Genomic DNA, 230,686 nt, shown 5'->3' on the forward strand with positions numbered 1-230,686 from the left:
CGGAGCTGAACTGGCCTCCATGGAAGGCATTGCACTGGGCAATATCCTGGCCCAGCGGTTCAAGGGACTCTTTGGCGAGCAGCTCTACTCCCAGGTCCTCAACCAGGTGTCAGACCAGCTGCTGGACGAGACCATTGAACACCTCACCCCAAAGCAGCTCAACCGCATGGTTGCCACCCTGATCAGCGACATCCCGCTGCAGATCGGTAAAGACAAGGATCCCGGCTTCAAGCCTGTTGATGATATCCTGTTCAAGCGGCTGGCACAGACCAGGCGGGGACCGGAGCTCAGCAAGGCCATTGCCCAGAACATCGATGCACGACAGCTGCTGCTTAACCCGGACACACCGATCAGCCAGCTGCCCGAACACCTGCTCCAACGCCTCAGACAGCCGGAGTGGTCGGCACCGGTTATCACGGCCGCAGCCAGACAGGTCAGTGATCTTGCAGAAACAACCACTTCCAATGACGCATTAGCCACTTTTGAGCAGCTCCTCACTCGTTGCGACTCTCTGTTCGACCCTGCACAACAAGTCCTCATTGCCTCGCAAGTTGCCTCACAACTGATTACTCTCGATGAAAAAAGTCTCGGCCGGCTTTTGGTGCATAAATATAAAAGCCTTTTTGGCGACCAGTTGTATCGTCAGGTCATCAGCCGGTTATCGGAAGATAAACTGGAAAAACTGATAACACACATCAAGACACTTGCCGAAAGTTCCGGCAGCGAACAGGGTGATCTCAAGGACACGGAGGTGGAAAAAACCTTTCAAAAACTTCAACAAACAGCTCGTAAAGAGAAGATGCGAAGTTTGGTTGCCCTGTACCAGGCCAAGAAAAAAGCAACCGAGGAAAAACGCCAAACTACTGTACAGACAGGTTTACATTCCCTTCTCCAGGGCGACCTCAGGGCTCTCAATAAAAAGGCACTCCTGGAAGCGCTGCCAACAATCATTCATGACCTGCTCAACAGCAACGAAGAGAAGAAAGCTGACGACCTGCTCATGCAGCTGGCCATCGGTACACAAAATCCTGAACCGTCAATCAGCCGGAACGCCTTCACCGCACTGGCAGCCGTCAGTGAGCAGTTCGTCAACATGGGCCAATGGGAGCGATTAAAAAGGTTGTTACCGGCCTTACAGCGCGGGTTACAAACAGGAGGCATCAGCGAACAGGCCGCAGAGCAGGTTACCGTCGCCATTGGTGCCCTGACCAAACAGTATCTGACAGAAAAACGATATACCCAGGCAGCGGAGACAGCACAGATCCTTCGCTCGCTTACCGCACACACAGCAACCGACGATCCTGTTGATCCCTCTGTTCGCCAACACGCGGCAGCAGCACTCAAAAAACTGAGTACTGTACCGACACTGGAACATCTGCTCGAGCTGTATCTCCACTCTGAAACTCATCAGGAGGCTGCAGCGCGATTGCTTGGTGAACTGGGAACCGAATCAGCAGAGTACCAATTACAGCAGCTGATGGACAGCGACAGTCGGTTTGAACGGAAAAGGTTGTTGAGTCTGATCAAACAAACAGGAAACCCGGCCTTATCCATTCTACTGGAGCAGCTGCAGAAAGATCCTCCATGGTTTGTGGTCCGCAACATTATTCGCTTACTTGGAGATATCGGTACCCCCGAGCTCTTTACCACTATTCAACCGTTTATCCATCATTCAGACGTTCGTGTCCAGGAAGAGGTCCTCAACGCGTCAGTAAAAATCGGCAACGAAGATCTTAAAGATTTTCTGCTCCAGACCCTTCAGACAGCGGACAACACCTTAAAGCCTAAAGTGGTTCAGCTCATTGCCACGCACCATGACGAGCGATTTGTTCGACCATTAACCGAACTGCTGGAAAGCACGAAATCCTTTGCAGGTAAAGGTGAACATGATCTGCAACTGGCTATCTGTCGAACGCTGGGGAACATCGGTTCAAGACGTGCAGGAGCTTCGCTGACACGGGTGGCGGAAAGTAAAACCATGCTTGGAATCGCTGGTTACAGTGATGAGGTTCGCCAGGCAGCTGTAACCGCCCTGAAACAGATACGAAAGGCAACTGAGCAACGGTCGCTGGAAGAATCTGCAGCCATCGACAGAGGGCCTTCTAAAGAGACAACACCGCCATCATCCCTTCCTGCCGCTGAGACGGTGACGGAACAGGAAGCCGCCATTTTTCAGCTTGCTGATGAAGGCAAACGAGAATCAGCCATACAACAGCTAGTCGATCTTATTAGTGCTACTGCCCAAGCCGGAGATTTTAAAACCGCTGAACGACTCAGAGAACGTATCTATGAAATAGACGGCATGGCACTCGGCCCTATTATACGCACTGGTGAACTTATTGAGCAGGCAAAGATGGGTACAATCAAAGAAGAAGACAAGGAGATATGGGCAACCTTACGAAAGCATCTTACAGCCCAGGAATTTCAGACAATCTACCATGAACTCAATGAACAGCAGTATAAACCGGAAGATACGATCGTCAGCCAGGGTGACAAAAACGATGCCCTCTTTTTCATCACCCAGGGCAGCGTCAAAGTCTCTCATCGTGTTGGGACACGGGAGTTATTTATAACTACGTTGAACCGTGGAGAGATGGTCGGAGAAAACTTCTTTACACCATCTGTCTGGACCGCAACCCTGACTTCATTGACACCATCAAGAGTACACGTTTTACCTCAAGCCGCATTAGCTGCGTGGCAAGAGCAGTTTCCAGGTTTGCGTGGCAAACTGCACACCTACTACCTTGCCAATAACACCATACGTACAACGCTGGAGAAAAAAGGGCTGGAGCGGCGAACCGATCATCGTTACTCTCTTTCACGTAAAATCCAGGTTCAGCCGATCAACAACCTGGAAAAACCTATCGGCCGTGGATTTCGTGCCGAAACCATCGACATTTCGCTGGGTGGTCTGGCCTTTCTGATCCGGATATCCCGTCAGGAAAATGCACGGCTTTTACTCGGCAGAAAAATGCAGATCGTTCTTCCGGTTGGCGGTAAAATCCAATTCATGCATTTAAAAGGCCTGGTCATCGGTATTCAGCCGTTTCAGGTTTTAGAAAACGACTTTTCCGTTCATTTCAAATTCGACCAACCTCTTGCATCACAGGCATTGCAGAACATTTTAGGATAACTCGTGCATTACCGTATTTCTCTCCTGCAGATGGAGTTTCACTGTTTACGTTTAATTCCCGGCAATCTGCAGTCAATTTTTTCGCGATAGATATCTTCCAGTTATGCCCAACGTCATTGCTCGCTTTTATCTTCAACACCTGCCGGGAGCAAAACTCAAGAACTCTGTGCTCTATGCCCCCTGTCCCTTCTGTGCTCAAAAAGATGCACAAGAAAAAGGTCAGTTAACCGCTGTTCTCAATCCGGAAAACTTTTTCCACGGTTATTTTCGATGTTCCAGCCTCTGTGTTCCCGGAGGTTTTCCCCTGCACTTTGCCCGACTTCGTGGAATCAGTTCTGCCGAGGTGCCGGGATTCGACCCGGATCGGGAATATTTTGGCCATGATGTTGACTATCCCGCAAAAAACATCAACCACGAACTACCTGGTTTTGTCGATAAGCTCATTGGGGAGCCGCCCTCCTCTTTTCAGACTGTGCCCATTTCTGAAAAAATAATAAAAGAGCTGCACATCGGGTATAATGGCCGCTATCTCGTCTATCCGTATATCCAACCGGATGGCAACTGCTATGCAGCCCGTTGTGTACACCCGGAACGGCCGGAAGATTCTTTCTGGTATGGAGACGAGCGTTTTGCCGTTGAACCGTTCTGCCTGTTTAATGGACCGGCAGTTGAACACTGCGAAAACGGGGCGCTCTTTGTTGTCGAAGGTGAACAAAACCTGCTCCCTCTCAAACAGATCGGTCTACCGGGCATTGCTGTACCAACCGCAGGTGATCTTGAACATCTGGACACTCGTAGACTGCAGTGGATCAGGACTGTCTTTCTTTGGGTCAATCACGGTGCCGAATCTGCAGCCATGGCCAGATCCTTTGCCACCAGGACCGGTTATAAGGTGCGCCTGATCCGCTGGCCGGAACACGCTGCACGTAACAGCTCTATTTTCCAGTTAGCCGCCACCACCGGCCCGGTTTTTCAAAAACAGGTTTTTACCCTGCTGAAAGAGGCACGGGCTTTCTCACCGTTTTCCAGCCCAGCCGGTGAATACCAGACCTTTAATGAACGCCTGGCCATGGAGTCCGGTGACTCCTACACCAGCCTTACCACCGGTTTTATCCGAATGGATCAGGCCCTTAACGGTATCCATGGTATCAATATCATGGGAGGAACACCCAAGGCCGGTAAATCGACATTTTTTATTCAAATCGCCTCAGAGATGGCGCTGCGAAAAATTCCGGTCATCTATTACGACTTTGAAAACGGCCGACAAAAAATCTACCTGCGCATCCTCAGTCGCTTAAGCCGACTCGCCATCGACCAGATCAAACAGAACAATCTAGTGTCGCTGGAACAACAACGACTTCAGCAGTCGAAAAAACAACTGCAGGCTCTGCTCCACTGGCTGCGTGTGGTCAATGACCGCAAACTCTCGCCGGAGATCATGCGACGTCATATTGATTTTCTGCGCCATGAAACCAACAGCCCCTACACGGTTGTGGTGATTGACAGCCTGCACAAACTGCCTTTCAAGGACATCAGTCAAAAACGCAGTGGCATCGACGGCTGGCTCAGACATCTGGAGGCAATTCGTGATGAGCTGGGAGTTACCTTTCTCGTTATTTCAGAACTCGAACGCAGTACCGACGGCCAGTTCGAACAGCTGCCCCATCTCGGATCCTTTAAGGGTTCGGGAGATATTGGGTACTCTGCGGACAATGCCATGGTGCTACTCCCTCAATGGGCCCCCTTTGATGCCACGCCTCCAACGGATCGATGCAACGAACTCTGGCTGGTGGCCAGTCGCGAACAGAGCCCCGGGAAGGTGGCTGCCTATCGGCTTGATTTCCCGTTCTGGGGATTTACAGAAGAAGCAGTTTCAATGTGAAGTTCCTTCCGCCAATCTCTTATCTGTGCCAATGCCAGCTCTGCTCGAAGCTGGCCGCGTATTTTCTTCCGTACTTTTCTACCCGGCAGAGGTGGAAACAGACCAAAATTAATATTTGAAGGCTGAAAATGGGCAGGATCCGACGTGGTAAGATGGCTTATCAAGGCACCGTGAGCCGTTGCAGGCGGAGGAGACACCAGCCGCTTTCCCAGAGACATTCGACCGGCGTTTATCCCGGCAATCAACCCCATGGCTGCAGATTCGATATACCCTTCAATACCGCTGAGCTGGCCGGCAATGAAGAGGTGCGAGGCCTGTTCACACTGTAATGTCTTCTGCAGCACCCGGGGCGCACACACAAAGGTGTTGCGATGGATTGAGCCAAGCCGCAGAAACACAGCCTGTTCAAGACCCGGAATGGTGCGAAAGACCCGTTGCTGTTCACCATAGGTCAGCTTAGTCTGAAACCCCACCAGGTTATACATGGTACCGGCCCGGTTTTCAGGCCGCAGTTGCACCACCGCATGGGGCAAGACACCGGTAATCGGGTGTGCCAATCCCACTGGTTTCAAAGGCCCGTAACGCAAGGTTTCACTTCCCCGGGCACACATGACCTCAACAGGCAGACATCCTTCAAAGTAGCGCGGGTCTTCAAAGGTGTGCAGTGGTACACTTTTGGCCTGTTGTAACAGGGTAATAAAGTGGTGGTATTGCTCCTGGTTCATGGGGCAGTTCAGATAATCACCGACTCCAGTATCATCCCACCGCGACTTGCGATAAACAACTGTATAATCAAGGCTCTCAGCATCAACGACCGGCGCAATGGCATCATAAAAGGCCAAGTGTTCACTGCCGGTCAACGTACGTAAGGCCTCGGCAAGCTCTCCGGTCAAAAGCGGACCGGCAGCCAAAACCACCGGCCCATTGTCACTGTTGGGAAGCTGTTTAATCTCTTGCCGATGTATCGTTATAAGGGGATGGGATTCGATCGCAGACGTCACCTGGGCGGCAAAATGTCTCCGGTCAACAGCCAACGCGGTTCCTGCAGGTACTGCACTGTTCTCTGCAACCTGCATGATCAGTGACCCCAGTAACCGCATCTCCTGTTTCAGCAAACCGGCGGCTGTATCAACGTGGTTCGAACGAAATGAATTGGAACAGACGAGTTCACCCAGCTGCGTCATCTCATGGGCAGGGCTGAAGCGGATCGGTTTCATCTCATAGAGAACAACCCTTATCCCCAGCTCTGCAGCCTGCCAGGCTGCCTCACAGCCGGCCAATCCGCCGCCGATCACCGTTACCTGTGGCGCTCCACACATCCTGTTCTCCCTCCGGTCACCATGCAAGATATGTGTTGTCACCCTGACTGCTATGAACTCTTGTGCAGAAGACGATCAATAGCGATAATGATCCGGTTTATAGGGACCGTCAATCGAGACACCGATATACTCGGCCTGCTCCGGAGTCAGGGTGGTTAACCGGGCGCCAATTTTGTCCAGGTGGAGCCGGGCTACCTTTTCGTCAAGGTGTTTCGGAAGAACATAGACCTGATGTTCGTACTGTTGGCTGTTTGTCCACAACTCGATTTGCGCCAGCACCTGATTGGTAAAGGAGTTGCTCATCACAAAACTGGGATGTCCGGTGGCACAGCCAAGATTGACCAGTCGCCCCTCCGCTAAAACGATCAGGCGCTTGCCGTCTGCAAAGATAACATGATCGACCTGTGGCTTAATATTTTCCCACGGCAGGTGGCGGATCCCCTCAATATCGATTTCAGAATCAAAATGACCTATATTACAGACAATAGCCTGATCCGGCATGGCCTCCATGTGAGCGCGAGTAATGACCCGAAGGTTTCCTGTGCAGGTGACAAAGATATTGCCTTTCGGGGCAGCCTCTTCCATGGTCACCACCCGGTACCCTTCCATGGCCGCCTGAAGCGCACAGATCGGATCAATCTCGGTAACCAGAACAGTGGCTCCCATGCCGCGCAAGGCCTGAGCGCAACCTTTCCCCACATCACCATACCCAACCACAACCGCAATCTTACCGGCAATCATCACGTCGGTTGCACGCTTGATACCATCAAGTAACGATTCCCGGCATCCGTAAAGGTTGTCAAATTTTGACTTGGTCACAGAATCGTTCACATTAAAAGCCGGTGCCAGTAATGTTCCCTGTCGGGTCATCTCATACAACCGGTGAACACCGGTGGTGGTCTCTTCGGAGATCCCGCGTACCTCTCGCATCAATTCCGGGTACTTTTCATGCATGATCTTGGTGAGATCACCACCATCATCCAGAATCATATTGGGCCGCCAGTTATCAGGCCCAAAAATGGTCTGATCAATACACCACCAAAACTCCTCCTCAGTCTCTCCTTTCCAGGCGAAAGTGGGGATACCGGCAACCACCATTGCTGCGGCGGCATGATCCTGCGTAGAAAAAATATTGCAGGACGACCAGCGTAACTCTGCTCCCAGCTCAACAAGCGTTTCCATCAGAACAGCGGTTTGAATGGTCATGTGCAGACAACCGGCAATACGTGCACCGGTCAACGGCCTGCTTCCCCTGAATTCCTGACGAATGGCCATCAAGCCCGGCATCTCGGTTTCAGCGATGGCAATCTCCCTGCGTCCCCAGGCAGCCAAATTCAAATCAGCGACCTTGTAGTCACTCATATCTCACCTCTTTCCTTACGAAAAATGAATGTCCGTTTTTTCTCACAGTCCGGCCGCAGCCCGCAAAGCGTCAACTTTATCCGTGCGTTCCCATGTGAACTCAGGGAGTTCTCGGCCAAAGTGACCATAAACTGCAGTCTTCGAATAAATGGGACGCAGTAAATCCAGCTGCTGAATAATAGCCTTGGGCCGGAGGTCGAAAACCTGATCAATCACCTGTACCAGTCGTTCATCTGCAATCGTACCGGTACCAAAGGTTTTAACGTTAATGGAGACAGGTTTGGAGATACCGATGGCATAGGCTACCTGCACTTCGACCTCAGAGGCCAGACCGGCAGCAACGATATTTTTAGCTACGTAGCGCCCCATATACGATGAAGATCGATCCACCTTGGACGGATCCTTACCGGAAAAAGCACCTCCACCGTGTGAACCGCGGCCGCCATAGGAGTCAACAATGATCTTTCGACCGGTAACCCCGCAGTCGCCCACCGGCCCTCCGATCACAAACCGACCGGTGGGATTGATAAAATATTTGGTATTGGCGTCAACCATGGCAGACGGAATGATCGGTTTAATGATCTCCTCCATCACTCCCTCCTTCAGGAGCTCATAAGTGATGTCAGGACTGTGCTGGGTGGAAAGTACGATTGCCTCAACCCGTTTAGGGACGCTACCATCATATTCGATGGTGACCTGACTCTTGGCATCCGGTCGCAGCCATGGCAAAATACCGGCCTTGCGGACATCGGATTGACGTTTCATAAGAGCATGGGCATAGGTGATCGGCATTGGCATCAGCACCTCTGTTTCATTGCAGGCATAACCGAACATCAACCCCTGATCACCGGCGCCCTGATCAAGATCAAACCCTGACCCCTCGTTGACGCCCTGGGCAATATCAGCAGACTGTTTATCAATGGTGGTCAGCACGGCACAGGATTGCCAATCAAATCCCATATCAGACGAATTGTATCCGATTGCACGAATAGTCTGACGCACAATCTGCGGCATATCCACCCATGCTGAGGTTGTAATCTCACCGGCAATAAGTGCCATGCCGGTGGTGACAAGACTCTCACAGGCAACACGGGCATACTTGTCCCTGGTAAGAATAGCGTCAAGAATAGCGTCGGAGATTTGATCGGCGACCTTATCCGGGTGCCCTTCAGAAACCGATTCTGAGGTAAAAAGATGATGAGCCATGAGTCTTCCTTAATAGAGAGGGAAAAAAGTCTTGTGCGTGACAAGACGCGTACATAATGAGCTGTTCTGAGACAAAACCGGAGCGTACCGGCGACAGTACCAGCGGCGGCAGCAAAGACGAATTCACTTGCATCGAGAAACATGTCGTCTCTCTTCTTTGCAAAGCGAACGAGTGCTCACTAAGATGAACAAACAAAGATGCGATTTATACTCAATTCATACAATTATTTCAACACTGCCAGCTGTTTGATCAACAGCGTCTCATCGCTGCTGCAGACGACTTCTCGGAGCTGTCCTGACCCTTCACCGCTGACCAGGAAAGGAGGCAGGACCAAGAAAACAGTACACTTTCACCATCTGCACAAAAAAAACCGGCCTGATCTGCAAGAAATCAGGCCGGAAAAGGAGAGAAGAGATGAAGAATTACTTTTATTAATGCAAAAGATGCGCCAAAACACCCATCAGTTTCTTTTTTTTAAAAACACCCGTCTTTCCAGGCTGATACAGCAATAACGCAGTGCATGTTCAGGCATCAACGCATCCATAAAAATGCAATATTTTATACCGAAATCAGCAGACAAAGGCAAGAATCACAAAAAATACCGTAATATCAGAGCGATATCTTGTTATCTTTTTTTTACCATCAACTCATATTTTTAACGTCACCTGGGTAGTCTTTACACAGCTCATACCTGTCTGCCACGGATCTCAAGCGGTATCATCCGTACCCGCAATACACCTTCCTGTTCAGCAATTTTTTCCTGTACATCCACTGGAACAGGTCCGGCGCAGTCGATGATATTGTAGCCGACAGTACCGTTGCTCTTGTTCGTGTAGTTCTTGATATTAATATGCTTGTCACCGAGGATATTACTGATCATGGCAATCATCCCGGGCTGATCACGGTTTATAACGGTCAGACGGGTGTGGACATCAACGGTGGGAATGGTTTCGATATTCGGAAAATTGACACTGTGAACAATGTTGCCGAACTCTAAATAGTTTTTCAGCTCCTTCACCGCCATGGTGGCGCAGTTTTCCTCTGACTCCGATGTTGATGCCCCCAAATGCGGGGTGACCAGAATCTGGTCATGCCCAAGGAATTTTACCGACGGAAAATCAGAAACATGCCCACGCAACTTATCACTGGCCAAAGCTGCAAGCACCGCATCTTCATCAACAATAGGGCCACGGGCATAGTTGATCAGCACAGCGCCGGGCTTTACAAATTCAAGAAAATCTTTTTCCGTCACATACCCATGAGTATTTTTGTTGAGCGGCATGTGAATGGAGATGAAATCAGCCTGAGCCAGCGCCTCTTTCCGGGAGCGGGCCAGGGTTACCTCAGGTGAAAGATGGTGGATATTATCAAGGGCCGGGAAAGGATCAAAGCCAAAAACCCGCATACCATGGTGCAAACCGGCATTTGCCACCCCCACACCGATCTTGCCGAGACCGAACACCGCCATGGTCTTTCCGGCCATCTCCTCCCCTTTAAACTTCTTTTTCCGTGCCTCCACTTCTCGGTTAATCTCATCGTCGTTCATGCCGGTCAATCCCTGGCAGAACTCAATACTCTTTTCCACATTCCGCAGCCATATACCAAGTGAGGTATACACCAGCTCAACAACAGCATTCGCATTGGCTCCCGGGGTGTTAAAGACGCAGATACCTTTTTCCGTTGCCTCTTCAACCGGGATGTTGTTCACTCCGGCCCCGGCACGGGCAATCGCCAATAAATTCGGAAACTGCGTCAGTTCGACTTTCGAACTGCGTACCACGATCCCCTCAGGATCGGTTTCACTCGGATCAACGAGAAAACGCGTGTCAAACAACCCGATCCCTTCCTTGGCGATGGCATTGATGGTCTTAATTTTAAACTGTTTCATCCTGTTATCCTTTATCTCAGAAGTAAGAAAAAATCGTATCAGAGAAAACATGTATCTGATCGGTACTTTTTTGCCAAGACACAGCGTACACTTCGCTGCGACGACAAATGGCAAAGTTGAAGAACCTAGTGCAACAGGCTTTATCCTGTCAAGAAAAATCAGGAAACTCCCTACCTGGCCACCATTGCTGACCATCGGCAACAGCCTGCAGCGAATTCAGGCCGGATATGGTGTGCCCGTTGTCAGGTACCTGTGCAACACTAAAGCACGTCTGGTTTCCCCCACAGCATGCACCCGAAGTATATCTACTTCCTGTTCCGCACAGAATGCAGAGAGTTGTGCAGTTAGACAATCCCGACTCTCAACAGGCAGATGAAGCAGTCGACCCAGGAAGGATTTACGCGAGTGGCCGATCAACACAGGGCAACCATGCTGCTTCAATGAACGGATATTTTTCAGGATTATGAGATTGTGTTCAACAGTCTTGCCAAAACCAATCCCGGGATCAACAATAATCCGTTGACGTGAGAGACCTCTTTCTTCCAGCCACCGGATCTGTTCTTCAAAAAACGTATTGATTTCAGCAAGCACGTCCTCATAGTACGGAGCAAGCTGCATATCAGCAGGATTTCCCTGCATATGCATAATAACGACCGGACCGGTAAAGGTTCGCGCAACACTGATCATATCCGGATCCTGGCGCAGGGCGGAGATATCGTTGATCATCGTTGCTCCGGCTTCAATGGCAGCAAGGGCCACTTCAGCCTTTGTGGTATCAATAGAAATGGGGATGCTGCTCTGTTGTCGGATTTTATGAATAGCAGGAATAACACGCCTTAACTCTTCTTCGACTCCCACCGGTTCTGCAAAGGGACGGCTTGACTCTCCACCGACGTCTATAATGTCCGCTCCTTCACCAAGCAGCTGATCAATACGTCTCTCCATGGACTCTTCATCAAGCCAATCGCCGCCGTCTGAAAAAGAGTCAGGCGTGACGTTGAGAATTCCCATTATCTGCACCAGATGTTCCACCTGCCAATCCTCCTCAACAAAAAAGCGGGATGTCTTCAGCTCGTGAAGACTCCCGCTTTAACTTGCCGGTCTCTTTTTCTACTAACCAGCAACCGTTAAACGATGAAACGTATCCCTATTTCACGATAGGCCGGGACACTCATGCCTCCAGAACTTCCGGTTGTTCCCCGGTCTCTGTTTCATCGTGTTGATCGTTACGTAAATCCGCAATGATCCGGTCCAGATCCTCAAGAACAATGGTTTCCTTCTCAAGCAGCTCATCAGCAATCGCTTTGAGGATATCCATATTGTCCTGGAGCAGCCTGGTCACCTTGTCATTGGCTTCAACAATAATCTGCTTGACTGCGGCGTCTATCTTCTGAGCAGTCTGCTCACTATAATCACGATGCTGGGCAATCTCACGGCCAAGAAAGATATGCTCCTCCTTTTTACCGTAGGCCAGCGGCCCCAGTTCATCACTCATGCCCCACTCGCACACCATTTTACGAGCCAGTTCACTGGCCCGTTCAATGTCATTTCCGGCGCCGGTCGTGATCTCATTGAACACAAGTTTCTCTGCAACCCGCCCACCAAAAAGGATGGCTATTGAGTTAAAGAGATATCCTCGAGCATGCGTGTACTTTTCATCCATGGGCAGCTGCATGGTCAAACCAAGGGCCCGGCCACGGGGAATAATGGTCACCTTGTGAATAGGATCAGTGCCCGGTAAAAGTCGAGCTATCAGGGCATGCCCTGCCTCATGGTAGGCAGTGATCTCCTTTTCCTTTGGACTGATGATCAACGATTTCCGTTCCGCCCCCATCATCACCTTGTCTTTGGCCAGCTCCAGCATAGCGGCATTGACTTCATTTCTACCTTCACGGGCAGCCATCAAAGCAGCTTCATTCACCAGATTTTCCAGATCAGCACCGGAAAAACCGGGCGTACCGCGAGCAATGACCGACATATCAACATCGGCAGCCAGCTTGGTTCTTTTTCCGTAGATCTCCAGGATCATCTCCCGCCCCTTCACATCAGGGACCGGGACCACAACCTGACGATCAAAGCGGCCGGGGCGCAGCAAGGCCGGATCGAGAACGTCCGGACGGTTGGTAGCTGCAATGATAATAACCCCGTCATTACTCTCAAAGCCGTCCATTTCCACCAGCAGCTGGTTGAGGGTCTGCTCACGTTCATCATGACCACCGCCGAGACCGGCACCTCGATGCCTTCCCACGGCATCGATTTCATCAATAAAGATGATACAGGGGGCGTGTTTCTTCCCCTGGTTGAACAGATCTCTCACCCGGGAAGCGCCCACACCAACAAACATCTCAACAAAATCAGAACCGGAGATGGTAAAAAACGGCACTCCCGCCTCGCCGGCTATGGCGCGGGCCAGTAATGTTTTACCGGTTCCCGGTGCTCCTGCCAACAGCACACCCTTAGGTATACGACCACCCAGCTTCGTGAATTTCTGTGGATCACGCAGAAAATCGATGATCTCTTCGAGTTCTGCCTTAGCCTCATCAACACCGGCCACATCTTTAAAGGTAACCTTCACCTCCCCTTCGGCCTGCATTTTAGCCCGCGTTTTTCCAAAAGACAGTGCTCCGCCTTTACCGCCCATCTGCATCTGGCGCATGAAGAAAATCCATACACCGATGAGCAGCAACATTGGAAACCAGGAGATGAAAACCGTCAGATACCAGGGCGTTTCCTCAGGTTTTTTCACAGAAATATCCACTGCCGACTCCCGCAGCATCGGGATCAGACTCGTATCGTCCGGAGCAATGGTTTTGAAAGGTTTCCCATCCTTACCGATACCGGTGATCTCTTCGCCCTGGATGCTGACCTTGCTGACAGCACCACTTTCCACACTTTCCCAGAACTCACTGTAGGTAATGGACACACCCTGTCCATGTGGTTTGTTAAACAGCTGGAATAGCATGATCATGGTTAACCCGATAACCAGCCACATACTAAGATTCTTATAAAAGGTATTCAAACAGTTGTCTCCATGGTCTCATCTTTAAAAGAGTCCGGCAATCAGGATTGCCGACTGGACATTCAGTTAGAGGGTTAACTGTAACATCGATTTTCTCTCAGTCAATGATCTTTGCGAATTCCTGGATGGTCTTGACCCCGACTTCCCCGCCACGTAAGGATGCCATGGCCATGGTTGTAGCCAATCCTCCAGTGATAGTGGTGGTGTAGGGAATATGATAATCAAGCGCAGCGCGACGAATAATATAAGAATCTTCGGTCGTCCGGGTGCCGGCTGAGGTGTTGAGGATCCAGCTCACCTGCCCATTTTGAATCTTATCAAGTATATGAGGACGACCCTGAGAAATCTTGTTGACCTCAGTACACACGATTCCCTGTTCAGCAAGTTTTTCTGCCGTGCCGCGGGTAGCCAGGATATCATACCCGAGCTCCCGGAGTTTCCTGGCCACCGGAATTACCGCCTCCTTGTCACCGTGGCGGACACTGACAAAAACCGTCCCGCGAAACGGAAGCGGGGCATTGGAGGCCATCTGCGCCTTGGCCAGCGCCAGCCCCAGGTCCTCATCTATCCCCATAACCTCACCGGTCGATTTCATCTCAGGTCCCAGCAACGTATCCACATTGGGGAACCGGTCAAAAGGGAAAACAGCCTCTTTAACCGCCCAGTGATGGAGCACTTTTTCCTGTGTGAAACCAAGTTGCTGAAGCGTCATCCCCAACATGACTTTAGTGGCGATTTTCGCCAGCGGCACACCGGTGGCCTTGGACACAAAGGGAACGGTCCGTGATGCCCTGGGATTCACCTCCAGCACATAAAGGGTCTGTCCCTGAACGGCAAACTGGACATTCATCAGACCGACAACTCCCAGCTCCCTGGCCATGGCCTTCGTAGCATCGGTGATTTCGCCGACAATCGCAACAGACAGGGTATGCGGCGGTAAAACACAGGCAGAGTCGCCGGAGTGGATCCCGGCCTCCTCTATATGCTCCATGATACCGCCGATCACGGTTTGCTCGCCATCGCAGATCGCATCAACATCAACCTCAATGGCATCTTTGAGAAACTGGTCAAGCAGCACCGGATGTTCACTGCCGCTCATTCCGGGAATCGCCATGAAATGACGGATCCCCTGCTCGTTGTACACAATGCGCATATCACGTCCACCGAGCACGTACGATGGCCGCATCACAACCGGGTAACCGATCTCTTCAGCTACAGACAGGGCCTCCTCCAGGGTATGGGCCGTACCGTTTGCTGGTTGTCGTAACTCTAATTTATGCAGAAACTGTTGAAATCGTTTACGATCTTCGGCTCGATCAATTGCATCCGGTGAGGTGCCGATGATCGGCACACCTCTTTTCGCCAATGGCACAGCCAGATTAAGCGGCGTCTGGCCGCCGAACTGGACAATCACGCCATCGGGCTGTTCCCGGTCAATGATGTTGAGCACATCTTCACGGGTCAGGGGTTCAAAGTACAGTTTGTCGGAAGTATCATAATCAGTGGAGACTGTTTCCGGGTTGGAGTTAATCATAATCGATTCAATGCCGATCTCGTGCAGGGCAAAGGAGGCATGCACACAGCAGTAGTCGAACTCTATACCCTGCCCGATTCGATTGGGGCCTCCACCCAGAATTATGATTTTTTTTCGATCACTTCGTTGCCCCTCGTCCTCCTGCTCGTACGTGGAATAGTAATAAGGGGTATAGGAATCAAACTCAGCGGCACACGTGTCCACCAGCTTATAGGAGGGGTGAAGCCCCAGTTCGACACGCCGGTGACGGATATCATCTTCTGAGGTTCCAGTGAGGTTGGCCAGCTGGACATCGGAAAAACCATACTGCTTGACTTCAAAAAGATAGTCGCGGTCCAGACCGGCAAATCCCCGGCTGCGAATCTCTTCCCCCTTGTCCGTCAGCTGTTTGAAATTATGCAGAAACCACGGGTCGATATAGCTCAGCTCGTAAAGACGATCAATCGTCATGCCCCTTTGCAGCGCCTCGAAGATAAAGCTGATTCTTCTCGAGTTGGGACGGCTCAACCCCCGCTCCACATCATCCTGGTGAAGAGCGCTCATGTCATCTTTACCGTCGAAACCAAAACCCATCCGCCCCACTTCCAGTGAACGCATCCCCTTCTGGAAAGCCTCCTTGAACGTTCGGCCGATGGCCATTGTCTCCCCCACCGATTTCATGGCTGTGGTCAGAACATCTTCGGTTTCCGGAAACTTTTCAAAGGTCCAGCGTGGAATTTTCACCACACAGTAGTCAATGGTCGGCTCAAACGAGGCGTACGTCTCACGGGTAATATCGTTTTTAATCTCATCAAGTGAATAGCCCACTGCCAGCTTAGCGGCAATCTTCGCAATGGGAAATCCCGTTGCCTTCGAAGCCAGCGCCGATGAACGGGACACCCGGGGGTTCATCTCGATCACCATCAACTCACCATCCACAGGATTGATGGCAAATTGAACATTGGAACCACCGTTCTCCACACCTATTTCGCGGATAATGGCAACGGCAGCATCGCGCATCTCCCGGTATTCCCTATCAGTGAGCGTCTGGGCTGGTGCAACTGTGATCGAATCGCCGGTATGCACCCCCATGGCGTCAACATTTTCAATGGTGCAGATGATGATGACATTGTCTTTCTTGTCACGCATCACCTCAAGTTCAAGCTCCTTCCATCCCAACAGCGAGCGCTCCAGCATGACCTCATTGGTCATGGACAGATCAATGCCTGCGGTGGCGAGCTTCAGTAACTCGGTTCTGTTATAGGCCACCCCGCCGCCGGTCCCTCCCAGGGTAAAACTCGGTCGGACAATAACAGGAAAGCCGATTCGCTCAGCTGCTTCCAGAGCCTCGTCAATGGTGTGAACAATGGCCGACTCCGGTACCTTGAGACCGATTCGACGCATGGCATCACGAAACTCCTCCCGACCTTCGGCCTTGCGAATAACTGCAACATCAGCAGCAAGCATCTCCACGCCGAATTTTTCCAGCACGCCCATCTCAGCCACCTGAATAGCAGTGTTCAAGGCAGTCTGCCCGCCCAGGGTCGGCAGCAGGGCATCCGGTCGTTCCCGTTCAATCACCTTGGCAATACACTCAGGGGTTATAGGTTCGATATAGGTGCGGTCGGCAAGTTCCGGGTCGGTCATGATTGTGGCCGGGTTTGAATTGACAAGCACCACCTCATACCCTTCTTCCTTGAGTGCTTTCACAGCCTGAGCCCCGGAATAATCGAATTCACAGGCCTGGCTGATGATAATCGGTCCGGAACCGATGATAAGTATCTTCTGTATGTCTGTACGTTTGGGCATATTTTGTGTCCGGTCAAGCGTTCAGCTTGCCTGCTCCATCAGTTGAATGAACCGATCAAACAAATATTCGGCATCGTGGGGGCCGGATGCAAACTCAGGATGATACTGCACGGAAAAGGCCGGCAGTTCACGGTGACGCATACCTTCCAGGCTGTTATCGTTGAGATTGGTATGGGTTGCTTCAACACTCGCCGGTACACTTGCAGTGTCGATGCAAAAACCATGGCTTTGAGAGGTTATCTCCACTCTACCGGTAAGCAGATTTTTCACCGGATGATTACTGCCGCGATGACCGGCTTTAAGCTTATAGGTACGGCAGCCATAAGCCAGGCCCAGCAGCAGATGACCAAGACAGATGCCAAATATCGGCACCTGCCCCAACAGCTTTTTAACATTACCGACAACGTTGTGCACAGCGGCCGGATTGCCGGGTCCGCTGGAAAGAAAAACGCCGTCAGGCTGCAGAGCAAGAACCTCTTCAGCCGGTGTATCGGCAGGTACGACGAGCACTCGGCACCCTTTACGGGCCAACAGACGCAGCTGAGCGTACTTAACACCGTAGTCATAAACAACCACTTTATATCCTGCGCCCTCTGCAAAGTGATCCGCCGGCAACGGAACATCGTCTTGCCAACGATACCTGGTCACGCAGGACACCTGTTTCACCAGATCACGTTCATCCAGCCCCGACCAGGCACGGGCACGACGCACCACAGAGTCCGGATCCATGTCCTCGGTACTGATCAGGGCCTTCATGGTGCCGGCAGTCCTGATTTTGCGCGTCAGCAGACGGGTATCCACTCCTTCAACACCAAGTACGCCACTGCGCTGCAGAAAATCAGCCAAACTCTCTGTTGCTCTGTAGTTACTTGGCCAGCGCTGATATTCCCGCACCAGAAGAGCGCGCGGGTGGATACCTGCAGATTCCATATCTTCAGGATTAACGCCGGAGTTACCAATCAGCGGATAGGTCATGGTGACAAGCTGGCCCGCGCCGGAGGGATCGGTCAGCAGTTCCTGATACCCTGTCATGCTCGTGTTGAACACGAGCTCCCCCATAGCCTCACCGGACCCACTAAAGGAGCGGGCTGTTAATACTGTGCCGTCTTCAAGGCCGATCAATGCTTTCATTATTTATTATTCCTGGAAAATGGGAGGATGGTTTTGGCTCGTACCATGGCTGTTTTGTTGTGAACGCCCTGCCATTGATTAAAAAACAGAAATCAACACTGACACCCGCTGACAGTCAGCACGTATCCATCAGTCCGTCAGCAACACCTGACAGACAAGTGCGGCCTGTCTTGCCACTGCTCCCCGCTGTTGTGCCGCCATTTCAGCAGCACAGGAGCAGGCATGTGCATAGTGCTCAGGATCTTCTATATCCTTGAGCAGCTGACGGGTCATTGCAGCAGCATCGGCCACCTGAAACCCTCCGCCGGATTCGACAAGCAGGGCCGCTGCATCACGGAAGTCCTTCATGTAAGGGCCGAAGTACACAGCCCGTCCCCAGCGAGCCGCTTCAATGATGTTATGCCCCCCCCTGTCCACCAGACTGCCACCGCAGAAAACATAATCACCGCCTGCATAGAGATCTGCCAGGTCACCCATAGTATCGATCAGAACAACCCGGCTGGTCCGCCGAGACAGCGCCAGAGTTGAAAAACGGTCAAACGGTTCATTCCACTGATGCAGCAGTGCCTCCACCGCCGGCAACCGCTCCAAATGACGGGGAGCAAGGACAAGAACAGCAGGCCCCCGTGACACCAGTGCCTGAAAGACGGTCAGCAGCTGTTCCTCTTCACCGTTATGGGTGGAACCGCAAAGAAGGACACGTTCGCCAGTGACCTGCAGCCGCTGCCTGCTTACCTGCCGTGTCTCATCGGGTTTCTCGGCAGGCATGTCATACTTCAGGTTGCCGCAGACCTGCAGACGGGACTTTGGAACACCTAACGCATGATATCGTTGGTAATCCATCGCACTGATAACAGCCACATGGGAAAAGCCCTGCAGAAGCGAGGCCACATATGTGCGAATATACTGATACCGATGGAATGATCGCTGCGAAAGTCGTCCATTCAGCAGCAGCATAGGAATACCGGTTTGTCTGACACCTGCGAGCATGACCGGCCAGAGTTCCGTTTCCAGACAGATATAACAGCACGGCCGTATCGACCGCAGAGCACTGGAAACCGCCTGCGGTACATCAAGGGGTGCCAGCAGGCACAGCACCTGTTCCGGCATCCTGCTGCCGGCCAGCCGGTGTCCCTGTTCGGTCATTGAGGTGACAACGATACGCCTTTGTCCAAGGGTGGGGAGCAGCGCATGGACCAGAACAATAGCTGCCTGCACTTCACCAACAGATGAGGCATGCAACCAGATTGTTTGCACATCCTTTGCGGCTGCCGCTTCATCAGGATACCTTCCCAACCGCTGTGGAAAACCATAGGCCAGTCTGCCGCCAAACCGCTCCAATAAGGGGCGGATAAGGAGCAGCACCAGATACAATCCAGCCCCGAACCAGCTATAGAGACGGTGTAGCACTGTTTTTTCGATCCTCTGCTGCATGGTCCTTTCTATCTACAAAAACCTGTTTATATAACAGAGGTCACCGGATACAGTCAACTGACATAACCAACAACCAGCAAGAAAAGGTGTGATCAGATCGATCTTCCTCAGATATCTTCCGATAGCTGTTGCAACTCTCTTGTCGACTCTCTATGGTCGTTGCCACAAAACGCACCGGGCCGTGCATCTGCCACCATACATGATCGTTTTGACGCCTACGTATGAAGAAAAAACAATCCACCTCATCGACTCTCTGGACGCTGTTAGCCGGTAACTTTGCCATCGGCACCGGTGTCCTTGCCCCGGCAGGCCTCATGAACGATCTCATGCAGGCTTTTTCTGTGGACGCAGCCACTGCAGGCACATTAATCGCCTATGGCGGCGCCTTACTCTGTATCGAGGCACCGATTCTGGCCTATGTAACCAACAGGATGGACCGCCGATACCTGCTGGCCGGAGCCCTTTTCCTCTATGCACTCGGGCATGGCTGGTCGGCACTTGTTACAGACTTTCAGAGCCTACTTACGCTCAGACTGATCATGATTGCCGCAGTCGCCGGCTTCACACCGCAGGCCGCCAGTGCCTTACCTCTCTTTATTGTCCGGGAAAAACGGGCAGAGGCAATCACCTTTATTTTCCTGGGCTGGTCACTGGCCGGAGCAATCGGCATCCCTTTTACCAACCTGATAGGGTCAGTAGTCGGGTGGCAGATCGCCTACTTTATCCTGGCCGGGCTCAGTGCACTGGCAGGGATCGCTGTTTTTCTGACCATGCCCGTTGGTTTGCGACCCCATCATCTCTCCACCTCTGCCTGGCACAAAGTGCTGAGCTCAGCAAACATCTGGGGTATACTGTGTATCTCCGGGGTGGCTATAACCGGTCAGTACATGCAGTATCCCTACATCGTTGTTGAACTCAACAGCCGTGTGCAGGCAAGTCCGTTCACCATGGCGACACTTCTGGCTGCTTATGGAAGTGCCAGCATCCTGGGCACAGTATCGGCAACCCGGACAGTACAGCGGCTCGGTGTACGCGCCACGGTCACCGCCTTTCTTGCTATCACCCTGCTGGGCCTCATCCTCTGGACCGTGAAACTTTCCTTTCCTCCCCTGATCGGGCTAACCTTGTTTATCTGGGGCATCGGCATGAGCCCGGCTATTGCAGCACAACAGGCGCGTCTGATCGAAACCGATCCACTGGCAGCCTCAGCATCAACCGCCCTCAACACCTCCATTGTCTATCTTGGCCAGGCGGTTGGGACTTCAGCAGGCGGAATGATGCTGACCAGAGGCCTCACCGGATTCTCCGCCGGACTGGCCATCGGGCTCCTGACCTTAGCCTGCATACTTTCGCTCCTGCTCCATCTGCAACTGCGTGTTTAGGCATCGCCCCTTGAAAAGGCCGGATCCACCCGGATCGCCCCGAAACAGTTCATTTTAATTGACAAGGGGTTGGCAGCTTTGTAAGCAGGCATCTGATCAGCCAACCCGCTTCTCTGATCATCCAGAGGGGAAGCGGACTTTCCCTGCCGGAAAACGCAAGGTATAAACGGAGAATCTTTATGTACAGGCCACTTCTTATTCTGCTTCTCCCCTTATTACTCTTTTGCTCCGGACACCCCACAGCATTTGCCGAGGAGAAGAAAATGAAAGACGGACTCTATGCTAAGATAGTTACCGCCAAAGGCGATATTCTGCTCAGACTTTACTATAACAAAACCCCGTTAACCGTTATCAACTTTGTCGGTCTTGCAGAAGGTTCCCTTCATCTTGGCGGCAGCAGTAAACAAACGGGAACCGCCTTTTACAACGGGCTCACCTTTCATCGGGTCATCCCCAACTTCATGATCCAGGGCGGGTGTCCTTTAGGAACCGGTACCGGCGGACCCGGCTACACGTTCCCTGACGAGTTTGACTCCGGTTTACGTCACGACGGCCCGGGCGTGCTGTCCATGGCCAATGCCGGCCCCGGGACAAACGGTTCGCAATTTTTCATCACCCATGTTGCCACCCCCCATCTTGACGACAAACACACGGTCTTCGGTCGCGTCGTCGAAGGCCAGGATGTGGTGAACAACATTGATAAAGGTGATGTGATAAAAGAAATCATCATCATCCGGGTCGGTAAAGAGGCCGAATCCTTTAAAACCGACCAGACTGCCTTTACAACTGCCTTAGCCGCTATTAAGGAACAGGAGGCGGCCGCCAGTAAGAACGTCCAGGAAAAGATCAAAAAAATGATCAGAGAACAATGGCCCAAAGCTGTACGTACCAAATCAGGGCTCTACTACCAGGTTGAACAAAAGGGTGAGGGAAATCCCCCGGCTGTCGGTACAACCATCAAGGCCCATTACACCGGCCGTTTGCTGCTTGGTAACCGTAAGTTTGACAGCTCCTATGACCGGGGGGAACCCATTGCCTTTCCAGTGGGAACCGGTCGGGTCATTCGCGGCTGGGACGAGGCTTTGAGTCAAATGACCAAGGGTGAAAAACGTACCCTGATCATCCCACCTGAACTGGCCTATGGTGAGCAGGGGGCAGGCGGTGTCATCCCTCCCGGTGCCTGGCTGGTCTTTGATGTGGAGCTGGTTGATTTTTAACCGTTTAAAAAAATGACTGGAAAAAGGCGGGTATCTCCCGCCTTTTTACCTCTGTCCGGCGTCAGTCTGACGACACATCTTGCACAGACTGACAGCGTTGTGACAAAACAGTGTCACATCAGTACTTTAACCCCATCCGGTCTCTGACCAAATCCAAAGTCACTGTCGCCTTGATCCGCGCTTTTTCCGCACCCCTGGCCAAGACTTGCCGCACATAATCGGGGCTGGCAAGAAGCTCTTCCTTCCTTTGACGGGCTGGGGCAAAATAATCGCTGATAAGTTCAAAAAGATCCTGCTTTAAATAGCCGTAGGCAGCCCCGCCGTTAATGTAAAGATCATGCACCTCCTGCATCTTCTCCGGCGGGGCAAAGAGTTTAAGCAGGGCGTACAGATTACATGTTTCCGGATTCTTCGGCGCTTCAACCGGGGCAGCATCGGTCTGAATGGCCATCACCCGTTTACGAAGAGCTTTGTCATCCAGAAAAATCGGTATGGTGTTGTTGTATGACTTGGACATCTTCTGACCGTCAATACCGGGAACAATAGCAGTGGTTTCACTGATTTCCGGTTCGGGTATAACAAAGGTTTCACCATAGGTATTGTTAAAACGAATGGCTATATCCCGGGCAACTTCAACATGCTGCTTCTGGTCCTTTCCCACCGGCACCACTTGCGACTGATACAGAAGTATGTCTGCAGCCATCAAAACCGGATAGGAGAACAACCCGTGACTGGCTGGAATGCTTTTGGCCACCTTATCCTTGTAGGCATGACATCTCTCCAGCAGTCCCATCGGCGTCAACACAGACAAAAGCCAGGTCAACTCACACACCTCCGGGACATCGGACTGAACCCAGAAGGTACAACGATCCGGATCGAGCCCCAGGGCCAGGAAATCGACAGCAGCCTCCAGTGTCCCCTGCCGTAAACGATCCCGATCCTGAACCGATGTCAGGGCATGGAGGTCAACAATGAACACATAGAGATCCTCTGTTTTGGCATGCTGAATCATGGGCTGCATCATGCCGAAGTAGTTGCCGATATGGAGTTTGCCTGATGGCTGGATACCTGAAAGTACTCGTTTCATATTTCTCCCTTCATAAAAACATAGGATACAGATGCGGACAAAACGTTATAACGCGAAAATAAAAAAAAGGGAGTACGGAATAAACCGTACCCCCTGTCATCTCACTGCTGCCTGTCAGGCAGGCTGATACTGGTTACTTGACCTCTTCAAAATCAGCGTCAACAACATCATCGTCATCTTTACGTTTGCCGCCGGAGGCTCCCTGATCAGTCGACCCTGCAGATGCACCACCGGCTCCCTCTCCCTGCTGCTCTTTTGCCTGAGCATACATCAACTCCGCCAGCTTATGCGAGGCCTGGGTAAGGCTGTCGGTGGCACTCTTAATGGCACCTGCATCCTCAGTCTCCATCACCTTTTTCAGATTTTCAATCTCCTTTTCCACATTCGCCTTGGTGGCTGCATCCACCTTGTCTCCCAGTTCGGTAAGACTCTTAGTGGTCATATGGATCATGGAGTCGGCATTGTTCCGCGCCTCAACCAGCTCTTTGCGCTTTTTATCATCTTCAGCATGAAGCTCTGCATCCTTTTTCATCCGTTCGATCTCTTCCTCAGACAATCCTGAAGAGGCGGTGATACGGATAGACTGCTCCTTACCGGTTCCCAGATCTTTGGCTGACACATGCAGGATGCCGTTGGCATCAAGATCAAAGGTGACTTCAATCTGAGGAACACCCCTTGGTGCCGGAGGAATATCCGCCAGTTCAAATCGACCGATGGTCTTGTTGTTGGCTGCCATCTCCCGTTCACCCTGAAGAACATGAATCGACACAGCGGGTTGACTATCAGCGGCCGTGGAGAAAACCTGACTCTTCTTGGTCGGCACGGTGGTGTTCTTTTCAATAAGTTTAGTCATTACCCCGCCCAAGGTCTCGATACCCAGGGACAGCGGAGTAACATCAAGCAGAAGCACGTCCTTCACATCGCCTTTCAACACACCACCCTGAATAGCCGCACCAATAGCCACAACTTCATCAGGGTTCACGCCTTTGTGCGGCTCCTTATCAAAGATAGCCTTGACCTTTTCCTGCACTTTCGGCATGCGGGTCATACCACCCACGAGGATAACCTCATCAATGTCGGCCGGGCTGAGACCGGCATCCTTCAGCGCTGTCCGGCAGGGTCCCTCACAACGATCAACCAGATCCTCAACCAGCGCTTCAAGTTTTGCCCGGCTGAGCTTCATGTTCAGGTGTTTGGGTCCGCTGGCATCTGCGGTGATGAACGGCAGGTTGATATCGGTTTCCATGGCGGTGGAGAGTTCCTTTTTGGCTTTTTCCGCCTCCTCTTTCAACCGCTGCAACGCCATCTTATCGTTGCGCAAATCAATGCCCTGATCACGCTTGAACTCATCGGCCAACCAGTTGACAATGCGAATATCAAAGTCTTCACCACCGAGAAAGGTGTCGCCATTGGTTGATTTAACCTCGAACACGCCGTCACCGATCTCAAGGATGGAGACGTCGAAAGTACCGCCGCCCAGATCAAAAACTGCAATTTTCTCTTCACCTTTTTTATCAAGGCCGTAGGCCAAAGAGGCTGCGGTGGGCTCGTTGATGATCCGCTGTACATTCAAACCTGCAATTTTACCGGCATCTTTGGTGGCCTGCCGCTGGGCATCATTAAAGTAGGCCGGCACTGTGACCACAGCGTCAGTGACCGGTTCACCCAGATACTCCTCGGCAGTCTGCTTCATCTTGCCGAGAATCATGGCTGAAATCTCGGCAGCAGTGTAGGTCTTTCCTTCCACTTCAACCACAGCGTCACCACCAGGGCCTTCAACAATGGCAAAAGGACTGACCTCAATAGACTTTTTCACCTCTGGATCGCTGAACTTACGACCGATGAGGCGTTTAATGGCAAAAAGGGTTCGCGTGGGATTGGTCACCGCCTGCCTTTTGGCAATCTGACCAACCAACCGCTCCCCGCTGTCGGAAAAGGCGACAATGGAGGGTGTTGTCCGGTTTCCCTCGGTATTTTCTATAACCTTTGGGTCTCCACCCTCCATAAGTGCCACACAAGAGTTGGTGGTCCCTAAATCGATACCTATTATTTTTCCCATGATTTCAATCTCCTCTCATTTTGTAGTATAAATTCGGCTAAAAAAAGGCCTGATCATTTTTTATCATCAGCAACAGATACTGTGCGAATAATCCAATGACTGTCAAGGGCTGTTTCATGAACCACTGGACACAATAACCTGTGCATGTCGTAACACTCTGTCCTTAAAACGGTAGCCACGGGCAAATTCCCGTATCACATGGTTGGCCGGCATCTCAGCGCTCGCTTCCATGGTCAGTGCATCATGCTCGTCAGGATTAAAAGCTCGCCCAATGGCCTCAATTGGTTCAACGCCGTATCGTTCCAGGGTACTGACCAACCCTTTCCGGGTCAACTCCACCCCTTCAAGCATGGCCTGCAATCGGACATCCTCACCATCGGAGATTGCTACATTGCCCTGCTCCACAGCCCGGTCCAGATTGTCCACCGTGGTCAGCAGGTCACGAAGGAGATTCTCCTCTGCATACTTAAGCAGCTTGTTTTTCTCCCGTTCCATCCGTTTTTTAAAATTCTCGAATTCAGCAGCGACCCGCATCAGCTGGTCACGTGTCTCGGCCAGTTCCCGTTGCATGGTTTCGATTTCAGTTGCCTGATTCTCTTCAGCTGCCGCTCCTTTCGTCTCTTTCTCCGCCTCTTCGTATGTCTCGCTCGTCGCAGGCTGTTCGCTGCCAAACTCCTGATGTTTTACCTCGTCTCCCACTCTAAGCTCCCTTGTTCGTATTTCTACTGACAGGTTCCATACCTGTACGGTTTAAACCCCACCGGTTTTCAGCTGTCAGCTTTGACGGCTTCGTGCACATCAATCAAATCTGGTGCGAACAATAAGTATGGCAAAATCGGGTGTCAAGGGAACCGGACAGGGATTTACCAGGGAAAACACGGGAAAATTTGCTAGAAAAAACAACGAGAAAACAACGGGGACCGCTGCAGGATCACTACAGCGGTTGCGATGAGCAAGAAGCGTTCAAGCCGGAAAAAAGTGATTACCCGCAATACCGGCAGATCGGATGTGAGTTGATGTAGCTTTGAATGCTGCTGGCAATTGTTTGAAATATCCGGACAAAGTCCTCTTCGTTCTGCTCAAGCAGAGTGATACGAAATCCTTGTAATTCGGTGGCAAAAGAGGAAAGTGGGACGACGCAGATCCCGGTGGCTGCCAACAGGTAATACACAAACCGCTTGTCAGGTTGAACATTCGATCCGGCAACAAGCTGCTCCACGGTCTCCCGTACCTCGGTATCCATAATCGGCAGAATCTGTTTATGATTGAGCACCCCTTCCTCAAAGACCGCACTCATATAAAAGGCCCCGTTGGTGCGATTCACCAGCAGTCCTTTGACGTTTTTCAGGATATCATAGGCAAGGTTTGAATAGCGCTCATACCGTTTGATCCGGTTTTTAAGGTGTACAGTGTACTCAGGATGGGATTTAATTCTGGGCAGTACCACCTGCGGTAGTGTGGTTGAACACACTTCCAGCATCTTGGCGTCAAGGATCGACTGCACGTAGGTGGCGAACATCGGATCCCGGCGGCGGTTGTAGACCTCTATCCACCCGCAACGACTCCCCGGCCAGGGCATCTCCTTCGAAATACCGCGCATACAGATTGCCGGCACCTTGTTGCCGATCACGGTGCACAGAGGAGCGGAGCCTGTTCCGTTGTACGTCATATTCTGATAGATCTCATCACAGATGATGAACAGGTCGTTCTTTTCACAGATCTCGACAATCGCCCGCATCACGTCCGCCGGATACACGGCACCGGTCGGGTTATCGGGATTGATCACCAGGATACCGGCCACAGCCGGGTTATATTTAACATGGTTTTCAATGTCCTCAAGATCCGGATACCAGAGATGGTTGGGATCGAGAATGTAGGTAACCGGTCGATCACTTGCATGGGCGGCTTCAGCCGAACTGTGGGTCGTATAACTCGGAGTCGGTACCAGAACCCGTGCAGGTGGCCTGAGGAGTCCATACACTTTGGAAATGGCGTCACCTAAACCATTAAAAAAGATGACATCATCGGCATCAATCTGCACACCGCCGAGACTGTTTGTACAGGATGCCACAAACTCTCGTGTCGCCAGCAATCCTCTTGTCGGGCTGTAGGCATAGGTTGCATCCTCGCGCACCGCCTCAGCCACGATATCTTTCATCCATTCCGGAATCTTTTCACCCTTGGTGATCGGATCTCCGATGTTCTCCCAGTTAATCTGGACACCCATTTTCTGGAGTTTTTCACCGACGCCGACAATATTACGAATCTCATAGTTCAGTTCGCCGGCACCTATATGTAAAATATCTGTACGCATTTTTTTCAGTCAGACTGTACTCTTCAACAAACAGAAGATTTTAGTTGGTATGCCCGAAACACCGCATACGCAGTGATAATTTTAAAAAAACAAATCGCGGTCTTACCACAGCGGGGAAGCATCGTCAACGACCTCTATGCACGATCACGGCACAAGGCCAGCAGTTGTTTTTCAGGACATGGCACGCCCCAATACGGTCCCTGTCCCAAATCGCAACCATGGGTGCGAAGCATATCAAGCTGTTCTTTCCGCTCGACCCCATCGGCAAGTATCGGCACCTTTAAAACCCGTCCTAAAGCAATAATAACCGCTAACAGAGATTGTGCCCCCCCGGGTGGAGCATTGCAGATATCACTCAGACATCGACGCCTGATCACCAGGCGCCTGATAGGTATCCTCGGCAGACAGGCCACAGAACAACCATCTTCATCAAACCCCCTGATCGCCAATCCCAGGCCGAGATCAGCAGCCCGAACAAGCTCTTCCCGCACCTGTGCACCGATCTCGGTCATGGCTGTGTCCGGAATCTCAACAATCAGCTCTTTGGCAACACCGGGATAGCTGGTCATGAGCTCCGCAAACATAGAAAAAAATCCGGCGTGTCGCAGTTGACGGGCAGTAACGGCAACAGTGAACGGAACAGGTGATATCCCCTGAGAACGCAGAGAGTCTATCGCCTGACACGCGCGTTCCAACTGCCAGCGGCTGACAGCGGCAAGCATATCACACTCATCTGCAGCCGCCAAAAAGGCATTCGGCAGCAACAAGCCCATGTCGGGGTGTTCCCACTGCAACACCGCTTTCACGCCGACCAGCGTTCCGCTCTGTACATCCATTTGCGGAAGATACTGCAGACAGAAGCCGGGAGATGTCAAGGCCTCCTGAAATTGCTGCACCCCCATCTGTGGCCGTTGACCGCTAGCAACGATATCAGGGCGATAGAGCTGAAAGTTACTGCGCCCCACCTCCTTGGCTGCATACAGTGCAATATCCGCACATTTGACCACACCATCCAAACTGGAAGAATCGTGCGGAAACAGGGCAACACCTATGCTTGTGGTCACATGCAGCTCATGGCCTTTGACGTGTACCGGTGTGTTCACAGCGGTCAGGATCTTCTCAGCGATCATCGCTGCATCATGTCGATTGCTCACCGCCTCCAGTACAAAGACAAATTCATCCCCGCCCAACCGGGCCACAGTGTCAGACTGACGGCATTGCCGCTGCAGTCGTCTGGCAACGGTGACCAGCAGTTCATCGCCGACATCATGCCCCAAGGTGTCATTGATCTGCTTGAAATGATCAAGGTCAAGAAAAAGCACTGCCACCCCGGTTCGGTTTCGTTCGGCTATGCTGATGGCCTTGGCAAGACGATCACGAAACAACAACCGGTTGGGGAGACCGGTTAAGGTGTCGTGGTGCGCAAGACGATAAAGATGGGACTGACTGTCACGCAACTCTTTCTCGATGCGCAGGTAATCGGTTACATCCCGGGCAACCTCAATGATACCGTAAATTGCTCCCTGACTGTTCCGCAGGGGTGAAATTTCCAGCTCAAAGGTGTTGTTGACGCTGTTGCCATGATAAGGATTATGCGTCAGCTTGACCGAACGTTGCCGATTCCGAACCTCAAGAACCGGACAGGGAAAACGTTCGTCATGACAGGGGACAGCGGCATTGCAGAACAGATGGTGACACTTCTGCCCGGCCAGTTCACCCGTTGCACCGGCATGCCGCACCAGGTGTGCAGCCGCCTGATTGATCAGCAGCAGTGTGAAATCAAGATCAATCACCATAACCGGATCACCGGCACTGTCTATAACAGTCTGCAGAAAGTTCCGTTCAACATCAAGGGCGTCGTGCAGCTGTTGCTGCACAGCCTGCAAGGCCTGATCCTGTCGTTTCTGCAGGGTGATATTCTGGTGTGTCCCGGTCATCCGTACCGGCATATTATTGGCATCACGTTCCACCACCTGGCCACGATCCAGAAACCAGGCCAGCTCACCGTCTTCCCCCTGCACCCGATACTCGATCCGATACTCTTCAGTGGTACCGCTCAGATGTTCGTTCAGCACCTTGAGTACCTGTTCACGGTCATCCGGATGGATCGTTCGACGAGACGAGTCAGCTGATGCATCGTTGTCTCTATAGTCCAGCAATTCCCACTGGTCCGGACTGGTGTACATCTCACCGGTCTTGATATTCCAGTCCCATAGACCGGCCTGAGAGGCATGCAGCGCCAGTTCATACCGTTCTTCAGCTAAACGCAGCTCCTGGGCATTGAAGGTGACCTCTTCAAAAACAAACAGCTGGCGCAGGGCCTGGGAGATTGTCTCAGCCAGATCCGTTAAGATATCATCCTCGCCCGCCACGATCTCTCTTTCGGACGGCAACTGGACAATCATGAATCCGGAAAGGGTAGAGCTGCAAGGCAGCGCTACACACAAAGACCGAGCCGGTTCCTGCCTCTCGGCAGGCGTGCAGAACCAGCAGCCGGCATCTTCGCAGGGTATCGCTTCATATACTTCCGATGCCAGCGCCCGAACACCACAGGCAGGCAGTTGCCCGTCACGCAACCGGGCCATGATCGCAGCCACCTGGTCCTTATCAAACCCGGTTTCTGCAGAGATCATGCCGCCGGCGGTCTGATCGAGCAAAACCAGCAGGGTCGTCTGATAGGTTGCCGGTCCGACGAGACGATCACAGATGCCCTGCAGCAGCGTCGGCAGGTCCCGTTCGGAAATCAAATAGCGACAGACAGTATACGCGGCCTGCAACAGGGCTGATGATCGTATCATAAAAAACGATGATGAGAAGAGTGACAGCGCACAAGACGCTCCTGAAAAAAACTGTTGATCATGACCTGTGAAGCTGGTGCAGGTAGGAATTTTTCACATCAACTTATATTATAACTTTTAATCTTGTTCAAGAGGGTCTTCCGGGTAATTTGCAGACGCCGGGCAGCTTCGCTCCGATTACCGCCGGTCTCTTCAAGTGTTTTAAGGATGAGCATCTTCTCTGCTTCTTTTAAAGTGGACGGCTCCTCGGTCTCTTTTGGTGCATTAAGACCAGCCCATCGCTGGATTGCTGCGGGCAGTGCATCCAGGTCCAGATAGTCACCACGCATCAGAATCACGCCACGCTCGATTGAATGTTCCAGCTCACGCACATTCCCGGGCCAGGGATACCGATTGAAGACGTCCATGCAGTCCGGTGTGATGCCACTGACTGCCCGCCCATTTTTTTCCGAGAATTTACAAAGAAAATAGTTTGCCAACAGGGGAATGTCGCCCTGCCGTTCACGGAGCGGCGGTACCTCCAGCTCGACAACGTTGAGGCGATAGTACAGATCTTCACGGAAACGACCTGCTGCCACCTCTTCTTCCAGATCGCGATTGGTTGCCGCAAGAATTCTCACATCAACCTGAATGGTCTCCTGCCCGCCGACCCGTTGCAACTCATGTTCCTGAAGAACCCTGAGCAGCTTTGCCTGCATGGCCGGTGACGTTTCGCCAATCTCGTCGAGAAAAAGAGTACCGCCATGAGCCTGAACAAACCGGCCCTCACGCCTTCGATCAGCACCGGTAAAAGCCCCTCGTTCATGGCCGAAAAGTTCAGATTCCAAAAGTGTCTCAGCCAGGGCCGCACAGTTCACCTTGATAAAAGGCCCCTTGTTTCGCTGACTCTGATGATGCAAAGCCGCTGCTACCAGCTCCTTACCTGTCCCTGATTCACCGTTGATCAGGACAGTGGCCTCTGTGGGGGCAACATGCACAATCATTTCCCAGAGGGCCTGCATGGGGGCTGACTTCCCGATAATTCTGCCGTCATTACCAAAAGGCCGGCCAAAATCCACTGTCTCACTGTCCTGTTGACGATGGCCCATGGCCACTTCCAGGGTTGTGCGGAGCCGGTCAAAGTCAAGCGGCTTGGTCAGATAATCATGTGCGCCCTGCTTGATGGCAGCCACGGCAGAGTCCACCGACGAGTAGGCTGTCATAATAACAACCGGAATAGCCGGATTAATCGCATGGATACGTTTCAGGGCCTCCATACCGTCCATGACCGTCATACGCACATCCATGAGAATTGCATCAAAAGGCCCCTGTTCAACAGCCAGAACAGCAGTGGATCCGTCATCCGCCTCCTGAGCTTCCCACCCCCACTCCTCAAACAGTGAACTTAACATGAATCGGTGTACCCGTTCATCGTCAACGATCAACACCCTGGCTTTGCCCTGCACACCCACACCTCGATTTCATTATCAAAAAAATAAATCATGCAATCATTTCTTGAGCATACTAGCAACAAATGGCTATTATGCGCAAATGGAACAAACCGTCATCATTGAAAAGATTGTTGCCGGCGGCAAGGGGCTCGGCAGACTGGCCAACGGTCAGGTCGTGCTTGTGGCAGGTACTCTGCCGGGTGAATCCCTCCGTGTCCGCGTCACCCAGCTACGCCGGGGGTATGTTGAGGCGGAAATTGTCCAGATCAACGAGACATCACCTGATCGAAGACAACCGCCCTGTCCCTACTATGGACGTTGCGGCGGCTGCAACTTCCAGCACGCTGCCTACCCTGCCCAGCTGGCGATCAAGCATGCCATTCTTAATGAATCACTTGAACGGGCCCGTCTGCCGCTTCCCAGCGAATCCTCCCCCACACTGGCCTCCCCCGAATCACTGGGGTATCGTTTTCGCCTGCGCCTGCACCTTGACCAGTCAGGCAATCTGGGATTTCATCAGGTTGCCACGAACACCGTGGTACCGATCCAGCGCTGTCTGCTGGCCACAGAACCGATCAACCGGGTGCTCGCCAAGATCGCTGCCAGTGACTGGCCCAAACGATTGAGCGGACAGGTCAAGGCCGTTGAGATCATCCAGAGTCCGGAAAATGATCAGGTCATGCTGATCCTCCACCCGCATCACGGCATCTCCATGGACCATCGTCTTCAGGATCAGATGGCTGCCCTTGCCGATGTAAGCCTTATCCACCACCAGCACAAGACTTCTCCCTCCATCCCGTTATCACAACGCTTCTCCCAGCATGGACGCGACTATCGTCTGGCCTGGGATCACCGCTGTTTCTTCCAGACAAACTGTGCCCAGAATGCTCAGCTGGTGCAGCTTGCTGTTGATTTTTTACCGCAATACCCCTCTGCATCAACTGTTCTGGATCTGTTTTGCGGCATCGGCAACTTTACCGTTCCGATAGCTCTCCAGGGCGCCAGGGTGGTCGGAGTCGAACATAATCGTCGAAGTGTTCATTATGCTGAGGAAAACAGCAGAAACTGCGGATTAACCACAACCAGGTTTGTTGCCGCCGATGTGGAACGCTACCTGCAAACACTTGTGCAGCAAAAAGAATTTTTTGACTGTATTCTCTGCGACCCGCCCCGCCGGGGTCTGGGCAGGGCTGCATCCCTGCTGGCAGCCGGGCTTGCGCCAAAACACATCATCACTATCTCCTGTGATCCGGCCACCCTGGCACGCGATCTTGCCCGGATCACCGCTGACGGGTATCGGCTGACCCGCCTCATGCCGGTCGACATGTTTCCGCAGACACATCACATCGAATCCATAGGGCTACTTGAAAGGAATTGACATCGGTTGCGGTACATACTATCTAATTTTGTTTATTCATTAATCATCCTGTCAATGTATAGTCTTCATTTAAATCTGCGCTGCACTGTGCAATCCAGAGAAGCTTCCCTATCATTCTTGCCGACACCCTGATGGAAACAACAAGCAACCTCCTCAAGCAACGACGCGAAAAAGCCGAAACCCTGGCGCAGTCCGGGGTTAAACTTTTTAACAATACCTTTAAAAACCCGACCCCTGTTGCCGGCATCCTTCCCCTGGGAGTTTGCCTGGCTGCGGAGTGCCGTGCTGAATCTGAAACACCTCACCGGGTGGCCGGCCGGATCATGTCGATGCGCAAGTTCGGCAAGGCCGCCTTCTTTCACCTGCAGGACGCCTCAGGGCGCATTCAGGTCTATGCGCGCAGGGACCTGCTTGGTGAAGAACAGTTCAACCTCTTTAAAAAATGGGATATCGGTGACATCGTTGGTGTTGAAGGCGAGTTATTCAAAACCAAAACCGGTGAGCTTTCGCTGGAAGCCCTGACAATGCAGCTGATCACCAAATCGCTGCGCCCATTACCGGAGAAATTCCATGGCTTGACTGACATTGAAACCCGCTACCGGCAACGGTACCTCGATCTGATTGTCAACCCGGAGAGTCGTGATATTTTTAAAAAACGGGTTGAAATCATCCGTCTCATCCGTGAGTTTCTGAGCAACCGTGGCTTTATGGAGGTTGAGACGCCTATGATGCAGCCGGTGCCCGGCGGCGCCACGGCCAAACCTTTCCGCACCCATCACAATGCCCTGGATACCGATCTCTACTTACGTATTGCCCCGGAACTCTATCTGAAACGACTCCTGGTGGGCGGGTTTGAAAAAGTGTTCGAAATCAACCGTAACTTCCGGAACGAAGGATTGTCCACCCGGCACAACCCGGAGTTCACCATGCTGGAGTTCTATCAGGCCTACTCAAGCTACCATGATCTCATGGATCTGACAGAGGAAATGATCTCCTGGCTGGCCCATGAGATCACCGGCACGCTGGACATCACCTACCAGGGAATACCGGTTAACCTCGCTCCCCCCTGGCAACGTTTAACCATGGAAGAGGCCCTGGAAAAAATCGCCGGTATTGATCCCGCCGTGCTCAAGGATGATACGGCAGTCAGAGCGCTCGCCACAAAAAAAGGTATTGAGCTGCCTCCCGGCGCTGGTCCGGGTAAAGCAAAAACCGAACTGTTTGAACTCCTGGTTGAAGAACAGCTGATCAATCCGACCTTTATCACCTCCTATCCGACTGAAGTTTCACCACTGGCCAGGCGTAACGATGACGACCCGACGGTTACGGACCGGTTTGAACTGTTTATCACCGGCCGGGAAATTGCCAATGCCTTTTCCGAACTTAATGACCCCGTCGATCAGCTGCAGCGCTTTCAAAAGCAGATCGACGGCCGTGGCGATGATGAGGAAATCCATCCGGTCCTGGACCGCGATTATGTCCGGGCTTTGGAGTACGGGATGCCGCCGGCGGCGGGTGAAGGGATTGGTATTGATCGACTGGTCATGCTGTTGACCGATGCACCTTCCATTCGTGATGTTATCCTTTTTCCGCAGATGAAGCCGGAAACCGGTGAATGACCAAACCCATGGCCTCCTTTGAATGGTTTGTCAGCCTGCGGTACCTGCGGGCTAAACGAAAGCAGAAATTCATCTCCCTGATCACTTTGATTTCCATTCTCGGAGTGGCTGTCGGTGTCATGGCCCTCATCGTTGTCCTGTCGGTATTTACCGGGTTCACTGAAGGTCTGCGTGATCAAATCATCGGCGTGAATGCCCACGTCCTGGTGCAGCGATTCGGCTCGACCATCACCAAGCCTGATGAGGTCGCCGCATCCATAAAAACAGTCCAGGGCGTCCAGGCAACCACTCCCTACATCTACGGGCAGGCCCTGATCAGCTCAGCGACCCAGTCCACCGGCCTGGTCCTGCGGGGCATTGATGCCGGCAGCGCCGTGCAGGTGCTCGGTATCGACAAAAAAATGGTGGCCGGAAGATTGGCTGATCTTGACAAGCCCACCGAGATCCCCTCCATTGTCATGGGTATCGACATGGCACGGCAACTTCGGGTCGGACTCGGTGACAAGGTTCGTCTGATCTCACCCAACGGCCCCCTTTCGCCCATGGGTGTGCTCCCCAAGATCCGCACCTGCATGGTGGCCGGCCTGTTTGAAACAGGTATGTTCGAGTACGACTCCACCATGGGATATGTCAATCTGGAGACCGCTCGCAGCCTCACTGATCTGCGCCAGGGCGTACACGGTATTGAGATCCGGGTACACGACATCGATGCTGCGCACCGAACGGCCGCAGCCATCCAGCAGGTGCTTGGTCACGAGTATTCGGTCCGTGACTGGATGCAACTGAACCAGAACCTGTTTGCAGCGCTTAAGCTGGAAAAACTCGGTATCTTTATTGCCCTGGACTTGATTATCCTGGTCGCTGCCCTCAACATCATCAGTGCCCTGATCATGATGGTCATGGAAAAAAACCGGGATATCGCCATCCTTAAATCCATGGGCGCCACCACCAGGGCCATCATGCGTATCTTTTTCTATCAGGGCATGCTCATCGGGCTTGTCGGCACATTCCTGGGTATGCTCAGTGGTCTTGGCCTCTGTGCGTTACTCAAACGGTACAAGATCATTGAACTGCCGAGCAACGTCTATCCCATGTCCACCATGCCCATCAAAGTGGTACCGTTCGATGTCACGGTTATCGCCCTCTCCGCTCTGCTCATCACTCTGGTCGCCACACTCTATCCATCGTGGAAAGCATCGCGGATCCGTCCTGCCGAGGCCCTCAGTTATGAATGACACTCCGCTTCTCCAAGCTGTGGACCTGCGCAAAACCTATCCGAGCGGTCGTGACACCATCACTGTACTCAACAAGGTCAACCTGACCGTGCAGCCCGGTGAGATGACCGCCATTGTCGGCGCTTCCGGATCGGGGAAAACCACTCTGCTCCAGATCCTTGGTACCCTGGACACGGCGGACTCCGGAACACTCCTGTTTCAAGGTGTTGAATTGAGCGGTAAAAACGAGTCTGATCTGGCTGAACACCGCAACCGCCACCTTGGCTTTATCTTCCAGTTCCATCACCTTCTTCCTGAATTTTCAGCCCTGGAGAACGTGATGATGCCCGGCCTCATTCATGGCCGCTCCCACGCTGAGCTGCGAAAAGCGGCTGTCGGACTGCTTGAACGGGTCGGCCTGGCCAAGCGATTGGAACACCGCAGCGGCGAACTGTCCGGAGGTGAACAGCAGCGTGTTGCCCTGGCACGCGCCCTCATTATGAGCCCGGCCCTGCTCCTTGCCGATGAACCGACCGGCAACCTGGATGCCGCCAGCGGCCAGCGGGTTTTTGAATTATTACAGGAGCTGAGTGATCATCTTCACCTGGCAGTGGTCATGGTCACCCATAACATGAGCCTGGCCGGGGCTATGGATCACTGTCTGACCCTGGCCGATGGTCGCCTCTGCTCCACCGCCTAATCTTCTTGATGAGTACAGTTATGGTACGGCCTCTCTTACATCTTATCCCTACAGTGCTGATCATTGCTGCTCTTGGTCTCTCCGGTTGCAGCACTTCCAAACCGTTACCCCGGCAGACGGCTCCACCGGCGGCCGTACAGACGGATCCCCCCGCCAAAAGTCATCCCCGGACCCCTGCACCAAAGATTACAGGCAAACCAAAGACCACCATCAGTGCAGCCAAACAGTCTGTCCTTGTAAGTGAACGCAACCGGGCCTCCTGTTACCGTTTACAGCCGGGGAAAACGTCCACCAGGATGATCAAAAAACACATTCCGGCAAAAAAAGCGGCCACAGCTGCTCATCTCGCCAAAAAAGATGCAACAGCCACGACTGCCAAGCCCATGACGACCGTGACCAGGATGGTTACAACCACCAGTCGCTGCCAACCACAGAGTTTGATCTATGCCCGCTGTCGCACCGGTATTGACACGTGTAAGCTCGGGGATACAAGCCCGGTGCAGTGGTTTGCCTGCGCAAAAAACAACAGCGCCACCACTTTCGAGCCGGTTGCCGGATCGGTCCTGGTGCTGGACAGAAACGCCCGCCGCGGCATGCCCACCGGCCACCCTGTCTACGTTGAAGAGGTGCTCCCGAGCACTGATAATATCTGGCAGTTGCGCATCAGCCATACCAACTATGATCGCAAATGCCATCTTGACCAGGATGCCACTGTTCTCTTTAATTCTACAGAGATGACCGCATCCTTCATGACCGGGCCATGGGCACCCTGGGCCAAGGATTTAAAAGCGCTTGGATTTATTGTCCGCTGACCTTAACCAACGTATCAGGAACAGTCAGGTTCAGTCAACTCCAGGTCCTCTGCAAACCGTCATACACCAAGGAGCTTTGCCATGCTGTCCCGCCTCCATCATCTTGTACTGATACCACTCTTTATCTTCTGCTTTCTGTCCGTCTGCCAGGCACAGGCGCCTCAAATTCTGACACAGGTTCCCGGGTATTACCGGATGCAGCTCGGTCAGTTTGAGGTCACTGCCCTGTATGATGGCGCAACTGAACTGGATAAGGGCCTGCTCCACCACGCCAAACCGGAAGAGATCGACCAGCTCCTGGCCCGGATGTTTGTCGGCAATCCCAAGATGCAAACCGCTGTCAACGCCTATCTGATCAATACCGGCACGCACCTCATTCTGGTGGACACCGGTGGAGGACAACTCTTTGGCCCTGGCCTTGGCAGGACGATCACCAACCTGCAGGCCGCCGGGTATGACACTGCCCAGGTGGACACAGTGCTTCTCACCCATCTGCACGGCGATCATGTGGGCGGGCTGACCGATACAGCCGGCACGCCGCTCTTTCCCCAAGCAACGATCCGGGTTGCACAGGCTGAACATGACTACTGGTTGTCCGGACAGCAGGCAGCAGCAGCACCCGAAAAAGCACGAGCCTTTTTCAAAATTGCACAGGAGACTGCAGCACCTTATCTGCGCTCAGACCGGTGGAAAACGTTTGACTATGGCCCGATAGTTCCGGGAATACTGGCAGTCAAGACTGAAGGCCATACACCGGGCCATACCGCCTTCAAGGTAGAGTCTGATGGCCGGCAACTCCTGATCTGGGGAGATATTGTACATTCGCACGCAGTTCAGTTCAGCCGGCCTGATGTCTCCATTGACTTTGATGTCGATCCCAAACAGGCCAAAGCCACCCGCAAAGCACTGCTGCGCGATACATCGACCACTCAGATTCTGGTGGCAGGCATGCACCTCCCCTTCCCCGGCATCGGCCGTGTCCGTGCCGATGGTGTGGAGAGCTATGCCTGGGTGCCGATTGAATTCGGGATGAGCGATGCTTTTAAGAAGAAGTGATCAGCCGGATCAGAAGAAAAACCAGACGGTGAAAGTACACACTACACCCGGGTGGGCCTGAACCAGATGATTTCAGGTGAACGATGCTGCCGATGCCTTAACGCTATAGCCCTTAACGGCCAATCGCCCGGGCGATGTACCCGGCAACCTCTTCCTGGTCCATACCGTCACAGTCTACGATCAGCTCCGCATGCTTCCGGTACAGTATCTGGCGCTCATCGTAGAGTTCCTGGAATGTCTGATTTCCAGCCTTGGCAATGCCACGTGAGTCAAAGTTACGGATACGACGTTTGATTTCCTGGAACGAGACATCAAGAAAGATAACGGTCGACATCGCCTTGAGATGAGCCATGGCCTTTTCACTGTAGGCGGCACTGCCACCGGTGGCGATCACATGGTTGCTGACATTGAGCTTGAGGATCTCCTCCTCTTCAATGGCTCGCAGCACAAGATGACCGCTGTCGTCAAGGATCTGTTGCAAAGACTTCTGCCGATTGATCTGGATGAGTACGTCGGTGTCAATAAATCCCAGTGACAAGTTCTTAGCAAGGATGATGCCGACCGTACTCTTTCCGGCCCCCGGCATCCCGATCAGCGTGAGATTGCTCTTCATGACACTGTCACCTTAAAAAGATACAAAAACAAAGTGTGCGAAAGGGATCCATCCAGACTTCCAGCCACATACATACAGCACGACCGGGGTTTGGCAACACCCCGGTTTCAAAGACATGCAGCTGCTCAGATTCTACCTCAAGGCTCTATCCAAAAGGTGAGAAACCAAACAGTTCCGAGCAGATCAGCAGGCCCGTTTCTGTCCGAAAGAGTTACCAGGTCGATTCCCCCTTGATCTCGCCGTGTGTGGAAACAATCACCTGACGTATCGGAAAATCGGGTTTAACTGCGGCCAGGGCTGTTCTGATGATCTGCAGCATGGAATGACAGCAAGGCACTTCCATGATCAAAATGGTCAACGAATTGAGTTTTCGTGTGCGAAAAATCTCAATGAACCGCTGAACATAGAGCTCTTGATCATCAAACTTCGGGCACCCCATCATCACCACCCGACCGGTGATGAAATCTTTCTGCAAACCGGCATAAGCAACGGCTGTACAGTCTGCAGCGACCAGGAGATCACAGTTGTCCAGAAACGGCGCTGTTGGTGGGATAAGCCGGATCTGGACCGGCCAGTGTGACAGCGCAGAACCGGTTTGCAGACTGGGTGCGTTGGCGGCCTGGCAGGGTGTCAGCGGTGCAAACGTCTGTAACTGCGCTGATGGGCAGCCCGAACCTTGCGGGAGTACAGAATCGATCTTTTGTTCCTGCTGCGCTGCGAGATAGTGCTCCACGGCCTCTTCATCAAACGCATCGGCTTCCCGCTCTATAATCTGCAAAGCCCCGGTCGGACACGATCCCAGGCAGGCGCCCAGACCATCACAGAGGTTATCCGCCACTAAACGGGCCTTGCCGTTGATGATCTGTAAGGAGCCTTCAGCGCAATCCGGAACACAGAGCCCGCATCCATCGCACAATTCTTCATCTATCTTTATAATTTTTCGCAATACTTTCATACTATCTACTTTTAACCGTATAGTTGTCCATCAACCGAGAACCGCCTTTTTCAACGTCTCAATGCCCAACCGTTCCACAAACCGGGCGGACCTGGTCTTGAACCTGGCCTCGCGAATATAGTAGTTGAGTGTCCTCGTTACCAAAGTCACCGCCTCATCATCAGTCAATTCCTGTGCAACCACATCTCCGATACGTGGCCGGCCGGCGGCGTTCCCGCCAAAAATCAATCGCCACCCTCTACTTTCTCCGGTGAGCCCGACATCACGCATCCACGATTCGCAGCAGTTAAAGCGACAACCGGATATGCCGACCTTGACTTTAGCCGGTAAAGGGCCTGCCAGGTCGATTGTTTTGATGCGCTCACTTAACCCCAAAGCGTCCCGATGCCCGTAACGGCACCAGGTACTGCCGGGGCAGGCCTGCACATAATGCAACTGTCCGCGTTTGTGCGGCAATGTATCAGGAAGACGCAGTTCCTTGCGCAGGGCCTCCAGGGCTTCCGGTTCCATCCCTAAAAAGGCCACGCGTTGCGCACCCGTGATCTTTGTTTTCGGCACCCTGTACTTTTGTGCCAGGGCGGCCAGATGTTCCAGGTCTTCAGGACTCAGCAAACCAGCATCAAATTGAGGGAGCACGAGATATGTCTTGTGATTGTCTTCCATGGTTCATTTAAAAAACCTCCCGGTTACACAGAGCCAGGCAACCGGGAGGTGCAACACTGTTTGTCTGAAACGCGTTTATCCCAGAATGGTTTTGAGGTCGTTTTCCGGTGTGTCGATCGGTTTGATATCAAAGGTGTTGACCAGAAACTCAAGCACCGCCGGGCTGACAAAGGCCGGCAGCGACGGTCCAAGACGGATGTCCTTGATACCCAGATACAGCAGCGTCAGCAGAACAGCCACCGCCTTCTGCTCATACCAGGAGATGATCATGGACAGAGGCAGGTCGTTGACCTCACAGTCAAACGCCTGGGCCAGGGCCACCGCGATCTGGATCGCAGAGTAGGCATCGTTACACTGACCAACATCAAGCAGACGCGGAATACCGCCGATATCACCAAGCTGCTTGTCAAAAAAACGAAACTTGCCGCAGGCCAGTGTCAGTACAACGCAGTCACTGGGAACCTGCTCAACAAAACGGGTGAAGTAGTCACGCCCGGGCTTGGCACCGTCACAACCGCCAACCAGGAAAAAATGACGGATGGCCTTTGATTTCACTGCCTCGATCACCTTGTCGGCCACACCCAAAACAGCATTGCGGGCAAAACCAACCATCACTGAACCGTTGTCAACGTCATCGGTAAAACCGGGCATGGCCAGGGCCATCTCCACCACGGCTGAATAATCCTTGTTGATGATGTGCTTGACTCCCGGCCAACCCACCAGTCCGTTGGTGAATACACGATCTTTGTAGTCGTCACGCGGTTTCTGGATACAGTTGGTGGTGAACAGGATCGGTCCGGGAAAGGTCGGAAACTCTTTTTGCTGATTCTGCCAGGCCGTCCCGAAATGACCATAGAAGTGCGGATACTTCTTCAGCTCCGGATACCCGTGGCAGGGCAGCATCTCCCCATGGGTATAGATGTCGATCCCCTTGCCCTCGGTCTGCTTCAAAAGCAGCTCAAGATCATGCAGATCATGACCGGTGATAAGAATACATTTGTTCTTGCGATGACCCAACGGCACCGAAGTGGGAACCGGATGACCATAGGCACCGGTATTGCCCGCATCCAGTAACTCCATGGCCTTGAGGTTGATCTCACCGGCCTTCATGACCATGGGAACGCACGCCTCAACGCTCAGACCGCCAACAAGCAGCATACTCAGGGCCTCATAGCAGAAGGCGGCAACAGCAGGATCGGTCTTGCCGAGTATAGCTGCATGATCAGCATAGGCGGCAATCCCCTTAAGACCATAGAGCAGTGTCTGTTTAAGGGAACGGATATTGTCGTCGGTATCGAGATTTTCGATCAGGTTGAGGGCCTTGCCCTGAGCGGTCAACTCCGCAACATCACCTGTGGGAATGAAAGAGGCCGGAGCTTCGGTAAAATCGGTCTTGCCGCCCGCAACCGCCACCTTGGCCTTCATGGCCTCACGCAGCTCAACCGCACGTTTGATCAGAAGAACAAAACGATCAGGATCAAAATCAACGTTGGTTAAAGTCGAAAAGATCGCCTCAAAGGTGAAATGATCCGTGGCCCCGTCAACAATACCAAGCCGCCGACCCTCCTGGGCATACAGAGCCAAACCCTGCATCGCATAGATCAGAAGATCCTGAAGATCGGCAACCTCTTCATTCTTCCCGCAAACACCAATCACCGTACATCCAGACCCCTTGGCGGTCTGCTCACACTGATTGCAAAACATGATGAACCTCCCTTGTGTAATTATTTATGTCGTTTTTGACCGTGTTCCTCGGTAGTATGCTGTCAATTTAACGATAATTTGAAAACTTTCCTTGATCTAAGTCAAAAAGGATCAATTTAAACAATGAACAGTACCCGGAAGATCATTGCTCACAGTCTGCTCTTTGACGGCCTACCTCCGGAACAGCTCGCAGAAATTGAGAAGCTTGCCATAAAGAGACATGTTGTCAAGGGGGCGCCTATTTTCTTTGAAGGAGACCCTGGGCTCGGCTTTTATATGGTGGCCAGTGGCAAGGTAAAAATCTTTAAAACCTCATTTGACGGCAAGGAGCAGATTTTACATATCTTCGGCCCTGGTGAGCCATTCGGTGAGGTGCCGGTCTTTCACGGTACCCCATTCCCTGCCAATGCCGAGGCGCTCACCTCAACGGACCTGTTGTTTTTCCCACGTACCGAGTTTATCAACCTCATCACCGCCACTCCATCGCTCGCCTTTAACATGCTCGCTGTTCTTGCCCTTCGCCTGCGGCGCTTTGCCGCCCAGATCGAAAACCTCTCGTTAAAAGAAGTACCCGGCCGGCTGGCCTCGTACCTTTTTTTCCTTATGGAAGAGCAGAACAATCAGGAATGGGTGACCCTTGATATTCCAAAAGGTCAACTTGCCAATCTCCTGGGAGCGACATCGGAAACCTTATCGCGCATCTTCAATAAAATGTATGAAGAGGGGTTGATTCGAGTGGAAGGGAAAACCATATTTGTTCTTGATCATCAACGTCTGCGGGACCGATAACTATCGGTCATTTTTTATGGCAGGAAACGCACATCTTTTTCCGGCAAACGTTTCCGCCCCATTGCAGAAGATAAAACTTTCTTGACCTCGCTTTAAATATGTGAGTTCCGGATACAGACCAGGTTAGACAACGATTTGTTTTTCTGTTTTTTGTCAAACGGGTTTCCACAATCACAACCACAGGACCTGCACGTAATGACACCTTCAAACATAGCCTGTTGTACCACCGTTGACCTCTCTGATGCCGACGTTATTGCCGCCATGAAGGAGATGGAGGGATATATCGACATCACGCCGGGTGATTTCAAAGAGGTGTTCCGTATCGCCTATATCCATGCCCTGCGGCGCATCATGGAGGCGCGTACAGCACAGGATATCATGACAAAGACAGTTCACTGTTTGCGTTCGGACATGGATCTTGTGCAGGCGGCAAAGTTTCTTGCTGAAAAATGCTTTACAGGTGCTCCTGTCATCAACGAACAGGGCGTCGTTGTCGGAGTTCTGTCAGAAAAAGATTTTCTTACCAGAATGGGGGTCGACAAACCCACCAATTTTATGCATATCGTGGCACACTGTCTCATGAACAGGGGATGCATGGCCATGACTCTGAAAAACCATGTTGTAGCAGAAATCATGAGTGCTCCGCCGATCACCGCAACACCGGATATCACGGTGAATGCTATTTCAGCCCTGTTTGTCGAAAAAGAGATCAATCGGCTCCCGATCGTTGATACTGATGGCCGCCCGATTGGTTTTGTAACACGGACCGATCTCGTCCAGTCATACTGTACACCCTTTGGAGGCCTGACATGACGTTTTGGCAGAAGATGAAAGGCAGGACACAAAGCCCGCCCATGGTGAGCTTTGCCGAAATGGGTTGGTCTTGGCTGGGCAGCTTTTTTGGTATGGCGGCCATAGCGTTTCTGCATTATCGTTTTATCGACCAGCACAGCCTGACGCTGCTTATCGGTTCATTCGGTGCTTCGGCTGTTTTGGTGTACGGTGCTGTTCGCAGCCCGTTGGCACAGCCCAGAAACCTTGTCGGCGGTCATATCCTCTCGGCCTTTGTGGGGGTGGCGGCATGCCAGTGGTTTGGCTCCTCTCTCTGGCTCGCTGCTGCCATTGCCGTCTCAACTTCAATTGCCCTGATGCACCTTACGAAGACCCTGCATCCTCCTGGAGGAGCAACCGCACTTATTGCGGTCATCGGTGGCGACAGTATTCATCGGTTAGGCTACTTTTATGTGCTGGTGCCAACGGCCCTTGGAGCAGGCATCATATTAGTAACGGCCCTGATCTTCAACAATATGATCAAGTCACGCCGGTATCCGGAATTCTGGGTATGATTGCTCCTTGACAAAAACCGGCAGTGTTTCTCCTTGCCGGATTGAACTCGTCCGGCAGGGGAAACATCGTCGTCTCACCACTCTATCAGGAACTGCTTATGGAACCTTCTACTCTCGAAAAAGCAACGGTGGGTGAAATCGTTACAGCCGATTACAGGACTGCCCAGGTTTTCACCGCCCATGACATCGATTTTTGCTGTGGCGGCAATATACCGCTGGCCACAATCTGTGCTGAAAAGGGATTGGATATCGATCAGATTATTCAGGAGCTGCAAGCCGTCCAACAAAAATCCGGGGAGCGAAGCCCGAATTACGGGGCATGGTCACTTTCCTTTCTGGCTGATTATATCGTTAACACCCATCATGTGTACCTGAAAGAAAATGATGATCAAATCGTTGCCTATGCCCAAAAAACCGCAGCGGTCCATGGAAAAAACCACCAGGAATTAATTGAAATAGCGGCACTTTTTGCAAAAGTAGCCGCTGACATGGCAATCCATCTCAAAGAAGAGGAAGAGGTTTTTTTCCCGGCTGTTAAACGGGCTGAAGCTGCTCGGACAGCCGGTCTGACACCTGATACAACGGATCAGCAGATCATCCGCACCTCTCTCACAAATCTCTATCAAGAGCATGAAGAGATCGGTGATGCTGTCCATACAATCCGTCATCTTGCTAAAAACTTTGCGATTCCTGAAGACGCATGCAATACCTTTCGGGTAACCTATCAGAAATTAATGGGGTTTGAAGAAGATCTTCACAAACACGTGCACCTTGAAAACAATATCCTTTTCCCTAAGGCTGCACATCTCTAACCTTCAAGCTCATCCCGAGGAAACGATATGGACAGACAACTCCAACAACTGATCGAGGCCTCCCCCGATGCAATACTTGTTACCGATCGGGAAGGTAAAATCCTCTATTGGAACACCGGGGCGGAACACATGTTCGGTTACCCTGCTGCCGAAGCTGTCGGGCAATCCCTTGACCTCATTATTCCGGAAAATCTACGGGCACGCCATTGGGACGGCTATTACCGGGTCATGGCCACCGGCCGGACAAAATACACCACTGACCTGCTGACATCGCCGGGGATGCACAAAGACGGTTCCCGTATATCATTGGAGTTCAGTATTGTTCTGCTGCGTGATGAAAACGGCGAAATTGACGGATGTGCTTCTGTTATGCGGGATGTCACCGCCCGCTGGAACAAAGAAAAGACGTTAAAAAAACAGCTGGCAGACTGCCGGAGCCAACTCACCTGACCAGCAATCCGTTACGACAAACTGCTGTTGGTCCATGCAGAACGTTTCCGAGAAAATGATGGGCAATCGATGCAAAGTGAACTATCCACTCATCTTTTATATTCTTCCTACAACAAGAGGTGCTTTATGAACAAAAGAAAGATCAAAGAAAACATCTACTGGCTGGGCGCAATCGATTGGGACCGTCGTCTTTTTGATTCCCTTGTCCCGCTACCGGACGGTACCTCCTATAACGCCTACCTGATCGAAGGGAGCGAGAAGACAGCCCTGCTTGATGCCGTTGATCCGGCCATGACCGATACGCTGTTCAGTCAACTGCAGGACACTGCCAAGGTCGACTTCATCATTTCTCATCATACAGAGCAAGATCATTCCGGAACCATTCCTCTGCTGCTCGAACGGTATCCGAACGCCAAGGTCCTCACCACCCCAAGGGGAAAAACACTCCTTATGGACCATCTCCATCTTGCTGAAGAGGTCCTGGTGACGGTGGCGGATGGAGAAACTCTCTCCCTTGGTGACAAAACACTGCGTTTTATTCACACCCCCTGGGTTCACTGGCCGGAAACCATGGTCTCCTATCTGGAGGAAGACCGCATTTTATTCAGCTGCGATTTTTTCGGTTCCCATATTGCTGCCAGTGAGCTGTATGTGCAGGATCAGGCACGGGTCTACGAAGCAGCTAAGCGCTATTTTGGCGAGATCATGCTGCCCTTTCGTGCTGTCATCTCCAAAAATCTGGAAAAACTCGCTGACCTTCCAGTGGATATAATTGCCCCGAGTCATGGCCAGGTTTACAATCAACCGGACTGGATTGTTGAGGCCTATCGTGACTGGGTACTGCATCCCCCCAGGAATCTGGTGGTGTTGCCCTTTATCTCCATGCACGGCAGCACCCGGATCATGGTTGATCATCTGACCGCCGCTCTGACCGAACGGGGCGTACAGGTAGAACTGTTTAACCTCACGGTTACTGATATCGGCAAACTGGCCATGGCACTTATCGATGCCGCCACCATTGTGGTGGGCTCGCCGACAGTTCTCGCCGGTCCCCATCCGCTGACCGCCTACGCCACTTTTCTGGCTAACGCCCTGCGGCCGAAAGCCCAATTTGTTTCCATCATCGGCTCCTATGGCTGGGGCGGTAAAACAGTAGAGACCCTGGCCGGAATGATCACCAACCTCAAAGCCGAAGTACTGGAGCCAGTACTCTGCAAAGGTCTGCCCGATCAGAGTACCTTTGCAGCCCTAGATCAGTTGGCTGATACCATTGCTCAAAAACACAGGGAAAACGGGTTTCAATAAAGCCGACCGTTATCTTTCCCAACAGACGAGGTCAACAGCATGCCATCCATCACCATCAAGCGGGTATATGATTCCACTGACACCAGTGAAGGAGTGCGCGTGCTGGTTGATCGCGTCTGGCCTCGAGGTGTCTCCAAACAAAAACTTCAGGCTGAACACTGGCTGCGGGATGCCGCGCCCAGCAGTGCGTTACGAAAATGGTTTGATCACGACCCAAAACGATGGGATGAGTTCAAACATCGCTACTGGGAAGAGTTGCAAGGTAAACCGGAGACCGTCAGCTTTCTCCTTACCCTGGCGCAGGAACAGGGACTGACGCTGCTCTTTTCCGCCCGAGACGTTCGCTACAATCAGGCAGTTGCCCTGCAGGAGTACCTGCTGGCCCGTCTCCACACAACCAGTGAAAGATCCTGACCAATGCCTGACAAATCGTCTCAAAACCCGATCCGTCACATCCTGCACACCGGACAAACCAGTTGCTACGACCGGAACGGTAATGAGATTGACTGTCAGGCCAGTGGTCACGATGCAGAGAGTCTCCGGGGTATTCCCTGGCCGAAGATCCGCTTTGAGGTGCAAGAAGATACTGTTCTTGACCACGCCACAGGCCTGTACTGGTCGCTGGATGCCAATCCCGGTGAATTCCCCTGTACCTGGGAGGAGGCTTTTTCCCATATCAGGGAAATGAATCATCAGCAGTATGGCGGACACAGTGATTGGCGGTTACCAAACCGCAACGAACTGCGCAGCCTGGTCAGCTACCAGACAAAAAAACCTGCCCTGCCGGATCAGCACCCTTTTGTGAATTTCTTTCTTGGCTGGTACTGGTCATCAACAACGGCTGTCATCCATCCGGCCTATGCCTGGGCTGTGCATCTTGAAGGAGCACGCATGTTTTACGGGCGTAAAGACCAGGCCTATCTCTTTTGGCCGGTTCGGGGGCAAGGCAATGGGATACTACCCTCAACAGGCCAGCATCGATGTTTTGCTGAAGATGGATCAGCCGTCGAATGTGCCGGCACCGGGCAGGACGGAGAGGTGCAGGTTGGCAGTGTGTGGCCGACCCCGCGCTTCACCGTCACCGGCAAAGTGGTTCACGATCGACTGACCAATCTTTTCTGGCTGAAACACGCCGATATAACAGGATCTGCTGTTGATTGGCAGCTGGCGTTTGAGAGTATTACGCAGTGGAGTCGGGAAACAGCGACACAGACAGTACGCTGGCGCTTACCAACAATCAATGAGCTGGCTTCGCTTGTCGATTGCGACACCTACGCACCGGCCCTGCCGGCCGACCATCCTTTCACGGGAATACAGACAGGGTACTGGTCATCAACGACCAGCTATTTTGAAACCGATTGGGCCTGGGTCCTTTATCTTGATAAGGGTGCCTGCGGTGTGGGTCATAAACCGGGGAAGACATTTCACGTCTGGCCGGTCAGCTGCTCATCGGTTTAAGCGCATTCTCATCTGACAGATCCTTTTTTTAAAGGAAACTGTCAGATGAGTTACCACTTGATTATATTTTACTCATTGGTGATACAGGAAGCCGGGCAGGAAGCAATGGCTTCATCAATACAGGCCTCATCTCCAGTTACATCATCTTTGACAAAGGCCTTACCTTCTGAAGCATCGAAGTCAAACACCTCGGGACAGACCTCAACACACGCTTCACACCCCAGACACTCTTCTCTGTCTATTTCTACCATAACGTTCTCCTCTTCGTTCTGTTTTATCCTCTGCTCGGACAAGGTGACCATCAACAATGCCCTGTTCACAGAAAAACTTACCTGTTCGGCCAATTACTATAGATCGTTTACCATCCAACTTCAAGACACGTCACCCACCTGTCTCACTTATTCCTCAGCTGATGCCATCAGCAAAAACCAACCTGCTGATCAGAGCAAAGTCTTTATTGTCTTTTCCGGCATCGCCCAGCCTGGACCGCACAGTGGGTACAACCCTGGTACGATGGCGTCAAATCGGTGGTGCAATGGTAACCAGAATTCTCATCTGTGTCGTTGCCAGAACTCCGTGGGGTTCACGAATCTCCGAGATAAGCAGGTCTCCTTTCTTCGCCGGTATCCTGTCTTTTTCCCCCAGAAAATACCCCTCACCTTCTAAAACCAGAATTGACAATTCACCATCTAAATCATGCGAGTGCACCGGAAAGGTAACTCCAGCATCAATATTAAAATTGATGATTTTGAAAAACGGGGAGTCATCGACGAGAAAATAACTTTTCATTGCGCCGGTGTTAAACTCGCTGGTTGCCGTCAAGTGTATCGTTTTCATTACTCCCTCCCGGCTCATCTGTGCATGAGCAAAAGCAATCTGCCGTTATCTTTTATGGTGACACGGATTTTCTTAAAAATATCTTTCCGAAATGTATCCTTCTGATATTTTTTTACAGCAACACCATCTCATCCTTTACAGTTGGATATGTTTTTTCAACTATACTAAAGACCATCCGGTCCTGAGCTTGTCCAGCAAAAATAATGACACCCGGGGATTACGCAAGGAGACAACACACTTTTAAACAGTATCTCCACCAACAATCCGGCTTCAGGTAGACCAGAAAGGGAAAAAAAACTCCCTTTAATCGTATTTACCCCCTGCCACATCAGACGACTTCTGATACAGGCCACCTCTTTCAGAGGTGTGCCGACTGCTCGTTATTGGTGAGAAGGTGATGAATGGGTACTTCATTTACTGCAATAAACAATTTTGCCAGAGCCGGTCTTTATTCTGCAACAGCTCACTGTCATGATCATTTTGTACCCCGATCACCTATACAACCGACTGATCGATTTTACACCCGAAAAGTGAACTTTGTCCGAAATTATAGCAAACAGGTGTCCTGCACAGTCAGCAGAGATCTTTTGATAAAAAAGAGTGGTTCAAATACTGCTCATCTGCGCTATATTCACACTGACTTTCATCAAAGTCTTCTGTTCTTTATAAACATTTTGATACTGTCCGGTACACTTGCCGGGGATAACTTCTTTGATGACAGGATGAGGACACCGGCAAAAACGGTTGGCCTTATAAACAGACAGGTGTCTACGCGCAACAGACAGAGATTTGGACTGAATCTTTCCAGTGTCTGCGCCTTAAATGACAAAATATTCCGGAGTAGCCCTTTTAAACGAAAGGGATGTGTTCAAAAAGTACGACCTCTATGTATTCATGACAAAACCCAGTGTACAACAAACCAGGCCCCAGACAAAAAAAGAGGAAAAAAAAGAAGAGGTAAAGGAACAGAAAAAGCCGGCAGTCAAAAGGAAATCCAGGGCAAAAAACGCCCCACCCTCCTCAAAGAAAACCAAACGAACGAAACGACCCCGAAAACCAAAACTGTCAACCCGGCAGCTGATCGCCTGGATCGGTGTGGAAGTATTAGGTCTGACCATCACCGCAGTCATCGGTATCATCGTCCTGCTGGGATACACGGCTGCCGGATTTTCCGGATCGGAATTTTTCGCCCACCTGTTGCCTTTTGCCCTGGGTGTGCTGGTCATGATGCTTGTCTTTGCTGCACTGTTAGCAGGCTGGATGCGACTGCGCACCTGGCTGCACCGGAAAAACACCTATGCACCAGCAATTGTGGCCCTGGTTCTTGTTGTGATAAGCGGGGGTTTCACGCTGAAGGGTGATTTCTTTTTCGCCTTCAACCAGTTCCGGATCCTGATCGGCGGCAAGGCAGAGGCCGGCCGGGCAACCCTCACTCACCAGGTGTATGCAGCGTACCGTCGTATAGACCCGGAGCAGCTGTTGCAACTGATTGAACGGGCCAAACCCTACAGTGCGGAAATCAATGCTGCGGCCAAGGCCTTTCGTCTTGACCCGGATCTGCTTCTTGGATTGGCTGCCACAGAGTCGTCCTTTCTGCCCCGTGAGAGCAAAGACGGTGGCCAGGGACTCTTTCAAATCACCCGGATCCCTGAAGCCGCCGCGCAAGAGGCAGCCCGATCCCTGGGTATCGACAAGCCCCTGATAAGCGATCATCGCCACAACGGTTACCTTGCGGCAGCTACTTTAGCACACTATCTCAGGCAGATGAACGGGGATCTGTTCCTTGGTCTGCTCGCCTACAATATAGGCCCCCGAAATGGCGGCCTTCGCTTTATAATGCAGCAGTACGGTGCTACTGACTTTGTCACCATTCAACCGTATCTGCAGCAGCTGCCGCGTGATTACCCCATCCGCACACTCTGTAACAGCCTAGCCTTCCGACTGTTTCGTACGGAGGGGAAACTGCTGGCCTATGAGGAAGGACTCAACGCCGTGCGTATTCAGCATATCGGTATCCCCGGCCTGTAAGTACAGCTGTGTGCACAGACTTCAAAAACCGATCTTTAAAAAAACTCAACCAGATGATTGAGCATCATCTTCTACAGTAACTTTGTCTGTGCTGAGCATGCGAATCATGCCTTCAACCAGGGCTGGGGCCTCTTTCTTCAGATCAAACAGATCCGGAGTCATAATCCAGTTGGCAAGAAGACCGTGAATAAAGCAAAGAATACAGACAGCTCCGTAATGCTCATCACTGGTGGGAGGTAGTTGTCCTTTTTCCTTGATATTACGCAGAGCGACCAGCAAACTCTGCAATCGCTGCCGGCGGATGGTGATGTGAAGTTGACGAAAGGCCTCGGTATCTTTACTTCGGTCACTGGCATCAAACAGAATACGGAACATCTGCTGTTGCCGGGGATCATCAACGAGGTTGGTCAAAAATGAAATATAGAGTGTTTTCATCTTGCCAAGCGGATCAGGTTCGTTTGGATTCTCACTGGCCATGGCAAGTGGTGCATAGAGCTGCACCACCTGATCCCAGAGTGCTGTCAGCAACTCTCCCTTGTTGGCAAAATGCCAGTAAATCGCACCTCTTGACACACCTGCCATTTTGGCAATATCGGCCAGAGAGGAGCGGGCCACCCCTTTAAGGCTGAAGACCCGAAGTGCAGCATCAAGGACTTTGCTGCGTGTCTCCAGAGCCTCTTCTTTTGATCTCCTTGCCATATCAACCAGATCCTCATACCGTCTTTACAAACAGCGGACAGACAGATGGCTGTCTTTATCCTGTCCACAGACGTTCGCGATCACCTAGGATCGTTCCTCCCAGCCGCCACCAAGGGCCTTGTATAAACTGACCTGGTTCAGCAGTTGCTCAAGATAGACCGTCAGACACCGTTGTCGGGCTGTATACAGTGAACGCTGGGCGTCAAGCAGGGTAAGAAAACTGTCCAGACCATGCTGATAGCGGTTTCTTGCCAGCTCATGATACTCCTGGTTTGCCTGTAGATTTGCTCGTTGTGCCGCCAGCTGGCGCACATACGTTGCCCTGGCAACCAGGGTGTTGGCAGTTTCCTGAAAAGCGGTCTGAATAGCCTTTTCATACCGGGCGACCAACATATCTTTACGAATTTCCGCAACATCAAGTTGTGCCTGCAACCGACCGGCCGTAAAAATCGGTAAGGAAATAGAGGGAGCGAACGACCAGATGCCGGAATTTCCACCAAAAAGACGGGAAAGATCATCACTGGCAAATCCCCCGGCAGCGGTTAAGCTGATCGCAGGAAAGAAGGCTGCACGAGCGGCCCCGATATCTGCGTGTGCACCCTTAAGTTCGTGCTCAGCGCTCATAACATCCGGCCGTTGCAACAACACACTTGACGCCAGTGGCGATGGCAGATGCAGTGCCAGTTGCTGTTCGTTCAAAGGCGCAGCCTTCTCCAGAAGTGACACCGGCACAGTGCTCCCAGCCAGCAGGGACAGATCATTGCCATCCTGAGCAACCAACCGCTCGTATAATGCAAGGTTTGCCCTGGCCGTCTCCAGGCTGGTCCTGGCCTGAGCAAGATCGAGTTGCGTAGCCACACCCTCCCGTTCCCGCTGCTCAATCAACTGAAAAGATTCCTCCTCAATCCGAAGAGTATCTTCGGTTACGCGCAGCAGTTCCCGGTCAGCCAACCAGGTAAAATAGGCGCGGGCCACCTCTGCCACCAAACTGATATGAACACTTCGATGACTCTCCTCCATGGCCAGGTACTGTTCCAGAGCCTGATCACGAAGATGACGCACTCGACCAAAGAGATCAAGTTCATAGGCGGCAATTCCAACTGAAGCGGAGTACATTTCACTGGTGCCATAGTCGCCGCTGCCGGTCATGGTTCGTTGCTTGCTGCCTGAGCCGTCGGCCATGATGGTGGGGAAAAGTGCGGATCGCTGAATTCGATACTGAGCCTGGTACGCTTCAACCGTAAGGGCGGATTCGCGAAGGTCACGGTTGTTTGCCAATGCCAGCTCGATCAACGCCTGCAGTTGCGGGTCTGTAAAGAACCCTCGCCAGCCGAGTTCAGGGCCGGACTGTTGCGGCAGATCACCAGGAGGTTTACCGGCTTTGTCCACAGGCAGCTGATCTGCAACCGGCAGTTCCGGGCGGGTATACTCAGGCGCAAGGGAGCAGCCTGAAATGAACAGCCCAAACAGCACGACTGTGAGTCTCGACAAAATCTTCATCAAATCCCCTCCTGTGCCGACTCAACCTCAGATACTGTTGCTCGTTTAGTTTTAAAGATGCGTAAGATCACCACGAAAAAGACCGGAATAAAAAAAATTGCCAACACAGTGGCGGACAGCATGCCGCCAAGAACACCGGTACCGATGGCATGACGACTGTGAGCACCCGCACCGGTGCTGATGGCCAGCGGCAAAACACCCAGCATAAAGGCCAGAGACGTCATCAGGATCGGACGCAGTCGCATTCGACAGGCCCTGACCGTCGAGTCAATCAAATCCCGACCCTTATCATAACGACGCTTGGCAAATTCAACGATCAAGATGGCATTTTTTGCGGAAAGGCCGATGGTGGTCAGCAGTCCGACCTGAAAAAATACATCATTGGCCATACCGCGGGAGTAGGCGGCAGCCAGGGCTCCCAACACACCCAGCGGCACGGTCAGAATAACTGAAAACGGAACCGACCAGCTTTCATAAAGAGCTGCCAGGCACAAAAACACGACCAGGACAGAGATAGCATAAAGAGCAGGCGCTTGTGCACCGGCCTGCTGTTCCTGAAAAGAGGTACCGGTCCACTCATAGCCGATACCGGCAGGCAGTTGGGCTACCAGATCGCCGATGATCTTCATGGCATCACCGCTTGATCTGCCGACGGTTGCCTCACCGACGATTTCAACGGCCGGGTTGCCGTTATACCGCTCCAGCCGGGGTGAGCCAAAGCTCCAGTGACTGTTGATAAAACTGGTGAACGGCACCATCTCGTCACTCATGTTGCGCACATACCAGTGAGCCAGATCTTCCGGTTGCATCCGATAAGGAGCATCAGCCTGGACATAGACTTTTTTAACCCGTCCATGATGAACAAAATCATTCACATAGTTGGAGCCCCAGGCCGTTGACAAGGTGGTGTTGATATCATTAACCGTGACTCCCAGGGCCATTGCCTTTTCAAAGTCAATATCAACGTTAAACTGCGGCCGATCCTCCAAACCATTAGGCCGTACTCTGGTGAGGTCGGGATTCTGGGCAGCCAGCGCAAGCAGCTGGTTACGTGCCTCAATTAACCGTTCATGCCCCAGACCGGAACGGTCCTGGAGAAAAAAATCAAAACCCGTTGAATTTCCGAGTCCCGGAATCGCCGGCAGATTAAATGGGAAAACCAACGCTTCCTTAACCTGGGAAAAATGCTCCATGGCCCTATGAATAATGGCGTCAACCGACTGCTGTTTATCCTTACGCTGGTTCCAGTGTTTTAATTGAACAAAAACCATCCCCATATTCTGGCCGGTACCGGCAAAGCTGAATCCCGCCACCGTAAAAACGGTGTTCACATTCTCCTCTTCTGCGGTCATGTAATAATCCCGGGCCTGATCTAAAATCGTCTGGGTGCGATTCATTGTCGCACCTGTGGGCAGTTGCACCATGGTAAGGAAAACACCCTGATCTTCCTGGGGTAAAAATGAGGTCGGTAATTTGAAAAACAAGAAGCCCATGACACCGATCAACAGCAGATAGATCAGACTGAATCGACCGGTACGCTTGAGTATGTCGGCAACCCTGTTCCGATATCCGTCGGCACTACGCTCAAACATCCGGTTGAACCAACCGAAAAAACCGGTCTTGGTTTCATGGTGGCCCTTGGGTATTGGTTTGAGGATCGTCGCACACAAAGCCGGTGTAAGAACCAGAGCCACCAGTACGGAAAGCGCCATGGCTGAAACAATGGTTATTGAGAACTGACGGTAGATAACACCGGTGGAACCACCAAAAAAGGCCATGGGGACAAACACAGCCGACAGGACCAGACCAATCCCTATCAGGGCTCCGGTGATCTGATCCATGGATTTTCGGGTTGCCTCAAGAGGCGACAATCCTTCCTCGCTCATGATACGTTCGACGTTTTCCACCACAACGATGGCATCGTCAACGAGCAGCCCGATGGACAGAACCAGCCCGAACATGGTCAGGGTATTAATTGAAAAACCAAAGACCGCCATGATTCCAAAAGTGCCGAGCAACACAACAGGCACAGCTATGGTCGGAATAAGGGTGGACCGGAAATTCTGCAGAAAAAGATACATAATCAAGAACACCAAAATGATGGCTTCCACCAGAGTATGGGCCACCTCTTCGATCGAAATCTTGATAAAGGTTGTGGTGTCATACGGATAGATCACCTGCAGTCCCGGCGGAAAATACGGTTGCAGCTCAGCAAGCTTTGCTCGTACTGCATCCGCTGTATCCAGGGCATTGGCATCGGTGGCAAGCATGATTGCCATGCCTGATGCCGGTTTCCCGTTGAAGGTGTTATGGCTGTCATAGCTCTCATCGCCGATCTCCACCCGGGCAACATCCTTGATCCGGATCTGGGAGCCGTCACTGTTCACCTTAAGAAGGATGTTGGCAAACTCCTCGGGAGAGCTCATCTTCGTCTGCGCCATCATGCTGACGTTTAACTGCTGTTCATCGGTTGAGGGAGTACCACCGATGTCACCCACAGCCACCTGCTTGTTTTGCGCCTGGATGGCGGCCTTCACATCCACCGGTGTCAGCTGGTAGCTGTTCAGCTTGTGGGGATCGATCCAGATTCGCATTGCATACTGGCTGCCAAAAATACGGATAGATCCCACGCCTGGTGTTCGACTGAGCGGGTCGCGAAGGGTAGAGACCATAAAGTCGGACAGATCGTTCTTATCCATGCTGCCATCGATGGAGGTGAGTCCGACAATCATTAAAAAAGTATCGTTGGATTTCGTTACCTGTACCCCTTCCTGCTGGACCTCCTGGGGCAGCAGGCTGAGAGCCTGTTGCAGCTTGTTCTGGACCTGAACCTGGGCGATATCGGCATTGGTACCGGCATCAAACGTCAGGATAATGGACACATCGCCCGAAGATGAACTCTGCGAGTTCATATAGAGCAGATTGTCGAGGCCGGTCATGTTCTGTTCAATAATCTGGGTGACACTGTCCTCAATGATCTTTGCAGAGGCCCCCGGATACTTGGAGCTGATCCGTACCGATGGCGGGGCAATTTGCGGATACTGGGCAATGGGCAGCTCCAGAATCGCCAGGGATCCGGCCAGCATGATGACAATGGCAATAACCCAGGCAAATATGGGACGATCGATAAAGAAACGTACCATGACTTACTCCGTTTTTCCTAAAGAGTCGTTGGCTGCAGGGGATCTTTCTGCAACGGTATTCTTTGCCTGTTCCACAGCTTTAACAGGCACGCCCGACCGTATTTTTTGCAACCCGGCAACAACGATCCGCTCTCCGATGACAAGACCACGGGTGATAAGGACCTGTGGGCCGACATTCTGACCGGTTTCAACAATCCTGACATCAACCTCTCCCTTGTCGTTAACCACCATGACATAGGATTGCCCTTTGCTGTTCCGGCTCAGGCTGACCGAGGGCACCAAGATCGCCTCAGGCCGGTATCCCTTGCTGATCCGGGCACGTACAAACATACCGGGCAACAGCTCCAGCTTGGGGTTGGGGACAATCGCCCGGATGGTAACAGTGCCGGTGGTCGGGTTAACAGTCACATCTGAAAACTCAAGAGTACCGGGCTGAGCATACTCACTGCCGTCTTCCAGCAACACTCTCACATCAGATGCTCCATTATCGCTCTGTGCTGTAATACCGGCCTCAATCTCTTTTTTGAGTTTGAGGAGTTCAGAACTTGACTGACTGACATCAACATAAAGGGGATCCAGCTGCTGAATGGTTGCCAGGGCATTCGCCTGCTGGGCGGTCACCAGCGCCCCTTCGGTAACTGTTGATTTACCGATACGACCGCCAATAGGAGCGGTGACCCGCGTGTATTCAAGGTTGATGCGTGCAGTTGCCAGGGCGGCCTTGGCAGCGGCCACGTCAGCCACTGACTGTCGCCAGTTAGCCTCGATCTCCACCTGCTCCTGTTCACTGACGGCCTTGGTCCGCACCAGTACACGGTATCGCTCCGCTTTCAAGCGGTTGGAGTGCTCCTGTGCCTCGGCTTTTGCCAATGCTGCCTTGGCGCTGTCAAACCCTGCCTGATAGGTTGCCGGGTCGATCTGATACAGGAGCTGTCCGGCCTGCACTTCACTGCCTTCGGTGAACAACCGTTTCTGAATAATCCCCCCCACCTGCGGACGTACCTCAGCAATACGAAAGGCAGCAGTCCTGCCCGGCAACTCTGTGACCATATCCAACCCTTGCGGTGCAACGGTGAGGACATCGACCTCCACCGGCATCTGTGCACCTGATCCCGGCTGCGAGGTATCCTTGCAGCCTCCCAGCAAGTGACCAAAGACTAGAAATGAGAGAAAAACCATCGTATTTCCAACGATTCTTTTCATGGACGTAATCTCCTGTGTTCCCAAAATCCCGCTGGGGGACCATTCTTGGCTGACTGAATAAGGTCGCTTTTATACATACAATCATGAATGTATGCAAACAAAAAGAGAAAGAATCTGAAAAAATGTGTCCCGTGCAGCTGAACCCAAACCAGGGAATGAGAACAGCCGGGTGTTGACAGCGATTCGTTGCTCTCAGCAGACAGTTACCGTCATCCCTGTACCTTTGCTGCCAACCTGATCTCTGCTGCAATCACGGTGTATAACGATACCGATCCCCGGCCGGCAGCCATCCCTGTTTATCGTATCATCTTTGTCTCGGATCTTTCAGAGATTGTTTACAGAGAAATCCTTTTGGAAATCCCACAAAAAAAGGTATTCTTTCCTGAAATTATATCAAAAACAAGAGGCAACATATGAACGAACGACAGCGTCTTAAAGAACTGCTTTTAGAAAAATCCTACCGAAAAGGCACCTTTACACTCACATCCGGTCAGACATCAGACTTTTACGTTGACGGCAAGCAGACAACTTTAGATGCTGAAGGTGCATATTTATGCGGTCGTCTGCTTTTTAATTTGATTCGTCAGCATCACGAGCCTATCATGGGAGTTGGGGGGATGACTCTGGGAGCAGATCCGCTGGTCACGGCTGTTTCACTGGTCAGCTATCTGGAGAAAAAACCCATCCCGGCCTTCATCGTCCGCAAGGAGGCAAAAGGTCATGGGACCGGCAACTTTCTTGAAGGTAAGAATAATCTACAGCCGGGCGGGCTGGTGGCCCTGGTCGAAGATGTGGTCACCACCGGTGGTACACTGTTAAAGGTCATTGAACGGGTCGAGAATGAGGGGTTTCGCGTCGGCCTGGTGGCCACCATTGTTGACCGGCAGGAAGGCGGTGCTGAAGCTCTTGCAACCAGAGGTTATCCGCTCAAAGCGGTCTTTACCCGCGAACAACTCCTTAACAAGGACAAGACACCATGAACTGCAAGGAATGCGGACAACTGTTACAGATTTTACGGCGATGTCGTCAGGTTCGACTGCAGTGTTGCACCTGCAAAAAAGAATATCAGATTCATGAGGTTGCAGCAGACCTTGATCCGGAAACCGAGGCAGAACTCGAACGATTCACCTGCATTATTTACGACTGATGAACGCATTGCAGATAACGGCACATGTCCGCGAAAACGACTCGGCAACACTTATCTGTCCGGCCTGCGGCACAGCTAAACCGATCATGACCAAAACCTTCCGCTACAGTCACCACAGCGTCAAGGCACAGTGCCGTTGTCAGCAGGTGTTCACCGTGCTTCTGAACTTCAGAAAAAATTATCGGAAACAGACCAGCCTGTCCGGCACCTATCAGATCACCGGCAGCAAAGATCCGGGTGGCGGCATTATCCACATCACCAACATATCCCGGGGCGGCCTGGCTTTTACTGTATCAGGAAGACACAATATCAAAAAAGATCAGGAGCTGTTGCTCGAGTTTCAACTCAACGATAAAAACAAAACCGCACTGAAAAAACAGGCTGTCGTTGTATCAGTACGCCAGAATACTGTTGGCTGCGCCTTCAGATGTCATGGTGAACTTGATAAAGCTCTGGGATTTTATCTTCAGAACTAACCCTCACTCCCCTCTTCCTCCTGCAGCAGCTCACTCTGGTCCCAGACCATGGCCCCTCTCTTCTGCAACACCCCCTGCAAGATCTCCTGGGCACGAAGTAACAGCGGTTCAAGCGTGTCCGGATGCAGGGCACTGATCCCTACGCCTTCTTCGGACAGGCTCAGCTGCAGCCGGTCTTCCGGTGACAGACGATCTGTTTTATTCAACACCTTCAGACAGGGGATATCATCCAGTTCCAGATCAGCCAGGATACGCTCCACCACGGTGACCTGTTGCCGCCAGGAGGGATTGGCCACATCGATCACATGCAACAGCAGATCCGCCTCAAACAGCTCCTCCAGCGTTGACTCAAAGGCCTTGAGAAGATCTGCGGGCAGATGACGGATAAAGCCAACCGTATCTGTGATGATAACCTCCATATCCTGGGGGAAGCGTAATCTGCGGCTGGTGGGATCAAGGGTGGCAAACAGCTGATCCTCGGCATGGATTTCACTTTTGGTCAGCGTGTTGAGCAGAGTTGACTTGCCGGCATTTGTATAGCCGACAAGAGAGATGACCGGAACATCACGTTTCCGCCTGCGGGTACGCCGATAATACCGCTGATCGCCCACAGCTTTCAGTTCCTTGTTGAGACGACTGATGCGGTCGTTGATCCGCCGTTTATCAACTTCCAGACGGGTTTCACCGGGACCGCGCGCCCCGATGCCCCCGGTCAGCCGGGACAGGGCGTCATCACGAGTGGTCAGCTTGGGCAGCATATATTTCAGCTGGGCCATCTCAATTTGCAGCTTCCCCTCTCGAGAACGGGCTCGACTGGCAAAGATGTCAAGAATCAGCTGCGTACGGTCGATCACCCGCAGATCAGTATGGTCGGTCACCGATCGGATCTGCGATGGGCTGAGTTCCTGGTCGAAAAGAAGCAGATTGGCTCCGAGCCGCAGACTCATAAGGACAATCTCCATCAGCTTGCCACGACCGAGAATGAATCGGGGGTGAAGTTGTTTGCGACGCTGAATCACCTGCGCCAACACCTCGACGCCGGCGGAACGGGCCAATTCCACCAGTTCGGTCATGGCATCCTCAGCCTCAGCCCGTGAACTGGTAGTTACCGACACAAGTATGGCACGATCCTTTCCCTGATCGACCTCATGAACGGGACGTGCCCGAACAAACTCCTCTTCCAGGGCCTCAATCAGCTCAATACAGGAGAGTTGCTGATTGGCGGGGTGGAAAGGCTCGAGGGTACTCCAGTCACGACCGTTCACCTGCTGCGGGATGAGGTGAACCACATGCAGCAGATCGGGCAGGCCGTCACGAAGTGTCAGGACCGCCATCAGGTCAAGCCGCAGGCAGGCAAGGTCCATGATATCTTCCTCGCTCACGGCGGCGTTGGCATGCAGGACGGTATGCACACAGCGCAGACCGCGCAGTCGCCCACCGCTGGTTCCGACATGGGCTAAGGCAGGAATGGTAATCCGGTCGTAATCACCGACAATGACAGTCTCAATCCGGCCGGAACGATGAACCAGAAGACCGATCTGCCGATTCAACTCGGTTGACAAGGTTGCCAGAGATCGAGCGATCTCGCGACCGACGATTTCCTCCGGCACACATTTTCTCTGGGCAAGCCGATCAAGGTCGCGCAGCTGTTTGGGTTTTAAGCCATGTGTATTACCGGTAACTTTAGTGATACTCAACTCCTTCAAAAAACACGGTCAGCAGGGGGCATTGCCCGGAGTCCGTGGAAATGGAATGACGTCGCGAATATTCTGCATCCCGGTGACACATTGAACCAACCGTTCAAAACCAAGACCAAAACCCGCATGGGGCACGGAACCAAACCGTCGCAGGTCGAGATACCAGCCATACTGCTCCAGATCAAGTCCAGCCGCAATCATCCTGCGGGTGAGCACATCCAGACGCTCTTCACGCTGGCTGCCACCGATCAGCTCGCCGATACCCGCGACCAGAACGTCCATGGCGGCAACCGTGCGTTCATCATCATCCAGCCGCATGTAAAACGGTTTGATCTGCTCCGGGTAGTTGGTGACGATAACCGAAGCTTTGACAAACTCCTCACAGAGATAGCGCTCATGTTCGGCCTGGAGATCACTGCCCCACTGGACCGGAAAGGCAAAAGTTTTACCCGAGCGCTCCAAAGCTGTCACAGCCTCGGTATAGGTCAGACGAACAAAGGGTTGATCGCGGAGCTGCAGCAATCTGTCGGTCAGACCCGGAGCAACAAACTGTTCAAAGAGAACCAGATCTTCTGCGCATTGCTCCATCACCGCAGTGACCAGAAATTTCACCATGGTTTCCGCCGTTGCCATGACATCGTGCAGATCGCAGAATGCCATCTCCGGCTCCACCATCCAGAATTCCGCCAGATGTCTGCTGGTATTTGAATTTTCTGCACGAAAAGTTGGCCCAAAGGTGTAGACACGACTATGGGACAGGGCGAAAATCTCAGCCTGCAGCTGGCCGCTGACCGTCAGACCTGCATGACGGCCGAAAAAGTCATCGTCAAAAGTATTGCCTGCACACAACTGCTCCGGCTCAAGAGTCGTCACTGTGAACATCTCTCCAGCTCCTTCGCAATCCGAGGTGGTAATCACCGGGGTATGCACCTGAAGAAACCCCTGTTCCTGAAAAAACCGATGAATGGCAAAACTCAAAGCGCTCCTGACGCGGGCAACGGCTCCCAGGGCATTGGTGCGAAAACGGAGGTGTGGCAGAGAGCGGAGAAACTCAAAACTATGCCGCTTTTTCTGTAATGGGTACACGTCCGGATCAGCCCAGCCCATGACGACAACAGTCCGGGCACGAAGCTCTACAGCCTGGCCTCTGGCCGGTGAAGGCACCATCTCTCCCCTCACCCGTACCGAACAGCCGGTGCTGAGTTTCCTGATCTCAGTTGTATAGTTGACTAGGCCCTGCTCAACCACCACCTGCAGGTTGGCAAGACAGGACCCATCATTGATCTCGACAAAAGAAAGGCCGGCTGCATCACGCCGGGTACGGACCCAACCGCAGACCTCCACGGTTTCATCCATCCGGGGTTGACGCAGCACTTCATCTATCCGCCGTATTGCCGCCATCCCTTACTTCCCCCCCGCTCCGATCAACCATGCCGGGCCATGTGTCACTGTTCTTCTTTTAATACTTTGGTTCACCATGCTCATCCTCACCCAGACCCACAATAACAATACCGGCGCGATTGGCCGCATCGACCATACTCTGCTGATCAAAGACAAGCGACTGTCCCGCTTCCACCGCCAACACCGCTCCCCTGACCGCTTTCATGGTCTCAATTGTCTGTATCCCGGTGGCCGGCAGATCAAAGCGGAAATCCTGGGTGGGTTTCTTTACCTTGACCACTACCGCGCCGGATCCCGCCAACTTTCCACCCCGGAGAATAGTCGCATCCGTTCCCTCAATGGCTTCCACTGCCAGCACACTGCGATCCCGCACCACCACACATTGGCCGATGTCAAGCCGACCCACCTCGCGAGCTATCCTCCAACCAAAACAGATATCCTCCATCTGGGCAGCTGTTGGTTTTTTCTTGGTCAACAGCCCTTGAGGGAAAAACAGATGTCCAAGATAACAGGTGGAGGCAAGTACCCGTATCCCCTCTTTCTCCAGGCTGTCGGCAACAGCGCGAAGAATGGCGTCATCCAGGCGGCGATCGATCTTATTCCATAAGGTCAATCCCTTTAAATCGGGAAGGATATCGTGGAAAATTCTGGTCTTGGTGATGGTGCCGGCAAAGACAGCCTCGTGAACATCTTCCCGTTTAAAGGAGGCGATAATCTTCCCCAGCTGACCGAGCTTCACCCAGTATGTATGATCAGCCAACGCTTCAAGCTCAGCTGCGGTTTCATTGACATGGGCAATGGCCACCACTCTTCGCCCCCGGGCTTTGGCCGCTTTGGCAAAGAGCAGCGGGAACTGGCCGCCGCCAGCGATCAGGCCGATGGCCGATGTTGCGGCAGTTTCAATCATCGAGTGTACGTTTGACGACCCCGCGCTTGCTGGAATGAAAGAACTGCACCATCTTCTGTACCTCGGCACAATCGCCCATCTCCTCCTCCAGTTTGGCAAGGGCGTCTTTGAGGAGAATTTCCGGAGAACGAAACAGAATTTTGAAGGCCTCTTCCAGCTTCTTGATGGTCTCACGCTCCATACTGGCACGGCGCAATCCGATCTTGTTGATACTGGCGATACGCATCTGATTACGGGTGCCCTCCATAATCACATACGGCGGCACATCCAGACCGATACCCGACATGCCACCGATATAGGCGTACTCCCCGATACGGCAGAACTGATGCACCGCCACCAGACCGCCGAGGTTGGCATGACTGCCGATCTCCACATGTCCGGCCAGGGTGGCAACGTTGGCCATGATCACATGGTCTGCAATGACGCAGTCATGGGCGATATGGCAGTAGGCCATGATCATGTTGCTGTTGCCGATCACGGTTTTTCCGGTTGCCTTGGCTGTGGCCCGATGGATGGAGACATATTCCCGGATCTGATTACCGTCACCGATGATTAGTTCGGTGGGCTCATCCTTGTAGTGCATGTCCTGAGGCGGCCCTCCAATGGTGGCAAAGGAGCCGATGGTATTGCGGGCACCGATCGTTGTGTGTCCGGAAACAACCGTATGGGCGCAGATCCTGGTTTCAGGGCCGATGCTGACCGGTCCGTCGATGACCGCATAGGGGTCGACAATCACCGAACTGTCAAGCTGAGCTTTGGGATCGATGACTGCCGTGGGATGTATAGGCATGGAGGTATGTCCTTAAGTGTAAGTAGGGAAAATGGGACAGGGGAACGATATGTTTAAAAAATGCCGGCATCAGGCAAAACTGGCCATCAACTCCGCCTCAGTGGTCAGCTTGTCATCGACAAAGACCTGCCCGGCCATCTTAATCACCCTGCTCTTTTGCTTGAGCATGGAGAGCTGTAAGATCAACTGGTCGCCGGGACGAACGATCCGTCGGAAACGGGCCTTGTCAACTCCGGCAAAATAGGCCAGGCGGCCGATCATGGCCTGATCGGAAAGACAGACGAGAATGCTGCCGACCTGTGCCATTGCCTCCAGTATCAGCACTCCAGGCATAACCGGCTCGCCGGGGAAGTGCCCCTGGAAGAACGGCTCGTTCATGGTGACATTCTTGATACCGGTGATCTTTTTACCCAGTTCCAACTCAACAATACGATCGACCAGCAAAAAGGGGTAGCGGTGCGGTAATATCTCCATTATCCCCTTGGTATCAATGGGTAACTGAACTTCCTTAATGGATGTTGTCATTGCTGTTCCTTCTTTTTTGCGGATTCGAGTAAACTGCCGAGCCGGTCCACCTCCCTGCGGAGTCGGCGCACCTCTTTGAGCATATCCGGTAGACGACTGAAGGCCGTAGCGGCACGTCCCCACTTTTTGACATCAATGGCCGGAGTACCGCCCACCATGGCGCCATCAGGCTGATCATTGTGGATACCGCTTTTGGCCGCAGCCATGACCCGGTCACCAAGATGCAGATGGCCGGCAACACCTGCCTTGGCACCGAGAACAACGTTGCGGCCCAGGTTCGTGCTGCCGGCTATACCGGTCTGTGCAACTAAAACAGAATGCTCACCGACCACGACATTGTGTCCGATCATGACCAGGTTATCAATACGTGCTCCTGTCTTGATCCAGGTCACGCCAAAGGCTGCCCGGTCAACACAGCTGTTGGCACCGATCTCAACATCATCATCTATCCGTACTGTACCGACCTGCGGCTTTTTATAGTGGATTCCCAGCCGATCTGTGGCAAAGCCAAAGCCGTCACTACCGATGACCGCTCCATGATGCAGGATGACACGGTTACCGATGACACAGCGTTCCGCGACCGTCACATTGGCATGGAGGAGGGTATCGTCACCGATGACCGTGTCCTCACCGATGACCACCCCGGGCCCCAGGGTAACCCGTTGGCCGAGGACAACCCTATCACCAAGGCACACAAGCGGGCCGATGGTCACCTCTTCCGGGAGCACACAGTCAGCACCGATCACTGCCGAAGGATGAACACCTTCGGCCTGAAACGGTCTTGCTAAAAGATAGTTGTGGATGCGGGCCGCAGCCACAGCCGGCTGGTCACTTATAATAAGAGGGAGTTTCTGCGGACCGGCATCGGCGGGGACAATACAGGCTGAGGCGCGGCAATGCTCTGGAAGCGGCAGTTGTTTTTTCTCAAGCACAAAGGTAATTTCACCTGCCTGCGCATACTCTATACCGTTCAGGCCATGAATACGGGTCTCGGGATCGCCCACGACCTGTCCGTCAACTACATCCGCCAGCTGTTGCAGGGTATAAAAACGGGTCACGATAGCTCTTCTCCACAAAATAAAAAAGAATACTGTACTTTTTTCTACTCGTAAAGCAAAACAGTGCGCCGTTGCTGATGATATGCCTCCAGCTCCGGTTGCCACTGCTGTTCCAGCTCTGCAACAGGTACACCCTGTTCAAGAGCAATACGCACCTGCTGATCACCGATGATCAGATCCATGGGTAATCGATCAAACTCATACTCATACGGCGGTGGTTTATAGGCAAACTGGTCAGGATACAGGGAACAGATGGCCTGGAGCAGGGCCAGACTGGTTCGATACGGGCGAAACCGGACAGCATCGGTTACGTGGATGTGAAAACCTGTGCAGGTCTGCTGCATCCATTTACCGGAGGTCGGCTCAAAACGAATCGGCCGCAACACGCAACCGGGCAGATCCTGCACCGTTAAGACGTCAAGTATCGGGCGATGGTCTAAAAAGGGTGCACCGACCAGCTCAAAGGGCAGAGCTGTCCCCCTTCCTTCAGAAATATTGGTTCCTTCCCAGATAACCTGCCCGGGATACACCAGGGCGGTTGCAAAAGACGGCATGTTGGGCGATGGAAAAACCCAGGGAAAGCCGGTCTCGGGAAACAGCATGGAACGTCGCCAGTTTTTCATCGGAATCACAGCAAGATCAGCGTTGATCTGCAGCTCACGGTTACAGAACAGGGCCAGTTCTCCCATGGTCAGCCCGTGCCGCATGGGAATCGCACAACGTCCGACAAAAGAGGCAGAGGAGGAACTGAGGACATTGCCCTCCACCAGATGACCGCCGATGGGGTTGGGCCGATCGAGAACAATGACCTGTATGCCGGCGTCAGCCGTGGCCTCCAGGCAGTGTACCACTGTCCATATAAAGGTGTAGACACGGGTGCCGACATCGGGCAGGTCCACCAGGAGGACATCGATGTTGCTAAGCATGGCAGATGAGGGTTTCCGTGTTTCTCCGTACAGCGAGTAGATCGGCAGCCCGGTTGCAGAGTCAATGCCGTGGTCGGACTCGATCATGTTGTCCTGTTTTTCACTGAAAAAACCATGCTGTGGAGAAAACAGACAGGTCAGCTGCCCCGGATAGACTGCATTGAGCAGATCCCGGCTGTGCACAAATCGGCTATCTGTTGACGCCTGGTTAACCAGCAGCCCTAAACGTTTACCAACAAGCAGAGGATGCGTGTTTCGACACACCTCTTCAATTCCAATGGAAAAAACCACGATACCTCCAAAATATACTAACAGGCTGTTGAAAAACAGGAAAACACGAGACAAGGGTTGTTTGTTTGCCCTTCGATAGCTCTTTGACAGTGAGCCCTTGGCCGTTTGTTTGTCATGATGCGTTGCCGGTTTTCATTTTCCGAGGCGCTTCAAGCCGCTCTGATGAGGGTTTTCCCTCCTACCCGGAGGCAACTACCCCCAGATTACGCATTCGGACCATGTTGTAGGCTGCCGCTGAGAGCGTGAACAGCCAGTCAATCTTTTCCACACCTTTGTACCTGGCTTTGCGTAACCAGGCGACGGTCTTCATCCAGCCAAATATCTCTTCCACCCGTTTGCGTTTTTTCTGACTCACAGCATAACCTGCATGACGGGTGGTCCGGCCATCAATGGCCGAACCTTTGACTTTCTGCGCTACATGTGGCGTGACAGTCAAGCTGCGCAGGTCATCGACGAACTCCTTGCAGTCATACCCTTTGTCCGCGCCGATGGTGACCCGATGGACACCTGGAATATCGGAAGCCATGGAAAAGGCGGCCTCGCGTTCAGCCGTCCCGGTTGCCTGGGTCAGGCGAGTATCGACGACCAAACCGTTCCGATTTTCCATCAGCACATGCCCCATGAAGCAGAGCCTGGCCTCCTTGCCTTTTCCTTTTCTGAACAACCGGGATTCAGGATCGGTGACTGATGCGTGCGTGTCATTGCGGCGCTTCTTCCCGTGGAAATCCACTGCCGGATTGCGGTTGCCGCCGGTAGAGACCGGAGGCTCCTCATCTTTGGGCCGAAAGCTCTTCAGCGATGCCCACGTTTCGATCAACGTGCCGTCAACGGTGAAATGGTCGTCGGACAGGAGTCCGGCTGCCTCGGCTTGGGAACAGATGGATCGTAAGAACATCACCGCAAGATCACTGTGCAGAATGCGCTCCCTATTCTTGGAATAGACGGAGTGATCCCAAATTGCTTCATCCATGGACAGACCGACAAACCAGCGGAAAAGAAGATTGTAATCAAGCTGTTCCACCAACATCCGCTCGCTACGGATCGAATAAAGAATTTGCAGCAGCAGGGAGCGAAGCAGTTGCTCGGGCGGAATCGATGGTCGTCCTGTTCGTGAGTAGAGTTCCCGAAACACGGGAGAGAGTTCCTTCAGCGCTTTATCAGCCATGATTCGGATAGGGCGCAGGGGATGCGTTTGGGGAACCCGGGATTCGGGTGAGAGATAGCTGAACAATTTCTGTTGCTGAATGTCAGGACCGCGCATATTCCCACCTGTTTGTCAGTTATTCCAATTGGTTGGATAATACACGGTATTGTTTTGTATGTCCCGTTATTTATGAGTTTTTCAACAGCCTGCTAAAGCCGATGTAACTGTCTGATCAGATAGGCAACTGTTTCTGCAGAAGAAAAGAACAGCAGCACAGATGCGTGCCGGTCGGCAATAAAAAAAGCATCTTGTGCAGTCGCCGGCTACTGATCTCCAGTATACAAACAATCACCTGTGGGCCCTCAGCCAACCGATCATAACCAGAAGATGCGGTTGTTCCTAGCCAACCACCCGCCTTTCGTCAAGCAATCAGATACGATCAGGTGACAATACCGGCTGAAAATAACAAAAACACAGGGTAACAGGGTCTTTAAAATGCAGACCCATTTTTTTTACTTTCGTGATAAATCATTAAAAATCAATAAATTATATAACAGTTGATAAAAATCTGTTCAAATTTTTGTATTTTTTGTGTTGCAGGTATTGCCATCCTCAATTTCCTTTGTTATAGTGTGGGCAAATGATGCGGAATAACCGCATCAGCAACCTAGAGTTTACAGGCAATAACGCCCAGATAAACATAGTATGATTAAAAGGAGAAAGGATATGAAAAAAGTATTGAGCGTAATGGCCGTTTCCGCATTCGTTCTGACTGCAGGTAATGTTCTGGCCGGTGGCCCGAGCAAGCAGTACACAGCCCCCGGATGCCCGGATGAATGCCAGCAGCAGATCGATGACCTGAACTCTTCCCAGGCACAGCAGGATGAGCTGTTGAGTGCCCATGGCAAGCAGCTGCAGAACCATGAGAGCCGGATTACTGATCTGGAAAGAGCCTTTGATGACTACTGGTATGCCCGTCTCGGTATTCGTGCTGCCTGGGTCAATCAGAAAATGGCTGGCAATGGTTTCCCACAGTTTGACGCTGACAGTGAAGTCGGTTTCGGCGGTGCCATTGCCTTTGGCCGCGAGTTTGCCATGTACAATGCACCCGGCAAGTTCCGCGCTGAGATTGAGCTTGCCAAGCAGGTCAGTGATATTGACGACAATCCGGTCTTCTTCGCTGATGCCGATGGTTCTCGCCAGCTCACCGATGGTGAGATTGACATCACCACTGTTATGATCAACGGCTACTATGAACTGCCGGTCTTTGACGCCTTCTCTGTTTACGCCATGGCTGGTGTTGGTTTTGCCAAATATGACGTAGACGCAACTATAACCGCCTTTGGTGCCGATGGTTTGCCAATCGGGTCGATGGATGGCGGCGCCAGTGACAACGTCTTTGCCTACAAGGCAGGTGCTGGTGTAACCTACAACTTCACCGATGAGATCGCTGCAGACTTGGGTTACGAGTACCTGGGCGTTGCTGACACCGACATCGCTGACAGCATCAACGGTCACAACGTTGTTGCCTCTGTACGCTTCAAGTTCTAATTTCAGCAGAGACAACGCATCTGTACAGATCCCCGGCCGATTTTCGGTCGGGGATTTTTTTTATCTTTCCTGCTGCTGTTCAGGCTTTTCATCCCCCACAGATCAAGCAAATCGGATTTGGCACAAACCCAATGCCGCCAAGGGCGTTCTCACCTGCTGTCCATCTGCCAGTACTTTGTCCAGGTGCGCCAATCCGGTAACCACTGGATACGATTGCCGTGGGGATGGGTCCAGGCCAGATGCCAGTGATGGTGGTGCCCCTGATTCCAAAGATCAGCGGTCCAGGCAACCCAACCGGCAGCTGGTGGTTTTGCCCCCTGTCGTACAGGTTCCCACTGCAGCCAGAGTACGGGTTGCGGATAGCCGGTTGCCCAGGTATGCAGGTGATGATGCAGCCAATCCCCCTTATCATGCAGATAGGTGGTCAGGTAGGTGTTGAACACCACGACCGGCGCATCGGTTAAAGGGCTGATCTGCTCCTCTAAGAAGAGCGGCAGCTGATCAGGCAAGTCCACACGGTGGAGCGGAACAGGCACACCGGATTTACGAATGCTCTGTATTGCCGTAACTCCTTGATACAGTTGCTTCAACCGTTCCGGTTGATCACCCCAGACAAAGGACGATAAGTACAGTTCGTCTGACCGTTCCCGGAGCAATACAGGGGCAATATCAGCACCGATCCGTGTGCGGATCTGCGGGCAGACCGTTGTCTGCGGCAGCAGGAATGTGCCTTCACTGCACACGGAAAACTGTGCTGGAACAGCTCCTCCCAGATCAATACATTCCGTAGTTCCAGAAGCATTATATACCAGACGATAGTGGCGCTGATCAGCCGCCAGGTTAAGCCCGGCACCGGCACCGAGTTCGACCAGATGTATCGCCCGCCATCCCGGATAACAGACCGGCAGCAGCCAACACAGACCACGGGCGGTTTCATTGGTCTGCACCCGGGCTGTGCGCATAAACGCGGTCAATGCCTCCTGTCTGGCTGCCAGTGCCTGGTAAAGACAGGATCCAATCTCCTCGTCCCGGCAGGATCGCGCCCCGCCGACCGTTGGAAAGTATTGTGCCAGCGCCGCCACCTCACGACGCCCTGCCAAGATGTCCCGATGCAGTCCAGCCGGCAGCAGCAGGGTAACATCAAAGGTGGACCGCTGGGATGCCGCCCGTACCAGCCACTCAATTAACGGGTCTTCACTCTCTTCCTCAGCCAGCCAATCGGCGAGAATACCAAACAACCGGGCATACAGCGGTGAGTACCCGGCGGCAAAATCGCGTTGCCGGTGGAATCGATGGGCCAATCGACCCTGGACATCATCCATGGTGAACTACTCCATCAGAAACAATGGTCGTTGCGAAAAAGTACGACTGCTCACCCCCCTGGCTCAGCGGCACAACCACCACCGATCAACAACTGACCTGATCACCTGCCTTTACTGCTCAACTTGATGTGCACTCCCGTCGGTTGTCGGTTGTTTATGCTCCTTCGCACGTACCAGTGATGCCCGGGTGATATTTTTTATCTCATGTATCTGCCAGGCATCGATGTGAAACAGTTGTGCCTGGTTGGAGACCTTGAGCACAAAGCTCTCATCATCAGCTGGTGCTGCCCCATCTTCGTCTGCAGATTGAGAAAGGTCCTCTTCCCTGCCGACCACGTAGTTGATAGTGGTCTTGTCGTCGAGCTCTACGCTGTAACTGAGTACCGGCCTGCCCAGGCCGTATTCCGGCTTTTCCACCGTTCCCAGCAGTCCGGCGACACGAAGACCGGTCAGCTGTCTGACCACCTGATCCCGCCGATCCCTGATGATCTCCTCCTCTTTGCTAAGATCAGCAGGCTGAAGTCCGTCCGGACCACGCTCTAAATGAAGGCCGGGCAGATCCACCCGTACCACCTGCTCCGGCTTGAGTTGTAAGATACCGGTATCTATCCAGTTGTCAGCCGCTGTCTCCAGCTCATACCGGCCGGCGGTAAAGGTCTGGATTTCGTTGTCACCATCAGCACGGATATACCTTTTGCGCAGTCCGGCGGAAGAGCCGAAATACACAATACCCAAGACTTTTTCACCCTGCCGCAAGGTCAGCTTCCATTCAAACTGATCTGTTGCGACCTTGAAACGATTGACCGCTTCAGCAGTCGCAGCCTCAGGCCACCCCCGCTGCAGGCCGGCTATCTGCTCAAGAAACTCCTGAACTCGCCCGCTATCCGCGGGAAACGAATCCTTTTCCGGCAACAACCATGTCTCATGCTCTTTCTTCAGGAGCAATCTACGCCCGTCCCGGTCTTCAAGGACCATTTCCGTCACATCGGCTGCTTTCAGGTGCAGGAATGGCCCTCCGGCAGGTCGGCCTGTATCGGTGTTGCGAAGAGTATGCGTTGCCACCATTAATCCGGTCTGCACCAGCAGCAGCAGCGTACCGATAATAATCAGTTGTTTCATGGTTACGATCTCCCGGCTGTCAACAGTGCCTCACGTCGGCGCGCCCTGGCCTGAACAAATCGCCATACTCCCCAGACCATGAGCAGACCAAGGGCTGCCATTCCATAGTTCAGATATTCCCAGAACATCCGCCCCTCTCTGCTGATCGGCAGTAAAGTGCGGGCAAAATGACCACGCCCCCGTATGCTGAGCAGATCGCGATCTTCCAGAGACCAGTCAACCGCATTGGCCATCAGCTGTAGCGGGTTGAGATACCGGGTGCCACCTGCCCCTGATGCCAACTCCAGACTGGTATCCGCCAGAAAACTATTGGATGCCAGGACAATGATCCGCGCCGCATCAGGCGAGTGCTCCACAACCCGCCCGATCACGTCCGGTGTTTTCACCTCCTGTACCAGTGTGCCCTCCAGGTCGGCCGTCTTTTTTTCCAATGCACCCTTTTCTTTTTCCGCCTGCTGACGTCGTGCCTCTTCAAGCAAAGGAGATGGTTTCCCCTTAAACCAGGAATCAAAGGTTCCCTCCAGCACCACTGCCAGTAACTGATGACCAGCTGATTCACCCTGGGCAAAACCTGTCTGACCGAAACGCTCAAAATCCGGTTGGATGTCCAACGAGTCGGAAAGCCATGACTCCTGGGAACTTTCCAACAGCCGGATCACCTGACGGTTCTTATTTTTTTCAGCATCCACGGTGATCGGCGACGCCCAGGTCATGGATACCTGATCAATGCCGGTCAACAGACCACTGGAACGGTTCATGCCGTTGTTACGGATATCGATGAAGTAGGGATAATTGAACAGGTGGGTTTCGCGGATACTGTACGCCCCGGCCTGCCGCTCAACCGGAACGGGGAAGGCGGCATTCTGGGAATCCAGCACCAGTGTCGGGGTCATGCTAATGCCGTAACCGGCCAGCCAATCCGCAAGACCGCTCTTTGTATCAACCGCGCTGATCCGCCCCTGAAGACTGACAGCAAAGGGCGAGGTTGCCAGTACCACTGTCCCACCCTGCATCAGAAACTGATCAATAGCAAAGATCTGCTTCTTCTCCAGCCGCTCCGGAGCAACGATCACAAGGATATCGGCCTCTGCATCCACCTGGCCGGTGCTCAGATCAACGGGTAAAATCCGGTGATCCTGCTCTATAAACTGCTGCAGCAACTGAAAGGTATTGCCCTGATCCAACATCCCCATCTGGGCCATTGCCGGATCAGGGGATGGTGTATACAGGGCAACGGTTTTCAGCATACCCCTGGAAAAACGCTTCAACCCGGCCTCAATGGCGGTCTTCAGAGCAACCCTGTCCAATTGGGAAGGCAGGACGACCTGTATCTGCCGGCCCCTGTTTTCCAGGGTCATATAAAACCAGAAGGGCTGGGCTGAAAGCAGATCAGTCATCATCGGCTGCATGCCGAACTGTCTGGTCAGTTGTGCGGCCAGTTTCCCGTCATCAGCATCCGGATCAGCAAAACTGACGGCAAACTTATCTCCACTCTGTTCTTTCAGATCATTCAGGACCGCCTCAAGATCGCCTTTCAACTCGATCAACGGCTCCGGCAGCTTTGCTGCCGGCGAAATGTATCCATGAAAAACAACCTGATCGTTGATTGCAGCAAAAAGATCACCACCGCCCTGGTAACTGTACAGAACCTTTTTGATCGCCCGGGTGATATCGTGCTCAGGATTGCGCAACTCCACCTCAATTTTGGTGTCGCCTTCGCTTTTCACCTCGATCAGCTCCTGAAAACCCAGGGTGACATACTCGTTGCCGTACTTGACGAGCACATCAAAGTAAGAGTTGGTCACGGCGGCCTGATAACGGGAGGCGGTCTGAAACGGAATTGGACGAATACCGTACTTCTCACCGGCCTCCTGCTCCATTTCCGGCTTTTCCTGTGGATCGACAAACTCGACTTTGACGCGCCCCTGACCGGCCACCTCATACTCCCGAAGCAGATCGCGCAGCTGCGGCTGTAACGGGGCCAGGAGCGGGTGCGTCTGGGCGGAAAAATAGCCACGGATCAGAAGCGGTTCCTGCAGCCGACTCAGATAAGAACGGGTTGTCGGTGAAATCGAATAGATACGCCCCTCTGTCAAATCAACCCTGAGGTGACCGAGCGGGGCCAGCCAGAGATTGAGCATACAAAAGTTGGCCATCAGTACACCTGTCACCACCAGCCACCGGCGGTGATTGGCATTTCCTGGATTGCCGGCCCAGCGTTGACGTTCAAGGCTGAAGACGTTGAGGGATAAAAAAATACCGATCAGACTCAGGCAGTACACCAGATCACGGAGGTCGACGACCCCTCTGGTGATGGCAGAAAATCGGGACCCGGCACCAAACAACTTGAGAATCTCACCACCCTGATTGCCGAAAAAGACCGTCAGGGTATCAGATCCCAGCAGGTAAAGTGTCATACAGGCCAGGGTGGTGACAATCAGACTGACGATCTGACTGCTGAATTGGGCGCTGACAAACAGCCCGATGGCAATGTAGGCTCCTGCCAGACAGAGACTGGCCAGGTAGCCGCCGAAAACCGGCCCCCAGTCCAACTGTCCAAGAAGACTGACTGTAACGGGCAAGGGCAGTGTCAGCAGCAGACCGATGGTCACCAGGCCAAGACAGGCAATAAACTTACCGCTGACCAGAATTGCCGGATGCACCGGTGCCGTGAGCAGCGGCTCCAAGGTTCCGGAACGTTGCTCTTCCGACCATACCCGCATGGTAATGGCAGCTGACAGAAAAATCAGCAGCAGGGGCATCCATTCGAACATGGGCCGGACATCGGCGATATTACGACTGAAAAATGTTTCAACCCAGAAAAAGATAAACAGGGTGGTGCCAAGAAAGGCACCAAAGAAAATAAAGGCTGCCGGGGTGGCGAAAAACACCGACAACTCCCGGCGTGCAACCGCATGCAGGATGTTCATTGTTCTTCCCCGCTCCTCATGTTGATATCACTAAATATCTTCTCCAGGCTCCGCGATTCAGGCTCAAGCCCCAGCAGGGGCCAGCCCTTGGCAACAATAGCCGCGGCAACAGCCGGCGCCATCTCATCCATTGGTCTGTCCCCGACAACTGCCCAGCACAGTCGTCCGGGTTCCCGGACCACCGGCTCAACTGTCCGCACACCTTCCAACCCGGTCAGCACGCTCTCAGCCTCCATCCGATCAACAGTCACCAGCAGTCGTTGTGCCTTGCTCAGTTCTTCGATCCTGGCATCCAGCGCCTTGCGGCCATGCTGCATGATGATCACCCGGTCGCACACCGCCTGTACCTCCTGAAGAATGTGGGTGGAGATGATCAGGGTCGCATCAACGGAAAGTTCACGGAGCAGGTGGCGCATGTGTTGAATCTGGGTCGGGTCGAGGCCGTTGGTGGGCTCATCAAGGATCAGAATCCTGGGTTGATGGAAGATGGCCTGAGCCACACCGACCCGTTGCCGATACCCCCGCGACAGGGTTCCGATGGTCTGATCTGCCTTGTCAATCAGCCCGGTACGTTCCAGAGTCTCCTGTACCAGGGTACCCATTTTCTTGGTCGGCACACCATGCAAAACAGCATGATAGGCAAGGTAGCCCACGACCGTCATCTCTGGATACACCGGACAGTTTTCGGGCAGATAACCGATCTGCGCCTGGATTGCCCGGCGATCTGTCTCCATATCCATCTGCTGGATCCGGATAGTACCGCCGGTCGGCTCGAGAAAACCTGTCAACATCTTCATGACCGTTGTTTTACCGGCTCCGTTGTGGCCAAGTAAGCCGACAATTTCGCCGGAATCGATCGTAAAGGAAATATCGTCCACAGCCTTCAGAGAGCCGTAACTTCTGGTCAAGTGGGCAACATGAATCATACGAAAACTCCAGGTGTGTGTCTGTAGAGACAGTGCTCAGAGAGAGCTGCTTATTCCGGGCAGCAACCCGCTGTTCAAACGATGAGGGACACAGCAAAGATGGACTGCCCTTCCACTGGACTGAGAGCAGGTGAACGTATATTCCGCGTGGTATACAAGCAGAGGTATACCCGGAGAAAAGATCCACCGTTTCTTCTGATTTGGGCGCATATCATAAAGCAGACATGCAACTTGTCAACCCGGACACGACAGTATCTGTACAGGCCGACTGTAGCGCTCTGGTCTGTTGCCGCACTTAAAGCGTTCTTCCCCGTCTGCCATGAAAAGTGGTCATGAAGATGCCTGAAAAGATGAGAGCAGCTCCTTGCGCATGGTATCTGGTCAACGGTTCGTCGAGAAACAAGACCGCCAGGACAGCACTGAATACAGGCATAAGGTGGACAAAGGGACTGGCCTTTGCCGGACCTATGGCCCGAACCGCTGCATTCCAGAAGATAAAGGCCACCACAGAGGCAAAGAGCGCCACATACCCGATGGTAAGTACTGTTGCCGGGTTTATCGCAACACGGTATCCGGCCTGTATCTCTGCCAGGTAAAAGGGAAAGATGGCCAGCAGGCCGATAATGCTGATAAATGTCAGATACGCGAGGGGGTGCAGTCCATGGGGATAGCGTTTAAGACGTGCGGAGTAAAGCGCCCAGATCACGGCTGCGGTCAGGATCAACAGATCACCCTGGTTCAGCGACACCTGCCAAAGCGCGGTCAGCTCACCTTTAGCCATGGTCCACAACACACCTGCCAAAGAAAGCAGTACACCGCACCATTGCCGCGGCTGTACAGTTTCCCGATACAGCAGCCGGGAGAACAGAACAATCAGTACCGGCGTGCAGGAGTTAACCAAACCTGCATTGATCACCGTGGTATACTGCATGGCAAAGTAGAGCAGAGTGGTGAAGCCAAACACACCGAGCAGACCCTGCACCACGATATAGCGGCAGTGAAGACGAAACATCGGCCATTGCGCTCTGAGGTGCTGCCGGGTAATGATCAGCAAGAGAAGCAGGGCAACAGCCCAGCGCCAGAACGACAGAGCCAGCGGTGGGATGGCTGCATGCATGCCGCGGCTGAGTACAAAGTTACCTGCCCAGAACAGAGCGGTGAGGATGAGCAGGAAATACGGCATACAGCTCGGACTGTGTGTTGGGGATTTTACATGACAAATGGTTGAAAGCTGACCAAAGTGACCAGACAGGTTGTCTGCTTCAGAACCAGCCACCCCACAGACCATTGTCATGTTCCTGTTCACAGGTGGAACCGGTGATGGTACGGGGCTGGTAGATCTCCAGCACGCCCGGCTCGGGCATGCGGACAATGTTGACGATGTTGCGGGAATACCAGATACCGGCCTGCCGACCATCAGGAGTGAGGATCAGGCCGCCACGAAACTCGCAGCCCGGTCCGTAATGCTCAGTGCGCCACCACTGCAGCCAGCCGTTCAATCTGGATTCACTCAACTCGATCTCGGCCCAGACTCTGCTGCGAAGCGTATACTGATCACTGATGGCAATGATCGTATCCGGAGCCGTGATCGAACCAAGATAATAGTAACGGTGGTCTGGAAGCACAGTCCCGGTTTCAACCAGTTGCCGAACGCCCATATCAATCTCCCACAACCCGCCGGGCTGATGCGATACACACCCCAGCATGAAGACCAGTGCCAGCGCTATGCCGCCATGATGCACCCAAAACTGTCGCATGCAAACCTCCTGTTGAAGATCATCGGGCTTGCAGCAGATCCTGTGAGCAGCACATCTCCTCTGCTGTCGGCCGGAGACAGCGTTTGCACTCCGTCATCCCTCTACGCCCTGATCATCAGTCTTCTTGCCTTGTAGCCCTGCTGTGTCATGAAAACACCGAAGCCAATACATGCATCAGCCAACGTTTCCGCTAAAACCACAAAGTACAGCCAACAGGGTTTCATTCCTACCAGTAATGCCCGTGCGCATACAACCTCTGTGCGATCCCGCTGATACAGGAGACTTGGCAGAAAGAAAAAAATGATCTGTAAACAGAGGGGCAAAACCAGGTCCGACCCGTGAGATATCTGCTCTTTCTGAGCAGTGAACTCCACAATTCAGCCGGCCGTATCTACACGGTCAACAAGGGCGTGGTACAGCGTAAGATCTGCTGCGCTCAAGTGGAGGAGGTGGAACTGACGATTTCCAGTTTAACATGCGCAAGACCGGCTCTCAGCATGCCGATCTTGCCGGCAGCTGCTGTGGAGAGATCTATGACACGGCCGCGACACCATGGCCCGCGATCATTCACAACAACATCCACGGTTTTGTTATTGCGGAGATTAGTCACTCGAACAGTGGTACCGAATGGCAGCGTTTTATGCGCTGCAGTCATGGCATGCTGACTGAACCGCTGACCACTGCTGGTTTTTCGCCCATGAAATTTATCGGCATAGATAGCAGCGATACCCTTCATTGAGGAGGTTTTTCGGGAGCGTTTAGTGGATTTTGCCAGTTTGGCCCGAGGCGCGTTTTTGTGTGCAGCAGCATATGTTACTTTGTCTCGTTGAGCAGCAGATGCAACGGCATTCAGTGGTTGTCCTGCGGAAAATTCGATCATCGCCAAGCCGACAAACATTAACAAAATAAGCTTGGTAGCTTTCACCATATAATTCTCTCCAGTTGAAGTCAAAAATGGCTTTTCTCTTTCAAGACGGTGCAAAATAACAGAAATTCGATATATTGCAAGACAAACTGTTTTTTTTACCTCAGCATCAAAACCTAACTTTCTGAAATAAAACAAAAAAAAATTTCCTTTTCCCGCATCCGCAGCGTTCACTTATCGTAAAGAGATCGAGATAAAAAAACGAAACCTATCCTACTGAAACTCTGCATCTTTTCTCCTTCCTGCCCACAAAAAACCACTGTTGGGACAAACAACGTCCAAAGAAACAGCGGCAGAAGAGAAAAAAAACGAGACAAGGTGTTGGCCGGTATGCGACTGCAGCCATATCCACCACCTCCCTTCACTCTCTCATCAACCGTGGTACATCCATGCACCACAGTTGACCAGAAACCAGACGCCGCATCACACAGGACACGTACAAAAGAGATACTTCCGCAGCAAAGCCGCAGAGAACAGGGCCGGTTCTGACATAAACAGCACTGTTGTCGGCACTTGTCGGCACCATTGTTTTCAACAGCCTTACCATCACAGTCAGGTTTTCTTTAAGCAGCCCCTTTTCTGCAAATGCCCGGCAGCATCAGGCAGGCTGAACAAGCAGAGAAACTCACACCATTACGAGCATTTCGAATACCCGCAATCCCGACACACCTCACACCCTTCCTCAAAGAGCAACTTCCCCCGGCACTCAGGACACACCGAGGCAAACCCATGCTGGGTCGCTGCCATAAAGGATTTAAGCAGTTTGCCGAGCTGGGCCGGAAGATCAAGCAGATGCCCGGAAGAACGATCCAATTGCTTGATGATCTCGTCCATGGGAATCTGGTATCTCAGGGCCAGCGAGACCAACCGGCAGGTTGTGGTCCACATGGTTGACTTATCCTTGAGATCCACCCGATTGTCGAAGGGAAACTTGGCAAAGACCTCCATGGGTTTTTCATCTTCATCAAAGCAGACAATCAGATAAATGGTTTCCTGGTTGATGTCTTTAAGACGATAGCGTTTGGCACTGAGTACATCGGGCAAAGTGGCCTTGCGGACAAGCCCCTGCGTGGAGGCAACCGCGGTCTTGTCGTCACTGCCCGCAACGGTGTTGAGCACCTGATGGTCACGGGAGCCGTCACGGTACACGGTCAACCCCTTGCAGCCCAGCTCGAAGCCGAGCATATAGGCGGCACGGACATCGTCTTGTGTTGCTGAGGCAGGCAGGTTAATGGTTTTAGAGATCGACGAGTCAACGCCGTTCTGCTGCAGCCTCCCCTGCATCTGGATATGCTGTTCAGGGCTGATATCCTGAGCAGTGCGAAAGATCTCCTGCCAGCGCTCAGGTATCTCAGCATGACCGATGACAGTGCCGCTGGTTGCCACCTTTTCCATCAGTCCCGGAGAATAAAAGCCCTCAGCCCGAGCAACCTGCTCAAACAGTTTGTTGACCATCAGGAGCCGATCGCCGTCCATAACGTTCTTGATCATCACAATGGAGAAATAGGGCTCGCATCCTGATGCGCAATCGGCAATCATCGACACCGTGCCTGTAGGTTGAATCGACGTCAGAGCAGCGTTACGTCTGGCCGGATACATGTTGATCGTGGGATCGTACGCCGGAAACGGGCCCTTCAGGGCTGCCAGTTCAATTGAGGCCGTCTCTGCCTCCTGGCGGATAAAAGACATCACCTGGGCAGCCATCGCCCGGCCATCCTCGCTGCCATACGGCAGTTCAAGCTGGATAAGCATGTCGTGCAACCCCATGATGCCGAGACCGACCTTGCGGGTTTTCTGGGTCATCTCCGCAATTTCCGGAATAGGAAAACGGTTGCAGTCAATAACGTTGTCAAGAAAACGAACCGCCAACCGGGTTGTGGCCCCCAGCCGTTCCCAGTCAACCTCACTATTTCTGACATACTGGGCTAAGTTGATCGAACCCAGGTTGCAGGACTCGTAGGGCAGGAGCCACTGCTCTCCACAGGGGTTGGTGGCTTCAAATTCGCCGAGCTGGGGTGTGGTGTTGTCGCGGTTGGCCGCATCAATAAAGAGCACGCCCGGTTCACCGTTATGCCAGGCCAGATCAACGATCTTGTCAAAGACTTCCCGGGCGCGCAGGGTATCAATAACCTTGTTACTGGAGGGATCGATCAGGTCGCAGGCCAGATCCTCCCTGACCGCATGCATGAACAGATCCGTGATGGCCACACTGAAGTTGAAGTTGGTGTAACGGGTCTGATCCTGCTTGGCGACGATAAACTCCATGATATCAGGATGATCGACCCGGAGCACTCCCATATTGGCACCACGTCGTTTGCCGCCCTGCTTGATGGTTTCCGTTGCTGCATCAAACACGGCGGCAAAACTCAAAGGCCCGGAGGCAACCCCCTGGGTGGAACGAACAGCAGAATTTTTCGGTCGCAGGCGAGAAAAAGAATAACCGGTGCCGCCGCCGGTCTTATGGACCAGGGCGCCATGACGAATCGAAGTGAAAATACCATCCATCGAATCATCCACCGGCAGGACAAAACAGGCGGACAACTGACCAAGATCAGTACCGGCATTCATCAGACACGGCGAATTCGGTAAAAAGTCGAGATGATAGATCATGGAAAAAAACCGGTCTGCCAGCTCTTCATAATCCGGTTGATCACTGTCAACCCGGGCCACGGCATTGGCAACGCGATGACAAAGGGTCTCCCAGTTCTCAAGAGGCGTACCTGTCACATCTTTGAGATAATATCGTCGCTCCAGCACAGTTTCTGCGGTATCCGTCAACTGCTGTCTCGGTATGCTTCTGGTCATTACGGCCTCTTTTTGTGCATTCATCTTGTGTATTCCTCTCCTTGCCCGCTGAGGATCAACCAGGGTTGACAGTCGCTCCTGTTTGCGCATAAAATCTGCCTGCAAAGTCCTTTTTCACCATGCAGCGATGGGCCTGCAACAGGCCGCCTGAACCTCTAAAGCGAGAGCACATTATCACAACATATAGCGCCATTCAAGAGCAAAGAGCACCATATGAAGTGTTTTTTAAAAAGTGCGCGTTTTCAAAGAGTTCGTCTTCAAACCCGGTACTACACCCCAAAAACAGAATGTGCTTTCATACCGGATTCTCTCTGCATCCAGCCGGCATCCAGCCGGCTCCACGACAGCAAAACAATACATGCAGCATCTTTTGTCAGGATTTTGATGCTTCTTGCTGCTTGCGGATTCCCGACACCATCAGTATATTGCGGCTTTCTTCCGTACGCAGTCAACTGTACACGCAGCCGAGTCTTTCGTTCTGTTTGTACATGCCCACAACCATTGCCTGTTAGAGGACATTATCTGCCCATGTTGAAGTCATTTTTACTCTGCATCACCCTCCTGCTACCGTTCACCTCCCTGGCGCAGGATCTCGACAAAATCAATAGTGACGGTGACCTGTACTGGTCGGTTCAGACATCCTGGCCGATTCCGGTAAAATCCCGTGCCATCGTCCAGTCACTGGACAACAAGAAGGTTTTTATTCTGGGGACCAATGCCAAGGTCTACATCTTCACCTCGGACGGTAAACGGTTGGGTGTTATTCCTGTTGACCCGAACGTCGCTGCCATTGATATCGCTCCCCGCGGCGAAATGCTCTACCTGGTGAACAACAAAACCAACACCTACACAGCCATTGATGTCAGCTTCAAACAGAATATCGATATCAGCGGAGCCCCGATACGCGGCGCAGCCGACGCACCGGTCACGCTGGTCGTGTTTTCAGACTTTGAATGTCCATGGTGCAGCAAACTCGAGCCGGTGCTGGCAGAACTGCTGGCACAAAATCAAGAGACACTGCGTATTGTTTTCAAACACCTTCCTCTGCCCATGCACCCGCAGGCTGAAACAGCAGCACTGGCAGCAATCGCTGCGCAGCAACAGGGAAAATTCTGGGAAATGCATGACGCCCTCTTCCAAAATACTACTTGGAACCGCAACACTGTTGACGAAACCGCCCTGCGGATCGGCCTCAACATGGAACAGTACCGGGTTGCCATGAGCAGCCCGCAGACAGTGGAGCAACTTGCCAAAGACAAGAGCGATGCCCAGGCAGCCGAGGTCACAGCTACGCCCTCGTTGTTCATAAACGGCCGTCCGGTGCGTGATCGCTCCCTGCCGAACCTGCAGAAGATGGTTGCCGAGGCGTTGGAAGCCAGTGCGACCAAGTAAGACAAAACACTCTGCAGCTCTTCATGCAGAGATCTCGCAGGACCTTGCATTTACCGACAACCAGACAGTGCAGCAACTCTTTGGCGACCTCAACCGGAACCTGCTCATTATTGAACAGGCCACAGGCGTCAAGATACATGCAAGGGGCAACGGTGTGAAGATCACCGGCCCGGCCCATGCTGTGGAACTGGCTGCCTCCACCCTGGAGCAGATGTATGGTCTCCTGCTCAAGGGGTATCCGGTCTTCGGTCAGGATATTGCCTTTGGTGTCAAGATTCTGGAATCTTCACCCCATATCAGGCTGGAAGAAATATTCCTTGATAAGGTATGCATCACCGCTCGTAAACGGGTTATTTCACCGAAGTCGGTCAACCAGAAACTCTATATTGAGGCGATTCGCAACAACGACATTGTCTTCGGCATCGGCCCGGCTGGAACCGGCAAAACCTATCTGGCCGTGGCCATGGCTGTATCAGCTCTGCTCAAGGAACAGGTGGCTAAAATAATCCTGACCCGCCCTGCTGTGGAGGCCGGAGAAAAACTGGGCTTTCTGCCTGGCGACATGGCACAGAAAGTTGATCCCTACCTCCGGCCGCTCACCGATGCCATCAACGATATGATGGGCCAGGATCGCACCCAGGAGCTGATTGAGCGCGGCATGATCGAGGTGGCGCCTCTGGCCTTCATGCGTGGCCGCACCTTAAACAACGCCTTTATCATTCTTGACGAGGCCCAGAACACGACCCGGGAACAGATGAAGATGTTTCTCACCCGTATCGGTTTTGACTCGCAAGCCGTGATAACCGGAGACATCACCCAGATCGATCTGTCCGGATCGCAGCAGTCCGGGCTGATCCAGGCTGAAAAGATCCTCACCGATATCAAGGGAATCGCCTTCCGGCACTTCTCCAAGGCCGATGTGGTCCGGCACCCCCTGGTCCAGGAAATCATCCAGGCCTACGACCAGCGGGACCAAACGCATTCATCCCGCTCTGCCAAAGAGAGTTGAGAAGATGCCAGTTCACTGCCGGTACTCCCGGGGCACTGATCAGCACCGACTCAACCGCCGTCTGCTTCAGCAACGCTGCGACAGCCTGTTGTACCTGCTTGGACGCACCACTGCCACTGTCAGTGTTGTTTTTATCGATGACCACGAAATGGCGGCCTACAACCTTCAGTACCGCAATAAACAGGGCCCGACCAATGTCCTCTCCTTTCCGGTGGACACTGATAACCGCGACGGCTTTCTTTATCCAGAGGACGAGCTGGGGGATATCTTAATAGCAGTTGACACCGCCCGTCGCGAGGCCATGGAACAGAAGTCCGGTCTCCATCATCGCCTGACCGAACTGATTGTCCACGGCATGCTGCATCTCATCGGTTACGATCATGAACGATCGGAAAGCGAAGCCGAGCATATGCAACATTACGAACAACAACTTTTTCAGCAAATTCAGACAACAAGGAGTTCTCCCATGCCTTTTCTCGCTATTAATGTCGATCATGTGGCCACCATCCGTCAGGCACGCGGCGGAGTGGAACCGGATCCGGTGCTGGCGGCCTCGCTGTGTGAACTGGCCGGTGCCGACGGTATAGTCGTTCATCTGCGGGAAGATCGACGGCATATCCTGGATCGGGATGTCCGTCTCCTGCGACAGACCGTCAAGACCCGCCTGAACCTGGAGATGGCCAACACCCCGGAAATCATTGACCTCGCCCTGGAGGTGAAGCCGGATATGATCACCCTGGTGCCGGAGAAACGCGAGGAACTGACAACAGAGGGCGGGCTTGATGTGCCGGCTCATGCCAAAAACATCGCCAAGACCATTGCCCGTATGCAGGCAGCAGGGATTCCGGTATCGATCTTCATTGACCCGGATGCAACGCAGGCCCAGGCAGCCCTTGATGTCGGCGCCACCTATGTTGAACTGCACACCGGGAACTACTGCGAGGCCCGCACCATGGAGGAACAGGAACAGCAGTACACCCTCATCGAACAGGTCTCGGAACTGGCCTACGAACTGGGACTGAAGATCAATGCCGGTCACGGCCTCGATTACCGCAACGTGCATCCCATTGCCGCCCTGCCCTTTATCGACGAGCTGAGCATCGGTCACGCTGTCATCAGTCGGGCAGTGCTTGTTGGTCTTGAAAATGCGGTGCGGGAGATGCTGACCATTGTCCGCTCGGTTTAACCGTGCTCAAGGCGGGCTGGTGCCGATTCTGTCTCTCCATACGACTGTTGCCGGCAATGAGCCAGCCGCTTGAATATATCTGATGGGTTATCTGTTTATACTGCCCGGCAATCCAATCGCGCCGTTACAACGCGGCCTAAGCTGTTGTAAATGCAGCGCCTTAAAGCAAATGCCGTTTGACAAAGCAGAACGAGGAGAGTATACAACACCACTTGGCCCGGATGGCGGAATCTGGTAGACGCAAGGGACTTAAAATCCCTCGGCCTTTGGCTGTACGAGTTCGATTCTCGTTCCGGGCACCAAAAAATATAAGGGCCGGCCTCTTTATAGTTGAAGAGACCGGCCCTTTTCTTTTTCTCTTCGCATCAGAGGTCCGACCTGATACGCATGGCCGGTGCTGATACCAAAACATTGTGTCAGCAATACTTCGGCTCTGGATACCTTCCCTGGCAGATAACATTACACTCCGCCCATCTTCTCGACGAACACACACTGAAAGTTGTTGACCAGATCAATTCTCCCGACATTGGATAACATCAACAATGGTTAGGATTCATTACAGTGGTCATATGTTCGGTCAACAGTTTATACTGCCTTCCGCCCCAGCGACCATAGCATCATCCCGCGACAGCCATCACGATTGTCCAGAAATAGACCTTCCTGCAAACGGGTATCGATGTATTCGGCAATCATGATCCGTACCGAATCCGTCATGGGCGTGAAATCCTCCATCGCCTTATCTCTGCTCCAGGAAATCGGCCTGCTCCAGTGCTCAAAGCGAAGTTCGGGACGGTAGCCAAGGGCATAGATCAGATTGAAGGGGTAGATGATATCCGTACCGTGGCCGATCATCTCCTCAGCAAAGAGTTTACGCCAAACATCGCCGTACCATTGCCGCCAACTGCGACCGGCAAAGGCTGCCATGAAGCAGAAACCCGTTTCCGGCTTGCAGGCATTCATCATCTTGCAGAGCATCTCCGGACTATCAATTCCCGGAGTCATCGAGGCAAAAACCAAGTCAAAACGACCACGCCAGCCCAGGGCATCAAGGTCCACATCCTGCCAGGTCGACTGGTGGCAGGTGATGTTTTCAATCTGACCCTCCCTGACACGATTACCAAGGATTTCCAACATAGCACCAGCGGGTTCCAGGGCAACGAGTCGGCTGCATTCGGCAGCCATCGGCACAGCCCAGTTGCCAGGACCTGAGCCGATATCCAAAACCTCCATGGCGGCCGAAAGGGCACCGGTTTTCTTGAGCCATGCAATGATATCGTCCCGCTGGTCACAATTTTGACGTTGACCAGTACGTTCGGCAAAGTCAGCAGCCCTCTTGTTCCATCGGACAACAGGATCTTTCTCCTGCAAACGACGCTTTTGCCGGGACGATTCATGGATTGCTTCCTGCCAGCGGGCAGCAAAAAATTCAGCGGTATTTTCAGGCATCTGAGCACCTCAAGCAATGTGTTAAAAAAGGGTGAAGACCGGTTACTGCACACCTGGAGCATCTACAGCAGCAGCACCCCGGAACGAGCCGCCTGGGCCGGTATGAGCCGGTTACTACTGTGGGTCGATATCCGGGCTTTGCGCCGGCGACCTTGGCCAAAAAAATAAAAATGATCCTTGAAGCTTTACGGCTTAAAAGCTAATAGTTTTTCTATCCTCCTGTTATTCTTCGAGTTCTGAAAGACTGGAGAAAGCCCTGGAAAAGAACCTCAGCCAATTGCGGGCTAACCGCATAATGTACCGACGATTTGATGCAACATGCCTGTAAACAAGAAAAAGCATTTGGCGGCTGCGTGGTCGTTGGTCAGCAAGGTCACAGTATGTCCATCATCTGCGATAATATTTCGTTCACATATCCTGCAGCAGAACATCCGACCCTCACCGGTATATCGTTTGACCTGTCCACACCAGGATTCCATTCTTTCTTTGGCCCTTCTGGAGCGGGAAAAACCTCGCTGGCAAAAATCATAACTGGTGACATTGGCGGTTATTCCGGCCGGGTGGCAACTGAGGGACTTAAACATCTCCTCTACTCCTACAACAAAGAACAGCTTCCTGGCTGGTCAAACGTCGGCCATCATTTATCGCGGGTCATATCATCGTCAATGTCTGCCGAAAAAGACAAGCTGGTGGAGATTTTCGGTTTGTCCGACTGCATCAAATCCCGTTTTGACCAATTGTCCATGGGCCAACAAAACCGTGTCAACCTGATACGTTATCTACTGCAGGACTGCGATCTGCTGGTCATGGACGAAAGCCTGGCCAATGTCGATGAACGCACCCGAGAGAAGATTATTCTGGCCATCAAAGAAATGTTCCCTGAACGCTATTTCATCTATATTTCCCATAATGTCATGGAGGTCGCCAAATTCTGCGATTCGATCCTCGTTTTTCGCAGCAGCGGTACAGCTCAGCAAACCGTTATGATCCACGGCTGTAATATCGGTAAAAAAGAAATCCTCTCGCCCACAGCTCTGGATGCCACCCTGCTGGAGATCATGAATGCTGCCTAAACGTGTTTTCCAGTTTTTAATTATCTATTTTCTCTTCATCAGCGGCCTGATCATCTTGAAATACAGCCTGCATCTTTCGGACTACGTCATTCCCGCACCATCTGCCATGCTGCACACGCTGATCGCAGAGTACCGCCAGTACAGTTTCGCCACGATCAACACCATGACGATAGCAATAATCGGCCAGATACTGTCCGTTATAATGGCCTTCGTTATCGGTATAATGGGTCGTCAGTCCACCTGGCTCGGCTCGTTCATCAAGGTCGCGGCCTATAATATCCAAGCGTATCCAATTGTAGCGCTTGCGCCGATCCTTTTCATTTTACTAGGCGATGGTTTTATCACCCGGCTGCTGATCGCCGCGATGATCTGTTATTTTCCGGTTCTTCTCTCTATATTAGGGATCATGTCGAAGCCGATTGACGATATCGAACATTTCTACCGGGTTACCGGCCGCATGCGCTGGCAACTCGAGGTCAAGATCCGGACCTTTGAAAATCTAACGCAATTAACCACGGTTATCGCAGGCAGTGCCACGCTGGCAATGGCGGGAACTATTGTCGGAGAATTCATTGCCGCCGAGGCAGGCATAGGATACAGCATTCGCATCGCCCTTTATCAGAGTGATCTGGGTAAAATTCTGATTGCCCTTTTTTTTATCGGCATCACCATCGCCGTGTACCAGGCATTGCTGGAATTACTGGGAGCAACGGTCAGGCGAACCTGGGCAGGAAAATAAAATCTCCTTCGACAAAAAACGAGAAATCAGGCTTACAATTTCAATAAAGCGAAGATGAAGAATACAGCTCAAAGATGCATCCAGGCTGTTTTGCTGCTGTTGATGACGACCCTGCTTGTCACGAATACTGCGAGCGCGAGTGATACAGTCAGGTACCGCCTCAAATGGCTCCGCAACGCCAGTGTTGTTGGTGACTTGTACGCAGAAGCCGGCCATCTGTTCGAAAAGGCAGGGCTTGATGTTGAGATCAAACCAGGTGGACCGGAAAGAGATGCCATCCGGGAGCTTGAATTGGGACACGCTGATTTCGGGGTAGCTTCCGCCGACCAGGTACTGAGAGCCCGCGTCAAAGGTTCACCGGTGGTGGTAATCGCCCAGCTGTTCCAGGTTAATCCACTGCAATGGATGTACCGTCCGGAAAACATGAAGATCAATAGCCCGGCCGACTTAAAGGGAAAGGACATCGGGGTGACGTTCGGAGGGAACGACGAAACTATTATGCGGACTTTGCTGGCCGAAGCGGGACTCGGTGAATCGGATATAAAGCTGTTCAGCGTTCGCTATGATTACACACCGTTTTATCGACGCAAGATTCAACTCTGGCCGGTCTATCGGAACGCCCAGGGCCCTATCATCACCGCACAACTCAACAAAGTGGGAGAACAAATTACCTTTTTCAATCCCGCAGACTTTGGGGTGAAATTTGTGGCCAATTCCGTGGTAACCCATTCACGTACCCTGACGGAGAAGCCGGACTTGGTGCGGCGTTTCCTGGAGGCCCTGCTTTCCGGATGGCAACAGGCGCTTGATCCGAAAAATGAAAACGAGGTCCTTGCAATCCTGCAGAAATACGATCCCGATACACCTCCTCCAATTCAGAAAGAGCAACTGAAGATCACACGAGAACTGGTCCAGCCGCAGCCCTCTCAAGCCATCGGCACAATTGACAAAGACGCCTGGGCACAGACCCAGCAAATAATGTTTAAGCAGAAACTGCTGCCTCAGCAAATCGATCTCAAGGAGATCCTCAAACCTGTCGGTACCACAACCAACTAAGTGTACTGTGGTTGCAACAAAAAATTCATCTGTCCCGGTTTTTTCTTCTGTTGATGTGAGAGTTGGCACTCACCCACCCCCAATCCCGCTCAGTTTTGATTGCTTAATGGAAATATCAGGATAAACCGGAGGGAGTTGTCGCGACACCAGCAAAAAAAAGGACGTGTTGCCGGATCAAAAAGACGCGAGGACTCCTGCCACCGAGACTGTCAGGAAACGACTGGAAAGGAAGCGTCAGCAGACACATACCTGGTAATCTTCTCGGACTAACCCTACAAGAACAGTGGAACAAAAATGGAACAAATTAGATTTTTTTAAAAAGGAAAATATAATTTTCCCATAATGTTCACTAAATAAATTCAATACACGTAAAATCCCTCGGCCTTTGGCTGTACGAGTTCGATGCTCGTTCCAGGCTCCAAGAATAGTGACGAAATCTCTGGATTTTCCATTTCGGAAAATCCGGAGATTTGACTTTTTGCTCCAAACTTGCTCCATTGCCTTTGGAGCAAGGAGCGCAAAATGCGAAAAGAAGAATTCCGAACATGGCTGCGTCAAGTAAAAGGGCTGCAAGCAAGTACAGCTGGAAGCAGAGTAAGCAATTGTGAGCGTATAGAAGCTTTTGAAGGTGACTTGGACACTCTTTTTCAACAAGACGGGCTTGCTGCTCTTATTGACAAGCTTGTTTATTCAAAGGCAGACCAGCGGGCACATCTGTTGCCGCGTCATGCAATCCCCATAGATGGTGATATTTATAACGGCACCGCAACTTTGCGCACGGCTGCACGTCTTTATCAAGAATTTGCTGGCTCTGATATCATGTCTGTCCATCCATCAGTTGCGCGCCCTCCCAAAAAACGAAATAAAGCCACTGGGGAATGGCCCAGTTGGGACAGACCAACGGCAGAAACTACTTTGAAATTGACTAAAATGGTTATTCCGTATGTCCGCTTTCTTCATCCAAACATTGTGGAGCAGGTTGTCGCGGATAACGAGCTAAACAGGTTCCAGTGGCGGAAAAAATTGATAAGCCGAGGGATAGACCCTGAATTTTATCTGTGGGATAGGTCAAGCTGTACATTTCCCGGTATTCGTCGTTATGCAGGCAGCAAAGAAATCGCATACTTCCGTGGGCAATTAAGTCAATCAGATGTGGAAATTTCAGACGCACTCAGACTTGATGACAACTCCTCTCCAAAACATATCTGGTCATTCATTTTTAGGGGCAAACCCTTTCAAAATTTTGGTCCAAAAGGGTACTCCATTGCCCATCTGGCAGACCATAAAGACTATAAAAATAGAAGGGATGATGAGTTTGAGTCTGTCGGAACGGTGCCGGAAAAACTCTATGGGCTATTTAGCTGTGCATCTAATGCCGCTTATATCCCGGATACGTTATTAAAGCTGACAGATTTTAACATGCAGACCAGACTATTACTGCTGCACAAAGCCCAAAGTCTTTACGGGGAGTTTTGTAATCTTCTTCCGCCAGCTTTTCGACTTAAACAGCAGGAGTCGTCAGAATGGCATATTGAAAATTTTGACTGGTGTCCTCCTGTTGGGGAAGGGGCTGAATTGGAGAGTTTCTTTATATTTCGGGCTGAAACAATTAACTCCTTATAGGTATATCATGGCAACCCTCCGTAAACGCGGCCCCTACCAATGGGAAGCCCGTATCCGTAAAAAAGGCTATCCCACTACATGCAAGGCTTCTGAAACCAAAGCCGATGCCGAGGCTTGGGCTAAGGACGTCGAGAGCGATATGTACAAGAACCTTTTTGTGCCCAGCAAAGAGACGGAGCAATATACGCTGAACGAGTGCCTGGATCGCTATATTGAAGAATATGTACCGAGCCTGAAACACCCCAAACGAGAAGGGTACCGCGCAAGGTTTTTGCAAAAACACCCCATTGCCCACAGGATCATGGCAGCCATCCGCTCCAAGGATGTTGCCGAGTGCCGCTATCCCCTGTAGCCTTGAATGTGTTGAAGTCGCTACCCAAGCACAAAGACACTTACCTGGTATTTGGCGTAGATAAAGAAGAAATCACTTACGCCATGAAAGATACCCGAAAAAAACCGGGGTTGAGGACTTGCGCTTCCATGACTTGCGCCATGAAGCCACCAGTTGCTTCTTCGAAAATACTGACTTGTATGTGATGGAAATTAAGGCCATTACCGGGCATAAAACGCTGCAAATGCTAGTGCGGTATACATATTTGCGCACGGTGCGGCTGGCGGATAAACTGGTGGGAGCAAGGCGGGGATAGTGAAAAACAAAACACGCATTATCATAAAGGGGAAAGATGAAACCGACAATATACTCGGTGTTTCCAAGCGTGGCTGTTTAGTTGATGTTACGTTCGCCAACGGTAAAACGTACTCCTACAATGAGAGCAATGTTCAGCTCAAAAGATCAGCCTTGTCAGATGATCATGCGCGAGAGTGTTTTGAATACCTTAAGCGAATTGCAAAACTCACCGGATTGCAAGTAGCCGAAGTGGGAAACACCTTGGCGAGCCAGTATGCAAAAATTGATTTCGTAGATCCCGACAGTATGCTTGGCACTTTTTTATCCGGCAATGCCCCACAACTTGCCGTCACAGAGTCTATATTTGCCGTTTACCCGTTTAATTTTAACGCAAGTCAAAAAAAGGCTGTTGAAAACGCGCTTGCGCATCCCCTTAGTGTAGTTGAAGGGCCTCCGGGAACGGGCAAGACACAGACTGTTTTGAATATTATTGCCAATGCAGTCATGCGCGGTGAAAGCGTTGCCGTTGTCTCAAGCAACAATTCGGCCACTGCTAATGTCTTGGATAAACTACAGAAATACGGCATAGATTTTATAACCGCCTATCTTGGCAATCAAGCCAATAAACAGGAGTTCATCAACTCGCAAAAGCCGCTTCCTAATTTAAAAAGCTGGAAGCTTCCCCAGGAAGAAGAGCGCACAATAAATCAGTCTCTTCACTCTTTACACGCTTCACTGAGCAAAATGCTCGAAAAAAAGAATAAATTGTCACAGATCAGGCAGCAGAACAGATCGCTGGAGCTTGAGTATAAACGTTTTTGCGAATATGCAACCTACAACGATGAATTTATATCGCGGTACCTAAGGCCGACCAGCTCAGATATTGCACTTGAATTATGGCTTGAATGTGAAAAATATGCTGAACGTGGTAGGCCTCCTGGATTGTTTACCCGAATTGTGAATCGATTTCGAAGGGGTGTCGCAAACAAGTTATTCTATTCAGAACCCCCTGAAGTAATGGTTGCCTTGTGTCAAAGGCGTTGGTACGTGGCAAAAATTGATGAACTTGAGCGTTCAATGTCACAGCTGGATAAGAAACTTGAAGAATTTGATTTTGATGAAAAAATGAGCGAATGTTCCGACCTGTCGATGAAACTATTTCGCAGCCGTCTTGCCGAGAAATATGCACGTACCGCCAGGACAATATTCGCCCTTAACGATTTATGGAAACACCCGAAGGATTTTATTGGCGAGTACCCGGTCATACTTGCAACCACATACTCTCTTCGCAGTAGTCTTTCCCACAAGGTAATGTACGATTACGTCATCATAGATGAAGCCTCTCAAGTTGATCTTGCCACGGGCGCACTTGCTCTTTCATGCGCTAAAAAAATTATTGTAGTAGGAGATTTGAAGCAACTCCCTAATGTTGTTGATTCAGCTTTGGCGCGTCGCACCGATTCAGTATTTTCTGAATTTAATCTGCCTGAAGCATATCGGTACAAAAATCATAGTTTGCTGGCGGCGGTGTCAGAGTTATTCCCACGAGTGCCTCGAACATTATTGCGTGAGCATTACAGATGTCACCCCCAAATTATAGAATTCTGCAACCAAAAATTTTATAATAATCAGCTTATTATTCTTACAGAGCCTACATCTGAACGTCGGCCGCTCATCGTATACAAAACTCCTCCGGGCAATCATGCCAGAGAACGCGTTAATCAGCGGCAAATTGACATTATAAAAAATGAAGTCATTCCCCAACAATGCCTTGACGACAGCACCATTTCACTCGGTATTGTCACGCCGTACCGCAATCAAACCAATGCGCTGCAAGAGGCTTTTCGTAACACTTCCATACAGGCAGACACGGTTGACAAGTTTCAAGGGCGCGAGAGGGATGTGATAATCCTCTCAACCGTTGACAACAAAATTTCAGACTTTGCAGACAACGCCAACCGCCTGAATGTTGCTGTTTCACGTGCCGTTAAACAGCTTATTGTCGTGATGAACAGAGGGGATGATGCGCATGATACGAATATTGGCGATCTTGTGCGCTATATCAAGTACAACAACATGGAGATCGTTCATAGCTCGACATATTCTGTATTTGATTATCTATATGACAGTTATCGCAGTGAGCGGAATAGAATTTTAAAGAAGCGAAGAAGAATTTCAGAATATGACAGTGAAAATTTAATGTATATTATGATCTGCGAACTGCTTGAGAATGAACGCTTTACGAAACTGAGTGTGGCGGAGCACGTTCCTCTGAAAATGATAATTCGAGATATAGAAAAACTCACCGAAGACGAAAAGCGCTACGCTGGAAATATATTGACTCATGTCGATTTTCTTATCTTTGATAAACTCGGTAAAGTCCCCTTGCTTGCGATCGAGGTTGACGGGGTGGCCTTCCACAAGGATGGTTCGCGTCAGGCTGAGCGGGACAAGTTGAAAAATGGGATCTTTGAAAAATACGGCTTGCCGCTCATTCGTTTCAAGACAGATGGCAGTGGCGAGCGCGAACTACTCTACGCCAAATTGAACGATGTTTTGGCGCAGTCCACCCCATGAATGGCCCAATGACTTTGAGTGTTCGATTTTTCATCGGTCGAGCCCTCAGTTGTACTCCAAAGCCATATCAATCCCCCTGACTACTTCCGCAAAGACCTGTTCACGACCCAGGGCAAGGTAGATATGGTTCAAGGCCTCTTGGTGTAGAGCAATTTACTGTGTGTCTGTGCCGCCGAAACGCCAGAGCCTTTCGGAAAGTTCTCGGCTCATTTTTTTTTCGACGCGGCGATTCCATGGTCATATCGGCTTCCATTCGCTCCCGGCAGAACGCAAAGGCCTCGGCCTTGTCGTCCGACTCGGCAAAGTATTCCATGTTGGGCTTGATTTGCTCCAGATAATGGTTGTCTGTTTTGTGTGATTCCAGCTTGGCAATCGCCGGCAGGGCGGTCCGGCTTTCGTCTTTTGTCGGAGCAGCCATTGGAGCCGGAGACTGGGGTTGGATATTCTGGTTGCCGCGCTTCGTACGGATTCCTTTCCGTTCCATCGCCGCGATGCTCGGCCCCAGATGTATGGTCGGTTGGTAATCCCCCCAGAAAAAGGATCATTTCAGAGTAGAATTTCCGAGAATAAGCAAGATGGGGATTTTATGATGAAAAAGTCAGGATTCATGGATAGTCAAATTTTGGCGATTTTAAAGCAGTCCGAGAATGGGATACCCGTTCCCGAACTTTGCCGCGAGCACGCCATAAGTAGTACGCCTTTTGACAAATGACGGGCCAAGTTCGGCGGTATGGATGCATCCATGATGGCTCGCATGAAAGAGCTGGAAAAGGAAAATGTCCATACCCTGATCAAAGAAATTCTGTCCATGGATGGTGAGTTCATTGTCTCCAGACATGCAAAAGAAAGGATGAAAGAGCGGGGTTACACCCTGCATGATGTTGAATATATTCTTTTGTATGGAACCATTACAGGTAAGCAGTTCGTGAACAGTGCCGGCAACTGGAGATATACAATAACTGGCCCAGATCTGGACGGTACTGACGGAAGTGCTGTCACTGCTATCATTCATAGAAACGCAATTGTTCGTGTGACGGTTCTTTCTTAGGAGGAAAAAAATGAAAATTTGCGCACTGTGCAATGGCCCTGTTGAGGTCATCAAGGACAAGCCATACGAATATACGGAAAGCGGTCTGGATGTTGTCCTTTATGGTATCACCCAGTACCAGTGTACCAGCTGTGGTGAAACTTTTGCGGCTCTCCCGAAAATCCAGGATCTTCACAAGGTGATAGGAAAAGATATCTGCGCCAACAAAAAGGCCTTGCTCAAACCCGAAGAAATTATATTCCTTCGCAAGAACATGCATCTCAAGGCAAAAGATATGGCCAAGATATTGGGAGTAAACCCCTCTGTTTATTCTCGGTGGGAAAACGGAAAAAAGACGATCAGTGATCCTTATGACAGGCTGCTTCGCATGGTATATATGGCATGCACGGCAGAGAGAAGCGACTGTAACGACGCGCTGACAGTCAATCTTTTCAAAAACCTTTCTTCCAAGCGGAAAGAGATTGAGCAGCCCAGTCAGATTATCCTCAACCCGCAAGAATGGCTGCTTGGAGATGTTACCGCCAGTGGGGTGTCCTGACCCGGTCCCACTTCTAAGGTTGTACAAACCAGGTACTTCAAACAACCGTTTGATTTATAAATATAAAAAAGTCTTTAAGTCAGGCACAAAAAAGACCTGCAAACCAACAGTCGCATAAACAGGACAGCCCTGCACCCTAATGACAGGTTTGTCTGCTTAGCGTACACTAAAAACACCGTCAGAGTTTATTGGTTCTGTCCCGGTCGTCACCTGATCATGATTAATCATCGAAAGGCACCCTACTTTTAAACATTCCACAGACGATGCCCTCACCAACGATCAAACAAAAAGCATAGAGATACGTTCTGCTGCTCGGGACGGCTGTCCAGCCGTCCCGAGCAGACCGATGAGCAATAATCAATACGTATACCTCAAGCCCACATAAAAGTTACGGCCAGGCATGGGATAATCCATGGTATAGGCATAGTCTTTGTCAAAGATGTTGTTCACCTCGGCCCGCAGCTCCAGCCGCCCCTTCCCCTCAATATCCAGCAGTCCTTTTTGTACACTCAGATCAACAACCGTGAAATCACCGAACTTTCGATACTCACCATAGGTCGGACTGCCTGAGTAATAGTTCCAGTCTTTAGAGTAGGCTTTGCCGATATACGAGGCGTTCAGCGTTGCCGACAAATCAACACCATGGTGACTGAAAGACAGGCCATAGGATGCGGTCACCTTGGGGACGTACGGCAGGGTGTCCGGATCTTGAGCCACCATAAAGTCCGGACGGTGGTCCTCGTTTTTCCGCTGGGTCATCACGGTCAGGTTGCCGTAGGGTCGCAGCGAAAACTCCTGATCAAAAGCCTTGCCAACGTCAACGCCCAAACCGAACTCAAGACCGGCATACACAGCTTTACCTGTCAGGTTTTCAAAAACTGTATTGGGATATTCTCCATAAGGCCTGACGGAACGGGATACGATCTTGTCTTTATAATCGGTATGAAAGTAGGTTAACTCCGCATCGACAAACTTCCAGGCCAGATCAGCCCCCACTTCAAAACTCTGACTCTTTTCCGGATTTAAATCGGCATTGGGAAAATAGTTATACGAGTCACCCGCCATCTGGCGCGGTGTGGGCATGTGGAAACCTTCAGCATAGTTCGCTCGCAGCTTGAGGATATCCATCGGCAACCAGGCCACACCCAGCGAAGGGGCAAAATTTGTGTCAGAGGACCGGATACCGGCGACCTTGTCGGTATTCTTGTACGAGTCATAGCGACCACCGGCAGACAGGATAACCTTCTCATCAAAAAGGCGCAGCTTACCCAGCAGATACCCGGCGTAATCAGTGGATTTTGCACTGGTACGGGAAGAACCGTAGCCATAGTCCGAGGATGTGTCCAGATCATACCTGATGTAATCAAACCCGGCGGTCAGTGTGACAAGCTCTCTGTCATATGTCACGCGGGCCTGTCCCTGCTGCAGATCGGTATCACCGTTACTCCAGCCATCAGACACAGGATAGTGTACAGTTGACCAGGGAAGGTTGCGATCAGTGTAATTCAGGCGTCGGCTCTCATGTTTGCCAAATGTATAGTCAGCCGCCCAACTGAGTGTTTTATCTTTGGTCGCACCTGCATAACTCAAAGTGGTATTGGATGCGGTCTCATCAGAACTGCCAAACGAGTCCGGATACAGTGAGGAATCCGGCCAACCGCTAAAAGGGACCTGTCCGTCATCAAGCTTGAAGTAGTTGAGATGGGCGCCTACCCGGTGGTTTTCTAAAAACGTGTAGCCGGCGTCCAGGTCCACCCCGGTGCGGCCGTCAACACTGGTGTGCCGCCATTTTTCTCCGAATCCGGTTTCGTAATCACCAATTCTACTGTGTGTCAGTGCACCGGAAAAATCAAAGCCACCCTTCCCGCCGGACAACGCCACCTGCTGATCAAAACGGCCATAGCTGCCGATTCCAAGCTCTGCACTGGTGGTAAAACCCTCCTCACCACGCTTGGTGATGATGTTCACCACGCCGCCAATGGCTGAAGTGCCGTATTGCACGGCTGCAGGCCCTCTGATCAGTTCAATGCGCTCCACATTGCCCAGATCTTTCAGGTTCAGAAAACTGGTGCCGGTGCGGTGCCCGTTCAGTAGAATGAGCGTTGCCCCCTCCAGTTCATTGCTCATGGAGGAGTTGCCGATACCCCGGATATACAGAGCACTGCCGCCGGCGCCGTTACCGCTGGTCGTATAGGTCTGAAAGCCTTTTTTACTTAAAAACTCGCCCACATCTTTTGCTGTGGAGTTCCTGATCTCCTGTTCAGTAAAAACAACAATGTTGGACGTCACCTCCCGTTTGGTTGCTTCCGTTGAGTCGGCAGTGACGACCATTGTGTCTAAAACAACGGAGTCCTGTCCCCAGGACATGGTCGACAGTGACAGTGGTACCAGAACCAGCATCGATACACCCAGTTTTTGTTTCATACAACTCCTCCCTCCCTTTGTTGTCCTTTTGCCGACACAGGCTGTCGGCGTTGATATGTTCTGCAAGCCCCTTATCTTGCAGCCTCGGCTCCGCAACATCTCTGTATCACAAATAAAAAAGGCGTCCTGAGTCGAAATCGACCCAGGACGCCCTGTTATCCTGAAAATTATACCCGCAAGACGCTCGTCCAAAGCAATCTACGGAAAAAACTTCAGGCAGGTCTTCTGACTTGTCCCGTTTTCGCGGCCTTCCCATCCTGATACAGGACAGTGACACGCAAAGGCGAAAACGCGTCGCACCAAAGAGCGACGAGAGGATTTACAGCGATGGGCTCGTCCCCGAATTGCACGGGGTTCCCTTGTTAGGCTACACAAGCACCTGAAGATACAGCAGACCATTAAAGTAAAACACCGGGATTGTCAAGCCCGGTTTACACAATACAACACACGGATAAACCGTAAAAACTGCATACAAATTTCCTTACCACGTTCCCCCCCCCGACTCTTCTCAAGACCCCACAGAACCCGATGCGATCCGCTGACAGCCGGGACCTTGTATCTGACTTTGCCCACCGGTTCGGGGAGAGATCTGTATCTGCGTACTGATCCGGTCTTTGAGGGCGGCAACATGCGATATGACACCGATCAGTTTACCGTCCTGCTGCAGGCCCGAAAGAGCCTCCAGCGCCGTATCCAAAACCTCTTCATCCAGGGTGCCGAACCCTTCATCCAGAAACAGTGAATCCACCCGGACATTTTTGCCGGCCATCTGAGACAGGCCCAGTGCGAGCGCCAGGCTGACGATAAAACTCTCGCCACCGGAAAGATTTCTGGTGGACCGGACCTCGCTTGCCTGATAGGTATCGATCACATCAAGATCAAGCGGTTGTTTTTCATTGCGAATCAGCAGGTAGCGATCGCTCATTTTCTGCAGTTGCCTGTTGGCGTATCCGATCATGATGTCAAAGGTCAGCCCTTGGGCAAAGTTCCGATATTTTTTCCCGTCAGCCGAACCGATTAACTCGTGCAGGTTCTCCCACCGGCGACAGTCTTTTTTCTGGGCCGCTATCATTGCCCGCCTCTCCTGTATCCGCTCCTTTGCAACGGCATGCTCTTTCAACCTGTGTTCAAGACCGGCAATGGCATCTCGCGACTCTTTGAGCAATGCTTCACAGCGTGTACGTTGCAGCTCAAGTTCCTGCAAAGATTTATCAGTTACCTGTCGACTCATCTCCCTGGCTAATCGCTTTTCCCGGTCCTCCTGCCGGGCGTTGAGGTCGGTCTGTCGATCGTCGAGCTTCTTTGCCTGTGCAGACAGTTCCGCCCGCCTGACAGCAGGAAGCATTGCCTCGACAACCTGCGCTTCATGGGTAAAACCTGCAGATCGGAGCTCAGCAAGAAATTCCACTTCGTGTTTGTGCAGCTCCCCCCCACGCTGGTTGATGTTTTTTTGCAAAGATTCAATATGTGCCAGTACAGCCGTTTGCTGCTGCTGCACCGCACTGTATCGCTCCCTGGCCAGCTTCTCAGCTCTTTCAGCATCAGCCACACCCCTGCTGAGACGCCTTTCCTCAGCATCAGGATCTGTCGTGCCGTACAGTGCTTTGCGCTCATCACTGCTGCTGGTCAATGCTGTCTTTAATACCTCCAGACGCTTTGTTTTTTCAATCAGGGCTGCATCCTGAGCTTCAACAATTGCATCTAACTGCTTGATTGCACCAGTGCTATCGACAAGCAGCCTTGCGAGTTTATCTTTTTGTTTCACCTTATCCAGCCAGGCATGCAGCCGTGCCCGAAGTATCTCCACAAGTGTTGCAACGTCGTATTGACCGATATCAGGGATACCCAGCGGCTGCAGTTTACCCGCCACAATCTGTCGGGATGCGGCAACAGCAGTACAGAGTTTTTCCAGGCTCTCCTTTGCCACGGCACATGTTGTTGCAGCGGTCTTTTGCGCATGGACAGCTGCTGACTCAAGCTTTTCAGCTTCTGCCAACCTCTCCCGAGCCAGACCTTCAGCTTTTTCAAGTTTTCTGATGACAGTCTCCTGATCCTCAGCCTTATTGATCAGCCGGGTCAACGCTGTAATCTGCTCTTCAAGCTCATGAACAGCTGGAACATTCCCCTTGGCAAACGGATGTTCCAGCGCACCGCACAACGGGCAGGCTCTGCCATCTTCCAACCTGGCCCGGTACTCTTCAAGCTCGCTTATCCGTGCCACATAGGCCATCTCGCGAAGCAGGCCATCCTTTTCAGTACGATATTCACGCAGCTGTCGATCTCCCAACATCTGCCGGAGGCTATCCCTGCCCTGCTGCAACGCTTGCACGGCTTTTTCCAGCACTTTCTTGTGGCCGCAAATATGCTTTTGATATCCGGCAAGTAACGTGATTGCCTCTTTCTGCTTGTTCACCGCCTGTTCATAATCGCGTTCTTTTTGAACAAACTCCTGCTGCTGTGCACATAAAGTTTGCAGCTGTTCTTCAACACCGGTCAGCCCACTGATCAACCACTCATCCTGTGCATGCTCGCTGAGGTATTGATCTGCCTGCTGCAGTTGTTGTTCAGTATGGATACGTTTGTGCTGCTCCTGGGCAAGGGCCTGCCTGCTAGCCTCGATTTTCAGCGCATCCTGCCTGCACTCCTCTTCACCTTCTGCAACAGTCTGCTGTTGATCAGCAAGCCTCTGATCAAGGAGGCGGACCCTTTGCAGTACAGGTGCAGCTTTTTTCAGCTCCTCTTTGACACGCATGGTCTGCTGCTCTGCTGCCTTGTGTTCCCGGGCCTGATGCGTGACAGCGGCTTCCAGTTGTGGAAGCATCTTTTCCTCTCTGGCCAGCTTCCCCTGATCGTCTGCCTGCTGTTTGCGGACAGCGATCAACCGTGCATAGGTACCATCGAGCAAGGCTGCCTGCATTGCCTGATTAAGCCTGTCGCGCTCCGGCTGAAAGGCGGCACTCTCCTTGTGCAGCCTGTTTGCCTCATTGATCAGATCAATACGTTCTTTTTGCAGGGCATCGATGATGTTGAGCCAGGCGATACCTTTTTCTGCCACCGCAACCCTGGCCGTGCGTTCCTGAGCCTCTTTCTTCTTTATTTCAAGCGTCTGCCCTACCTCCTGTTCCTGTTCAGAAGTTAACACAACGATTCCCGCTGTCTCTGCTTCAAGAACAGCCAACTTCTCCCGTGCCTGCTGCTTTTGTTCATGAACCCGCACAGATATCCGGCTGTAGATTGTCGTGCCTGTTATCTGTTCCAGGATCGGCGCCCGATCATCAGGTGCAGCCTGGAGAAATGCGGCAAAACCGCCCTGGGCCAACAGCATGGATCGGGTGAAACGGTCAAAATCCATACCTGTTGCCGATTCAATCTGTTCCGCCACCTCTCTTATCTTTGACTCAACAATTGCACCTGTATCAGCATGGGCGATTTCATGTTTCGGAGCCTGAAGCTCACCATCCGGACTTCTCCGTGCCCGGTGCTGGCTCCAATGGCTGCGAAAACGTCCGGCCTGCGTTTCGAAAGTCACCTCGGCAAAACACTCACCGGTCCGGCGGGACATGATCTCATTTGTGCTTTTGGTGACCCTGTTCAGGCGGGGAGTCCGCCCGTACAGCGCAAGACAGACAGCATCAAGGACCGTACTCTTACCGGCCCCCGTAGGGCCGGTGATGGCAAAGATCCCGTCGGCTGTATAGGCGGGATGCGTCAGATCTATCTCCCATTCACCGAACAGTGAATTGAGATTTTTGAAACGTATCTGCAGTATTCTCATCAACAGCCTCTCTATTCAGCCTGTACATCGTCTTCAGCAAGTGACAGAAGCGTTTCCCGGTAAGTGCGCAACAGTTCCGGACGCTGCTCTTCCGCCACTCCATGCATCTCAAGGCAGCGCACAAACACCTCCTCGGCGTTCAGGTCGTCAAGGGTCTCCTGTGCAGCAGTCTGCCGCAGTACCTGCTCGAAAACACGGGTATTCTTGATCCGCAAAATCCCCATTTCCGTACCGGCAACAGCTCTTTGCAAACGCTCACGCAGATCACCGATGACCTCATCCCCCTCGTAGATCACTTCCAGCCAGGCACGAGAATCAGCGGCCACAAGTTGCATAATGCGGCTCTGTATAGTACTCCAGTCGCCCCTGATCTGTTCGAGCTTCTGCAACACCGGTACATCGATTAACTGCACAGATACGGCTGAACCGTTACAGGCAACCCGGCAAACACTCTTCTGGTGCTGTGCCTCTCCAAACCCCATGGGCAAGGGAGACCCGCTGTACCTGATGGTCTCAAGACCGCCTACCATCTGCGGAACATGGAGATGTCCCAGCGCCACATAGGTAAAACAGGGTGGAAAGATCCGGGCAGTGACATGGGCCAGGGAACCGATGTACAGTTCACGCACACCATCTCCGTCGACAGTTTTTCCTCCGCTGGTAAACAGATGTCCCATGCCGACAATGGGGATGTCGGCTCCCAGTTGCCGGCGTTTTTGCAGGGCTGCGGCAGCAACTGCGGCATACTGACGATGAAGACCATCAAGCAGCTTCTGTTCCTTGTCTTCGATGCTCTCCCCTGCCTCGGCAACGCGAATATCACGGTCCCGAAGATAGGGCACAGCGCAGACCAGCAGCTCGGGAACATCCTGGTCATCATAGAGAACCAGGACCTCGTCTTCAGGATCATCGGTAATGTTGCCGATCACATGAATATCAAGAGCTTTGAGCAGTTCTTTGGGCGCATTGAGAAAAGACGGCGAGTCATGATTACCGGCAATGATAACCACATGCCGACAGGAAGAGGCTGCCACCCTGTACAGAAAACTGTAGTAGAGGCTCTGGGCTCGATTACTCGGTGTGCTGCTGTCAAAGATATCCCCGGCCACCAGCAGCACCCTGATCGAATGGTCCTGGATTGTGGTAAGCAGCCAGGTCAAAAAGGCATCGAACTCTGCATAGCGTTTTTTGCCGTACAGACTCCGCCCGATATGCCAGTCCGATGTATGAAGAATATTCACAGGCACCTCTTACTCTGAGATAAAAAGACATAAAAACGTCGTCGCCACATGTTGATGAAGAGTCAGTTCAGCGGGTGCGATAAACACGAGCACCGTAACAATGTTCATCGTCTGAAAAATCATCACTCTAACAGTGGACAGCATCTTTTCAAATACTGGCGGCCAAGCTCGATCGCAACTTCTCTGTACTCAATGCCGACCTGTTTATCGGCAGACACCTCAAGGTACATGCCAATGAAAGTCTACGCATTTATCGAAGATCTCCCGTACTCTTGCGCAGGTTTACCAAAACAGGCAGACAAGCAAAATGATAATCTTAACGGCAACTCTTTGTAAAGACTATCGAATATCCGGGACACCACAAATACGTCAGCATGCGGACAGACTCTGCGATCTGCAAATAAGGAAAGTTTTCAATGAAAAATCTCGACACAGCTGCTATATGCAGGGATACTTTTGCAACGGCAGTGAAACAAAGAAAAAAAACGCTGTGGCCTCATACTGATTTCAAGGTACATTTCTGTTCGAAAAAACAGATGCGTTGCACGTATCCACAAAACAACCAGCAACTGCGATACTCAAAGACCATGGCAAGACAATGGCCGGAGGACAGCAGGACGGGAAGCGTTCCTGACAACCTCAGGATTAAGAATCTTCTGCACAGATAAAGTTTCTGACCAACCCGCTGCTGTACAAGAATCTCCGGTAACCCTAAGCTTTGACACACAAACACCTGACATGCTTTCTGTCTTTGAGACAAAAACACCCTGGCATTTAAGAAATAACAGCTTTGCAAAAATTCTATTTTATCAATACATAGCTCCTTTTATTCTGTTTTGTTAAGAGTGGAACTGATCTGAAGAGTGCTGTCACCATCGGGTAACAGTGATAACACCCAACTGTCGTTTTAAAAATTATGCACATTAAACAACACCACATTGAACAGGCCGCCGGAGTTACCGGTATTAACACCACAGACCTTGCCGCTTTTCTTGCCGAGGGAAGCAATCACAATTACGGACCGAACGAATGGCTCTTTCAGGAGTCTACTCCTCGATTATGGACCGGAATTATTCTTGAAGGCGAGGTAGAGATCGTCCGCGGTTTACATGGGAGAACCCAGCATATTATGACACTGTCGAAAGGGGCACTGCTCAGCGAGGGATTGCTCCTGGAAGATGATGTTCACATCAACGGCGCCTATACGCGTCATGGCGCAACCGTGCAGCAGATTCCACGGGAAAAGCTGGCAGCCTGCCAGAAGACTCACCCGGACCGGTACTATCGAATAGTTTCCCGGGTAGCTGTCGGTATCAATCGCCGGATGCGCCTGCTCTCCGATCAGCTCTACACCAGCAGACAAGAGACGCATCAAATAAATGGTTTCCGCACAGAGTACGACTCTCTGGGCCAGCGCGAGATCCCGAATCAGGCATACTATGGGGTGCAAACGCTGCGGGCCATGGAAAACTTTGCCATCTCCGGTGTGTTTATCCATAACTTTGAACACATGATTGAAGGAATGGCCATGGTGAAGATGGCCGCAGCTCAGGCTAATTACGAGCTGGACAGATTAGATGCGACGAGGATGGCGACTATCTGCACCGTATGCGATGAACTGCTGAAAGGTCAACTGCACGATCAGTTCACTGTTGACATGTTCCAGGGAGGTGCCGGTACCTCCAGCAACATGAATGCCAATGAGGTGATCGCCAACCGGGGACTGGAGTTGTTGGGACATCAGAAAGGTGATTATGTACATCTTCATCCCAACGATCATGTGAACTGCTCCCAGTCGACCAATGATGTCTACCCAACAGCGATAAAACTGGCGGTACTTCTGTCCATTCGCAGTCTCGTGCCGGCAATGCATGAACTGGAAAGAGCTCTGAAGCGAAAGGCTGAGGAGTTTAAAGACGTACTCAAGATGGGGCGGACCGAAAATCAGGATGCTGTCCCCATGACACTCGGTCAGGAATTCAGCGCCTACGCAGTGATGATAGGCAGCTCTATTCGGGCAGTGGAGCATGGGGCCGATGAGCTGCTGGACATCAATATGGGAGCGACCGCTATTGGTACCGGTATTAACAGTCCACCCGGTTACGCGGATCTGGTGACCAAAAAATTAGCGAAAATCAGCGGCTTTCCCCTTCGCCGGGCACACAACCTGGTGGAAGCCACCCAAAATGCGGGTTCCTTTGTCCAGATGTCCGCCTCCCTGAAACGAGCTGCCGTGCAGATCTCAAAAGTCTGCAATGACTTACGCTGGTTATCATCCGGCCCCCGATGCGGGCTCAACGAAATCAACCTGCCGCCGATGCAGCCCGGATCAACGATTATGCCCGGTAAAGTAAACCCGGTTATACCAGAACTGGTGAACCAGGTGTGCTACCAGGTTATGGGATACGATACGGTTGTCTCGATGGCTGCCGAAGCCAGTGAGCTGGAACTGTGCATGGCCGAGCCCATTATCGCCTACGACCTCCTGCACGGCATAATGATTCTCAAAAACGCCTGCATTACCCTGGCAGCACGCTGTATCAACGGTTTGACAGCCAACCGTGAGCAATGCCTCATGTATGTGGAGGACAGCATCGGCCTGATAACTGCAATCGTACCGATCATCGGTTACGATCAATCAGCAGATATCGCCATGGAGGCTCTGCAAACAGGAGCTTCAGTATACTGCCTCATCCTGGATAAAGGTTTATTATCCAAAGAACAGTTAGATGATCTGCTGCGACCGGAAAACATGACCGATCCTCGCGAGATTCCCAGATATCAGGCTTAACCGATAGCGTACGCACTCGCAGACACAGCACCGGACACCTGTGTCACCAGGGCTGCGGTCTGCCTGGATAAAGACCCGCGTTGGCACAATGAAACACGCGGGCGGCAGGGTAGCACCAAACCCTTCGTCGTTTGCGCCGGCGTGTTGTCTTTATCGGGTGGAAACAGTGTTTTTGCTCCAAGACACAATCAGTACCAACGGAGCTTGCTCAGACAGCTGCATGCAGCTTCACAAGGTTTAAAATATGCAGATAGCTGTCGGGATCCAGATGGGTGAAAGCTACTCCCATGCCGACAGCATCATGACGACGGACAACCCCCTGCGCACGAAACTCCATGCTGCTGGTAGTACCGGTCAGGTGAATCTCAACTTCACAGGGAGTATCAAGGGTAAGACGCTGTGGTGTCTCAAGGAACACCCCGGCAAGACTTATATTGTGTGTATCAACTGCAGTCTCCAAGGTCTGGTTTTCTCCATGACGAAGCACCGCAGTACCGACAAAACTAATCCGTTGTGCTTTGCGTCGTTCTCCGGTGTTCATTTATCGATCCTCGGCAAACACGTGCTGCATAGCCAGTTTTCGAGCTGACGACCCAACGATATACTCACCATTTTGGACAGTAACATCAGGAACCCGCTTTGAATTTTCAAAGGCTGTGTAGACTGGTTCCAGGCTTCGCCAGAATTTAATCCAGGGGGAAACTGCGAATTTGTTGAGGTTCCGTGGTGTCAGGGCAAAGGGGAAGATGTGCACATCAAAACGCTCCTGCCCCTGTTTCAGCGACTCATTGGCAAGCAGATAGATCTCTTCCATACGACCGTTCGTCATGGCAAAACAACCCACAGACTGGCAGTTGCCATGTACCATGATCAAACCACCGGTCCGGTTTTTAGCTGTATCAAACGCATTGGGATACCCTATATCAAAGGCCAGATGATACCCTGATTTCGGATTCATCTGTTCAGCGGCAACACTGTAAAACCCTTCTGGTGCCTGCCAGTCTCCTTCACTGATCTTAGGACCGGGAAAACCTGAATAGTTACAGATACGATACGACTTGAACAGTTCAAAACCTCTTCCTCTGTTCATCCAGACTTCCAGTACACCGGGCAACTTAAAAATACGGACAAAAATAGGCTGACCAAGAGCAAAACCTTTACCCAGCAGCTCCTGTTCGACTTTGGGTCGGATGTTCACCATCAACCCTTCTGACTTAGGCGTCGACGGCGGTTCGGCTGCTGCTGCCTGGCAGACGGACAGAACCCCGGCACAGAGGAAAAAAGACAAAATTCTCAGACTTTTACACAGAGCCACATGAATCCGATCAGAACGCATGAATCTTTACCCAAATAAAAAGATAGAAAAACGCCCGGTTATAGAATCAACATCACCAGACACTACAATGGCCACCAGTGTATATCAGCCAGTCCGTTCTTTCTGCGCTTCCGTCTACCCGGAAGCCGCACATTCATTTTTGCCGAGGTCCAGCTCTTCCTGCCGCTCATCGTCTTCCTCGCGAAGATTGGCATTCACCTGGCGGATAATATCATACTCTTCGGGTTGCGGCCGCATGTTTGCCTCTATGAAGGTCACAAAGTCCGCCTCGGTATCAAGGTTGTAAATAGCGCCATTCCGCTCAAGAATCTCGGCCAGCGTATGGGCAAACAGCAGGTTAGTATCAGCCTCTCCCCAGTCAGAGTAATGTCCCGGGAGCACGATCAGTGAACGATCAAGCTGTTTGATCTTCTGTATTGAGGCAAAGAGCTGGCCTGCCCACTCTTTAGCCTGCCCACCCAGATCCGGACGACCGACTGAGTTGATGAACACCGTATCTCCGGAAATGATGTACTGTTCAGCAACAATAAAAGAAGTTGAGCCTGGCGTATGTCCCGGAGTGAACAGCACCCGCACCCTGGGACCGCCGCTGCTGAAACCAAGAATTTCACCATCCCGTAAGGATATGTAGGAATTTCTGGAGGTTTTGAAGTCCTCATCGTTCGCGTAAAACACAGCACCGGTGCGACCGGCAAGATCCCGACTGCCGGCGATATAGTCGGCCTGGAGATGTGTCTCAAAGGTCTTGGTGATGGTGCAGCCGTGTTTTTGGGCAAAGTCGATGTAAAACTCGAGGTTGCGTGAAGGATCAAAGACCATCATCTCCTGACCACTGATCAGGCCATAGCTGCAGGAGGCCTTGCCGGGGCGGATAAACTGGTAGAGCGTATAATCTTCTCCCTGTTGCACAAGTTTCGGCACCAGAAGGTTACCCCACGTCTTGATACCGCCGGCCAGATAGCGTACATCGTAGCCGTGGCGTTCGAAAATTTCGGCAACATAACGAGCAGAACCTTCTTTGGCGCAGACAATGCGGATTTTTCTGTCCGGTGGTGTCCGGCTCATTGCCTCAGCCTCATCCTCCATAAACTCGTAATAAGAGATGTTTATCTGCTCAAAGGGATAGGGACTCTCTATATGAAACCGTTCGAAATCCTTTGGATTACGGACATCGACCACCACGATATCCTCTCGGGTTACCAGCCAGTGAAACAACTCTTTTGCCTCGTATGTCTGTACTGTCACGGCATCCTCCCAAGCTACATTCAAAACCGTTTACCATTCAAATCACGCTATCGAAAGAGTCGTATATTGTCAATGGTATAATAAGGTTATCAACAGATCTCCGGTAACTCTTTATGACAGATCTCAGTCATCTGGCCAACCATACCACTTCCGGAATGTCCCGGACCGGGCCGGCCGGTTGGAAATGACAGCAACAGGTCACTGTCCGCTACGAAAAATAACAACAGATGAAAAGCAGCCCGGTGAAAACATCCTTCACAGACAGTCCATCTCATTTCCTTTGACATCTGGCAGATACACCACCTAAAATAAAAACACTATGCCGTCTTTCAATGTCTGCTCGCCTCTTAAAGACCTCTGCGTCTTCAGCCACTACAGACAGTTCGATGTTGTCGTAAACTTCCTGCAAAGAACACCTTAATATTGATTATGAATATCATCTACGGCTGGATCATATCGCTTGCTCAGGTCCGATTCTGTATGTTTGCTGCTGCAGCGATTCCGGAAAAAAAAAGCATCCAGTTTGGTTCAGCCAATCCCCAGATACCTCCCACCCTTGACATTCCAACTATTGCCGGATTGTTCATAGTCCTCCTACTGTTCTTGATACTGATCATCCTCAATCAGAAAAAAAAATCCATCATATCAAATAAGTCCAAAGCACTTGCAGAAACTGAGGCCCGTTACCATCTCCTTTTCGAACATTCCCCCATTCCACTGTTGGAAGAGGATCACAGTGAGGTTAAAACCTTTCTCGACCAGCTAACAAAACAAGGGGTCAAGGACCTGCGCCGCTACTTTGCCGATAACCCGGAAAGTCTGGCCCGCTGTGCTGGTATGGTTCGGATACAGGCCGCCAACCAGGCCGCTCTTTCCCTCTACGAGGCAACAACACCCAATGCTCTTCATACACTGACTCGCATCTTGCCGGACAGTCAGCTATTTGCTTTTAAAAATGAATTGGTAAAAATTTTTACAAACGGAAACAGCGAGAATGTACTGGAAAACAGAACGTTGAACGGTGCAACGCTCATCGTTGAACGGCGAGTTGTGGTTGCCAGCGGATTTGAACAAAACTGGAACAAAGTCTTTGCAAGTGTCATAGATATTACGGAGCAGGTACGACTGCGTAATGAGAACAAGGCTTTTGAAGAACAGCTGCAGCACACTCAAAAACTAGAGGCTATCGGCAGCCTGGCCGGTGGTATTGCCCATGACTTCAACAACCTGCTTGCTCCTATCATGGGACGCGCTGAACTGATGCTGCTCGAAAACCCGGACAACGCTCCTGTACAACAGCACTGTCAAAACATTATTGAAGCCTCCAAACGCGCCCGCAATCTTGTAAAACAGATCCTGGTCTTCAGTCGTCAAGTTGATCAGGAAATCAAACCTGTGTCTCTTGTTGAAATCATTCAGGAAATCATCAACCTCACACAACCGACCCTGCCGGCGAACATCAGTATCACCTGTGATGTACCCGAGACCTGTCTCCAGATCATGGCCGATGCAACACAGTTGCACCAGGTGATTATGAACCTGGTAACCAATGCCTTCCATGCCATGGAAGAAAAAGGCGGTTGCCTCAGTATCCACCTGGAAACAGTTTCCCTGGGCATTGATTCATCCTCTGAACCTCCTGTTTCGCCAGGCCTGTATCAACAACTTCGTGTTGTTGATACAGGGCATGGTATGGATCAGCTGACCGTTTCCAAAATTTTTAATCCGTACTTTACAACAAAACCGCGAGATAAAGGAACCGGTCTGGGGCTGACAGTGGTTTTGGGAATTTTACGCGGATACGGTGGCGAGATCCTGGTTACGAGTGCTGTTGGTGAGGGAACCACCTTTACCCTTTATTTTCCGGCCGTGGAATTAGCTGCTGTACAGGATCCGATCATCTATGGGGATTCGAACATGCTGCCGGTTGGAAATGAACATATTCTGGTGGTTGACGACGAAAAATCGATTGCCGATGTCACCACCGGCATGCTTGAAAAACTTGGTTATACAGTAACGGCCCGTATCAGCGGCTACGATGCGCTGGAAGCCTTCCGTAACCTTGCAGACCGTATCGATCTGGTGATGGCTGATCTAACCATGCCGCAGATGACTGGTTTGCAGCTGTATCGGGAAATTAAAAGGATACAGCCGCATGTCAAGGTCATTCTGTGCACCGGTTTTAGCGAACAACTGGACAGTCGCAGTGCAAAATCCATCGGCATCGATGGATTTCTGCACAAGCCTGTGGTCATGTCGGATCTTGCCCACTGCATCCGTTCTGTTCTTGACGGTTAATCATGCAATAGCATGGCTCTAAAAAATTCTTCGGTGAGAGCCGCAGCGTTCACACCAACGATTCAGAGTGTAGATACAGATGCTCTCCTTCCTTCGATTTCAAGAAAGTTAAGCGTAGCGTGGACAGTAAAGAGCGGGAAGAAAAATGCCATCAAAAACACGTTCAGCAAAGGCACCATGCTGATCAGTGCCGGGAAGAGACCAAGTCGAAATGAAGGCCAGGTATGCTGCCTGAGCCAGGCAAGCTTTTGCCCCAGTGACCAACGGTAACGGGAAGATGGAAAATCAATAAACATCAGGGTGGAATAAAAAACATACAGCAGAAAGACTGACGCCTGTCCCAGAACCGGCATAAAGTTCAGTACTAAGGCAACAACGGTGACCACCAACCCCAGGCCACCGATCTTGATGCCTTCAATGAGATCCACAAGCACACCCGAGAGACTGAAGGCAGCTTCGCCGGTTTTTGCCTGATCACAGTAACGGTCACCAGTCCAGGAGCTAAGAAAGACATAGCCCGGGGTTGTCAGACTGTAAGAAAAAATAAAGGCCAGGTAAAAGGCGATAACCCGAGTAAGAATGAGGTATATCCATTTCAGCAACGTCCAGCCCCAAAGCACGGGCCAGTGCCAGAAATGTTCCACAGCCGGCTGATTAACAAAAAAATTACCGGTGAGCTGATTGATAAGATCAACAGTATACAGGTATCCCAGCCAGGTAAGTGAACCGGTGAGGATGATCAGAATCAGGCTCCAGCCCAGCAGTCGGGGTGACGTAACAAGAAAGACCAGGGAACGGGAAAAAGCCACCCAGGGAGTCTGGTGTCTGTCGTCCGGAGAAGGTGGTGCAGTAATCGGCATAACAGGTATGGTAGACAGCTGTTTGAAGTCTGTCGATCGAGTTCATGACAGTAACGAAAAGGTGGTTCTCCCTTCCTCTCCTGAAAACAGACTATTGTATTCCGCCCACCGGGCGGACCAGGTACTTATCACCCCTGGTATGCACAACTCACCAAATCCGCCATTTCGTACTCTAAATGACAGGCAGAGAGCGCCTGAACAGCCTGATGCAGCTGTTTTTCACCGCTGATGTCAAGAAAACAGCCCTGCTCATTTTCATGAATTGCACAACCACTGTTTTTGAGAGCGATAACAGCATCATCCAACCGGGTAACGACAATTCCCATTCGGGAAAAATCATTCATATAAAACAACGGCCAGTCTACCTGACAGGTAACCGGTTTTCCTTTTTCTGTAATCGGCAGCAATCCCATAGCTCTCCTCTTTGAGTTCTATTGATACGAAGTTTATGATTTTCACATGGATCAAGTGATACATACCCGCAAAAGACGGGCCTGTCGGTCCAAGGCTTCACTGTATGGTTAAGCAGTGCACCGGCCAACCTGCAAACAATTTTTTCCAGGGCAGACATCTGGCGAGCACGCCTTAAAAAACCAATGCCCCCTCTGCAGGTTGCATCATCCTCTACCTGAGATGACAACATAAGCAGTCGACAATAAAAAACCAAGGATTCCTGCCACTCGAAAAAAGAGCAGCAGCCGGAAATGTCGGCGCGGTTGTTTTATGGCCTGTGATGACACACGGCCCGGTCAAGCATCAGAGGCAGACCGCCGCGCTCTTCAGCAGTATATCCAAAGACCTCTTGCCACACCGTATCGTTTTCCATGCAGAAGTAGATGCAGGTGTCGGGATGCACGTATCGTTGCAACCTCTCAAAAATATACTGATACATGATGACCCGCTGGGGACGGATGTACCGGCGCTTCCCATCAAGACCATCTATAAACTCCTGATAAAAAAAACGTGAGACCGGAAAACGTTCAGCAGCGATCTGTTTGAGAGACGGCAGATAGCGCAATGCACCCAAACTGATCCAGGCGATGGCGTCTGCTGGAACTGTAGCAAAGAGCTTATCAATGGTATGGGCGTATCCCTCCTGCCACCCGTCATGAAAAATAATCGGATCAAAATGGAAAGCCAGTGCATACCCCCACCTGGAGCACTGTGCAGCTGCCTGGAGCCGTTCGTTAAGGGTGGCTGTGCGAACCTCCTCCCGCATCATGATCGGAGGACTGTTCAGTGACCAGGCAACGATTGTTCGCCCCTGATGATACAGTCCCTGCAGGTTGGCAATGTTTACGCTTTTGGTCTTCAGTTCTAAAACTGCATTGGATTGTCCGGCCATGTACTCCACCAGCCGGGGACTGAGGTGGGTTAGGGTATCCAGAGCCAGGCTGTCGGTGAACTCGCCGGTCCCTATGCGAAAAAAACGATGCGGTTCCGCATGCAGGGATTGGTCAAGCTCAGCAAACAGATCTTCGACATTCACAAAAAAACTGAGCCACGGATTGTTGAGATACGCCTGGAGTATACAGTACACACAGTCCATTGGGCAATTCATGCCGATGTTCAATACCTGATACCCGCAACAACGATACTCCCGAGTGCCGGGGCAGGGTTTAAAAAAGGCACCTCGGTGCCGGCACAAAAACAGATGACGTTTGCCGGCACTCAGATTGTGCGGGTACCTGCCGTCAATAACAGGCCGACCGTTCTCTTCAACCACACTCACCGGCAGTCGGCTACGGTCAATTATCTCCTGTGTATACGGGTGGTCAAGGCAATCCCTGGCTATATGGAGCTGGGTCACAAAACGCCCGGGATCACCATACGACGACACTGAATACTTCAACGACTCCCCTCCTCCTGGTGATAGCCCGCGGCCAGATCAAAATACTCCTGCCCCTCTTCAACACGACCACGCTTAAGGCAGCCCTGTCCGTAGATCCGGCATTTACGTGTCAACTCCGCGACAGCGGCATGCCGCTGCTCAAAAGTCAATCCACCGGCGTCGAGAAGATGGCACAATGAGCGGATACGATACACATCCATGCCCGCGCGATGGATCGTTGACAGCTGATCGGAACGGCCGCCATATTTGCAGGTCAGTGCCTCTGGAACCAGAAGAAACGGCTCCCTGCTGCCTACACGCAGCCACAGGTCATAGTCTTCACAGCACGGAAGAGACTCGTCAAACAGACCATAACGATCAAACAGCTCTCGCCGTACCAGCACAGTAGACATCCCGACAACGCACATGTTCAAGCTGCGCAGGAAGATATCTCCGTGCGGCGGCTCATATTTCTTTTTCTGATTGACGCGCTGATCACGACGAAACCAGAGCTCCCGGGTATGGGAAATCAGCAGATGCGGCGCAGCCTGCATGGCTGTCATCTGCACGGCAAGTTTCTCCGGCAGCCACCGGTCATCTGAGTCAAGAAAGGCAATAAACCGGCCTCTGGCCATGCGGACACCATGGTTGCGGGCACAGGCAACACCTTGATTTTCCTGACAGAACAGACGGACAGGGACAGAAGTGGAGCTGGCCAGACGCTCCACCAGCCTGACCGTATCATCGGTGGAACCGTCATCAATGACAAGCAACTCACTGCAGGGAAGCGACTGGGAGAATACCGATTCTATAGCCTGTTGCAGATACCCTGCACGATTACAGGTCGGAATAATTACGGTGATCAACATGAACGCAATTTACTGTAAGTTGCCGACCGTTGCCACCTTTAGGCGCAGCCAATTTATTCTGGCGATTTGTCAACGATTGGGTATAGTACATAGTTTAATTTCTAAATCTCCTTTGCTCCTACCCTGGTGAGCTGGACGGCAAGGCGCTGCCCCATGGGAGTTGAGCAGGTTTTTTTATGTACACAGACATTCTTATCAACGCAACTTTCTATGAAAACCGAATCGCCCTGGTGGAAAATGGTCATCTGCGTGAATTTCATCTGGAAAGGGTTTCAGAAAAGGGTTTAATCGGTAACATTTACCAGGGCAAGGTTGTTCGGGTACTACCGGGTATTGATGCCGCTTTTGTGGATATCGGTCTTGATCGAACCGGTTTTCTGTATGTTGACGAAGCTCTCTACATTTTTTCCGACAACTATCAGCGATTAAACCCTGGCCATAAGTTATGGACCAAGCCGCCGGCACCACCGTACACACACCTGACAATCAATCAGATTCTACGTGAAGGTCAGGAAATTCTGGTGCAGATTGCCAAAGAACCTATCGGTTCCAAAGGTGCGCGTCTCACCTGCAACATCACCCTGCCCTGCCGCAACCTGGTCTTCATGCCGCTCACCGATCATATCGGCATCTCCCGTAAAATCGAAGACGAAACGATACGTCATCAACTCCGTGAAAAGATTGAAGCCCTTCGTCCTCCTGGAACCGGCTTTATTGTACGTACTGTTGCCGAAAATATCGATAACGATTCGCTTGAAGCCGACATGGAGTTTCTCCTGCTGCTCTGGGATGAGATATTGACCAAAGCACAAAAATCACAGGCTCCCGCCCTGATCTATAAGGACCTTGATATCATCCTCCGTGCTGTCCGGGACTTCTTCACTGAAGAGACCAACGAACTGGTGACAGATAATCGGGAGGTCTATGACCAACTCCTCTCCTATGCGGAGATCTTTGCGCCGCAGCTGCGCGACAAAATAACCTACTATCAATCGGATATGCCGTTATTTGAGCGCTATGGGGTTGAGGCGGACATCAACAGCGCCCTGGACAAAAAAGTATGGCTGCGTTCCGGCGGATACATTGTTATCGAACCAACAGAAGCGCTGACGGTCATTGACGTTAACACCGGCCGGTACGTAAGTGCCGCTGACCTGAGCGAGACCATCTTTAAAACCAACATGGAAGCGGTGAGAGAAATAGCGCGTCAACTGCGTCTGCGCAATCTTGGCGGCATTATCATCATTGACTTCATTGATATGGAAAATGAGGAGCAGAGGGAAGAACTGTTCACCGCCTTCCAGGAAGCAATGCGCGCCGACAAGAGCAAGGTCAACATCCTCAAGCTCTCAGAATTCGGCCTTGTGCAGATGACCAGAAAACGGCTTTCTGAAAGTCTTATGCAGACAATGTGCGAACCATGCCTTTACTGCAGTGGTGATGGCCACATCAAATCCCGTCTTACTATCTGTCATGAGATCTTTCGCAAAATTACCCGCGATGCCCGTAAGATAGGAGGGGCACACGTCAGTATTAAAGTTCATCCTCAAATCGCCGAGATGTTACTCAACGAACAATCGTACACCATTGAACAGTTAGAAAGAATCACTGAAAAACGTTTCACAATCATTCCTGTTCCTGATATGCACATCAAACGATATGATGTCATCTGGAATGAATAAGTCCAATGAATCGGCTTCTTATCAAACTTACTCTTTTCACGGTTGCCCATGGTTAAACATATCCGTTTACGCAGCTCCTCGCGAAGGCCCGGTTGCATGCGATCGTTCTTCCTTCTGCTCAGCATCTGCAGCAGTCTCGCACTCCTTGTCGCTGCCTATCTGCTCTTTGAATTCGAAAAACCGACACTGCACCTGGGGAAGGAGATCAAGTATCTTGGCGGTAGAGTTGAGTTGCCCATTAAGATTTCCGACCGGAAAAGCGGTGTCAGGTCCATTACCATCTCCCTGAAACAGGGCGAGAGGAACGAAAGACTCCTGGAGAAGGTCTTTCTTCGTCAAGCCTGGTTTAAACCTGCGGGCCCAACCGCATTGAACGAGGTTGTCGTGATTGATGCTCAGAAGGCGGGGATCAAAGAGGGGGAGGCTGAACTGATCATCACAATTCGAGACTTCTCGCTCAACGGTTTTTTCCAAGGTAACAAAACCCTCAAAAAAATCCCGGTGACCATGGACACCAAGCCGCCGGCTCTCACCCTGGTGCATGCTCAGCAAACGATACAAAACGGGGGCAGCGGGGTTGCACTTTACACTGTTTCTGAACAACCGGGACGGCATGGTGTGATGATCGACGGCACCCGGTTCCCAGGGTATCCCACCGGAAAAAAGGACACCTATGTGTGTTATTTTGCGCTGCCCTGGGATGCCAAACAACCTGGAAAAATGCGTGTGGTTGCCGAGGATGAAGCCGGGAATGAAGCCAGTATCTCCCTGCCGACAGTGTTTAAAAACGCACCGATCAAACGGGACAGCATCACCATCAGTGACCGGTTTCTCCAGCAGAAGATGCCGGAATTCGAGCAACATTATCCGGAACTCACCGGCACACTGGTCGAAAAGTACCTCTTTGTGAACAACCAGATTCGACTCAAAAATGACGAAACCATAGCCCAGGTATGTGCCGGCGCTGACCCGCAACAGCTGTGGTCTGACCGGTTCTTGCGGATGCCGGGGGCAGGACGGGCCGGATATGCCGATCAACGGACCTATCTCTACAATGGAACGGTTATTGACACACAAACCCACCTTGGCGTAGACATCGCCTCTCTGCAACAGGCTGAAATCCGTGCAGCCAATCGCGGCAAGGTGATCTTTGCCGGCTATCTGGGCATCTACGGCAACATGATCATCATCGACCATGGTCAAGGGGTGGCCAGTCTCTACTCTCATCTCAGCAGCATTGATACGACAGTGGGAACGCTGGCGGCAAAAAATCAACCAATCGGTCGCTCCGGAACCAGCGGAATGGCCGGCGGGGATCATCTTCACTTCTCCATGCTGGTCCATGGCATTTTCGTGACCCCTATCCAGTGGTGGGACCAGCGGTGGATTGACGCGAACATAAAATCAGCACTCAATGCACTCTGAATCCGGCAAAAAGAAGAGAGATGAAGAAGGGGGGGCTCGTCGAAGCTTCCGCTGGCGACCACCTCTGCTGCTTTACAGTTACATTGCCAATGAACTGTTAGCCCCGTTTTTTGCCAGCTTCCTCATCCTCTACTGTGTTTTTTTCCTGGTACGACTCATCCCCCTGCTGGACATCGTCCTCAGTCTGCGCATCGGCCTGGCCGACTTCATCCGGCTGTTTGCCTATATCTTTCCCCATATGCTCCTCTACATCATTCCCATGGCCAGCATGGCCGGAGTGATCGTAGGGTTTACACGACTTGCCAGCGATCGCGAAATTCTGGCGTTTAAGGCCTGTGGTGTCAGTCTTGTCCAGATGTTACCGCCGGTGCTGGTCATCTTGGCCGTTATTGCCTGTTTGACAGGTCTCTTTTCCATTCAGCTCATCCCTGCCGGTGCCTTAGGTGTCAAGCAGCTCATGTTTCAGCTTGCCAAGGAAAAGATCGACAAGGGTCTCAAGGAAAAGGAGTTTACCGAAGCTTTGGGCGACATCGTGCTCTACGTTGATAAGATTGACAAGCAGCAGCGCTGGCATGGGGTATACGTTTCCGATATGCGCGGCCGAACCGAACCCCTGGTCACTGTTGCAAAGCAAGGCCAGATGCATGCGGACATGGAACAGATGCTGGTTACTGTAGTCCTCAACGACGGCACACTGCACAACACCGAGGGCATGGACAACCAGACAATCCGGTTCGGCAGATATCAGCTCAGGATATCCCTGCGACCGCCGACAACAATCGGTAAAGAGGATCTTTCCAGCCAAACCCGCGGGGCGATGACACAAGAGCAGTTGTCAGCCGCGGCATCCCAACTCGACCCTGACTCAAAAGCCGCACGTATCTATCTCTCCGAATACCATAACCGCATGGTCCTGCCGGTCGGCTGTTTTATACTCGGTGTCATTGGCCTGCCTCTCGGCCTGCAGGCATCACCGGGAAGACGCGCTGTGGGGATTCCTCTCGGGTTAGCGGTTTTTATTACCTATTACATTGCCTTGACAACCTGTCGTGCCCTTGGCGAAACAGGTATCCTTCCGCTCGTTCCCAGTCTGTGGCTGCCCAATGTGATTTTTACTCTGCTTGCCATATCCCTTCTCTGGCGGACCTATCAGGAAAAACCGCTTCTTCCCAGACAGATCCGGCAGCTTTGGTATGTAGTTTACGAAAGTCTGTTAAAAAAAATTATCCGCCCGATTATCAGCCGCCTGCGTAAACCAGTCCATAACGGTCATTCCAAAGGTATCGACACCTCTTCTGATGCTGTTTCTGAGACCACTGCGCTCCACGTTCATGCCGATGTCAACACCGGTATCTTCCATCTGCCGCCATGCAAAAACTACAACTGCCCGACCTGCCGATTACGCTTCAAAAATCCCCGAGTTGCCCGGGAGGCCGGTTTTACTCCCTGTGAATTCTGTGCCACTCTCCTTGCGCAGAAAGCGGATGGACCGCAGTAAAGGCCAGGCCAGGACACACTGCATGAACTGGACACAACCTCAAGAAATGTCACCAGGAGTGAAACAACCGCCGGTCTCCTGATTATGAGTTGGAGGTTGCCACAACATCAAATACCTTTTATATTTCCATGGAGTTACTTGAGCTATAAACAGGAAGTTCAGAATCTTTTCCATCCCTTTCACAAACATACCTATTGATGCAACTAGCTTCAGCGACGCAGATGCGTGAACTTGACCGGCAGACCATTGAAGAAATCGGTATTCCGGGCATGGTACTCATGGAAAACGCCGGCCGGGGGACAGCGGACAGTATGCAGCAGTTCTTTGGTCCTGTGAACGGAAAAACCGTTTGCATCTTTGCCGGGCCCGGCAACAACGGCGGAGATGGACTGGTGATAGCCCGTACTGTTCATGGCCAGGGAGCCGTTCCCTTTGTCTTCTTTGCTACTGATCCGGAACAGTTAACCGGAGACGCCGGGCACAACTTCAGCATTCTCAAACGGTTACGCATTCCATACCAGGTGCTGGATTACAAAGAAAAAATGCTCACTCTGGTGGACACGATACTGACCCTTAACCGGATGCATCCTGTCCACTGTCTGGTAGATGCCCTGTTTGGCACTGGTCTGGAACGACCGATCAGTGGTCCGTTTCTTGAACTTGTCAAAGGCATCAATATATTACACGACCATCACCACATGCCTGTCGTCAGCGCCGATATTCCCTCCGGCCTCCACAGTGACAGCGGCACTGTCCTTGGTGAAGCGGTTCATGCTGATCTCACCGTGACCTACGGTCTTCCCAAACCCGGTCTCCTGCACCATGGCGGCCCTCACGTCGGCAGACTCGTCCGTGTCGACATAGGTCTTCCCACTAAAATAATCAGCCAGATGCAGTTAAAGGGCTCGATCCTTGACAGTGACATAACCGCTGCTTTGCGACCTCGACAGATCGGGGCACACAAGGGTTCCCATGGACATCTTCTTATCCTTGCCGGTTCCACCGGGAAAACCGGTGCAGCTCTCCTCGCCGGCCAGGGAGCATTGCGCAGTGGCGCCGGCCTGGTTACCTTTGCTGTTCCAGGTAATCTCAATCCGATATTTGAAACCGGTCTTGCCGAAGCCATGTCTGTCCCTCTGTACGGATCAACCGACATCTTCTCCATCACCGATTACGAGCACATCTTAGCTCTTAGTCAGGGAAAAGACGGGATAATCCTTGGACCGGGTATCGGTACTGATATCGGCACAGGACAGCTGGTACTGCGTCTTTACACGGAAAGTCCGCTGCCAATGGTCGTTGATGCCGATGCACTGAACATTTTGGCGGCGCATCCGCAACAGGTACGCCAACCGGCAGGACCACGAATACTCACGCCTCATCCCGGCGAGATGTCCCGGCTGCTGGGCACATCCATCGAACAGGTACAGGCTGACCGACTTGCCGCCGCTCTATGGCTCCAGACCGATTCCCACAATGACCTTCCCCCCATGATCACTGTCCTTAAGGGGGCCGGTACTGTCATTACCTCGACAGATGGGTATTGGACAATCAACACCACAGGTAATCCCGGCATGGGTGCCGGCGGTATGGGGGATGTTCTGGCAGGAATCATTGGTGGTTTACTGGTTCAAGGCCATACTCCCTGGCAAGCAGCCTGTCTCGGTGTTTACCTCCATGGCCTGGCTGCTGACCATCTGGCCTGTAAACAGCCTTTCGGCTATACGGCCTCAGATGTTGCCCTTGCCTTACCACAACGTATCGGCACCCTTATTACAGCATCCGACAAGGAGATCTTATGCTCACCGCCCAAGATATCATGACCCGTGAAGTAATTACCGTCAATGCAAACACATCCGTGCGGGATTTGGCCGCTGTGCTCCTCACCAGTAATATCAGTGGTGCACCGGTGGTTGATGACACTGGTGCTGTTATCGGTATCGTGACTGAAAGTGATCTGATCTTTCAGAATAAAAAGGTACACCTGCCCACAACCTTTGCCCTGCTTGACGCCTTTGTCTTTTTGGAACGACCGGGAAAAATGGAACAGGAACTCAAGAAGATATCCGGTTCAAAGGTCGGTGACATCTGTTCACGTAAACTGGTGTCCGTCACTCCGGAAACAGGACTTGAAGAGCTGGCTACCCTGATGACAGAGAAGAAAATTCACACCTTACCGGTGATGACTCAAGGAAAACTGGTGGGCGTCATTGGTAAATCCGATATCATCCGGACCATTGCCCATGGAAGGTAGGTTCAGTCGCTACCGTAAAGATGCCAACGGTTACGGCCTCTTTTTTTGGCCTCGTACATGGCAATATCGGCATGACGAAGCATGGTGTCATCATCTTGACAGTCATCGGGAAAGACCGAAATACCTATGCTCGCCCCAATGGAACAGATATGTTCGGCAGCCTTGATCGGCTCGTTAAGCGAGTCAATGACCTTCTGTGCGACCAGGGTGGCACCTTCAAGAGTTTCGGTACTCTCAAGAAGGATAACAAACTCATCCCCGCCAAGTCGGCAAACCGAGTCAGAAGTTCGCAGAACCGTGCGTAACCGTTCTGCGACCTGCATCAGAACAATGTCTCCCACGCCATGACCATACTGATCGTTGATCGGTTTAAAGCGATCAAGATCGATAAACAGCAGACAGAGTAAACGGTTATACCGCTTAGCCAGGGAAATTGCCTGCGGCAGACGTCTCCGAAAGTAGTTCCGATTGGGAAGATTTGTGAGCGGGTCGTGGTTGGCCATGTAGCGGATAAGTTCTGCAGCCTCTTGTCGCTCGGTCACATCCTGAAAAACAAGAACCCCACCGATCAACCGTTGTCCTTGGAGAATCGGAGTTGAGCGGAAATCCGCTGGAAAACTGGTACCGTCCTTCCGCAGCATCCTTGCTTCGTCAAAACAAATGGTGGTCATGTTGTCTACCTGGCTAAAGTAGGGACAGCAGTCCTCCACAAAATCATTGCTGCCGGGCAGGGATATTCGAAAGATCTGCCGGCAGTCCGCCCCCAACACCTCATCGTTATCATATCCCAGCATCTTCAACGCCGCCGGGTTGATGTAACTGATCCGTCCCAGATTATCAATACCGCAAATACCGTTAGCCGCCGCATCAAGGATCATCTCATAGTTGCGGGATAACAGCTCAAGCTCCTTCTTGGCATAATGCGACCCGAGGATGTAACGAATGCGGTTTTTCAGGACCGGCCAACGCAACGGCTTACGAATATAATCAACAGCTCCGGCACCGTACGAACGGTCTATACTTTTTTCATCATCCAGAGCCGTCACCATCAGAACGGGCGGCGGATCGGCCATTGAGGAACGAATGTGCTCGCAGACACCCGGTCCGTCTATACCCGGCATCGCGATATCAAGAATAACCAGATCAAACTCTTGAACTGCCAATTTTTCAAGGGCCGCCCTACCGTCTTCGGCCTCAACAACCGCATACCCCTCACTTTCGAGAAACTGACGCATAAGCATGCGCATGACTTCATCATCATCAACAATCAAAATGACAGGAGTAGAACCCGAAAGTAAGGAAACCGTCATAGGCGTAAAACAGAATAGGGTGATAAAATTAAAACAGCGGCTCCTAGTATTGTATGAAAAACTATTAATTATTCAAGCTGTTCAAGAAAAAATTCTTTAACCTGTCGGCTCGCATTGACTATTTGCTGAAAAATTCTCGTTATTTGCTGCAAATTATTATTTTTCCCCATACTTTCTGCCAACTGACACAGATGAGAAAGATTCTCAGCCCCAAACTGACTGCTGTTTCCCTTCATGGTATGAGCGATCTTACTGATCTCTAACGGATCGTTCGCCTGAACCGCCTTTTCTAATTCAGCAAGGCGTCGATCCAGTGACTGAAGAAAGACCTGAATAACCGGTCCAATGTCACCGACATAATCCCGCAAACGTTGGAGAACCTCCAGGTTAACCACTTCCGGTGTCGGATTCTTCATTTCGGCAGTCTGTTCCATTTTCATCGACAGAGGGAAAAAAGTAAGCGGCAGCTCCGGCAGCCAGTTGGAAAGGACTGCCATGAGTCTGGTAAAATCAATGGGTTTGACCAAATAATCGACCATGCCCACTTCTTTGCATCTCTGCTGGGCAGCAGCCGTGGCATCAGCTGTCAGGGCTATGATAACCGGTGAGGGATACTGATGTCTCGCCGCCTCCTCCAAAATAGTTGCAGCCGCGGCAAAACCATCGACAACCGGCATCTGGCAGTCCATGAAGATCAGATTGAACCGGTTATTTCGGCACGCTTCAATGGCCTCCTGCCCATTGCGGGCAAAAACAATGTCAACAGGTACGTGTCGAAAAATTTCACCCATGATGACACGATTTGTTTCCTCATCATCAACAATCAAAAGGCGGAGGGTATGTGGTGATCCATCCTCTGTAACCGATGGTTGTGGTTCTCTTGCCTCAGTTGTCACAGGTTCGGGATCCAGGTGTTCGACATGGCTCAGCTTTGCTTGCAACTCCATGTTGCCCGCTTCCCGCGGCAGGGTAATGACAAACCAGAACGTTGAACCCTGACCCAGCTCCGATTGCACGCCAAAATCACCGTTCATAAGTTTGATCAGTCGGGCGCTGATCGAGAGCCCCAACCCACTGCCTCCATAACGGCGGGTGGAAGAGCTGTCAACCTGGGTAAATGGCTGAAAAAGCTTCCCTATAGACTCTTTGGCAATACCCACTCCGGTATCCCGCACCTCGAATCTGAGTTGATCGCTCCCTTCGGAAGAAGACACCTTCAACACCCGAAGGGTAACCGTCCCCTGTTCAGTGAATTTGATGGCATTCCCCAGCAGGTTGACCACAATCTGGCGCAAACGATAAGCATCCCCCTGATACAAAGGTGCCAGGTCGGGATCACGCTCAATGGTGACCGTCAGCCCCTTACTTTTGGCAGTCACCTGATAAAGTGACAGCAACTGTTCAAGCAACACCCGCAGATCAAAGGGTTCGATGTCTAAAACCATTTTATCTGCCTCTATTTTGCTGAAATCGAGCAAATTATTGATCAATGTCAAGAGGCTGGCAGCAGAGGTTTTGATCAGTTGAGCAAAGTGTTTCTGCCGGGGGTGTAATTCTGTGGTGAGTAACAGTTCACTGATCCCTATCACCCCGTTCATTGGCGTACGGATCTCATGGCTGATCATGGCCAGGAATTCGGATTTAGCCTGGTTTGCAGAGTCTGCCTGCTGAACTTTTTGCTGTAAGTTGAGATTCTCTTCTTTAAGCTGCTGCAGCTCAGTTTCCAGTTTCTTAATCCGGGATTCTAAAGATATCTCTGCCATAATTCACGAAAACAGCGAAAGTTGACGAGGCCTGGACGTACGGCTCCGTATCGGTTCAGGTGTTGGCAGGTTGGTAAAAGAGGCGGCAGGCAACTCCTGTAAAAATCGGGAAGGTGTGCATGGTCTCAGCGGTCCGCCATAGCGGGATCGCTCTTTGCACCAGGTTAAAAACAGGGTTGTGGTTGCTCTGGTCAACCCCACATACAACAGCCTGCGCTCCTCTTCAAGCTGCTGCTCCCCATCTTCCCCGTCAATCGAGCTGCCCATGTACAATGGCAACAGCCCGTCCTCAAGACCTGTAATAAACACCAGTGGAAACTCCAATCCTTTGGCCGCATGTAATGTGCAAAGGGTTATCGCCTCAGCGCGAGGATCGTAGATAATCGAATCACTGTACTGGAGAAGATGAGCTGCAAAATCAGTCAACGGGAGGTCAGTGGCCACAGCCGACTCAATCAGCCGCTGCATATCCGGGTGATCGGCAGCGAGCAGGTAGTGTTCGACCAGAGCTTGCAAAATTGACGCCACGGGTTGAGTATCAACAAGGGATTGCATCTCTGCGGCAAAGAGACACAGCCGTGCGCAGGCAGCATCATCCGTGCCATGCAGCCAGTCTGTCATGTGTGATAAGCTGATCCCCGCTCTTAAGCCGGGTGTGCGAAAATGAGTTCGCAGCCGATCAACCACCTGTTCATCAATCCCCGGTTCCTGACGCACCAGAAACATGAGTTGGCTGAACTCGGCCAGACCGGTAAGGGCGAGTATCCAGAAATAAAGCAGACGACAGTCCCCTTTCGTGTAATAAGCTTCCAGATCAACCACCTGGAAAGGAATACCACGTCTGGACAGTACCGCTCCGATGGCTGCCGCCTGAGCCGAGGTCCGGTACAGCACGCCGATATCACGGAAAGACACAGCTGATGCTTCGATTCGGTCGTCTCGTTCTATAGATCGGTGTGAGGTGCCTCCCAGGTGCACCTCAATATTATCGGCAATAAATGCGGCCTCCTGTTCAGGATGCGCACAGCGCTGTACATAAAGAGTCCCCTGGAGGTTGTTACAGGCTTCCATTTCCACCAAAGGAAGCGGATGGTCATTGTGTGCTATCAGTTGTTCAGCAGCACGGACGATACTGACACCACTGCGATAGTTACGAAACAGTCGATGTACTTCCGGATGCAGATCGTCTCTGAACGTATGAAACCATCGCGGATCAGAGCCACGAAAGCCATAGATGGCCTGGTCAGGATCACCGATGGCAAACACGGTAGAGGTCCGGGCCAGCAAGGCTATCAACCTGTACTGTGCTGCATTGACATCCTGAAACTCATCAACAAACAGATGACCGGTTGCCCTGCGTATCGTTTCCGCCTCAGGGCCGTCCACATGCAACAACTCTACGGTACGTGAAACCACCGCCTCAATATCGATCAGAGACCGTTCATCAAGGGTCTGTACATAGCGTTGCACAACGCTGTTTTCCGTACCGGACTCCAACTGACTGAAAAAACGGCTGAGCAGGCGCGAGAAGGCCTCACGGTCCCTGGCGCTCCAATCGGGCTGGAGCTCCTCAAGCACCAACATCCGTTCCTCCGGACCGGCCACCTTGAGTTCTGGTCTGAATCGACGCAGATGCCCCAAGCAGTACCCATGAAAGGTGGCAACTGTGACTGATCCACTCTGGTCTGGAATATCCCGGGAGATCCGTTCACGGACTTCAGCTGCCGCCTTATTGGTAAAGGTAATGACCGTGCACGGTATGGCTCCCGAACCGGCCACACACTGAACCCGACTGACCAGGGTATGGGTTTTTCCAGTGCCTGGCCCGGCTTGTACCACTATGAGAGCAGCCGTGCTGTCAACTGCCTGCTGCTGCTCACTGTTTAATGATACCCGACTCCTTTTGGCAGGAGTCGGGATGTCGTCCATTGGTACGGGGTCAAGTGCGGTTCTGGTTCGCTTTCCTGCCTTCTTCCGTTGTTCTGAGGTAACAGCCGAAGCGAACAGGTTCCCCTGGCCGCAGAGGCGGGCACGTTCGTCACCTGAAAAAACCTGAATGACCCCAAATTCTCCATCATAACCGGGCCGGCGAAGTACCTGGTTAGCTCGAACCCGCCTGATCGCTTCCGCCAGCAGCGAGGATCCCCGGGTCTGAATATCTTCAACCGGTGTTTCCAGCAGCAGAGTGAATTCAGAGCCAAAGGTATTGATTAAACGGACATAACTGTTTTGCACCTTCTTCGTGTTCGGACCACAGTCAAGGAGCTCTGCAATCATTTCCTGCAGGGGAATCAGACTGTGTACCTGTGGGCTGCCGGGCGGATACACCGGTTTTTCCCGATCCGCCAGTTCCAGAACCCGATGGAGCACCCCGATTGTCAACGGCTTGCCGCAGGCCGGGCACAGGTTGTTAAGTTTTCTGCTTTCCTGAGGTTCCAGACAGATCTGACATCGGCGATGACCGTCACAGTGGTACTTCCCGCCCTCCGGATAAAACTCGACAGTCCCGGTAAAAACCTGCTGACCGTCCTGATTGACCGGAGATTCCACTGCACTGCGAAGAGAAAAGAAGTCAAGACCTGTGTTGAAGATGTTCGCCTCTCTTCCCAGCTTAGCCGGTGAGTGGCAGTCCGAATTGGAGAGAAGAGTAAATCTGTCCAGAGCAGAGACCATCCGGTTCATCTCCGGGTCTGAAGAAAGGCCGGTCTCCAGGGCAAAAATATGATGACTGAGATCTCCAAAACACTCCTCAATGGAGTCGAATCCGGATTTGGAGCCAAACACGGAGAACCATGGCGTCCAGATATGAGCGGGCACCAGGAATCCGGCCTCGGATCTCTCCAACAGGATTTCAAGAAGAAGGCGGGAATCAAGACCAAGAATCGGCCGACCGTCAGCACTGATATTACCCAGGGTCGCCAGGGTGGCATTGATCTGTCGAGCAGCATGAAAATCAGGAACATACAGTAAGTTGTGGATCTTCCTGACCTTACCGTCACGCTTGTAGATTGAACTGATCTCGGCGCTGAGTACAAAGCGAATGGATGCCGGCGACAGGGCTGGACGGATTCCCATTGGCAGCACAGGACTCATGTCAATGATCTGATCGGCTTTCAGACGAAAAAAGCCCGGTTCAGCCGGCTCTAAACATTCCTGGAGGTGGGCAAACCAACCGGGATGAGTGAAGTCACCGGTCCCCACCACGTTGATACCCTTGACCGCCGCCCAGGCAGCTAAGCCGTGGAGCGTGCTCGCCTTGCTGGTGGCCCGAGAATAATGGCTGTGAATATGCAGATCAGCAATATAGCGCATCAGTTTGATTTCCAGCCGTAGAGTGCGTGCTGTTGAATATAGTGGAAGACCGCCGACGGGAGCAGCGGCGGTATGCACCCGTTTTTCAGATCTTCCCGGATGGACGATGAAGAAACCGGTAACGCAATACCATCCAGGTAGTCTACGATTCTGCCATTGTTGCCGAGCCAGCGCTTTTGCACGGGGTTATACACATAGGCAGGAGGTAGAGCAGACAGCGCTGCATTGATCGATGTCACATCAACAGTATCCCGCGTCACCACAATAAGATCAACAAGGTCAAGCAGTTCTTCAACCCGGTACCAGTGCCCAAGCTCCAGTAAAGAATCGGCACCAACAACAAGGGCGAACTGTTCCGCCTCCATTTCCTGCATCAGCGCCTGTACCGTATTGATGGTGTAGGAAGGTTTCGGCAGCTGCTGTTCAATGAGCGAGCACAGCACCTGATCTTTGATATCCGGGCATTCGCCAAGGGCAGCGTTGAGCATTGCCACCCGATCGGTAAAGCCGGCTACAGGTTGCCGTTTGTGGGGAGGCAGCTTTGCCGGAATAAACAGCAACCGGTCCAGCCGACAGCGGGTAAGAACGTGCCGGACCAGATCGAGATGTCCCTGATGGACAGGATCAAAGGTGCCGCCGAATAGGCCGATCACCGGTTTTTTCGTCCAACCGGCCATGCCTAGGTACGGATCTCACCACTACCGTAGACAATGAACTTCTGGGTCGTCAACTCCTTTAACCCCATGGGGCCGTAGGCATGCAGCTTGGTGGTCGAGATCCCTATTTCTGCTCCCAGACCAAACTGACCGCCGTCATTAAACCGCGTCGACGCATTCACCATGACCGCCGACGCATCGACTTCCTGCAGAAATCTCTGGCCATGCGCATAGGAACGGGTAAGGATCGTTTCCGTATGTCTGGAGCCATAACGGGCAATATAATCCATGGCCTCATCCAGACCATGCACCACTTTGACCACCATGGCCAGATCAAGGAACTCTGTTCCCCAATCGGTCTCTGCTGCCGGTTGAATCATCTCCTCACAGATCAAGCAACTGGACCGGCAACCTAAAAGTCGTACATTTTCCTTTTTCAATGCCTGACTCACCTTAGGCAGGAATTTTTCGGCAATCTCGCGGTGCACCAGTAATCCTTCAAGGGCATTACACACGCCCGGCCGTTGCACCTTGGCGTTGAGGATGATCGAGACAGCCATGTCCTGATCAGCATCCGCATCAACAAAACAGTGGCAGACCCCCTTGTAATGTTTGAGCACGGGGATACGGGATTTTTCGGTTACTGCCCGGATCAACCCCTCACCACCCCGTGGAATCACCAGGTCAATAGACTCTTCCTGTTGCAGCAGGATATCGACGGCTTCCCGGTCGGTGAACGGCAACACCTGAACAACTGTCGGGGTAACCGAATGTCTGATCAGAACTTCCTGTAATACTTTAGCCAGGGCCAGGTTGGAATAAATTGCCTCAGAACCGCCGCGCAGAATGACGGCATTACCGGCTTTCAGACACAGGGCGGCCGAGTCAATGGTAACGTTTGGTCGAGATTCATAAATCATCAGGATAACACCCAACGGCACCCGCATCCGCCCGACAGTAATGCCGCTGGGACGCCGTCGCATCTCCGAGATCTCACCCACCGGATCTTCCAGGGCAGCCACCTCGCGCAAGCCCTGCACCATATCACCAATACCCTTTTCTGTGATCTGCAGGCGATCAAGCATGGCTGTGGACAGTCCCTTTTTTTTACCGGCCTCCATGTCCTTAGAATTTTCAGCAAGAATGAATGCCTGCTGCCTGAGCAAAGCCTCAGCAATATCGCCTAAAATGCTATTCTTCTGCATAGTCGGCATGGCAGCAATGATTCTGGATGCAGATCTGGCTTCCTGCACCATCTCCAATACCGATTTTGCAATCTGCGCACCTTCCATCATACTCTCCTGACCAATTGTATCACGACCGCACCCGACATTACCTGATGACAATCATCCTGATGCCGGCGAAGGCCTGAGAAAATATGTTTGAAAATTGTATGAACATAACAAGCATCCTGCAAACACTTGTGGCAGTGGCCGGCTGACGGACAACAAGATCATGCCCCCTCCCCACTGCCTAACACGACCAGATTGTCACGGTGAATGACCTCATCAGCATCTTTGTGACCGAGGATGTCGACAATCTCCTGCGTTTTTCTTCCTTTGATCCGTTCAATGTCTGCAGCTGTGTAGTTGCTCAATCCGGCGGCAATAACCGTACCGGTACGGTCCAGACAATGAACAGGCGCCCCGACAGCAAAACTCCCCTGCACCTCAACAATTCCTGAAGGCAGCAGACTCTTCCCCTGTTCGAGTAATGCTCTTCGTGCCCCATCGTCAACCACCACAGCCCCCTGTGGTTTGAGGACATAGGCAATCCAGTGCTTGCGCCGGGTAATCGTTCCTTTGGTCGGCAGAAAAAAGGTGCCCACCAGCTCACCACTGAACAGTGCCTGGAGAATATGCGGATGCCGCCCTGGGCCGATGAACGAACAGCCACCGCTGGCAGCCACCATTTTAGCGGCCCGAATCTTGGCCATCATGCCGCCGGTTCCAAGAATACTGGTTGAATGACCGGCCATATTTTCAACCTCCCTGGTAATCCTGGCAACAGTATAAATTGGACACGCTTCAGGATCTTCGCTGGGATGGCCGGTGTACAGACTGTCAACATCGGTAAGGATAATGAACATATCTGCGCCGATCATATTCGTCATCAAGGCGCCAAGGGTGTCGTTATCGGAAAAACGCAGTTCTTCGGCAGAGACCGTATCGTTTTCATTGATAATCGGCACCACTCCGAATTCAAAAAGCGTTCGGACAGTGTTGCGAACATTCAGGTAACGGCGTCGATGAGAAAGATCAGCATGGGTCAGAAGCACCTGAGCGACTGGTTGTGTATATTCGGCAAAGGCCTGTTCATAGGCCTGCATAAGCAAACCCTGGCCAGTGGCGGCCAGTGCCTGTTTGATCCGTAATTCTTCATGCGGGGTCTTCTCCACTCCCAACCGTTTACGGCCGGCTGCCACGGCTCCCGAGCTGACCAGGATGATCTCCCGGCCTGTGGATTGAAGAAAGGAGACCTGACGGGCAATATGAGAGATGATGGCATAATCCAAACCATTCTCATTGGTCAGTACTGCACTACCCACCTTGATGACGACGCGCCTGGCCTGATCAAAAAGGGTCTGCCGATAGTACAGACCATCCTCCTTACTCACCTGAAAAGTCATGGTCCTCCTCTATGTACTGCTGTTCAAGGTACGTGCCGAGTAACGCTTTCAACCCTTCAAGCCCAGTACCTTTTTCAGCCGAAATTGAAATCAGAGGGACATCGATGTCGGTAAACTGATGATATACTTCGGATAACCGTTGTTCATCAATCAGATCCACTTTGTTCAGAACAACCACCTGAACACGATTGATCAACTCTTTTTTATACGCTTCCAGCTCACTGGCCAGCACCGTATAGTCATCGTAGGGTTGCTGATTTTCACCGGATACATCAATCAGATGCAATAAGATGGAGGTACGCTCGATGTGACGGAGAAACTGATGCCCTAACCCTACGCCACGATGCGCGCCCTCAATGAGTCCGGGAATATCAGCTATAATGCAGGGGCCGGTTGAGGGGAGATGAAGTACACCTAACTGTGGCTCCAGAGTTGTGAATGGGTACGAGGCTATTTTGGGGTTGGCTGCTGAAAGTCTGGACAGCAGTGTTGACTTGCCGGCATTGGGAAGCCCGATAAGGCCGACATCGGCCAGAAGTTTAAGTTCGATCTTCAGCCATCGCTCTTCACCGGGCTGCCCTGGTGTCGATTGACGGGGTGCCCGGTTGGTTGAAGTCGCAAACCGTGCGTTCCCCAGACCGCCTGCGCCACCGGCGGCGGCAAGATAGGTCTGGTCGTGTTCAATCAAATCAACCAGTACCGCACCGGTCTCAACATCCCTGACCACTGTGCCCACCGGGACCAGCACGATACAGTCTTTACCACCTCGACCGTGCTTGTCGCTGCCCTGTCCACCGGCACCCGACCCGCCTTTGAAATGTACTTTAAACCGGAAATCAAGCAGCGAGCGGATGCTGCGATCGGCAACCAGAAATACATCTCCGCCTTTGCCGCCATCACCGCCGTTAGGTCCGCCCTTTGGAACAAACTTCTCCCGCCGGAAACTAACGCAGCCATTGCCACCGTCGCCTCCCTTGACGAAAAATTTTGCTTCGTCGACAAACCCCATAATACCTTGTTGACCAAATCCAGAAAACCATGAAAAAACCCGACATCAATCTATGATGATGCCGGGTCCGAAATCCGTCGTGCAGGCAATTTCTTTAAAATCACCTGCTCTGACTCATTAAATTTGTCTTACTCGACAGGATACACGGAGACCCTTTTTCGATCCTTTCCGAATTTTTCGTACTTAACAGTACCATCAATTTTGGCAAAAAGGGTATAATCACGACCACAGCCGACATTGGTACCGGGATGTATCACCGTACCCAACTGCCGGACGAGGATGTTTCCGGCTTTGACAATCTGGCCGCCAAACCGTTTGACTCCACGCCGTTGCCCAGCGCTATCGCGGCCATTGCGTGAACTACCGCCTGCTTTCTTATGTGCCATTATACTCTCCGCAATAACAGTTTTGCTTATGCAGCTATCGTCTCAATGGTCAGGGCAGTATACATCTGCCGGTGTCCTTTTTTTACCTGATAGCCCTTACGCCGCTTTTTCTTAAAGACAGTAATTTTTTTATGACGGCCCTGTTCAACAATTTTAGCGACCACTCTTGCCCCTTCAACCACGGGCTGACCGACTTTAATTGTTTCGCCATCGACCAGTAACAGCACTTCCGACAGCTCGACAGTATCGCCCACATCACCCTGCAATTTTTCAACACGAAGGGTGTCACCGGACTCCACCTGATATTGCTTGCCGCCAGTACGAATTATTGCATACATGCGGTTCCTCCTCTCTATTTTCTCAACCTGAAAGTCGCAAATGGAAACATTTATTATAGAATCTGATATTTAAATCGATCACGCCGCATCTTGTCAAGAGTTATTCTCCACCCCTGACCTTTTCCATTCCAGACACCCCTTCTGTGCTACATCGTTTGTTTGCATCACGTTGAGGGACAACCGAGGGAATTTTTAAGAAAAGATCGGTTTCTCTTGTCTGATCCAGTAAAACGACTTAAGTTAGACCACAAGTACGTTCTTATATAATAAGAAATTCGAGGCTTATCGAAAAACATCCCTCTTATCTACAGGAGAACAAACTATGCAGAAGATGGAGTGTCCCTGCGGTTATGTGTACGATCCAGCTGAAGGTGATCACGAAACCGGAATCGAGGCCGGCACTGCCTTTGCTGACATTCCCGATGACTGGGTCTGCCCAAAATGCGGGGCTGAAAAAGAGTATTTCTATCCAATCGACTAACCGTCAGGCCACTGGTCGACGCTCTCCGGTCAGTGGCTTTTTGTGCAACAGAATTTTTCCCGCAATCATCAGACAATTCAACTACTGTGCTGTTCACCGATTCAACGATTCGACCTGCTTTTTTCCCGGACATGGCAGGGTAAAACAACAGCATGGTCTATGCCTTGAGCAATAAGAAATCCGTCACTCGTTTTTCAATGGAGGATTCTCACATGCCACGCTCTTGCCGATTCGTGCTGTTCTTGCTGGCGCTGATTCATCTCCTTCCAGTCTACTCTGCTCGAGCGGATTATTATGCTGAACCTGCAGATCTGGTTGATCGGGCCGCTGTGGTTTACCGTGGTTTCATAAACGATCCCAACATGACCTGGTTTCAGAACAATGTCGACCGGGCCAAGGGTATCTTCATCGTGCCGCAGATGCTGCGGGGTGGCTTCATTATCGGCGGTTCAGGTGGACGGGGTGTACTTGTGGGGCAGGATACCAATACGGCCAGATGGAGTTCACCGGCATTTTACAGTATGGGCTCTGTTTCTCTGGGATTTCAAATCGGTGCCGACTCCTCGGAAATCATTCTTCTGATAATGACTGACCGGGGATTGAATGCTATGCTGTCGACGGACTATAAAATCGGTGCGGACGTAGCCGTTGCCGCCGGTCCTATCGGCGCTTCCGCCAAGGCTCAATCCGCCGACATCCTCGCCTTCGGCCGTTCCCAGGGGATCTTTGGCGGGGTCAGCATCGAAGGAGCCGCCATTACCCCGTTAAACGACTGGAACCGTCGCTACTACGGCAAACCGGTGCAGGTATTTGATATCCTCATCAAGCAAAAAGTCAACAATGCCCATGCCGATCGTTTGCGACAGCTGTTGCCCAAGGCAAAACCCAATGCTCAACCGATCGGACGATAATACCAGATATGCCTCATCCTGCTCCTCAAGACCATTGCCATGGCCCGGCAATCACTTTTCACCCTTGAATCTCTGCAACAGGGAGAGCTGATTATCCGATTTGCAGGAGCATGGACCCTGCATTCACAGCCCCCCTCCCCGCACGAGCTGCTCTCCGGTATCGGTCAGGATATCATCTCCATAGCCTTTGCCTGTGACGAACTCGAAAAATGGGATACCCGGCTGCTGATCTTCCTCAAAGCCATCCTTGCTGAAATTCACAACCGCAACATCCGGGTGAATGAGGATGGATTACCGCCGGGCGTTCGCCGACTCCTCACTCTATCCGAGGCTGTACCGGAACAGATCACCTCACGCCCTCCTGCTGCAGAAAATATCGTCGTCCGTATCGGTCGCTCAACGATAGAGGCAAGCAGGCAACTGCGTGAGGTGGCTACCTTCACCGGCGAACTCCTTTTCGCCCTGCTGGACCTTATGAGAGGCAAGGTTCTTTTCAAATCCCGGGATTTTTTTTATTTCGTTCAGGTCTGCGGGGTGGAATCCCTGCCGATCGTCTCTCTGATTGCCGTTTTAGTCGGGGTGATTTTATCATTTGTCGGCGCCGTGCAACTCCAGATGTTCGGCGCCCAAATCTATGTGGCCAACCTTGTCGGACTGGGCATGGTCCTTGAAATGGGCGCTCTGATGAGCGGAATCATTATTGCAGGACGGGTCGGCGCCTCGTATGCAGCCCAATTAGGAACCATGCAGGTGAATGAAGAGATTGATGCCCTGCGGACCATGGGTATCTCGCCGGTGGGTTTTCTCGTTCTCCCAAGGATACTGGCCCTGATACTGATGCTGCCTCTCCTGTGTGTCTATGCAGACATTATGGGAATTTTAGGAGGCTCAATCATCGGGGTTACCATGCTTGATCTCTCGTTAACAGAGTATCTTGAACAGACCCGTAAAACCATACAGCTCAGTCAATTTGGTCAGGGCATTCTTAAAGCCTCCATCTTTGGCATACTTATCGGTTATGCGGGCTGTCTGCGTGGCATGCAGTGTGGTCGCAGTGCACTGGCTGTGGGAGAGGCCACCACTTCAGCTGTTGTTACCTCAATTGTTTTAATTGTAGTTTCAGATTCGTTCATCACGTTCCTTCTCTACCGTTGACCAGTGTCCATGAACTCCCCGGTACCAGCGATAACTGTTCGTGATCTGACCATGGCCTACGGTAGTTTTGTGCTGCAACGGGACCTGAATTTCACCATTTACGAGGGGGATATCTTCATAATCATGGGTGGATCGGGTTGCGGCAAGTCGACCCTGCTCCGCCAGATGATCGGCCTTAAACCGCCGGCAACCGGATCAGTCTGCTACGGCTCGGCCAACTTCTGGGAACTGGATGACGAACAGCAGGCCTCGATTATCCGCAAGGCCGGAGTGCTCTATCAATCCGGTGCCCTCTGGAGCTCCATGACCCTGGCCGAAAATGTTGCTCTACCGCTGCAACACTATACAGATCTTACACCCGCAGTGATTGCTGAACTCGTGACCTTCAAACTCTCCCTGGTCGGCCTGGCCGGATTTGAAGAATTTTATCCGGCACAACTCTCCGGCGGTATGCGTAAACGGGCAGCTCTGGCACGGGCCATCGCCATGGATCCGGAATTTTTATTTTTCGACGAGCCTTCCGCAGGGCTGGACCCCATCAGCTCCCGCAATCTCGATCAGTTAATCCTGGAGTTGCGGGAAAGTTTACGAGCCACAGTCATCATCGTCACCCATGAACTGGCATCAATCTATGCCATTGCCACCAACTCCGTCTTCCTGGACAGCAACAGTAAAACCATGCTGGCCACGGGAGACCCCAAAACCCTTTTACAACAGGAGTCCACCCATCCAACGGTACTCCAATTTCTGACCCGGGGAACCGGAAAACGCGAGGTCTGTACGGTGTGAGCAAAAAAGCCAATCCCACTCTTGTTGGTACCTTTATCCTGATCGCTCTTTGTTTAGCCCTGGCAGCCATTGTTGTTCTGGGAAAAGTAAAATTCAAGGACAATCGACTCCACTGTGTTGCCTTTTTCACCGGCTCACTCTACGGCCTTGACGTCGGTGCTCCTGTAACGTTCCGGGGCGTCACCATCGGCAGAGTCAGTGCTGTTCGGATCAGTTTTGATAAACAAAAAAAGGACTATCTCATGCCGGTGTATATTGACATCGAACAGCGACCTGTGGTGTCCGGAGAGAACCGGGGTGAATGGGAACCTGAAAAAATGCGCGCCATGCTCCAGCACCTGATTGATAAAGGGGTTCGGGCACAACTCAAGACCACCAGCCTGTTAACCGGTAAGCTGTATATCGATCTTGCTTTTTTCCCCGACACCTCGACAACCCGCTACCGAACGGATGATACCTACCTGGAGATTCCGACCCAACCCTCAGGCCTGGAACAAATCACCCAAAAACTGGAACAATTACCACTTGATGAAATCCTCAACAAGACAGCCGCAGCCCTTGACGGTATTAACAGCATCATCAACTCTGAGGAAACCCGTAACGTGCTCAGCAGCTTCAACAGCACCCTCCAGCAGTTCAACTCACTGGTTACCCGTATAAATACGGAATTCCCAGCTGCAGCAGCCGAAGTTCACAGCGGGCTGACAAGTTTCACCACCCTGGCCGATACAGCGACATCACTGCTTCGTACCACCGGTAAAGAGTTGCCGCCCATCAGTGCTGAGCTGAAAAAACTCCTCACCGAACTCAATTCCACAGCCGGTGTATTGACCAAAGCTTTAAAAAATATCGAACAACTCACTGCCGAAGATTCCCTGTTAGCCTACCAGCTTGGAACGTCGTTGCGTGAGATTGAACAGGCTGCTCTCTCGGTCCGGCATCTGAGCGATTATCTGCAGCAGACGCCCAATGCCCTGATCTTTGGTCAAACCAAGGAAACGCCATGACTACAAACAACTCCAGCCTTCGTCATTGTTGGTTCATTCTCTCTGTGCTGTTGCTTCTCAGCGGCTGCCTTCGGCCATCAAACATCACGACCCTGTACACCCTGGAGCCAATCCGCCAACAGCCCCTGACATCTGAATGGAAGGATGTCAGCGAAATGACGCTGCTCATGCCGGTTCAACTGGCATCACATCTGCAAAGACGAGGCCTGCTGTATCCACAGGTTCCCGGTACAACCCGTTCATCTGCAACCGATCTGTGGGCCGGCCCTCTTGATCAACTGGTCAGTCAGCAAATCGTCGCAGGCCTTAAAGATCTGCTGGCCACCGAAAATATTGCCGCTTTTCCAGGACCACGTTTCAGCACTGTTCGCTATCAAGTTGAAGTCGAATTAAACGAATTCAGCAGTGATGGTCGTCAATTTATCACCACTGCAGTCTATACGTTAAGTGATGTCAGCAACAAAACCATTCTGGTGAGGAAGACGTTTCGTCAACAAGACAACCTCAATCATACCGGATATGAGGGAACTGTCACCAGTGCTTCACAGGCCATTGGAGATCTCAGCAAAGAGATCGCCGTCTCACTCCTGGCCGCTCATCGACAAAACGTAACAGCACATGCCCGATAAATCTCATGGCCTCCTCTTTTTTCAGCATTGAAGCCCTGTCTTTCACTGCTCCGTGCCTGTCACAATCGTAACACTCAGTTAGACTGGAACAAGGAGGGACATCAGACAAAACACTGGACACGCAACCAAGTTATGATCAACCATGTATTGGCACAGGATACTCCGGCTGTTGTCGACTCCACAATCACCGGAAGATCCTGGTGTACATCTAAACCGGCAATCCTGTCTTTTCAGCTCCTGTTTTCCGCTCATTGTCAAGGAATGTCTATGTACCGTTTATTACCCGCTCTCTCTCTTCTGATCGCCACACTCGTGCTCAGCGGCTGCCAACCATCCACTTCCACGACACGGTTCAACCGTTTCTTTGACCCTAAACCACTGAGGGTCGGTATGACGCTGGATGCACCACCGCTTACCTACAAAAAGGAGAGCAATGCGGCCGGACTGGAAATGAAGTTTGCCTCCGGATTGGCACATTTTGTTGAACGCCGATTGGAAGTGGTAGCGGTCTCGCGTGACAATATGGCAACAGCCCTGCTCAACAGACAGGTGGACATCCTGATGACCGGGCTGTCGGTGGCCGATGCCCGCAGGCAAAATCTGCTGACTGCGGATCCCTACCTGCTATCCGGCCAGATAGCGCTGATGCGTCTGGACGGATATGCACTGTACGGCACCGGCAGTCAGCATCTTGTTGATCAGAATGTACGGCTCGGCGTAGTGAAAGACAGTAATGGCGACACCCTGGTAAAAAAACTCGGCGCCCGGGGAAAAATTGTCCACTTTGCGTCAGCGACTGAAGCAGCCGATGCCCTGATCGCCGGTCATATCGATGTTTTCTTATCCGACCTGCCGACCAGTACTTACTACGCCGCTCAATACATTGACAAAGGCCTGACACCGGGATCGACTTTACTGACCAAGGAACCGCTTGCCTGGGCTGTCCACCCCCAAAATGACAAACTGCTTGCCGCAGCCAACAACTATCTGGCCTCACTTGAACAAAGCGGAGAACTGCAGAAAATACTGGAGCAGGAAATACCTTTCTATCGCAATACTGTCTACAGCCTGAAACAGTAGCTTTCCACATCCATTGCCGTGCTTTGCTGCTCCAAAAAGTATCGCCTCATACTAAAAATCAATTGAACCTGAAAAGATTCCCGGAGATACTACTGACCAATGGCTGCATCACCCCAATGAAACAGTGCACTCTCATGATGAGGCCTGCCTGTCTGTCCGGCAATCACTTAATACAAAGGATGTTCACCACCACAGTCAACGTGCTGGAACCACTTAAAACTGCAGAGGAGTAAAGTTATGAAAACTACAGTACCGGCCCCTGTTTTCCGTCACGTGTTCATGATCATGTCGGCGTGGTTTTTCGTGGCCTTTTCCTTTCTTCCCTCCATACAGGCTGCCGATCTGCCGGGTGCAAAGGATCATCCGCTGCTCAAACGCTTTGGCGGTTCAGAAATCGTTGCTTACGATACCAAACGTTTTGTTGAGTACGATCTGCAAACATCTACGTTTACTTCCTATGATCTTAACGCAAAAAAACGGCACTACGTTAACCCGCCGCTCCGTTTGGAAGGGGCGCTGACCCGGATCTGGTATGAGGCAGCCGACGACACGAGCAGTCTCGAGCTGCTGCGCAACTACCAGAACGAACTGGCTGCTGAAGGATTTGATATCCTCTACGATTCCACAAAAGACGATAACGCTACCAAATGGACGAACTACCTCGCCTTCTTCAGTGGCCTGAACATTCGCACCAATCGCAGTATCTACGTTGTGTATGCTGCCGACACCAAAGGTCTGAAAACACTCACTGCTAAGAAACAACGACCTGAAGGGGATATCTATGTCTCTCTGATCACGGTTGAATGGAATAAAGACGATGCCATCTATAAGGCAAAGCGCGGTGCCTACGCAGCGGTGGATGTGATTGAGGTCAAACCCATGGTCCAGAACATGGTGGCGGTCAAGGCCGATGAAATGGCCAGATCTATCACCTCTGACGGCCGGGTGGCCCTGTACGGGATCCTGTTTGATTTCAATAAAACAGAGATCAAGGATGAATCCAGACCCGTGCTGGAGGAGATCGCCAAGCTGCTCAACAATGAACCGGATCTCAATCTGTATGTGGTTGGACATACGGACAACATCGGCAACTTCGATTTCAACCTGAACCTCTCCAAACGGCGCGCTGAGTCAGTGGTGACAGCGCTGAGCAGCGAATATGGTATAAAAACAGATCGCCTGACCCCTCATGGCGTCGCCAATCTTGCTCCGGTAGCGACAAACGCAACCGAACCTGGCCGGGCAAAAAACCGCAGAGTGGAACTGGTGCCACGATAAGCACCAGCAAGGTTGTCCATCAGGGCAGGACCGGAGATGCTTGTACTGAAAGCGGCAGGGGCTCTGGTCCTGTTTCACTGTCCAGACGGACCAAAGCCTGATACATGCTTCCTTCCCGTGTGACCAGCTCCTCATGGACTCCCTGCTCAACGATCCGCCCCTGATCCAGGACCACGATCCGGTCAGCACGGCGGATGGTTGACAGCCGATGAGCGATAACCACAGAGGTACGGTCCTGAAATCCAGCGGCAATGGCTGCCTCCAGCATGTTTTCCGACTCGGTATCAATGGAGGCAGTGGCTTCATCAAGGACCAGGATAGCGGGATTCCGATAGAGAGCGCGAACAAAGGAGAGCAGCTGTTTTTCCCCCTGACTCAGGTTGAGTGCCCCTTCGCCGATCCGGGTCTCCAGCCCTTGCGGCAGACGGTTGATAAACTGTTCCAGCCCGGTCTGCTGCAGGATAATGTCGAGTTGTTTTGCATCATACTCCTGGTCAAGGACAATGTTGGCTCGTACCGTATCGGGCAGGATGAAAATATCCTGCATGATCAGGCCGATCTGCCGGCGCAGTGCTTTGAAAGGTATCTGACGAATATCAACGCCATCAATGAAGATACTACCGCTGGTCGGCTCGTAAAAACGGACTAAAAGTGAAACAAGTGTTGATTTACCTGCACCGGTCGCACCAACCAGGGCAACTGTCTCACCGGGTGCAACAATAAGATTGATATCCGATAAAACCGGCTCACCCTCCTGATAGGCAAAATGAATGCCTTTAAATTCGATGGACCCGCGCCCGGCAACAGAAACCGTATCAGCTGCCAAAGCTTCCACCTGCATGGCTGACCGGCAATCCATACTTTGAAAGATGCGCTCTGCTGAAGCCATGGCTGACTGAACAATGGAATACTTTTGCGACAACTCACGCAATGGCTGAAAAAAAAGTCGCATATAGGTGAGGAAAGCTGCCAGCTCTCCTATGGTCAGATGCTGACGGATGACCTCACCGCCGCCATACCAGATTATCAGAGCCACTGCTGCTGAACTCATCAACTCGGTCAGGGGCATGAAGAGACCGAAAACTTTAATCTGTCCAAAAGAACGCACCAGATATTCCTGTGTCAAGCCGCTGTGAATATGACTGCTCCGCTGCTGTCCGCCAAAACACTGAACAATCCCTATCCCGGCGAGTGACTCAGCCAGAAAACTGTTGATCTTGGCCATCTGACTGCGGATGGCCCTGAATTTTTCGCGGGCGATACGGGAAAACAGCAGGGTGCTCACTGCGGCCAGAGGAATAAAGATCGCCATCACCAAAGCCAATCGGCTGTTCATAAGAAAGAGAAAGCAGAAAATGCCAATCAGTTTCAAACCGTCATTAAAGAGGGTCACCATCACCGAAGTGAACATCTCATGCATGTTCTGAACATCATTGGTCAGCCGCGTCACCAGACGACCGGCCGGTTGACTGTGAAAATAGTTGAGATCAAGGGTCAGCAGATGGTCAAAAAGCTTTTGGCGGAGCTGGTGCATAATCGATTGACCGATCCACTCCAGAACAACGACCTGACAGAAGGTGGCAACAAAGATGCACGTTATAAGCAGACCATACCACAGAGCAACCTGCCCGAGCCCGGCAAGCCGTGCTGAGTTCGCCAGGTTTTCTACCACAATATAGTGGTCGATCCCCAGCTGCATAAGCCTCGGCAGCCCCAAAGAGGCCAGAGCAATGATCATGGAGAGCACCACCGCTCCGGTCAACGCCACAGCATGGCCTCGGCAGTACCCGAAAATCCGCTGCCAAAGCCGTACATCGCCGATGGACCCCTGGTGTCCCTCTTCTGAATAGCCGAAATTATGCATGGCTGCGCTGCTTTGCCACCATGGAGGAGTAAAAGGGATGAGCCAGTAACTCCTGATGCCCTCCCTGACCAACGATCCGCCCGTTGTCCAGAATAAAAATATGGTCAGCATGTCGCAACACGTTGACTCGATGCGAAACAAGCAGAATCGATTGTCCGTCCATATTGTTCAAAATATTTTCCAGAACCAGCTGTTCGGTTTCCACATCAATGGCAGACAGCCCGTCATCAATGATCAACAGAGGTCGTTTGCACAGCAGTGCCCGCGCCAGGGCCAGCCGCTGACGTTGTCCGCCGGAAAGCTTGACCCCTCGTTCGCCGATCACTGTTGCATACCCCTCGGAAAAGCCCTGAATATCCATATCAATGGCAGCAGTTGCAGCAGCTTCTTTAATCTCAGCCATGGTTGCCTCAGGTCTGCCAAAGGCAATATTGGCGGCGATGGTCGTGGCAAAAACCACCGGTTCCTGACTGACATAGGCGATACAGTCACGAATATCAGCCTGGGATAACCGGTTGACATCCACGCCCCGAAACACCAGCATACCATCCTCCACCGGATACATCCGCAGCAGCAGTTTACAAAGGGTGGATTTGCCTGAACCTGTACGACCGGTCAGACCTGTCAACCCGGGGCCGATCTCCATGTTCAGCTCATTGAGAGCCGGGCGGGCGGTACCTGCATAGGTAAAGGTAAGGTGGCGACAGCTGTAGGTTGTACCGATCGTCGTTTGCGGCAGCGGCAACGGCTGGGTTATCCCTCTGCTGACGGCAGGCAACTGTTCCAGCAGACGATGAATCCGGCGCAGACTGGTGATGCCCCGCTGAGTAAGATTTGCCACCCAGCCGATCGCCATCATCGGCCAGATAAGCATGTAAAGATAACTGACAAAGGCGACAAAGGAACCGATGGTGATGGTGTCCTCAATGACGAGCATGCCACCGTAATAGAGCAACAGCAACATACCGACATTCCCCACCAGGGTGGCAACGGGAAACAGCAGTCCCTGAATAATCGCCACACGCAGATTGCTTCGGATGTAGGCCTCTCCTAAACTCTGAAAACGAGTTCCCTGGAAATTTTCCAATGTATAGGCCTTGATCAGACGTATCGAAACAAGTGTGGTGCGGGCAAATTCAGTCAGCAGGGAGAACTGCTCCTGCACGAGGTTAAAACGCTGGTGGAGGCGGCCGGAGAGAATCCTGGTGCAGACAATGAGCACCGGCATGGGCAACAGGGCAATCAGAGTTAACTTGACACTGATCGCCAGCATAAAACCAAGAGCTGCGGCAGACATCACCAGAGCATCCACCGCCGCCACCAGTCCCATACCGCAGGCCATCTGCACTGTGGCCAGATCATTTCCGGCATGCGCCATAAGATCGCCGATGGTCCATCGCTCAAAAAACTGCTGATCCATCCGGAGGATATGGTTAAAGAGACGATCCCGCAACTTCTTCTCCAGGATACGGGAAAATCCGATAATCAGATAACGCCAGAAAAAACGCAGTACGGCAACAATACCTGCGATCAGCAGAACAAACATGCTCAGCGTAAGAAGTTGAGATGATGTTGCAGACTGTGCGGTAAGACCATCCACTGCTGTTTTAATAAAACGGGGAATGATCAACTGCAAAAAATCAACGGTGATCAGCGCCAGAAAACCTGCGGCAAGGCGGGACCAGTGCGTTGTGAAGATTGGGGAAAGTAAACGTAAAAGAGCAGATAATGATGCTTCCGGGCTACTGTTGGTATACTCCCCGGCAGACGTGTTGCAAGACGATTTGGTCATCGCAACGACGGCAACAACTCTTCATAGGCTGCAGTCAGACGTATAAACTGTTCAGTGTTGCCGCCTTTATCCGGATGGAGCTCATGCGCTTTTTGTCGATAGATGCGAGTGAGGTCCTTCTTCTTCATGGCGGCAAGTTGTTCGGCCGAAATATCGAACATGACCATGGCCTGACTTCTTGATATCTTTTCCGTCACCGGTGCAGCCCGGTGTTGAAATCGTCCGGCCCGTGCACGACGACCGAAGTTACTCCAGGAGATCGGCTCAGCAGGCGCAGTGTCAAAGTACATGATCAGGTAACGGACCAGGGTGTACGGCAAACGATCATGATGCCGTGAGAATCCGCACCAGAATTCGGCATCAGCGGCTAAGCTGCAGATCTCTTGAACAAAGAGGGCGTCCAGTTGATCACGATCAAGCGCCTGTGGTATTGAACGGGCGTAGCTTTGCTGGAAAAAACGTTGCAGATTAAAGATAGTGAACAGATAACTCTGATAATCACGGGGTGGAAGCTGCTGCTCCTGCTCGAGTATCATCTGCTCGATTTCATCACGGCTCTTATCAAGAAGGGCAATATACAGCGGTGCGGTTTTATCCACTATCTCTTCGGAAGTTCGGCCCATACGAAGAAAGTGGACACGCCGACGGTCAAAAATATGGGTTTCTTCTAAAGCCCGCCTTCGTACTGTTTCGTCCGCCGGCCGCCAATTACGATACTTGCTTCGATGGCGAAAAGGTTGCAACCGATTTTTAATATAGGGGTCAAGAAACGGAAAGAGCAGTTCCTCCAGCTCGCTGTCGATGACCTTCACGCCCTGATCACGCAGCTGCTGCAGAAACTCTTCATCGATATAAAACGACGATTCATCAGGATAGACGATACATCGGCCCGGATCAGATCCCAAATCTGCTAATTCACGGGAGTACAGAATACCGTCACTGCGATAGGATTCCCGAAGCAGATACTGATATCGCCGGGGACCGACCTCCATACGGGCAAGATACATAGATACAGACTCTCTACAATAAAACGGGGGATATTCGGCGGACTATAGCTCGTTTCAGTGGACAACTCAAAGGAAACGATTAACTACCTCCTCAATCGTCTCGATGGTAAAGGGTTTTTCCATGGCGAAAACAAAACCATAATCACCGTATCTCCGCATCACCATACTGTTCCGATCTCCACTGACAGCGACCAGGGCGGCCTTCGGATCTACAGTCAGGATCTCACCGGCCACATCTGCTTTTCCAACACCCCGGGGCATATGCAGATCAAGCAGGACCAGATCAAAAGGGCGACCGGCTTCCAGTTCGCTGCGGTACAGGGTGACCGCCTCTTCCACGTTCAAGGCTTCGGTTACAAGACAGCCAAAGTGCTCAAACATTTTTTTTGTGGGTATGCGTACTATTGCCTCATCATCTATAATAAGAACCCGACGCCCCTGTTTTTGACGATGAGCTAAACGATGTTCAGCATCGGCAATCTCATGGAGAGGAAAATACAGGACAACCCTGCACCCCCCTTCCCGTACTGGCAGAATGTGGACGGAACCACCGTGTTTTTTGGCAATGGCGTGGACTATGGTAAGCCCCAACCCCATTCCCTTTTGTGCACCTTTCTGTTTGGTGGAAAAATAGGGGTCAAACACCTGGTCCAGGGACTTCAACGGAATCCCCGGCCCTGAATCAGTAAAAACAAGCCGGATCAACTCACCTTTCGGGACCAGTTGACCGATGCGAACAGATTCCTCATTGCCGTTGACACGGTCCACATGCACATCGATCCGGCCGACTCCGGCCATGGCATCCACTGCATTGCTGGCAAGGTTGACAAACACCTGCTGCACAAGATGCGGATCAACGTTCACGATAAAGTCATTTTCCTTGCAGTGCAGCTCAAAACAGATGTCAGTATGCGCCAGCTCCTGATCCAGTACCTCGGCAATCAGAGCGAGCAGATACACCTGCGACTTTTGCGGAACATAGTTGTTGGAAAAAGTGGAAAACTGATGAATCAGCTGTGTGGCCAAGGAGATCGCCTTGTTTGCCTCTTCCAACATCTGCCCGATATTTTCCTGTTGACAAACATAGCGTGCCATTTCAACATTGCCACGGATAATGGTCAAGAGGTTATTGAAATCATGGGAAATACCACCAGCCATTAGTGACATGGCCTCTAGTTTCCGTATCCGTTGCAACTCGCCTTCCAACCGGCGCTGACGCTGTTCTAAAACTTTACGACGGGTAACATTCTGCAGAATACCGATAACAAAAAATGTAGACCCTTCCGCAACAGATACAAGGTTTAACGTGACCTGCTGCGTCCCCAACTGGAGAGGATCATCATAGGAAAAAAACAGAGGACCGCAGGCATCTCCTCTTTCCAGTCGATCCAGCCAGGTTATGAACCGTTCGTTTGCCTGTGCCGGCAGCAACTGCACAAGCGGACTGCTCAGGATCTTCACCTCCGGAAGCCCGAAAAGACCGACAGCAGCCTCATTAACCATGACAACACGACCTTTGTTGTCAAGTTCAATCACCCCTTCGGCCATCCGCTGCAGGATCACTTCCCGATGTTTCTTACTGACCAGCAGCTCGCTGGTCACCTCACGGGCATGCAGCCCCTCCAGTCCGTGAATCACACCGGTTTGCCCCCGCTGGTTACGACGAAACCGATCCAGAGCAGCAACAACATGTTCTTTCATGGTCACCATCGGTCCCTTGGCAATACACACATCAGCACCGATACGCAGGGTGATCTCGTAATCTTCGAGTGCCACCCCGGAAAGAATAACCAGAAAAATATCTTCCAGCTCCGGTGTATTACGAACAATATACCCCAGTTTCTCGCCATCGATTTTAGGCATAATGAGATCGATGAAGATAATATCCGGTCGTTGCCTGCCGATGCAGTCCAGCGCTTCCAGGCCATTTCCAGCCGTCTCAACCCGACACCCTTCCGCCTCCAGTATATAGCTGAGAATTTTACGAATGACCGGACTGTTGTCAACAACAAGCGCATGTATCTCATCCATGATGGAGTAGTTCCCGGACTGCTTCGGCAAGCTCGTGGACATCAAAAGGTTTAGTAAAGACCTTGTCTGCACCCAGTTCCTGAGCTGCCGGCAGGTAGGCTTCGGGCCCGATACGACCACCCCCGGAAATCGCAATAATTTTTATAGCAGGGTACGCTTTTTTTAAAGAGGTGATGGTTTCCAGACCCTCCTGTTCAGGCATAATGAGATCTGTGATCACCAGATCTGCAGGCTGCTTGAGATGTTTTTGCATACCTTCCCGGCCATTTTCAGCCTCCATGACCTCATATCCTGCCCACTCCATCACCTGGCGAAGCAATGTACGCATCTGATCATCGTCGTCAATCACCAAGATTCTCATCTTCAACTCCTCTCTTCTTTGGCAGGATCTCACGAACGGCCCGTGCTAACAGCTGCATATCTACAGGTTTTGCCAGGAAACGGTGAACCCCGCACCGCTTCGCCTCTTCCATGGTAACCGCCTCACTATATCCTGAACACAGGATTATCGGCAATCCAGGCCGTAGTAGCCTGCTGACCCGATCCGCCAACTGTATCCCTGTCATTCTCGGCATGGTATGATCCGTGATCATCAAGTCAATCTGTTCATCTTCTTTTTCAAAATACTGCAGCGCCCGCTCCGGGGTATCGGCGGCAAGAACCCGATACCCCAGATGAGCAAGCATTCGGGTACGCATCTTGACAATTTCTTCTTCATCATCGACAAACAAAATAGTTTCATCACCGCCGGGCAGGATGTCATTTTGCTGTTCAACTTCCTTTGTTTCGGCTATACGGGGAAAAAAGATGGTGAAGACCGTTCCCTTTCCCAGTGTGGAAGAAACGTCAATAACCCCTTCATGGGTTGTGATGATTCCATGTAACACAGCCAACCCCATGCCGGAGCCTTCCCCAACCTCACGGGTGGTAAAAAAAGGATCGAAAATCCGTTCAAGTGTCTCCTGGGATATACCTTTACCAGTATCTTTGATCGTCAACACCACATAAAAACCCGGTTTCAGACCATGATAACGGTGCTGTTCCGCCTTACCGGTCTCAGTCTGCCGCAAAGAGATCTCGATCGTCCCACACTGGTTTTCCAATGACTGAGCTGCATTGGTGCACAGTTGCATGACTATCTGCTGAATCTGCCCGGGATCGGCATGGATCATGTCGATTCTGTCGGATATGGAAACCTTGATGTCAATGGTAGTCGGCAGAGTAGAGCGCAACAGGCGACATGTCTCTTTGACCAGTGGTGCAATCGATAGATCTTGTCGTTTATGACTGGACTGTCGACTGAAGGCAAGGATTTGGCTGACCAGATCCTTGGCACGATTCCCAGCCTGTTTGATTGCGTGCAGGTGTTCAATAAGTTCCGCTGTTGTCAACGGTGGTCCGAAAAGAGGACTGCTCCCATCTTTGTTCTGCACGGGTATCCGATAGAGCAATAAATCGGTGTTACCGAGGATGGCACCAAGGATATTGTTGAAATCATGAGCAATACCACCGGCAAGTGTAGCAATGGACTCCATCTTATGTGCGTGCATCAACTGTTTTTCTAAATTACGCTGATGACTGATATCTTTGGCCGTGACCACAAAACCAACAATTTTCTCCTCCTCCTGCAAGGGAAAACAGTTCACCATCAAGGTACGGCCAAGATAATCGTGCGTAATCTCCTGGCAGTGTGGTTTGTTTTCTGCACAGGTACTGGAGATAAAACAGAATGGACAGGGTGTATCTGTTCCTGCAAACAGACTGTGACATGCTTTGCCTTCAAGGGAGCTACCGTCAGAGGAAAGGAGTTGAACAGCCGCCCTGTTCCCCCTGGTCACTCGACTCTCACTGTCTAAAACAAGGACAGGATCAACAATGACATCAAAGATACACTGCCATTCATCCAGTGCTTTCTGCAGCGTTTCACAACCTTCTGAATGTACCTGAAGCCGAGGTCGCAATCGAAACAGATAATAGGCAACCGAAAAAATTGTATACAGTGCCAGTACCGAACAGACGATCCACAATGTCAAAGCGTTCACCGTTCCCGAGCGAACAAGAAGGGGGAGTGCTGCCTAAAAATCCGCTCACGAAAAAAATCAATTGTTTTGCGCCTCCTCTCAACAATACGCACCTGTTCCGGTATGAGGTCGGAAATAGGATTACGTATGATCGACATTTTATATTCTATGTTGGCAGCAAAACGATTGTCCAGATACCAGGCATAAAAAAGTCCGAAAAAAAGACCTGGTGGCGTAAACCCTTCATCAGGATTGATCACTCTGGTGTAAACACGACCATCCGGCCGCAATCGATGCATTTTAGAGAGATACAGATAGGTGTCGATATCCTTCGGCGTCAGAAAAGCCTCCAGGGCCTCGCCATCTCTGACCAATATCCGATAGGTCCGTCCGAGGATGTCATCACCATGCCGTAAATCCATCATCTGCTTATCTTCAGCATAGTTGCCCAGCAGTGACTGTCCCAGCGCCACCAGAAAAACCATCTCAAAACGATTGAGGTTGGTCACTTGATCCTGTCGAACCTTGATTCGTTGGTCAAGTGGATCATAAAAAGAATAGATGTTATCCCATTGCTGGCAACGCTTCCAGGCCCCGGGCTCGATTAAAGTAATGCCGCGGCTGAACTGCAGGTGTTCCAAAGGAATATCCGGGTGTAACCAAAGTATCTCCAGCACCCGGTCCAACAGTTGACGACGATCCGTTTCAGCCATCTTGACCATGGAATCCGAGGCAATGCATTCGGTATGAAGACGAGTCAGGTGATCCCGAATTTTGTCGTAGCGCAGACAGGGCACCAGCCGGACAGGATACTCCCTGCCAATGGCGACGTCCACCTCGGACAGTGTTTCTTTGCATGGAGGTACAGTCAGATAATCAGCCTGATTAAGCGCCCACAACCCCTTGACCACCCTGGCAAGTGCATCTGGATCATGCTGGATCACCCCGCGTTGCCGCAGCTGCTCCTTTGCAAAAATCCGGGCTTCCACTGAAGAAAACCCCAAAGCTCTGACCCGACTTCGATCCATAAAAATCGGTTCCTTATCTTCAAGGGCATAGCGCTGCAGAATCGAACCCGGAATATCGGTCAAATCAAGGCCCACGATATGGGAAAACAACTGATCTACCCCACCTGGAATATTACGGTGGTAGGCCCTGATCAGATCGGAAACATAAAATTTCCGGTCCGGTGCATCCCGGGCGGCATCGGTTTCTCCTTTCTGAACCCAGATATTGGCCACCAGCACCTTCAGTGCCCCGGTATTGTCACGAATAGCCTGTGCCAGTCCAGGGACCTGAAGAATGGGTATGATGGAGGTATACAGACTGCCTGGTGCAAAGAGGATGATGTCGGCCTGCTGCACCAGCTGGACTACTTCCGGCTGGAGAAAAGGATTTCGGCTGAACTCGACGATCACCCTGTCAACAGGAAATCCTCGTCTGGCTTTCCCCGACTTGTACTCACTGGTAACCAACACACCGTTGGCATACAGCATCTGCAGTTGCGACAAAGTCGTGGTACAGGGAAGTACGGAATGGGGTCGCACGCCGAGAACACCGGATATTTCTGCAAGTCCACGGCTGGTTGCCGATCGTACGACCTGATGCGAAACGAGCAGCTCCTCCGGTGTAAGGTCAGGGCCCAACTGTTTATAGATGGCAGCAGCCAGCAGAAGATTTCCCAGACACTGCGGCCGTTGCAAAGTCGGACTCAAACGAACATCAGTGTACAGAAGATCACAAAGTTCAACAAGATAGGTCAGGAGTTGCTCGGGAAGATCAGAAAGTGTTGCCCCTGTGTCCCGAAGCAACTGACCGGCTGACAAGGGGTAGGACATAAAACGGTAGTTGAAGACAGCATACAGAGCTGTGGCACAGTGTTTGGCACCAGCTGTGTCCAGTTTGTAGCGCTGGACAAGATTTTGCCGGCGTATCGACGAGACAAGGACATGTCGAATATCACCAAGGGCGATGAGGGGCACATCTTTTTGTAACTCACCGGTTGATCCGCCATCATCCGTCACACAGACCACCGAACTCACCAGTGGAAAAATTTCCTTTAAGCCGGTAAAGGGATTATACGCCCAGGCTTGTCGACGTGAGTCTCCACCAATAATATTGGACAGACCGGTACCACCACCAAACACGACCACTTTGACGGAAGACGTGTCCAAGGCGTCGAACTGCTGTTTGAGTTTGTCAAAAAATGAGGTGATGACCGGGGGCAGTCCGCCGGCGGTACTTTCCAGGAGTATGGAGGCGATTTTCTCAGCCAGGCTGCTTTCCGGCAGAACATCAAGCACGGAAAACCCCTCTGAGGTCATAAATTTCAGGTGATGTTTAAACTGCTGTTCTCCGGACATGTACTCTCGCTCAATAAAAAGTCCGGTAATCGTAACTTACAGTAAGGGAGCTGCCGGCAACAACTGCTCCACCCTTTCCAGATCCTTGAAGGTGTCCACTTCTACTGAATCGTACTCTGTAAGAACAACCCGGACGGTGTATCCAAACTCAAGGGCACGCAACTGCTCAAGTTTTTCGCACTGCTCCCACTTTCCTTCAGGTAATCCGACAAAGGTGGTGAGAAAGTTTTTGCGATACGCATAGACGCCCAGATGTTTGTAATACGCAGGTTGTTGTGTCCCGTCAGCGTCACGCTGAAAGGGTATGGGCGCCCGAGAAAAATAAAGGGCATTGCCACGACAATCGAACACGGTTTTGACATGGTTGGGATCAGGGATCTCTTCAGGGCGGATAATTTTATAGATGAGAGTCGACATCGGCAGCGATGGATCGTCCACCAGCGGCCCGACAACCTGCTCAATCACCTCTGGAGGAAAAACAGGTTGATCTCCCTGGATATTAACGACGATATCCTGATCTTCGAGGGCCAGCAGGTGAGCCGCTTCCGCGAGCCTGTCGGTACCGGTGGCATGGTCACGCCGGGTCATCACCCACCTGCCGCCAAAGGAGGTGACCGCCTGAGCAATACGTTCATCATCGGTGGCAACCACCACCTCTGTCAACACTGACACCTGCCAAGCCCGTTCAACCACATGTTGAATCATGGGCCGGCCCTGAATCAGGGCTAAGGGTTTCCCTTCAAAACGATTGGAATGATACCGTGCAGGAATAATGGCAACAATTTTAGGGGTGGATGAGTTCATCGACAGTCTTGAAGGTACCTCTGAAGAACAGTATTGGATTGCATCTCTCTTTTGAGCCATGATACAGTGCACACCGATAAAAGGCAATCACCTGATAACCTCGAATTATCGTCTTATTCTTTGGACCATCCGAAATAACCCGGGGCTGAAAACGGAAGAGATTATTCCTTTCACCCGGTTATTGTAGAGCAAGTATCGAATATGCATCATGCTACCCGAGTTTTTCCGTTGACAGCCTCACCCGTTTTTCTCGCAGTCCTGGCCGATCCCGACAGCTCCATGACTTCTGCACACAGTCTGGCAGCATCTCTTGCCATTCCTTTAGTTACCGACCCCTGTGCCGCCACGCTCCTGTTACGGTACAGCAGTGAAGGTTTAGAACTCTTTAAACCCGGGGATCCATCACTGCCGGGAAGCCTCAGGGTCAACTTCTCCAGCCCAGGTGTCACTAAACGCTGCACTGATCCTGGTCAGGAGCTCCTTATCCGGGCGACAAAAATCCGGCATACATCCGAACCACTGCTCACCGACACCACAGCCGGTCTCGGTTACGATGGTTTTATTTTAGCGGTTGCCGGGTTTCAGGTACATATGATCGAAGCCGATCCGGTGGTGGCGGCACTGCTTGCCGATGGGTTGGAGCGTGCACGTCACAACCCGACCCTGGCTCCCGTGGTGGAACGTATCAGTCTGACCATTGGTGAGGCACAAGATGTTCTTCCCCGGCAGATGAAACATCCTGATGTCATTTACCTGGACCCGATGTTTCCCAGACGCTCCAAATCAGCACTGGTCAAGCAGGAACTGCGTCTCCTGCAACTCCTCACCTCCCGGACAACCACTTCCCCTGAACAGTTACTGCATCAGGCATTGGCTGTGCAGGCCAGGAAGGTTGTGGTGAAACGACCGCGCACCGGCCCCAACCTTCTCAATCTGCGCCCGTCTTATACAATCAGAGGCAAAGCCATTCGATTTGATGTCTATGTTGGTTCAGGAAAAGCCCCGACCCCTTTGCCGACAGCGTAATAAAAAATATCCCTGAAGCGAGTCGGAAATCAGCGGTCAACACCGGGCCGCCTTTTCAAGAGCTGCCGCCACCGTTGTCTTCTGCTCCTCTGCCAGCACAACAGGCACCTGAAACGTTAAGGCGCGCTCCATGATCGCTGCAGAGATCGGCAGGGCCTGGGGATCATAAACAACCCGTCGCTTGCCATGGGCTACAAACGGCCACCCGTCACGGCAATAACTTTTACCCTGCAACAGGTGTTCCCAGTTGGGATAGTAATGCCACCCATTTTCACTCCAACGGATTGCTCCTGCACCATGATCGCGCAACACCTGATGAACGGCGGTTGCCTGTTTCTTATCCGGCAGGAGAAAGGTGCAAAAGGTTGCTGAATCACCATCTTTGTCTAAAATTTCCCGGAACTGCACTCCAGGCAGAACACTTACAGCCTCTTGATAAAACTGCTTGTTACGCTTTTGAGCAGCAACGATATCATCAAGTTTGGCTAACTGAGCCAGACCGATCGCCCCCTGGATCTCCATCATCCGATAGTTGAAACCGACAAAAGATCTTCCTTCACCACCACGCCCACCGGGATTAGGTACATGGTCATGCCCATGATCCTGATACTCGGACATCCGTTGCCATAATCCATGGTCACTGGTGATGCACATACCGCCTTCACCGGTGGTTATGGTTTTGACCGCATCAAAAGAAAAGGTGCCGACAGCACCGAAACTGCCGAGGTGACGACCTTGCAGGCGTGCACCGGCAGCCTGGGCAGTATCCTCGATCACGGGAATATTGTGCCGGTGAGCAATGGTCATAATCTCATTGATCCGTGCCTGAGCACCCATCATATGGACAGGAATGATCGCTTTAGTTCGCGGGGTAATCTTTTTTTCCAGATCGGCAGGATCCATGTTGAGGGTCATATCAACTTCAGTAAAAACCGGGATTGCACCGCAGTCAAGTATCGCCTCCCAGGTCGCAACAAAGGTGAAGCCCTGTGTGATAACCTCGTCGCCTGCGCCAATACCGAGAGCAGCCAGTGCCACCTTGAGAGCCGCGGTGCCGGAAGTTACTGCCTGTGCATAGGAGGCGTTGGCATACTCAGCAAATGCCTTTTCAAACTCAAGTACCTTCCACTTCCCTTGGCGTTGAGCGGCAAACTCGTAACGAAACAGCACACCACTGTCCAGCACCTCTAGAACCTGTTTTTTTTCCTCAGCTCCGAAAACCTCAAATCCGGGCACAGTTACACCTCTTTTATGAAAAATTTATACCGATATACACGTACAGCACTCTATTCAGCCATGCTGCCGGGACAGAACAAATCCATTATCAATTAACCGGACCTTGCCCACCTTACCCTCAACAAACACCGCCAATGCAAGAACAGTCTGTTCATCCACCACATCTGCCGGTTCCAGGGTCTCGCAGTTGACAAAGCTGACATAATCCACAGCCGTGCCGGTAAACGAATGAATATGTTTTTCAAGCAAAGCCGTCAGTACAGCTGTTGACCGTTGCCCCTGTAGGGCTTGAGTTTGGGCCAATTGCAAAGAGGTGACCAGGCTTAATGCTGCTGCCCGGTTAGCCGGGTCAAGGTTGGCATTACGGGAACTCATGGCCAGCCCATCTTTTTCACGGACAATCGGGTGGCCGACAATCCGCACAGGAAGATTCAGATCCGCTACCAGGCGACGAACAATCACCAGCTGCTGAAAATCCTTCTCTCCGAACACAGCGACATCCGCCTGAACAATGTTGAACAGTTTGCTCACCACCGTGGCAACACCGGCAAAGTGAACAGGTCGGCTTTTACCGCAGAGATGGGTGGCCAACTGACGAACCTGTACTTCGGTCTGAAATCCCTTCGGGTACATCAGCTCAGGTGTGGGAGCAAAAACGACAGCCACCCCCTCCTTCTGTGCCAATTGTCTGTCCCGTTCAAAATCACGGGGATAACGGTCAAGATCTTCGTTGGGGCCAAATTGGGTGGGGTTGACAAACAGACTGACCACCAGCAAATCACAGAGCCCGGCAGCCATGCGCATCAGACCAAGATGACCTTCATGAAAAAAACCCATGGTCGGAACCAGGCCGACGGTCGCACCGGAACGGATCTGTGCTTTTGCCCAGTCTTGCATCTCCTGAGGATGCTGAATCACTCGCATCATTTCTGCAACTGACCAAGTCTCGACTGCACCATCTCCCGGATCGGGTCCACCTTCCCCTGTCCGGCCTGGAATTCCGACAACTCTAGATATTTCCCATACATGGCTACAGCCTCCTCCTTCTTGTCGGTTTGCTCGTACAGCCGCCCCAATGCACGATAGGCCTCTGCAGCAAACCACTCATTCCCCGAGAGCTGGGTATACAACTGGACAGCCTTATCAACCTGGCCCTCCATCTCACACAGGCCTGCCAACCTGCTGAGCACCAATGGTTTGAGAGACATATCCGGCCTGAGTTCGCTCTGCAACACCTCTAAAGTCTCTATGGCCTTACCGCGCTGCCCCTCCTGTGCATACAAAGTGGCCAACTCAATCTTCGCCCATCGGTCGGCAGCAGTACCTCCATAATCCTGCGTCACCTTCTCCAGCAACGGTTTCCTGTCCTGCTGAGCAATAAGCGCAGCATCCAGAGCGGAAGCACCTCTTGTCTCTCGCAGTTCACGATAGGTGGTGTAACCGGAAACAGCCACGAACACCACCACGGCAGTCACAATAACCGTCCAGATTGTCCGTTGATGACGGTGTATAAATGCGATTACCTTGGGCGGCAAGTTGAACTGCTCCAACAAACCCTCTGAAGCTAATAACTGTTGTTTAATAACAGCATCTCGATTAACGGTTGTCTGCTCCGCCATGCGGGACATCTCCTGTAAAATCTTTACGAACTGTAAGACCGGCACGCAATAGCATCATGCCTCACTGCCTCTCACCAAAAACACTTGCAAGATCTATTGTATCACGTTCAGGTATGGATACATACCAGACTACCTTCAGCCTGAAACGCTGAATTATACCGTGACACACAAAAAAAGCATCAGCCAATCCATGATATCTCAACAAAAACAGATCAGGGCTTCCTTAGCCGCCTCTCTTCCCACCTCCAGTACTCATCGTGTATGAATGATCGCCGTCTACTCACTGTCAGTGAGCTCACCACCACCATCCGCAGTCTGCTGGAAGGGAGTTTTCCCTTTGTCAGCGTTGTCGGTGAGATCTCCAATCTGCACCGTCCCCTTTCCGGGCATTTTTATTTTACCCTCAAGGATGCCGACGCGCAGATCAGAGCGGTTTTGTTCAAAACTCAGCAACGTTATCTGACTGAACCACCGGCAGATGGAAGACAGGTCGTCTGTCGAGGACGCATCTCCGTGTATGAAGCAAGGGGCGATTATCAGTTAATTGTTGACACCATTGAACCCCGCGGCACCGGTATGCTCCAGCAGGCGTTTGCAGAACTCAAACATCGATTGACAGCAGAAGGATTATTCGATGCACACCTGAAACGACAGCCACCGTCTTTTCCCCGCCACATAACCCTCATAACATCCCCCAAAGGCGCTGCGGTCCATGACTTCATCCGGATCGCAACCCGTCGCTTCCCACCGATCAGGATTGCTGTTTACCCGGTAACTGTACAAGGGGAACAGGCTGCCCCCAGTATGATAGAAGCTCTCACCACCATCAACACCAGCATCTCCACAGACCTGATCGTCCTCTGCCGGGGAGGGGGTTCCATTGAAGATCTCTGGGCGTTTAATGATGAGCAGTTAGCCCGAGCCATTCGGCGATCAACCATACCGGTGGTCAGTGCCGTCGGCCATGAAATCGATTTCACCATTGCCGATTTTGCCGCTGACCTCCGTGCGCCAACACCCAGTGGAGCCGCTGAGCTGCTGATCCCCGATGGATCGGCATTACAAAAAAATCTTGCTGATCTCTGTGCACGCATGCAGCACAGCTTGCGTTTCAGTCTGAACGATACCGGTCAGCGTGTACAACTGGCACGCCAGAGGTTGCTCTCCGTGCCGCATTCCCTGGATCGGCTATCCCTTCATCTTGACTATCTCAGTGTTCGCCTGAAAAGATCTTTTGTTGATACGCTTGCCGATAAACAACGTGATCTCGACCAGACCGCCCTTCATCTGTCCCGTTTAAGTCCGAAACATCATCATGCCATCCGCTGTCAACAGTTACTCAATCTCAAAGAACGCCTGGTTCGAGCGGGCAAACTGCTCCTGCAAAACAAAGAGATACAGTTGACAAAAATTGTCGCTGTCCTGGATGCTGTCAGTCCGTTGGCAACCTTGGCCAGAGGATACGCTGTGGTTCGTTTAACCAGAGGCAAAAAACGCTTGGTAACAGAGGCAAACCAAGTTCGGATCGGCTCTGTCGTGGAGATACTTCTTCACCAGGGCAGATTACAGTGCAAAGTGGAAGATCGGTATGGGGAAAATGATGAACCGCTGTGAAGGGCTAATCAAGTACAGCGTCGACTTTTTTATCAATGGTCTCAAGAGCCTGAGCCAGCAACTGGGGATTATCGCGTGCGGTTTGACGAAGGATATCACCCCATTCCCGCAACATGGTACTGTTCACTTTACGGACACTGTTGGGTCGACTCCATTCGACACCGATTTTTGTACCAAGGTTGTCAAGAGCAACCTTCTGGGCGGTCTTTTGTTCCAAAGGGGTTTTAGCAAGGATTTCACTCGAGATTGACTGCCATCCCTCGGCTAACAGATTACCTTCTTGGAAAGTTTTAAACCATCGCTGCTCCTCAGGACTAAGTTCCGCAGGAATCACATAACGCTGCTCAAGCACTCCTCCCATCGGAGCAGCCTGTGCCTCACTTGCCCGCACCTCAGCAACCGGCGCAATACCTAGTATCCACAATGCAAGTATGATCAAACCGATATTTTTCACGGCAGCCTCTTCAACTTAAATCTTTACGCAGAGCCTGAAATTTATCACATGTTCCGGGACAGGTCAAGTGCAGCAGCACTGTTGATACAATTTTTTGTACCAGTCATATATCCTTCATTTTTGAACAGACCGACTTGAATCGCTGACCCCGGCCTCTGAAAAAGTTGCCACCTCGGTAAGAATCGCAACAGCAGCATCAACCAGATGCATGGCCAAAGCCGCCCCTGTGCCTTCCCCAAGCCGCAGATTAAGCTCCAGTAAAGGCCGGCACTGCAATTTACTCAACAGCACCTTGTGAGCCGGTTCCACACTGCAGTGAGCACACACAAGAAAATCCCGGACAAACGGCTCTAAACTGCAGGCAATCATCGCCCCGGCAGTAGAAATAAAACCGTCGACAACCACCGGTTTACGATGGGCCGCTGCTCCAAGAATCAGGCCGGCAATGGCACCGATTTCAAAGCCGCCCACCTTTGCCAATACATCAATTCCATCTTTGGGGTCAGGCCTGTTGATCTGCAGCGCCCGTTCAATGACCGCAATTTTTTTCAGTAAACCAGCATCATCTATACCGGTACCACGCCCCGTGAGCTCACTTACTTTCTCACCGGTAAAGACTGCAGCAATAGCTGTACTTGGCGTGGTGTTACCAATCCCCATATCTCCTGTACCAAAGACATCAGTAGTGGCTGCCAGATCATTGGCAATCTCAATCCCAGCCTCCACCGCCATTACAGCATGGGTCCTGGACATGGCCGGTCCATGCGCAATGTTTGCTGTTCCATGCCCGATTTTTTTGGCAACAATTCTGCCTGTCTCCACCAGTTCATCAAAGCTGTCCCTGGCCCCAACATCAACAACACAGACTTCCGTCTGACTCCTTCCGGCAAGAGCGTTAATTCCGGCACCGCCGCGGATAAAGTTGTAGACCATCTGTGTCGTGACCTCTGCCGGAAACAGAGAAACTCCCTCAGCAGCAACGCCGTGGTCACCGACCATCACCACCACCTTCTTTCGTGCCACCGGAGGCTGCAACGATCGAGTCATACCGGCCAAATCAACGGCTAAATCCATGAGATCGCCCAATGCCCAATGCGGCATGGTCAGTTGATTGAGATGCTCCTCTGCCCGTTGACGATATTCAAAATCCTGGGGATAAATTGATCGAAAAGTAGCATCAAGGAAACTGAGGCCGCTGCTGTTTTTCATATAGACATCCTGATTTTAATAAGAAAAACTTAAGATAGTCATCCAGACTGAAGGCCTGAACAAGTGCATGGTATTGGCCGGGAAGTGCTCGCAGAGAAATATGGACCAATACATCATACATCTTAAACATCAAGGAACTACTCACTACCGGCCAGAGTGCGGTCGTAGAACTTCCCTACTCCATACTCCTTGCGGCGCTGGAATTTTTCATACGGTGGGCCGATCAGCTGCATTTCCGGATACAACCTTTGCATCTGCATGGCAATCTCTATCTCCTTAGTGCAGCCGGTGGAGTACGTGGCATCCTTTCCAGTCCATTCCGGCGGCACCTTCTTCCCCATCAACTCAAAGGATTTGTCCACATCATCGACACTCTGAAAGCGCCAGATATCGATATTGCCTGATCGTTGAAAGATCTCCCACATGTACATGATGTCATCGGCATCCATTCCCTCAACAAAGTGTTCGCCGGGGTTGATTATCACCACGTCATGCAAGGAGGAGCGTAGATACTCGACAAAGATATTCAGAATCTCTTTGGCTGTTTTCAACTGTCCGGGAATTGACCCCACAATCGCCGAATAAAACAAAATCGTTTTTCCCTGCGCCTTTTCCTGCTTGACCATATCGATCAGGTTTTGCGCCATGCGACGCAGGGTGGCACGGGAGAACCGGACCGCCCTGGGGTGATGGGGTTTAAAAAGGATATCGATCTCTCCGTCATCACCGGGGATAATGGAGATAATATCGCGTGTGAACTGGAAATGATTAAAAATGGTTTCACGACCGCCCGGACTCCGGTAAACGACTAAATCAGCCTCCTTAAATGCCCTTGCATATGTAACCGAGGTCAACAGCGGATTGAATGGTTCCCGGGTACCATCCGAGATAATCAGAAACCGGTTGTCGCTGTCAAGGCGACGTACAAGTTCATTTTTGGAAATTGTATCATCACCGATGATGTCGGCATCTTCAAGAAGCTCGCCAAGAGTCGGATCTTCGAGCAGATCGATAAAAGACACCCGATGATAATAGAACCCCCGTTTAACCGCCAGTATCACCTTCATGCCGATTTTCATCAGTATGCGGAGGATGGCAAAATCAAACACTATCTCTCCGGAACGACCTCCCACCCAGAGAATGCACGGCCGACGCCGGCCGGCAACAACATCCCGCAGCCAGTTGCACATCCACATCCACTCAGGTGTCTCCAGCTGCCTGTTCATCACTGCGCGCAAGATATCCATACTCGGCGGCTCGTCCTGCCGCCAGATGGGCCGCATTGAACTGAGCAGCAACAGGCGGCACAACCGGAGAAGGTGCAGCTGAAAATCAAGGTCGCTCAGGCTGGTCTGCTCGTTGATCTCCAGCCCTTCAGGTGAATTAAACAAACGTTCAAAAACATCTGACTTGAGAAAGAGCGCTACTCGTCGATTTTCCTGCTCCCGTTCCATGGCCAATGGCCGATCGATCTCACTGATGGTGGTAAAGATACTTAAAAGTCGTTTTTCGATTCGCCCGGGCAGCTGCACCTTATGGGCAGTCTCATGATTGAACTTAATGGTGAGCAGACTGAGAAGGTAACGCTGTTTATAGGGATCGTTCACCACTTCACGCACTAATTTTTCCAGTCGGGTCCAGATAGCGATGTAGGCAGAAGTCAGAACCGTATCAGCCTTTTTCTCGACAATGGCCTGAAACAGCTCATCAGAGCACGGATAATAAATTTGTTCATCATCAAGATGAACTATAAATTTTAACTGCTCCGGTGAGGCAACCTTATCCGGAAAAGTCTCATAGGCGAGATGATTTTCAGTGAAAAAATTAGTCACCCAGGCATCTCGATCCGGATCGAGCCCTTTAACATAACGTGTGAATTCACTCACAGCTGACATCCTCAGTCACAGGTCTGTTCATTTTTTTGTTTTCTATATACCGAGGCAGTATAAAAATGTCCAACAGGCAATGGACAGTGTTCCTGTTCTCCTGCAAAATCCTGAAAGCACAAAAAAGGGACCAGGCTCCTGTTGCACCCAAAGGCCACTCCATGCAAAAGATTCAACGCAAACCACAACGATGGAGCCATTCTTGCATGCAAACAATACATGCATAACTTCGATTTTTCCTCAAAAAAGGTCGGCCGACCGGAAATGACCGGGCAAGGCAGACAGTATGGTTGCCCATATTGGAATGGGATAGACCGCAACTGTACCCTGATCAGGGAAGGCTTATTTTTGCCCGCAAAGCAGCATATCCGGGCCTACTGCCTCTCCAGGCACCATCACGCCTGCCCCCACCTGCAACAGTCTGCCGGAGCATCTGTTCTCAACAGGCAACAGACAGTATCGCAGTTCAATCGACGGCGATCTATTCGGATTCTCCACAGTTACCCCTTCCGATTTTCCGAAATATCAGACACCAAAACAAAGATCTGTCTCCATGAAGACAATGCCTATACTGTGGATCTCAGCAATCATGGCATTCGTTTTGTCGCTCAGGTTCAACTCCCCCTTGGCACTGTACTCAGATATCAACTCGGACCAGATGAAAACAGCCATGAAACGCATGGAACAGGACAGGTAGTATGGGTAAAACCCATTGATAACACACAACTTTTTTATATTGGGATCTCTTTCGAGCATCGCGAATAATTTCCAGAAACATTCCCTGTACCCGTTCCCGGGTGCGAAACCTGTGACTATGACTGCAGTAACGGCACCTGCATGGTTACCCAATCCACTCCCCGGTTTTAGCCTCCCCCCTCTCCTTGGACGCTCTTGCCACTCGATACCAATTCCGTTTTTCCGGAAAATCAAACTGAATATCCCACTGATTTTCCGATTAAATACAAAATCTGTCCACTTTTCCAAAAAAATGAGCCCGCCAGATGTTCAACTCAACCATAACGTTGAACAGACCCAAAACGCCTCTTTGCGAGAAAATCATCGTATTTCTATTAAAAATCATATGGTTACACATTAGCACCCCTCAAAGATCCTATTGTAACAGGCAGGATGGCATGATTATTGGATGAAATGGTTAAACGTCGATTACTATGCTTGATGACCAGGCTTAATTTTAAAGAGGATGAGATGAAAAGAATACTTACTGTAACAGCGTGCGCTGCGATAATTGGATGGGCCGGTAGTGCGACTGCTCTTTCTATAACAAACGGCAGCTTTGAAACCGGTAATTTCTCAGGCTGGAGTATTACCGAACAGTGGGGCGGCTCAGCAAAAGTTGTAACCGTAGCTGAAGCGTTTAAGGGAAACACGTACACAGCAACCGACGGTCGATACATGGCTGATCTGACAGCCACCTCATTCGTTCAACAAAATCAAACGTGGAGCGCCGGAGAAAGTCTGTCCTTTGACTGGGCCTTTCTGGGAATGGATGCAAGGGTTCCTATTGTAAACTGGTTTAATGACACTGCTCTGTTTGAGATAGTCGGAGCGAACAATGTGCCGGTTTACTCGGTGGTTCTGGCAGATATTTTAAGCACCGGTAACTATAACGATACCGGCTGGCAGACATTTACCTATACCTTTACAACCGACGGCAGCGGCTCAATACGGTTCGGGGTACAAAACAAGACCAGTTTCTTTCAAGATTCAGTTTTGTTAGTGGATAATGTTCGTTCGGCAGCCCCGGTCCCCGAACCGACCACCATGCTTCTGTTTGGTACCGGACTGTTGAGTTTAGCTGCAGTCGGTCGAAGACGAGCCGCCTCTAAAGCGTAATCACCTTACGCAGATACAAAAACACACCCGGCACATCCTTGCTGCCGGGTGTGTTTTTTTTGATCATAGCTTCCTACCCGAAAAATCACTTACTTTATAGACACCATTTTATTGACTGACAATAGTCAGTTCAAACATCACCGGTCTGATCGCTCATGGTGTTGTTCTGCAAAAACAAACTCCACCTTCCCCTGTTTCCGGCGGATCCAGTTCAATGCGTTTATAATTTGAGGACTACTTGCCAGCCGATCAAGCAGTCGACGCTTACCGGGAAAATCCATCAGACAGATGGCAATAAGAATCGTCAACACCCCTTGTCCCGGCAGAAAAAGCATAGCAATACCCGCCAGAAGTACACAAAAGCCGATGCTGTTACGGATGCAGGTAATGAGCAAGGTTAAGACAGGATGACGTCGATGTCGGACATTGACTCTGTACCGGTGGGTCAGAAAATAATCCGACTGCATCCGGCCGATCAGCCAGGGAACACCGACCAGACTCCCGATAAAGGCAAGCAGACTCAACAGACCCAACATTTCCAACAGCCCTATATCGTACATATTTTCACCACTTGCCGCGGACCGATGCGATGCTTCTTTTTTGCAGCATACGGTATGTTATCCTCTACTGTGCCGAAAGCACGTACCACAAACACGTCTCTTTTATTTCCAGTGCACAGATGCAGTTCCATTGATATCCCTGTAAAATCGACCTTGTTTCAGCACCTGAGTCCCGATCAACTCCTTTAACCGCATTTTATTTGTTCAGCCGCAAGGCACATGCCACAAAAGTACTTTCTCCTCTCCACAGAAGGAGAGTATAATCAACCAGCACCAGGAGCCGTGAACAACAATAAAAAGCATGGCAAAAAAACGGGCTGCCTGCTACCTACAAACACTGTCAAAGACGAGCAAAATACATAAACACCGCACTGTCCGTAGTGTTCTCATAGCCACTGACTCTTCAATGTCAGCGAGAACAGGATACCGGTGAGCTACTTTAACCTGACTGTGCACTGTAACCATGCGCTGCTCCTTATCTGTTCGGCCAGCCTGCAAAATCACATATTTTTTTATCCATCACCTCGTCTATACAGTATCTTTATCAGATCTATCAACCAAGTAAAGAGGAGACTATCCGCCCATGAAGAAACTCTTTGGGACCGACGGCGTTCGTGGCGTTGCCAACATCTATCCCATGACCTCGGAAATTGTTATGCAGCTCGGCCGAGCCATTGCATTCATCATCAAAAACCGGGTCGAAGGGAACACCATCATCATTGGCAAGGATACCCGACTTTCCGGCTATATGATTGAAAACGCCCTTGCAGCCGGTATCTGTTCCATGGGTGTTGATGTCCAGATCGTCGGTCCTTTGCCCACTCCCGGTATCGCCTTTATCACCACTTCAATGCGCGCGGACGCCGGTGTGGTCATATCAGCCTCGCATAATCCTTTCCAGGATAACGGCATTAAAATTTTTTCTGCAAACGGTCACAAGTTACCCGACGAACTGGAAGCTGATATCGAAGATCTGATCTTTTCCCAAAAAATGGCAGCCCTTCGCCCGGTTGCCGATGAAATCGGTAAAGCTTCGCGTATTGATGACGCATCAGGTCGATACATCGTGTATCTCAAAAACACCTTCCCCAGAAACTATGTCCTTGATGATTTCCACATTGTCCTTGACTGTGCCCATGGTGCCACGTACAAGGTGGCCCCCCATGTTTTCACTGAACTGGGTGCCAAGGTAACAACCATCGGGACTGAACCCAACGGTAAAAATATCAACCACGAATGCGGCGCTCTCCACCCGGAAGTTATGGCTGCCAAAGTTAAACAACTCGGAGCGGATATAGGCCTGGCTCTGGATGGCGACGGTGACCGATTAATCGTCTGTGATGAACACGGTACAATTGTGGATGGTGATCACATAATGGCCATCTGTGCCGCTGACCTGATAAGCCGGCGCAAACTCAAGAAAAAAACCCTTGTTACCACCGTCATGAGCAACATGGGCCTGGAGCAGGCAATAACCGGTATGGGCGGCCAGATGGTGCGCACACAGGTTGGTGACCGTTATGTTGTCGAAGCAATGCGGACAAAGGGGTATAACTTTGGCGGTGAACAGTCAGGACACCTAGTTTTTCTCGATTACAATACCACCGGTGACGGCACCCTGGCCGCCCTGCAGCTGCTGGCAATCATGATTAAGAAAAACAAACCATTATCTGAACTGGCAGCTATTATGTCCACCTATCCCCAGATTCTGAAAAATGTGCGCATGGGCACAAAAATCGACCCCGAGCACATTCCTGGTTTTCCGGAGGCTCTGAAAGCCGCAAGCCAGAGACTCGGCAACCGTGGCCGTATTCTCGTCCGCCCGTCGGGTACCGAACCAGTTATCCGCGTCATGACCGAGGGGGAAGACGAACAAGAGATCATTGCCGTTGCTGAAGAGCTCTGCGAAGTGATACGGAAAGTGGATCGGGGCTGACCAGCTGTTCCATCACCCCAAACCAGCACCACAATATAAAAGGCCGTCCTCATCAATGGTGAGGATGGCCTTTTATTGTACCTGTCACCTCTTTCGGAGGGTCTTGAGTTTTCTCTTTGCGGCTATTTTTGTGTTGCCGCTGCCATCGCTCGTTTAAACCCCTCGGATGACCCGGCAATAACTTTCTCATCAACACAGAAGGCCAGTCGGATATGCCCGGGCAGACCGAATCCCCGCCCAGGTACCGCCAGAATCTTTTCAGCGGTCAAGAGCCGGCAGAACTCCACATCATCGATCGGTGTCTGTGGAAAGAGATAAAATGCCCCTTTGGGACGCACATAGGACATACCGGCTTCATCCAGCACCTTGCAAAAGACCTCGAGCCGTCGAGCATAAACAGAGTTCTCAGCTGATACATTCTGCAGCTGTGCCACTGCCCGCTGCATAAGAGCCGGGGCGTTGACAAAGCCGAGAATGCGGTTTGCTAACGTCAAGGCGCCGATCACTGCCTCTTTCTCCGCCATCTCCGGATGCACGGCAAGATAGCCGATTCGTTCACCGGGCAGAGACAGTTCCTTGGAATACGATGAAGCTATGATAGTATTGGTGGTCACCGGCATCAGCGCCGGTACTTCATTCCCATCAAAGACGATGTTGCGATACGGTTCGTCGGAAACCAGATAGATCGAGGTGCCGAAACGTTCACCGGCAGTATCCAGTAAGCGTCCCAATTCTCGGAGAGAGGCTGCGGAGTAGATCTGCCCGGTGGGGTTGTTGGGTGAGTTGATGAGCACAACCTTGGTTTTTGCAGTCAGAGCCGCTTCAATCGCCTTTAAATCGAGATTGAACTCCGAGTCAGTGGCAACCACCTTGGCAACACCGCCATGGTTATCAATATAAAAATGATACTCAACAAAAAACGGCGCCAGGATAATCACCTCATCACCGGGATCCAGCAGGGCCTTAAAAATCACATTCAGCCCACCAGCTGCACCACAGGTCATCAGAATATCATTTGCACTGAAGCTGACCCCCTGCTCACCACCAAGACGCCCGGCCAAAGCCTCCCGGACGAACGGGTAGCCGGCATTGGGCATATACCCATGGATACCGGGCTGTTCATCCTGGGCCAATTCACGAAGGACAGTATAAAATTTCGGCGGCGGCGGCACATCCGGATTACCGATACTGAAGTCAAACACCTTGTCCGGTCCGAATTCGGCTTTCATCTTTGCTCCCTCTTCAAACATCTTCCGAATCCAGGAGGATTTCTCTGCAAACGCCTTCATTTTTTTGGCAACACCGCTCATTGTGTCTCACCTCATCTTTAGTTTATTTGTTGGAATCCTGTGCCAACGGATAAGCTATCAGCGCCCGGAAAACTTCTTTTCAAAGTAGCTGTAGGCCACATTAATCTCTTTCATCTTCTCTTCGGCGACCTTTTTAAACTCATCACCAAGATGACCGACTTTGTCAGGATGGTACTGCATAGACAGGGTACGATAGGCTTTTTTGATTGCGGTGAAGTCCGCCCCCTTTTGTAAACCGAGCACCGCGTAATAGCTTTCTTCTAACTGATCTGCACTGGCGGCCTCCCGGCGTTGGCGATACATGTACTTCGCCTCAATAGTTCTCTGATCGTAGGCGGAGATCTCAAGCAGCTGAGCAATTTCACGGGCTAATCGCAGCTCACTTTCCGGAGGTGGTTGCTTTGTGTGGATGATCTGATAAATAAGCTCAAGCAGAATTAAACGCGGCTCGTAATTGAAGCGGACGCGAAATTCATCCACAAGTTCATGCAGCCTGACCGGATTATCCCTGGCCTCTTTAGTCAACTGCTTAACCCAGTACATCTGATCCTGGTTATAGCGTAAGTTATACTGAAAAAAGTTCAGGATAGCCTGAAGCTCAGCCCGGGTAAAATGACCGTCATGCTGGGCAATCTTCACCAGAATGTTCACCAGCAAAAAAACAAACCGGTTATGGACATCTGTCTGGGAGGCTTCGTAAGCCGAGACCCGGCCCTGCACATAATAAGTAAACGCCCAGAAAGCACCTACTGCCAGCAGGATAACAGCCAGTCCCGAATAAAAAAGAAAACCGAGCAGATTCAGTAAGGCCGGAGCTCCTCCGGTGACAAAGGCGATCAGGAGTAAAATCAACAGACAACCACCGCATCCTGGCTGTCTATGCTGCCTATATTCCATTATAACAATGACCTTTTACAAAAGAATTCCTGCCGACTTGACCGGCAGATCAAGCTGAAGAGCAGAACAAGAACAATGGACAAGTAACAAGATGGTTTAAAGAATACCTGAACGTGCAAATGTCATGCAAGTCTTTCCAGGTATGGCCGGCAAAAATCTCCTAGACCTTATCCTGACTGAAAAACAGGGCATCAACAAACTCACGGGCGTTGAAATCGCGAAGATCATTCATCTGCTCACCGATGCCGATAAAACGAACGGGAATCTTCATTTCCCGACAGACATTGGCAATGATCCCCCCTTTGGCAGTACCATCAAGCTTGGTCAAGGCAAGGCCGCTGATGCCAACGGCCTCATGGAAAAGTTTGGCCTGGGATACGCCATTTTGACCGGTGGTGGCATCCAGGACCAGCATCACCTCATGTGGCGCACCGGGCATTTTTTTATCAATAACCCGTCTGATTTTTTTCAGCTCCGCCATCAGGTTGACGCTTGTGTGCAAGCGGCCGGCAGTGTCAATAATGATAACATCAAATGCTCGTGCCACGCCGTATTCAAGACCATCAAACACAACGGAAGAAGGATCAGCGCCAGGACTTCGGGCCGTGACCTCAGCTCCGACACGATCTCCCCAGATTTTCAGCTGATTAATTGCAGCAGCCCGAAAAGTGTCGGCAGCAACCAGCAGGACCGATTGTCCGGACCGGATAAATTTGGCAGCGAGTTTACCGATGGTCGTGGTTTTGCCGACACCGTTGACCCCCACCACCATGATAACAAACGGCCCCTCTTCGGGCATAACCAGCTCGGCAGGTTGCTCGGATGCTTCAATATACGTCAGAATCTGATCGCGGATGATAGATTTTAAAGACTGAGGATCACGTAATTGCTCACGTTTGACCTTTTTGCGGGCGATGTCGAGCAGGTCCAGGGTCGTGCCGACACCGAGATCAGAAGTGATCAGGAGTTCTTCCAACTGTTCGAACAGTTCCTGGTCGATCTCTTTTTTACCAAGAAAAAGACGATCCAACTGATAGACAAAAGAATCTCTGGTCTTGCCAAGTCGTTCCTGTAATCTTTGAAACAACGTTTTACGTGTCTGTACTTGCCGTGTTTTGCTTGTACTGACGTCAGAACTGTCCTCTGCTGCTTGAGGATGCGCTGATTCAAGACCTCCGGGATCAACCACTGATATCTCGTCTGCTTCCGGCTCCTCCAGGCCCGGCGGCTCGAGCCCATAGCTGTGATCCGCCTCCTTTATACCGGCTTCCTGCAGTTCATCTGCGGTGTCCCCCTGTTCGGCTGTAGCAAGCTGGCTACCATCAACCACTGCCGACAGAGGTTCAAGCTCAACCGCTGCCGTCTGTTCGGCCGACATCACGACCGGATCAGCTCCCGCTGAATCCGGCTCAGCCACCACATCGCTTGCTGCAGAGACAATGTCTTCCTCAGTGTCGACCGTTTCGCTTAAAAAGCCAGCTGAAGTCTCTTCCTTATCCAGCTCAAACAGACTGTCTTCAGGCTCAGAAACACCTTCATCCTCCACTACAACGATAATCTGCTCATTAGTATCCGCTGACAGCTGCTGCTCTGCCTCAACAGTTTGCACCTCAGCTGTCGTGGTTTCTTCCTGGTCTGCCTCATCATGCACATCAAAAACAACGGCTTCTTCGACAACGACCTCATCCGTCGCCGCAGCAAAAACAGGAGACTCCTCTTCATCTGACTTGAGCAGGCTATCTTCGGATTCGAAAACACCTCCATCCTCCACGGCAACGACAACCTGCTCATCGATATCCGCTGACAGCTGCTGCTCTGTTTCAACAGTCTCAGCCGCATCAGTCTGCTTACGGAATTTCTTCTTGAACCAGCCCAGCATCAGCCCTGTGCCTCATCTTTTTCTATGGCAATTGCAAGCACCTCTTGGATGGTGTGAGGATAGTGAAAGATGACACCGGCACGAATATCCTCCGGTATTTCCAACACGTCTTTTTCGTTGAGCACCGGTACAATCACCTCCCGTATTCCAGCCCGAAGTGCAGCCAGGACCTTGTCACCTATACCTCCAACCGGCAGCACGTCTCCGCGCAGGGTGATTTCACCGGTCATGGCCACATCCTGGCGAACCGGTCGCCCGAGGAAAAGTGAGACCAGTGAGGAAACCATGGCCACTCCTGCAGACGGGCCATCTTTCGGGATGGCACCCTCGGGGACATGGACATGAAGATCAACTTCAGCAAACACGTCTTCGTCAATCCCCAACTCCCTGGCGTGCGACTTGATATACGTCAACGCCGCAGTGGCCGATTCTCTCATCACCTCACCAAGTTTTCCGGTCAGGGTCAAACCGCCACGCCCCTTCATCTTTGATGTTTCAATGAAAAGAATCTGACCGCCAACCGGTGTCCAGGCCAGACCTGTTGCCAGCCCAGGTCCCCAGCTGCGGGCCTTTATCTCCGGATAAAACCGCTGCGGGCCCAGAAAATCATACAGCTTTTCTGGAGTGACCACGTTCTTGCCGACATGACCACGTGCGATCTCCGCGGCAACACCCCGGCAGATGGCTGCCAGTTCGCGCTCAAGATTACGCACCCCCGCCTCTCGGGTATAAGACGCTATCAGTGCCTCAATAGCCGTGGTCGAAATTTCAAGATCATCAGCCGTCAACCCGTGTGCCTCCAACTGTTTGGGAAGAAGATGACGCTCGGCAATAGCCACCTTTTCTTCCTGTGTATACCCCGATAATTCCACCACTTCCATACGATCACGAAGCGGTCCGGGGATGGTATCTAAAACATTGGCAGTGGCAATAAACATCACCCTGGAAAGGTCGAATTCAATGTCCAGATAATGATCCGTAAAGGTTGAGTTCTGTTCAGGATCAAGAACCTCAAGCAGAGCTGAAGAGGGATCTCCCCGAAAATCACTGCCGAGTTTATCGATCTCATCCAAAAGAAAAACCGGATTATTCGAGCCCGCTCTCTTGAGACTTACAATGACCCTTCCGGGAAGGGCACCGATATAGGTGCGCCGATGACCACGAATTTCGGCCTCATCACGTACACCGCCAAGAGCGATACGCACAAACTTACGATTCATGGTACGGGCAATGGACTGTCCCAGCGAAGTCTTACCAACACCTGGAGGCCCGACAAGACACAGGATCGGCCCATGGATATCCTGTTTAAGTTTACGCACAGCCAGAAACTCAATGATCCGTTGCTTAATTTTCTTAAGCCCGTAGTGGTCCTGATCAAGATCTGCTTCAGCCTTGTTCAGGTCCAGAGTGTCTTCAGTCGAATCAAGCCAGGGCAGGTCAAGGATCCAGTCAATATAATTTCGAGAAACCGTATACTCCGGCGAGGACGGTGGAATGCGTTCCATTCGGGCCAGCTCCTTGTCAACCACCTCTCTTGCCTGCGGAGTCAACGCCTTTTCCGCCACCTTCTCCTGTAACTCCTTGACCTCGACCTTATCCTCATCACCCTCACCGAGCTCCTTACGGATGGCCTGCAGCTGCTGCCGAAGAAAGAACTCACGCTGACGCTCGTCCATGTCTTTTTTCATTGAAGCCTGCAGCTGCTTGCTCATCTCCACGGTTTCCAGCCGTTTATTCAACTCACGGGCCACCTGATGCAGTAGGTCGTGAAGAGCAGTGATCTCGAGAATCTCCTGTTCCATCTCAATTTTCAGATTCAACTGAGAACTCACCAGATAGGCCACATAGAAGGGATTGGTGAGGCTGTTGATTGTGGCAACCAGCTCCTGGGGAAGCTCGGTGCCACTCACCAACTTTTGGAACTGGGCCCGAATATTGTACAACAGGGCTTCAATTTTCTTATCCTCGACGATTTCCATCGGGACCTCAACCACCCTGGCACGTAAATACGGCTTTGAATCAATGTATTCATCAATGGCAAACTTCTTCGTGCCACTCACTAAAATCTGGTAATACCCTTCCGGTGCCTTGTTCAGTTTGTGCAGGTACCCGACCACACCGATCGTGTACAAATCATCCGGTCCCAGTTCGTCATCGTCTGCAACCTGCTCACGACGACTCGGTACAAGCCCCATCATCCGATCGCCCAGAAGGACATCGTCAATCAGTTGTTTCGAGGTTTCACTGGATACCTGTAAAGGAAATCCCATGCCCGGATAAAAGACAAACCCGTGCAATGGCAAAATAGGCAGCGATTCCGGCAATGCCAGTTCCGCGGGATCCACTTTTTTAGGCGGCACTTGTTGTGTTTGCTGATCTTGTTCCATATCATTCTCCAGGAATTATCCGGATGGACACTTTGCCTTTTCTGATCCGTTTCGGCAGCGTCACTGTGAGCAGACCGTTTGTGCAACTCGATATAACGCCGTCCGTTTCCACAGACGAAGGGAGGGTGAGAGTACGTTGAAAGCTTCCCAGCTCAATTTCCAGTTGATGGATGCAGGCAATAGACTGATGAGCCGGTAGTTGGCGGGAACCGCTGATCCGTAACTGACGACCGTCAATAACCACCCGAAGACTTTCACTGATAACGCCTGCAAGCTCTGCATACACATAGATGCAGTCTTCAGCCTCGTAAATATCCACCGCCGGCTGCCAGCCGGCGGTTTCCATCGTCATCATGCGAGTCACCGACATGGAGCGGAGAATACGACCTGTGTGCTGCTGCATCTGTTCCAGTTCTTCTAACAACTTCTTGCTGAACGGATCCATCTGATTCCCCCTCGCCGCCTCTTCGGTATATATTTGGTTATCTGACACAGCGTGTATCACGCGTACATTTTTTGCCTTTTACGCCTCAGGCGCAGAAAGTACAGTTCAATAGGCTCATAAGGGTAAGCACTATAACTATTCTCGCAATTGAAACGCAACAAAAAGACAGCTGCTCTGCAGGTAAGGCCCTGAACCGGCCCTATAATTTTTTAATTGCTTTTCAACCCGCTGGCATTAATGTATGCGCCATATTACCATGAACCTGCATCTCCACAGTATCTCCAGCTGTTACTCTGCAAACACGTTGCGGGGTTTCTGCTTTCCGGCTCTTCCCTGCACGGTGTTGCACCTCACTGAGCACGACCGAGGCAGTCGGATACACGTTGATCATCATCAATCGCGGGTTCCTTTTTTTGTACCTTTATTGACCGTTGGAGGAAAATATGAGCAGTTCTTGTGGGAGCTCCTGCGAAAGCAGCAGTCAGAATAGCAGTTGTGGTTCAGGTGATGCCCGTTTGGCACAGCAGGATATCGCGATCACCAGATCTCTGGGAAAAATAAAAAACAAAATCCTGGTCATGAGCGGCAAAGGCGGTGTCGGCAAGTCAACCGTTGCCGTCAACCTAGCCCTATGTCTGGCTAAAAAAGGTCACAAAGTCGGCCTGATGGACGTCGACCTTCATGGTCCTGATGTGGTTCGGATGCTTAATCTTACCGGAACTTTAGAGCCTCCAGCTAACCCTGATGATCTCATTCCACCTCTCGCCTTCAACGAAAACCTGAAAGTCGTCAGTCTTGAATATATGATGAAAGACAGAGATGACGCGATAATCTGGCGGGGTCCCTTGAAAATTCAGGCAATCCGCCAATTCCTTGCCGACATGGACTGGGGAGAGCTCGATTACCTGATTGTCGACGCCCCTCCAGGAACCGGCGACGAACCGCTGACCGTGGCGCAAACCATTCCCGGTGTACAGGCTGTTGTGGTGACCACCCCGCAGGCAGTCGCCCTGGCCGATGTCCGTAAGTCGATCAACTTCTGCAAAGCGGTTGACATGCCGATCGTCGGCGTGGTCGAAAACATGGCAGGCTTTGTCTGCCCCCACTGCGGCGAAACCGTCGATATCTTCAGCAAGGGTGGTGGTGAAGAGACAGCCCGTGACTTTGACCTCCCCTTTCTCGGCCGGGTACCAATGGACCCGCGGGTCGTTGTCGCAGGAGACACCGGCACGCCGTACCTTTCCAGCAACGAAGACAGCCCCGCCATTAAAGCCTTTGATGCCGTGGTAACAGCTGTCGAACGCCGGTTACCGCCTGGTCCGGCCACTGTGAACCCCTTTGCGGCAACAGGTTGTGCCTGTACATCGGGCGGTTGCGGCAGTAAATAAAAACCTTCCCGATCGGTGCCTGCGGGGTGCACTCGCAGGCTACTCCGAGCACTATGGATATCCGCCAACCACATCCGCAGATGCAGTCCAGAGGTCTGCGGACAACAATCACAGGAGCCGGCCTATGCTTGTTCAACAGCTCACCGTTGGTATGATGGGAGTTTGCTGCTACATTGCCTCATGCGAAGACACGAAAGAGGCAGCCATTATTGACCCCGGCGGTGATGAGGATCGTATCCTCGACCACTGCCGAAAAAATGACCTCAAGGTGATCTACATCATAAACACCCACGGCCATCCGGACCATGTTTGCGGCAATGCGGCGATTCAAGAGGCAACCAAGGCAAAAATTGTCATGCATGCGGAGGATGTCAGCTACTTCAATGAACCCGGGATCAAGGGGTTATTTTCCTCCCTCGGGCTACCGGAATCTCCACCTGTCGATGTAACGGTCAAAGACGGCGATGTTATTACAATCGGCAAGGAGCAGCTGGAGGTTATCCACACACCGGGCCATACCCCGGGAGGCATCTGTCTTTACAGTCCGCCACACTGCTTTACCGGCGATACACTGTTCGTCGGTGCAGTCGGCCGGACCGATTTCCCGGGTGGCTCCATGCGACAGCTCATTGACGGGATCAAGAGCCGACTCATGGTTCTACCGCCGGATACCATCGTCTGGCCCGGTCATGGTTATGGCGGTTCGCAATCAACCATTGAAAGGGAAAAGAGAACAAATCCCTACCTTGATCTCTGATTACCGCCACTGCTCATGCGCGAAGTCATCCTCGGAACAGCCGGCCATGTCGACCACGGTAAAACCAGTCTCATCCGTGCCCTGACCGGTATTGACACCGACCGGCTCAGAGAAGAAAAAGTACGCGGCATCACCATTGAGTTAGGGTTTGCTCATCTCGACCTTCCCTGCGGTCACCGGGTTGGCATTGTTGACGTCCCGGGCCACGAAAAGTTCATTCGCAACATGGTGGCCGGTGCAGCTGGAATGGATCTCGTTATGTTTGTCATTGCTGCAGATGAAGGAATTATGCCGCAAACAGTTGAACATTTCGAAATCTGCCGCCTGCTCGGTGTCCGGGACGGACTTATTGTCCTGACCAAAAAAGACACCGTTGACCAGGAATGGCTCGACATGGTTACAGAGGAGGTTCATGATTTTTTTGCCGGCAGCTTTCTCGCCGAAGCCCCAATCGTACCGGTCGATTCAATCAGTCGCAGCGGAATAGATGATCTCCTTCGCCTGTTGGACGACAAGGTCTCCACCATCCATTTCCACGAGGTATTCGGACCTTTTCGCATGCCTGTTGATCGGGTTTTCTCGATGAAGGGGTTTGGCACCGTGATTACCGGCACCTCGATCTCCGGCAGAATCGAGACAGGAGATGATCTGGCATTTTATCCCGGTGGTCTTACGGCCAAAGTACGCGGTATCCAGGTGCATGGACAGGACATCGACATGGTTGAGGCCGGCCACCGGACCGCCATCAATCTCCAGGGTATCGAGAAAGAGCAGATTGAACGAGGCAGCATGGCGGCCACTCCCGGCAGCATGATCAGCTCCACTCTCCTGGACGCCGGATTTCATTATCTGGCATCAGCCGGTAAAGAACTGAAACATCGTTCTCTGGTGCGGGTTCACCTCGGCACCCGGGAGATCATCGGTCGTGTTCTGCTTGCAGAGACAGAGGCTGTTTCCCCCGGAGAAGACACCAGAGTCCAGTTGATCCTGCAGGAGCCCGTTGCTGTCTGGCCGGGTGACCACTATGTTGTCCGCAGCTATTCGCCGGTCACCACCATTGGTGGCGGCTTCATTCTGGACAACAGTCCACGAAAGCGTAAACGGGCATCAGAAAACGACAGACTGGACAATCAGGATTATTTTACCGCCCTCACCGCTGCTGATGATGAACGTCGACTCCTCATGCTGGTTGAAGCATGCGGTCCCAGAGGGATCACTGCCGACCAGTTGGCTGCGCGTACCGGTGTGTTCAGCAAAAAGCTCAAAAAACAACTGCAACTTCCTCTTTCCACCGGGGTCATTGTGGTTGTTGACTCGGAAAGCCAGCGCTTCCTGGCAGCCTCTGTGGCTGAAACACTCAGCCAGCGAATTGTTGCCCTGCTCACACGATTTCACCAGCAGAACCCCCTGGACACCGGTCTAGCCAAAGAAGCGTTACGCTCACAACTGAAGCCGCCCATTGACACCAAGGTACTGAACAGTCTGCTGGCCGGTCTTGTTAAAAAAGAAGTGATTGAGCAAAGCGGGGCAGAAATCAGGATAAGCGGCCACACAGTGACCTTACAGGTTGATGAACAAACCATGGAAGAGGAAATCAACGCCATGTACAGGGAGGCCGGTCTTACTCCACCCATTCTTAAGGATGTCTTCGCAGCCTTTTCTTCAATCCCTGAACGCCAGGTTCGCCAGGTTATTGACCTGCTTGTTAAAAAAGCAGCGCTTATCCGCATTAACGAGACCTTGTTTTTCCACGCCCCGGCTGTTGCCGAACTGCAAGAAAAGGTAACCGCTTTCATTCGCCGCGAAGGAGATATCGATGCTCAACGCTTCAAGGAGCTGACCGGTCTGACGCGCAAGTTTTCCATCCCTCTTTTAGAGCACTTTGACAAGATCAAGCTGACCATCCGGATTGATGATAAAAGGGTTCTGCGCAAGAGTTAACCGGCTCTCTGGAACCGACCGGTTTTCAAAAAACATCCCACCTGCTCGTGCACCGGCCTGTGCACCATGATCATGCTGTGACCATAGGGTAACACGAGAAAATCAGACATTCCCGCCAACTTTGCCCGGGAGACAGTCACCTTGCCGTCATTGGGTTCAGAAAAAAAGTGGCCGAACCCCTGCAGTGGACGATCACCGGTAATAATTCCAAGGGCAAACCGGGCCGGGCCAAGCCGGTTGGGTAAGGAACATGGATCAGTCCCCAGCTGGCAACCGGCTGGTCCAAAAAACCAACGAAACCAGAAAAAAGAACGCCACAGATCCACCAGCTCACTTCCCTGGTTTGGAGGACTGAGCATAACCACCCGTCCCAGTTCGGGCAATATTCCGTCTGCTGCCAGGAAAGATCGCAACACAATACCGCCCATGGAATGGGTGACAAAGTGCACAGTGCCGACATCCTGCCGGCGGAAGGTTGCCAGTGCCGGGGGGAGAACATCCTGAGCAAGGCGCTCGACGGGAAAGTGGCGGGAAGGATAACCGACGTTCAGGACGGCGTAGTTCTGCCGGCTCAGATACGAAGCAAGTGATCGCATAGACAGCCGGGTGCGTGCCAGCCCGTGAAGCAGTATCACCCCCTGCTGCCTGTCACTCACCTCCGGCCTCCTCTCATAACCGATCACCTGATCTTTATGAAGGTACGCCCATACCGGCCGGCAGCCACAAAGGGTTCTGCCTGGAGATGGCTGTGAACCTTGTCACTTAAAATGTCACCAACCGATCGCTTTCAACAATCAGCGAGTAGAGGTCACTCTGTTTTGCCCGCTGATGCTGCCCTGCCTCCACACCGTGGAGGTCCAGCAGCTTGCCTCATGCTAAAAGCACCCCTTCAGAAAGGGTGAAAACTCTGGCCAACTCCATCAAAGGAAACGTTTCAGAAGACAGTTGTTCATACTGAACCGACGGCCCATTGAGAAACATGGTCACATCGTCCATCTGCTCCAGCATCAGATTACCCATCCGAAAAGCGTTCCACACCACCTCCGGATCGCCGCTGCACACCATTAAAGTCATCTTCATGCTGCATCTTTGCCGTTGTTATTTGATAAATCGAAGACCGGCAACTTTCAGGGCACCACGGTGATACCCGTCCGGAAAAAGCTGTTCAAACCTGTCCAAGTCGATATCGCAGCTTTCACAGGTTTCATAGATAGTGGGGATTCGATGTTCGACCTGAAAAACATCACGCAGATAGTAGAGGATCCGCCAGTGCTCATCGGTGAGCTTCCCTTCCGGAATACGCATTTCCATGGCACGGTGAACGGCGAAGTTCTCGTCCCATGTGTCCGGATCGACAAGGAACCCCCGGACATCAGTGGTGTACACCTTGTCTCCTGACAAAGCCCGTAGATCGGCCACACTCTCACGGAGATGCACACTGTACGGCACAGTGCTTAAACGGTAATGCACACCGGCAATCCGGCACAGACCTCGATGATACCCGGCCGGAAAAAGCTTCTGCATCTCCTGGGGACGCAGTCCGTTAGCTTTACAGGCGGCAAAAATAGTGGGACAGACACCGGTTTGTTCATGGGTTTGCCGAATATAATCGATCACGTCCCAATGTTCACCCGACAGTACCGGAATGTCGCACTCCCGTGCCATGCCTTCAGCAAAATCCCTGGTCCACTGTTTTGGATCAAGCAGGCAACCCTGTTCATCCAATTCGTATGTTACGTCTTTGTAGTGAAAGGGTTTCATATGTTCTCCTTTTGCGCCTCGAGTTTCATGCCGCACCACGGCTTCTCAGCAACATCTCAGTAAGAGCATGGTTACACCGTTAAAATTCTGTGAAAAAAACTGTCTCATCAACCCGTCAGAAAACGTCTTTTCCATTACAAACTGTACAAATGTGCACTTTTGCATGCAATAAATACCGGGATCCAACAGCATTGTCCTTTCAACAACACGTTGAAGGCCCCTATTTTATCCGCAACTTTTCTTAAAAAGCTATAGCACCGGGTCATTTTCTCTGCAAGAATTCTTTCATGATTCCGGACAAAGCGACAGGGCCTGCGCCACCAGCAGTATGTGTTCTTTTTCTCCTTCAGCAAGGGCCTGAAACACGGCCTCCAGAGGTTGGCCTCGCCAGTGATGCGCCATATTGCGAGACAGATCATACGCCACATACTCAAGGGACAGTGCCATCTCCAGGGTATCGCGGCACAGCGTCCTCTCATCATCCGCCAGCCTATCCAGGAGATCGGGAATCGTCATTCCGCCTTCAACGATATCTTTTCTTAAATCCGCATAGACGGCAGAAAAGGACGGTGGAGCAGTCTGTTGCTCCGCCCAGGCACGATAGATCGTCATGGCATGCGCCTTCTCAGCAGCCGCAAGTTCGGACAGGGTCTTTGCCCAGGGACTATCGCCATAACGCTGAGACAAAACAAGGTAATACTCTGCCGCCCCACGCTCCAGCTCCATGGCCCGATACAGGATATCGTGCTCCGTGCCGCTGAGATCAAACACCCGCAACTGCGGGCCGGTTGCCAGCAGCTCACCATTCCACGCAAGGATGCCACCGGCCATATTAAAAACAGTGCCGGCAATATGCGGTTGAGAAGCAACAAAGATAGCCGCACCTCTGGATCGGTTGCCGGAACGACAATAAAAAATAATGTCTTTATCTGTTTCCAGCTCAGCCATTCTCTCGGGAATCTCTCCCAGAGGAATAAGTATGGCTCCGGGAATATGCGCCTGGTTGTATTCACTGGGTTGACGGACATCGATCAGCATATAATCCTGTTCATCATGCTGCTGCAAATACCCCCGCACCTTCTCCACACTGATATCCTGAAACTCAGGCTCCAATTTTTGCATTGACGTACTCCTGTTACCGAACTCTTTCGGCTGACTGATCATGATATAAAAATATCAAAGGTACTGTCCAGACAGATGATATCCTCCATGAATATACCCGACATTAAAACATGAGACCGGCAAAATTATCCAGCAAGTTTCAGAATCGGGCTGTACAGATCTGCCAGTGCACCGACCATACCACACCAAACAGTCATCACTGCAACTCCTGTCCGGCCTCTATCTTGCATAGTTGGAAACAGTTTACCGCTGGTGAGTCGATAGTTAGTCCATCTGTACAACCGCACGTCTTTCGACAGGCAGCACGTGTACTCTCACCTTGACGATTCGAACAGACGGACTGTCTTTCCCCTCAACGATTCAGCCATCGATCGTCGCGGCAAGTTCTTTACAACCGCGGCCGACAATGGTTATGCATAGTCTGCATGGATCAGCTGTCATGCAACACAATCTCCAGAGCACTTTTTATGAGAACAACATATTTTCCGCCTCGTCTCTCTTTACCTGCCTCCGCACTCAAACGCGCAAAACTATATCTCCTTGCCGGCTGCATCGGCCTGGCAATGACGCATGGTTTTGAGATGAACACTACTCATGCTGCAGAACCTTTATATTCCGGGACAGAAGTACCATCTACCCCGCCGAAAAAAAACAAAGAGCAGGTCGGCCCGGATGATCACTCCGGATCCACCGACTCAGGCCAATCGCTCAGGCAGCGTTATCCGGAAGATCCTACAGGTGTCAGGGCTCGACTGTGTACATGCCGGGGCAACATGCATGGAGGGAAAAAACACGGCCACGGCCATCGCCACCGCTTGCATGGGGGCAGACGATGAAAGCCGACCCACCCGCCAGGCCGAAATATCCACTCCCCTTCTGGGCATTAAACCTGACCGGTTTCGGAATACTTATCGTTCTCGTTCTGGTCGTGTTTTTCTGGCAGATGACCACCAATGACCGTGATCTGCAACGTAACACACTTGGTCGGTCACAGATGATCAGTATGATTATCGAGGAACACCTGGCAAATGCCGAGCTGGCTCGTAACACCATTGAAAATGTGATGGTGTCTGTACTCCGTGACAAGATCCGTTTTATCGACTACCTCAACACCATTGATCCTCTCCAGGAAGATGAGTTGACCGCCCTGGCAAAAGAAACCGGTCTGGTCGGTATCGAGGTGGTGCAACAGGACGGAACAAGAATCACCGGCCCTGCAGACTGGCAACGCAGCCAACCCTGCACTCTGAGCCCTGATGTGGTGCATTATGATCAGCATGGCACTGCCCTGTTTGTCGGTACTTCAGACAACAAAGCCGTCCAGTGCATCCAGGTCGGTCTTGATGCAAAGGCAAGTATCCAGCTCCAAGCCGAAATGGCATTACCGGCACTGCTGACCAATCTTTCCAACCTGCCCGGCATTCGTTCGGTTCATCTTGAAGAAGGTCTTCCACCTTCTGCCGGCGGAACGATCCGGCTCATCGATGAGCACGGCAAGTGGACAGCAGAGACACGCCTTTCCATGTCGTCAGGCACCCTGGTCATCGCTCTGGACGCATCGCAGCACTTCAATCGGATCAAACTGCTGCGCCGGCAATTTTTTCTGTTCAGCGCGCTGCTCCTCTCCCTGGGCCTCTTTTTTTCCTGGTTACTGTACCATGTCCAGCAAAACGACCTTAACCGTACCCGTTCCTTTGAACGGTTACTGGCCAGAGAGCATGAAGCCGCTGCCCTGGGAAGAGCAACCGCCATCATTGCACACGAAGTTCGTAATCCGCTCAATGCCATCAGTATGGGGTTGCAGCGTCTTCGGCTGGAGTCGACCAGTCTTGATACTGCGCAACACGAACTGGTCATTGCCATGCAGGAGGCGGTGAACCGCACCAGTGTTATCATCAATGAGCTGCAACGCTTTACCCAGCCGCTTAACCCACGGTTGCAAATCGTTGATGTACCCTTACTTATCCAGCAGCTGCTCATCCTCTACCAGCAACGATGTCAACAACAGAACATTGAGATAACACAGACCAACACCTCTGTCGGTTTAATCGAAGCAGATCCTGATCTGCTGGCGGAGCTGCTGGAAAATCTGCTGAAAAACAGCATTGAAGCACAACCGACCGGAGGATATATCCATATTGCACTGAATAAAACAGCAGCCAAGGCATGTATCACTTTAACAAACGGAAACTGCACCCTCTCTGTTGATGATGCAAAACGTTTAGGCGAGCCGTATTTCACAACCAAAATGCGCGGCACCGGGCTGGGCCTTGCACTCAGCAGGCGTATAGCAGAAGCACACAGAGGTGCTCTTGAGGTCACTGTTGATCACTCCCGGCAGCAGTTCACAGCTCTTCTGGTCATACCGCTGGTGCAGACGGCTACCCTTCCTTCTTAAAAACACTCTTGTCAGTAAACAGACTGTTATGCATATCTTAATTGTTGATGATGAACAGCTACAGCGTAATCTTCTGGCCGGTTTTCTTGTAAAACAAGGCTATACCATTACTGAAGCAGCCACCGGTGAAGAGGCGATCCACGCTTTCCGTCACCTCCCCATTGATCTTGTTCTGCTCGATCATCGTCTGCCGGACCTGCATGGTGACGCAGTACTTGCTGAACTCAAACGCATCAACCCGCTGGTGCGAGTCATCATGATCACCGCCTACGGCGCCGTTGATACCGCTGTTCGGGTGATGCAGCTGGGAGCAGATGATTTCCTTGAAAAACCTGTGGATTTGACACACCTTCTGAAACAGATTCAGACCATTGAAGAAGGTCTGTATATTGCCAGGGATGTGGCTCAGGTGGAAAAGGTGATCAACACCACCGATTTACCGGTACGGATCGTGGCTGCCAGTCCGGCAATGCAACAGGTCATTTCCCTTGTCATGCGGGCAGCTCCAAGCCCCTGGACTGTCCTGATCCAGGGAGAAACCGGTACCGGCAAGGAACTGATCGCTCGCCTGTTACACCTGCTCAGTCCACGCAAGGCCGGGCCGTTTATACCGCTCAACTGCGCAGCCGTACCGGAAGGTTTGTTCGAATCGGAACTTTTCGGCCACGAAAAGGGAGCATTTACCGGTGCCGTCAGCCGCCGTCGTGGTGTGTTTGAGCAGGCGCACCAGGGCACACTGCTTCTGGATGAGGTCGGGGAGCTGCCTATGATGGTACAGGCCAAGTTACTGCGGGCACTTCAGGAAAAATCAATCCAACGGGTGGGAGGTGAACAGTTTGTGCCGGTGGATGTACGCGTACTGGCTGCCACGAACCGTGATCTGAAGCAGATGACAACGGATGGCACTTTTCGTGAGGATCTCTACTTTCGACTCAATGTCATTGCCATCGACCTGCCTCCTCTCAGGCAACGCAAGGAGGACATTCCGGCTCTGACCCATTTTTTCTTAAACAAATATCACAGTAAAGCTGTAATTGATGACCAGGCAATGGGGCAGTTGACCAAGTACGCTTTCCCCGGCAACATCAGGGAGCTGGAACATATCCTCCAGCGCACGATCACCTTTGCCCGTTCGCCTGTTATCAGCCTGCGTGATCTTCCTGCAGAGGTGCGTACCTTTCAGAACCAGACCATTGAAGGCGATCTCAACACCCGGCTGAGCGAAGTTGAGCGACAGATGCTCATTGAGGCTCTTGAGCGCTCCAACTGGGTGCAGACCAGAGCAGCTGAATCTCTGGGCATCAGCGAACGGGTGCTCCGGTACAAAATGGAAAAGTTGAATATCGCAAAAAAAAGATGAGATCGGCATCCGTTCTACTGGATGCCGATCCATGCAATTCCGTTTACTTTCCCGCTGGCGGAGCAGTATCACCACCGCCCTGATACTGCCAACCCGGTCCTCCTCCTGGACAGGGACAACAGTACCCACCACCTCTCGGCCCCATCATTCCTCTACCCATGCCATGCCCTCTCCCATAGCCCTGATGCCACCCACGGGGACCCATATACTTCTGCCGCTCGTCCGGCCCCATCTGGCTGAGTCGCTTCCACCACTCGGTATGGAAGTTATTCCACTCTTCCGGGGTGGCGTTGTACATGGTACCGCGATGGGTATTTAACTCATCATTGGACATCCGGGAATAATCCACTGCCCAGGCGGTTCCGGCTGCCATACACACAACCGAAAGGACCAACAGTATTTTTTTCATCGTGTTCATCGTCTGACCTCACTGACATAGTGGTTACTCTGAGCGTTCCTCCAAGGGAACATCGGTTTTCCTGCCCAATACCATTCAACATTCATGCCAGAAAGGTAGTATAAAAAATGGCGGTATACTCACCCAGCGGAGCACATTGCGGGCTCGTTCACCCCAACATTTCGACATCTCATCGACATGCTCGACAAAATTGTCGAAAATCAGTGCGTCTGAAGACGACCACGCCAGGGACCTTTTCCCTGTGGGTACGAAAAGAGCATGTACGAACGGCTGACCACCACCCGTAATCCGCGGCGAAGATGCAGTTCACTGCTGCTGCGACCGGAACGACCGAGTGCCGCAACAGCCAGGATCTGGGCATGATGGGCTGCAGCATCAAGTTTCCACAGAAGCTGTTCGATCAGACGGCGCTGCAGGGCTGCATGCAACTGTATAAAGGCAGGACGGTGAAGACGGCAAAAGGGATGACCACTGCCATCAACAGCCAGCCGGTCGACCACCCTGTCCCAGCACTGGCTAAGGAGTTGTGCCAACAACTCCTCATCCTCGGCCAGGTTGGCAGCGGTTTTCAGAAGAGCGGAACGGATACCTGCATCAAACCGTGTTTCTAAAAAAGGAAGGAGTTCAAGACGGATGCGGTTGCGCAGGAAGTGGACTTCATCGTTACTTGAATCGTGACAGAAGACAATCCCCTGATCCTGCAGATAGGCAAGCAGTTCGGCTTTACGAATACCCAAAAGGGGTCGAATCACATGACCTGTCTGCTGGGACATCCCGGACAGTGCCTTACGGCCACCACCCCGGAACAGTCGCAGTAAAACCTCTTCCGCCTGGTCATCAGCGGTATGCGCCACGGCCAACAGGCTGGTTCCCCACTGTCGGCTCAGCTGTGCAAAGGCACGATACCGTACTTCCCGTGCGGCATGCTCCACCGACAGCCTGCGTTCCGCAGCCTCGCCATGGACATCAACGCTGATGCGTATACTCTCAATACCCAGAGAATCGGCGGCCTGCTGCACACAATGCCACTCCAGCGGGGTCTCTTCCGGTCGCAAACCATGATCGATATAGGCTGCAAACAGAGTAAACGAACAGAGGTGCCGAAGTGCTGCCAGGATATGGAGCAATGCCATCGAATCAGCACCCCCGGATACACCGATCAGTACCCGACTCCCCTGCACCGGTTCCGGTAAGCCGGCCAGGACCCGTTGCACCGTCATCTCAAGAGGATGTGCCATTCTTCAACCTGCTGTTGCCCTGTGGCCACAACGTCTGTCCAACGTGCACCTGCAGCAAAGACAGAATGTATCTGATCAACCTCCTCCTTTCTGATGATGCTTTCGATGGCATGTCCTGCCTGCAGCCGATCAATCACTGGTTTTATCGCAGAACTTCCGGGCTCAGCCTCCGCTCTTAAATTCGGCCACCAGAGCCTGAATCGATGCTTTGGCATCACCAAAATACATCCGGGTGTTCTCGCGGAAGAAAAGTGCATTCTCGATCCCGGCAAAACCCGGACTCATCGATCGTTTCAGAACAATGACGGTCTTGGCCCGGTATGTCTCAATAATAGGCATCCCGTAAATCGGGCTGTTCTCTTCAAACACAGCGGCCGGATTGACAACATCGTTGGCACCGATGACCACACAGACATCAACAGCATCCATTCGCGGGTTGATATCGTCCATCTCCACCAACTGATCGTAGGAGACGTTGGCCTCGGCAAGAAGCACGTTCATATGACCGGGCATTCGGCCGGCCACCGGATGGATAGCATAAACGACCTCACTGCCGTTTGCCTCCAGCAGATCACCCAGCTCCTTGACGACATGCTGGGCCTGGGCAACCGCCAGCCCATACCCCGGAACAAAGGCCACCGAATCTGCCGCCTCAAGGATATAGTAGACATCCTCGGCACTGGCCGGTTTGACCTCACCCTGCAGTTCTTTATCCCCGCTCTGCTTCACGGTGCCTGAACCAAATCCGGAAAAGAGCACATTGGCTAAAGAACGGTTCATAGCCTTGCACATGATCTGCGTGAGGATAATACCGCTTGCCCCGACCAATGCTCCAGCAACAATGAGGATGTTGTTGGAGACCACGAAACCGGCGGCACAGGCGGCAAGTCCCGAGTAACTGTTCAAGAGCGAAATAACCACCGGCATATCTGCTCCGCCGATGGGAATGGTTGAGGTTACACCAAAGCCGAGCGCGATGAGGACAAGCAGTACAAAAAAGAAATACCCGAACAGTGAGGTGGAGGTCAGGTAAAAGAGCGCTGCCGTCCCAAACACCATCAGCAGGATACCGGCATTGATCAGATGTTGCCCCTTGAACACGATCGCCTTTTGCGGCAGTTTGCCGGCGAGTTTACCAAAGGCCACCATGGATCCGGTAAAGGTGACACCACCGATGAAGACCGATATGGCGGCAATGATAACTATGGTCGGTACCATGGCTGGGTTTTGATGGTACTCCGACCAGGCCAGCAGTAGGGAGGCCAGCCCTCCAAACCCGTTGAACAGGGCGACCATCTCCGGCATGGCGGTCATCTTGACGAAATAGGCGCCGGTCATCCCCAAAAGACTGCCGATCACCATACCGATAAGGATCCAGCGGAAGTCAAGTCCCTGGGCAAGAAGAGTGGCAACAATGGCGATGAGCATACCCAGAGCGGAAATCAGGTTGCCGCGACGGGCTGTAGCCGGCGAGCTGAGCATTTTCAGCCCAAACACAAAAAGAGCTGCCGATACTACATAGACAAAATTGATTTCAATCTGGTCGAGATTCACTGCGCCCCTCCCTTGTCTTTCTTCTTGAACATGGACAGCATTCGATCGGTGACCGCGTACCCACCGACAACATTGATGGTGGCCAGAATCACGGCCAGGGTACCGAGGACCGTGGTAAAACCATGGTTGGAAAGCTGCATCGAAGCCAACGCTCCGATCAGGGTGATCCCGGAGATGGCGTTGGATCCGGACATGAGCGGCGTGTGCAGTGTTGACGGCACCTTGGAGATCACTTCAAAGCCAAGGAAAATAGTCAGTACAAAGATAAACGTTAAAAAAACAGCGGTCATTATGCACCTCACTTGTGCATGATATTTTTATACATTTCACTAAAGATCGCCCCGTTGTGGGTAACCAGTGCTCCTTTGATAATCTCGTCGTCCAGGTTCAGATGAAAGGCGTTCTCCTCTTTATTCCAGAAATGGCTCAAAAAGTTGCCGAGGTTGTTAGAATACATCTGGCTTGCGGCCAGGGCCACCTTGCCGGGCAGATTACCTATCCCTATAACCTTAACCCCCTCAATCTCCACGACTTTATCCACCTCTGATCCCTCAACATTACCACCGGTTTCCACTGCCATATCAACAATAACCGATCCCGGCTGCATCTGGGCGATCATGGCATGGTCAACGATACGCGGAGCCGGTCGGCCAAAGAGCTGGGCCGTGGTGATGACGATGTCCGCCTGGCTACAGGCCTTGGCCATCCCCTGTTTTTGCAGGGCAAGCTGCTCCGGGGTCAGCTGGGTCGCATACCCGTCTTTGGTCTGGCCTGTTTCGCCGATATCTATCTTGACAAATTTAGCACCAAGCGACTTGACCTGTTCTTCCACCACCGGTCTGGTGTCAAAGGCTTCAACCCTGGCGCCCAGTCGTCTGGCCGTGGCAATGGCCTGCAGACCGGCAACCCCGACTCCGATGATGAAGACCTTGCCCGGCTTGATGGTACCGGCCGGTGTTGTCATCATCGGCAGGATCTTATCCAGGTGGGAGGCTCCCAGTAACACCGAAACATAGCCGGCAAGATTTGCCTGGGAACTGAGTACATCCATCTTCTGCGCCAGGGTGGTCCGGGGAATCATCTCCAGACTGACGCCGCTGATACGGGCCGTGACCATGGCCTCAACCAGTGCCACCTCATTGAAGGGGTCGAGATAACTCACATGGAGGGCACCCTGTCGCATGAGGGGTATCTCGCTTAACGGTGGTTTACGTAAACGAAGAACAATATCAGCATTGGCGAGCATCTCTTCGCGTGCCGGGGAGACACGCGCCCCCACGGCCTCGTAGGCAGCATCGTCAAACCGACATGTCGCCCCGACCCCGGCTTCCACCACCACTTCTGCACCGAGCTTCACCAAACGTTCAACCGTTGCCGGTACCATGGGCACCCTGGTTTCTCCGGGATGGACCTCTTTCATTACCGCAATATTCATAAACACACTCCTTATACAAAGACAAAAAAAGCAGTGCCAGGGGCAACCACTTTCAACAGTTGGAGAATAAGATGTATAAAAATACTGTTACGATACGCTGTCCGCCGGTTTACTCAACAACGTTAACAACCGGTCATGGATACCGTCAAACCCACCGTTGGAAAGGATAACGACTATGTCACCGGCCATACAATCTGTAACAAGTGCCGTCAGGATGGCATCCGTATCGGCGTAGGCCCGGGCAGGTAGACCCTGTGCGGCCAGATCCGCCGCAAGCCTGGCTGATGAAAACTGCTCTTCCAAGGAGAGGGTATCCAGAGGCACGTGCTCACGAATCAACACGCGATCAGCAGCAGAAAACACACCGGCATACTCCTTTTGAAACACGGCCCGCCGGCTGGTATTGGTGCGCGGCTCAAACACGACCACCAACCGGTTGTCCGGCCAGGCCAGGCGCAGGGCCTGCAGCGTCTCCCGGACCGCGGTCGGATGGTGAGCAAAATCATCAACAACTGTGATCCCACCTACCTGCCCCCGGATCTGTTGGCGGCGTTTCACCCCTTCAAAAGACGCCAGCCCGGAAAAAATCGCCTCAACAGAAAAACCAAGATGGTTGAGCAGGGCAATGACGGCCAGGGCATTCAGGCAGTTGTGCAATCCCGGCATGGGCAGGCGGCAGCGCCCCACAAACTGCCCTTTATGATACACTGAAAACGTGCTGGTCAGGCCCTCCATCTGCAGATCAGACACACGCCAGTGACAATGCCGTCCTGTTCCATAGCTGATCACCGGACAACGGGCATTGTTGCGGGCCAGCTCCGCCACCACCGGATCATCAAAGTTTGCCACCAGCACCCCTTTGCCGGGAAGACGGCCGATAAATTTGGAAAAAGAGGCCTGCACCGCGTCAAAATCAGCAAAGATGTCGGCATGATCAAACTCCACTGAGGTGAGAATAGCGCACTCTGCCTGATAATGGTGGAACTTCGACACCTTGTTAAAAAAGGCGGTGTCGTACTCATCCCCTTCAACCACAAAGAACCGGCCGTCACTGAGATGGAAGTTACGGCCAAAGGCTTCAACCAGACCACCGATCATAAACCCGGGAGTAGCACCCAGACGATGCAACGTTGTCGCCAGCATGGAAGAGGTGGTTGTTTTACCATGGGTACCGGCTACCACAAGCGAACGCTTACCGGTAAGAAAGAAATGCGCCAGGGCCTGGGGCATGGACAGATATGGCAGGCCCAGCCGGGAAAGCTCCACAGCCTCGGGGTTGGTGACCCGCACCACATTACCGACAATCACCAGATCAGTGCGCGCAGTGAGATGAGCAGCAGCATAGCCCTGCATCACCGGAATACCCAGATCAGCCAGAAAATCAGACATCGGTGGATACACATTCTGATCCGAACCGGTGATCGCATATCCCTTTTCCTGCAGCATACCGGCAAGAGCGGCCATACCGGTGCCGCAGATACCGATCAGGTGGATACGCCGCACATCGGCCGGCGCCCTGTTCAGAGACGGATCAAGCAGTGTGTTGCTCATTTGGAACGTACCGTCTGCTCGATAGCCTTATACACCCGATCAAAGGTGTCCGCAAAGGAGGCCGGAGTCAGACGGCCGACTTCAATGAACTTGACGACAATCTCTTTGGTGACTTTGAAAATCGCCTCCTGGCTGACCTCTTGCCGGCCGGTTGCCCGGCTTTTGTCTTCTTCACCCATGACTGTTCTCTTTGAGTACCTGCAAAAAACCCCTGTTACAGGAAGAAGGCCAATTCTTTACCGATTGTAACAGGGGCAACCACCCTCACACGAAAAAAACCTCATCAGCATTTCCCGGGAGCCCGTGGTTTCTTCTCCGGAACACAGCGGCCTTTTCCACGCTCTCCATCAATTTTTTTCCAGAATCTGATAATCGATGGCCTCTCCATAGGCGAGCAGTTCTTCTTTTGTTGCCGGCCTGCCCTTCACGGTGACCACAAAACGGGAAGCGACCACCACGAAAAGTTCTCCGCTTTTCTTCTCGTTATCATACTTGAGAACAGCACGCTGCCCTTTAACGGTCTCCAGCTTACCGCCGCCGGCACCGGCAAACATCGGACTGTTCAACATCATCAGCACCGATTGCAACACCGGTGAGTCGGAGACGATTTCAATGGCAACTGTGGACGTCTCTTTTTGATATTCACGACTGACCGTCACCCCGCCGCCGAGGATGGCTGCCCCCAATGCCTGAGCACTGGCCTCTTTCCCCTGCCAACCGGACAACGGTTCCGGCAGCATGGCCTTCATGCGCTCACTTTTCTGCTGCCGGACAAGCTGCGCCGCATAATCAAGGTTTGCGGCTGCTGCTGTATAATCACCGCTTGCATACTGTCGGGTTGCCTCTTTAATCGTGTCCAGTACATTATCCTCCGAGCGCACCGGTAGCGCACCGAGACAGACGGCCAATGACAACACAAAAAAGAGGAGAGAGTACTGAGACACAGGAACCCCTGCAATGAATCGGAAAAAAAGTCAGCTCTCTGATACCAAGAGGCCTAAGAGGTGTCAAGTAAAGATCAGAAGGAGACCGTACGGTTCTTTCCTGATGGGAAAAACCTTGAAAATCTCTGATCCTCACAAGATCTCCTGAAAGCCCGGCCCGGACATCCGGGTTGCATAACATCTTGTATCCACCCATTACTATGCTGACCATTTTTTCGCCATTGCGCAGGCAACAGATCAGGGTATACTTTTCAGATACCCTGCCCTTCATCAACCAAACCACGTTTATCAAGAGGACGTATGGCGCAAGAAATAGAACGTAAATTTCTTCTTAAGAATGCACAGTGGCGGGGGCTGGCAGAGGGTGTTGTCTACCGTCAGGGATACCTCTGCGCAAGTCCTGAGCGAACAGTGCGGGTGCGCATTGTCGGTGATCAGGGATACCTGACAGTCAAAGGAGCCACCCTTGGGATGGTGCGCAGTGAGTACGAGTACACCATCCCTCTCGCAGATGCCCGGGAGATGCTCGATACCCTCTGCCCGCAACCGCAGATCGAAAAAAAACGCTACACCATCCCCTACCATGGCTGTATCTGGGAGGTTGACGAGTTTTCCGGCTTAAACCAGGGCCTGGTTGTTGCTGAAATCGAACTGACAAGTGAAGACCAGCCCTTTGACCGCCCCGAGTGGATCGGCCGGGAGGTGACGGGAGAGATGCGGTACTACAACGCCGCCCTCTGTATCACGCCGTACACCACCTGGAAACCAGAGTCCTGAAACCCGTCAAGCAGCACAGGTGCTAGGAAGAGATGTCGGCTGTTTTGGATGCGACCTCACTGTTTTTCACACCCTGCAGGCTGTTGAGAAGGTCCATCGGAACCGGAAAGACCAGAGTCGAACTCTTGTCACCAGCCACCTGGGTCAGCGTTTGCAAATATCGCAGCTGCATGGATGCCGGTTCTTTGGACAGCATCTCAGCTGCCTCACGCAGGGTTTGTGCCGCCTGTTTCTCACCTTCGGCATGGATGATTTTAGCGCGGCGTTCACGTTCGGCTTCAGCCTGCTGGGCAATGGCACGAATCATGCTTTCATTCAGATCAATGTGTTTGATCTCAACGTTGATCACCTTGATTCCCCACGAGTCGGTCTGGGCATCAAGAATCTGCTGAACAGCAAAATTGAGCCGCTCCCGTTCACTCAACATCTCATCCAGCTCATGTTTGCCAAGAACCGCCCGCAGCGTTGTCTGCGCCAGTTGACTGGTGGCAACGAGAAAGTTCTCCACCTGAATAATTGCCTTTTCCGGGTCAATCACACGAAAGAAGACAATGGCATTCACCTTCACAGAGACGTTGTCTTTAGAAATCACGTCCTGAGACGGTACATCCATGGTCACCACCCGCAGGTCCACTTTGACGATCTGCTGAAGACCGGGAATGACGATCACCAGCCCGGGCCCTTTTACCTTCCAGAAACGGCCCAGCAGAAAGATGACTCCCCGCTCGTACTCCCGCAAAATCTTGATCGATGCAAAGACAAGCACAACCAGTGCGATCAATAAAGGAGCAAGACTGAACTGCATATTGAATACCATATAAAATCCTCCGGAACTGTTTAAGAATCGGTCACGGGTATCACCTCAACGGTCAACCCATCCAGGCGCACGACCCGCACCCTGGCACCCGGTGCAAGTGAATGCTCTGAACGGGCGAGCCAGCGTTCTCCATGCACATATACCCACCACTGGCCGTTGTCCCCCTGCCCAACAACCGTGGCCAGGGATCCGACCATCCCTTCACGGCCGCTGACCACCGGCCTCTGGACGCTGCGAACAGCAAAGCCACCAATGGCAAGCAACACGGCAGCACTGACAATGGCCAGACCAACAATCAAAGTCAGTGGTATGCCAAAGCCCGGTGCCTCTGTGTCCATCAAAAACAGGCCGCCAACAATAAAGGCAATGCAACCGCCGATACCCAGTACACCAAAACTCGGCATAAAGACCTCGGCAACCATCATCGCGAAACCGATACCCACCAGAAGCACGCCTGCCCAATTAACCGGCAACAGCTGAAAAGCGTACAGGGCCATCAGCAGACAGATGGCGCCTGCCACGCCGGGAACCCCGAATCCCGGTGAGGTGAACTCAAAGAACAGGCCATAGACGCCGATCATCATCAAAATCAGGGCCACCTGCGGATTCGTCATGACAGCAAGCACCTGGGTACGCCAATCAGGATCAAACCGCTCAACTGTGGCCTGAGCAGTGCTCAGCACCTTCTTGTCCGGAGTTGTCCCGATCTCTTGCCCGTCAAGTTGCCGAAGCAGATCCGGCAGATCAACAGCAACATAGTCAATCACTTTCCGAGCCAGGGCTTCTTCTGCAGACAGACTGTCGGCCTCGCGCACTGCGGCCACGGCAAAGTCGACGTTACGGCCACGCAACTGTGCCAGGCTGCGGATATAGGCGGTGGCATCTTCAATCGATTTTGCAGCCATGGCATCGCCATCTGACTTGGGCATGGTTTTTCCATCTTCAGCAGACTGGTCGGTTGCAGACGGTGCCTTGCCACCGGGCTTTTTAATGATGGAGTCTGCCGGTTCCTGCGCTGGTTGTGGACTTGAAGGGTTGGGTGCGGCATCGGGCTTTTTCGGCTGCGGACCGCCGATGCCGATGGCCACCGGTGTGGCTGCTCCGATGTTGGTGGCCGGTGCCATGGCGGCAATATGACTGGCATACAGGATATAGGTACCGGCACTGGCTGCACGTGCTCCCTTAGGTGCAACATACGTTGCAACAGGGATCGGCGAGGCAAGAATATCTTTGATAATGGTCCGCATTGAGGTATCAAGACCTCCCGGGGTATCCATTTCAAGCACCACCAGGACCGCCTGGGAATCGACTGCTCTCTTCAGGCCTCTGTGGATATAATCAACCGTTGCCGGACCAATGGCCCCTTCAACCCGCAACACCATAACCGTATCTTGTGATGCGGCTGCCGGTCCGGGCAATGCACACAACAGCACACTCAACACAGCTCCGACCACGTACCATAACCAGGTCCGGGCCCGGCTCTGTCGACAGCAACGCCCATCAGTAAAGGTCAAAACGCGCATAACGTTTACCCCATAAGCCTTTTCTTACCTGGATTACCAGATTGGCCAAAAACTCGTCTGCAGTGGAAAAACTGCAGGAGCTCATCGTTTATGCCGCACTTAAACAGCCTGTGTATCGACTATAAATTAAACGGATGGAAAGTCAACGAGACACGGTCATTGCCACAGTCCCGGCAATGCTTCAGAGCACACCCATTTTTAACAAAATCCGGTAGCGTTCCTCCACCAGGTGAAACTATCTGGTGGCGGGTTTACTCTTCCGGCCACTCCGCTCCCGGAACAGCAATCGAACCGGCACACTGTCCAAACCCAGGCCGTCACGAAAATAGTTGGTTAAATACCGCTGGTACGAAAAATGGATACCCTTGGGAGCATTGGCCACCACAGCAAACAACGGCGGTGCAGTCCCCAGTTGGGCTGTATAGTAAAATTTGAGCCGACGACCACGGTACATGGGCGGTTGATGTCGCTCCACAGCCTCGGCCAGCAGGCGATTGAGAACAGCGGTGGGAAAACGTCGGTGAAATTGACGGTATACCTTGCCTATCTCCGGAAAAAGACGCCTGATGCCAAGACCGGTTAAGGCGGAAACCTTGAACACCGGGGCAAATGGTACAAAGGTGACTGCACTGCGTACAGCCTCCAGCACCTGTTCCTGACGCCGCCTGTCGTTTTGGATCAGATCCCACTTGTTGATGAGAATAATCAGAGCTCGCCCCTGATCCTGAGTATAACCGATCACCTTGGTGTCCTGCTCGGTTACCCCTTCCTCCGCGTCAATAAGGACCAGGGCGACATCGCATCGCCCCAGAGCCTTCAGGGCCTTGAGCACGGAAAACTTCTCCAGCTTATCCGTAGTCTTGCCTTTACGGCGAATTCCGGCGGTATCGATCAACAGATAGGTGTAGGGATCTCTGGTCACCAGCGTATCAACCGCGTCACGGGTCGTGCCGGCAAGATCTGTAACCACCATCCGCTCCTGACCGATAATGGCGTTGATCATCGAGGATTTGCCCACATTGGGCCGGCCGAGAAAAGCGAGCCGCATGGTCTCTGCCGGTAAGTGGTCTTTGACTTCTGACTGCTCCAGACAGGGTAAGACACCGGCCATCAGCGTGTTCAGACCATACCCATGATCAGCGGAAAGCGCCCACAGAGGTTCAACGCCAAGTTCCCAGAAAGGCGTCAGTAACCCGGCCTCAATTTCTGGACTGTCTATCTTGTTGACAATGAAAAAGACATTTTTTTCGGTACGCCGCAGCAGGGCAACGATTTCAACGTCACTGGGCGTCAACCCTTCACGGCCGTCCATGAGAAAAAAGATGATGTCCGCCTCCTCAATAGCAAGCATGGCCTGATGGCGGATGTGATTGGTGATGGTATCATCCTCGTCATCGATACCACCGGTGTCGACCAGGATAAACGGGTGGTCCTCCCAGACAACCCTTGCATAGTGGCGGTCGCGTGTGACACCGGGCGTCGGATCGACCAGAGCGTCGCGCCGCCGGGAAAGCCGGTTGAACAGAGTGGACTTACCCACATTGGGCCGGCCGATAAGGGCAACCAGGGTGGCATCTTTCATCATCATAATCGTTTGCTAAGCTCCTGGTGACATTGACCGGCAAGAGAGTTCAGCACAACATAGCTTGCCGCCTCAGGTTTCGCAAGAAGGCGTCGCAATGAAAAGAGGGCGGGTTGTAAAAACTGGGTGAAGAACGGCTTCTGCCGGACCTGACTGAGAAAGGCAAAGGCACCGAGTATCTGAAGATTGCGCTGCAGTGCCAAAAAGACATATTCACGACGAAACTGCTGCGGATCGTAGACCATATAATCCCGGAGAACGTGAAGATAGACGTCAAGCAGATGTTCCTGCAGAGTTTCCGGCAACGCAGCATACGGGTCGAGCAGAAGGGAGGCGAGATCATAGGCCAGCGGACCCAGGCGACCTCCCTGAAAATCAATGAAGCGAATGTTCCCGCCGGTCAGCATGATGTTACGGCACTGAAAGTCCCGGTGAAGAAAGAAGCGGGCCGGCGCCTGAGCCGCCTGATCGGCAAGATGAGTGCATTCCATTGTCACAGCCTCATGATCATACTGCATGCCGAGAAAGTCAGTGCAGCAGGCCTGTAAAAAATACCCCGACTCCCGTTCCCGCATCAACCTTTGATCATAACAAGGTGTGTCCCAGCACCAGTCCGGGTCAAATCCCTCTGCACCGCATACCTGCATGTGCACCAGTTCGCGGATCACCGCCTCATAATACGGTAAGGCCGACTTCAGTCCCCTGGTTGTCACCACTTCAAACAGTCGCTGCCTGCCCAGATCTTCACAGCAGACCAAACCGCTGTCAGCATCAAAACCAAGGACCTTTGGCACTGGAACCATGGTCTGATGCAGGTGACGACCGATTCGGTCAAAAGATCGGGCTTCAGCATGGCCGTGCCCGTCTCCTTCCGGTGGCAGAATTGCTATGACCGGTTGTTCTCCCGGCGCCTGCAACTGAAAAAAACGACGCGAAGAACCATCCGGCACCAGGACTGTGACCTGAATCCCGGACGGCTGCGATACCATTGCCGACCATCCCAGTAGATGTGCGACTCGAGAAATAAGCTCTGCCCTATCCATTGTTCAATCCCGCTTTTTCCGTTGGCTGCATGTCTGCTCCGTATCCGGTGACAATTGACTGTGTATGGATCGAGCCCGGCTTCACCTCAGCGCCGTCCCAAACCACACAGCAGCTCAGCTGGGCCCGATCACCGATCGTTGCCCCGGAACCGATGCACCCCCAGCCCTGCAGTACAACCTGCGAGCCGATATGAGCAGCAGGATCGATCAGCCATGTACACTTCCCTTTTTCAGTCAGCAGTTCCGCGTGCAGTTGCAGATAATCTGCAGGCGTACCTATATCGCGCCACAGTGAACCGTCAACGCGACAGTAGCCGATCTGCCCTTCCCGGGCCAAGACACGGTAAAGATCGATGATATGAAAAAAGCCGTGATCAGGAATTTGGGCTATGGTTTTCGGCTCAACCACATGGATACCGGTAAAGGCAAGGCTGTCGGCACTGCTGCTCCCAAAGCCCGCGACACGGTCACCCTGTACATCCACAGTATTGAAACGGGGACAGGCATGCAGGGCAAGGGTGATCTTATTTTTTGACAACAGATGATGTTGGTAGACCTGAGGCAGATCGACCTGATGGTACAGATCTCCGTTCATCACCAAAATCGGCTCATCAGTCAACCGGGCCAATGCCCTGCGCAGGCTGCCACCGGTACCGAGGATCTCAGGTTCGAACTGATATAAAACGCCGGGCCACGAACTCGCAACTGCCTCAATCTGGGCTGCCAGGTGATGGCTGTTGACCACTATCCGGTTACAGCCGCACTGCTGCAGCTGTGCCAGCAACAGCTCCAGCAGCGGCCGGTTAAGGACCGGAAACAACGGTTTAGGTCGGATATCTGTATATGGCCGCAAACGGGTACCATACCCGGCGGCAAGAATGATCGCCTGCATGTGGTGCGATTGGTCTTGACTTGTATCGGAATCTGCTCTAAAAAAATCGTCTTCAGAGAATGGGCATACGGTCAGTTTTCGCTCGGCGCCAATGCCCTGACAACAGCGTCAACAGATCTGACCTTGTACTGTTTCCCACTCCTCCTTGCAAGCCTCTGAGCAGGAAAAAACATGATTACTCTTCTCGATTATGGTGCCGGCAATGTTCGTTCAGTCATCAATGCCATCGAACATCTCGGTGAAACTGTTTCCCTGGTAACCAACGCCGCCGATATTGAACAGGCTGAACGGCTGGTGTTTCCCGGTGTCGGCAACTTCGGCATGCTGATGCACAGCCTGCGGGAAAACGGCCTGCGTGAACCGCTGATCCGCTATCTGCACTCAGGCAAGCCATTTTTCGGCATCTGTGTTGCTCTCCAGGCGCTTTTTGAATCGAGTGAAGAGGTTCCGGAAGAACCCGGGTTGGGCATCCTGCCCGGCCGGGTACAGCGTTTCACCTGTGATCTTGCCGTTCCACACATCGGCTGGAACGGGATTAAGGCGCAGCAGGGATCACCACTTTTCAAGGGGCTTCATGGCTACGAAAAGTTCTACTTTATCCACTCCTTCCATGTTGTTCCAGCAACAACCGAAGCAATCCTGACCACAACCGACTATGGCTACGAATTTGTCAGCGCCATCCAGAAAGGGGCCATGGTTGCCACGCAGTTCCATCCTGAAAAAAGCGGCCGGGCAGGACTCAAGCTGCTGGAGAACTTCCTTGCCGGCACCCGGGAAACGGTCCACCTCACAGCCTGCCCGTCAACCACTGTCCTGGCCAAGCGGATCATTGCCTGTCTTGACGTTCGTGCGAATGATCAGGGCGACCTGGTGGTCACCAAAGGCGACCAGTACGAGGTCCGTGAGCAGGGGGCTGTCCGTAACCTTGGCAAGCCTGTGGAGCTGGCCGGTGAATATTATCAGCAGGGGGCTGACGAGATCGCCTTTCTCAACATTACCGCCTACCGTGATCTGCCGCTCAAAGACATGCCCATGTTCGAAGTGTTGCAGCAGACGTCCCAGCATGTTTTTGCGCCCCTGACCATCGGCGGCGGCATCCGTGACTTCACTGATCCGGACGGTCGCCTGTACAGCGCCCTGGAGATGGCATCCCAGTACTTCCGCGCCGGTGCTGATAAAATCTCCATAGGTTCAGACGCGGTACTAATCGTTGAGGATGTTCTCAGGACCGGTCACCCCACCGGTTTCAGCTCAATCGAGCAAATTTCCCGGGTGTATGGAAGCCAGGCTGTTGTTATCTCCATTGACCCGCGCCGAGTGTATGTCAACAGCCCGGATGCTGTTGCACATCAGGTGATTTCCACCCGATACCCCGGTCCGAACGGGGAACGATTCTGCTGGTACGAGTGTACCATCAGGGGGGGCCGCGAAGGTCGTCCGGTGGATGCCGTCACCCTGGCTCAGGTCTGTGAACAGTTGGGTGCCGGAGAGATCCTGCTCAACTGCATTGACAGAGACGGCACCAATGCAGGTTTCGACCTGGAGCTGATCAATGCCGTTTGTTCAGCAGTGACCATTCCGGTGATTGCCTCCAGTGGTGCCGGCAAGGTCGAACATTTTGGTGAGGTCTTCACCCAGACCGGTGCTGAGGCCGCCCTGGCCGCCGGTATATTCCACCGCAGGGAGGTGCCCATCGGTGCGGTTAAAAAATATTTACAGGGTAAGGTGGAGATCAGGCCGGTTGATGATGTCGACCCGATAACAACTCCCTGAAAGGGGGGCTGTTTGCTGGTGGCCGGGAACGAATTGGACGCTACCCACTGAACATGGCACGGTGCCGGGCAGAGGCTGCTTAAAAAAATACGGTCAACACAACAGACCGGGCCTGCCCTGCTCTTATCCCAACAGGGCTGTGATAAAGGGCCCGACTGCAGCAACGCCCCGGCTATCCACCAGCTGAATGGTGGCAGTCCCGATCACCGCCATGTCCGCCTTACCGGTCAACAGCAGTATGTCCTGTTGACTGGTGATGCCGAAACCGACCGCCAGCGGCAGATCAGTGGCCTGCCGACATCTGTCCAGATACTGATCAAGCGTATCATCAAACATGGTCTGTCGTCCGGTCACGCCTCTTCTGGCCACGCAGTAAATAAAACCATCTCCACATCCGGCGACGGTCCGCATCCGGTCGTCACTGGAGGTCGGAGTAAAAAACTGGATGGCCGACAATCCCAAACGTTTACTGGTGCTCAGGTACGTTTTCCCTTCTTCCGGCGGCAAATCGGCAATAATGGTTCCACGCAACCCTATGCTTTCCGTTCGGGCCAGAAAGGCGTCCTCACCGTACTTGAACATGATATTGTAGTACGTCATAAAGAGGAAGTGTACCCCGGGGAAAGCAGCCGCCATCTCCCGGGCGAACTGAAAGCACTGCTCCACAGTTATACCGCTGTCCAGACTATGCTGATTCGCCTTTAAAATGACCGGTCCATCGGCGATGGGCTCGGAAAAGGGAATCTGCAGTTCAATGCAATCAACACCACTGGCCGCCATCTGCCCGATCACCTCACGGTTAACAGCCAGTGACGGGTAGCCAAGAACCAGATGGGTCATCAGCAAAATCCGCTTCTGTTGACGCCGTCTTTGTAAATCCTCCTGCAAACTCATACCACAGCCCCTTCCTGTTCCGAACTCATCTGTACGTTTCCGCCCGTGCAACAATAAACGACTTCCACGAAGGGTCGTCAAAGGCATGGGCAATGGTGAAGATATCTTTATCGCCGCGGCCTGACATGTTGATGATAACGGCCTGATCACTCGACATGGAGGGCACCTCCTTAAATGCCTGAACAAAGGCATGGGCCGATTCCATGGCAGGAATAATGCCCTCGGTACGCATGGTCAGGCTGAGCGCCTCAATAACCTCCTTATCCGTGGCAGCTGCAAAACGTACCCTTCCCTGCTCACCAAGGTCGGCCAGGATCGGAGAGATACCGACATAATCCAGACCGGCAGCAATGGAATGTGTGTCAAGCATCTGGCCCTCTCCGGTCTGCAGAAACATACTCTTGTATCCCTGGGCCACACCAGGAGTAGCGCCACTGCCTGCAATCATACGTGAGGCATGCTGACCGGTTTCGATACCGTGTCCGCCCGCTTCCACGCCAACGAGTTCCACTTCGGACTCCCCGATAAACCCCTGAAAGATACCAAGTGCATTGGAACCGCCGCCGACACAGGCATACACCCGATCCGGCAGACGACCATGCTGGGCCAGGATCTGCTGCCGCGCCTCCTGACCGATGATCGATTGAAACCAGGCCACCATCTCAGGAAAAGGATGCGGCCCGCACACTGTCCCTATAACGTAATGGGTCTCATCCATGGAGGCGACCCAGTCACGAAAGGCCTCATTCATTGCGTCTTTAAGCGTGCGACTGCCGTTGGTGACCGGCACCACGGTGGCTCCGAGTTTTTCCATCCAGAACACATTGGGCCGCTGCCGAGCCACATCCTCTTCGCCCATATACACTGTGCAGTCAAAGCCAAATCGTGCAGCCATGGTGGCGGTGGCCATACCGTGCTGTCCGGCACCGGTTTCAGCGATCACCCGTTTTTTTCCCATGCGCCTGACCAGAAGCCCCTGGCCCATGACATTGTTCACCTTATGAGCCCCGGTGTGATTCAGGTCTTCACGTTTAATGTATATCCTGGCTCCACCAAAATGCCGGCTTAAATTTTCCGCATAGGTCAGAGGCGTTGGCCGACAGGAGTAGTTGCTCATCAACTGGACATACTCCTGCCAAAATGAACCATCTGCACGGGCAGACTCATAGGCTTGAATCAAATCGGCAAAGGTCGCGTGCAGCACCTCCGGAATAAATGCTCCACCCCACTGACCGTAGTATCCTTTCTTCATAATGGTTGCATCAGTCAAAATAATGTAATGGTGTTGTCAGCAACGACACATCGCCGACCAACGGTCACAGATGTAGCACGTCGATCCACATTCTTCAGTCTTTTTCTACATCGTTTTTCAATTTCTCCCTGTTGCCGAACTGTTCTCGACAGGCCCGCGCAAAATCTTCCGGATAATGGCCAAGGATAAACCGTGCCTGCGCTTCACTGAATGCTCCCATTGACCACGGTAATTTGGGAAGAAAAGCATACAGCAGTCGTTGCCCGTTGTGCAGACCGATGCGCTTGGAATACTCGATCGAGCTCACCATGGTGGCGCCAAGACCTGCCAGCACCTGCTGGGCTTTCAGAATGCCTGTATCAAGCGAGCGGCGCACCGGAGTGCCAGCTTCGATGACATTGCCGATGGCTCCCGACTCACCGTCGGCAGTGACCATAAGTTGCAGTTCCCACTGTGACACCTGGGCCTTGGGGACAAACAGCAGGACATTTTCATCCTGCCAGACAACCAGTGACCGCTCTCCCGGCTGACCGTCGGTACGTGTGTTTTCAGCAAGGCAGTGCAGGTAATCGGTAAAAAAGTCTGACTGGTGCGACTCTCTATACTGCTTGATCACGTCAGCGACCATGTCTCCACAGGAAAAAGAGGCCAGCAGCTCACCATCCACCCCTGTCACCGTTTCCGGCACAACAGCGTACTGCTGGTGTATCATCTGATGTGAGGCATGTAACCGATATCCTGATCCGGAAAAATCATAACCGAAATTCCACCCCCAGAGAGTTGCCGGCAGCCGGGAAACACCCTCTCTGTTTGCCACCACGCTTACAATTTTCCGGCGTAGATCTTCCAGTTCTTCAGCAGACAGCGCCCTCTGACGAACGGCATGCCCAACCCCCAGGGACTGGGCAACAACCGTATATATTCGCTGATAGTAAAGATGGCGCACTCCCTCCATATCAGCGGCAGACAGGTCAGCAATCCGATAACGGATGGCTGTATGGGCAAAGTTGGCGGCATAATGTCCCCACGGGATATACGAGTTACTGCGCAGGTACTCAAACACCTCGGTTGTATCCTGCTGAAAATCACCAACAATTTCGCTGCCTCCCTGTACACCGGGCCGCAGGACCATAACTGTCTTGTACACGTCCGGCAGATGCGGGTTATTGGCAATGGTCTCAAACAGTTCAAAATCATCGATATCTGCATGGAACCGACCGCTGCGTTCCACATACTGCAGGCCTGTCGGAACACCGTTGTCGTTGAACTGGAAGCGGCAGCAGGATTTTGCCAGCCACATCAGCTCTTCGGGGTCGGTCGATGTCTGTGCCAGGGTATACGAAAGAGAGCGCGGCAACTCCTGCAATATCGCCTGTGCGGCGGCAGGAGAACAGTGTCTGCCCAGCAGTGCCCTGAACGATGGCATGGCCGAATGATAAATACCGATCATACCGGGATCAACCCTTCTGGCATCCGCCCAGCCGGAATCGATATAACTGCACCCTCGAAAGGGTAAGGCATTCCGGATTTCATAAATTGCCCGAGCTGCAGTGACAGCAACATCACCGGCCGGGAAATTAACGGTATTCGGTATCGGACTACCGTCAGGACCAATACCCAGGTCAGAGATATAAGTTCGTTCACGTAAATTCGTGACGCAATACGACGGCTTATGACAACCGACCAGAAACCGGCCGGTCGGCGTAACAGATGTCAACAACATGGCTTCTCATATTTCAAAATATTCTTTCTTAAACAAAACGGATGAGGTGCGATACAGGAAGATTCGCTTGTATCCTTTTGGGGGCTCATGCATAATACCAACAGCCGCAAACGGCAACCAGCCTTTAAGCGGATTTTGTCTCTGACAAGGTGAGCTCCATGGGATTTCCTAAAATTAATTTCCGGGTCTGTGAAGTCAAACAGTGTCCGCTATACCTCTACAACGATGTTGTCCAGATTGCCGGCATCGCCATCAGCATGGAAAACAACGGAGAATCGTCACTGATCAATACAACCGCGGTCTATTTTCCACCAAGTCGGAGCAGCTGTAAAATCCTCAGCGCCGATCTGACCAGGATCATCATTGAATACGAGCGGGCCGACCAGATACCGGACTGCCTGATCTCCTGTTCAGGCTGCACAGGGTCCATCCGTCTGGAGCATTTCCGAATGCTGTCAAGAGGCAATGATAGCAGCAACCCCGACAGCCGGCTGGAAGATATTGTCCCCCTGCTGAACGATCTCCCCTTTTTCCGCAACATCGATCCAGCACATCGGCACACCGTCTTCAACTCCTTTAAAGTTCGAAATTGCGTAAAAAACGAAATCATCTTACGCAAAGGAGACCCAAATGAATCATTTTTCATAGTTGCCAGCGGCCGGGTAACGGTTTTCAACGATGCAGAAGTCCCGATTTCCACACTCAGACAAGGTGATGTGTTCGGCGAGATGAGCCTGATCTGCGATGAGAATGTGGGAGCTACCGTACAGGCGGTAAACGTCTGCCGCCTGCTGCAGACTGACCGGCAACACTTCAGGAACATGCTCCAGATGCATCCAAGCCTGCAACATTATTTTACCCGTCTGTTTGCCAAACGGCTGACAGATACCAATAAAATGCGTTCAGACGAGTACGCGTCGGGCATGATCGGCACACTTGAAGAGATATCACTGGAAGCACTTTTTCAGACACTCCACCTCAATCAAAAGACGGGGGTCCTGACAATCACCCAGCTCTCAAAGGGAATAGCCCGTTTTTCCATGCGTAAAGGTGCGCTGATCAAAGCATACTATGCAGGCAGGAAAGGAAAGACGGCCTTCCAGAGCGTGCTTCATGAAAAAAATGGACGTTTCAAATTTCAGCAGGGCTTACCGGCAGAGGATGCAGGGCTGGCGGAAATTGGAAACTTCATGAAACTGCTCATGGAAGGGTTACAGAGCCTGGACGAACATGCAACAACCGGACGGTAATAACCACGGCAGATCTCACCTGCAAATCAAAAGATACAAAACAAAAACACCGGCTCCATCTGCAACAGACCATCAGCACTCCCCAGGTACAATAACGAGCAGTCGGCACAGTCCAACAGCATGATGCAGCCGAAAACACACCACAGGATGAGCGGTAACCCGGCAAAGAACACGCGTGCATCGTGTGCAGGGGCGCTCCAGACAAAACCCCGTTTAACACGCCGGCAACGACGATAAGAATCTATAGACGTTTTTTCCTTGACAGGATGGACACTCCGCTGGTAATGAATGATTATTCAGTCGGGTGCCCTTTTTTATTTTCCAGTTGTATCAACAGGTTGTTATTATTAACTCTCATTCAGGAAAAGTAATCATGTCGTGGTTCATACAAACTTTTCGATCTTCATTGGGCAAAAAGTACATCATGGCTCTTACTGGGCTCTTGTTGGGCGGCTTCCTACTTGTCCATACAATAGGCAACAGTACGATTTTCTGGGGGAGAAGCGCGTTCAATGCCTATGCGCATCATCTGCATTCCTTGGGCGTCCTGGTTCCTATCTTTGAAATCTGTCTCTACGCCATCTTCTTCCTGCACGTCATTACCGGTATTATCCTCTGGTTGCAGAACAGAAAAGCGCGAGGCGGCAAGTACGAGATGCTGGTCAACGCCGGCGGCCGCACTATCGGCTCAAAAACCATGATTTACACGGGCGCGGCGATCTTTGTTTTTATCCTTATCCATCTGGTTAACTTTCATTTTCCGGTTAAAACTGAGACAAAAACAATCTCTGATTTTGTCACCCAGGTGCTGAACAATCCCTTTTTCACATTGATTTACGCAGCAGGTATCTCTCTTCTTTTTATCCACCTCAGCCATGGTTTTTGGTCACTGCTCCAGACCTTGGGAATCAGTCACGTGAAATACGATCAGCCACTTCGTGTCATAGCCTGGGCTTTGGCAGGGATCATGGGCGGCGTATTTTTATTGATCACCTTCCTTATGGTTATCTCTCGAAGTCAATTGCTTTGATACCACATCAATATGAGGCGAGTGAAGATCTATCCGCATGAACCGTCAGCGTAGACATGGATCTTCTCAAATAATTTTTCCTTATTCACCTATAGCAAGAAGAAACGACTATGCAGCTTGACGCAAAAATACCAGAAGGACCGATAGCCGAAAAATGGGATAAGTGCCGTTTTTCCAACAAACTCGTTAACCCTGCCAACAAACGTAAATACGAAGTTATTATTGTGGGTACCGGCCTGGCAGGCGCATCCGCAGCCGCAACTCTCGGCGAGCTTGGGTACAATGTCAAATCATTTTGCATTCAAGACAGTGCCCGGCGTGCACACTCCATCGCTGCTCAGGGTGGAATCAATGCCGCTAAAAACTACCAGGGTGACGGCGACTCTATCTTTCGTCTTTTTTATGACACCGTCAAAGGCGGTGACTTCCGTGCCCGTGAGGCAAACGTCTACCGTCTTGCCCAGGTCGCCAACAACATCATCGACCAGTGTGTAGCCCAGGGTGTTCCGTTTGCCCGTGAATATGGCGGAACACTTGCCAATCGTTCCTTTGGCGGCGCTCAGGTATCCCGTACATTTTACGCCCGTGGACAGACAGGACAGCAACTGCTGCTGGGTGCCTACTCGGCCATGATGCGGCAGGTTGGTGCCGGTAAGGTGAAAATGTATACCCGTCGGGAGATGATGGATCTGGTTGTTGTCGACGGTGTAGCCAAAGGTATCATTGTTCGTAACCTGGTCACAGGCGAGATTGAGAAATACTCGGCACATGCCGTTGTTCTGGCCACCGGTGGCTACGGGAACGTGTACTTCCTGTCGACAAACGCCATGGCCTCCAACGTCACCGCAGCCTACCGTGCCTATAAAAAAGGCGCAGGGTTTGCCAACCCGTGCTTTGTTCAGATTCACCCGACCTGTATCCCGGTTCATGGGGAATTCCAATCAAAGCTGACTCTGATGAGTGAAAGTCTCCGTAATGACGGTCGCGTCTGGGTACCGAAGGATCCTAATGAAACCCGCAAGGCCGCCGACATCCCGGAACAGGATCGTGATTACTATCTTGAGCGCAAGTATCCCTCCTTCGGCAACCTTGTTCCCCGTGACGTTGCCTCCCGCAATGCCAAACAGGCCTGCGATGAGGGTAAAGGTGTCGGTGAAACCAAACTCGGTGTGTATCTTGACTTCGCCGATGCAATCAAGCGTGACGGCCTGGACGTTATCCTTCGTAAATACGGCAACCTGTTCCATATGTACGAAAAGATCGCGGACAGCGATCCGACTAAAGAACCGATGATGATCTACCCTGCGGTTCATTACACCATGGGTGGTCTCTGGGTTGATTACAATCTGATGACAACGATTCCCGGTCTGTATGCCACCGGAGAGTGTAACTTCTCCGACCACGGTGCCAACCGGCTCGGTGCCTCAGCGCTCATGCAGGGTCTGGCGGACGGCTATTTTGTCCTGCCGTATACAATTGGCGACTACTTGGCCAATGTTGCACCAGTGCCGACCAATACTGATGATCCTGCCTTTGAAGCGGCTGCAAACGAAGTGAAAGAGCAGATCAACCGACTGATGAAAAATACCAAGAGCGGCAAAGGCGGCAAGACCGTTGACCATTACCATAAGGAACTCGGTAAGGTCATGTGGGATTACTGCGGTATGTCGCGAAACAAGGAAGGTCTGGAACTCGCTTTGACAAAAATACCGGAAATTCGTGCCGAATTCTGGGAAGATGTCATTGTTCCTGGTTCCGGCCAAGAGCTCAACCAGTCTCTGGAGCGAGCCGGCCGGGTTGCCGATTTCCTTGAGTTTGGTGAACTTCTGGTTCGAGATGCGTTACATCGTAACGAATCCTGCGGCGGCCACTTCAGAGAAGAGAGCCAGACAGAGGAAAACGAGGCTAAACGAGACGACACCAACTTCAGCTATGCAGCTGTGTGGGAATACAAGGGGCAGGGCACAGCACCGGTAATGCACAAAGAGCCACTGGTCTTTGAATATGTTATTCCTTCGCAACGCAGTTACAAGTAATGGCAATCAAGGATTCCCTTAAACAACGGATTCATTCCTGAAGCTTAAAATACAACGCAGAAGAACGGATATGTCATCGAAAACGATTAATATAATAGTAAAAATTTGGCGACAGAATGGTCCTCTGGCAAAAGGTGCTTTTGAGGAACATGCTCTCAAGGACATCAGTACTGACAGTTCATTTTTAGAGATGATTGATGTACTGAATGAGTGGTTAACCATCAAAGGATTAGAGCCCATTGCGTTTGACCATGACTGCCGCGAAGGTATCTGCGGCATGTGCGGGGCAATGGTCAACGGCATTGCACACGGACCTGATAAAGAAACAACCCTTTGTCAGCTGCATATGCGTCGGTTCAAAAATGGAGACACCATCGTTATTGAACCTTTTCGCTCCCAGGGATTTCCGATCGTTAAAGACCTTATTGTCGATCGGTCAGCCCTTGATCGCATTATCTCCGCCGGTGGGTATGTTTCTGTAAATACCGGTTCACCTCAGGACGGCAACACTATTCTTATCCCTCAGCATGTTGCTGAATTGGCCATGGACGCGGCCGCATGCATCGGTTGCGGTGCCTGTGTCGCTCAATGCCCCAACAGTGTACCAATGTTGTTTATTGGTGCCAAAGTCTCCCAGCTTGCGCTGCTGCCGCAGGGAAAATTAGAAGCGAAAAAGCGTGCCATCAACATGGTTATGCAAATGGACAAGGAAGGTTTTGGTAACTGCGGCAACGAAAGAGAGTGCGAAAACGTCTGCCCAAAAGGTATATCCATTCGCAATATCGCTCGTTTGAACAGAGAATTTCTTAAAGCCTCGTTCACGATCGATCACTGATATATCGCCTAGCAGGCCATCTCTTGTAAAAAGCTGATGCGGTCTTCCGCATCAGCTTTTTTTATGCATAAAAACAGTCAATTCCACACCACCATTATCCCCTCTCCCCCAAATCATCACTGGTTCGTCTGCATCTCTTGCAGATGAAGTTATGAAAATACCTCTACTGGTTCATTTTTCCTTGGTCAATGGTTTCTGATCGTTTAAAGTAGGCGGGTTTCCTGCTAAAAATGCCTGCGGAAAAAGTTTCTCCTCTTCTCAGGCATACCGATGAACCCATTTAACAGAAGGGGGAAGTACAATGCTGAACAAGTGGACTAAAAGGTTTGCACTGGTCGGAACTTTCACACTCATGCTGTCTGGTTTCGCTCTCGCCGATCCCATCGACATAAAATTCAGCCATGTTGTTGCCAACGACACACCAAAAGGTATGGCAGCAGATTTTTTCAAACAACGGGCTGAAGAGTTGACCAAAGGCAAGGTGAAGGTAGAAGTGTATCCAAACAGCCAACTCTACAAAGATAAAGAAGAGCTGGAGGCCTTACAGCTTGGTGCCGTCCAGATGCTGGCTCCCTCATTAGCCAAATTCGGACCACTGGGTGTTAGAGATTTTGAGGTATTTGATCTCCCGTACATCTTTAATGGGTACGAAGAACTCCATAAAGTAACCTACGGACCTGCCGGTCAGGCACTGCTCGACAAACTTGAGCCCAAAGGAATAAAAGGACTGGCCTACTGGGACAACGGATTCAAATCCTTTTCTGCCCACACCCCGATCCGTACCCCGGATGATCTGAAGGGTAAAAAACTACGTATCCAGTCCTCCAAGGTTCTGGAAGAGCAGATGCGTGCCATCAGGGCCATACCCCAGGTTATGCCTTTTTCTGAGGTGTATCACGCTCTGCAAACCGGCGTTGTCGACGGCACCGAAAACCCGATCTCCAACTTTTACACCCAAAAGATGCATGAGGTACAGCAGTATCTCTCTCTTACCGACCATGGATACCTCGGATACGCTGTTATTGTGAACAAAAAATTCTGGGACGGTCTCCCGGCTGATATCCGTGAGCAACTCGAAGTGGCCATGAAAGAAGCTACAGAATATGCCAACAAGATCGCCAAGGAAATGAATGATAAGGATCTTGAATCAGTTCGGGCTTCCGGTAAGACGACAATCATCACCCTTACCCCTGAAGAACGAAATGCGTTCCGTACTGCCATGATTCCGGTGCATGCCAAGATGGCAAATCGTATCGGTAAAGACACCATTGATTCTGTTTACAAGGCGATCGACTTCAAAAAATAGCCGCCACACGTGTATGCCTCACCCTAGGTGACAGGTACAGACCTGTCACCTATGCTTCAGATACAATAAAAGGCCGTCATATGAAATTTCTGAATCATCTTGAGGAATGGTTTGTTTCCTTTCTCATGGCCGGTGCCGTGCTGGTCATTTTCGTTGCAGTGGTCCATCGTTATGCTGCCGGGCTGCCGATCCCTGTGGTTCAGGATTGGCTGCTGACTATTAATCTTGGCTGGGCTCAGGAACTCTGCATCATCATGTTTGTCTGGATGGCAAAATTCGGTGCCGCCTACGGTGTTCGTACCGGTATCCATGTCGGTGTAGACGTGCTCGTCAACAAGCTGAATGTAAGAACCCGCGCTAAGTTCATTATCTTTGCCTTAAGTGCCGGTGCCTTTTTCACCGGCCTGGTTGCGGTACTCGGCTTTGACTTTATCTGGCATAACGGTATGCACTATGCTGTCTATAACATCTTAGGATTAAATGACGGCAGTCTGTTCGAAGGCCCGGTCACACCCGATCTCGAATGGCCGACATGGGCCGTTTACAGTGCGGTGCCACTGGGTTCTACACTGATGTGCTTTCGATTTCTTCAGGTTCTGGTGCGGTTCATCCGTACCGGCGAACTGCCACACCACGACCACAGCCATGTTGAAGGAGTCGATGAAACCATTCTGAGCCACACCCTTGATGAGGAAACAGAGGCTTCCGAAGGAGAAGGAACAGCTGTTGTCAAGACGACTCATGGAGAGGATGCAAAGGAGGCCAAGGCATGAGTGCTCTCGTTATATTCAGTATTCTACTCGCCCTGATGCTGACTGGAATGCCCATTTCAATTTCACTGGGGCTCACGGTCATGACATTCCTCTTTACCATGACCCACGTGCCTCTCCAGTCAATTGCTCTCAAACTTTTTTCCGGTATTGAAAAGTTTGAGATTATGGCCATCCCGTTTTTCATACTTGCCGGAAATTTTCTTACCCACGGAGGCGTTGCTCGGCGTATCATCAATTTCGCCACCTCGATAGTGGGCCACTTCTACGGTGGACTTGCGTTATCCGGTGTTGTCGCCTGTGCTCTCTTTGCTGCGGTTTCCGGCTCATCACCGGCTACAGTTGTAGCAATCGGTTCAATTCTTCTCCCCGGCATGGTTCAAGCCGGCTTTCCCATGCGTTTCGGAGCCGGTGTTATTGCCACATCCGGTGCACTCGGGATACTCATCCCACCTTCCATCGTCATGGTAATGTACGCCATTGCCACCAACGCCTCCATTGGCGCCCTGTTTATGGCCGGTGTTATTCCGGGTCTTATCATGGCCTTTATGCTGGGTTGCATGACCTGGTACCGTGCCCGTAAATTCAATTACCCGCGTCAGCCGAAGGCATCATGGGGAGAACGTCTTCGTACCTTTAAAGAATCGGCCTGGGGCCTGATGCTGATCATCGTGGTCATGGGTGGTATTTACTCAGGTATTTTCACCCCCACAGAGGCTGCGGCCATGAGTGCGGTATACGCCTTCTTTGTCTCAGTCTTTGTTTACAAAGATATGACACTCAAAGAGGTGCCCAAAGTCCTCCTCAGCTCGGCCAACATGTCGGCAATGTTGCTCTACATCATCACCAATGCCGTTATGTTCAGCTTTATTCTCGCAAATGAGAACATTCCCATGCAGCTCACCAGTTGGATGCTTGACAAAGGATTCGGCCCCATCGCCTTCCTGCTGGCAGTCAACTTTGTTCTCCTGATGGCCGGCAACTTCATGGAACCCTCATCGATCATGCTGATCTTCGCACCAATAGTTTTTCCGGTTGCCATGAAGCTTGGCATCGATCCGATCCATCTCGGAATACTTATGGTTGTGAACATGGAAGTCGGCATGTGCCACCCCCCGGTGGGACTGAACCTCTACGTTGCCTCCGGTTTAACGAAACTGGGTATCACCGAGCTGACCATAGCTGTCTGGCCGTGGCTGTTAACCATGCTGGTCTTTTTGGGTATGGTAACATACATACCGATCATATCGACCTGGTTGCCGACTGTACTGGGTATGATGTAGCTGAATGTTTGTTGTGCTCAATCTCTTTAGAGGTTCTGTGGCCAGCCACAGAACCTCTATTTTTTTGAAACATACTGTAAGATCCGATCTCTTCCGATGTCTCCTATCTCCGCAGAAACCTTCCTCACCACACCAGAAGCCGTTGCACAGGCACTCAACATCCCGGTTGAACCGCTGCGCGCAGTCCATGTAGTGTATCCACTTCGCATCAGCACCTATTATCTTAATCTTATACAACAGCATGGTTTGCCGCTTTGGAAACAAGCTGTACCTGACCTTTCGGAACTTACCGATACGGTTGGTTTAACCGACTCTTTAGGTGAAGAGTCCTTCAGCCCGGTACCCTGCGTCGTGCACAAGTATCCGGATCGGGCTCTTCTGCTTGTCAGTAACCAATGCGCCATGTACTGTCGTTTCTGCACGCGCAAGCGGAAGGTAGGCAAGCCTGAGATGGCAGTCGACGATGCTGCACTCACACAGGGTTTTCAGTACCTCAGCAACACCCAATGTATCTCCGACGTGTTGATCTCAGGCGGTGATCCGCTGATGCTGAACACTGCACGATTGGAATGGATCATCCGGTCTTTGCGGGCCATTCCGCATATCGTGACCATTCGCATCGGCACCAGAGTTCCGTGTACCCTGCCCTTGCGGGTTACACCAAAACTGGCCGCAATGCTCAAAAAGTATCATCCTCTTTACATAAACACCCATTTCAATCATCCGGCAGAAATCACACCGGAAGCGCAGCAGGCATGCACCTACCTCGCCGAGGCAGGTATTCCGCTCGGCTGTCAGACGGTGCTCCTGCGTGGAATAAATGACTCTCCAGCCATCATAAAAGAACTGCTCTACAGCCTCATCCGGATCAGAGTAAAACCCTACTATCTCTTTCAAGCCGACCAGGCAAAGGGGACTGCACATTTCCGAACAACAGTCGACACCGGACTGAGTATTATGCGGGAGCTTATCGGCCACGTTACCGGTATGGCTATTCCGACTTTTGCTCTGGATGCACCGGGAGGAGGAGGGAAAATACCCCTGACTCCGGAATATATAACCCATAAGGGAGATACACTCGAATTTACGAACTATAAAGGTGAGCCCTACTCCTATCCTAATTGGATTGTTTCCTGACCTTTGTTTTCTTTTTTCCAGCTTTGACGAAGAGGTAAAATTTCATATAATAATAAAGACGATTCTCATTCACACATCAACGGTCAGTCAGAATGCAGACAAATACACCGCCTCCTTCAATCGGGTCTGATACAAATAACTTGTCTCCCCAGACAGCAGCCGAGCCTCCCGTCCACACTGTTCACACCATCCTGAATTCAAAAAATCTCCCTACGCTTCCTGTTCTCGCCAGTAAACTGCTGGAACTCACTGCCTGCGAGGAGACAACGCTGGCTGAAATAGCCAATGTCATTGCCCAGGATATTGCACTGTCCACCAAAATACTGCGGGTCGCCAATTCAGCCTTTTTCGCATTCCCGCAAAAGATCTCGACGATCAGCCAGGCAGTCTCAATCCTGGGCACCAGTGCTGTTCGCAGTCTTGTCTTAAGTTTTTCATTTCTCTCCATCGGTAAAAAACAAAAACACTCTCTTTTTAATCTGGAGCAGTTTTGGGAACGCTCACTTGTCCAAGCAACTGCGGCAAAACTGATTTCCGAACAGATGAGCAATCTGGATGGTGAGGAAGCGTTTACCTTAGGCTTGCTGCAGAATATCGGGAAACTTGTACTTGCGATCACCTTGCCGTACCCCTACAATCAGGTGCTTGAACAGCTGCGAAAGCAACGCGTCCGTCCTGAAACAAATGACTCCATCGACATCATTGCCACTGAACGGGAACTTGAACTCCGATTTACAGGGATAACACATACAGAGGTTGGTTACCACGTCGCTAAAACCTGGCGGCTTCCAGAGAATCTGCTTCTTTCCATCCGGTATCACCACTGTCCTGATGACTGCGGTGAAGACGGTTCGCAACACAAACAGATTATTTATGTAGCCTACCTGGCCAATATACTCTCTTTGTTATTCTACACAGATCAGCCGGAACGGTATCATAAACTCTTCCGTCAACAGGCGAAAAAGCTGCTCGGTTTAAGTACCGTTCGTGTCAACATGGTTTTAAAAACGATTGATAAGGTCTTTGGTCAATCAGCCCATTTTTTTGGCGTAAAAATTACACCGGTTAAACCGGTAGCTGAAATCCTGCAAGAAGCAAACCTCCGGCTCAGTCTGCTCAATCTCTCCTATGAAGAGATGAATCGTGAATTGATACAATCAAAGCTGGAATTAGAGCGGTTGACAAAAGAACTGGCTCAAAAAAACCGAATGCTGGAGAATCTTGCCAATGTTGATGGCTTAACAGAAATCCACAATCATCGGTATTTTCAGAATTTTCTTGACTCGGAAATCAACCGGTCAATACGCACTGAACGACCGTTAGCCCTGCTTCTGGCTGATATTGATAATTTTAAAAATTTCAATGATACGTACGGCCACCAGACCGGAGACTTTCTTCTTAAAGAATTCGGCCGGGCCACGAAAGAGATCATACGTGAATATGATCTGATCGCGCGGTATGGCGGAGAAGAATTTGTCTATGTTTTCCCGGAAACATCTCAAGATGAAGCCATGCTGATTGCTGAAAAAATCAGAAAGCACACTGAAGAGTATATCTTTAACGATACTCTCAACACCTATCAGATAACCATAAGTATTGGTGTGGCCCATGCTTCTTTTGCTGATGGCGCGATCAATAAAAACGATCTCATTGCCATGGCCGACAACGCGCTGTATGAAGCCAAAAACTCCGGACGTAACTGCGTGGTTCTTGGTTCAACAGTATCCAAGAAAAAGAAGCGGTGGTTCACATTTCCTGGTCCGAGGTAGCAGTATCATCTTAAGTGTCCCTCACGCACCGTCACCATGGCTGTTGCTGTTCCCTGTCAATTTCTTCACCAGCCCTCTTTTTGCGCAGTATCCGCATAACGTATTATTCTGAAAAGAGAGTACACACCAGAAGGCATCCGATCAGAAAAAAAGAGCAATCTTGTGCGCTTTTGATACAGTACCAATCGAATGTCTGAATGTGTCTGTATACACTATCAAAACTATGCACGTTTTTTTACAACATGAAGGAGGGCATTATGAAACCGCGTCGTTCTATTTTATCTGTTCCCGGTCACCTGCAAAAGATGCATGGGAAAGCGCAAGCCAGCAATGCAGATGTAATTATGCTTGATCTTGAGGACAGTGTCCCCATTGAAGAAAAGGCAAATGCCCGCGTGCAAGTCATTAACTCACTGCTTGATTTAGACTGGCAACAAAAGACAATCACCGTACGGGTCAACTCCCTGGACACACCTTTTGCCTATCGCGATCTGCTCGAGGTTACCGAGCAGGCTGGTCATGTTGTCGAGGCGTTTGTTCTGCCGAAAGTCAATCATCCCGGAGACGTATATTTTGCCGACCGTCTTTTGAACGGGATAGAAATGAATATACAAACGATCACCGCACCCATCGGTCTTGAGGCATCAATAGAGACTGCTGAGGGACTACTCAACGCAGCTGAGATCATAAAGGCAAGTGAACGGGTGCAATCACTGGTTTTCGGGATAGCCGACTACTCTGCCTCCATCGGTGCCCGCCTGGTCTCTATCTCCGGACATGGGGAAAAGGAAGAAGACCTCTATCCAGGGCACCGCTGGCATTTTGCCATCAGCAAGATGGTAATGCATGCGAAAGCACACGGTCTGCTGGCCATTGATGCTCCCTATGGCAACTTTAAGGATCCAGATGGGCTACGGCGCTCTACAGTGATGGCCGGCGCCTTGGGTTGTGATGGCAAATGGGCTATCCATCCGTCACAGATAGATGTTCTTAACGAGGTATTTACACCATCAGCCGATGAGATAGCGCTGGCGAAAAAGGTTATTAAAGCAAATGAAACAGCTCAAAGCCTGGGGAAAGGTGCCATCGCCGTGGAAGGAAGGATGGTCGACCAGGCAACCGTTCGCCTGGCCTCCAAACTATGTGAACAGGCAAAGTATCTGGGGTTGCTTTAATAAGCGGATTGGGGCACCCGGCAACACATTTCGATTCCTGTACACCCAAATAAAAAAAGGGGCCATAAAAGGCCCCTTTTTTCATGAGCAGCAGACTACTGTTAACCGATTACTGCAAGAACGGTATTGATAGCAACAGAATCGCCTGAGTTGCAGAGCAGCTGTTTTACAGTACCGTCACATGGTGAACCAAGGTTGTTTTCCATCTTCATTGCCTCGAGTACGAGGATAGGATCGCCGGCCTTAACAGCATCACCTACGTTAACCAGATTCTTTATAACCAAACCCGGCATAGGTGCTACCAGAGGAGTCCCCCCCTCTACAGCGGGTGCAGGTGCAGCAGCTGGGGCGGCTGCAGGGGCAGCGGCTGGAGCGGCTGCAGGGGCAGCTGCGGCGGGCTTAGGTGCAGCTACAGCAGGACGTGGTGCAGCGGCAACCATCGGCTGGAAATCACCGGTCGGATCAACTTCAACGTTAAAATATTCACCGTCAACGAACACGTTGAATGTGCGAACATTGTCGGTCTTTTCGGGAGCTTCGGCCTTTGGCTCAACAAGCTTGCCGGCCTTTGCCTTGGCAATCATCTCGTCTCGTTTCTTAACCTCATCCAAGGTCAGCGGCTTAACTTCAGCAGGTGCAGGCACTACACCGTATTTCCACTCCAGGAATTTCTTGCCGGTTACCGGATACAGTGCATAAAGCACCAGATCATCCATATCCTTGGCAAGATCACCAATTTCCTGCTTGGCTTTTTCGAGCTCAGGCTCAATCACCTCAGCCGGTCGACAGGTGATCGGAGTCTCTCCGCGAGAGTATCCCTTCAGTGCCTTCTTCTGCAGTTCAGCATCAATCGGTACCGCTGTTTTTCCATACAGGCCGTAGCACAGATCTTTAACCTGAGCTGTGATCATCTTGTAACGCTCTTCCGGAGTGTCAAAAAGAACGTTGTTCACGGTCTGAATACCAACGATCTGGCTGGTTGGGGTAACCAGAGGAATCTGGCCGAGTTCTTTACGAACACGAGGCAGTTCTTTATACACCTCATCAATCTTATCAAGAGCATCCATCTCGCGCAGCTGATTGACCAGGTTGGAGAGCATTCCACCGGGGGTCTGATGCAGAAGCACGTTGATGTCGATGGTGGAAAGCTTGGAGTCGTCAAGAAGATGCTTATATTTCGGCATAACTTCTTTCTCAAGGATCTCATTGATCTGAGCAAGCTTTTTGATGTCAAAACCTGTGTCACGGTTTGTACCGAGCAGTGCCATTACCAGCGGTTCAACAGCTGGATGAGCAGTGCGGAAAGCATACGGTGTCATACAGGTGTCAACAATATCCACCCCGGCCTCAATAGCCTTCAGATGACTCATGGATGCCATACCTGAAGTAAAGTGGCTGTGCAGATGAACCGGAGTTTTGGAAACTTCCTTAATAGCCTTCACAATAGCATAGGCATCATAAGGTGCGATAAGACCAGCCATATCCTTGATACAAATGGAATCCGCCCCCATGGCATCCAGATCCTTGGCTTTGTTCACATAGTACTCAAGATTGTAAACATCACCGCCTAATCTGGGTTCGGTCAAACTGTAGCAGATGCAGCCCTGAAAATGCTTACCAGACGCCTTGATGGCCTTAACAACGGTTTCAAAGTTCCGATAGTCGTTCAGTGCATCAAAGGTTCGGAAAATATCCATGCCATTTGCAACAGCGCGTTCAACAAAAGCAGTGGCTGTATCATCGGCATAGTTCCGATAGCCCACCAGGTTTTGCGCGCGCAGAAGCATGGAGAAAGGGGTCTTCTTTATATATCGTTTAAGTGTGCGGAGTCGCTCCCATGGATCCTCATTCAGGTACCGATGCATGGTATCAAATGTGGCCCCGCCCCAAGTCTCAAGAGCCCAAAAACCAACCTCGTCCATCAATTCAGCAACCGGAATCATATCTTCGGTCCGACCGCGAGTGGCGAACAGAGATTGGTGACCATCACGGAAACTGAGGTCCATCACCTTGACCGGATGTTCAGCTGCTGGCCGGTCGGTAGCATAATTCATAGCGGTCATTTTTACTTGGTCGCTCATTTCAAAATCTCCCTGTTGTGCGTTGTCGTTAAACGTTCAATTGTTGAAAGACCTATCAGAAGGCTTTCATCTGGATCAGCCTACGAAAATTCATAATATCCTGACGGCCGGCGATCGCCCACAGACTAGGTCCGGCTTGTGCAGCAGATCGAGCAGCAGCGAGCTGAGCCTGATATGCCGCCTCTTCCTCCTGCATTATATAGGCGTTAACAGCCGCAAGGGCAGCAGCCAACTTCTTATTTTTTTGTGCCATTGATCATCCTCTGATTTTTTGAAGGCCCGGCAATAAGCCGAGCCTATGAAGAGTACTTACAGCGGGATGTTACCATGTTTCTTCATTGGGATCGTATCACGCTTTCCTGAGATCGACTCAAGTGCATTGATGATGCGGAAACGGGTTTCAGCCGGTTCAATAACAGCATCAATGTAACCTCGTTCAGCAGCACAATAGGGATTAGAGAAGTTTTCGTTGTACTCGTCCTCTTTCTCTTTCAGAAATGCAGCCGGGTCATCAGCAGACTTGGCTCCCTTTGCATAAAGAACCTCTACCGCACCCTTCGATCCCATGACCGCAATTTCACCGGTGGGCCAGGAATAGTTTATATCTGTGCGCAGGTGTTTGGAGGACATAACACAGTAGGCTCCACCATAGGCCTTACGTGTGATAATGGTGATTTTGGGAACCGTTGATTCGGCATAAGCAAACATCAGCTTGGCACCATTACGAATGACCCCGCCAAACTCCTGATTGGTTCCGGGAAGGAAGCCGGGAACATCAACAAAGGTAATGATCGGAATATTAAAGCAGTCACAAAAACGGACAAAGCGAGCACCCTTAATCGAGGTATCGATGTCGAGTACACCGGCATAAGAGGAGGGCTGATTCGCAACGATGCCGACGGCCTTACCACTGTAACGGGCGAAGCCGACGATAATGTTGGGAGCAAAATTCTTCTTAATCTCAAAAAAGATACTGTTGTCCACTGTCTCCATGATAACCTTCTTCATGTCATATGCCATGTTCGGGTTATCCGGAATGATGTCATTGAGCACTTCAGAACGACGGTTAACAGGGTCATCACATGGAGCATCGGGAGGATTCTCAAGGTTGTTCTGCGGCAGATAGCTCATCAAATCCTTGATGTACTGGATAGCGTCATCCTCATTTTCAGCAGCATAGTCGGTGACGCCGGATTTGGTTGTATGCATAACCGCCCCACCTAATGTCTCGGTGGTGACATCTTCATGGCAAACAGTCTTGACGACTTTCGGCCCGGTCAGGAACATGTAGGATTGAATTTTGACCTGGATAATGAAGTCCGTCAAAGCAGGTGAGTACACCGCACCACCGGCACAGGGTCCGAAAACACCAGAAATTTGCGGAACAACACCAGAGGCCAATACGTTGCGGGTAAAGATCTCGGTGTAGCCGGCCAGAGCCTCGATACCTTCCTGGATACGAGCACCGCCGGAATCGTTCAAACCGATGACCGGTATGCCGTTTCGCATACCCAGATCCATTACCTTGCAGATCTTTTCGGCCAATGTTCCGGAAAGTGATCCCGCCAACACGGAGAAATCCTGTGCATAAATATATACGGGACGACCATGGAGTTTCCCGTAGCCCGTGACAATACCGTCACCTAGAAACTTAATCTTCTCCATGCCGAAATTATAACAGCGATGGAGCTTGAAAGCATCGTACTCCTCGAAGGTGCCTGGGTCGAGGAGAAGTTGAATTCGCTCGCGAGCGGTGTATTTCCCCTTGGCATGAATTTTGTCGATTTTGTCCTGGCCGCCACCCAGTAAGGCTTGGGCCGTCTTCTTCTTTAGTTGCTCTAGTTTTTCTCTTGTGCTCATGCTGTCTCCTTGCTGCAGAATCCAATAAAATTCCGTGCCTTATATATGAAGACAACCACTGCCCTGGTCATATCGGGCCAAGGCAGTGACTGTATCAGCCTCATCAACCTTTGTACACCTGTCTGCAGAGCTCGCCGAGCTTCCCCAGGTTGGCGCAATGATGTACTCCACTTGCCTTCATTGCTTCGATCTTGGCTTCCGCAGTACCTTTACCACCGCTGACGATCGCCCCGGCATGTCCCATTCGACGGCCGGGAGGAGCAGTCAGACCAGCGATAAAACCGACAACCGGTTTTTTGGTGTTGGCCTTGATCCACTCGCAGGCATCCTCTTCAGCATTTCCGCCAATCTCGCCGATCATAACAATTGCCTTGGTATCCGGATCCTGCTCAAAGGCCTCCAGGCAGTCAAGGAAATTAGTTCCATTGATCGGGTCGCCACCAATACCAATGCAGGTAGTCTGACCAAAACCGACCTGGGTCAGCTGATGCACTGCCTCGTAGGTGAGTGTGCCGGAACGGGAAACAACGCCCCATGGACCACCCGGTTTGTGCATCGGGCCAGGCATAATGCCGATCTTGCATTCCCCAGGGGTAATAACACCCGGGCAGTTCGGTCCGATCAGACGTGTGGAGGTGGTGGCCAGATAATTTTTCACCCGCATCATATCAAGTACCGGAACACCTTCCGTAATACATACAACAAGCTCAACACCGGCATCAGCCGCCTCCATGATGGCATCCGCGGCAAAGGGAGGTGGAACGAAAATCATTGAAGCATTGCACCCCGTTTTTTCACGTGCTGCTTTTACCGAGTTAAAAACCGGTACGTCGTCCATCTTTTGGCCGCCCTTGCCCGGGGTTACTCCCGCAACAACATTCGTCCCGTAGGCAATGCAGGATCGAGTGTGGAATTGACCTTCCTGACCAGTGATACCCTGTACAACCAATCTGGTGTTTTTATTTACAAAAACGCTCATCGTTTTCCTCTAAGGGTAGAAGTTTTAATGACTTTATCAGCTGAACAACGAACAGCCAGCTGCAGTCCGGCTCTCTTTTTCCTCCAGCTTCGCAAAGAGCCGCCACTGTGAGTTGCCCAACAGCAGGATCAATCTCAGTAAGCTCTTATCAGGCAACAAGTTTTGCTACTTTTTCAGCCGCATCGGCCAAGTCCTTAGCATTGATAAGATCAAGTCCGGACTCAGCAAGGATCTTCCGTCCTTCCTCAACATTTGTTCCTTCCATGCGAACGACGACCGGCACGGAAAGATTCAGCTTGGTAGCAGCCTGTACAACACCTTTGGCAAGAATATCGCAACGGAGAATACCACCAAAGACGTTGATCAAAATACCTTTTACCGCCGGATCTTTTAAAATCAAACGGAAACCATTCTCAATCGCCTCGGCATTGGCACCGCCGCCGACATCAAGGAAGTTGGCCGGTGAAGCACCTGCAAGTTTAACGATATCCATGGTTGCCATGGCCAGGCCGGCACCGTTCACTATGTTGCCGACATTACCGTCCAAATTGATATAGTTCAGGCCATACTCAGCAGCTTCAGCCTCAACAGGATCTTCCTCATCGATGTCACGCATCTCTTTCACATCGGGGTGACGGAACATGGCGTTACCGTCAATATCCATTTTAGCGTCCAACGCCAAAATATTGCCTTCACCCGTGATGATCAGCGGGTTGATCTCAACCATTGAGCAGTCATAGGTTACAAACAGATTATAAAGATTTTTAACAAGTGCGGACATCTGCTTCTGCAGATCTTTCTCAATCTCAAGCCCAAAACAGAGCTGGCGGGCATGGAAAGGCTGAAAACCGGTGATTGGACTGACATGGACAGTTATAATCCGCTCCGGTGTTTTAGCAGCGACTTCTTCGATATCCATTCCACCGTCCTGGCTGCACACAATAGCCACGGTGGCAGTTTCACGATCGGGGATGATAGAAAGATACAGCTCTTTTTTAATATTCAACCCTTCTTCCACCAATACCTTCCGAACTTTCTTTCCCTGAGCTCCGGTCTGCTTCGTGACAAGGGTCATACCGATTATGGAATCAGCAACCGGCTTTACGTCAGCTTTACTTTTTGCCAGCTTGACACCGCCTCCTTTACCACGGCCACCTGCATGCACCTGCGCTTTAACAACCACAGGATAGCCGAATTCTTCAGCAATTTTTTCTACTTCATCGGAGGTAAAAGCTAATTTTCCTTTTGGGGTCGGCACATTAAACTTTCGAAATAGTTCCTTAGCCTGATACTCATGAATTTTCATAGACGCATCCTTTTGCGGCGGATCCCGCATCTCCATGCGAAATCCTCCTGAGAAGTAAAAATGTTAATTCAAATCCCTGGTAACAATGTACAACCACGTGGTGCAACCAGCCAAACGCCCTGTTTTAAAAGTCATGCACAAGGTTTGAAGAAATTCACACGGGACATCCACTCATCCCGGGCGCCTCTAGAGCTTCAAGTGCTTGCAGACATCCTCTCAAAACAAGATCTTTGCCCTTCACACCACAATTTTTTAATCAGATAACAATATGATACTAATACGACAACAGTCTCAAAACAGAGAACAAGGAACGGCACTTTTCAAGAAGAGAACAGGTGGGAGACGCACTGAGACCACAAACCGTCGGCCTCATTACCTGGCACTCTTACCACTCATTCGCTGCCGAAGCCAGCTACTGCACACTCTTGGTGTCGAGACCACCGCCACTTCCGAAAAAAACCTGCTCATCTCTGTCAACAACATTAACGACAGAGCCTATCGCGCTACATGCTTCAGAAATGGCCGGAGAAGGAGAGAAAATATTCTGAATAGGATAAAGTAGAAAAGGTTAGGGGTAATTTCGCACCTACGGCTCAAACATCTAGCTCAGATACGCTCTAGAGGCCCCGAGAAACTCCCTAAAACCGTTCCGACAACAACATTCTCCACAGCCACTTCCGAAAAAACCACTGAAAACTTAGGATTTATAACAAGACAGATCATAAAGAGTCAAGTGATAATTCTCATTACCCACCGGCTCAAAATTAAAGAATCCGTCTAAAAAAACAACCACAAAGCGAAAGTATCACCTTGTCAACCGGTTGTCGCTCCACTACAGGACAACACGATTCACCGCGCCCATTGCAAGAGTCCCACCGTAACCGGTAACTTAATCAACAGTGACAAAATTCGATGCTTCATACCGACGGTTATCTGTCAGGCTTCATCACCAGAAACAAACAGCACTCGATACATTTCATCCGGGTTCGGCAGACTATTTTTTTGATTTTTTCTTTATCTTTGCTTTTACCTTTTTCTTGCGCTGAGAAATATTATCAATGGCTATCTCAAGATGATCAATGATAATCCCTGTGTATCGCTGGATATTGTTGAGGATATAGCTTCTTAAGTCGTGGAGCTCACCGGTGAGGGTCTTACCGAAGGGGACGTCTATGAACAGGTCGATGCCATAGCCGGAGCGCCCCATCTTCACCTTGATCTTCCGCACCAGAATTTCACCATCGTACTCATCAATACAGTGAAGAATCATCTGCGTGAGAGCGGCTTCGGAAATGGTGACAGTTCCCCCGGTTCCCTTCTCATGGTAACTCGGCTGAACCACGGATTTTTCAAAGAACCGCGACCTCTTGACACCGTCCTTGTCTTTGCCCCCTTTAAAAAAGATACGAATCGTATCTGAAAGGATCTGGGCATAATCTCTTTTTACTTCAATAGAAGGGACGGGAATAACGTGTTTTCCCTCTTCGAATCTGGACTTGATCGCATTTTCGATATCCCTCTGGCTGGCAATCTCCTCAATCTTGATAAACTGGCTGATCGGTGGCAACTCGAGTATCTCCGCCACCCTGACCACCATCTTTTCCGAGGTGCCGAGCAACAGGATCTTTTTGACCTTTTCTTTCTGAATCATCTGCACCACACTCTGTCGATGGTCCTGATCAGTAAACAGAGCTGTTTTAATGGCACTGATGTAATTCTTCTCCTGTTTGGCTGACTTCCCTGCCAAAATCGTTGTGTCGTGAATCAGCAGCCCATCGTCAATGATGTAGGGGACTCCGAGTTTTTCAGCAAGCAGTTGCGCCCGGAAACTTTTGCCGGTACCGCTTTTACCAACCAGGGCATACACATGCACACCCTGCAGGCGGCCTTTGATCCGGCTGTAAAACTGGTAGATCTCCTTACCCGTCAGATAGATCCATTGATGTTCTTTTGTATTTTTATCCGCAAACGCCGCCATATCCTCTCACTTTGTTCAACGTATGCACACAGCAAAAAACGATGGCGTAAAACACCGGCGAACCGATGAGCACAGTTGGTCATCTCTTTTGGGTACGCATGAACAGTCATCAGGCAAATCACCGCCCTCCTTCGAACCACCACGTATCCAGCCACTGTTCCGAACCATAGTACAGCGGCAACTGTTCCGGATGCCTCAACCTGGTGGCATACGCCACACGATGGTTGGGTAAATACCAGTTCGGGACTACATAATAACCGTACCACAAGACCCTGTCCAGCGCCCGGCAGGCGATGGTCAACTGCTCCTGGGTTTCCGCATAAATAATCGCATCCACCAGGGCATCCACGGCAGAACTTTTGATACCGGCAAGATTTCTCGACCCTTTCCGGTCAGCAGTGGAGGTCGTCCAGTAATCACGCTGTTCATTGCCGGGTGACTGCGATTGCCCATAGGTCGTCACCACCATGTCAAAATCGAAGTTCTTCACCCGATCGGCATAGAGCGCGGGATCAATCGTCCGATACGACATTTCAATACCCAGCTTTTTTAAATTGACGGCATAGGGAGCTATCACCCGCTCAAAAGAGGTATCTGCCAGCAGAATCTCAAAGCGAAACTGCCGACCCTGATCATTGACCAGTCTGCCTTCTTTAACTGTCCACCCGGCTTTCTCCAGCATCTCTTTTGCCTTCTGCATATTCCCACGTAAACTAAACGGCGGCTCGGTGGAGGGTGGTTTCAGGGCTTGAGTGAACACTTCAGACGGAAGCTGATCGCGAAAAGGCTCCAGCAAGCGGAGCTCTTCCGGACCGGGCAAACCCTCTGCCGCATAACCGGAGTTGGAGAAGTAAGAGGAACTCCGGGTGTACTGTGAAAAAAACAGGGTTTTATTGGTCCACTCGAAATCAAAAGCCAAACCAAGGGCTTCTCTGACTAAACGATCAGCAAACAGCGGCTTCCTTGTATTATAAACAAACCCCTGCATACCGGCATTGTTCTTGTGCGGAAAGGTCTTCTTCGTCAACTCACCGCTATCAAAACGGCGCCCGGTCATGTCGCGATTCCACTGCTTGGCAATGTTGACCATCAAAAAATCAAATTCACCCGCTTTAAAAGCCTCAAGACTCACCACCGGATCCTTATAGTACTTGACGACAATGGTTTCGAAATTAAACATGCCTCTACGTACCGCCAAATCCTTGCCCCAGTAGTCGGGATTTTTTCTGTACGTAATGGATTTTCCCGGCTGCACGTCAGCCACCACATAAGGGCCGGAACCAACAGGAATCGTCATTGCCCCCCTGCCCTCTGCAGAGGCAAACGGAGTCGCTGTATAGAATTTTTTACTCAGCACCGGCAACTGACCGACAATCATGTGCAATTCCCGATTAGTCTGCGCAAAATGAAAACGCACTGTCCTCTTGTCAACGACCTCGGCCCCTGCTATATCCTGAAAATACATCTGGTAAAAAGGATGGGCCTGGTTGCTTTTTAACGTCTCCAGTGAAAAGCTGATATCTTCAGCCGTGATCGGCGTGCCATCGGAAAACCGGGCACGTTCATTGAGCGTAAAAGTGACTGATCTCCTATCCGGAGCAAGGACAATGTCCTCGGCAACCAGACCGTACTCGGCAAAAGGTTCATCCAGGCTCGGCACTGCCAGAGTTTCAAAAAGATATGAGGTCAATCCGCGGGGTGCCGCCCCTTTCAGGGTAAAAGGGTTCATTTTCTCAAAACTGCCGAGATCATGGAGGACCAGAACACCGCCGTCCCTGGCCTGTGGCGAGGTATAGGCAAATCGTTCAAACCCTTTGGGATATTTGAGCGTCCCATCAATGCTCACACCATGAGCGGCCAGCACCTGATCCGGCTCGCTAAAGGGTACAAGACAACAGAAAAACAACACCATATAAAAAACGTAGTCATTCATGGCAGGCTGCAAGCTGGGGAGACGGTACACGAAAGCGTTTTCAACGCCCTGTAAGCGAAATGTCACTATACGCAATCAACCCGACAATGTACAGTTGTTATGCTCTACGCACTTCTGCCCGCTGGAAAAAAATGACTGGCCTGAACCATCATGCAATGATTAGTATCTACTTGTATTTTTTTGAACACTGAGCTGCATGCTCGCTTTTTCTTTCCATAGCATCGGAGTTACACCATGGGACAAACCATTACTGAAAAAATTTTTGCCGCCCACTTACGAGACACCCCGACACCGGGCAACGTTGTGCTTGATCTCGATGTCGTCATGTGCCATGAAATCACCACCCCCATCGCTATCATGGATCTTGTGGAGAAAGGGATGGACCGTGTCTATGATCCCGCAAAGATCAAAGCGGTGATCGATCATGTTACCCCGCCCAAAGATTCCAAAACAGCGATGCAGGCCAAGATCATGCGTGACTGGGCAAGACGTCACCAGATCAAAGATTTTTTTGATATCGGCCGCAACGGTGTCTGCCACGCCCTGTTCCCTGAAAAAGGGTTCATCCGACCCGGCTATACCGTTATCATGGGAGATTCACACACCTGCACCCACGGGGCTTTTGGCGCCTTTGCCGCCGGTGTCGGGACCACGGACCTGGAAGTTGGAATTCTCAAAGGCGTCTGCGCCTTTCGCACGCCAAAGTCGCTCAAGGTAGAGCTGACCGGCAAGCTGCCCAGGGGTGTGGTTGCTAAAGATATCATCTTAAACGTCATCAAACAGCTCACAGTCAATGGTGGCACCGACATGGTCATCGAATTCTGCGGTCCGGTGATTGATGCCATGAACATGTCCTCACGCATGACACTCTGCAACATGGCGGTTGAGGCCGGCGCCACCTCCGGTATCTGTCCGCCCGACCTGGTAACAGCCCAATACCTCTGGCCGTTCATCAAAGATGAGTATGACAGCCTCGAAGCTGCTGCAGAATCATTCAAAAAATGGCACTCAGATCCAGACGCCCACTATGAACGAGTGTTGACCATCGATGTCACCAGCCTGGCACCCCAGGTCACCTTTGGATTTAAGCCGGACAATGTCAAAGATATTGACGAGATGGAGGGAACCCGGATTGATCAGGTCTACATCGGTTCCTGTACCAACGGCCGCATTGAAGATCTTCGAGAAGCTGCCGCAATTCTTAAAGACAAGAGCGTTGCCGACACTGTACGGGGTATTCTGGTGCCTGCCACACCCGATATTTATTCGCAAGCCCTGGCAGAAGGATTGATCAAGATCTTTATGGACAGCGGTTTCTGCGTGATGAACCCCACCTGCGGCGCCTGCCTGGGTATGAGCAGTGGTGTACTGGCAGATGGCGAGATCTGTGCCTCAACCACGAACCGCAACTTCAACGGTCGCATGGGCAAAGGCGGCATGGTCCACCTGATGAGCCCGGCCAGTGCCGCTGCTGCTGCAATCACCGGCACGATCACCGATCCACGCCGTTTCCTGGGGTCAGCTGAAACTGTACAGTGAGCGAAAGAGCTCACGCCACTATACCGATGGACAGGGCAACGGAACTTAAAAAAGTTTCGCTGTAACCACGACAGTATAAAAGAGAGGGCAGCCAGCTACGGTGCCCGTATTGAAATAAGGAAGGAACTCTATGAAACAGTTTGGCGGCCCGGCGGCCTTTATCGACAGAGATGACGTCAACACCGACGAAATTATTCCGGCTAAATATCTGACAGAGATCACCAAAAAAGCTCTGGCACCACACCTGCTTGAAGATCTCTATCTGGAGGGCCGTAAATTCGATCCCCATTCTCAGGAGATGCAAGAGGCCAGGGTGCTGATCACCCGCTCCAACTTCGGCTGCGGATCTTCCCGTGAGCATGCAGTCTGGGCATTAGAAGTCAATGACATCAATGTGGTCATTGGTGAGAGCTTTGCCCGTATCTTTCGTCAGAACATGTTTAACTGCGGCATTCTGGCAGTGGAGTTAAGCAAAGAAGACATCAACCGGCTCTTTGCCCTTCAGGGCAAGGTGACTGTGGCCGTGGATCTGGAAGAAGAGAAGTTGACCGCCACCAGCAGCACAGGTGAAAGCGTGACCTGTGAGTTCACCCTCAATCCCTTTGACAAGAAACTGATCGGGGCTGGTGGTTGGTTGGCCTTTGCCGATGCAAATTATTGAGAATACTGCTGTATCCGGGGTGGGCACAACAACGTGCCCACTGTCCGGCTTTCATTGATGCCGACCAGCTAAACAAGATATGCGAACTTCACAGGCGATTAAAAATGAAGAGTAAACCCTACCCTCATCTGGAGCCAAAAGGTCGTCTGTAAAACATATTTTCCTGTTCTATTCTCACGATAGACTGCATCTCCTCACATCCCCTGACAGACAACGGCGAAGCAGTCCCTTGTCCAGATCCTCCCTGCCTGTACCCTGCCCTTTATTTGCCTGTATTCAAGAATGACAAGAACTTAAACCTGGACGTGTTACTGATGGCTGGAAACACCCCACCGGAAACAAAGCGAATATCCTCTACTGTATAGAAGGCTTTGGGATGAAAACGCTTAATAATTGAGACAACAGAGTTTAGTTCTGAACGCCTGATAACAGTAAACAGTACATGCACATCACCCTTTGCACCTTTACCGTCAACAACAGTGACACTAAACCCTTTTTCTCGTAAAAAATGTATAAGCAATGAGGCATCACCAGGAATAACAATAGTAATAATATTTTTTCCCATTGCAAGTTTTTCCTCAAGAAGAATACCCAGATAATTACCAAGAGAAAAACCAACGGCATAGGAAAGAAAATGCGCTATATTGTTCAGGTTATTCATAACCTGAGTGATAGCAACCAACCAGATAAGAATCTCGAAGAAACCGACAAAAGGAGCAAACAACTTCATTCCTCTCGAAATGAAGATAATACGCAATGTTCCAAGGGAGACATCAGCAATTCTTGCCAAACAGATTAAACAAGGAACAATAACCCAGGTAAACACCGGTGAATTTAACAGTTCTTGCATAATGGACGGGTAAACATAAGAAATATTTTAATATTATATAATTTAAAAACTAATATCCTCCCATCCTAATAGTCGAATCAATAAATGCTATAAAAATAAGCCCTCGCAAACATACGGTCAGACCAGCACATTCCGGGCCTTTGCAGATGTCTGTTCCACCGGAGACCGCAAGTTTCGAACCTGGATTTCCGACAGTGGAAAACTGATCAACCTGTTGAAACAATGCCATTTTAACGTAAAAATCCTTTTGCTTTCCGATACATTGGAGTATCGGCAAACGGCAAGTAGAAAAATCGCGGTGCTGACCGGCTCCGTCGCCGATCAGGTAGTTTTGAAGTGCACAACAAAGAACGGAAAAACTGTCTTGTGCAGCTATTTATCAGCCTGCATAATCCCACAAGTACATGCTCGATTCTTTATTAAGAATCTGCAATTCAAAAGATTTGGTACAGGCAGACGCTGCAAACCCATAACAGACCAGAAGAGGTAACAAATGTTCCTCTCTGGGGTGGCAGTAGCGGGCAGAGGGTGCGGCTTCCCAATTGACCAACCTTTTGATTCTTTCTTCTTCCGAAATGTTTTTATTTGAGCAGGTATCCACCAGCCAATGCTCAAACGACTTATTCGCATTCTTGGAATCCACGGTTGCCGGTGTAAAAAAGGCTCGCATGTTATGGAAGGAAAACCCCGAACCAATCAGGAGTATTGATGGATCACTCAAGCCTTGGAGGGCACGGCCCAGCTTTATGTGTGCCAGAGGATCAAAGCTTTTAATGAGGGACAATTGCACGCAGGGTATATCTGCTTCCGGATACATGATCTTTAGGGGCACGAACAGTCCGTGATCGAATCCTCTGGTGCTGTCAGCCATGACATTGATGCCTGCTGTTTCAAGTTGCCTGGTTATGGAACTCGCCAAGCGCGGGCTGCCGGGGCAGGGATAGGTGATTTCATAGGACTCGGGCGGGAAGCCGCTGTAGTCATATATCAAACCTGGGTTGACACCGGAAGTCACGGTTGCGTTTCCAGCCTCCCAGTGAGCACTGACGACAATAATTACTGAAGGTCTGGCGATCATTGCCGCAATTTCCTTCAGGCAAGCGACCATGTCGGCATGCGCATCGTCACCGAGAAGTGGTAGCGGGCCACCTCCATGGGATAAGAATAATGCTCTACGTTGATGGTGCATAAGGACTCCCTATTGAAAGCTAATCGCGGTACTCGACGAAGTCGGTACTGCGGTTCACTGGTTGCAATGGAGCGCAGTGGAATTGCAATCCATGTGCAACCGATTGTTCGGCACAGCCGTTCATTTTAATTCATGGCTTTCAATGGCTGCAGCGACCTTCTCCAGCCAGCCAATAAGAGTTTGAATTTCCGTGTTATTGAACTTCCGATTTATCAAAACTTTGAGTTCTCGGCCTGCTGGTTGAAAGAGACCTGTTGCCTGGGCCTCTTGCCAAAATTGATTCATTTCCGATTCGGGGACATCCAATTTACTCAGGAACCCACCTCTGCCGACAAGGGCCGTGTAGACCGACTGCTTGAAGACTGCTTTTGGTGGATAGCCATAGCAAATGGCGACATGCACACCTTTTTTGTCTATGTTCATCGAGAAACCTTTCGTGCCCCAGTGGATGGGAAATGACTTCTCGGCCGCGAATTTGAGTAGTTGACCAAAAACCTCTTTGCCGTTTTTATCAAGAGATTCCATGAATGAATCTTGCGAAACAATCGGCAGGGCCCCAGAGGTTATTTGCTTTATTTTGGTTGGCTCTTTTCCAACTACGACGTCATAGGAGAGGAGATGCTTGCCGCCATTCGCTTGAAAATAGGAAAACTCAAGGCAGGTGACTCTCAGGCCTTTTCTCCGCAAGAAAGATGCTGTTTGTCGGATTTCCCCGGTGATTCTCTGCCCAACAAGGACAATGCGTTGCTCCTTATTGAAAGAAACGGCTTCATCCGATGCGAGTTCAAAATAATTTCTATGGTAGCTAGCAAGATTTAATGCCTCGTCACTTACATACCG

The 230,686-nt window shown here is 51.6% G+C and carries 184 protein-coding genes, 1 tRNA gene, 1 pseudogene and 1 riboswitch (2 of these 187 cut by a window edge); of the genes and pseudogenes, 74 read left to right on the top strand and 112 right to left on the bottom strand.

The window, feature by feature from the left end; translation table 11 throughout:
• Both HP555_RS12940 and HP555_RS12945 read left to right on the top strand, forming a co-directional pair.
• Positions 1-3,133: the 3' portion of a HEAT repeat domain-containing protein gene (locus HP555_RS12940; protein ID WP_233249189.1), read on the top strand. It extends 3,389 nt beyond the left edge of the window; 3,133 of the gene's 6,522 nt are visible here — the last part of the coding sequence; its start codon lies beyond the left edge, outside the window; it ends in the stop codon at positions 3,131-3,133.
• 103 nt (positions 3,134-3,236) lie between these two features.
• On the top strand, positions 3,237-5,015 hold the full coding sequence (locus HP555_RS12945; RefSeq protein ID WP_199262989.1) for a DnaB-like helicase C-terminal domain-containing protein: 1,779 nt from the start codon (positions 3,237-3,239) through the stop codon (positions 5,013-5,015).
• Here HP555_RS12945 and trmFO read toward each other — a convergent pair.
• The 9 genes from trmFO to HP555_RS12990 all read right to left on the bottom strand — a co-directional run bounded on the left by trmFO (position 4,961) and on the right by HP555_RS12990 (position 19,697).
• Entirely contained in the window at positions 4,961-6,334 is a 1,374-nt protein-coding gene (gene trmFO, locus HP555_RS12950) for a methylenetetrahydrofolate--tRNA-(uracil(54)-C(5))-methyltransferase (FADH(2)-oxidizing) TrmFO (protein WP_199262990.1), read from the bottom strand. The genes HP555_RS12945 and trmFO overlap by 55 nt on opposite strands.
• A gap of 75 nt (positions 6,335-6,409) precedes the next feature.
• A complete protein-coding gene (gene ahcY, locus HP555_RS12955; protein WP_199262991.1) occupies positions 6,410-7,696 on the bottom strand; it encodes an adenosylhomocysteinase in 1,287 nt (428 codons plus the stop codon).
• 42 nt (positions 7,697-7,738) lie between these two features.
• Complete coding sequence (gene metK / locus HP555_RS12960; protein ID WP_199262992.1) at positions 7,739-8,902, bottom strand: methionine adenosyltransferase; 1,164 nt, start codon at positions 8,900-8,902, stop codon at positions 7,739-7,741.
• A 686-nt stretch (positions 8,903-9,588) separates the two neighbouring features.
• Positions 9,589-10,791, bottom strand: a complete 1,203-nt coding sequence (locus HP555_RS12965) for a 3-phosphoglycerate dehydrogenase family protein (RefSeq protein WP_199262993.1) — start codon at positions 10,789-10,791, stop codon at positions 9,589-9,591.
• A gap of 216 nt (positions 10,792-11,007) precedes the next feature.
• Positions 11,008-11,823, bottom strand: coding sequence for a dihydropteroate synthase (gene folP, locus HP555_RS12970; RefSeq protein WP_199262994.1), 816 nt, complete (start codon positions 11,821-11,823; stop codon positions 11,008-11,010).
• A gap of 139 nt (positions 11,824-11,962) precedes the next feature.
• On the bottom strand, positions 11,963-13,810 hold the full coding sequence (ftsH, locus tag HP555_RS12975) for an ATP-dependent zinc metalloprotease FtsH (protein ID WP_199262995.1): 1,848 nt from the start codon (positions 13,808-13,810) through the stop codon (positions 11,963-11,965).
• A 97-nt stretch (positions 13,811-13,907) separates the two neighbouring features.
• Positions 13,908-17,132 (bottom strand): carbamoyl-phosphate synthase large subunit, encoded by a 3,225-nt coding sequence (carB, locus tag HP555_RS12980; protein ID WP_199262996.1) that lies wholly within the window; start codon positions 17,130-17,132, stop codon positions 13,908-13,910.
• 21 nt (positions 17,133-17,153) lie between these two features.
• Positions 17,154-18,263, bottom strand: a complete 1,110-nt coding sequence (gene carA, locus HP555_RS12985; protein ID WP_199262997.1) for a glutamine-hydrolyzing carbamoyl-phosphate synthase small subunit — start codon at positions 18,261-18,263, stop codon at positions 17,154-17,156.
• A gap of 129 nt (positions 18,264-18,392) precedes the next feature.
• Positions 18,393-19,697 (bottom strand): 3-deoxy-D-manno-octulosonic acid transferase, encoded by a 1,305-nt coding sequence (locus HP555_RS12990; protein ID WP_199262998.1) that lies wholly within the window; start codon positions 19,695-19,697, stop codon positions 18,393-18,395.
• Between the two features lie 221 nt (positions 19,698-19,918).
• On the opposite strand from HP555_RS12990, the gene HP555_RS12995 reads away from it, so the two are divergent.
• Positions 19,919-21,079 carry an MFS transporter gene (locus tag HP555_RS12995; RefSeq protein WP_199262999.1) on the top strand — a complete coding sequence of 387 codons (1,161 nt, stop codon included), beginning with the start codon at positions 19,919-19,921 and terminating at the stop codon, positions 21,077-21,079.
• A 263-nt stretch (positions 21,080-21,342) separates the two neighbouring features.
• Entirely contained in the window at positions 21,343-22,296 is a 954-nt protein-coding gene (locus tag HP555_RS13000) for a peptidylprolyl isomerase (protein ID WP_233249190.1), read from the top strand.
• A gap of 118 nt (positions 22,297-22,414) precedes the next feature.
• Here HP555_RS13000 and trpS read toward each other — a convergent pair whose 3' ends face one another.
• From trpS to HP555_RS13030, 6 genes are all read right to left on the bottom strand, one after another.
• The gene (gene trpS, locus HP555_RS13005; RefSeq protein ID WP_199263001.1) at positions 22,415-23,383 is read right to left on the bottom strand and encodes a tryptophan--tRNA ligase; all 969 of its coding nucleotides are present in this window, start codon (positions 23,381-23,383) and stop codon (positions 22,415-22,417) included.
• A 133-nt stretch (positions 23,384-23,516) separates the two neighbouring features.
• Entirely contained in the window at positions 23,517-25,442 is a 1,926-nt protein-coding gene (gene dnaK / locus HP555_RS13010) for a molecular chaperone DnaK (protein WP_199263002.1), read from the bottom strand.
• A 114-nt stretch (positions 25,443-25,556) separates the two neighbouring features.
• Positions 25,557-26,141 carry a nucleotide exchange factor GrpE gene (gene grpE / locus HP555_RS13015; protein ID WP_199263003.1) on the bottom strand — a complete coding sequence of 195 codons (585 nt, stop codon included), beginning with the start codon at positions 26,139-26,141 and terminating at the stop codon, positions 25,557-25,559.
• Positions 26,142-26,424: 283 nt separating this feature from the next.
• Positions 26,425-27,756, bottom strand: coding sequence for a pyridoxal phosphate-dependent aminotransferase (locus tag HP555_RS13020; protein ID WP_199263004.1), 1,332 nt, complete (start codon positions 27,754-27,756; stop codon positions 26,425-26,427).
• A 134-nt stretch (positions 27,757-27,890) separates the two neighbouring features.
• Positions 27,891-30,554: a sensor domain-containing protein gene (locus tag HP555_RS13025; protein ID WP_199263005.1), complete on the bottom strand. Its 2,664-nt coding sequence runs from the start codon at positions 30,552-30,554 to the stop codon at positions 27,891-27,893.
• Positions 30,555-30,652: 98 nt separating this feature from the next.
• A complete protein-coding gene (locus tag HP555_RS13030; protein WP_199263006.1) occupies positions 30,653-32,005 on the bottom strand; it encodes a sigma-54-dependent transcriptional regulator in 1,353 nt (450 codons plus the stop codon).
• 79 nt (positions 32,006-32,084) lie between these two features.
• Here HP555_RS13030 and HP555_RS13035 point away from each other — a divergent pair, with 79 nt between their 5' ends.
• From HP555_RS13035 to HP555_RS13060, 6 genes are all read left to right on the top strand, one after another.
• Positions 32,085-33,362: a class I SAM-dependent RNA methyltransferase gene (locus HP555_RS13035; RefSeq protein WP_199263007.1), complete on the top strand. Its 1,278-nt coding sequence runs from the start codon at positions 32,085-32,087 to the stop codon at positions 33,360-33,362.
• Positions 33,363-33,493: 131 nt separating this feature from the next.
• Positions 33,494-34,981, top strand: a complete 1,488-nt coding sequence (gene lysS / locus HP555_RS13040; protein WP_199263008.1) for a lysine--tRNA ligase — start codon at positions 33,494-33,496, stop codon at positions 34,979-34,981.
• Positions 34,978-36,216 (top strand): lipoprotein-releasing ABC transporter permease subunit, encoded by a 1,239-nt coding sequence (locus tag HP555_RS13045; protein ID WP_233249191.1) that lies wholly within the window; start codon positions 34,978-34,980, stop codon positions 36,214-36,216. Before lysS ends, HP555_RS13045 begins: the two co-directional genes overlap by 4 nt.
• Positions 36,209-36,895, top strand: a complete 687-nt coding sequence (locus HP555_RS13050; RefSeq protein WP_199263009.1) for an ABC transporter ATP-binding protein — start codon at positions 36,209-36,211, stop codon at positions 36,893-36,895. The genes HP555_RS13045 and HP555_RS13050 overlap by 8 nt, the downstream gene beginning before the upstream one ends.
• 20 nt (positions 36,896-36,915) lie before the next feature.
• The gene (locus tag HP555_RS13055; RefSeq protein WP_199263010.1) at positions 36,916-37,707 is read left to right on the top strand and encodes a flagellar basal body L-ring protein FlgH; all 792 of its coding nucleotides are present in this window, start codon (positions 36,916-36,918) and stop codon (positions 37,705-37,707) included.
• Between the two features lie 81 nt (positions 37,708-37,788).
• The gene (locus HP555_RS13060; protein ID WP_199263011.1) at positions 37,789-38,763 is read left to right on the top strand and encodes an MBL fold metallo-hydrolase; all 975 of its coding nucleotides are present in this window, start codon (positions 37,789-37,791) and stop codon (positions 38,761-38,763) included.
• Between the two features lie 112 nt (positions 38,764-38,875).
• Here HP555_RS13060 and HP555_RS13065 read toward each other — a convergent pair whose 3' ends face one another.
• The 4 genes from HP555_RS13065 to hcp form a co-directional block, all read right to left on the bottom strand.
• The gene (locus HP555_RS13065) at positions 38,876-39,376 is read right to left on the bottom strand and encodes a shikimate kinase (RefSeq protein ID WP_199263012.1); all 501 of its coding nucleotides are present in this window, start codon (positions 39,374-39,376) and stop codon (positions 38,876-38,878) included.
• 211 nt (positions 39,377-39,587) lie between these two features.
• Positions 39,588-40,331, bottom strand: a complete 744-nt coding sequence (locus tag HP555_RS13070) for an ATP-binding protein (protein ID WP_199263013.1) — start codon at positions 40,329-40,331, stop codon at positions 39,588-39,590.
• 30 nt (positions 40,332-40,361) lie between these two features.
• The gene (locus HP555_RS13075; RefSeq protein ID WP_199263014.1) at positions 40,362-40,994 is read right to left on the bottom strand and encodes a nitrite/sulfite reductase domain-containing protein; all 633 of its coding nucleotides are present in this window, start codon (positions 40,992-40,994) and stop codon (positions 40,362-40,364) included.
• A gap of 75 nt (positions 40,995-41,069) precedes the next feature.
• The gene (gene hcp / locus HP555_RS13080; protein ID WP_199263015.1) at positions 41,070-42,698 is read right to left on the bottom strand and encodes a hydroxylamine reductase; all 1,629 of its coding nucleotides are present in this window, start codon (positions 42,696-42,698) and stop codon (positions 41,070-41,072) included.
• 123 nt (positions 42,699-42,821) lie between these two features.
• Between hcp and HP555_RS13085 the strand changes: the two genes are divergently transcribed.
• The 8 genes from HP555_RS13085 to HP555_RS13120 all read left to right on the top strand — a co-directional run bounded on the left by HP555_RS13085 (position 42,822) and on the right by HP555_RS13120 (position 48,858).
• On the top strand, positions 42,822-43,487 hold the full coding sequence (locus HP555_RS13085) for a Crp/Fnr family transcriptional regulator (RefSeq protein WP_199263016.1): 666 nt from the start codon (positions 42,822-42,824) through the stop codon (positions 43,485-43,487).
• Positions 43,488-43,682: 195 nt separating this feature from the next.
• Positions 43,683-44,300: a CBS domain-containing protein gene (locus tag HP555_RS13090; RefSeq protein ID WP_199263017.1), complete on the top strand. Its 618-nt coding sequence runs from the start codon at positions 43,683-43,685 to the stop codon at positions 44,298-44,300.
• Positions 44,297-44,833 carry an HPP family protein gene (locus tag HP555_RS13095; protein WP_199263018.1) on the top strand — a complete coding sequence of 179 codons (537 nt, stop codon included), beginning with the start codon at positions 44,297-44,299 and terminating at the stop codon, positions 44,831-44,833. The genes HP555_RS13090 and HP555_RS13095 overlap by 4 nt, the downstream gene beginning before the upstream one ends.
• A 98-nt stretch (positions 44,834-44,931) precedes the next feature.
• Positions 44,932-45,645: an iron-sulfur cluster repair di-iron protein gene (gene ric / locus HP555_RS13100; RefSeq protein WP_199263019.1), complete on the top strand. Its 714-nt coding sequence runs from the start codon at positions 44,932-44,934 to the stop codon at positions 45,643-45,645.
• A gap of 27 nt (positions 45,646-45,672) precedes the next feature.
• Positions 45,673-46,095: a PAS domain-containing protein gene (locus HP555_RS13105; protein ID WP_199263020.1), complete on the top strand. Its 423-nt coding sequence runs from the start codon at positions 45,673-45,675 to the stop codon at positions 46,093-46,095.
• A gap of 126 nt (positions 46,096-46,221) precedes the next feature.
• The gene (locus tag HP555_RS13110) at positions 46,222-47,400 is read left to right on the top strand and encodes an FprA family A-type flavoprotein (protein WP_199263021.1); all 1,179 of its coding nucleotides are present in this window, start codon (positions 46,222-46,224) and stop codon (positions 47,398-47,400) included.
• A gap of 39 nt (positions 47,401-47,439) precedes the next feature.
• The gene (locus HP555_RS13115) at positions 47,440-47,814 is read left to right on the top strand and encodes a DUF488 domain-containing protein (protein ID WP_199263022.1); all 375 of its coding nucleotides are present in this window, start codon (positions 47,440-47,442) and stop codon (positions 47,812-47,814) included.
• A 3-nt stretch (positions 47,815-47,817) separates the two neighbouring features.
• The gene (locus HP555_RS13120; RefSeq protein ID WP_199263023.1) at positions 47,818-48,858 is read left to right on the top strand and encodes an Lcl C-terminal domain-containing protein; all 1,041 of its coding nucleotides are present in this window, start codon (positions 47,818-47,820) and stop codon (positions 48,856-48,858) included.
• Between the two features lie 68 nt (positions 48,859-48,926).
• Here the strand turns inward: HP555_RS13120 and HP555_RS13125 are convergent, their stop codons facing one another.
• Both HP555_RS13125 and HP555_RS13130 read right to left on the bottom strand, forming a co-directional pair.
• A complete protein-coding gene (locus HP555_RS13125) occupies positions 48,927-49,109 on the bottom strand; it encodes a ferredoxin (protein WP_199263024.1) in 183 nt (60 codons plus the stop codon).
• 268 nt (positions 49,110-49,377) lie between these two features.
• Entirely contained in the window at positions 49,378-49,695 is a 318-nt protein-coding gene (locus HP555_RS13130; RefSeq protein WP_199263025.1) for a cupin domain-containing protein, read from the bottom strand.
• An 822-nt stretch (positions 49,696-50,517) separates the two neighbouring features.
• Here HP555_RS13130 and HP555_RS13135 point away from each other — a divergent pair.
• Positions 50,518-51,723, top strand: a complete 1,206-nt coding sequence (locus HP555_RS13135) for a transglycosylase SLT domain-containing protein (protein WP_233249192.1) — start codon at positions 50,518-50,520, stop codon at positions 51,721-51,723.
• A gap of 45 nt (positions 51,724-51,768) precedes the next feature.
• On the opposite strand, the gene HP555_RS13140 is transcribed toward HP555_RS13135, so the two are convergent.
• The 4 genes from HP555_RS13140 to HP555_RS13155 form a co-directional block, all read right to left on the bottom strand.
• A complete protein-coding gene (locus HP555_RS13140; RefSeq protein WP_199263026.1) occupies positions 51,769-52,422 on the bottom strand; it encodes a TetR family transcriptional regulator in 654 nt (217 codons plus the stop codon).
• Between the two features lie 84 nt (positions 52,423-52,506).
• A complete protein-coding gene (locus HP555_RS13145) occupies positions 52,507-53,925 on the bottom strand; it encodes an efflux transporter outer membrane subunit (protein WP_408639829.1) in 1,419 nt (472 codons plus the stop codon).
• Positions 53,922-57,065 (bottom strand): efflux RND transporter permease subunit, encoded by a 3,144-nt coding sequence (locus HP555_RS13150; protein WP_199263028.1) that lies wholly within the window; start codon positions 57,063-57,065, stop codon positions 53,922-53,924. Before HP555_RS13150 ends, HP555_RS13145 begins: the two co-directional genes overlap by 4 nt.
• Before the next feature lie 3 nt (positions 57,066-57,068).
• Complete coding sequence (locus HP555_RS13155) at positions 57,069-58,268, bottom strand: efflux RND transporter periplasmic adaptor subunit (RefSeq protein ID WP_199263029.1); 1,200 nt, start codon at positions 58,266-58,268, stop codon at positions 57,069-57,071.
• A gap of 413 nt (positions 58,269-58,681) precedes the next feature.
• On the opposite strand from HP555_RS13155, the gene pyrE reads away from it, so the two are divergent.
• Genes pyrE through HP555_RS13170 form a run of 3 tightly spaced genes read left to right on the top strand, consistent with a single transcriptional unit; the run spans position 58,682 to position 59,891 of the window.
• Positions 58,682-59,248 carry an orotate phosphoribosyltransferase gene (gene pyrE, locus HP555_RS13160; protein WP_199263030.1) on the top strand — a complete coding sequence of 189 codons (567 nt, stop codon included), beginning with the start codon at positions 58,682-58,684 and terminating at the stop codon, positions 59,246-59,248.
• Positions 59,245-59,415 (top strand): dual CXXC motif small (seleno)protein, encoded by a 171-nt coding sequence (locus HP555_RS13165; protein WP_199263031.1) that lies wholly within the window; start codon positions 59,245-59,247, stop codon positions 59,413-59,415. The genes pyrE and HP555_RS13165 overlap by 4 nt, the downstream gene beginning before the upstream one ends.
• Positions 59,415-59,891, top strand: coding sequence for a PilZ domain-containing protein (locus HP555_RS13170; protein ID WP_199263032.1), 477 nt, complete (start codon positions 59,415-59,417; stop codon positions 59,889-59,891). Before HP555_RS13165 ends, HP555_RS13170 begins: the two co-directional genes overlap by 1 nt.
• Here HP555_RS13170 and hflX read toward each other — a convergent pair.
• The 8 genes from hflX to HP555_RS13210 all read right to left on the bottom strand — a co-directional run bounded on the left by hflX (position 59,888) and on the right by HP555_RS13210 (position 68,747).
• The gene (gene hflX / locus HP555_RS13175; RefSeq protein WP_332908642.1) at positions 59,888-61,588 is read right to left on the bottom strand and encodes a GTPase HflX; all 1,701 of its coding nucleotides are present in this window, start codon (positions 61,586-61,588) and stop codon (positions 59,888-59,890) included. The genes HP555_RS13170 and hflX overlap by 4 nt on opposite strands.
• Positions 61,589-61,606: 18 nt before the next feature.
• Complete coding sequence (gene asnS / locus HP555_RS13180) at positions 61,607-62,989, bottom strand: asparagine--tRNA ligase (protein ID WP_199263033.1); 1,383 nt, start codon at positions 62,987-62,989, stop codon at positions 61,607-61,609.
• Between the two features lie 58 nt (positions 62,990-63,047).
• Complete coding sequence (locus HP555_RS13185; RefSeq protein WP_199263034.1) at positions 63,048-63,896, bottom strand: LpxI family protein; 849 nt, start codon at positions 63,894-63,896, stop codon at positions 63,048-63,050.
• Positions 63,889-64,686 carry an acyl-ACP--UDP-N-acetylglucosamine O-acyltransferase gene (gene lpxA, locus HP555_RS13190; RefSeq protein WP_199263035.1) on the bottom strand — a complete coding sequence of 266 codons (798 nt, stop codon included), beginning with the start codon at positions 64,684-64,686 and terminating at the stop codon, positions 63,889-63,891. Before lpxA ends, HP555_RS13185 begins: the two co-directional genes overlap by 8 nt.
• A gap of 69 nt (positions 64,687-64,755) precedes the next feature.
• Complete coding sequence (gene fabZ, locus HP555_RS13195) at positions 64,756-65,211, bottom strand: 3-hydroxyacyl-ACP dehydratase FabZ (protein WP_199263036.1); 456 nt, start codon at positions 65,209-65,211, stop codon at positions 64,756-64,758.
• Positions 65,208-66,269 carry a UDP-3-O-(3-hydroxymyristoyl)glucosamine N-acyltransferase gene (gene lpxD / locus HP555_RS13200; protein ID WP_199263037.1) on the bottom strand — a complete coding sequence of 354 codons (1,062 nt, stop codon included), beginning with the start codon at positions 66,267-66,269 and terminating at the stop codon, positions 65,208-65,210. Before lpxD ends, fabZ begins: the two co-directional genes overlap by 4 nt.
• Positions 66,270-66,313: 44 nt before the next feature.
• Positions 66,314-67,486, bottom strand: coding sequence for an exo-beta-N-acetylmuramidase NamZ family protein (locus HP555_RS13205; RefSeq protein ID WP_199263038.1), 1,173 nt, complete (start codon positions 67,484-67,486; stop codon positions 66,314-66,316).
• Between the two features lie 178 nt (positions 67,487-67,664).
• Positions 67,665-68,747 carry an IS5 family transposase gene (locus tag HP555_RS13210; protein ID WP_199263039.1) on the bottom strand — a complete coding sequence of 361 codons (1,083 nt, stop codon included), beginning with the start codon at positions 68,745-68,747 and terminating at the stop codon, positions 67,665-67,667.
• Between the two features lie 609 nt (positions 68,748-69,356).
• Here HP555_RS13210 and HP555_RS13215 point away from each other — a divergent pair.
• The gene (locus HP555_RS13215) at positions 69,357-70,181 is read left to right on the top strand and encodes an outer membrane protein (protein ID WP_199263040.1); all 825 of its coding nucleotides are present in this window, start codon (positions 69,357-69,359) and stop codon (positions 70,179-70,181) included.
• 149 nt (positions 70,182-70,330) lie between these two features.
• Here the strand turns inward: HP555_RS13215 and HP555_RS13220 are convergent, their stop codons facing one another.
• From HP555_RS13220 to HP555_RS13255, 8 genes are all read right to left on the bottom strand, one after another.
• Positions 70,331-71,503 (bottom strand): DUF2332 family protein, encoded by a 1,173-nt coding sequence (locus HP555_RS13220; protein WP_199263041.1) that lies wholly within the window; start codon positions 71,501-71,503, stop codon positions 70,331-70,333.
• Positions 71,504-71,614: 111 nt separating this feature from the next.
• Entirely contained in the window at positions 71,615-72,622 is a 1,008-nt protein-coding gene (locus HP555_RS13225; protein ID WP_199263042.1) for a DUF4340 domain-containing protein, read from the bottom strand.
• Between the two features lie 2 nt (positions 72,623-72,624).
• Positions 72,625-75,552, bottom strand: coding sequence for a Gldg family protein (locus HP555_RS13230; RefSeq protein WP_199263043.1), 2,928 nt, complete (start codon positions 75,550-75,552; stop codon positions 72,625-72,627).
• The gene (locus HP555_RS13235) at positions 75,549-76,478 is read right to left on the bottom strand and encodes an ABC transporter ATP-binding protein (RefSeq protein ID WP_199263044.1); all 930 of its coding nucleotides are present in this window, start codon (positions 76,476-76,478) and stop codon (positions 75,549-75,551) included. The genes HP555_RS13230 and HP555_RS13235 overlap by 4 nt, the downstream gene beginning before the upstream one ends.
• Before the next feature lie 295 nt (positions 76,479-76,773).
• Positions 76,774-77,661, bottom strand: a complete 888-nt coding sequence (locus HP555_RS13240) for a DMT family transporter (RefSeq protein ID WP_199263045.1) — start codon at positions 77,659-77,661, stop codon at positions 76,774-76,776.
• A 79-nt stretch (positions 77,662-77,740) separates the two neighbouring features.
• Positions 77,741-78,235, bottom strand: coding sequence for a hypothetical protein (locus tag HP555_RS13245; protein WP_199263046.1), 495 nt, complete (start codon positions 78,233-78,235; stop codon positions 77,741-77,743).
• 436 nt (positions 78,236-78,671) lie between these two features.
• Positions 78,672-79,298, bottom strand: a complete 627-nt coding sequence (locus HP555_RS13250) for a septal ring lytic transglycosylase RlpA family protein (RefSeq protein WP_233249193.1) — start codon at positions 79,296-79,298, stop codon at positions 78,672-78,674.
• Positions 79,299-79,793: 495 nt separating this feature from the next.
• Positions 79,794-81,965: an adenosylcobalamin-dependent ribonucleoside-diphosphate reductase gene (locus tag HP555_RS13255; protein ID WP_199264574.1), complete on the bottom strand. Its 2,172-nt coding sequence runs from the start codon at positions 81,963-81,965 to the stop codon at positions 79,794-79,796.
• 528 nt (positions 81,966-82,493) lie between these two features.
• On the opposite strand from HP555_RS13255, the gene HP555_RS13260 reads away from it, so the two are divergent.
• The 4 genes from HP555_RS13260 to HP555_RS13275 all read left to right on the top strand — a co-directional run bounded on the left by HP555_RS13260 (position 82,494) and on the right by HP555_RS13275 (position 85,854).
• Positions 82,494-83,357 (top strand): thioredoxin domain-containing protein, encoded by an 864-nt coding sequence (locus HP555_RS13260; protein ID WP_199263047.1) that lies wholly within the window; start codon positions 82,494-82,496, stop codon positions 83,355-83,357.
• Positions 83,344-84,366, top strand: coding sequence for a PhoH family protein (locus HP555_RS13265; RefSeq protein WP_199263048.1), 1,023 nt, complete (start codon positions 83,344-83,346; stop codon positions 84,364-84,366). The genes HP555_RS13260 and HP555_RS13265 overlap by 14 nt, the downstream gene beginning before the upstream one ends.
• Before the next feature lie 4 nt (positions 84,367-84,370).
• On the top strand, positions 84,371-85,552 hold the full coding sequence (locus tag HP555_RS14295; RefSeq protein ID WP_199263049.1) for a pyridoxine 5'-phosphate synthase: 1,182 nt from the start codon (positions 84,371-84,373) through the stop codon (positions 85,550-85,552).
• 215 nt (positions 85,553-85,767) lie between these two features.
• A tRNA-Leu gene (locus tag HP555_RS13275) sits at positions 85,768-85,854 on the top strand.
• A 283-nt stretch (positions 85,855-86,137) separates the two neighbouring features.
• On the opposite strand, the gene HP555_RS13280 is transcribed toward HP555_RS13275, so the two are convergent.
• The gene (locus HP555_RS13280) at positions 86,138-86,998 is read right to left on the bottom strand and encodes a class I SAM-dependent methyltransferase (RefSeq protein WP_199263050.1); all 861 of its coding nucleotides are present in this window, start codon (positions 86,996-86,998) and stop codon (positions 86,138-86,140) included.
• A gap of 380 nt (positions 86,999-87,378) precedes the next feature.
• Between HP555_RS13280 and HP555_RS13285 the strand changes: the two genes are divergently transcribed.
• The 6 genes from HP555_RS13285 to HP555_RS13310 all read left to right on the top strand — a co-directional run bounded on the left by HP555_RS13285 (position 87,379) and on the right by HP555_RS13310 (position 94,694).
• Positions 87,379-88,071, top strand: coding sequence for an ATP-binding cassette domain-containing protein (locus HP555_RS13285; RefSeq protein ID WP_199263051.1), 693 nt, complete (start codon positions 87,379-87,381; stop codon positions 88,069-88,071).
• Entirely contained in the window at positions 88,061-88,810 is a 750-nt protein-coding gene (locus HP555_RS13290; RefSeq protein WP_199263052.1) for an ABC transporter permease, read from the top strand. The genes HP555_RS13285 and HP555_RS13290 overlap by 11 nt, the downstream gene beginning before the upstream one ends.
• 102 nt (positions 88,811-88,912) lie before the next feature.
• Positions 88,913-89,866, top strand: coding sequence for an ABC transporter substrate-binding protein (locus HP555_RS13295; RefSeq protein ID WP_233249195.1), 954 nt, complete (start codon positions 88,913-88,915; stop codon positions 89,864-89,866).
• Between the two features lie 522 nt (positions 89,867-90,388).
• Entirely contained in the window at positions 90,389-91,489 is a 1,101-nt protein-coding gene (locus HP555_RS13300) for a hypothetical protein (protein WP_199263054.1), read from the top strand.
• A gap of 7 nt (positions 91,490-91,496) precedes the next feature.
• Positions 91,497-91,841, top strand: coding sequence for a hypothetical protein (locus tag HP555_RS13305; protein WP_199263055.1), 345 nt, complete (start codon positions 91,497-91,499; stop codon positions 91,839-91,841).
• Between the two features lie 294 nt (positions 91,842-92,135).
• A complete protein-coding gene (locus HP555_RS13310) occupies positions 92,136-94,694 on the top strand; it encodes an AAA domain-containing protein (protein WP_199263056.1) in 2,559 nt (852 codons plus the stop codon).
• Positions 94,695-94,794: 100 nt separating this feature from the next.
• Here the strand turns inward: HP555_RS13310 and HP555_RS13315 are convergent, their stop codons facing one another.
• On the bottom strand, positions 94,795-95,178 hold the full coding sequence (locus HP555_RS13315) for a hypothetical protein (RefSeq protein ID WP_199264583.1): 384 nt from the start codon (positions 95,176-95,178) through the stop codon (positions 94,795-94,797).
• Between the two features lie 105 nt (positions 95,179-95,283).
• Here HP555_RS13315 and HP555_RS14415 point away from each other — a divergent pair.
• A pseudogene (locus HP555_RS14415) lies at positions 95,284-95,742 on the top strand (transposase).
• A 10-nt stretch (positions 95,743-95,752) separates the two neighbouring features.
• On the top strand, positions 95,753-96,280 hold the full coding sequence (locus tag HP555_RS13330; RefSeq protein WP_199263057.1) for a type II TA system antitoxin MqsA family protein: 528 nt from the start codon (positions 95,753-95,755) through the stop codon (positions 96,278-96,280).
• Positions 96,281-96,637: 357 nt separating this feature from the next.
• Here the strand turns inward: HP555_RS13330 and HP555_RS13335 are convergent, their stop codons facing one another.
• The 3 genes from HP555_RS13335 to HP555_RS13345 all read right to left on the bottom strand — a co-directional run bounded on the left by HP555_RS13335 (position 96,638) and on the right by HP555_RS13345 (position 103,720).
• Positions 96,638-98,704: a TonB-dependent receptor gene (locus tag HP555_RS13335; protein WP_199263058.1), complete on the bottom strand. Its 2,067-nt coding sequence runs from the start codon at positions 98,702-98,704 to the stop codon at positions 96,638-96,640.
• Positions 98,705-98,902: 198 nt separating this feature from the next.
• Positions 98,903-99,102, bottom strand: a riboswitch (cobalamin riboswitch).
• Between the two features lie 110 nt (positions 99,103-99,212).
• The gene (locus HP555_RS13340; RefSeq protein ID WP_199263059.1) at positions 99,213-102,479 is read right to left on the bottom strand and encodes an AAA family ATPase; all 3,267 of its coding nucleotides are present in this window, start codon (positions 102,477-102,479) and stop codon (positions 99,213-99,215) included.
• Between the two features lie 11 nt (positions 102,480-102,490).
• Entirely contained in the window at positions 102,491-103,720 is a 1,230-nt protein-coding gene (locus tag HP555_RS13345) for an exonuclease SbcCD subunit D C-terminal domain-containing protein (protein WP_199263060.1), read from the bottom strand.
• A gap of 916 nt (positions 103,721-104,636) precedes the next feature.
• Here HP555_RS13345 and aspA point away from each other — a divergent pair.
• Positions 104,637-106,511 (top strand): aspartate ammonia-lyase, encoded by a 1,875-nt coding sequence (aspA, locus tag HP555_RS13350; protein ID WP_199263061.1) that lies wholly within the window; start codon positions 104,637-104,639, stop codon positions 106,509-106,511.
• A 208-nt stretch (positions 106,512-106,719) separates the two neighbouring features.
• On the opposite strand, the gene HP555_RS13355 is transcribed toward aspA, so the two are convergent.
• The 3 genes from HP555_RS13355 to HP555_RS13365 form a co-directional block, all read right to left on the bottom strand.
• The gene (locus HP555_RS13355) at positions 106,720-107,052 is read right to left on the bottom strand and encodes a PilZ domain-containing protein (protein WP_199263062.1); all 333 of its coding nucleotides are present in this window, start codon (positions 107,050-107,052) and stop codon (positions 106,720-106,722) included.
• Positions 107,053-107,847, bottom strand: coding sequence for a L,D-transpeptidase family protein (locus HP555_RS13360; protein WP_199263063.1), 795 nt, complete (start codon positions 107,845-107,847; stop codon positions 107,053-107,055).
• A 114-nt stretch (positions 107,848-107,961) separates the two neighbouring features.
• Positions 107,962-109,092, bottom strand: coding sequence for an MBL fold metallo-hydrolase (locus HP555_RS13365; RefSeq protein ID WP_199263064.1), 1,131 nt, complete (start codon positions 109,090-109,092; stop codon positions 107,962-107,964).
• Positions 109,093-109,521: 429 nt separating this feature from the next.
• Between HP555_RS13365 and HP555_RS13370 the strand changes: the two genes are divergently transcribed.
• Entirely contained in the window at positions 109,522-111,390 is a 1,869-nt protein-coding gene (locus HP555_RS13370; protein ID WP_199263065.1) for a hybrid sensor histidine kinase/response regulator, read from the top strand.
• 62 nt (positions 111,391-111,452) lie between these two features.
• Here HP555_RS13370 and HP555_RS13375 read toward each other — a convergent pair whose 3' ends face one another.
• From HP555_RS13375 to HP555_RS13390, 4 genes are all read right to left on the bottom strand, one after another.
• Positions 111,453-112,250: an EI24 domain-containing protein gene (locus tag HP555_RS13375; RefSeq protein WP_199263066.1), complete on the bottom strand. Its 798-nt coding sequence runs from the start codon at positions 112,248-112,250 to the stop codon at positions 111,453-111,455.
• A gap of 128 nt (positions 112,251-112,378) precedes the next feature.
• A complete protein-coding gene (locus HP555_RS13380) occupies positions 112,379-112,663 on the bottom strand; it encodes a hypothetical protein (protein WP_199263067.1) in 285 nt (94 codons plus the stop codon).
• A 308-nt stretch (positions 112,664-112,971) separates the two neighbouring features.
• A complete protein-coding gene (locus HP555_RS13385) occupies positions 112,972-114,102 on the bottom strand; it encodes an SPL family radical SAM protein (RefSeq protein ID WP_233249196.1) in 1,131 nt (376 codons plus the stop codon).
• Complete coding sequence (locus HP555_RS13390; protein ID WP_199263068.1) at positions 114,099-114,950, bottom strand: glycosyltransferase family 2 protein; 852 nt, start codon at positions 114,948-114,950, stop codon at positions 114,099-114,101. The genes HP555_RS13385 and HP555_RS13390 overlap by 4 nt, the downstream gene beginning before the upstream one ends.
• 176 nt (positions 114,951-115,126) lie before the next feature.
• Between HP555_RS13390 and HP555_RS13395 the strand changes: the two genes are divergently transcribed.
• From HP555_RS13395 to HP555_RS13415, 5 genes are all read left to right on the top strand, one after another.
• Positions 115,127-116,632 (top strand): Rne/Rng family ribonuclease, encoded by a 1,506-nt coding sequence (locus HP555_RS13395; RefSeq protein WP_199263069.1) that lies wholly within the window; start codon positions 115,127-115,129, stop codon positions 116,630-116,632.
• A gap of 96 nt (positions 116,633-116,728) precedes the next feature.
• Entirely contained in the window at positions 116,729-118,057 is a 1,329-nt protein-coding gene (locus HP555_RS13400; RefSeq protein ID WP_233249197.1) for a M23 family metallopeptidase, read from the top strand.
• The gene (gene lptF / locus HP555_RS13405; protein ID WP_199263071.1) at positions 118,047-119,555 is read left to right on the top strand and encodes an LPS export ABC transporter permease LptF; all 1,509 of its coding nucleotides are present in this window, start codon (positions 118,047-118,049) and stop codon (positions 119,553-119,555) included. Before HP555_RS13400 ends, lptF begins: the two co-directional genes overlap by 11 nt.
• A gap of 197 nt (positions 119,556-119,752) precedes the next feature.
• Positions 119,753-121,378, top strand: a complete 1,626-nt coding sequence (locus HP555_RS13410) for an NAD(P)H-hydrate dehydratase (protein WP_199263072.1) — start codon at positions 119,753-119,755, stop codon at positions 121,376-121,378.
• Positions 121,354-121,809, top strand: a complete 456-nt coding sequence (locus tag HP555_RS13415) for a CBS domain-containing protein (protein WP_199263073.1) — start codon at positions 121,354-121,356, stop codon at positions 121,807-121,809. The genes HP555_RS13410 and HP555_RS13415 overlap by 25 nt, the downstream gene beginning before the upstream one ends.
• 2 nt (positions 121,810-121,811) lie before the next feature.
• On the opposite strand, the gene HP555_RS13420 is transcribed toward HP555_RS13415, so the two are convergent.
• The 9 genes from HP555_RS13420 to rplU form a co-directional block, all read right to left on the bottom strand.
• Positions 121,812-123,119 (bottom strand): diguanylate cyclase domain-containing protein, encoded by a 1,308-nt coding sequence (locus HP555_RS13420; protein ID WP_269846849.1) that lies wholly within the window; start codon positions 123,117-123,119, stop codon positions 121,812-121,814.
• Positions 123,120-123,187: 68 nt separating this feature from the next.
• Entirely contained in the window at positions 123,188-124,882 is a 1,695-nt protein-coding gene (locus tag HP555_RS13425; RefSeq protein ID WP_199263075.1) for an ATP-binding protein, read from the bottom strand.
• 3 nt (positions 124,883-124,885) lie between these two features.
• Entirely contained in the window at positions 124,886-128,194 is a 3,309-nt protein-coding gene (locus HP555_RS13430; protein WP_199263076.1) for a UvrD-helicase domain-containing protein, read from the bottom strand.
• On the bottom strand, positions 128,194-128,871 hold the full coding sequence (nadD, locus tag HP555_RS13435; protein ID WP_199263077.1) for a nicotinate (nicotinamide) nucleotide adenylyltransferase: 678 nt from the start codon (positions 128,869-128,871) through the stop codon (positions 128,194-128,196). Before nadD ends, HP555_RS13430 begins: the two co-directional genes overlap by 1 nt.
• A 2-nt stretch (positions 128,872-128,873) precedes the next feature.
• Positions 128,874-130,145: a glutamate-5-semialdehyde dehydrogenase gene (locus HP555_RS13440; RefSeq protein WP_332908643.1), complete on the bottom strand. Its 1,272-nt coding sequence runs from the start codon at positions 130,143-130,145 to the stop codon at positions 128,874-128,876.
• A 158-nt stretch (positions 130,146-130,303) separates the two neighbouring features.
• Positions 130,304-131,479 carry a glutamate 5-kinase gene (gene proB / locus HP555_RS13445; RefSeq protein ID WP_199263078.1) on the bottom strand — a complete coding sequence of 392 codons (1,176 nt, stop codon included), beginning with the start codon at positions 131,477-131,479 and terminating at the stop codon, positions 130,304-130,306.
• Positions 131,460-132,488 carry a GTPase ObgE gene (obgE, locus tag HP555_RS13450; RefSeq protein ID WP_199263079.1) on the bottom strand — a complete coding sequence of 343 codons (1,029 nt, stop codon included), beginning with the start codon at positions 132,486-132,488 and terminating at the stop codon, positions 131,460-131,462. The genes proB and obgE overlap by 20 nt, the downstream gene beginning before the upstream one ends.
• A 128-nt stretch (positions 132,489-132,616) precedes the next feature.
• Positions 132,617-132,874: a 50S ribosomal protein L27 gene (rpmA, locus tag HP555_RS13455; protein WP_199263080.1), complete on the bottom strand. Its 258-nt coding sequence runs from the start codon at positions 132,872-132,874 to the stop codon at positions 132,617-132,619.
• Positions 132,875-132,900: 26 nt separating this feature from the next.
• Positions 132,901-133,212: a 50S ribosomal protein L21 gene (gene rplU / locus HP555_RS13460; RefSeq protein WP_199263081.1), complete on the bottom strand. Its 312-nt coding sequence runs from the start codon at positions 133,210-133,212 to the stop codon at positions 132,901-132,903.
• Between the two features lie 322 nt (positions 133,213-133,534).
• Between rplU and HP555_RS13465 the strand changes: the two genes are divergently transcribed.
• From HP555_RS13465 to HP555_RS13500, 8 genes are all read left to right on the top strand, one after another.
• The gene (locus HP555_RS13465; RefSeq protein WP_199263082.1) at positions 133,535-133,693 is read left to right on the top strand and encodes a rubredoxin; all 159 of its coding nucleotides are present in this window, start codon (positions 133,535-133,537) and stop codon (positions 133,691-133,693) included.
• A gap of 212 nt (positions 133,694-133,905) precedes the next feature.
• Entirely contained in the window at positions 133,906-134,604 is a 699-nt protein-coding gene (locus HP555_RS13470; protein ID WP_199263083.1) for a lipid-binding SYLF domain-containing protein, read from the top strand.
• A gap of 39 nt (positions 134,605-134,643) precedes the next feature.
• The gene (locus tag HP555_RS13475) at positions 134,644-135,759 is read left to right on the top strand and encodes an MlaE family ABC transporter permease (RefSeq protein ID WP_199263084.1); all 1,116 of its coding nucleotides are present in this window, start codon (positions 134,644-134,646) and stop codon (positions 135,757-135,759) included.
• Between the two features lie 9 nt (positions 135,760-135,768).
• Positions 135,769-136,548 (top strand): ABC transporter ATP-binding protein, encoded by a 780-nt coding sequence (locus tag HP555_RS13480; protein ID WP_199263085.1) that lies wholly within the window; start codon positions 135,769-135,771, stop codon positions 136,546-136,548.
• A complete protein-coding gene (locus tag HP555_RS13485) occupies positions 136,545-137,555 on the top strand; it encodes an MlaD family protein (protein WP_199263086.1) in 1,011 nt (336 codons plus the stop codon). Before HP555_RS13480 ends, HP555_RS13485 begins: the two co-directional genes overlap by 4 nt.
• Entirely contained in the window at positions 137,552-138,184 is a 633-nt protein-coding gene (locus HP555_RS13490) for a PqiC family protein (RefSeq protein WP_199263087.1), read from the top strand. The genes HP555_RS13485 and HP555_RS13490 overlap by 4 nt, the downstream gene beginning before the upstream one ends.
• Before the next feature lie 267 nt (positions 138,185-138,451).
• Positions 138,452-139,264 carry a substrate-binding periplasmic protein gene (locus HP555_RS13495; protein ID WP_199263088.1) on the top strand — a complete coding sequence of 271 codons (813 nt, stop codon included), beginning with the start codon at positions 138,452-138,454 and terminating at the stop codon, positions 139,262-139,264.
• A gap of 237 nt (positions 139,265-139,501) precedes the next feature.
• The gene (locus tag HP555_RS13500) at positions 139,502-140,542 is read left to right on the top strand and encodes an OmpA family protein (RefSeq protein ID WP_199263089.1); all 1,041 of its coding nucleotides are present in this window, start codon (positions 139,502-139,504) and stop codon (positions 140,540-140,542) included.
• A 19-nt stretch (positions 140,543-140,561) separates the two neighbouring features.
• On the opposite strand, the gene HP555_RS13505 is transcribed toward HP555_RS13500, so the two are convergent.
• The 8 genes from HP555_RS13505 to kdsB form a co-directional block, all read right to left on the bottom strand.
• Entirely contained in the window at positions 140,562-142,406 is a 1,845-nt protein-coding gene (locus HP555_RS13505) for an ABC transporter ATP-binding protein (protein ID WP_199263090.1), read from the bottom strand.
• On the bottom strand, positions 142,399-144,198 hold the full coding sequence (locus HP555_RS13510; RefSeq protein WP_199263091.1) for an ABC transporter ATP-binding protein: 1,800 nt from the start codon (positions 144,196-144,198) through the stop codon (positions 142,399-142,401). Before HP555_RS13510 ends, HP555_RS13505 begins: the two co-directional genes overlap by 8 nt.
• Positions 144,195-145,205: a hypothetical protein gene (locus HP555_RS13515; RefSeq protein WP_199263092.1), complete on the bottom strand. Its 1,011-nt coding sequence runs from the start codon at positions 145,203-145,205 to the stop codon at positions 144,195-144,197. Before HP555_RS13515 ends, HP555_RS13510 begins: the two co-directional genes overlap by 4 nt.
• Positions 145,206-145,271: 66 nt before the next feature.
• Complete coding sequence (locus HP555_RS13520; RefSeq protein WP_199263093.1) at positions 145,272-147,236, bottom strand: ATP-binding response regulator; 1,965 nt, start codon at positions 147,234-147,236, stop codon at positions 145,272-145,274.
• Positions 147,229-147,597, bottom strand: coding sequence for a response regulator (locus HP555_RS13525; RefSeq protein ID WP_199263094.1), 369 nt, complete (start codon positions 147,595-147,597; stop codon positions 147,229-147,231). Before HP555_RS13525 ends, HP555_RS13520 begins: the two co-directional genes overlap by 8 nt.
• Positions 147,578-149,269 carry a hybrid sensor histidine kinase/response regulator gene (locus HP555_RS13530; protein WP_199263095.1) on the bottom strand — a complete coding sequence of 564 codons (1,692 nt, stop codon included), beginning with the start codon at positions 149,267-149,269 and terminating at the stop codon, positions 147,578-147,580. Before HP555_RS13530 ends, HP555_RS13525 begins: the two co-directional genes overlap by 20 nt.
• A 5-nt stretch (positions 149,270-149,274) precedes the next feature.
• Complete coding sequence (locus tag HP555_RS13535) at positions 149,275-151,620, bottom strand: gluconeogenesis factor YvcK family protein (protein WP_199263096.1); 2,346 nt, start codon at positions 151,618-151,620, stop codon at positions 149,275-149,277.
• A 36-nt stretch (positions 151,621-151,656) separates the two neighbouring features.
• A complete protein-coding gene (kdsB, locus tag HP555_RS13540) occupies positions 151,657-152,424 on the bottom strand; it encodes a 3-deoxy-manno-octulosonate cytidylyltransferase (protein WP_199263097.1) in 768 nt (255 codons plus the stop codon).
• 201 nt (positions 152,425-152,625) lie between these two features.
• Here kdsB and HP555_RS13545 point away from each other — a divergent pair, with 201 nt between their 5' ends.
• Complete coding sequence (locus HP555_RS13545) at positions 152,626-153,450, top strand: class I SAM-dependent methyltransferase (protein WP_199263098.1); 825 nt, start codon at positions 152,626-152,628, stop codon at positions 153,448-153,450.
• A gap of 36 nt (positions 153,451-153,486) precedes the next feature.
• Here the strand turns inward: HP555_RS13545 and HP555_RS13550 are convergent, their stop codons facing one another.
• The 3 genes from HP555_RS13550 to HP555_RS13560 are packed head-to-tail and all read right to left on the bottom strand — an operon-like array spanning position 153,487 to position 156,305.
• Entirely contained in the window at positions 153,487-154,686 is a 1,200-nt protein-coding gene (locus HP555_RS13550) for a DegT/DnrJ/EryC1/StrS family aminotransferase (RefSeq protein ID WP_199263099.1), read from the bottom strand.
• 54 nt (positions 154,687-154,740) lie between these two features.
• Entirely contained in the window at positions 154,741-155,610 is an 870-nt protein-coding gene (gene panC / locus HP555_RS13555; RefSeq protein WP_199264577.1) for a pantoate--beta-alanine ligase, read from the bottom strand.
• Complete coding sequence (locus HP555_RS13560; RefSeq protein WP_199263100.1) at positions 155,610-156,305, bottom strand: tetratricopeptide repeat protein; 696 nt, start codon at positions 156,303-156,305, stop codon at positions 155,610-155,612. The genes panC and HP555_RS13560 overlap by 1 nt, the downstream gene beginning before the upstream one ends.
• 261 nt (positions 156,306-156,566) lie before the next feature.
• On the opposite strand from HP555_RS13560, the gene xseA reads away from it, so the two are divergent.
• The gene (xseA, locus tag HP555_RS13565; RefSeq protein WP_199263101.1) at positions 156,567-157,919 is read left to right on the top strand and encodes an exodeoxyribonuclease VII large subunit; all 1,353 of its coding nucleotides are present in this window, start codon (positions 156,567-156,569) and stop codon (positions 157,917-157,919) included.
• A 4-nt stretch (positions 157,920-157,923) separates the two neighbouring features.
• Here xseA and HP555_RS13570 read toward each other — a convergent pair whose 3' ends face one another.
• From HP555_RS13570 to HP555_RS13580, 3 genes are all read right to left on the bottom strand, one after another.
• Complete coding sequence (locus HP555_RS13570) at positions 157,924-158,373, bottom strand: hypothetical protein (RefSeq protein WP_199263102.1); 450 nt, start codon at positions 158,371-158,373, stop codon at positions 157,924-157,926.
• 114 nt (positions 158,374-158,487) lie between these two features.
• Positions 158,488-159,582 carry a nicotinate-nucleotide--dimethylbenzimidazole phosphoribosyltransferase gene (cobT, locus tag HP555_RS13575; protein WP_199263103.1) on the bottom strand — a complete coding sequence of 365 codons (1,095 nt, stop codon included), beginning with the start codon at positions 159,580-159,582 and terminating at the stop codon, positions 158,488-158,490.
• Between the two features lie 137 nt (positions 159,583-159,719).
• On the bottom strand, positions 159,720-161,468 hold the full coding sequence (locus HP555_RS13580) for an ARMT1-like domain-containing protein (RefSeq protein WP_199263104.1): 1,749 nt from the start codon (positions 161,466-161,468) through the stop codon (positions 159,720-159,722).
• Between the two features lie 264 nt (positions 161,469-161,732).
• On the opposite strand from HP555_RS13580, the gene HP555_RS14420 reads away from it, so the two are divergent.
• Positions 161,733-162,233 (top strand): PilZ domain-containing protein, encoded by a 501-nt coding sequence (locus tag HP555_RS14420; protein ID WP_408639853.1) that lies wholly within the window; start codon positions 161,733-161,735, stop codon positions 162,231-162,233.
• Between the two features lie 441 nt (positions 162,234-162,674).
• On the top strand, positions 162,675-163,322 hold the full coding sequence (locus HP555_RS14165; protein WP_233249199.1) for a PEP-CTERM sorting domain-containing protein: 648 nt from the start codon (positions 162,675-162,677) through the stop codon (positions 163,320-163,322).
• Positions 163,323-163,459: 137 nt separating this feature from the next.
• Here HP555_RS14165 and HP555_RS13595 read toward each other — a convergent pair whose 3' ends face one another.
• The gene (locus HP555_RS13595) at positions 163,460-163,882 is read right to left on the bottom strand and encodes a PGPGW domain-containing protein (RefSeq protein ID WP_199263106.1); all 423 of its coding nucleotides are present in this window, start codon (positions 163,880-163,882) and stop codon (positions 163,460-163,462) included.
• Between the two features lie 583 nt (positions 163,883-164,465).
• Between HP555_RS13595 and glmM the strand changes: the two genes are divergently transcribed.
• Positions 164,466-165,818 carry a phosphoglucosamine mutase gene (glmM, locus tag HP555_RS13600; RefSeq protein ID WP_199263107.1) on the top strand — a complete coding sequence of 451 codons (1,353 nt, stop codon included), beginning with the start codon at positions 164,466-164,468 and terminating at the stop codon, positions 165,816-165,818.
• A 122-nt stretch (positions 165,819-165,940) separates the two neighbouring features.
• On the opposite strand, the gene HP555_RS13605 is transcribed toward glmM, so the two are convergent.
• The 5 genes from HP555_RS13605 to HP555_RS13625 all read right to left on the bottom strand — a co-directional run bounded on the left by HP555_RS13605 (position 165,941) and on the right by HP555_RS13625 (position 172,736).
• Entirely contained in the window at positions 165,941-167,128 is a 1,188-nt protein-coding gene (locus HP555_RS13605; protein ID WP_199263108.1) for a pyridoxal phosphate-dependent aminotransferase, read from the bottom strand.
• 57 nt (positions 167,129-167,185) lie between these two features.
• A complete protein-coding gene (locus HP555_RS13610) occupies positions 167,186-167,980 on the bottom strand; it encodes a DnaJ domain-containing protein (protein WP_233249200.1) in 795 nt (264 codons plus the stop codon).
• Between the two features lie 205 nt (positions 167,981-168,185).
• Positions 168,186-169,904: a signal recognition particle-docking protein FtsY gene (ftsY, locus tag HP555_RS13615; RefSeq protein WP_199263110.1), complete on the bottom strand. Its 1,719-nt coding sequence runs from the start codon at positions 169,902-169,904 to the stop codon at positions 168,186-168,188.
• The gene (gene lon / locus HP555_RS13620; protein ID WP_199263111.1) at positions 169,904-172,291 is read right to left on the bottom strand and encodes an endopeptidase La; all 2,388 of its coding nucleotides are present in this window, start codon (positions 172,289-172,291) and stop codon (positions 169,904-169,906) included. The genes ftsY and lon overlap by 1 nt, the downstream gene beginning before the upstream one ends.
• 1 nt (position 172,292) lies before the next feature.
• Entirely contained in the window at positions 172,293-172,736 is a 444-nt protein-coding gene (locus HP555_RS13625) for an Hsp20/alpha crystallin family protein (RefSeq protein WP_199263112.1), read from the bottom strand.
• A 443-nt stretch (positions 172,737-173,179) separates the two neighbouring features.
• Here HP555_RS13625 and HP555_RS13630 point away from each other — a divergent pair, with 443 nt between their 5' ends.
• From HP555_RS13630 to selB, 3 genes are all read left to right on the top strand, one after another.
• A complete protein-coding gene (locus HP555_RS13630) occupies positions 173,180-174,124 on the top strand; it encodes an Mrp/NBP35 family ATP-binding protein (protein WP_199263113.1) in 945 nt (314 codons plus the stop codon).
• 124 nt (positions 174,125-174,248) lie between these two features.
• Positions 174,249-174,881: an MBL fold metallo-hydrolase gene (locus HP555_RS13635; protein WP_199263114.1), complete on the top strand. Its 633-nt coding sequence runs from the start codon at positions 174,249-174,251 to the stop codon at positions 174,879-174,881.
• Between the two features lie 15 nt (positions 174,882-174,896).
• Positions 174,897-176,822, top strand: a complete 1,926-nt coding sequence (gene selB / locus HP555_RS13640) for a selenocysteine-specific translation elongation factor (protein ID WP_199263115.1) — start codon at positions 174,897-174,899, stop codon at positions 176,820-176,822.
• Here the strand turns inward: selB and HP555_RS13645 are convergent.
• The 4 genes from HP555_RS13645 to HP555_RS13660 form a co-directional block, all read right to left on the bottom strand.
• On the bottom strand, positions 176,819-177,478 hold the full coding sequence (locus HP555_RS13645) for an esterase/lipase family protein (RefSeq protein WP_199263116.1): 660 nt from the start codon (positions 177,476-177,478) through the stop codon (positions 176,819-176,821). The genes selB and HP555_RS13645 overlap by 4 nt on opposite strands.
• A gap of 214 nt (positions 177,479-177,692) precedes the next feature.
• Positions 177,693-177,902, bottom strand: coding sequence for a sulfur reduction protein DsrE (locus HP555_RS13650; RefSeq protein ID WP_199263117.1), 210 nt, complete (start codon positions 177,900-177,902; stop codon positions 177,693-177,695).
• An 18-nt stretch (positions 177,903-177,920) separates the two neighbouring features.
• Positions 177,921-178,583, bottom strand: coding sequence for a TusE/DsrC/DsvC family sulfur relay protein (locus tag HP555_RS13655; protein WP_199263118.1), 663 nt, complete (start codon positions 178,581-178,583; stop codon positions 177,921-177,923).
• Between the two features lie 285 nt (positions 178,584-178,868).
• Positions 178,869-179,705 (bottom strand): rhodanese-like domain-containing protein, encoded by an 837-nt coding sequence (locus tag HP555_RS13660; RefSeq protein ID WP_199263119.1) that lies wholly within the window; start codon positions 179,703-179,705, stop codon positions 178,869-178,871.
• A gap of 832 nt (positions 179,706-180,537) precedes the next feature.
• Here HP555_RS13660 and HP555_RS13665 point away from each other — a divergent pair.
• Positions 180,538-182,103 carry an ATP-binding protein gene (locus HP555_RS13665; RefSeq protein ID WP_199263120.1) on the top strand — a complete coding sequence of 522 codons (1,566 nt, stop codon included), beginning with the start codon at positions 180,538-180,540 and terminating at the stop codon, positions 182,101-182,103.
• A 28-nt stretch (positions 182,104-182,131) separates the two neighbouring features.
• On the top strand, positions 182,132-183,463 hold the full coding sequence (locus tag HP555_RS13670) for a sigma-54-dependent transcriptional regulator (protein WP_199263121.1): 1,332 nt from the start codon (positions 182,132-182,134) through the stop codon (positions 183,461-183,463).
• Positions 183,464-183,506: 43 nt separating this feature from the next.
• Here HP555_RS13670 and HP555_RS13675 read toward each other — a convergent pair whose 3' ends face one another.
• From HP555_RS13675 to HP555_RS13710, 8 genes are all read right to left on the bottom strand, one after another.
• Entirely contained in the window at positions 183,507-183,836 is a 330-nt protein-coding gene (locus tag HP555_RS13675; protein ID WP_199263122.1) for a hypothetical protein, read from the bottom strand.
• A 245-nt stretch (positions 183,837-184,081) separates the two neighbouring features.
• Positions 184,082-185,119 (bottom strand): tRNA lysidine(34) synthetase TilS, encoded by a 1,038-nt coding sequence (gene tilS, locus HP555_RS13680; protein ID WP_199263123.1) that lies wholly within the window; start codon positions 185,117-185,119, stop codon positions 184,082-184,084.
• 162 nt (positions 185,120-185,281) lie between these two features.
• Positions 185,282-186,673 carry an NAD(P)(+) transhydrogenase (Re/Si-specific) subunit beta gene (locus tag HP555_RS13685; protein ID WP_199263124.1) on the bottom strand — a complete coding sequence of 464 codons (1,392 nt, stop codon included), beginning with the start codon at positions 186,671-186,673 and terminating at the stop codon, positions 185,282-185,284.
• Entirely contained in the window at positions 186,670-186,963 is a 294-nt protein-coding gene (locus HP555_RS13690) for an NAD(P) transhydrogenase subunit alpha (protein ID WP_199263125.1), read from the bottom strand. The genes HP555_RS13685 and HP555_RS13690 overlap by 4 nt, the downstream gene beginning before the upstream one ends.
• An 8-nt stretch (positions 186,964-186,971) precedes the next feature.
• Positions 186,972-188,108 carry an NAD(P) transhydrogenase subunit alpha gene (locus HP555_RS13695; protein ID WP_199263126.1) on the bottom strand — a complete coding sequence of 379 codons (1,137 nt, stop codon included), beginning with the start codon at positions 188,106-188,108 and terminating at the stop codon, positions 186,972-186,974.
• Positions 188,109-188,195: 87 nt separating this feature from the next.
• Positions 188,196-189,659 (bottom strand): UDP-N-acetylmuramate:L-alanyl-gamma-D-glutamyl-meso-diaminopimelate ligase, encoded by a 1,464-nt coding sequence (gene mpl / locus HP555_RS13700; protein ID WP_199263127.1) that lies wholly within the window; start codon positions 189,657-189,659, stop codon positions 188,196-188,198.
• Complete coding sequence (locus HP555_RS13705) at positions 189,656-189,838, bottom strand: hypothetical protein (RefSeq protein WP_199263128.1); 183 nt, start codon at positions 189,836-189,838, stop codon at positions 189,656-189,658. The genes mpl and HP555_RS13705 overlap by 4 nt, the downstream gene beginning before the upstream one ends.
• Positions 189,839-190,006: 168 nt before the next feature.
• A complete protein-coding gene (locus HP555_RS13710) occupies positions 190,007-190,540 on the bottom strand; it encodes a hypothetical protein (RefSeq protein ID WP_233249201.1) in 534 nt (177 codons plus the stop codon).
• Positions 190,541-190,903: 363 nt separating this feature from the next.
• Here HP555_RS13710 and HP555_RS13715 point away from each other — a divergent pair, with 363 nt between their 5' ends.
• Positions 190,904-191,380 (top strand): CYTH domain-containing protein, encoded by a 477-nt coding sequence (locus HP555_RS13715; protein WP_199263130.1) that lies wholly within the window; start codon positions 190,904-190,906, stop codon positions 191,378-191,380.
• Positions 191,381-191,402: 22 nt separating this feature from the next.
• Here the strand turns inward: HP555_RS13715 and HP555_RS13720 are convergent, their stop codons facing one another.
• From HP555_RS13720 to HP555_RS13740, 5 genes are all read right to left on the bottom strand, one after another.
• Positions 191,403-192,197: a slipin family protein gene (locus tag HP555_RS13720; protein WP_199263131.1), complete on the bottom strand. Its 795-nt coding sequence runs from the start codon at positions 192,195-192,197 to the stop codon at positions 191,403-191,405.
• A gap of 20 nt (positions 192,198-192,217) precedes the next feature.
• Positions 192,218-193,720 (bottom strand): NfeD family protein, encoded by a 1,503-nt coding sequence (locus HP555_RS13725; protein WP_199263132.1) that lies wholly within the window; start codon positions 193,718-193,720, stop codon positions 192,218-192,220.
• Positions 193,721-193,955: 235 nt separating this feature from the next.
• Complete coding sequence (der, locus tag HP555_RS13730) at positions 193,956-195,308, bottom strand: ribosome biogenesis GTPase Der (RefSeq protein ID WP_199263133.1); 1,353 nt, start codon at positions 195,306-195,308, stop codon at positions 193,956-193,958.
• The gene (locus HP555_RS13735; RefSeq protein ID WP_199263134.1) at positions 195,305-196,291 is read right to left on the bottom strand and encodes an aminoglycoside phosphotransferase family protein; all 987 of its coding nucleotides are present in this window, start codon (positions 196,289-196,291) and stop codon (positions 195,305-195,307) included. The genes der and HP555_RS13735 overlap by 4 nt, the downstream gene beginning before the upstream one ends.
• A 46-nt stretch (positions 196,292-196,337) precedes the next feature.
• Complete coding sequence (locus HP555_RS13740; RefSeq protein WP_199263135.1) at positions 196,338-197,237, bottom strand: sugar phosphate nucleotidyltransferase; 900 nt, start codon at positions 197,235-197,237, stop codon at positions 196,338-196,340.
• 171 nt (positions 197,238-197,408) lie between these two features.
• On the opposite strand from HP555_RS13740, the gene hisF reads away from it, so the two are divergent.
• Positions 197,409-199,010: an imidazole glycerol phosphate synthase subunit HisF gene (gene hisF, locus HP555_RS13745; RefSeq protein ID WP_199263136.1), complete on the top strand. Its 1,602-nt coding sequence runs from the start codon at positions 197,409-197,411 to the stop codon at positions 199,008-199,010.
• A gap of 123 nt (positions 199,011-199,133) precedes the next feature.
• On the opposite strand, the gene trpA is transcribed toward hisF, so the two are convergent.
• From trpA to HP555_RS13760, 3 genes are all read right to left on the bottom strand, one after another.
• Complete coding sequence (gene trpA, locus HP555_RS13750) at positions 199,134-199,904, bottom strand: tryptophan synthase subunit alpha (RefSeq protein ID WP_199263137.1); 771 nt, start codon at positions 199,902-199,904, stop codon at positions 199,134-199,136.
• Positions 199,905-199,929: 25 nt separating this feature from the next.
• Positions 199,930-201,156, bottom strand: a complete 1,227-nt coding sequence (trpB, locus tag HP555_RS13755) for a tryptophan synthase subunit beta (RefSeq protein ID WP_332908646.1) — start codon at positions 201,154-201,156, stop codon at positions 199,930-199,932.
• Between the two features lie 94 nt (positions 201,157-201,250).
• Entirely contained in the window at positions 201,251-202,879 is a 1,629-nt protein-coding gene (locus tag HP555_RS13760; protein WP_199263138.1) for a hypothetical protein, read from the bottom strand.
• A 158-nt stretch (positions 202,880-203,037) separates the two neighbouring features.
• On the opposite strand from HP555_RS13760, the gene HP555_RS13765 reads away from it, so the two are divergent.
• The 10 genes from HP555_RS13765 to HP555_RS13810 all read left to right on the top strand — a co-directional run bounded on the left by HP555_RS13765 (position 203,038) and on the right by HP555_RS13810 (position 215,470).
• A complete protein-coding gene (locus HP555_RS13765) occupies positions 203,038-204,129 on the top strand; it encodes a cyclic nucleotide-binding domain-containing protein (RefSeq protein ID WP_199263139.1) in 1,092 nt (363 codons plus the stop codon).
• Positions 204,130-204,502: 373 nt separating this feature from the next.
• Positions 204,503-205,159, top strand: coding sequence for a succinate dehydrogenase cytochrome b subunit (locus HP555_RS13770; RefSeq protein ID WP_199263140.1), 657 nt, complete (start codon positions 204,503-204,505; stop codon positions 205,157-205,159).
• A gap of 110 nt (positions 205,160-205,269) precedes the next feature.
• Positions 205,270-207,195, top strand: a complete 1,926-nt coding sequence (locus HP555_RS13775) for a fumarate reductase/succinate dehydrogenase flavoprotein subunit (protein WP_199263141.1) — start codon at positions 205,270-205,272, stop codon at positions 207,193-207,195.
• Between the two features lie 70 nt (positions 207,196-207,265).
• Positions 207,266-208,030 carry a succinate dehydrogenase/fumarate reductase iron-sulfur subunit gene (locus HP555_RS13780; protein ID WP_199263142.1) on the top strand — a complete coding sequence of 255 codons (765 nt, stop codon included), beginning with the start codon at positions 207,266-207,268 and terminating at the stop codon, positions 208,028-208,030.
• A gap of 301 nt (positions 208,031-208,331) precedes the next feature.
• Positions 208,332-209,336 carry a TRAP transporter substrate-binding protein gene (locus HP555_RS13785; RefSeq protein WP_199263143.1) on the top strand — a complete coding sequence of 335 codons (1,005 nt, stop codon included), beginning with the start codon at positions 208,332-208,334 and terminating at the stop codon, positions 209,334-209,336.
• Positions 209,337-209,416: 80 nt separating this feature from the next.
• Complete coding sequence (locus tag HP555_RS13790) at positions 209,417-210,109, top strand: TRAP transporter small permease (RefSeq protein ID WP_199263144.1); 693 nt, start codon at positions 209,417-209,419, stop codon at positions 210,107-210,109.
• Positions 210,106-211,389 (top strand): TRAP transporter large permease, encoded by a 1,284-nt coding sequence (locus tag HP555_RS13795; protein ID WP_199263145.1) that lies wholly within the window; start codon positions 210,106-210,108, stop codon positions 211,387-211,389. The genes HP555_RS13790 and HP555_RS13795 overlap by 4 nt, the downstream gene beginning before the upstream one ends.
• Before the next feature lie 96 nt (positions 211,390-211,485).
• Positions 211,486-212,526, top strand: a complete 1,041-nt coding sequence (locus tag HP555_RS13800) for a KamA family radical SAM protein (RefSeq protein ID WP_199263146.1) — start codon at positions 211,486-211,488, stop codon at positions 212,524-212,526.
• A 92-nt stretch (positions 212,527-212,618) separates the two neighbouring features.
• Complete coding sequence (locus tag HP555_RS13805) at positions 212,619-214,295, top strand: sensor domain-containing diguanylate cyclase (protein ID WP_199263147.1); 1,677 nt, start codon at positions 212,619-212,621, stop codon at positions 214,293-214,295.
• Between the two features lie 257 nt (positions 214,296-214,552).
• The gene (locus HP555_RS13810; RefSeq protein WP_199263148.1) at positions 214,553-215,470 is read left to right on the top strand and encodes an HpcH/HpaI aldolase/citrate lyase family protein; all 918 of its coding nucleotides are present in this window, start codon (positions 214,553-214,555) and stop codon (positions 215,468-215,470) included.
• Between the two features lie 101 nt (positions 215,471-215,571).
• On the opposite strand, the gene HP555_RS13815 is transcribed toward HP555_RS13810, so the two are convergent.
• The 7 genes from HP555_RS13815 to HP555_RS13845 all read right to left on the bottom strand — a co-directional run bounded on the left by HP555_RS13815 (position 215,572) and on the right by HP555_RS13845 (position 225,607).
• The gene (locus HP555_RS13815; RefSeq protein WP_199263149.1) at positions 215,572-217,551 is read right to left on the bottom strand and encodes a pyruvate carboxylase subunit B; all 1,980 of its coding nucleotides are present in this window, start codon (positions 217,549-217,551) and stop codon (positions 215,572-215,574) included.
• A 55-nt stretch (positions 217,552-217,606) separates the two neighbouring features.
• A complete protein-coding gene (locus HP555_RS13820) occupies positions 217,607-217,804 on the bottom strand; it encodes a hypothetical protein (protein WP_199263150.1) in 198 nt (65 codons plus the stop codon).
• Between the two features lie 56 nt (positions 217,805-217,860).
• Entirely contained in the window at positions 217,861-219,411 is a 1,551-nt protein-coding gene (locus tag HP555_RS13825) for an acyl-CoA carboxylase subunit beta (protein ID WP_199263151.1), read from the bottom strand.
• A 103-nt stretch (positions 219,412-219,514) separates the two neighbouring features.
• On the bottom strand, positions 219,515-220,390 hold the full coding sequence (sucD, locus tag HP555_RS13830) for a succinate--CoA ligase subunit alpha (protein ID WP_199263152.1): 876 nt from the start codon (positions 220,388-220,390) through the stop codon (positions 219,515-219,517).
• A gap of 148 nt (positions 220,391-220,538) precedes the next feature.
• Positions 220,539-221,696, bottom strand: a complete 1,158-nt coding sequence (gene sucC, locus HP555_RS13835; protein ID WP_199264579.1) for an ADP-forming succinate--CoA ligase subunit beta — start codon at positions 221,694-221,696, stop codon at positions 220,539-220,541.
• A 994-nt stretch (positions 221,697-222,690) separates the two neighbouring features.
• Positions 222,691-223,674 (bottom strand): hypothetical protein, encoded by a 984-nt coding sequence (locus tag HP555_RS13840; protein ID WP_199263153.1) that lies wholly within the window; start codon positions 223,672-223,674, stop codon positions 222,691-222,693.
• A 118-nt stretch (positions 223,675-223,792) separates the two neighbouring features.
• Entirely contained in the window at positions 223,793-225,607 is a 1,815-nt protein-coding gene (locus tag HP555_RS13845) for an extracellular solute-binding protein (protein ID WP_199263154.1), read from the bottom strand.
• A gap of 234 nt (positions 225,608-225,841) precedes the next feature.
• On the opposite strand from HP555_RS13845, the gene HP555_RS13850 reads away from it, so the two are divergent.
• Both HP555_RS13850 and HP555_RS13855 read left to right on the top strand, forming a co-directional pair.
• On the top strand, positions 225,842-227,146 hold the full coding sequence (locus HP555_RS13850) for a 3-isopropylmalate dehydratase large subunit (protein ID WP_199263155.1): 1,305 nt from the start codon (positions 225,842-225,844) through the stop codon (positions 227,144-227,146).
• A 130-nt stretch (positions 227,147-227,276) separates the two neighbouring features.
• Positions 227,277-227,807, top strand: coding sequence for a 3-isopropylmalate dehydratase small subunit (locus HP555_RS13855; protein ID WP_199263156.1), 531 nt, complete (start codon positions 227,277-227,279; stop codon positions 227,805-227,807).
• A 262-nt stretch (positions 227,808-228,069) separates the two neighbouring features.
• On the opposite strand, the gene HP555_RS13860 is transcribed toward HP555_RS13855, so the two are convergent.
• The 3 genes from HP555_RS13860 to HP555_RS13870 all read right to left on the bottom strand — a co-directional run.
• Positions 228,070-228,657: a DUF2179 domain-containing protein gene (locus tag HP555_RS13860; RefSeq protein ID WP_199263157.1), complete on the bottom strand. Its 588-nt coding sequence runs from the start codon at positions 228,655-228,657 to the stop codon at positions 228,070-228,072.
• A gap of 379 nt (positions 228,658-229,036) precedes the next feature.
• Positions 229,037-229,846 carry a DODA-type extradiol aromatic ring-opening family dioxygenase gene (locus HP555_RS13865; protein WP_199263158.1) on the bottom strand — a complete coding sequence of 270 codons (810 nt, stop codon included), beginning with the start codon at positions 229,844-229,846 and terminating at the stop codon, positions 229,037-229,039.
• A gap of 120 nt (positions 229,847-229,966) precedes the next feature.
• On the bottom strand, positions 229,967-230,686 hold the 3' portion of the coding sequence (locus HP555_RS13870; protein WP_199263159.1) for a PDDEXK family nuclease. The gene runs 330 nt beyond the window's last position; the window shows 720 of its 1,050 coding nt (coding positions 331-1,050); the start codon falls outside the window, past its right edge — the gene reads right to left on this strand; the stop codon is at positions 229,967-229,969.

Origin of the sequence: Desulfobulbus oligotrophicus, assembly GCF_016446285.1 — a bacterium.
GTDB classification, from domain to species: Bacteria; Desulfobacterota; Desulfobulbia; order Desulfobulbales; family Desulfobulbaceae; genus Desulfobulbus; species Desulfobulbus oligotrophicus.

Coding starts and splice junctions, on each gene's coding strand:
- HP555_RS13055 (WP_199263010.1), top strand. CDS start 36,916: ATGGTACGGCCTCTCTTACATCTTATCCCTACAGTGCTGATCATTGCT.
- HP555_RS13820 (WP_199263150.1), bottom strand. CDS start 217,804: ATGGCACAAAAAAATAAGAAGTTGGCTGCTGCCCTTGCGGCTGTTAAC.
- HP555_RS13045 (WP_233249191.1), top strand. CDS start 34,978: ATGACCAAACCCATGGCCTCCTTTGAATGGTTTGTCAGCCTGCGGTAC.
- HP555_RS13035 (WP_199263007.1), top strand. CDS start 32,085: ATGGAACAAACCGTCATCATTGAAAAGATTGTTGCCGGCGGCAAGGGG.
- HP555_RS13695 (WP_199263126.1), bottom strand. CDS start 188,108: ATGAATATTGCGGTAATGAAAGAGGTCCATCCCGGAGAAACCAGGGTG.
- HP555_RS13440 (WP_332908643.1), bottom strand. CDS start 130,145: ATGATGGAAGGTGCGCAGATTGCAAAATCGGTATTGGAGATGGTGCAG.
- HP555_RS13470 (WP_199263083.1), top strand. CDS start 133,906: ATGCCACGCTCTTGCCGATTCGTGCTGTTCTTGCTGGCGCTGATTCAT.
- lysS (WP_199263008.1), top strand. CDS start 33,494: ATGGAAACAACAAGCAACCTCCTCAAGCAACGACGCGAAAAAGCCGAA.
- HP555_RS13415 (WP_199263073.1), top strand. CDS start 121,354: ATGCTCACCGCCCAAGATATCATGACCCGTGAAGTAATTACCGTCAAT.
- sucD (WP_199263152.1), bottom strand. CDS start 220,390: ATGAGCGTTTTTGTAAATAAAAACACCAGATTGGTTGTACAGGGTATC.
- HP555_RS13185 (WP_199263034.1), bottom strand. CDS start 63,896: ATGATTGAAACTGCCGCAACATCGGCCATCGGCCTGATCGCTGGCGGC.
- obgE (WP_199263079.1), bottom strand. CDS start 132,488: ATGGGGTTTGTCGACGAAGCAAAATTTTTCGTCAAGGGAGGCGACGGT.
- HP555_RS13420 (WP_269846849.1), bottom strand. CDS start 123,119: ATGACGGTTTCCTTACTTTCGGGTTCTACTCCTGTCATTTTGATTGTT.
- HP555_RS13595 (WP_199263106.1), bottom strand. CDS start 163,882: ATGTACGATATAGGGCTGTTGGAAATGTTGGGTCTGTTGAGTCTGCTT.
- HP555_RS13065 (WP_199263012.1), bottom strand. CDS start 39,376: ATGAAGAGCAATCTCACGCTGATCGGGATGCCGGGGGCCGGAAAGAGT.
- metK (WP_199262992.1), bottom strand. CDS start 8,902: ATGGCTCATCATCTTTTTACCTCAGAATCGGTTTCTGAAGGGCACCCG.
- HP555_RS13510 (WP_199263091.1), bottom strand. CDS start 144,198: ATGACCAAATCGTCTTGCAACACGTCTGCCGGGGAGTATACCAACAGT.
- HP555_RS13675 (WP_199263122.1), bottom strand. CDS start 183,836: ATGGCAGCCGGAACCGCCTGGGCAGTGGATTATTCCCGGATGTCCAAT.
- hcp (WP_199263015.1), bottom strand. CDS start 42,698: ATGTTTTGCAATCAGTGTGAGCAGACCGCCAAGGGGTCTGGATGTACG.
- HP555_RS13395 (WP_199263069.1), top strand. CDS start 115,127: ATGTACACAGACATTCTTATCAACGCAACTTTCTATGAAAACCGAATC.
- proB (WP_199263078.1), bottom strand. CDS start 131,479: ATGACTTTTCAGGTGAGTAAGGAGGATGGTCTGTACTATCGGCAGACC.
- HP555_RS13790 (WP_199263144.1), top strand. CDS start 209,417: ATGAAATTTCTGAATCATCTTGAGGAATGGTTTGTTTCCTTTCTCATG.
- HP555_RS13845 (WP_199263154.1), bottom strand. CDS start 225,607: ATGAATGACTACGTTTTTTATATGGTGTTGTTTTTCTGTTGTCTTGTA.
- HP555_RS13020 (WP_199263004.1), bottom strand. CDS start 27,756: ATGCGTACAGATATTTTACATATAGGTGCCGGCGAACTGAACTATGAG.
- hisF (WP_199263136.1), top strand. CDS start 197,409: ATGATTACTCTTCTCGATTATGGTGCCGGCAATGTTCGTTCAGTCATC.
- HP555_RS13225 (WP_199263042.1), bottom strand. CDS start 72,622: ATGAAACAACTGATTATTATCGGTACGCTGCTGCTGCTGGTGCAGACC.
- HP555_RS13400 (WP_233249197.1), top strand. CDS start 116,729: ATGCGATCGTTCTTCCTTCTGCTCAGCATCTGCAGCAGTCTCGCACTC.
- carA (WP_199262997.1), bottom strand. CDS start 18,263: ATGAAAGCATTGATCGGCCTTGAAGACGGCACAGTATTAACAGCCCGC.
- HP555_RS13850 (WP_199263155.1), top strand. CDS start 225,842: ATGGGACAAACCATTACTGAAAAAATTTTTGCCGCCCACTTACGAGAC.
- sucC (WP_199264579.1), bottom strand. CDS start 221,696: ATGAAAATTCATGAGTATCAGGCTAAGGAACTATTTCGAAAGTTTAAT.
- HP555_RS13060 (WP_199263011.1), top strand. CDS start 37,789: ATGCTGTCCCGCCTCCATCATCTTGTACTGATACCACTCTTTATCTTC.
- HP555_RS12945 (WP_199262989.1), top strand. CDS start 3,237: ATGCCCAACGTCATTGCTCGCTTTTATCTTCAACACCTGCCGGGAGCA.
- kdsB (WP_199263097.1), bottom strand. CDS start 152,424: ATGAACTCATCCACCCCTAAAATTGTTGCCATTATTCCTGCACGGTAT.
- HP555_RS13165 (WP_199263031.1), top strand. CDS start 59,245: ATGAACTGCAAGGAATGCGGACAACTGTTACAGATTTTACGGCGATGT.
- cobT (WP_199263103.1), bottom strand. CDS start 159,582: ATGAAAAACAGCAGCGGCCTCAGTTTCCTTGATGCTACTTTTCGATCA.
- HP555_RS13245 (WP_199263046.1), bottom strand. CDS start 78,235: ATGCGACAGTTTTGGGTGCATCATGGCGGCATAGCGCTGGCACTGGTC.
- HP555_RS13255 (WP_199264574.1), bottom strand. CDS start 81,965: ATGACCAGAAGCATACCGAGACAGCAGTTGACGGATACCGCAGAAACT.
- der (WP_199263133.1), bottom strand. CDS start 195,308: ATGATGATGAAAGATGCCACCCTGGTTGCCCTTATCGGCCGGCCCAAT.
- HP555_RS13340 (WP_199263059.1), bottom strand. CDS start 102,479: ATGAGAATACTGCAGATACGTTTCAAAAATCTCAATTCACTGTTCGGT.
- HP555_RS14295 (WP_199263049.1), top strand. CDS start 84,371: ATGCCAGTTCACTGCCGGTACTCCCGGGGCACTGATCAGCACCGACTC.
- HP555_RS13865 (WP_199263158.1), bottom strand. CDS start 229,846: ATGCACCATCAACGTAGAGCATTATTCTTATCCCATGGAGGTGGCCCG.
- HP555_RS13375 (WP_199263066.1), bottom strand. CDS start 112,250: ATGCCGATTACTGCACCACCTTCTCCGGACGACAGACACCAGACTCCC.
- HP555_RS13855 (WP_199263156.1), top strand. CDS start 227,277: ATGAAACAGTTTGGCGGCCCGGCGGCCTTTATCGACAGAGATGACGTC.
- HP555_RS13505 (WP_199263090.1), bottom strand. CDS start 142,406: ATGCATAATTTCGGCTATTCAGAAGAGGGACACCAGGGGTCCATCGGC.
- HP555_RS13070 (WP_199263013.1), bottom strand. CDS start 40,331: ATGAAAGTATTGCGAAAAATTATAAAGATAGATGAAGAATTGTGCGAT.
- HP555_RS13650 (WP_199263117.1), bottom strand. CDS start 177,902: ATGAAGATGACTTTAATGGTGTGCAGCGGCGATCCGGAGGTGGTGTGG.
- HP555_RS13785 (WP_199263143.1), top strand. CDS start 208,332: ATGCTGAACAAGTGGACTAAAAGGTTTGCACTGGTCGGAACTTTCACA.
- pyrE (WP_199263030.1), top strand. CDS start 58,682: ATGAACGAACGACAGCGTCTTAAAGAACTGCTTTTAGAAAAATCCTAC.
- HP555_RS13810 (WP_199263148.1), top strand. CDS start 214,553: ATGAAACCGCGTCGTTCTATTTTATCTGTTCCCGGTCACCTGCAAAAG.
- HP555_RS13000 (WP_233249190.1), top strand. CDS start 21,343: ATGAAAGACGGACTCTATGCTAAGATAGTTACCGCCAAAGGCGATATT.
- HP555_RS13370 (WP_199263065.1), top strand. CDS start 109,522: ATGAATATCATCTACGGCTGGATCATATCGCTTGCTCAGGTCCGATTC.
- HP555_RS13235 (WP_199263044.1), bottom strand. CDS start 76,478: ATGATTCATGTTGCCCACTTGACCAGAAGTTACGGCTCTCTGAAGGCT.
- HP555_RS13090 (WP_199263017.1), top strand. CDS start 43,683: ATGACACCTTCAAACATAGCCTGTTGTACCACCGTTGACCTCTCTGAT.
- HP555_RS13050 (WP_199263009.1), top strand. CDS start 36,209: ATGAATGACACTCCGCTTCTCCAAGCTGTGGACCTGCGCAAAACCTAT.
- HP555_RS13795 (WP_199263145.1), top strand. CDS start 210,106: ATGAGTGCTCTCGTTATATTCAGTATTCTACTCGCCCTGATGCTGACT.
- HP555_RS13155 (WP_199263029.1), bottom strand. CDS start 58,268: ATGAAAAGAATCGTTGGAAATACGATGGTTTTTCTCTCATTTCTAGTC.
- HP555_RS13720 (WP_199263131.1), bottom strand. CDS start 192,197: ATGGTATTCAATATGCAGTTCAGTCTTGCTCCTTTATTGATCGCACTG.
- HP555_RS13765 (WP_199263139.1), top strand. CDS start 203,038: ATGGGATTTCCTAAAATTAATTTCCGGGTCTGTGAAGTCAAACAGTGT.
- HP555_RS13430 (WP_199263076.1), bottom strand. CDS start 128,194: ATGCGCTATATTGCTGATCTGCATATTCACAGCCATTATTCTCGGGCC.
- HP555_RS13300 (WP_199263054.1), top strand. CDS start 90,389: ATGCGAAAAGAAGAATTCCGAACATGGCTGCGTCAAGTAAAAGGGCTG.
- HP555_RS13775 (WP_199263141.1), top strand. CDS start 205,270: ATGCAGCTTGACGCAAAAATACCAGAAGGACCGATAGCCGAAAAATGG.
- HP555_RS13230 (WP_199263043.1), bottom strand. CDS start 75,552: ATGAACATCCTGCATGCGGTTGCACGCCGGGAGTTGTCGGTGTTTTTC.
- HP555_RS13825 (WP_199263151.1), bottom strand. CDS start 219,411: ATGAGCACAAGAGAAAAACTAGAGCAACTAAAGAAGAAGACGGCCCAA.
- HP555_RS13410 (WP_199263072.1), top strand. CDS start 119,753: ATGCAACTAGCTTCAGCGACGCAGATGCGTGAACTTGACCGGCAGACC.
- HP555_RS14165 (WP_233249199.1), top strand. CDS start 162,675: ATGAAAAGAATACTTACTGTAACAGCGTGCGCTGCGATAATTGGATGG.
- HP555_RS13425 (WP_199263075.1), bottom strand. CDS start 124,882: ATGGCAGAGATATCTTTAGAATCCCGGATTAAGAAACTGGAAACTGAG.
- aspA (WP_199263061.1), top strand. CDS start 104,637: ATGCACATTAAACAACACCACATTGAACAGGCCGCCGGAGTTACCGGT.
- rplU (WP_199263081.1), bottom strand. CDS start 133,212: ATGTATGCAATAATTCGTACTGGCGGCAAGCAATATCAGGTGGAGTCC.
- carB (WP_199262996.1), bottom strand. CDS start 17,132: ATGCCCAAACGTACAGACATACAGAAGATACTTATCATCGGTTCCGGA.
- HP555_RS13800 (WP_199263146.1), top strand. CDS start 211,486: ATGTCTCCTATCTCCGCAGAAACCTTCCTCACCACACCAGAAGCCGTT.
- HP555_RS13210 (WP_199263039.1), bottom strand. CDS start 68,747: ATGCGCGGTCCTGACATTCAGCAACAGAAATTGTTCAGCTATCTCTCA.
- HP555_RS13780 (WP_199263142.1), top strand. CDS start 207,266: ATGTCATCGAAAACGATTAATATAATAGTAAAAATTTGGCGACAGAAT.
- asnS (WP_199263033.1), bottom strand. CDS start 62,989: ATGGCGGCAATACGGCGGATAGATGAAGTGCTGCGTCAACCCCGGATG.
- trpA (WP_199263137.1), bottom strand. CDS start 199,904: ATGAGTTTGCAGGAGGATTTACAAAGACGGCGTCAACAGAAGCGGATT.
- lon (WP_199263111.1), bottom strand. CDS start 172,291: ATGGAACAAGATCAGCAAACACAACAAGTGCCGCCTAAAAAAGTGGAT.
- HP555_RS13125 (WP_199263024.1), bottom strand. CDS start 49,109: ATGGTAGAAATAGACAGAGAAGAGTGTCTGGGGTGTGAAGCGTGTGTT.
- trpB (WP_332908646.1), bottom strand. CDS start 201,156: ATGAAGAAAGGATACTACGGTCAGTGGGGTGGAGCATTTATTCCGGAG.
- HP555_RS13390 (WP_199263068.1), bottom strand. CDS start 114,950: ATGTTGATCACCGTAATTATTCCGACCTGTAATCGTGCAGGGTATCTG.
- HP555_RS12995 (WP_199262999.1), top strand. CDS start 19,919: ATGAAGAAAAAACAATCCACCTCATCGACTCTCTGGACGCTGTTAGCC.
- dnaK (WP_199263002.1), bottom strand. CDS start 25,442: ATGGGAAAAATAATAGGTATCGATTTAGGGACCACCAACTCTTGTGTG.
- trpS (WP_199263001.1), bottom strand. CDS start 23,383: ATGAAACGAGTACTTTCAGGTATCCAGCCATCAGGCAAACTCCATATC.
- HP555_RS13665 (WP_199263120.1), top strand. CDS start 180,538: ATGAAAGCCGACCCACCCGCCAGGCCGAAATATCCACTCCCCTTCTGG.
- HP555_RS13535 (WP_199263096.1), bottom strand. CDS start 151,620: ATGTCCGGAGAACAGCAGTTTAAACATCACCTGAAATTTATGACCTCA.
- HP555_RS13110 (WP_199263021.1), top strand. CDS start 46,222: ATGAACAAAAGAAAGATCAAAGAAAACATCTACTGGCTGGGCGCAATC.
- HP555_RS13290 (WP_199263052.1), top strand. CDS start 88,061: ATGCTGCCTAAACGTGTTTTCCAGTTTTTAATTATCTATTTTCTCTTC.
- HP555_RS13295 (WP_233249195.1), top strand. CDS start 88,913: ATGACGACCCTGCTTGTCACGAATACTGCGAGCGCGAGTGATACAGTC.
- ahcY (WP_199262991.1), bottom strand. CDS start 7,696: ATGAGTGACTACAAGGTCGCTGATTTGAATTTGGCTGCCTGGGGACGC.
- HP555_RS13140 (WP_199263026.1), bottom strand. CDS start 52,422: ATGGCAAGGAGATCAAAAGAAGAGGCTCTGGAGACACGCAGCAAAGTC.
- fabZ (WP_199263036.1), bottom strand. CDS start 65,211: ATGACAACATCCATTAAGGAAGTTCAGTTACCCATTGATACCAAGGGG.
- HP555_RS13355 (WP_199263062.1), bottom strand. CDS start 107,052: ATGAACACCGGAGAACGACGCAAAGCACAACGGATTAGTTTTGTCGGT.
- HP555_RS13860 (WP_199263157.1), bottom strand. CDS start 228,657: ATGCAAGAACTGTTAAATTCACCGGTGTTTACCTGGGTTATTGTTCCT.
- HP555_RS13805 (WP_199263147.1), top strand. CDS start 212,619: ATGCAGACAAATACACCGCCTCCTTCAATCGGGTCTGATACAAATAAC.
- mpl (WP_199263127.1), bottom strand. CDS start 189,659: ATGAGCAACACACTGCTTGATCCGTCTCTGAACAGGGCGCCGGCCGAT.
- HP555_RS13760 (WP_199263138.1), bottom strand. CDS start 202,879: ATGTTGTTGACATCTGTTACGCCGACCGGCCGGTTTCTGGTCGGTTGT.
- HP555_RS13520 (WP_199263093.1), bottom strand. CDS start 147,236: ATGGATGAGATACATGCGCTTGTTGTTGACAACAGTCCGGTCATTCGT.
- HP555_RS13705 (WP_199263128.1), bottom strand. CDS start 189,838: ATGGGTGAAGAAGACAAAAGCCGGGCAACCGGCCGGCAAGAGGTCAGC.
- tilS (WP_199263123.1), bottom strand. CDS start 185,119: ATGGCACATCCTCTTGAGATGACGGTGCAACGGGTCCTGGCCGGCTTA.
- HP555_RS12990 (WP_199262998.1), bottom strand. CDS start 19,697: ATGCAGCAGAGGATCGAAAAAACAGTGCTACACCGTCTCTATAGCTGG.
- HP555_RS14420 (WP_408639853.1), top strand. CDS start 161,733: ATGACCGGGCAAGGCAGACAGTATGGTTGCCCATATTGGAATGGGATA.
- HP555_RS13815 (WP_199263149.1), bottom strand. CDS start 217,551: ATGAGCGACCAAGTAAAAATGACCGCTATGAATTATGCTACCGACCGG.
- HP555_RS13475 (WP_199263084.1), top strand. CDS start 134,644: ATGGCCCGGCAATCACTTTTCACCCTTGAATCTCTGCAACAGGGAGAG.
- HP555_RS13315 (WP_199264583.1), bottom strand. CDS start 95,178: ATGGAACGGAAAGGAATCCGTACGAAGCGCGGCAACCAGAATATCCAA.
- HP555_RS13380 (WP_199263067.1), bottom strand. CDS start 112,663: ATGGGATTGCTGCCGATTACAGAAAAAGGAAAACCGGTTACCTGTCAG.
- HP555_RS13660 (WP_199263119.1), bottom strand. CDS start 179,705: ATGCAAAAATTGGAGCCTGAGTTTCAGGATATCAGTGTGGAGAAGGTG.
- ftsY (WP_199263110.1), bottom strand. CDS start 169,904: ATGCTGGGCTGGTTCAAGAAGAAATTCCGTAAGCAGACTGATGCGGCT.
- ric (WP_199263019.1), top strand. CDS start 44,932: ATGGAACCTTCTACTCTCGAAAAAGCAACGGTGGGTGAAATCGTTACA.
- HP555_RS13655 (WP_199263118.1), bottom strand. CDS start 178,583: ATGAAACCCTTTCACTACAAAGACGTAACATACGAATTGGATGAACAG.
- HP555_RS13480 (WP_199263085.1), top strand. CDS start 135,769: ATGAACTCCCCGGTACCAGCGATAACTGTTCGTGATCTGACCATGGCC.
- HP555_RS13120 (WP_199263023.1), top strand. CDS start 47,818: ATGCCTGACAAATCGTCTCAAAACCCGATCCGTCACATCCTGCACACC.
- HP555_RS13305 (WP_199263055.1), top strand. CDS start 91,497: ATGGCAACCCTCCGTAAACGCGGCCCCTACCAATGGGAAGCCCGTATC.
- HP555_RS13075 (WP_199263014.1), bottom strand. CDS start 40,994: ATGGAAGACAATCACAAGACATATCTCGTGCTCCCTCAATTTGATGCT.
- HP555_RS13840 (WP_199263153.1), bottom strand. CDS start 223,674: ATGGCGGCGTTTGCGGATAAAAATACAAAAGAACATCAATGGATCTAT.
- HP555_RS13025 (WP_199263005.1), bottom strand. CDS start 30,554: ATGATACGATCATCAGCCCTGTTGCAGGCCGCGTATACTGTCTGTCGC.
- HP555_RS13095 (WP_199263018.1), top strand. CDS start 44,297: ATGACGTTTTGGCAGAAGATGAAAGGCAGGACACAAAGCCCGCCCATG.
- HP555_RS13725 (WP_199263132.1), bottom strand. CDS start 193,720: ATGCGCGTTTTGACCTTTACTGATGGGCGTTGCTGTCGACAGAGCCGG.
- trmFO (WP_199262990.1), bottom strand. CDS start 6,334: ATGTGTGGAGCGCCACAGGTAACGGTGATCGGCGGCGGATTGGCCGGC.
- HP555_RS13105 (WP_199263020.1), top strand. CDS start 45,673: ATGGACAGACAACTCCAACAACTGATCGAGGCCTCCCCCGATGCAATA.
- HP555_RS13500 (WP_199263089.1), top strand. CDS start 139,502: ATGAAAACTACAGTACCGGCCCCTGTTTTCCGTCACGTGTTCATGATC.
- HP555_RS13135 (WP_233249192.1), top strand. CDS start 50,518: ATGACAAAATATTCCGGAGTAGCCCTTTTAAACGAAAGGGATGTGTTC.
- HP555_RS13115 (WP_199263022.1), top strand. CDS start 47,440: ATGCCATCCATCACCATCAAGCGGGTATATGATTCCACTGACACCAGT.
- HP555_RS13260 (WP_199263047.1), top strand. CDS start 82,494: ATGTTGAAGTCATTTTTACTCTGCATCACCCTCCTGCTACCGTTCACC.
- HP555_RS13635 (WP_199263114.1), top strand. CDS start 174,249: ATGCTTGTTCAACAGCTCACCGTTGGTATGATGGGAGTTTGCTGCTAC.
- HP555_RS13625 (WP_199263112.1), bottom strand. CDS start 172,736: ATGGATCCGTTCAGCAAGAAGTTGTTAGAAGAACTGGAACAGATGCAG.
- lptF (WP_199263071.1), top strand. CDS start 118,047: ATGCACTCTGAATCCGGCAAAAAGAAGAGAGATGAAGAAGGGGGGGCT.
- HP555_RS13215 (WP_199263040.1), top strand. CDS start 69,357: ATGAAAAAAGTATTGAGCGTAATGGCCGTTTCCGCATTCGTTCTGACT.
- xseA (WP_199263101.1), top strand. CDS start 156,567: ATGAATGATCGCCGTCTACTCACTGTCAGTGAGCTCACCACCACCATC.
- selB (WP_199263115.1), top strand. CDS start 174,897: ATGCGCGAAGTCATCCTCGGAACAGCCGGCCATGTCGACCACGGTAAA.
- HP555_RS13150 (WP_199263028.1), bottom strand. CDS start 57,065: ATGGTACGTTTCTTTATCGATCGTCCCATATTTGCCTGGGTTATTGCC.
- HP555_RS13515 (WP_199263092.1), bottom strand. CDS start 145,205: ATGTATCTTGCCCGTATGGAGGTCGGTCCCCGGCGATATCAGTATCTG.
- HP555_RS13220 (WP_199263041.1), bottom strand. CDS start 71,503: ATGGATGATGTCCAGGGTCGATTGGCCCATCGATTCCACCGGCAACGC.
- rpmA (WP_199263080.1), bottom strand. CDS start 132,874: ATGGCACATAAGAAAGCAGGCGGTAGTTCACGCAATGGCCGCGATAGC.
- HP555_RS13495 (WP_199263088.1), top strand. CDS start 138,452: ATGTACCGTTTATTACCCGCTCTCTCTCTTCTGATCGCCACACTCGTG.
- HP555_RS12965 (WP_199262993.1), bottom strand. CDS start 10,791: ATGAAACAGTTTAAAATTAAGACCATCAATGCCATCGCCAAGGAAGGG.
- HP555_RS13690 (WP_199263125.1), bottom strand. CDS start 186,963: ATGACCGCTGTTTTTTTAACGTTTATCTTTGTACTGACTATTTTCCTT.
- panC (WP_199264577.1), bottom strand. CDS start 155,610: ATGCGAGTGATTCAGCATCCTCAGGAGATGCAAGACTGGGCAAAAGCA.
- HP555_RS13630 (WP_199263113.1), top strand. CDS start 173,180: ATGAGCAGTTCTTGTGGGAGCTCCTGCGAAAGCAGCAGTCAGAATAGC.
- HP555_RS13330 (WP_199263057.1), top strand. CDS start 95,753: ATGAAAATTTGCGCACTGTGCAATGGCCCTGTTGAGGTCATCAAGGAC.
- HP555_RS13360 (WP_199263063.1), bottom strand. CDS start 107,847: ATGCGTTCTGATCGGATTCATGTGGCTCTGTGTAAAAGTCTGAGAATT.
- HP555_RS13085 (WP_199263016.1), top strand. CDS start 42,822: ATGAACAGTACCCGGAAGATCATTGCTCACAGTCTGCTCTTTGACGGC.
- glmM (WP_199263107.1), top strand. CDS start 164,466: ATGAAGAAACTCTTTGGGACCGACGGCGTTCGTGGCGTTGCCAACATC.
- HP555_RS13770 (WP_199263140.1), top strand. CDS start 204,503: ATGTCGTGGTTCATACAAACTTTTCGATCTTCATTGGGCAAAAAGTAC.
- HP555_RS13170 (WP_199263032.1), top strand. CDS start 59,415: ATGAACGCATTGCAGATAACGGCACATGTCCGCGAAAACGACTCGGCA.
- HP555_RS13240 (WP_199263045.1), bottom strand. CDS start 77,661: ATGCCGTATTTCCTGCTCATCCTCACCGCTCTGTTCTGGGCAGGTAAC.
- nadD (WP_199263077.1), bottom strand. CDS start 128,871: ATGGCCGGTTGGACGAAAAAACCGGTGATCGGCCTATTCGGCGGCACC.
- HP555_RS13605 (WP_199263108.1), bottom strand. CDS start 167,128: ATGAGCGGTGTTGCCAAAAAAATGAAGGCGTTTGCAGAGAAATCCTCC.
- HP555_RS13465 (WP_199263082.1), top strand. CDS start 133,535: ATGCAGAAGATGGAGTGTCCCTGCGGTTATGTGTACGATCCAGCTGAA.
- HP555_RS13715 (WP_199263130.1), top strand. CDS start 190,904: ATGGCGCAAGAAATAGAACGTAAATTTCTTCTTAAGAATGCACAGTGG.
- HP555_RS13280 (WP_199263050.1), bottom strand. CDS start 86,998: ATGCCTGAAAATACCGCTGAATTTTTTGCTGCCCGCTGGCAGGAAGCA.
- HP555_RS13735 (WP_199263134.1), bottom strand. CDS start 196,291: ATGGTATCGCAGCCGTCCGGGATTCAGGTCACAGTCCTGGTGCCGGAT.
- HP555_RS13670 (WP_199263121.1), top strand. CDS start 182,132: ATGCATATCTTAATTGTTGATGATGAACAGCTACAGCGTAATCTTCTG.
- HP555_RS13740 (WP_199263135.1), bottom strand. CDS start 197,237: ATGCAGGCGATCATTCTTGCCGCCGGGTATGGTACCCGTTTGCGGCCA.
- HP555_RS13130 (WP_199263025.1), bottom strand. CDS start 49,695: ATGAAAACGATACACTTGACGGCAACCAGCGAGTTTAACACCGGCGCA.
- HP555_RS13335 (WP_199263058.1), bottom strand. CDS start 98,704: ATGAAACAAAAACTGGGTGTATCGATGCTGGTTCTGGTACCACTGTCA.
- HP555_RS13525 (WP_199263094.1), bottom strand. CDS start 147,597: ATGAGAATCTTGGTGATTGACGACGATGATCAGATGCGTACATTGCTT.
- HP555_RS13560 (WP_199263100.1), bottom strand. CDS start 156,305: ATGGCGGAGCAGACAACCGTTAATCGAGATGCTGTTATTAAACAACAG.
- lpxA (WP_199263035.1), bottom strand. CDS start 64,686: ATGCCTATACATCCCACGGCAGTCATCGATCCCAAAGCTCAGCTTGAC.
- HP555_RS13285 (WP_199263051.1), top strand. CDS start 87,379: ATGTCCATCATCTGCGATAATATTTCGTTCACATATCCTGCAGCAGAA.
- HP555_RS13545 (WP_199263098.1), top strand. CDS start 152,626: ATGCATCATGCTACCCGAGTTTTTCCGTTGACAGCCTCACCCGTTTTT.
- HP555_RS13490 (WP_199263087.1), top strand. CDS start 137,552: ATGACTACAAACAACTCCAGCCTTCGTCATTGTTGGTTCATTCTCTCT.